Origin of the sequence: Nocardia sp. NPDC060255, assembly GCF_042727395.1 — a bacterium.
GTDB lineage: Bacteria > Actinomycetota > Actinomycetes > Mycobacteriales > Mycobacteriaceae > Nocardia.
The window spans coordinates 97,299-269,881 of record NZ_JBHXAU010000012.1 but is presented as its reverse complement, the minus strand read 5'-3'; the positions used below and the strand labels follow the sequence as shown (position 1 = coordinate 269,881).

Genomic DNA, 172,583 nt, shown 5'->3' with positions numbered 1-172,583 from the left:
CGGATCACACCGACCTACCCTCAACTACAACCCATAACTGTCCGGGATGTCCTGTCACCAACTGTCAGCGATGTCCTGTCACATCACACATGCGAAACCTGGTGCCGGAAATCAGAAAGCGTGCGGCGGTCGGTATGCGGCGGCGATCGGCAACCGCGATCGGCCGGACGATAGCTGCACCGGCACTCGCCGCGAATGGTGGCGCGTGTCACGATCGAACGGCCGCAACGACACTCGCGAAACGTGGAGGCCAGCGCAGATGAGACAGCTGCCAGCGGACTTCTTTCGTACGCCGTATGCCTTCTACCGGCAGCTGCGCGCGGAGGGCCCCGTGCACCAGATCAGCCTGCGCAACGGTGTGCGCGCCTGGCTGGTCGTCGACTACGACGCGGCCAAGGAGGTGCTGCGGCACCCCGATATCCGCAAGGACCCGCACACGGAAACCGGCGCGCAGGCCAGGCAGATCGCCGCGGGCCGCAGCGGGGTCACCGCGGCCAATCAACGATTGAGCTATCACCTGCTCAACGCTGATCCGCCGCGTCACTCGCGACTGCGCAAACTGGTCACCCCTGCATTCGCGCCCGCCAGGATGGACGCACTCGCATCCCGGGTGGAGTCCATCGCCGACGAACTCCTCGATCGGATCGATCCCGCCGCAGGCCCGGTGGATCTGCTGGCGGAGTACGCCTTTCCGCTCCCCATCACAGTGATCTGCGAACTGCTCGGCGTGCCTGTCGAGGATCGCGAGCCGTTCCGCGAGTGGTCCGCCGACGTGGTCGACACCTCGATGTCCACGCCCGAGGGCATGCGCAAGGCTACGGACGCCATCGTCGACTACTTCGACCGTTTGGTGGCCATGCGCCGCGAACACGGCCTCGGCGACGACCTGATCTCGCACCTGCTCACTGTCACCGACGACGGCGATCGGCTCAGCCACGACGAACTGATCTCGATGGCGTTCCTGATCCTGGTCGCCGGGCACGAGACGACGGTCAACCTGATCGGCAACACCGTGCTCACCCTGCTGACCGATCCGCCGCGCTACCGCGCACTGCGCGACCAACCCGACGCCGTCGCGCCGCTGATCGAGGAGGTGCTGCGGCACAACGGCCCGGTGAACGTCGCGACGCTGCGCTACACCACCGCCCCGATCGCCCTCGGCAACACCGAAATCCCCGCGGGCGAACTGGTCATGGTGGCGCTCGGCTCCGCCAATCGTGACGAACGTCATTTCGCCGATCCCGCGGCCTTCGATCCGGACCGCCCGACCAATCACCTGGCCTTCGGCTACGGCATCCACTACTGCCTCGGCGCGGGCCTGGCCCGCATGGAAGCTCGCATCGCCCTGACCCGCCTGGTCGCACACTTCCCCGAACTGCGCCTGGCCGTCGGCGACGATGAACTGTGCTGGCGTGAGAGCATTCTCATCCGCGGCGTGCGGGATTTGCCGGTCGATCCGGCCGGTGCGCCGGTGGATTCGGCGCTACTGTGAATCGCCGATCAGGGCAACCGACTTTGCTGTGCGCCGTAAGCGACGTAATCTCCTGCGCATGACGAGCGGAAACCGCATCGCGATCGTTGGTGCGGGTATCGCAGGTCTTGCCTGCGCGAAAGTGCTGATCCAGAAGGGTTTTCCGGTCGAGATCTTCGACCGTGCGCCCGATGTCGGTGGCGTGTGGAGTGCGACCCGCAGGTACCCGGGGCTGCGAACCCAGAATTCCAAGAACACCTATCACTTCTCCGACTTCCCGATGCCGTCGGATTACCCGAAGGTGCTCGACGGCGAGCAGATGCAGGCGTATCTGGCCGCCTACGCCGACCACTTCGGCCTGCGCCCGCACCTGCGGCTCGGCACCGAGGTGGTCGCCGCGGATCCGGTGGACAGTGGCTGGCTGCTGGAGATCCGCGATCAGGCCGGTATACATCGGACCTCCTGCGATCACCTGGTCATCGCCAACGGGGTGTTCAGCGAACCCGCGATCCCGGACTTCCGCGGTATCGAGCTGTTCCGTGCCGCCGGTGGCCAGCTGGGGCACGTGTCGGAATTCCTGGATGTCGAGGCGGTGCGCGGTAAGTCCGTCGTGGTCGTCGGCTACGGCAAGTCGGCCTGCGACATCGCCGAGGCCGTCAGCGACGTGGCCGGTTCGACGACGGTGGTGGCGCGGCGACTGCTGTGGAAGATGCCGCGCAAGATGGCACGGGTGCTCGACTACGAGCGGCTGATGCTGACCCGCTTCGGCGAGGCGCACTTCCACCACCTGGAACCCGGCCGGATGGACCGCTTTCTGGACGGCCCCGGCGTTTCGTTCCGGGTCGCGAATCTCGACCTGATCCAGGAGCTCGCCACCAAGCACATGAACCTGCGCGAGCTCGGCCTGCTGCCGGAGGGCCGGTTCGAGCAGATCGCCGAGAGCACCGTCAGCCTCGCCACCGAGAACTTCTACGAGCAGGTCGCGAACGGCCGGATCGTCGTACAGCGCGACACCGCCATCACCGAAATGCGCGGCGGTGGCGGCGAAGCGCCCGCGGTCCAGCTGGCGAATGGTCACCTGATCCCGGCCGACATCGTCGTCTGCGCCACCGGATTCCAGCAGCGGGTGCCGTTCCTCACCCCGTACGTGCAGCGCAGGCTCACCGACGAGCACGGCAACTTCCGCCTGCACCGGCAGATCCTGCCGCTCGACGTGCCGAATCTGACCTTCGCCGGCTACAACTCGTCGGTGATCAGCACCCTCAACGCCGAGGTCGGCGCGCACTGGACCGCCGCACTGCTGACCAACCAGCTCGACCTGCCGCCGCGCGACGCGCTCAGCGAACAGATCGATGCCCGGCTGCGCTGGACGGAGGAACGCACCCGCGGCCATCACGCGCACGGCACCGCGATCACGCCCTTCTCCATCCGCAACGTCGACGAGATGCTGGCCGACCTGAAGTTCCGGTTGCCGCTGCGAACCCGTGCGGCGCAATGGTTCCGCACGATCCGGCCGGAGTCCTACCGCGGGCTGACCACCAGGCACGAGTCCGCGCCACCGGCCTACCCGGTCGAGCACGCCGAGGTGGCCGCGCCCGGCCCGAGTCTCGGTGCGCCACGGCCACCGGACCTCGGGGTGCCCAAGTCGCATGACCTGAGCACCGGTTTGCCGGGAGCGAACAACCTGAGCGCCGAGACGCACGATGTGCCGAGGACACACGACCTGAGCACCGGTGCGCCCACCGACCTGCTGCACGGTTCGCAAGGCAAGTAAGCGGATTCAGCCTGCGGGGATGTAGGCAATTCCGTGCGCACCCTGGTCGCTTGACGTATCGATCGCCAGGGTGGCCTGCACCGCGCATCGGTCGATATCCACCACGCTGACGGTGCCGGACATCAGGTTGCTCACGAAACCCGTTGCGCCGTCCGGGGTCGCGCAGATGTTGAGCGGAGCCTTGCCGACCTCGGTCTGCCCGAGCGGCTCGTAGGTATCGGCGTCGTAGATGGACAGCAGACCGTCGTCGCCGCGCCACTGACCCACCAGCAGCTTGCCGGTGCTGGTGACATGCACCGCGCTAGGCGCATTCGCGGTCGGGAAGCTGTGCACAACCGTGTCGGTGCCGACATCGATTACCAGCATCGCGTACTCCGCCGCCGGATCCGGCGTCAACGACAGCGCGGGCGTGGCAACGAACAACCGGTCACCATCCGGCGACAGCGCCAGCCCCTCGCTGCCGGACACCGCGATTCGCCGCGTCTCCCGTTCCCCGGCCGGGTCGAGCACCGACACAAACGGTGCGGTTTTGTTGGTGGTGTACGCCTTCTTCCCATCGGGAGTGAGCACCGCCCAATGCGGAACCGCCGCGTCCGCGCTGACGCGGTGCAGCGGGCGCCGGGTGCGCAGATCGATCGCCAGCAGCCCACCGGGACCCGCCGGACCCTCCTCGACGCTCGCGTACAGCACGTCGCCGTCGATGTACATGCCATGCGGTGCGTGCTCCGGCGAAATGTCGAGCACGTCGACGATTTCGTGCGAATCGACATCGACGATGGTGATCTCATGACTCTCGGCCGCATGCGCGAGCCAGACGCCCGACCGATAGGTGTGGCTCGCGTACAGCAGCCGGGTGCGCGGATCGAAGCACAACTCGTGGCCCTCGGGAAGGACATCGAGCTGTGCCGTGCGGGTCTGGGTCGTGAGGTCGAAGAAGTTCAACGTGCAGCCGCTCTGGCTGAGTACCGCGAGCTGAGCGCCCGCTTCGAAAGCAGTGGACATGAGTTGTGCGTCCTTCCGGCAAGGGTTTTGGTTCGGCAGGACGGCGCCGTCGCGATCAACGCTAAGACGCGCCGGGCGTTATCACCAGTGCAATGTTGGTAATCAGTCATTGCGCTGGCGATAATCCAAGGATGGAGGCGCTGGACATGAATCTGCTGGTAGCGCTGGATGCGCTACTGGAAACGAACAGTGTTACCCGGGCGGCCGAACGGCTGCACACCTCGGCTCCGGCGATGAGCCGGACGCTGGCCAGGCTGCGCCGGGTGCTCGACGATCCGCTGCTGGTGCGGGCCGGACGCCACCTGGTGCCGACGCCGCGCGCGCTGGAATTACGTTACGAGGTCGGCACTCTGGTGGAGCAGGGCAGGGTGCTGCTGACGCCGCAGGGCGCGATCGATCCCGGTGCGTTGAAGCGGAACTTCGCGGTGCAGGCGGGGGACATGGTGCTCACCGAGCTGGCCGCGCCGCTGCTGGCCGCCGTGCGCGCGCAGGCGCCGGGGGTGACGCTGCGGTTCCTGCCCGATGCTCTGGAAGGCACTGCGGCACTGCGGGACGGCCGGGTCGACATCGAGGTGGGGGTGATCGACCACACCGATCCGGAGACGACGGTGCGGCGCGTGCTCGGCGATCGGATCATCGGGATCGCCGCCGCCGATCATCCGCTGGTCACCGAGCGGGTGACGGTCGCCCGGTTCGCGGCCGCCGCGCACCTGAGCATTTCGCGCAACGGTCACGCGCGCGGGCCGATCGACGACCGGTTGGCGCTGCACGGTCGCACCCGCCGAGTGGTCGCCACGGTGGCGAATCTGACCACCGCGTTGTTCGCGGTGCACGGCAGCGATCTGATCTGCCACGGACCCGCGTTGCTGAGCCGGTCGGCGCTGCCCGCGCTCGGGTTGTGCGCGTTCGAGATTCCGCTGCCGCTGCCCGAGGTCTCGATCGGCATGGCCTGGCATCCGCGCAATACCGCCGACAGCGGGCATCGCTGGCTGCGCGAGCTGATCGAGACGATCCTGACCAGGTCGGCCGAGGCTACTTAGGCGGGCTGGACAACCGGTAGTCGCGCGGCGTTTCGGTGCTGCGTTCGGGCTGGTAGCTGTTCGAATTCAGGTCTGTCGCAGGCGGTCCGAAGACATCGGAGCGGCCGAGCGGGGCGGCGGCGGTCTTCTTCAGTTCGTCCAGCATCGCCTGCAGCTTGTCGACGTGGGAATTGTCGACCGGGATCAGGTCCTCGTCGGCGCGGTGCGCGCCGGTCAGCGCGGTGCCGTTCGTCTCCACCGCGGAGCCGTTCGTGCCGCGGCTGTAGTCGCCGCTGTCCGGCGACGAGGGAACCATGCTCTCGTACGGGTTCTCGTGTGGGCTGGTGAAGTTCTGGTACGACGAGGTGGCCGGTTCGCGCGGCGTGGTGAAGCTCGACTGACGGACAGGCAGCGGTTCGCGCGGCGTCGGTGCGGTGAAGTTCGTGGCCGGGGCCGGGCTCGGCTCGCGCGGGGTGGGGGCGGTGAAGTTCTGCGACGGGGCCGGCTCGTACGCCGTTGGTGCGCTGAAACTGCGTTGCGGCACCGAGTTCGCCTCGTGCGCTGCGGAATCACGTCCCGTTGTCGTGTCGCGGGGGGCGCCCTCGTAGCGACGCGAGACGCTTTCCCTGGTAGCCGTGGCGTTCTCGCGGGCAGCGGTGGTGTTGTCGCGGGCGGTCTGGGCGAGGTCGTGCGGGGTGCCGATGCTTTCCCGGATCGGTGTGGCCGTGGCGGCGACGGATTCGCGCTGCGGCGGGACGCTCTGCTCGACCGTCGCGGAGTTCCGGCGCGAGGCGGCGCGCGGTAGGGGACGTTCGGCGCGCTCGGTCTCCGGCGCGGCATGCGACGGTCCACTGCCGGACTCGACCTTCTCCAGTCGGCCGTCGATGCCCGAAATGTCCTGCCCGGCACGGAAAGCCCACGCTTCGAGCTTGGCCAGTCGCGCCTCGACGCTGCGGTCAGCGGGTACCACGCTGGCAACACTGATCCCGTCGACACCGTCGACCCGGACCGCCACGGCGTCCAGCTTGTCGCTGACCTCACGGAGAACCGCCGCGATGCTCGACAGCATCGCACCGATCGACTCGCCGGCCTCTTGACCGTGCTCCATCCAGTAACCCACTTCCCCGTATCGGCCCAGCTCGCACTCGGCTGGGCGATTCTATCCGCCCGGCTATCTGATCGAAGCAGCGTAGGCGGGCCGTCCCACACCGGTGCAGGCGGAGGTCGGCGCGATCCGGTTTGTCCGGAACAGATCTACTTACCTTCGGCAACCAGCCGAGGCACACCCCGACGTAGCCTAAGCGTTTTCTCGCTCCGGTGGCAGACCGAAGAGCGTGCGACAGCGCACATAGGCGCGTGGCGTGGCGAAGTCGCAGGATGGCGGTTACTGTCAATCCACCGACATATGCGTGTCGTTGGGGTCGCCTGCTCTGGCGAAATTCCTTGTGCCGCAGCCTACACCAGGCGTTCCACCGGAAATCTGCCGGTGTGGCGCACCCGGGCGCGGGGTAAAGGGGACTGGCGGGGTTGGCGAGTCTGACGCACTCTTGATCTATGGCGTAGGTCGCCAGACCTGCGGTGGTTTGGGCAGGGGAGTGGTCGCGTGAGAACGAAGCAGCGGGCGGAGATCGCCTGCGGTCGCCAGGCGATGCTCGCCGAGTTGGGTATAGCGGACGGTGCGGGCCGGGCCCGCAAGCTGTCCGGCGGATACGGCTGTAAGTGTCCGGAATGTGACGCCGCGCAATGGGATATGCGGCGATTGAAATACTGGGTGTGCGGCCGGTTGCTGGCGTACGGCGCCGACGTGGCCGAGGTGGATCGACGGGTGGATGGGCTGCCCGTGGACATCTACTGGCGCAAGGGTGAGCGCGAGTTCGTCATCGAGGTGCGCAGCGGTGCGCTGGAACGCGCTCTCGCGCAGGAACATACGGATCGGTTGCGGGCCGCGGGCGTCGAGGACGTGCTGTGGCTGTGCCCGCCCGGCTACTGGGTCGACCATCTGCACGCGCTCGGCATCGCCGATTTCGCCCCGCCCGCATGCGATTACCAGACGGTGACCGGCGTGCTGGACACCCTGCACAGCGCGGTGGCCGCGCCGCGCAGGCAGCCGCTCGAGCTGCGCGACTTCATCGACGGCTGGGTCAGCGGCGACATCGTCTGGGGATATCGTGATGTGACGACAGGAGGTTGGGCCACCGTGGCCGACTGGGAGCACCACACGAAAACGCAGGCGATGATCATCGCCCGGCAGCGCCAGGAGCTGGTCAACCAGCGCACCACGCTCGCCCTGTCCCGGAAAACCGTGCGCGACAAGCAGAAACACCTGATGAAGCTGACCACCCGGTTGGAGCGGGCCGAGCAGGAGGCGCAAGAGCGGGCCGATTCGCTCGCGCAGGCGCGACGCAAACTCGACGACCATCACCGGCTGGATACGTCGCTGCGCAACACCATCAGGCATCTGCAGCAGACCATCAATCACTGGCAGCTGGTGACCTGCTGCGCGATGCTGCTGATCGTCACCTTCCTTGCGGGCGCGATGGTGGTGCGCTGAGCCGGAACGGGCCACGGTCCCAACGCCATTCGTTGCGCAGCACCAGCGCGATGAAATCGAGCAGCGCCAGGCCGGTCTCGTCGCGGACCTGCCGGATCGCCGACCACGGCGCCGGTCCGTGCGCGACCAGCTCGGTCAGCCGCGCCGCACTGTTCGCGTCGACCTTGCGGGCGAGCAGGTCTGGCAGGCCGATCAGGCTGCCGGTCCAGACGAGCCAGCCCCAGCCCTTGCCGTGCGCGTAGGCGCGGCCCGCGGCGGACTTCGTTCGATTGACGTGGAACCCAACGTGTCCGAGCGGTTGGACATCGATCAATACCACCCGGCCGTCGGTGAGCCGGGCGGCGATGCTCGGGTAGGCGAGGTGCTCGGTGCCGTTCAGCTCGAAGCCGACCGCGGCCGGTTGTTCCTGGAATGAGTCGACGAGGTCGCTGGCGTTGAGGATCCACAGCAGCCGCGCGGCCAACCCGGAGTCGAACGGCACGTCGCGCCCGACCTTGTCCAGGTAGAAGTGTCCGCGTCCGTCGTCGTCGCTGTCGACGGTGCGGGCCGAGGTCACGGGCAGCGCGTCCGGGGCGCCCGACCCGGGCCAATCCACTTGCCCCAGCCACGGATTCAGCTGACTCGTCGCGCGCGGTTCCGCGTCGCGTAGTTTGGCCAGCCGGCGGTTGGTCTTCTTCTGCCAGGCTGCGATCCGTTGCGTCACGAATCCCGCGACCCGTTTCGCGTCCTCGGCGGCGTGCCCGGCCAGTCGCAACTTCAAGTAGGACAACTCGTTTGCCGCGATATCGGTGTCGGTCGCGTAGGTCTCCACCAGCAGCGCGCGGACCAACTGCTGGTCGCGGGCGCCGACCGGGTAGCGCGCGGCAAACACATTCGCCGCGTGATGGCCGCTCAATTGAGCGTTGCGGATCAGCTGGCCGACCGCCTTGGTGTGCAGCTGCCGGATCCGGTCGCGGGACAGGTCGTAGCGCGCGCCGATCTTGGCCAGCGTCTCGGGTTGCTCGCCGGTGACGCCGAGGCGATAGGACAGTAGCTCGCCGTCCTTGGCCTTGCGGTCGGCCTGCAGCGCGATCAACTCGGCGAGCAGCTCGTTGACTTCCTCGAGCTCGAACGAAATATCGTCCTGCAGGTCGAGTAGCTCGGGGTCCGTCCCGTCCGCCGCCTCGACCTCCCCGCTGACCGTCACGCTGCGACCCCCTGGCTCGGTGTGCTGTGCCGCTCAGCCTAATGCCGGCCACCGACATTTCCGGCGCACCGACCTGCGCCAGGGGGTCGCCTCGTGTCAGACTCCCAGCTGCTCGGCGGCCAGTGCGGTGCCGTCGATGCGCGCCTTGATCTTGGCGAACGCGGTTTCCCGCGACGTCGAGGTGTCGTCGGCGAACGGGGAGAACCCGCAGTCGTCGCAGGTACCCAGCCGGTCGACCGGCAGATGCCGGGCCGCGGCCAGCACTCGGTCGCGCACCTCTTCCGGCGTCTCGACCCGCGGATCGATCGGATCGATGACGCCGACGAAGATGCGTGCGTCCGCGGGCAGGTACTCGGCGATAATGGCGAGCACCTTGTCCGGTTCCGGCTCGCTGGCCAGCTGGACGTAGAAGTTGCCCGCCTTCAGCTGCAACAGCTTCGGCAGCAGCCCGGAGTAGTCGACATCGAGGCTGTGCGTCGAATCCTGGTCGCCGCCGGGACAGGTGTGCACTCCGATCCGTGCCCGCTCCTCGGGCGAGAAGCGTTCGAGCACCAGGTTGTTCAGCTCGATGAACTGGTCGAGCAGCCCGCCGCTCGGATCGAGCTTCAGCGACAGCCTGCCCTCGGTGAAATCGATCTGCACCACCGGCGCACCGGCGTCCAGGCAGGCGCGAATGTCGGCCTCGGCCTCGGTGATCAGGTCGGTGAGGAAGGCTTCCCGCGAATAGCCCTCGATCGGCTCGGGCGGATACAGCAGGCTGATCGCGGACGCCGCGATCACCGCCTGCTTCACCGGTTTGGTCGCCTGCGCCTGTGCCGCCCGCAGGTAGTCGACCGCGTGGGTCTGGTATCGGAACGGTCCGGCGGTGATCACCGGCAACTGCCGCTGATGCCCGTCGGCGAACGGAATCGCCGCGCCCCCGGGCGCCAGCGTGGCCAGCCCGGCGATCGGATACGTGACGAAGCTCGGCTTGCTCTGCTCGCCGTCAGTGACGACCGGCGACCCAATCTCTTCTAGTCGGTGGACAGTGTCAGTGACAGCCCGCTGCTGAATTTCGGCCAGCGCGGCGTCATCGATCTTGCCTGCTTCGTGCGCCGCCATCGCGGCCTGCAGCTCTGGGGAACGTGGAATGCTACCGATCGACTCTGTGGGGATGGTCACAGTTGCGAGTGTAGTGAATTACACTGGTGGCAATCCTCAAATCGACTGCGCTGGTTCGAAATTCACGCAGTCGGGTTGTCGGCGCTGAGCTGCGGCGATCGGGTCCGCGCCTCGCTGTGTGCTGCGGCGAGCAGGGAATCGAGCAGGCCTGGAAAACGGGCGTCGAGGTCGTCGCGGCGCAGCGACTGCAGGGTCTCGCGGCCGGACACACGTTGCCAGATGATGCCCGCGTCGCGCAGCACTCGGTAGTGGTGCGTCAGGTTCGACTTCGGCACGCCGTCCACGATGGAGCCGCAGGTGTGCTCGCATCCGTCGGCCAGTACGCGAACGATGGACAACCGCAGCGGATTTCCCACGGCCGACAGCACGTTCGCCAACTGGATCTGCGCCCGCTCGGGATGTGCCGTCATCACGCGATCCAGGATAGCTCCATTGTTGACAAACAGTTGAACTGTACGTAAGTCTTTGAACAGTTCAACTGTCTTGAAAGGTCGCCCCGATGCGCGCTAGCAGTTCCCGATTCGACGACAAGATCGCCCTCATCACCGGCGGCACCAGCGGCATGGGATTCGCGACCGCGCGTCGCCTGCTCGACGAGGGTGCGCGGGTGATCGTCACGGGGCGCGACAAAGGCCGGCTCCACGCCGCGGTCAAGGAGTTGGATGCGGGGGACCGGGTGCTCGCGGTGGCCGGTGACGCCGCGAATCTCGCCGACCTCGACGCGCTGACGGCCGCGATCGAGGGCCGGTTCGGGCGGCTGGACGTGGTGTTCGCGAATGCGGGCATCGGTGCGTTCCAGCAGGTCACCGACGTTACCGAGGCGGAGTTCTACCGGGTCGTCGACATCAACTTCAAAGCGGCGTTCTTCACCATTCAGAAGACACTGCCGCTGCTGGCCGACCACGGGGCGATCGTGATCAACGCGTCCTTCGCGCTGCATCGAGGCAGCCCCGGTGCTGCCCTTTACTCGGCGAGCAAGGCGGCCGTGCAGAATCTGGCGCGCACGCTGGCGGCCGAGTTGGCGCCCAGGCGAATTCGGGTCAACTCGGTGAGTCCCGGCTACACGGCGACCCCGGCGTTCGAGGCCGAGGCTTCGGACGAGGTGCGGGAGGCCGTCGTCGCCACCGTGGCGGCGGGGCGCATCGGCACGTCCGAGGAGGTTGCCGCCGCGGTTGCCTTCCTGGCCTCCGACGAGGGTGCCTACGTCAACGGCCAAGACCTGCTCATCGATGGCGGTCTGGTCTCCGCCACCCCGGCCGCCATGATCTAGGAGCCGAATTCCGAACTGCCAGCGGCACATTCGCCCCTTGCCTGCGATCTTCGTGATCGTCGGCAGGGGGCGTTCGGCTTATCGGGGGCTCTTGGGCTGTGTTTCCGTGAAGTTTGATCGTTGACACATCATGAACCGTTAGTTCCGTCGTTTCAGTGGATTTCCCTCGTTTGGTGCCTGGCGCGCCCGTGGAGCTTCTGGTAGTGGATAGCGAATAGGGGGGGTCGACTTGATGGGTTTTAGAGGATCTGTGACGACACTGGCCGTGTCGAATCGACATCTCTAGACCATCTATAGCTATGATGGAAAAGTAACTAGCGGCGAACCCTTCGGCGCGTAGCGCGCAGCACGCGCGAGGACCCGTACCTCTCAGCACCATCACCCCTGGGCCTTTTCGTGTGCGTTTGCCGCTGCGTCGGAGATCAGCAAGAGGGAGGGCTACCGACCAGTGGCTGCCAAAGACTCCAGATCCAGCGACTACGACGCCTCGTCCGTCACGATCCTCGAGGGGCTCGATGCGGTCCGCCTGCGTCCGGGCATGTACATCGGTTCCACCAGTGAGCGCGGACTGCACCACCTGGTCCGGGAGATCGTCGACAACTCGGTCGACGAGGCGATGGCCGGATACGCCACGCGGATCAACGTCACGTTGCTGGCCGATGGTGGCGTCGAAGTGGCCGACGACGGCCGAGGTATCCCGGTGGCGATGCACGAGACCGGGGTGCCGACAGTCGAAGTCGTCATGACCCGGCTGCACGCCGGTGGCAAGTTCGACTCCGACACCTATGCGGTGGCCGGCGGGCTGAACGGCGTAGGTCTGTCGGTGGTGAACGCGTTGTCGATCCGTGTCGAGTTGGCGATCGATCGCGACGGTTATCACTGGACCCAGAACTATCTGCGCGCCAAGCCGGAGGAACTGGTACGCGGTGCGCCGACCGAGCGAACCGGCAACACCACCCGGTTCTGGCCGGATCCGGACATCTTCGAGACCACCACCTTCAACTTCGACACCGTCGCACGTCGCATGCAGGAGATGGCGTTCCTGAACAAGGGGCTGACCATCGTCTTGACCGATGAGCGGGTCACCGAGGACGTGGTCGGCGAGGTCGCCGAGGCGCCCAAGCCGGCCGAGGAGGTCCCGGCCGAGCAGACCAAGACGCGCACCTACCACTACCCGGGTGGGCTGGAAGACTTTGTCCGCCACCTGAATCGGACCAAACAGCCGATCCACAACTCGGTCATCTCGTTCACCGGTACGGGCCCGGGCCACGAGCTCGAGGTCGCCATGCAGTGGAACTCCGGCTATTCCGAGTCGGTGCACAGCTTCGCCAACACCATCAACACCCATGACGGCGGCACTCACGAAGAAGGCTTCCGGGCCGCGCTGACCACCGTGGTCAACAAGTACGCCAAGGACAAGAAGCTGCTCAAGGAAAAGGACAACAACCTCACCGGCGACGACATCCGCGAGGGCCTCACCGCGATCGTGAGCGTGCGCGTCGCCGAACCGCAGTTCGAGGCGCAGACCAAGATCAAACTCGGCAACACCGAGGTTCGATCGTTCGTCCAGCGCACCTGCAACGAGCACCTCACGCACTGGTTCGAAGCCAACCCCGCAGACGCCAAAACCATTGTCACCAAGGCTGTCTCGTCCGCCCAAGCCCGCACCGCCGCCCGCAAGGCCCGCGAACTCGTGCGCCGCAAGAGCGCCAACGACCTCGGTGGCCTGCCCGGCAAGCTGGCCGACTGCCGGTCCAAGGATCCGCGGAAATCCGAGATCTACATCGTTGAGGGCGACTCCGCCGGTGGTTCCGCCAAGTCTGGCCGCGACTCGATGTACCAGGCGATCCTGCCGTTACGCGGCAAGATCATCAACGTCGAAAAGGCCCGCATCGACCGGGTATTGAAGAACAACGAGGTTCAAGCGATCATCACCGCGTTCGGCACCGGCATCCACGACGAGTTCGATATCGCCAAGCTGCGCTATCACAAGATCGTGCTGATGGCCGACGCCGACGTCGACGGCCAGCACATCGCGACGCTGCTGTTGACGCTGCTGTTCCGGTTCATGCGCCCGCTCATCGAACAAGGCCACGTCTACCTCGCGCAGCCGCCGCTGTACAAGCTCAAGTGGCAGCGCGGCGATCCGGAGTTCGCCTACTCCGACCGCGAACGCGACGCCCTACTGGCTGAGGGCCTGGCCGCAGGCAAGAAGATCAACCGCGACGACGGCGTCCAGCGCTACAAGGGCCTCGGCGAAATGAACCCCAAAGAACTCTGGGAAACCACCATGGACCCTTCCGTCCGCGTCCTGCGCCGAGTAACGCTGGACGACGCCGCCGCAGCCGACGAACTCTTCAGCATCCTGATGGGGGAGGACGTGGAAGCCCGCCGCACGTTCATCACGCACAACGCCAAAGACGTCCGCTTCCTCGACTTCTAGTGCCTCAACCGCAACAGAACGGATCGTCGCAGGGCCGCCCGACTTCACTGCCGTACGCCACGAAACCCTCGAGGAGCGCCAATATCTTCTCGGCAATGCCGGACGCCAACGTCGGAGCGGACCGATCCAGCGGCTGTCCCCACGTCGACGGAACGTCATCGATATCGAAGCGCGGCACACCGTCAACGAACAACGTCCACAGCGCATGATCGGGAAAGCTGTTCATCCGCAACACCCACCACCGGCCGTCGACAAGCGCGGCGACCAGGAAGTTCGAATTCCCGGTCCATCGCCACTGCGGTCGCGCAGCCAACTCGGGCGGTGCCATCCACCCAGTCTCCCCGATCCCGCCGCGGTGCGCCGGGCCGCAACGGCAAGGCCCGGCGCACTGCCGGTTACTTCGGGGTGATGAATTGGGACAGCACGGTAGTGCTGCTGCATCCGGCCGGTGCCGGAGTATCGGTGTTGAGCCGTTCCTTCAGCCAGGAGAATGCGGCCGGGGTGGCCGACGGAATCATGCTCAAGTGCTCGGCCAGCTGTTCACGGACGTAGGTGACCCGAGCCCCACGAGCGCAGAGATCTTCGACCATCCGGTCGGTCGACCCCACCGGAATCACCTCGTCCTGCACTGCTTGAAAGACATACAGCGGCGCAGACGGCGCGTGCGTACCCAACCTGGCCTCGTTGATCACTTCGGCGAGCGGCGGCAACGCCAGGACCTGGTCCAGCGGGATGTCGAAATACCGCTTCCAGTCGGCGAGGAACTGCTGGGCCAGCGTCGTAGACAGGCATTGCGTCGGGATCTGCTCCATCACGGCCGCTCCCTCGGGTGTCAGGTGCGGTCGCATCGCCGCTTTGACCTCGGGATACGTGGTGTAGTAGGAGGACAGGCCGCTACCGACGATGGCCGAGAAGGGCCCGCCGTTCGTGGTGAACAATGCCGCATTGATGTCGGCTCCGGGGCCGCCGTACGCGGCGGCGGTCACGTTGAGCTCGGGTGCGTAACTGGGTTGCAGCTCAGCCGTCCACCCCGTCCCGAACCCGCCGCCCGAATACCCGTACAAACCGATGTGGGTCTCGGGGCCGAGACCGAGCGGAGCGAATTGCGTGGCCGCGCGAATGCCATCCAGCGCCATGTAACCGGGCTCTCGGGCAACCGGGAAGTGGCCGGATCGTCCGCCGAAGTCGGGCACCGACACCACCCAGCCGTTCGCCAGCATCATCAGCAGATCCGTTGTCTGTCCCGTGGTCTCCAGCGAGGACTGGGCACCGGCCTGCAGCCCGTAGGACGGGACGCATTGCGGACCGGAGGCGTCCTCGAACATTTGCTGCGACATCAACGGCCGGTCCGGTCGGACATTGTTGGGCAGGAACACCGTGGTGACGGTGACATCCGGCTGCTCGAACACGTTGGTGGTGCGATAGAGCAGTTGCCAAGCTTGCGCAGGCAACGGCATCACCAACTCGATCGGCCGGGATCGCAGAATCGCGCCCGGCGCCGCGGCCTCGAAACCGGCTGGTGGCTGGTAGAACTCATCCACCTGCGGCAGCGGTGGCGCCGCACCCGCCGGATTCGATGCGACAATCGCCGACCCGGCCAACGTCACCACGACGGCCACTGCGGCAACGCCGAACCTGCGGACGCGTCGCTGCGCCTTACTGGACATCTCGACCTCCATTGCTCGGATGCACCGGCCTCGCGACCGCAGAGCCCGGTTAACTTGTTGTGCTGCTTGGTGATTCCGTGATCTCCAGCCCAAGAGCACAGCGTTTGGACATCCGTTGGCCTGCCGCATCTGCGCTCAAAAGCAATGTCGTAGCAATCGGATATTCGAAGCACACGCTCTACATTCGCGGCATCGGAGCACCTGCCGATATGCACAGCATATATTCAGCAAACTGTCAAACCTGACATTGATTCCCGTGGGGTCGGGAGGCGGGGATCACAGCCGGCCCGCGACTTCGTGGACGGGCGCTGGGCAGGCATCGGGCACGAATAGCCCACACAACAAGAAAGGCCCCCTCGAAAGGGGGCCTGACCTGGTACTACGGTGGTGCGCGATACTGGGATTGAACCAGTGACCTCTTCCGTGTCAGGGAAGCGCTCTCCCGCTGAGCTAATCGCGCGAGGTGGAGACGGGAATCGAACCCGTGTGCACGGCTTTGCAGGCCGTTGCCTCACCACTCGGCCACTCCACCGTGCGAAGGGGACGGCTAAACTATTGCCTGGCCCTACCTCTTCGAGCGGATGACGGGATTCGAACCCGCGACCCTCACCTTGGCAAGGTGATGCGCTACCACTGCGCTACATCCGCCTTCTGCATCTCGGTGGCCGTTGTGGCCTCCGTGGTGCGAGACAGAACATTAGCGGACGCCCGGTGAAAGCTACAAATCCGCTGGTAGAACGGGGGAAATCGGCGAGGTTGCCAGTGTGGCGGAGGTGGCCGGTGTGATTGGGGAGGATTCGCCGCCTCGATCAGTGGGCCCCGCAGGCCCCGCACCCTCTCCTCGAGACGGACTGCCGCCCAGCACGTTCCGCCCCTGTCCGGGTGGCGATTTGGTGAACCGCCGGTGCCGCATGCTAATGTTCCATCTCGTTCGGAAGGCGCCCCCCGCCCTCCGGCCCGCCACCATGTGGCACGAGTTCAGGTCCCATAGCTCAGCGGGAGAGCGTCCGCCTCACACGCGGAAGGTCGCTGGTTCGAAACCAGCTGGGACCACCATAGAAGGCTTATTCGAAACACCGTCCGTTCGTTGGACGGTGTTTTGTTGTTTCTGGGCTTGCTTCGACCTAGGCCTCGTTGGGGGCCGGTGGCAGGCTCGGGCCGCCTTGTGGAGGTCTGCGAATACCTGGGTCTTCTCGTCCATGACGACGGGCTCCAGGGTGTCCTCGAGGAGCTTCTTCTTACAGGTGCCTTTCTCGCAGATGTAGGTCCATGGCGAAGGCGCAGCGATGGTCTCGTTCGGCTCCGCGGCTGCGGACGAGCTGACGACGACGTGGTTCTAGAGTCCTGCTATCCGTTTCGTTGAACTGGGTCACATCAATACGGTCCAAAGCCCGAGGCGGCGGGTTAGGAGTTGAATGTGAGTGCTACACAACCGAGTTCAGGACGGAAGGTCGCGCTCTTGGGCGGTTCGGATCTGACTATTACCGCCAACAGGCCAGCTACGACCAGCGCAGCCGCCTCTACTCCAGCGGCGGCCCGGCGGGCGATTTTCAACCGGCCCAGGAGGGCGACCATGTCGAAGTGAGCTTCCTCAGCTCCATACCGACAGCCCGTCAGCTGCGCTGCATACCTGGTCTCGCTGTCCGTCGATCGAGCGGTCGGCCGCGTGTTCCTCCGGTTGGAACAGACGCGCGCCTCGGCGAGGGAGGGCGGGGACGCTGAGGGGAAGTTTCCGAAGCTCCGGTTCGAGCGACGACGCCTTGCCGAGCTACGGACCTCGCCTTCCTCATGCTGCCAGGAGAATCCATGAACAGCACGTATCGAACCATCGTCGTCGATGTCGACGGGACAGACATATCGGAGATCGCGGTGCGACGGGCGGCTGGCATTGCTGCCGTCAACCGCGCAGAGCTGATTTTGGTGTGCTCTTACGAAAAATCGCGTCTGCGTGACGCCGACGCGATAGCGGATATTCTGAAGAATGACGCATATATGATTCGCGGCACCGCGCCTGCGGATGAAATACTTCGGACGGCCGCAGAATGCGTGGCAGAGTTCCATGTCGGCGCTGTCGCGCGGCGCGCTGTCGAAGGACCGCCCGTAAAGGCGTTACTCGCGGTCGCCGCGGAAACCAACGCCGACCTGGTCGTCATCGGGGACAGGGGCACCAGCACCGCGCTTCGCCGACGATTGGGCACGCGGTCCGACGAAGCTGCGCGTAAATCGCACATGGATGTTCTTGTCGTTTATCCGACGTTTGAGAGGACACCGGTCTGCCGTTCGAAAAAGGGCGGAGTCAGGCAACGCTCTGCCGGGCTCCGTATGTTGCTACGGCCACGTTTGGAATCGTGATTTCGGGGTCTGATGACGAGCTCGCCGACGCCGTAAATCCTCTTCCCCCGGTAGCGTCACTGCGGAACAGCGGCAGTTTGGTACTTGAGTACCAAAGTGTTTACGGTCTGCGGCCCCAGGCGACGGGGTGCGAGTAGTCGGCCCCCTCTACCTGTTTCACTCAGCGGACCAGCGCAAATACTCGCGTAAACGGATACCGATGCCCGCGTGGATAGCCACGGCGACCGTATTCATCGAGTCGCCGACAGGGGTGGCTCGTCACGTGGGAGGTAAGTCATGGCAGATATCGAGGGACTCGGCGCGCTGCAGAAAGCGTTGCTGTCCGCGATTGATCAGGTGGGCTCGGTGGTTTCGGAAGCCCTGCAAAACAACCCGGGAACGGTGTTTCTGTATCAGAAGCCCGGTCTCACCGTCGATCCGCGGCGCTACTTGAACCCGTGGACGCCGGAGGGTGACATCTATGCGCTGATGGACAGTTCTGGCCACATCGACCCGGGCACCGGTGCCACACCGGGCAAACCGGGCGTGCCGGATCCGAAAATGCAGGCATCCTATGCCGCCGCCGCGGCCACCGCGGAACTCGTCGACGACCATCTCGCACTCGGCTCGTCCTTCGCGGCGAAATCACTCGGCAAGGCCTCCGACGCATGGAAGATCGTGCAGCAGGCGATTACCGGCGATATGCCGACGCCGCCGTCCAAAGAGGTCCAGGACAAGATCAACCAGGCCAAGCAGGCGCTGTACGTGAACGGCATCTACGGCAAGTACACCCCGGGCTACCAGGGCTACCTCAATGCGATGATCGCGTTGCGGACCGCCCGGCGGAACAAGGCGGACGCATTCTACAAAGCCATGTCCGATCCGGCACTCGGCCAGGCCTGGGCGGTCGACGGCGGCTCGTACGACGACGCGATCCATCAAGCGGAAATAGATGTGGCCGGCGCCGATCACACCGATGCCGGGTTGGCGTATTCGGAGGCGAGCGACTTCCTGTACTCGCAGGGCACCAGCATCATCGACGCCGCGGTGGCCGGTGTCAAAGACCGCTGGTCCACCTACGGCGAAATGTCGCTCCCGATCGGCAAATTCCCGTTGACCATCCTCGATCCGCCGTCCTGGTGCGACGTGACCGACGACAGTTTCGGCGCGATGCAGATCTCGGTCAGCAACTCCAGCTACGACAGCGCGTCGGCCAGCGGGTTCAGCGATTCCTCGACCTCGTACTACAACGACTCCGGATCGTCGAACGGCGGTGGAGTCGGCCTCGTTTGGGGGCCGTTCAGCGCGACCGGCGGCGTCGACAGCACGAGTGCGGACTACTACAACTCGCAGTCGGCCGCGCAGTCATCGAGCGACGGGCGCTGGGACCACTCGTCGAGTGCCGCGATCTCCGGCGAGTACTTCGTGGTGAACGTCCAGCGGCCGTGGCTGTTCGAGGAAATCTTCCGGATCAACAGCGGATGGTCGGTCAAGGACAAGCCGGAGAACTACATCAGCGACGGCACCAATACCCTGGCCAACAACGGCAACTGGATGCCGTCGCTGGTTGTGCAGATGCTGGTGGCCCGCAACCTCACCATCACCTGTAACGACTGGGGCGACGCGGGTACCCACTTCGCCGATGCCGCGCAGTCGTCGAGCGGCAGTAGCCATTCGGATTCGACCAGCTTCGGCGGTTCGGTCGGCATCTTCGGGCTCGGCGGCACCTACAACCACAACGACTGGAACGCCAACGGCCAGTACTTCCAGAACGACGACGGCCATCAGAGCTGGAGCTACCAGAGCTCGGGCAGCGGCGGCACGCTCGTCATGCACGGCACCCAGATCATCGGCTGGCTGGTCCGCGTCGTTCCGGCCGCCCCGCCGAAGGCGAGCAGCTGATGGGCCACAGCATCAACGAGATCGGCCAGCTGCTGGTCTCCGACCTCGGCACGGCCTACGGCATCGCCAACGCGCCGGACAAGGCCATGGCCTTCTTTCAAGGAGTTCCGTTGGACGACAAGGTCGTTCAGAACGGCAAACTCAACCCGCTGCGGCTCGGCCTGTGGCTTGCCGGATTCGACACCACGCTGATCCTGACCCCGGCGACGGCGGCCATCACCCCGCCACCCGGCGGCGAAAGTGCGACGAGCTGGTATACGGCAATTGTCACCGGCGCACAGCCGGTCGACGCGAACAGCCTTGCCGGACAGCAGCTCTCGAAACGACTCAGCGGTGACAAGTCGCTGCTGAGCCAGGTCGACGTCGACCAGCCGCTGACCTGTGAACCGCCGGACTGGCCGATGCCGGATGTGCCGTACTGGCAGAGCTGGAGTTCGGCAGCGCACAGCACAACGACAGCGGCGCCGAGCAAGGGGCTGGTGGCGGGCGACAGTTGGGCGATCCACACGACAGAACCCGCCGCGAGCGGGGGCGGCGGCGACAGCGCGATGGCGCTGATGTTTCGCCCCGGCGGTGGGCCGCCGATCATCCCGCCCGGATTCGGGGGGCACTTCGACGACGACGGACCGGTGCTCCGGGATGTCGGCCAGCCGACCGGCGGCACCGACAGCACGACGACCACGTCCGACGTCATCATCCAGTTCGACTACCTGCTCGTCGATCTCACTCGGCGGGTTTCGGGCACCAACTGGTGGGACGACGTGCTGCTCAACGATCCCGCCTGGTATCTGCCCGGCTACGAGGCGGGACGGCTGCTCGGGAAGGGCTCCGGTGGCGCGGTACCCGTCCTGCCCTATGCCCTGGTACTCGCCAAGAACGCCAGCGTCATCGGCACCTGGGACAACCAGCAGAACACCACTCGTGTTGGCCCACTGCGGGTCTCGGCAACTGGTAGCGGCGATTCGGTGTCGATCGGCTGGCCGGGCGTACAGGCGATCGCTCTGCTCGCCGACGTGCTGCCCGACCTGCCGCCCGAGGACGATCCCGCCGCATAACGAAATCACCAGCCACACAACAGATAAGGAGGTGGTGGTCATGACCGTCGAATTCGGCGACCACGCCTGGTATTGGAACGGTAACGTCTCGACCAACAAGAAAATCCCACGCGCGGAATGGTTCCCTGGCAGCAACGCCAGCGACCAGACCGACTATCAGGGCAACGGCACCGCGATCTACAACTACGTCTTCTACGCCAACGACGTCATCCTGCGCGGACAACCACACCTGCGCCGGGGCACGGGCAGCTACGCCTGGCTGAACAACAACCCGGGCAATCTGACCGGGTCATCGAACGGGCCCGACTACGGCCAGTATCCGGGAAAGTTCAACTGGCACAACTTCCTGATCTTCCCCGACTACGACACCGGGTTCATGGCTATCGGCCTGTTCCTGCAGGGCCCGGCCTACGTGAATCTGTCGCTGCAGGACGCGTTCCGCAGGTACGCGCCCGCCTCCGACGGCAACGATCCCGACACCTACGCCACCGATGTCGCCACCGCGGCCGGGGTCGACGTGTCGACGCCGATCAGCGACCTCACCGCCGAACAGATGTCGTTGTTGCAGAACAAGATTGCCCAGATCGAAGGGGCCGTGCCCGGTGACACCTTCTCCTACGATTCTGATGATCTGCCCGACGCCATCAAGCAGCTCATCGCCTAGCGTCGTCGTTCCCGGTGCCGCCACGGCGACACCGGGAATCCGGCGCCGTCCCGCTCAACGATGAGCCCAGCGCTCCTGCGGCCGATGTTCGCGGCGGTGCCCGCCGGTTGACCATCGCACCCAAAAGCGCAGGGACGTCAGAGATGTCGGCATTTGTTCAGGGGCGTTGTCTGGCGTCGCCACCGGAGTAGAGGTCATCGACGCTGGGACATGCTCGGCATCAATCGAACGACGGTTCGGTGTCCCTGCTTCGTTTCAGTTCGAAGAAGCCTGGGGTGCCGGCCAGCAGGAGGATCCCGTCCCATAGTCGTGCGGCCGCCTCGCCTTTGGGGGCGGGGGTGACGACTGGCCCGAAGAAGGCGACGCGGGTGTCGTCGGGGCCGGGAACGGCGATGATCGGGGTACCGATTTCTTGTCCGACGAGAGTGATTCCCTCGTGGTGGGAGGTGCGTATGAGGGTGTCGTAGTCGGTGGAGTACGCGGCGTCGGCGAGGTCTTCGGACAGGCCGGCGTCGGCCAGGGCTGCCGCGAAGGTTTCCCGAGTCTGCTTCTGGCCCAGATTGTGGATGCGGGTACCCAGGGCCGTGTACAGCGGGCCAAGGACCTTGCTGCCGTACTTCTGCTCGGCGGCGACGCAGATCCGCACCGGATACCGCCCTACGGTGTCCCATCTGCGGAATTGCTCGGGCAGTTCGTCGAGCCGGTTTTCGTTCAGCACGGCCAAACTCATGACGCGCCAACGGATTTCCACCGGCCGGACCTTCTCGACCTCCTTCATCCAGCGTGCGGTGACCCACGCCCAGGGGCACCGCGGATCGAACCAGAAGTCGACTGGCGTCGCAGTGGCATTGTCTTCGGACACGATGCTCCTCGTTGATACCGATACAAAGGGTTCTACGTCGCAGTCGAGTGACCGACTACCGAAACCAGCGCGGTGTTATCGATCGCCTTCCGGGCACAGCCGACAATGAAGCACGTCGCCGTGATCGGGACTCTGGTCACGATCGGGATCCTTCCAGTGCAACGCCGAGCCGAAAAGACCCACCGAGACCAGACCAAGACCAAGAATTTGATAGCGCGGCGCAGAGGCCGCGTATCGCCACGCCAAGATCGCACAAAACACGTAAGTGTATGCGAAATAGGCGTTTCCGATAAGGTAGAACCCGAGGGTCGACGGTTTCGATACTTCCGTGGAACGACGTACTCGACATGAAACTCCTCCGGACCAGGTCGACGACTCCATCGTCATCCAGTGCCGGTCGAGTAAAGGAGCGAGACCGTGTCACTCGCCTTTGTCTTTGGCGGCATTGAAATCCCGGACGTATTGATCGTCGTTCCAGGATACGTCTTCATGGTCCGGCGGATCCCCTTCCCATGAGAAAAACCACTGGATCCACTCTTCGCTCGGCAGTTCGCTGACCGCTGAACCGTCGACTGCGAGTCGGCGGGAGAATTCCTCGGCTGCCGCGCGATCGACTACTTCGTAGCGATCCCAATTCCGCTCATCGGAGGTGAATTCGCGCACCCGTGCAGGGTCGTATTGCCATGCTTGGATTCGTTGATTCCAGACCAGCGCGCCTTTTGATTTGTCCATAGTTACAAACATCGTAAACGGCGGAGTGGTTCCGAAGTCGCCCTCACATACGGCTTTGTAGTAGAACATTCCCTTGACCCATTCTTCTCGGTGGTTACCGTGGCGGGACTCGATAACCAGCTCGACCTTCGTCCCCAGACGGATGTTGCCTGTCGAGACCTCCTTATCGGAGGAGGCGAAACCAGTATCTGCTCGGATACTGCGGATATGGCCACAGCGCTTCGCGGATGATCTCGTTGGTGATGTGCGGACCGTAGAAGTCGGCGGTGTCGAGGTGGGTGATGCCGAGTTCGACGGCTTCGCGCAGCACGGCGATCGCGCCGTCGCGATCCTTGAGTGGCCCGAACACGGCGGGTCCGGCGAGTTGCATTGCGCCGTAGCCCATTCGGCTGAGATCGAGGTCGGCTACCCGGTAGCTGCCGCCGGGCAGTCCCGCTGTCACGTGGATTGTCATGTGTTTGTTCCCTTGCGGTGAAGTCATCGCGCCGTGATGTCGCGCATGCCGCGGGTGCCAACAGCGAGACAGACCAGCAGGGCGATGAGCACACCTGCGAAACCGGTCATCGCGATTCGGGTGTCGACGAATTGGGTCGCGACGCCCATGCCGACCACCGGAAGGATCAACCCGGCGTTGCCGAGGACGAATAGTCCAGCTATTGCCTCGCCACGGTTCGCGGCGGCGGCGGTGCGCACGGTGCGGGCGACGGCGGACTGGATCAGGACGCCGGCTCCGGCTCCGCTCCCCACGCCCGCTGCCAGGAACAGCGGCAGATTGCCCGCCAGCATGGCGGCGACCAGGAGGCCAAGCCCGGCGACGGCACCGATCAGCCCTGTCACGAGACGGGTCAGCACTGGCAACGCCATGGCCAGGTGCTGGGCGACGGGCGCGCTGGCAAACACCAAAAACACCACGCCGCCGGCCAATACGCGCGAAGTCTGCCCCAGCGTTCCGGCGAGGAAAACCGGGGCGAGCGAAGCGAACAAGCCGAAGGCTCCGAACGCGGCGAAGGTGCTGCCCGCCGCGACACCCCAGCCGAGCTTGGCTCCGACGATGGACACCCGCTGCGGGCGGTAGGTCGGTCGCAGCGACCGCGGCACGGACACAGTTTCCGGCACGAACCGAGCCAGCACCGCGATCACCAGGATCATGAACACCGCGAACGCCAAGTACGAGGTCCGCAACGGCCACGGAGCCCATTCGGCGAGCACGCCTGCCACCAGCGCGCCCACCCCGAGTCCGCCGATATTCGCTGCGGGCGAGGCGATTTCGAAGCGTTTCACCCCGTCCCGGGGTCGGGCAACCACGTGCAGCTCGTGCAGGTACGCGGTCGCCGTCGCGGTGATCGCGCCGACCCCCAACCCGGTGATCAGCCGCCCGGCGATCAACAGCGGCAGCTGTGGCGGCAGGATGAACACCACCGCGGCCAGCACCTCCGTGCCGAGCGCGAGGGTGAGCACCCGCCGTCTGCCGATCCAATCCGACACGTGCCCGACGGTGCACAGACTGACGATGACGCCGACGCCGTAGACGGCGAAAACGATGGTGAGCGTCAACGGAGACAGGCCGAGTTGTCGCGCGTAGAGCGGATAGAGCGGCGTCGGCACCGTCGAGAATGCCATGGCCGCGCAGAAGGCCGCGGTCACCAGCCAGAAGCCGGTGTTGTGCCTGCGGGAGTCCGGCTGTTCGGCGGACTTCTCCTGCTGGTCGAGGGACACAGTCGTCATCGCTTCGCACTCTTTTCCGAGGAATCGCGGCGGTCGGTCTGGCCCCGCCGACTCCATCCTCGAGCCAGCGAGCAGTCACGTCCAACGATTGATTCTTCTGCCAACTATCACTTTTTGAGATAGTTGACCGATGGAGCTCAGGCATCTCGAGTACTTCGTCGCCGTCGCCGAGGAACGCAGTTTCACCAGGGCGGCCGCGCGCCTGCACGTGGTGCAGTCCGCGGTCTCCGCAGCCATCAAGACGCTGGAACGGGAACTCCGCACCGAGATTCTCCGACGCACCTCCCGCGAGGTGGCACTGACCGAAGCCGGGGTCGCCCTGCTTCCCCGGGCGCGGGTGATCCTGGACAGCGTGCGCGAGACGGTCGATGCGATCGACGCGGTCCGTGGCACCGTCGGCGGCGAAGTCCGGTTGGGGTTGATGGCCTCGGTGCCTTGGCTCGACCTGCCCGCCGTGCTCGGCCGGATGCACGCGGAACACCCCGAGGTACGCCTGCGCTTGAGTCACCGGGCCGGCGGCTCCCGGGAGCTCGCCGCCGCCGTCGTCGCCGGGGAGCTGGACGTGGCGATCCTGTCCGAGCCCGGCCCGTTCGGCCGTAAGCTCCGGCTCACCGAACTGCGTTCCTTCCCGATGCGCCTGCTCGTCCCGTCCGCCCATCCGCTCGCCGAAAAACGTTCCGTGCGACTGGAAGAACTGGAGGGCGAGACATTCGTGGACCTTCAACAAGGCTTCGGCAGCAGAGCTGTGGTCGACCGCGCGTTCGCCGCGGCGGACCTGACCAGGAACGTCTCCATCGAACTCGGTGACGGCAGCGTCGTCGCCGACTACGTGCGTCAGGGGCTCGGCATCGCGATCCTGCCTGCGGCGTTCGCCCGCGCGGACCCGGCTGTCCGGTCCCTCGCCCTCACCGGAACCGACCTCGCCTGGCGCATGAGCCTGGCGGTGCCCCGGGACCGGGAACTCGGGACGGCGGCGAAGGTTTTGTCGACCATGGTGTTCGAAGCATTGGAGAGCACACCGGGCCAATAACAATCCGCTCGACTTCACACCCGGTCGGGGGGATCGCTTGTGTCGGGTTCCGTGGGAAAATGGGGAGCGAGCGACTCGGATTCTGCCGAAAACCGTTCGGAGTGAGCCGAATTCGAGAATGGGGGCCGGACTCCTTGTTAGGATCGGCGGATGTATCGAGCGTGGGGGACTGGCTACGTCCACGGCCGCGAGCCGTGCTGCTGAGGAACGCGCCGCGATGATCATTGTCAGAAGTACTGCGGAGCTACAGCGTGCCCTGGCGGAACCTCGCGCGCAGGGTAAAAGCATCGGCTATGTGCCTACGATGGGTGCGCTGCACGAGGGGCACCTGTCGCTGGTCCGTGCGGCGAAGGGGCGGGATGACGTGGTGGTGGCGTCTATCTTCGTGAATCCGCTGCAATTCGGGCCGGACGAGGACTTCGACACCTATCCGCGGGACGAAGTACGGGACCTGGCCCTCTGCGAGAAAGTCGAGGCCGACATCGCGTGGTTGCCGACGGCGGATGAGCTGTTCCCGCCCGGTTTCGGGTTGACGGTCGCGGTGCCTCGGCTGTCGGGTGTGCTGTGTGGCGAGGGGCGGCCGACCCACTTCGCCGGCGTCACCACCGAGATGTCGAAGATTCTGATTCTGCTCGCGCCGACGGCGGTGTATTTGGGGGAGAAGGATTTTCAGCAATTGGTGGTGCTGCGGGCGGTGGTCCGCGACCTGGGGTTGCCGCTCAAGGTGCGGGCTGTGTCGACCGTGCGGGAGTCGGACGGTTTGGCGCTCTCATCGAGAAATGCCTACCTTGCTGAGGCCGAGCGGCCGATCGCGGCGTCGCTGTTCCGGGTCTTGTCGGAGCTCGCGCCGAAGCTGCGCGCCGACACCGGGGCGGTTGCCGCGCTGCTCGCCGAGGGGCGTGCGGCCTTGACGGAGGCCGGCGTACAGCGGATCGACTACCTGGAGCTGGTCGACGGCGAGACGCTTGACCCGGTCCGCGTGGCGGGCTCCGGCAACCGGCTGGTGGCGGCGATGTGGGTCGGAAGTACTCGCCTGATCGACAACGTGGCGGTATAGGCGTCCTGGAAGATAAGTGGGGCGTCCGGGGGCGCGGGAGGCGACTATGGACATGATGACGGAGCTGCTGGAGGCCGTATCGGCCGATGTCGCGGCGCGCCGGATACCGGGCGCGGTCCTCGCGATCACGGAGCACGGGTCGTTGATCGACTTCCAGGCCGTCGGCACCCTCGATCCGGACAGCTCGCGACCGATGCCGGGCGACGCCATTTTTCGCATCTACTCGATGACGAAGGTCTTCACCGCGCTGACAACGCTGCTGATGGTGGCCGAAGGCCGGCTCCGATTGGCGGATCCGGTCGCTGAGTGGCTGCCGTACTTCACCGACACCCGCGTCGAGGAGGCAGGCGCACTGCGACCGCCGAGGCGACCGCTGCTGGTCGAGGACCTGATGCGACAGACGGCGGGCATCGGCGGCGGCTATCACACCTCGGCGAACATCAAACCGTACTACGAGCAGGCTGAGCTGCAGAAATACGACCATCGGTCCGAGCTACCGACTTTGGACGAAGTCGTGCGGAAAGTGGCGTGCCAGCCGCTCGCCGCCGATCCCGGGACCGTGTGGGAGTACGGCATGGCCATGGATGTCCTCGGCCGCATCCTCGAGGTAGCCGACAACCGGCCACTCGACGAGATCGTCGATCAGCGGGTCTGCCGCCCACTTGGCTTGCGCGACACCGGATTCAGTGTCCGGGCAGCGGATCTGGACCGCGTCGCGCAGCCGTTCGTCACACCGCCCGGACTCGTGACGCACCAGGAACGACCGGCCTGGCTGTCGGCCGGGTCGGGCGGCTATTCCACCGCCATCGACTTCGCAAAGCTGTTGTGCGCGTTGGCTCCTGACGACGACGGCCGACTTGCCATTCCGGCTCTGGGCCCCATCACTCGGCACCTTTTCTTCGATCAGATCGGGCCGCTGGCCGGTGGCGGCCCCGACTACATCCCGGGTCCTGGCTACGGTTTCGCCTACGGTCTGCACGTACCGAGCAGCGATCCGACCTGGGAGGCGCTCGACCCGCACGCCCAGACTGTCGGCTGGTTGGGTCGCGCCGCCACCAGCTTCGTGCACCACATCCCCAGCGGCGTGGGCGCGGTCCTGATGACCCAGTGCTACGGGCGAGCCGTCCACTATCGGGATCTGGTCCGTTCGATCGTGACGCGACACCAGGCCACGTCATGGACGTAGCCGACGAACCGGTTGTCCGAGTTGCGGGCTTACGCAAGACGTACGGCTCTGTAGTCGCGTTGAACAACGTAGACATAGCGATCGGGCGCGGCGAGATCTTCGGCCTTCTCGGCCGCAATGGTGCGGGAAAATCGACTGCTCTCGACATCATTTGTGGCCTGGTGAAGCCGACCGCGGGCCGGGTGGAGGTATTCGACACCGACGTGCGCAGGCACGGCAGACGGCTGCGTCGCCGCATCGGCTATGTCCCGCAAGACAATACGGTCTACCTGGCGATGACGGTATGGCAGAACCTGCATTTCGCCGCGGTGGTGCGCGGGATGCCCCGCGCCACCGCGCAGCGCAGCGCGGCCGAGGTGATGGAGCGTCTCGGGCTCGGTTCGATCGCGAATCGCGGCGGCGCGCACCTGTCCGGCGGCGAGCGCCGCCGACTGACGATCGGCATGGGAATCGTGCATTCGCCGCCGCTGATGGTTCTGGATGAACCGAGCACCGGCGTCGACATCGACTCTCGTCACGCCATCCACCACCTGCTCAGAGAACTACGCGGCGAAGGCTCGACCATCCTCTACACGACCCACCACCTGGACGAGGCCGAAATCCTTTGCGACAGAATCGGTGTGCTCGATGACGGGTCCATCCTGGTCACGGCCGACGTGAAAAGCTTTGTCGCCGAACATGCCAGCCCGTACTGCGAGATCGTCAGCGACGAGGCGGTTGCCGTGGCGGCTCTCCTGCGCGATGCACTGCCTGAGAGTGGTATTACGGTGCACGGCAGGCGTGTTCGGGTCGGAACGCCGCAAGCCGACCTGTTCCCCACGATCGTCCGGCTGCTCGACGAGAGCAATCTCCCGATCAAGGATGTGCGCGCGGTTCCGATCTCCCTGGAAAACGCGTTCCTGCAGGTCATTGAGCGTCAGCTATGACGATCACCTGGGCTTTCCTCCGAAAAGAGCTGGCGACCTGGCGTCAGGACCCCACCCTGTTCGTCTTCCTCTTCGCCGCCCCGCTCCTGATGCAGGCCCTGCTCAGCGACGCCTTCGCCGGAATCACCGGCGGCGCGGGGGCGAACCAGACGGTCCCCGGCTTCACGATCATGTTCGGCTTCTACGTCATGATGTTCATGGGCACCTCGCACTACCGCGAACACGCCTCCGGGGCATGGAGTTTGGTACGAACCAGCGGCCTGTCCAGGGGAGTGATGGCGATCCAGCTCGCGATCCCCTACTTCATCCTCTCGACCGTGCAGATGGCGCTGCTGATCGTCACCGGGCGAATCCTGTTCGGCGGCAGCATCAACGGATCGCTACTCGCCCTGGTAGTCCTCATCCTGACCATCGCCTGGACCGCCATCGCCCTCGGCCTGGTGCTGATCTCGCTCACCCGCAACGTCTCGGCCATGCAAAACCTTTGCCAGCTGGTCGTTCTCGGCATGGGTGCCGTCGGCGGCGCGGTGGTGCCGGTCCGGCTGATGCCCGCGTGGAATCGTCCGCTCGCCCCGCTGACCCCGCAGTACTGGGCGGTGGACGGCATGAAAAGTGTGCTCGCGCAGCACGGCGGCCTCGCGAGCATCGCGCCGAACCTGCTCGTGCTCAGCGGGTGGGCGAGCGTCCTATCGATCATCGCGACGTTCGCCTTCGACCCGGGCAGCCAGCGTCGCGTCGCCATTCGCTGAGGCCGGAATCGTAGCAGTACCAAGGTAATCGGAGGTGTCTCACATGGGAGAGTCCAGCGGACGGGTTATCCAGTCGTGGTCGCGGCAGGGTGTGGAACCGCCACCGAGAATCGTCGGCGGCGACGGCTGCCGCTTCTTCGACGCCGCCGGACGGTCCTACCTCGACTTCGGCTCCCAACTCGTCAACGCCAACCTGGGACACAGTCGCACCGAGGTCCAAGAGGCCGTGCAGAAGCAGGTGGCCACCGCGGCGACGCTTGGGCGCCCATGGGATATCGAGGTGGTCGAGGAGTTGGCGGATCGCCTCGCCGAGGTCACGCCGGGTGACCTCAACTCATTCTTCTTCGCCTGCAGCGGAACTGAAGCCAACGAGGCCGCGATCCGGCTGGCCCGGGCCTACACCGGCCGCAGCAAGGTCATCGCGCGCTACCGCTCGTATCACGGCAGTACGGCGGGTGCGCTCACGCTGACCGGTGAGCCGCGCCGGTGGGTCGGCGAACCCGGAATGCCTGGCGTAGTACGGATGCTCGACCCGTACACCTACCGTTGCCCGGCGGGCCATCCCACGCCGTGCCCGGTGTGCTCGGGCGCGCCGCATCTCAGGGAACTGCTCCAGTACGAAGGCGCGGAGAATGTGGCGGCGGTGATCATCGAGCCGGTCACCGGCATCAACGGTGTGATCGTCCCGCCCGACGGTTACCTGCGGGCGATCCGCGAGGTGTGCACCGAACACGGCATCATGCTGATCTTCGACGAGGTGATGACCGGATTCGGCCGCACCGGAAGCTGGTTCGCCTGCGACCGCTGGGACGTCGTCCCCGATATCATCACCTGCGCCAAGGGGTTGACCGCCGGTTATCTGCCCCTCGCGGCCGTCGCCGTCAGCGACCGGCTGTCCGGCTGGCTGCAGGACTCGGTCTTCCCCTACGGCTTGACCCACAGCGCCCACCCCGTCGCCTGCGCGGCAGCGGTCGCCGCGTTGGGCGTCTATCACAAAGAACGGCTCATCGAGCGCGCGGACCGGCTGGGACCGCTGATCGAGGCGGAACTTCGCAAGCTGGCCGACCGGCATCCCTCGATCGGCGATATCCGCGGCAGCGGCTGTTTCTGGGGCCTCGAACTGGTCATCAACCGCGCGACCAAGGAGCCGCTCGTGCCGTTCAACCCCGACAGTGCGGCCGCCGAACCGATGACGCGGCTGACCGCCGAGGCCTTCCGTAACGGCCTGTACCTGCTCACCCACTGGAACCTCATCCTGGTGTGCCCGCCGCTGATCATCGATGAAGCGGAGATCCGGGAAGGCATGGCGTTGTTGGATGATGCCTTGCGCATTGCCGACGAATACGTCGTCAGCAACGGATGATGCGGCATGGCAGGCAAGGTTTCGATCTGTGAGCTCGTCGCGAAGTCGGCGGCGGAACGGCCGCTGGAATGCGCCGTAGTAGTCTGCGGCTTCACCGCTGCCACCAGCGATGAGATCACTTGGCGCGCACTCGTGACCAGCATGCACGAGCGGGCCGACGCCTACCGCGAGAGCGGCCTCGGCTCGGGAGACGTTGCCGCGGTGGCGCTTCCGCCGGGCATCGGTCACGTCGTGGCAACGCTGGCGCTGTGGGAGATAGGCGTCGCGGTGATCCCGGTGGACCACCGATGGCCGGATGCGGCGAAGCGCGACATCGTCGACCGCTATCCGCGCGGCTGGGTGGTCGAAGGTAGCGATCTGGACCTGATTTCCTATCATCAACGTGGAGAACCGAATTCGAATCTCCCGACAGATGGACTGCCGAGATCGGTGTCGTTGTCCGGCGGCACCACCGGCGTGCCCAAACTCATCGTCAGAAACCGTCCGTGGGCCTACCCCGAGTCGGGACCGCTCAGTAGCAAGGAGCGCGACCGGGGAATGGCCTACGGCCAGACCCAAATCGTCGGACTCCCGCTCTACCACGCGGGTTTCGGCGCGCTCTACCACGGACTCGCGCTGGGCCACCGCATCATCATCCCGGGTAACGCGTCGCCCAAGCTGTTCCTGGAGCTGCTCAAATCCGAACGGGTGGAGGTGTTTCGGACCGTGCCCGCACAGCTGGGCACGCTCATCGAAGCGTCCGGCATGGACAGCAGCTGGTTCGCCTCGCTCCGACTGGTCGTGCACACCGCCGCGCGGTGCCCGGAGTCGGTGAAACGCCGCTGGCTGGAACTGGTCGAACCGACCAGGGTGTACGAGGAATACGGCAGCGTCGAACGGATCGGCGTCCTCAGCATCCGCGGGGACGAGTGGCTGGCGCATCCCGGCTCCGTCGGACGCCCGAGCCACTGTTCGATTCGGATCTTGGACGAGTTCCGGCAGGAGGTGCCGGTCGGTACCACCGGGGAGCTGTTCATGTCCGACGAGAATGCCGGGCAGCCAACGTATCTCGGCACCGGTCCGAAACTGGCGGAGTCGGCGGGGCATTTCAGCGTCGGCGACCTCGCGTGGCAGGATGCCGAAGGCTACGTGACGTTCGTCGGACGCAAGGACGACGCCATCAACGTCGGTGGCGTCAAGGTCTTTCCGCGCGACATCGAACGAGTCCTGGAACGCAACACCGCCGTCCGCGATGTCCGCGTCCACGCCATGCCCGATCCCGCGCTCGGCGAGGTCGTGTATGCCGAGGTCAGCCTGAATGGTAGTGACGCGGAACAGGTCTCGGACGAACTGTGGCGCAGCTGCCGCGCGGAGCTGACCAGAGCCCAGACACCACGGGCTATCGAGATCGTCGACGACGTGCACCGGACCCCGTCCGGCAAACTGCGGCGAAAGGACTGAGCATGCAGGACCGAATATGGGTGGTCGTCGGCCGCGTCTGCGGCACCGGCTACACCGAACCGACCGCGAACTTCTACGAACTCGGCGGCGACTCACTACTCGCCGGTGAGCTGATGTCCGCGCTGCGTGCGGAATTCGCCACCGAGCTCCCGATGAACCTCTTGTTCGAGGCGCCCGACATGGGCACCTTTGTCAAAGACGCGGTACTGCTTGTCGATTCGTAGGCTCAGCGCGGCGGCTCATAGCGGCCGTCGATAGCGGTCCAGCCGCCATCGACGTACAGCATCGTCCCGGTGACGAAGCTGGACGCGTCCGCCGCCAAAAAGGCGACCGCCCCGGCGATTTCGCTCGGCTGCGCCCACCGGCCGAGCGCACTCTTCGACGCGTACGCCTCCTGCCACTCCGGCACCGAGAAGATCGGGTCGGTCAGCGGGGTACGCACCACCCCGGGCGCCACCGCGTTCACCCGGACTCCGGCCGGACCGAACTCCGCGGCCGCCCCGCGAATCAGCTGGAGCAGCGCCGCTTTCGTCGCCGCGTACACGGCCTGCCCGGGTTCCACCGTGATGGCCCGGATCGAGGACATCCCGATAATCGAACCACCCCCGCGCGCGACCATGCCCCTACCGAACGCCCGCAGAATGTGGAAGGCGCCGCGCAGGTTCAGGTCGACGACGGAATCGAATTCGTCCACCGCGTAATCGAGCAGCCGCTTGCGGACGTTGCGCCCGGTGGTGAAGACGAGCACGTCCAGCTCCGGCAGCGTGGCGGCGGCCGCTTCGACGGCGTCCGCATCCCGCACATCCAGCTGGATGGCGGTGGCAAGCCCGCCCAGCTTGGCGGTCTCCTCGGCCCGCTCGAGGTCGATGTCGGCACACACCACCTCCGCGCCGAGCGCCCCGAGGGCGAGCGCCGATTCGCGCCCGATGCCGCTGCCCGCGCCGATCACGAGGGCGCGTTTTCCTTCGAGCCGAAAAAGCGTCTGATAGTTGGGATTGGCATCCGGTTCGGCGGGCATCAGTTCGTCCTAACCTTGCTGTAGGGGGTAGGGGAGCGTGACGGTCTTGATGGTGCTCATCTCCCGGATGGAATAGGGGATGCCCTCGCGGCCGATACCGCTGGACTTTACGCCGCCGAACGGGATGTGCGGCGAATCGAAATGCGGTCCCGCATTGAGGTTTACGGCGCCGACCCGGAGCGCCTCGGCGATCTTGGTGAACTGGCCGACGTCGGCGGTGATCACGCCGGCCTGCAACCCGTACCGGGTCCCGTTGGCGACCCGGATCGCTTCCGCCGTGTCGGCGACCCGGATGACCGGTGCCACCGGACCGAATGTCTCCTCGACCACCAATTCGGCGTCGGCGGGCACCTGATCGAGCACAGCGGGCGTGATGAGCGAACCGCGCCGATCCCCGCCGTACCGCAGTTTCGCGTTCGCGGCCACCGCGTCGGCGATCCGTCGTTCCACGGTGACGGCCGCGTCCTCGCTGATGAGCGGCCCGACATCGGTCGCCGGATCGAGCGGGTCGCCCGCCCGTTTGCGCCGAGCCTCCTCGACCAGCCCGGCAACGAGCTCGTCGGCCACGTCACCCACGACGATCACCCGCTTGATCCCGCGACAGGACTGTCCGGCGGTAGCGAAGGCACCCTGGCCCGCCAATTGCACCGCGAGGCCGAGATCGGCATCGGGCAGCACGATCAGCGGATCGTTTCCGCCCAGTTCCAGCAGGACCTTCTTGCCCGCCGCCGCCCGCGACACCGTCAGCCCGGTACTCGCCGAACCGGTGAAGGTGACCATGTCGACGTCCGGATGACTGGCGAGCGCGGAACCGATGACACCGGGCTCACCCGTTGTGACAACCAGGTTTTCGGGCGGAAGCCCGGCCTCGAGCAGGATCTCGGCGAAGGCCAGGGCCGTAAGCGGGGTCTTCTCCGAGGGTTTCAGCACGACCGCGCAGCCTGCGGCCACGGCAGGCGCCACCTTCACGACGACCTGATTGAGTGGCCGGTTGAACGGCGTGATCGCCGCGACGATCCCGATCGGCTCGAAGAGGGTGAGCGCCAACCGATCCTGGCCCGGCACCGGGATGCTCTCGCCACGCAGCCGCTCGGTCTCGGTCGCGGCGACGACGAGGTTGGCGGCGGCCCGCTCGGTCTCCTTGCGTGTCTCGGCAATACACACGCCGGACTCGCGAGAGATCAGTTCGGCCAGCTCGCCGGATCGCGCCCGGATCAGATCGGCCGTGGCACTGAGGATCGCGGCCCGCCGGTCCGCCCGCAGCGGTCGCCAGGCCGCGCGCAGGCTCCGCACCGCCTCGTCCAGCTGAGTAACGGTGTCGCGCGCGACCACGCCGACGCTCTCCCCGGTCCAGGGGTTACGCACGGTGAGTTGATCGAATGCGGGCTGTAATGCGCCGTCACGAAACATGATTCACGTCCTCGAGGTTCGTGTTCACGAAATCCCGGAACCGCCTCGCCACCTCCGACGGACCGACCGACGGGCGGCCCAGCTTCGCGATCGATCCCGGTCGGATCATCAGATAGATGAATGTCGGCCCGTGCTCGACCTGCGCGGCCTTGACGGCGTCGCCGAATTCGGCCAGGTCGGCACAGTCGTACACGCGGGCATATCCGCAAGCCCGCGCCAAGGCGGGGAAGTCGACCTGACCGGCCAGGCTCAGCTGACCACCGGTGGAGTCGTGAACTCTGTTGTCCAGCAATACATGTACCAGGTTGGCCGCACCGTGCGCTCCGACGGTTGCCAGCGTGCCCAGCCGCATGAGCGCCGCACCGTCCCCGTCGATGACGACCACGGGTCGAGGAGTGTGCCGCGCTACTCCGAGCCCAACGGCACTCGCCGATCCCATCGCACCGACCAGATAGAAATGCTGCGGCCGGTCGGCCAGTACATACAGCTCACGACTGGTTTTACCGGTAGTCGACACCACGGCAGCCGAATCGACGAGCGATCCGAGCAGGCACTCCAGCGCCGCCATCCGGGCAGGCGCATCCCGGTCCTTGCGCGAACGGCTGACCGTCGCCACCACCGGAGCAGGCAGCGGTGGCTCTGCCAATTGCTCCGAGTTCAGCACACCATCACGCAGTATGAACGCGAAAGGCTGTTGTTCCCGGTTCATTTCGGCCCAACCGGCATCCAGGCACGCATCCAGTTCAGTGGCCTCATCGGGCACCACCGCGTGACCGACCCGCAGGATATCCAGCAGCCCGGGCATGATCGTCCCCATCAGCTCGTGCTGCGGCTCGTCCGGGTGTCCCGGCTCCCCGCGCCAGCTGACGATCAACGGAACCGGAATGCGCCCAGGGTAATTGAGCGACGTCAACGGATTGACCATGTTGCCGAGGCCCGAATTCTGGGCGATGACACACGCGGTGGCGCCGGCCAGCCAGCTGCCCGCGGCGATCGCCACCGCCTCACCTTCCTGCGTCACCGGCAGATACCGCGCGGCAGACCCGGACGCCACCCGGTTGATGAGCGGGGTCAGGTACGAGCAAGGCACGCCGACAACATCGGCCACGCCCCGCCCGACGAGCCCGCCGAGCAGTTCGCCGGCGTCGATCACGAATCCACCCACTTCTTCGCCAACGCCGCGTAGTGCGCCTCATCGACCTCCAGGTCCTGATAACCCATGAGCGCGAACACTTCTGCCAGCGAGGCGATATTCGGCTCCACCGCCGTCGCCCCGTCGGCGAGTAGCGCCCGGCACACCTCCCGCATCGCCGCCACCGCCGCCCGCATGGCCTGGTTGGCCCAGATCACCGCGCCGATGCCCAGCTCGGCGAACGTCGCCTTGGGGACCGTGTGATAGGTGGTCGGCGCGATCACCAACGGCAGTCGAGCATCCCATTCCCTGGTGAACTCGGCGATCTCGTCGATGGTTCGTTGCCGCGAGTGAATGAAGATGGCGTCTGCCCCCGCTTGCCGATACGCCTCGGCCCGCCGCAGCGCCTCGGGCATCCCGGCCCCCGCGATGAGCGCCTCGGTCCGCGCGACGAGCACGAACTCGGCGTCCACCTTGTCCCGGCAGGCCGCGATCTTGGTGCACATCTCACCGATCGGCGCCAGCGGATGGCTGTCCCCGAAGTAGGAGTTCATCTTGGGAAAGACCTTGTCCTCCATACAGATCCCCGCCGCGCCGATCTGCTGGGCCCGCGCGGCGACCCGCCGTGCGGTATTGAAATTGCCGTAGCCGGTGTCGGCGTCGACGAGCACCGGCACCCCGCCGCCCTCGACCACCCGCGCGGCGAGATCGAGCAGTTCGCCCCAGGACACCTCGTCGCTGTCCCGGGCACCCAGCGCGGTCGACATGCACAGGCCGGAGGCCCATACCCCGGTGAACCCGGCCTCCGCCGCGATGCGGGCGCTGAGGCCGTCGTGCGCCCCCATGAGGTAGCACGGCTCGGGTTCGGCCAGCAGCTTGCGCAACCGCAGACCGGCCGCGAACTCCGCCGGTGATCCGGTCTGAACAGGGAAGTTCTCTATCACGTGCACTGCCTCTCGGATCAGGTCACTCGGCCTTCGGCGGGCGGTGGCCCGCCGGCCAGAACGTTGGCGACTCCCTCGGCGATCCGGCGTCGGCAACTGCGCTCGGATTCCACCGACAGAAACGCGCGGTGTGCTGACACCACCACGTCGTCCCGGGTCAGCAGCTTGCGCGCGGTCGGATCGTCGTTGGGATCCTCGGGCGTGAACACGTCCGAGGCGAAACCGCCGAGCCGGCCCGCGTCGAGTGCCGTGAGCACGGCGGCCGGGTCGACCAGCCGACCTCGGGCGGTGTTGACGAGGAAGGCGCCGGGCCGGACGTCGGCCAGTGCCGTGGCGTCGATGAGCCGGTCGGTCTCGTCGGTCAGGGCCGCGTGGATCACGACTGCGTCTGCGGCGGAGAATAATTCGGCCAGATCGGTGGCGGCGGTGACGCCGTATCCGGCCATGAGATCGGCCGACACGTACGGGTCGAAGGCGATGACCCTCGGGTAGAACGCCTGCAGTTTTCGAGCGGTCGCGCGGCCGATGCGGCCGAACCCGATGATGCCTGCGGTACGCGTCCCGACCCGCCGCGGCACGCCGCCCGCGTGGATGTTCCACTGGCCGGACTTGACCAGTCGGTCCTGCGTGCAGACGCTGCGTTCCAGCGCGAGCAGCAGGGCGAGGGTGTGCGTGCTGACCTCGTCGACGCAGTAGTCGGGGACGTTGAACGACACGATGCCGGTGCCGGCCAGCAGCGGGGCGTTCAGGTTGTCGATGCCGACTCCGCTGCGGGCGATGACCCGGCAGTTCGGCCCGACCGCCTCTAGGAGCTCCGGGGTGACCTGGCAGCGGTAGATCACCAGGGCGTCGGCGCCGCGCACGTGATCGTGAAAGTCCCGGCCCGTCACCAGGTATCGACTGTCGAACAGCCCTAAACGCAGGTCGATCTCGTTGCCGAAGACCGCTCGTTCGATGTCGGCCCGTTCGAGATCCGGTCGGCCCGAATCATCAAGGGCCCAGGCAGGATCGGTATAGACGACACGCAATCTTTGCTCCCCTGGTGACGCGAAGTGGATCTCAAGAGTCGTAACCCCAGCCGCGGTTGTCCCGGCGGCCGCGCCGCAAAGTGGACACCGCGGCATAGGTATTGGTCAGCTCGTACAGGTCGAGGTAACCGAGATGTCGTCCGGAACCCAGCTTGATCAGCGCACCGTCGCCGGACCATCGATGGGACACGAAGGGGGCCACCCAGGCCGACGCGTCGACCGCCAACTCGGCGTGTTCTTCGCGCCCGTCGGCACCGGTCCAGTGCAGCGTCGGCGATCCGGCGGTCACGAGGTAATGCGACTCGGCTGGTTCGGACAGGCTCGTGCCGCTGTCACCGGCCACGCGCAGGAAGAGTCCGGTGAGGTCGGGCAAGTGCGGGGCGGAAGCCATCGATGTGACCTGATAGCCCTGGAAGTTTCGTGTCTCCGCGCGACACTCTTCGATGTCCTTGAATGTCTTGCCCACCGCGTCGTGCCTGCTCGCGGGCCGGATCAGCAGCCGGTAGTCGAACCCGAGCGTTGTCCCGAGCGCGCGCAACAACTCGGCTGTGCCCTCGTCGAGGGCCGCGACCAGATCGGTTTCGAGCACGCCCAGCTTTGTCGCGGCCGACTCGATGGTGTGCCCGCGCCGGGCGAGCAGCAGGGTGGCCACCTTCTGCGGTGTCAGGGTTTCGTCGAGCCAGCCGAGCATCGCGTTTGCGGCGGGATCGGACCAGTCGTTGACGTCCTCCATGAGCCCGGCGAGTGCGGATTGGCCTGTGTAGGAGACGATTCGGGCCGGAACGTCGGAGGCCAGCGAGTAGCTGTGCGGGCAGTAGGACGGCTCGACGTAGGAGTCGCCGACGATCCACTCGTCGGCCTCGGCGTTGGCATGGATCACCTGCCAGGTCGCCTCGGTGAGCTCCGCGCCCCATCGCCCGTGAATATCGCCGGGACCGAGATTGATGGTGATCGCCGGTTCCAGATGCCCATTGTTCAGGGCGGGCACGCGGTCGGCGGGACACAGAATGTCGAGAATGACCGGCGCGACCGCACCTTGCGGCGCCGCCATTGTGTAGTAGTTGTAGAAATGAATGCCGTCGCGCTGAATGGGCCGCCGGGTGTCGCGCAGTTCCTGCGCGGTGCGGACCAGCACGGTCAGCTCGGCGCGGCCGCTGGCGATCAGCTGTTCGGGCGTGATCTGCAGCGCGCGAGCCAGCGCATCGGCGATCTCGTCGGGCCAATCGTCGGCGCCTGCCAGCAACTTCTCCAGGTGGGCGTGGTCGATGCCGACGGTTTCGGCTACCTGTCCGGTGGTCACCTTCCTGGTGTTGAGCCAGTGCATGACCTTGTAATTGTCAACGCGCATAATCCCTCTCCGCAGTCCCGGCCAGCAGGCGCGTCAGGGCCGCCACATCCACGCGGCGGGGGTTGTTGCCCGCGCGATCGTAAGCGAGTGCTTCGGTGGCGATCCGGGTTGCGTCGTGGCGAATGTCGGGGGCCGGTGGCAGCGCTGGTGAGCGTGCCAGCTGCTCGATCTTGCGGGCCAGCGCCTCGACGCTGTCCGTGCCCGCCGCACGCACCACCCGGGTGATGGCGCCGCGCACGCGCGGGGCGCCGCGCGGGTCGGTGCAGTCGTCGTCGACGAGTGCGTTGTACCGCAGCACCGAACCCAGCGTGAGTCCGCACGCGTGGCCGTGGCCGAGTCCGTGGCGCAAGGTCAACGAGTACGACATCGCATGGCACACAGTGGTTCCCGCGATGGCGATCGCGCGTCCGGCGAGGTGTCCGGCGAGCAGCGCGGCGTGGCGTTCGGTCGAGCCCAGGTCATCCGTTGGCCGGTCGAGCAGCTCGGCCGACAGGGCCCAGGCGGTGGCGCCCAGCCATTCGGATTGCTCGTCGGCGCGGATCGACCACGCGCCCTCCAGGCCCTGCGCGAGGGTGTCCAGCAGGCAGCTGACGAAATGTGCTTCGGGGAGGCCGATCAGGAGATCGGGGTCGAGCACGGCCGTCACGGGCAGCAGGGCGGACCCGCGCAGGGAGAGCTTGCGGCCCTGATCCCGGTGCCAGATGGTGGCGAACGGTGTCGCCTCGGCTCCCGTTCCCGGCGTCGTCGGTAGCGCGATGACCGGTGGCACGCCTGCGGCGTGCGCTTCTTCTGCGCAGGCCCGCACCACCGACTCGGGGCTGGGATCACGTGTGATCGACAGCGCCGCAGCGGCTTTGCCCGCATCCATGACGCTGCCACCGCCCACCGTGACGACCACGTCGGCGCGATGCGCCCGCACCTGGCGAGCCAGCTCCGCCACGGATTCCGGTGTCGGCAAACCCGATTGGACGACCAGGCGCAGCGGAAACGCCCGCAGTGCCGCCAGCAGCGGTTCGGACCAGCTGCGGACCGCGAAACCACTACCCGCGATGACGATTACCCGCGGGGCCGTCGTCCCGGCCGCGGCGGTCACCACCTCGGTGGCGACCTCGGCGGCCTGCACCCCGACCATCGTGCGAGGCGAGTCCAGCAGCACGGTGCTGCGCCGAACTTCGGCGGCATCCATCGACCACCTGCCTCCATCGAGATCCCAGTGACTACCGCATGGCACCTCGATACGGACGCCGGCAGCACGTCGGGCAACCCTGCGTCGGCCGGCATACCGGCCCACGAAACAGGGCGGTCCCGATGATCTCCCCCCGGAGCTCGGACGCGGTGTTTTGCGTGAATACACGGTACCGTAGGCCCGGTGAATATCGGCGAATATCAGAGTTCGTCGTCGCCCCGGCTCTCGGGGTCACCGCAACACGCACGGCGCCGAAGGTGTGACAGATGACTGATGGCTACCGCGCGCAGGTGTCCCGAAACCAGTTGAGGTTCGGGACGATTGCGCAGTCATATGCGAGCGGACAGGCGCGCCGCCTCGACGGGGAACTGCTGGCCGAGATGCTCCGCCCGCTGGCTTTCGAGCGGGTCCTCGACGTGGCCACCGGAACCGGTGCCGCGGCCGCCGTCGCGGCGAAAGTCGCTGTGCGCGCGACGATCGTCGGCGTCGACTCGTCGGTCGAGATGCTGCGGCAGGCGCGCGCCAATGACGGTGGGGGCCAGGCGAATCTGGTCGTCGCCCTGATCGAGGAGCTGCCTTTCCCGGACGGCACATTCGATCTCGTCATGTGCACGCGGGCGCTGCACCACGTTCAACGCCCGGACATCGTCGTCGCCGAAATGGCGCGGGTGGTGCGACCGGGCGGGCAGGTCATCGTCGCGGACAATGTGACCGGGCTGTCCGGTGCGGCGCACGACCGGCTCGAGGCGATCCAGCGGGTCAGAGACCCGGGGCACGCCACCACGCTCTCCGAGAGCCAGATCATCGAACTGTTGCGCGCCAACGCCTTGGACGTGATCGAAGGCCACCGCACCACCAGTTTCCGGCCGCTGGACGAATGGCTCGACGACGGCGGCGCCGGGGCGGCCGAAGCGGTCGAAATCCGGCGACAGTTGTTGGCACTCGGGCAGATTGACGACGGCGACACCTTCGGGACGAGCGTCGTGACGGCGGACGGCGAGGTGCGCGGACTCCGGCAGGCCATGTCGTGGATCAGGGCGGAACGAAGCGGCGCGATATAGCACGGGACACCAGCGGGCGTCGTAGCATGGACAGACTTGACGCCTGGGGGTCACACAGTGGACATCTCTTCGCTGGATGCCGGAATAGACGAGCGGGAACTCATCGAGTTCACCCAGCAGCTCGTGCGGACCCACACGCTGCACGAGGAGGGCAGAGGCGAGCGCGCCGTCGCCGATTTCCTGCTCGGCAAGATCAGCGACTGGGGCTGGCGCGCCGAGCTTTTCGACGCCGGTGGCCGCCCGAATATCGTGGTGACCCTGACCGGCGGCGGTGGGGACGGCCCGACGCTGGCCTTCGAGGGGCATCTGGACGTGGTGGCCGAAGGCGAGCTCGACCAGTGGACCGTCGACCCCTACGGCGGTGAGATCCGCGACGGGAAGCTCTACGGACGTGGTTCCGCCGACATGAAATCGGGCGTCGCGGCAATGCTGTACGGGACAAGGGCATTGCAGCTGGCCGGCCCGTTCCCCGGCCGGGTTCGGCTGCTCCTGCTGGCCGACGAGGAGGGGATGATGACGGGGGCCAAGACGGCGGTGGCCAACGGATTCGTCCAGGACGTCGACGGAGTGATCTGCTGTGAGCCCGAAGGCGATGAGGTGTGCCCGATCTCGAAGGGCGCGATCCGGCTCCGCGTGGATTTCACGGGCGTGATGAGTCACGGCGCGATGCCGTGGCAGGGCCGGAACACGTTGCCCGCCATGGCCCGGGTGCTGCTCGGCCTGGAAACACTCGAAAGCACGTTGATCCAGGAGGTGGGCAACCGGCCGCCGCTCGGCGCTCCCTCGATCACGCCCACGGTGGTGCGGGCGGGGACCGCGGACCAGATGAACACGATCACCGGGACGAGCGCGCTCTACCTGGATGTGCGGACCGTCCCCGGCGTGGACCACGAGACGTTGCTGAAGCGGATCGGCGAGTGCGTCGATACCGCGGCGCGCGACTGTGCGATCGGCTCGGCGGTCACGGTGATCGATGATCGACCGTGGGTCGAAACAGGCTCGGACACACCACTTGTCACCGCGCTGGTCCGAGCGCACGAGGTCGTCAACGGTGTCCGGCCCAGCCTCGGCGGCGTGCCCGGCACGACCGACGGCACCATCCTGACGCATTTCGGCGGAGTCCCGAGTGTGGTGTACGGGCCGGGCGGAAAGTGGATCGCGCACATGGCCGACGAGTGGGTGGCGGTGCGTGACTTGAAGCGGTACGCGTTGACGTATGCCGTTGCGGCACATGACTTCCTGCATCAAGGTTCGCGATGGTGAGCCTGCCGGGGGAGATCAGGCTGCCCTTGACGCCGGGGCAGCATCTGCTGGATTTCCTGGAGTCGATCCGGCCCGGCGGCGCGGCGGAGGCGTTCAATATCTCGTTCCGGCTGGCGATCGATGGGCCGCTCGATCGGAATCGGTTGTTCGACGCCATCACCCAGTGTGTCGAGCGACATGAGGCGCTGCGCACCGCCGTGGTCCGCGGCAGGGGGATGGCCGAGCAGGTCATCGGTTCCGCCGCCGAACCCGAGCTGACCGTGACACCTACCGCCGCGCGGACCTGGGACGAGCCTGAAATCGACAGGGTGCTGGTCGAATACAACAACGCGCCGTTCGACCTCGCGCATCCGCCGCTGCTGCGGGTGCTGCTGCTGGAGAACGCCGCGGCGGAGCGGCGGCTGCTCCAGGTGACGGTGCACCACAGCGTGTCCGACGCCTGGTCGCTGGAGGTGCTGAAGCGCGATATCGGGCGGTGCTATCGCGCGGCCGCCGGGCTCGAGCCGAAACCCACGCCACCCGAGGTGAACTATCGGCAGATCGTCCTCGACGAGCTGGCCGCACTGGAAACACCAGAGGCGGACGCGGCCCGCGCTTTTTGGCCGGAATACATTGGCTCCCTGGAGATATTGCAGATATCCGGAGCAGTCGAGGCGCAGGATCATCAGGCGATCACCTCCCGTGGTGATCGTGGCTTGACGCCACCGGAAATCGCCGCGGTCCGCGCGCTGTCCGGCAAGCTCCGGGTGACGCCGTTCATGGTGATCGCCGCGGCTTACGGCCTCACGTTGGGCCACCTCGGTAATTGCGACGCGTACCTGATGCCCACCTTCAGTCACGGGCGGCGGGATCCGCGGTTCCACCAGTCGGTGGCCATGCTTTTCAACCCCTTCATGCTCGAGTTCCGGTGGTCGCCGGACATGGCGTTCGCCGATCTCGTCGCATCGTTCAAGCAGAGCTGTCTGAAGGCCTACCAATTCCAGTGGTATCCGTTCATCGAGGTGCTCGAGGTCTGTCCGGAACTGTCCGTCGCGATGATCGATCCGAACAGCGCGCTTTTTCCGGTGCAGATGCTGAATGTCCCGAAGACCGAGGTCGGTGCGGCACTGTTCGGACCCGATTGCGTGGCAGCGGATTACGCACTGCACCGGACGTCGGTGGGGAATGTGCTCCCGATCGACGGCCTGCTCACGATCAAGGCAACCCAGGAGGCGATGGCGATGACTTTCAATGCGGCACAGCGGTTATGGAACGACGAACTGGCCGCCGCCATGTGCGCGACGATCATCGATTTATGCCTCGAGGCTTCGGCGGATCCCGGTGTTCCTCTGCGGCAGTTGGCCGGCACGATTAATCGCCGCTTCGACAGCACTGCGTGGAGCCTCTGATGGGCTCGCGAGTTGCCGTCGTCGACGGCGCGAACGGATACGTCGCCAGTAATACGATCTGCGAGATGCTCAAGCGTGGCATCCGGGTGAAAGCCCTTGCCCGAGGGGCGCGAATCCGAGTTCCCGAGGCCCTCGACTCGGCCACTGTCAACGACGGGGAGACGCCACCCGACCGCACGAACCTCGAGACCTATGACTGCGAATTGACCCAGGAGTACCTGGGCATCGATGACGTCGAAGCGGCCACGATCTTCGCGGAACCTTGCGATTTCTGGCATTTCGCTGCCGCGGTCGACCTCTCGCCGAACCGGCCTGCCCTACTCCAGGACGTGAATACCAAGGGAACCGAGCGGGCACTGCAGCTGTTCGTCAAACACTCCCAGCCGGGTTCTCGATTCTTTCTGATCAGCACCGCCTACGTCGGCGGGGTCTCGGATACCCCCACCGAGGAGAACTGGCTGCCGGTCACCGACGACACCCGGTTCCGGACGGTGTACGAGGCGACCAAACGCGGCGGTGAACTGGTTTTCCGCGATTTCGTGCAGGAGTACGGTGTCACCGGCGCGGTATTCCGGCTCGGGCAGGTCGTCGGGTCATCCAAAACCGCCCACACCACCTCGGATTTCGGCATTTACAACTTCATGTCGAATATGCGGCGGGTAGCGCAACGCTTCCCCGGCGGCGATGCCGCGGTCCAAATAGGCGGTGACGCGACACTAAACCTCGTCCCCATCGACATTACCGTGGAATGGCTGCTAGCCCTGTCCGAGGTCGACGACCTACCGCGGATCGTCAATCTGACCGACCGAGTCGGCGTCCCCGCTGCGAAAACGATCGAAATGATCGGCACCGGCGTCGGCCTGACGCTGCGCCCGGTCACCCCGGAAAATTGGGACGACGGCACCCTCACAGTCCTCGACAGAGCAGTGGCCACCCGCATGGCGTACACCGGAAAATACCTCCTCGAACGCATCGAATTCGACCGCCGCAACCTGGAATCGGCCATTCAGGTCCCGGACGCGGTCTGCGATCTAGGTCTCGTCGAACGGCTGATCACCTGGTACCTGAAGTGAGCGGGTTGTCGGCGGATTCGCCGTTCGTGCATACTGTGCGCATGACAAGTGGAAAGGGCGTCCCGCGCCCGGGCTGTTGAGCCCCTCGCCGGTCCTCGAACCGGCCGCCGTTCTGTTGAATCATGTTGAGTCCCTGCCGTATTCGCAGCGCATGCATGCGCTGGCGCAGCACGCTCGTGTACACGCCGAACATCGCGGCTTCGCCGCATTCCTCACCGATATGGCCGGACAAGGTCGCTATGGGCGTCGTATCGCGCTGCATGTGGCGATGGCGGCGCGCGACCTGACCTACATCGCCCGAGTCCTCGCCGGGCCCGATCCCGAACTGCGCCGGGCGGCATTGCGTGCCGTGCGCACCTTGCCCATCCCCGATGAAGCAATCCCGCCCGCACTGCACGAGGCGTCGACCGAACTGCGGATCGCGGTGTACCGCAGCATCGTACATGCTCGCCGGACCGAGCTCGCCGACGCGCTGCTGCCCGAGGTCAACGAGCGCTGGGGTGCGAAGGAAGCATGCCTGCTGCTCGCGGCGTGCTCGCCGCCGATCGTCGCCGAGTGGCTGCCATCGCTCGCCCACGCCGTCACCGCGTGGAAAACCTTGACCCGGCGGCACCCGCAGCTCGTATTGCGTTGCCTCGATGATCAATTCGCGCATTCGCGACGACTCGCGCTGCGGCGGGCCGTCGCGTTGCGAGAAGCCGCGCGGGTAGAACCCGCGCTCGTCCTCGATCTGTTCGAACGGCACGACCTCGGACGCTGGGCCGAATGCCTGCCCGGCAACGTCCTCGGCCCGCTGTTCCGCGCCGACCTGCACCGCACCGCGCGCCTGCTGCCCAAGCAACGGTGGATGTCGTACGAGTCGAAATCCGCACTGCTCAAACGCTGCGCCCAGTTCTCCGACGACCAACTGCTGACGTTGGTCTCGACCCGCAGTCAGGCGGACGTGCTCCGGGCGCTGCCGATACCGCGGCGCGGCGCGATCTACGCCCGGATGGAACACGGTGAGATCGCCGCACTGCATCTGCTGCACTTGCTCCCGCGTGAGCTGGCAGTCAGCGAGGCCAGGCGGCTGCGCGAATGGCACACCTCGGTCTGGCATTCGTCGCGAGCGCACCTGGACGACCCGAAGATCATCCTGCGGATCACCGCGTTCCTCCCGTTCGAGGAGGCCGAACCCGAACTGCGGGCCGCGGCTTTCACGGGCGACCCACGTCGCCGCGACATCGCGCGCACGCTCCTGCTCGGTGCCGCGCAGCGCAGCGGCGACCGCGTAAAGGCCGCGGCTGTGCTCGGCGAACTAGTCGACCGAATTCGCAACGAGCGCGACCCTTCTCGCGCCGCCTTCCTGGAAAGCCTTGCCGGACTACACCTCGACCCACGCTGGGCCGAACACCTCGACCGGCTGGCCGATGCCGCCATCCATGCTCGTGACACCTCGGAACGCACGCGGGAGGCCGTGCGCAAGCTGGCCGACCGCGCTTTGAATACCGAACCGGCCCTTACCAGTTGGGCGCTGCGGAGCTACGCCCGGCTGATCGACCGCTTCGGTGCCGCAGCGCTGACCCGCTCCGGCTCCGGCGCGGTCGACCGCCGGCATCGCCGACTGTCGGCTCGAGTATCGAGCCGACCCACGCTCGGCCGGGTGCTGCGCCGAGGTCAGGAACACGAACTGCTCGCGATGCTGACGCGTCCCCGGGATCACGAGCTGACGGTCGCCCTGGCTCGATCTCTCGGCACCCGGTTGCGCGCGCTGCCAGAACTACGGCAAGACCTGCGGCAGGCCGTGCTGGACGGTCCGGACGAGGTGGCAGGCGAGGCGGCCGAACTGATGCTGCGCCGCATTCGGGACAAGGACACTCAGGTCGCGGCCTTGCTGGCCGACGATCCCCGCGCGATTCGTTTCGCGCCGGTCTGGCACAACGTCGCCACCCGGCGCACCGATCTGCTCCCCGCCGATCCGCGAGAAGTACTGGTGGAGCACGATATCGAGCCGGGTATGCCCGGACGATGGACGGATCGTCAGCGCGACACCCTCGGCGCGACACTGGCGGCGATCGTCGACGACCGGGATGCCCCGGTCGAGGATCGTATCCGCGTGTTGCGTGGCCTGGGACGGATTCCCTTGCACGCCAAGTTGATCGAACACGCGCTCGGTGGTGAACCGGTGATCGCCGAAGCGGCGATCGAGGCGTGCGGCGGGTACCCGGAAGTCCTGCCTCAGCTGCTGTTGCGGATTCCGGGCCCGATGGCGCTCGCCACGGCGGCAAAGCTGTGCCGGGTCAGCGCACCGTCGCGGCTGCGCGATGCCTTGGCACAGGCCCTCTTCGAGGGCAGGGTGGGCGCGCGGAAGCTGGCCGCCCGCCAGCTGGTCGCCCAGCGCGTGCCCGGTGCGGCCGACCTGCTGCTGCGCGCCTGGGCCGAGCCGGAACTCCATCCGGATGTGCGCATCGCGGTGGCCCTCGCGTTGCAGCGGCTGCCCGAGGATGAACGCGCTCGCGCGGCGCTCGCCGAAGTGCCGGGTCGATACGCGTCGGAGTTGATGATCAGGACCCTGCTGCAGGCGATACCCGAGGAGTACGCACCCGATCATCGTGCGGCACTTGCCGATCTGGTGCGTGGCCTCCTGACGGCGGCGGAAGGGCCGGGCGTCCAGTTCCGGGCCGCGAAGGCGTTCGCGATCTGGGTGCCCTGGTATCGGGGTGGCACCGATGCGATCATCGAGCGAGCTGTCACCGGCGGTGACACCGACATGACGGTGTTCCTCTCGCTGGTCCGTAGCGGTGTGATCCGCGCGGAGGCGCTGACGGTGCTGCGCCGCCTGCTCGACGCGGAAAACCATGTCAGGGCGCGCGAGGTGGCCAGCGCGCTCAACGCCTCCATGTACAACGAGGAATGGGAGCAGGACCGGGCGCGGGCGGCCGCGGAGTTGCTGTTCGAGCATCCGAAACATCTGCTCGGCGCGGCGGGAATGGTGATCTACCGGCTGCCGACCGGAGACTTCGACCCGCAGGTGTGGGTGCGTGAGCTGAGCATGCTGGCCGATCGGCTCACCCCGGTAGCGGCCGCCTGGGTCATCTCGACCTTCAAGATGCATTTCGCCTGGAACGAACCGATCGAACGGCGGCTGCCCGCGGTCGAGGCGCTGATCGCGCGCGGTGACCTGACCGCGGGCGTGCTGGCCGCAGGCATCCTCAACGGCAGTTCCCGCTCGCCCGAGCGAACTGCGGCGATCGAGCAACTGCGTTCCTCGCCGCATCTCGATCTATGCAGACTGGCCTGGGAGGTGGGGCAGTGATCTGGATCACAATTCGGTGACGATAAGGCCGATTCCACCTGAAAACTTTCCATACGCTTTGCGAAGTCTTTACTATTAGCCAGACCTTCGCGTCAACCGGGTCGCCGCTCTCGAGCGGCTGAGTCACGCCCGCCGCTCGTTTTCGATGCCAGTACATGTTCCACCGATGAACCGGGACGGTCTACGTCCGCCCGGCGAAGGAGAAATATGTCCACCGACACCGATTCCGCACCACGGACGTCGTCGCGCCGCCTTGCTTTTCCGGAGCGTCTGGCCGGTATCGGGCGCCACGACCTACCCGCCTCCATCGTGGTTTTCCTTGTCGCGCTACCGCTTTCCCTCGGCGTCGCGGTCGCCTCCGGCGCACCCGTCGCCGCCGGACTGATCGCGGCGGTGGTCGGCGGGGTGGTCGCGGGGCTGGTCGGCGGTTCGGCGGTGCAGGTGACCGGGCCGACCGCCAGCCTCACCGTGGTCGTCGCCGCGAGCGTGCACCAATTCGGCTGGGCCGCGACGTGTTTCATCACCGTCGGGGCGGGGGCCTTGCAGATCCTGTTCGGGCTGAGCCGGATCGCGCGCGGTGCGTTGGCGATCGCGCCGGTGGTGGTGCACGCGATGCTGGCCGGGATCGGTGTGATCATCGCGCTGCAGCAGGTGCATGTGCTGCTCGGCGGCACGTCGCTGAGCTCGTCGTTCGCCAGTCTCGTTCAGCTGCCGCATCAGCTGATGTCGGTGCATCGCGGCGACCTGCTGATCGGTGTGGTGGTGATCGTCATCCTGATCGCCTGGAAGTTCGTGCCGCGCCGGATTCGGGTGGTGCCAGGGCCTTTGGTCGCCGTGGTGATCGCGACGCTGCTGTCGCTGGTGCTGCCGACCCACGTCGAACGGCTGGTGCTGAACGGCTCGCTGTTCGACTCGATCGGCCTGCCTGCGCTGCCCTCGGGCAGCTGGACCGCGATCGCGATCACCGTGGTGACCGTCGCGCTCATCGGCAGCGTGGAGACGCTGCTCTCGGCCGTCGCGGTGGACAAGATGCGCCCGGGCACCTCGACCGATCTCGATCGCGAACTGATCGGGCAGGGCTCGGCCAACATGGTGTCCGGCCTGCTCGGCGGCCTGCCGGTGGCGGCGGTGATCGTGCGCAGTATCACCAACGCGCAGGCGGGTGCGCAGTCCAGGGCGGCGACGGTGCTGCACGGCGTCTGGGTGCTGCTGTTCGCGGTGGCGCTGGCGGGATTGGTGCAGCAGATTCCGAAGGCGGCGCTGGCGGGACTGCTCATTCTGATCGGCGTGCAACTGGTGAAGTTGGCGCACATCCGGCTCGCTCGGCGGACCGGCGATCTCTACGTGTACATCGCGACGGTGCTGAGCGTGGTGTTCCTGAACCTGTTGGTGGGCATGGTGATCGGACTCGCGCTGTCGTTCGCGCTGCTGCTGTGGCGGGTGGTCCGGGTGACCATCGTCGCCGAGCCGGTGGCGAGCGCGCGGCGCTGGGTGGTCACCATCGACGGCACCTGTACCTTCCTCGCGTTGCCGAAGCTGTCCGCGGAACTCGCCAAAGTGCCTGCGGGCGTTGAGGTCACGGTGGAGATGACGGTCGACTTCCTCGATCACGCCTCCTCCGAGCGGATCACCGAATGGGCAACCCAGCACGAATCCGACGGCGGCACGGTCGAATTCGTGGAGATCGGCAGCGCGCGCATGGCGGGCGCGCTGGCGGGCCCGCCCGAGCGGGGCAATTCGAGGCAGGTCATCGACCAGGCGATCAGCCCGTGGCGGCGCACCGGTATTCGCGAGGATCCGATCGTGGCGGGCATCGCGGCCTACCATCGCGGGCACGCGCACCTGATGCGCCCGCACCTGGCCGGCCTGCGGCACCGGCCCGACGCCGATTCGTTCTTCCTCACCTGCGCCGACGCCCGCATCGTTCCGAACGTCATCACCAACAGCGGCCCCGGTGACCTGTTCACCGTCCGCAATGTGGGCAATCTGGTTCCCACCGCGGGTAGTGACGTGTCGGTCGAGGCCGCGCTGATCTACGCACTGGAGAAGCTGGACGTGCGGGCGGTCGTCGTGTGCGGTCATTCCGGCTGCGGTGCGATGGAGGCGCTGTATCGCGAGGTCCAGACCGGGTCGGGCCTGGGCGACTGGCTGGCCCACGCCCGCCCGAGCCTCGACCGGTTCCGCCTCGGTCACCCGGTGGCCGAGGCCGCCGCGCTGGCCGGATTCGGCGAGGTGGACCAGCTGGGCATGGTGAATGTGGCGCTGCAATTGGAGACGTTGCATGCCCACCCGGCGGTGCGGCAGGGGATCGAGGAGCGCGGCGTCGCGGTGTCGGGGCTGTTCTTCGATATCGCCACCGCCCGGGTGATCGAGGTGACCGTGGACGGAATCGCGGAATTCGACGATGAGGGCCGCCGTGTTGCCGCGGAGCCGGTTTAACCGCCGCGACGGTCCGGGCGCCCGCCGGGGGCGGGCCCTAGCGCGGTGTTAACGCGTAGTTAGCATCGTTCTCAGGCTTTGCTAAGTCTTTACTAATAGCCTTACTTCGGTTTACAACTCGGCCCACTGGTGCGTCGAGTACTGCTTCACCGCGAGATGCCGGTTCGCGGTCGTGTGCCCTGCTGGACATGTTGATCGTCAACCGACCTCGGCCGTTGTGCCGAGTTCGGCGAAGGAGATAGTCATGCCTGTCGAAAACGACTTGGCCCCACCGATAACACCCCCTGTCCCGGCGGACTCGGGTCACGGTTCCAGACCCCTGTCCGATCGTCTGCAATCGATCCTCCGCCACGATGTGCCCGCTTCCATCGTCGTCTTCCTAGTCGCGTTGCCGCTGTCCCTCGGCATCGCCGTCGCCTCCGGCGCGCCCGTCGCCGCCGGTCTCATCGCCGCCGTGGTCGGCGGCATCGTCGCCGGTCTGCTGGGCGGCTCCGTTCTTCAGGTGAGTGGCCCCGCCGCGGGACTCACCGTCGTCGTCGCCGAGTCCATCAACCAATTCGGTTGGAAAACAACCTGTTTCATCGCCGTGGCGGCCGGTGTGCTGCAGATCCTGTTCGGGCTGAGCCGGATTGCCCGGGCCGCGCTCGCCGTCGCGCCGGTGGTCGTGCACGCGATGCTGGCCGGTATCGGCATCACCATTGCGCTGCAACAGATTCACGTGCTGCTCGGCGGTTCGTCGCACAGCTCGGCGTGGAAGAACCTCACCCAGCTACCCGATCAGCTGATGTCGCTGCACGGCGGCGACGCGTTCATCGGCGCGGTGGTGATCGCCATCATGCTCGGCTGGAAGTACGTGCCCGCCAGGCTGCGCGTTATTCCCGGCCCGCTGGTCGCGGTGTTCGCGGGCACCGTGCTGGCCATGGCGCTGCCCACCGGTGCCGAGCGAATTGTGTTGAACGGCTCGCTGTTCGACGCGATCGGCCTGCCGGAGCTGCCGCGCGGTGACTGGTCGGCGGTGGTCCTGATGATCATCACCATCGCGTTGATCGCCAGCGTGGAGAGCCTGCTCTCCGCGGTGGCCGTGGACAAGATGCACTCGGGTAAGCGCACCAATTTCGATCGTGAGCTGATCGGTCAGGGCTCGGCCAACGTGCTGTCCGGCCTGCTCGGCGGTCTGCCGGTCACCGGCGTGATCGTGCGCAGCGCCACCAACGTGCAGGCGGGCGCGCGCAGTCGCGCGTCGGCGGTGCTGCACGGTGTCTGGATCCTGGTGTTCTCGGTGGCGCTGGCCGCTGTGGTGCAACAGATTCCGAAGGCGGCGCTGGCCGGACTGTTGATCGTGATCGGCATCCAGCTGGTGAAGCTCGCGCACATCAGGATGGCCCGGCGCACCGGTGATCTGCTCGTGTATGCCGTCACCGTGGTGTCGGTGGTGTTCCTGAACCTGCTGGAGGGCGTGCTGATCGGTCTCGCGCTGGCCTTCGGCCTGCTGCTGTGGCGGGTGGTCCGAGTTGCCATCAGCGCCAGGCAGATTCCGGGTTCGCAGCGGTGGATGATCACCATCGACGGCTCCTGCACGTTCCTCGCGCTGCCGAAACTGTCCACGGAATTCGCGAAGGTACCCGCCGACGCCGACGTCACCGTCGAGATGACCGTCGACTTCCTCGACCACGCCGCCTTCGAAGCCATCGAGGACTGGGTGCGGCAGCAGGAAAGCAACGGCGGCAGTGTCGATTTCGTGGAAATCGGCAGTGCGCGAATGGCGTTCGCGACGGCGGGTCCGCCGTCGCGCAGCTTCGGGCGCGCGGTGTGGACCGACATCCTCGGGCCGTGGCGGCGCGACGAACACGCCGACCCGATCGCGGCGGGCGTGGCCGCCTACCACCGCAGTCACGCGCACGTCGTGCGGCCGCACCTGGACGAGCTGCGCGACAGTCAGGATCCGGATTCGTTCTTCCTGACCTGTGCGGACTCGCGGATCGTGCCGAACATGATCACCAACAGCGGGCCGGGTGATCTGTTCACCGTGCGCAATGTGGGCAACCTGGTGCCCGCCGTCGGCGACCCGTCGGTGGACGCGGCGCTCGTCTTCGCGTTGGAAGAGCTGAACGTCCGGTCCATCGTGGTCTGCGGTCACTCGTCCTGCGGGGCGATGAAGGCCCTGCACTCCGGGGCTCAGGCCGGTCCGGAGATCGACAAGTGGCTCGCGCACGCCAGGCCGAGCCTGGACCGGGTCCGGCGCGGACACCCGGTGGCGATCGCCGCCGCCCGGGCCGGATTCGGCGAGGTGGACCAGCTGAGCATGGTGAACGTGGCCGTGCAGCTGGAAAACCTGCAGCGGCACCCCGCGGTGCGGGCGGCCGTTGCCGAGCGCGGGGTGACGGTGTCGGGTCTGTTCTTCGACATCGCCAGCGCACGCGTCATCGAGGTCACCGAGGACGGCCTCGCGCACATCGAGGACGAGGCGGGTCATCGGGTCACACCCGAGCTGGTCTGAGGCACGACCGTAGCGCCCGCCCGAACCGTTTTCGGGCGGGCGTTACGTCTGCGACCTGGGCAGGACCGGTCGGTCTCGTAGGCTGGACCAGGTGACCGCCGAGCTGGACACAAGATCGAGGCAAGCGGGCTGGCGCGCCTTCCGGGCCCGCATTGCCGCGCGACCTACGCTGAACCTCCCTACCCGGCATTCCACACCGGGTGCCGCCCTGCGCTTGTTCGCGGCGGTCGCTACTTTTGCGTTGGTTGTCGCGACACTATGGGTATTGGCAGGTTCGGGATGGTCGGCAGCTGGATCGGAGTCGAGTGGCAATGGTTACGCAGTCCCCTGAAATGGTGAACACGGTTCCCGGGCGCACGTTGACGCAGCCGGACTGGCTGGCGGCACGGATCGCCGAGATGGGTCACTCGTGGGGGACCACGTCGCCGCGCATCGCGGGCACGCTGTGGTGGTGCATGGTCGCCTCCGCGTTGGTCGAGCAGATCGCGCGGGCGTACGCGCGCGACGAGCGGGCTGTCGAGCCGGTGCTGGACCACTTCGACTGCGAGGTTCGCCCAGACGGCGGCGTGGAACGCATCCACGTGTTGGCCGAGCCTGATGAGGCCGCTGAGCCCGGTGCGGCACTGCGGGAAACCCTTGCGGCCGTGATCGGTCCGGTCGCCGAGGTCTCCGGCGCCGGCGTGCCGTCGCTGTGGGCGATCGTCGCCGATGCCGTCGGTAATCGAGCCCTAGATGCCGGGTCCCCAGAGGCGGGCACGCAACTGGCGACGCAGATCGGCGGCAAGCTCCCGATACCGCGCTTCGTCGAGATCGGTGGCCGCACGTTCGTCAAACGAATCTCCTGCTGCCTCGTCTACGAGGTACCCAGCTGCGAGATGTGCACCAGCTGCCCGAAACGCCCAGCCGCCGAACGCGAAGAAATGCTGGGAAAGCTGGCAGCGGACAACTGACCACCGGCAGCATCTTTCCCAACGCAACAACTGATTTCGCAAGAACATGGGCAACTCACCGGGCACCGGCTGACCATCCACCCTCCCACCGCCAGTCGCCAACGTCACTCCGCACGCACCTAAGTCTGGCCTGAATACGCGGAGAGGCGGGTAAGCGCGTGCACGTTGGTCAGCCCATGCCGATAGCATGGTCGCGCCGGGGCAGATGCGTGCTTCGGCCATGATCCGCGGGGCTGTCCCCGCACCCGAGAAACTCCAAGGAGAGCACCGCCGTGACCACCTCAGCCCGCAATGCCCCTGCCGCCCTCGTCCGGGTGCCGGCCGGGACGACGGCGGGTGCCGCGGTGCGCGAGGCCGGACTGCCGACCAAGGGACCGGACACCATCGTCGTCGTGCGCGACGCCGAGGGCCTCAAGGACCTGTCCTGGATCCCGGACACCGACGTCGAGGTGGAGGCGGTCGCCGCCGACACCGAGGACGGCCGCAGTGTCATCCGGCATTCCGCCGCGCACGTGCTGGCCCAGGCGGTGCAGCAGGAGTTCCCGGAGGCCAAGCTCGGCATCGGCCCGCCGATCAAGGACGGCTTCTACTACGACTTCCAGGTCGACAAGCCGTTCACCCCGGAGGATCTGGCCAAGCTGGAATCCAGGATGAAGAAGATCGTCAAAGGCGCGCAACGCTTTTCGCGGCGCGTGGTCGAGGTCGAGGACGCTCGCGTCGAGCTGGCCAAGGAGCCGTTCAAGCTGGAGCTGATCAGCGACAAGTCCGGCATCGACGATCCCGAGGTGATGGAGGTCGGCGGCAAAGAGCTGACCATCTACGACAACCTCGATCCGCGCACCGGCGAACGCCTCTGGGGCGATCTGTGTCGCGGCCCGCACATCCCGACCACCAAGTTCATTCCCGCGTTCAAGCTGACCCGCAGTTCGGCCGCCTACTGGCGCGGCGATCAGAACCGCGAGGACCTGCAGCGCATCTACGGCACCGCGTGGGAATCCACCGAGGCCCTGGACGAGCACCTGCATCTGCTCGCCGAGGCCGAGCGCCGCGACCACCGCAAGCTCGGGCTGGAGCTGGACCTGTTCAGCTTCCCGGACGAGCTCGGCTCCGGCCTGCCGGTGTTCCACCCCAAGGGCGGCATCATCCGCAAGGAGATGGAGGAGTACTCGCGGCGCAGGCATATCGCCGCGGGCTACGAGTTCGTCAACACCCCGCACATCACCAAGGGCCACCTGTTCGAGGTCTCCGGCCACCTGGACTGGTATCGCGACGGCATGTTCCCGGCGATGCACCTGGACGCGGAGCTGAACGAGGACGGCACCGTTCGCAAGCCCGGCCAGGACTACTACGTCAAGCCGATGAACTGCCCTATGCACAACCTGATCTTCCGGGCTCGCGGCCGGTCGTACCGGGAACTGCCGTTGCGGCTGTTCGAGTTCGGCTCGGTGTACCGCTACGAGAAGTCCGGCGTGATCCACGGCCTCACCCGGGTGCGCGGCATGACCCAGGACGACGCGCACATCTACTGCACCAAAGAGCAGATGCACGCCGAGCTCACCAGCACCCTGCAGTTCGTGCTGGCGCTGCTGAAGGACTACGGCCTCGACGACTTCTACCTCGAGCTGTCCACCAAGGATCCGGTCAAGTTCGTCGGCACCGACGACATGTGGGAGGAAGCCACCGAGACCCTGGCGAAGGTGGCCTCGGCCTCCGGGCTGGAGCTGGTCCCGGATCCGGGCGGCGCCGCGTTCTACGGCCCGAAGATCTCCGTGCAGGCCAAGGACGCGCTCGGCCGGACCTGGCAGATGTCGACCATCCAGCTCGACTTCAACCTGCCGGAACGGTTCAACCTGGAATACACCGCCAACGACGGCACCAAGCAGCGGCCGGTGATGATCCATCGCGCGCTGTTCGGTTCCATCGAACGGTTCTTCGGCGTGCTCACCGAGCACTACGCCGGCGCCTTCCCGGCCTGGCTGTCGCCGGTGCAGGCGGTCGGCATCCCGGTCGCGGAAGCCTTTGCGCCGCACCTGGATCGGGTGATCGAGCGGCTGCGGGACGCGGGCGTGCGCGCGCAGGTCGATCGCAGCGACGACCGGATGCAGAAGAAGATCTTCAACAACACCGCGCAGAAGGTGCCGTTCATGCTGCTCGCCGGCGAGCGGGACGTGGCCGCCGACGCGGTGAGCTTCCGGTTCCGCGACGGCACGCAGGTGAACGGCGTGCCGGTCGCCGACGCGGTGGCCACGATTGTGCAATGGATCGCGAATCGGGAGAACGCTTCGCCGACCGCGGAGGGCTTCGAGATCAAGGGTGCGGAATGACTGAGCGCGCGGCGCCGGATGGACTTACCGAGCTGAACGACGCCGCGGAACAGGGCAGCATCGTCGACCGCGGCGCGGGCGAACCCGATCGGCTGCAACGACTGTGGACGCCGTACCGGATGTCCTACATCGCCGAGGCCGCCTCGACCGATCCCACCTCGACCGGACATCCGTTCACCGACATCCCGAAGATGTCCGATGAGGACGGTCTGGTCATCGCCCGCGGCGAACTGGTGTACGCGGTGCTGAACCTGTACCCGTACAACCCCGGCCACCTGATGGTGGTGCCCTACCGCAGGGTCGCCAACCTCGAGGACCTCACGGTGGCCGAGGGTGCGGAGCTGATGGCGTTCACCCAGCAGGCCATCCGGGTGATGAAGCGGGTGTCGCGGCCGCACGGTTTCAACGTCGGCCTGAATCTCGGTGGCGTGGCGGGTGGTTCGCTCGCCGATCACCTGCACCAGCACATCGTCCCGCGCTGGGGCGGCGACGCGAACTTCATCACCGTCGTCGGCGGCGCGAAGGTCATGCCACAGCTGCTGCGCGAGACGAGGGCGCTGCTGTCGGCAGCCTGGAAGGAAGTCGACTAGAGGTGCTGAGCTTCTTCGGCCGCGATACGTTTGCCAAAGCGACTGCGCCGCTGGGCAAAGCGCTGGTGAGCACCGGGCTCACCCCGGACGCGGTGACGGTCATCGGCACCACCGCGTCGATCGCCGCCGCGGTCACCCTGTTCCCGACCGGACACCTGTTCTGGGGGACCATGGTGATCTGGTTGTTCGTCATGTTCGACATGCTCGACGGCGCGATGGCCAGGGCGCGCGGCGGCGGCACGAAATACGGTGCGGTGCTCGACGCCACCTGCGACCGGATGGCCGACGGGGCGATCTTCGGCGGCCTGGCGTGGTGGGCGGTGTTCCACGCGCACCACAAGCCGCTGTTCGCCGCGACCCTGGTGGTATTGGTTACCTCGCAGGTGATTTCGTACGCCAAGGCGCGCGCCGAGGCCAGCGGGCTGTCCGCCGACGGCGGGATCATCGAGCGGCCGGATCGACTGATCATCGTGCTGGTCGGGGCCGGGTTCACCGGGATCGGCGGGTACCTCGGCATCCATTGGCTCACCTACGCGGTGCATGTCGCGATGTGGGTCCTGGCGGTGCTCAGCATCGTCACGGTGTTCCAGCGGGTGCTCGCGGTGCGCAGCTCGCCGGGCGCGCGCGACGTGCTGCCGCTGGCCAAGCCGGTGGCGCGGCCCGAAAACCCCACGGCGGGACCGGCGAACGCGACGGAGCTGCCAACGTGAGACCGCCATATCGTGGCGGTGTGGTGCAGGAAACGGGGCAAAGGTCATGAGTATCGGGGAGCGGTTGAGCGACGTCGGCTACGCGGCGGGCTGGCGGCTGGTACGAGCACTGCCCGAGTCGACGGCGCGGCGACTGTTCGACTTCGGCGCCGATCGGGTCGCGCGCAAGGCGAACCGGGCGTTCCGGGCCGGTGGTGCGCCGAATCAGTTGCGGCGCAACCTCGCCCGGGTGGTCGGCGGGACTCCCGCGGACGTGCCGGACGAGCTGATCCAGGCGAGCGTTCGTTCCTATGCGCGATACTGGCGCGAGGCGTTCCGGTTGCCGTCGATGGATCATGCGGCGATCGGTGAGCTTGTGCTGGAAGGGAAGTCGCATCTGGAGGCGGCGCTGGCCGCGGGGCGTGGGGCGATCCTGGTGCTGCCGCATTCGGGGAACTGGGACATGGCCGGGGTGTGGCTGGTGCAGAACCACGGCACCTTCGCTACCGTCGCCGAACGGTTGAAGCCGGAGTCGCTGTTCGAGCGTTTCGTCGCCTACCGGGAGAGCCTCGGGTTCGAGGTGTTCCCGCTGACCGGCGGCGAACAACCGCCGTTCGTCCAGCTGGCGAAGCGATTGCGGGAGAACAAGGCGATCTGCCTGATGGGGGAGCGGGACCTGACCGGTCGCGGCGTCCCGGTCACCTTCTTCGGCGAGCGCACCTGGCTGCCCGCCGGTGCCGCCAAGCTGGCCATCGAAACCGGGGCCGTGCTGATGCCGGTGCACACCTGGTTCACCGAGGACGGCGCGGAGGACTGGGGAATGAAAGTCTATCCGCCGGTGGATGTTTCGAACGGTGTCGCGGCGGCCACGCAGGCCGTGGCGGATCGCTTCGCGGCCAATATCGCCGAGCATCCCGCGGATTGGCACATGCTGCAACCGCAGTGGGAAAGCGACCTGTCCGAGGCGCGGCTGGCCAGGATCGCCGCCGCGCAGCCGCACCATGACGAGCCTGCCGCGGCGGCGGGCTCGAACGGTACGGTAAACGTTGACACGACGGCCCATTCGGATGGCGCTCCATGAAGATCGGCATGGTCTGTCCCTACTCGTTCGACGTTCCCGGCGGTGTGCAGGCCCACGTGGTCGAGCTGGCCCGGGTTTTCATCGAACGCGGACACCGGGTGAGCGTGCTCGCGCCCGCCTCGGAGGACACCCCGCTGCCCGATTTCGTGGTGTCGGCCGGTCGCGCGGTCGCGATTCCCTACAACGGCTCGGTGGCGCGGCTGTCCTTCGGGCCGATGGCCTACACCAGGATTCGCCGCTGGATCGACGGCAACGATTTCGATGTGCTGCACATCCATGAGCCGAACGCGCCGAGCCTGTCGATGCTGGCGTTGAAAATCGCGGAGGGGCCGATCGTCGCGACCTTCCATACGTCGACCACTAAGTCGTTGGTGCTCAGTACTTTTCAGAGTGTGTTGCGGCCGTACCACGAGAAGATCAGCGGGCGGATCGCGGTCTCGGAGCTGGCCAGGCGGTGGCAGGTGGAGGCGCTCGGCTCGGACGCGGTGGAGATTCCGAACGGCGTCGACGTGCCCGCGTTCGCGCGCGCGCCGATGCTGCCCGGGTACCCGCGGGCCGGCCGGACCGTGCTGTTCCTCGGCCGCTACGACGAACCGCGCAAGGGGATGGACGTGCTACTCGGCGCGCTGCCCGAGCTGGTGCGCAAGCACAAGGAGCTGGAGATCCTCATCGTCGGGCGCGGAGACGAGGAGCGGCTGCGGCGCGAAGCGGGACCGCTCGCCGGGCACCTGCGCTTCCTCGGTCAGGTGTCGGATGCGGAGAAAGCGTCGGCGATGCGCAGCGCGGACGTCTACGTCGCGCCCAATCTCGGCGGCGAGAGCTTCGGCATCATCCTGATCGAGGCGATGGCCGCCGGAACCGCCGTGGTGGCAAGCGAATTGGATGCCTTCCGCCGGGTGCTGCGCGACGGGGCGGCGGGTGCGCTTGTGCCGGTGGGTGATTCGGCCGCCCTCGCGAAGGCCATCGACAAGGTGCTCACCGATGACAAGCACCGGGCGGCGTTGGTGGACACCGCGACTCAGGTGGTCGGCGAATACGACTGGCCGGTGGTGGCCGAACAGATCCTGCGGGTGTACGAGACGGTCACCGTCGGCGACACCAGGGTGCGGGCCGCCGGATGATCACCTTCTCCGCGACAACGGTTCTCGTCCTCGCGCTGATCGCGGCGGTCATCGTCGCGATCGGCCTCTGGGCCTACTCCACCGCCAACCGGCTCGACCGGCTGCACGTGCGCTCCGACCAGTCCTGGCAGGCACTGGACGCGGCGCTGGCCCGGCGGGCCGTGGTGGCCAGGTCGGTCGCGATGGCGGTCGCCGATCCGGTCGCCGACCCGGCACTGGCCGATCAGGGCAAAGTGCTTGCGCTGCTGGCCGATCGGGCCGAACGCGTCCCGCGCGCCGATCGTGAGACCGTGGAAAACCAGCTCTCCGGGGCACTTTCGACGATCGACATCGAGAAGTTGCGCCCGCAGCTGGTGGCCGAGCTGGCCGACGCCGAGGCACGCGTCCTCATCGCGCGCCGCTTCCACAACGACGCCGTCCGCGACACCCTCGCGCTGCGCACCCGCCGATCGGTGCGCATCCTGCACCTCGGCGGTACCGCGCCGCTGCCCACCTACTTCGAGATCACCGAGCGCGCCACTCCGGCCGCGTCCACCGGACTCACCGTCGACACCACCCGCACCACCGCACGCATCGTGCTGTTCGACGAAAACGACCGCACCTTGCTGATGCGCGGCAACGACCCCAAAACCCCCGACGTCTCCTTCTGGTTCACTGTCGGTGGCGGCGTCGACCCGGGCGAGACACTGCGCGACGCCGCCGTGCGCGAGCTCTACGAGGAGACCGGGCACAAGGCCGATCCGGACAGCCTGCGCGGCCCGATCTGGCGCCGAGTCGCCGTGTTCCCTTTCGACGGCGACCTCATCCGCTCCGAAGAACTCTTCTTCGCCCTGCGCGTGCCCGGCTACGAACCGCAGGCCACCAACCTCACCACCATCGAACGCCGCTCCATCACCGGCAACAAATGGTGCACCGCCGAAGACATCATCGGTTTGGACCGCTCCGGCGAAACCGTCTACCCCTACAACCTCGACCAACTGCTCCCCGAAGCCGCCGCGGCCGCCTCCGGCATCGCTCACCCCGAGGTCAGATCCATCCGCTGAGCGGGTGTGATGTGTTTCACCATCGTGCTACGGTCGCGACTGGATCGGCGCGGGCCGGGTAGTGCTTTTCGCAAGGCACTCGAATGCGGTGCCGCGGCCCTCGCCGGTGGTGGGGGAAATGCTCGGTGTGCGGAGGTACGTAGTACATGTCCTACCTGTTGTTCGATTTCCTGTTGCCGCTCATCGGGCCGGCCGCCGCCGAGTACTGGGCGCAGTTGCTGGTCGTCGGCCCGCTCTGAGCCGCCGCCGGAAGTTAGCGGGGGTGGGTGAAACCGCCCCGCTGCCCGGCGAATCCGTTCCCGTGGCTCGGACGACCGGTCCAGTGCGTCGCGGCGGCGGGCAGAACCGCTGGTAGGTGACAAGGCCAGTCATCTCCGACTGGCTATCAAGTGGCCTGGGTGGCACGCCTAGAATTGGGGCGATTCAATCCCTTGCGACCCGATTGGCGCAGATGACCCAGGAGTTTGCCGTGACGACGCCCGACACCACCCAGACCATCGGCACCGCCCGCGTGAAGCGCGGCATGGCCGAGATGCTCAAGGGCGGGGTGATCATGGACGTCGTCACCCCCGACCAGGCCAAGATCGCCGAAGACGCCGGCGCGGTCGCGGTGATGGCGCTGGAGCGGGTGCCCGCCGACATCCGCGCGCAGGGCGGCGTGTCCCGGATGAGCGATCCCGACATGATCGACGGCATCATCGCCGCCGTCTCCATTCCGGTCATGGCGAAGGCGCGCATCGGCCACTTCGTGGAGGCGCAGATCCTGCAGAGCCTCGGCGTCGACTACATCGACGAGTCCGAGGTGCTCACCCCCGCCGACTACGCCAACCACATCGAGAAGTGGAACTTCACCATTCCGTTCGTGTGTGGCGCCACCAACCTGGGTGAGGCGCTGCGCCGAATCACCGAGGGCGCGGCCATGATTCGCTCGAAGGGCGAGGCGGGCACCGGCGACGTCTCCAACGCCACCACGCACATGCGCAAGATCCGCGGCGAGATCCGCAGGCTGTCCTCGCTGCCCGCCGACGAGCTGTTCGTCGCCGCCAAGGAACTGCAGGCCCCCTACGAGCTGGTCCGCGAGGTCGCCGAGACCGGCAAGCTGCCCGTCGTGCTGTTCACCGCGGGCGGCATCGCCACCCCCGCCGACGCCGCGATGATGATGCAGCTCGGCGCCGAAGGCGTCTTCGTCGGCTCCGGCATCTTCAAGTCCGGCAACCCCGCCGAGCGGGCCGCCGCCATCGTCAAGGCGACCACCTTCTACGACGACCCGGACGTGCTCGCCAAGGTGTCCCGCGGCCTCGGCGAGGCCATGGTCGGCATCAACGTCGAGGAACTCCCGGTCGATCACCGCCTCGCCGAACGCGGCTGGTGACCTCGCGAGCGGTGTGAACTGAACAGGCAGGGACTCCGCCGGGTCCCTGCCTGCGCGCGTTTGCGGCCAAGAGCTGCACCTTCTCTCGGGACATGCACTCTCTATGGGGCCCTATTGCGAGTGCATGTCCCGAGAGAGAGTGCAGATTTTCAGTGGAATTGCGGCAGTTGCGGTACTTCGTGGTGTTGGCGGAGGAGTTGCATTTTCGGCGGGCGGCGGAGCGGTTGTTTGTTTCGGCGCCGACGCTCAGTCAGCAGATCAAGGTGTTGGAGCGGGAGATGGGTGGGGCGCTGCTGAGCCGGGAGCCGCGGGTCGAGTTGACCGCGGCGGGGGAGGTGTTGTTCCGGACCGGCAAGGAGGTGTTGCGGTCGGTTGATTCGGCGGTGCGGGAGACGCGGCGGGCGTCGGCGGCGGGGGCGCCGGTGGTTCGGTTCGGGTTGCTCAACGGTGTACCGCCTTGGCTCCCTTCGCGAATCGAGGAATTGCTGCCGTCCGGCACTCGGATGGTGCTGACCGGTGGCACCACTGCCGACCAAGTTCGGTTGCTCGATGACGACGAGGTCGATCTCGCGCTGGTGCGTGCGCCGGTCGCCCTGCCGGACCGCTTCGCCCAGCGGCCGATCGCCCGCGACGAACTCGGTGTGCTGATGTCCGCGGCGCATCCGCTGGCGACTTCCGACGAGGTCGAACCGGCCGACCTCACCGATCAGGAGCTGATCCTGTTCGCCAGAGAATCAGCCGCCGGACTTCACGACGAACTGTTGCGTGCGCTGCGGGAACGGGGCGCTCGGGTGCAGCTCAGCGAAAGCGCGATGGGCCACGCCCAAATGCTCACGGTGCTGCCCTTACGCCCGGACCTGATCGGCCTCAGCTCGTCGCGCGCCGCCGACCGCCCCGGCCTCGTCTGGCGCCCACTTCGTGGTGGCCCCTTGGAGGTCAACTACGCCGCGATCTGGCGGGTGCCTACCCGGAATCCGGCCGTGCGCGCCCTGGTCGAGGTGCTGGCCGCAGACCCACAATGGCGCGCGACGGCCGATCGAACCTGACTACGCTGCTCGCATGTTCAGGATCGAGATGTCGCGGAAATTCGCTGTGCGACAGGGTCTTCCGTCGCCGGTAAGGCGGGCTCGTGGGATTCCGACGAGGTCTACCGGCGAGCCATTCGAGGCTGAGTTGCGGATCGGCTTCGTCTTTGAAGACGATAAGCTCCGCCACCATGGCTGGTTCATCGACACCGATGAGCTCGACAACGTGATCGACGGATTGGTTGCCGAGTTGACGGCCGATATCTGGACCGAGACGTTCTCGTTCCGTCCGACTTTCGAGCTGGTCAGCCGGTGGGCTTATGAACAGCTGACAACCTCGGTACCGCAGCTTTCCTATGTCGAGCTGACGAACCTTTCGCTCGGCGTCGCGACCCGGTACAGCCGTAGCTGACCGACTCTTCTCCGTACCTCACCATCGTCTTACTGTTCTCACAATTGCGCTGGGTAGCTTCATATTTCGATGCCTGTCGACCATCGCGTCGGTAGCGCGTGCCGCATCACCGTCGATGTATCAGCCGAACGCAAAGGACGAGCAGTTGAAGCTTCGTAAGACCGGACGTATCGCGATCGCAGGCTTGGCCGTGGTTGCCGCGCTTGGCCTGACGGCCTGTGGGAGCGATGACAAGAAGGATCCGCCGAAGACCTCCAGTGTCACGACCAGCGCGACTGCCAACCCGAACCAGCCCGCCCCGCCGACCGTCGACGAGTTGAACGCGCTGCTGCAGAAGGCGCTGGATCCGTCGGTGCCCAGCGCGCAGAAGCTGGACCTGGTGCAGGGTATCGAGGCCGATCCGGAGCTGCCCAACCGTCTCGCCGAGGAGTACAAGAAGGCGGGCGCTCAGGTCACCATCACCGGGGTGACCGCTTTCGGCGACTCCGTCAGTGCGCAAGGGAAATTCACGATCAACGGTTCCGAGAACATGGTCGACGTGCCCTTCGTTCTCGACGGTGGCAAGTGGAAGGTCCAGAAGACCTGGGCCTGTGGCGCTCTCACCAACCTCAACCTGCAATCCCCGGCCTGCACCAGCTGACCTGCTGCGTTAGTTCGACGCTAACGCGAATTCGATAGCGCGACATGGACACTCGATCGGTGCGGTGGTCGGGTGGAGGCATGACAGATAGCGCAACAACAGAACGGGTCGTCATCGTCGGCGGCAGCTCCGGCATGGGATTGGCGTTGGCCGACGCGGTGGTGGCGGCAGGCGGGGAGGTCATCATCGCCAGCCGTTCGGCCGAGCGGCTCGCCGCCGCGGAACGCACCTTGTCCGATGGGCCGGGCAAGGTGCGTTCGATCGTCGTCGACATCACCGATGAGGCCGATATCGAGCGGCTGTTCACCGAGGTGGGTCCGGTCGATCACGTGGTGACCACCGCGGTCGACGTCGAGGGCGTGTATCAGCCCATCGCCTCGTTCGATGTCGGACTGGCGCGAAAAACCTTGGACGCCAAGCTGATCGGGCCCGCACTACTCGCCAAGCACGCCCGGATCGTCCCCGGTGGCTCGCTCACCTTCACCTCCGGCATCGCCGCCTACCGTCCCGGCCCTGGCTCCTCGATCGTCGCCGCCGCCAACGGCGCTCTCGAATCCCTCGCCTACGCCCTGGCCGTCGAACTCGGCCCCGTCCGCGTCAACGTCGTCTCCCCGGGCTGGATCGACACCCCGATCTGGGACACCATCGCGGGCGACGCCAAAACCGAACGCCACCAACAACTCGCGGCCCGCCTGCCGGTCGGCCGGATCGGCAAGCCCGCTGAAGTCGCCCAGGCCATGCTCGCCGCGATGCGCAACCCCTTCATCACCGGCACTGTCTTGCACGTCGACGGCGGCCACCGGCTCGTGTAGATCCTCGGTGAGTGGCACACGGCAGGTGTGCCACTCACGGGGCGAAGTGGGTGGATAGGCGGTCGCACAACGTCACCAGCTCGGTGGGGGTGATGCGAGGGGAGTCTCGCCACGAGTCGACGTCGGTCCACGGAGTGGTTGGCGGGGTGCCGATGGGGCGGGCGAAGATGTGCTGGTGGAAGTGGGCGACGGAGCGGCCGGTGATTGCGGAGAAGACGAATTCCGGTGCCAGCTCTTGTTGCAGAGCGTGGGCCGCTCGGGTGACTGCTACGCCGATGGCTGCGGCTTCAGGGTCGGTGAGGGTGGAGACGGTTGGAGTGTGCCGGCGCGTTTCCACGAACAGGTAGCCGGGGATGGGGGAGCCCTGGTCGAGGGGGCGATGCGTCACTACGACCAGTTCGTTCTCGAAGAGCACTGGGCCCACCAGTGGTCCGACGCCCCGATGCTTCGTGCAGATAGCGCATTCACTCCCCATTCGGTCACTTTAACGATGGTCACCGGGATCTGGCTGTTCAAAATCGGGAGGAAAATACATATAGCTACGTGGATATGCGCATTTAACTATTAGCAGGCAAAATGACGCTTTGGAAAAGAAAAGCAAGGACGGGCCTGTGATGTCGGCACCATCTCTGGGTGGGATCGGTCTGGTACTCGGGTATCGCAAGGCGGCGCGTAGTTGGCTCTCGGGGGTGAGGTGTGTCCGGGCGGGGCTGCCTAGCGTTGGTCCTGACGATCCGTGGAGGACGAAATGCGTAGGTACACCATTATTTTCGGCGCTGTTTGCGCTACTGCCGCACTGACGCTGTGTGCGTGCGGGACAGGGGATAACGCGGGTGCCGCGCCCCCACCCAGCTATACCGATACACAGAATATTCTGCAGCGGTTGACCACTGTCGACGGTGCACCGGGCGTCTTGCTCGAAGTGAACGATGCGCGCGGCCGGACGGTGTTGACGAGCGGCGTTGCGAACATCGGGACTCAGGCACCGATGGTGGGGGACAGTCGATTTCGCATCGGCAGCATGACGAAGATGTTCGTGTCCACTGTGGTGCTGCAACTTGTGAGTGAGCATCGGGTGGTACTCGACGCGCCGGTGGAGCAGTATCTGCCAGGAGTGGTCCGGGGCAACGGCAATGACGGACAGGTCATTACGGTGCGGCAGCTGCTGCAGCACACCAGCGGCGTGCCCGACTACCTGGCTTCGCTGAGTCAAGAGGAAGTCCTGAAAAATACTCTCGTACACCATGATCCGCTGGAATTAGTGAACCTTGCGCTGGCCGATCCGTCGCTGTTCACGCCGGGAACCGGCTGGTCGTACTCCAATACGAACTACCTGCTGGCGGGCATGATCATCGAGAAGGTCACCGGTCGGCCGTATGGGGTGGAGATCGACCAGCGCATCATCGGTCCGCTCGGCCTGCGTGACACTTCTGTTCCCGGAGACCAGTCGAGCATCCCCGGCGTGCATCCGCAGGGTTATGTCAAGCCGGGCGACGCCGCTCCCATCGATCTCTCCGAATTCAATCCGTCGATCGCGGGGGCCGCTGGGTCGATGGTGTCCAGCGCTGCGGATCTGAACCAATTCCTCGGTGCCCTCATGAACGGTCGCCTGCTGAATCCGCCTGAACTCCAGGAGATGATGACGACCCGGCCGACCGGCGATACCTTCAACGATGACTACGGGCTGGGTTTCCAGAGCACACCGCTGCCATGCGGTGGCTTGTACTGGGGACACGACGGCGGCATCTTGGGCTTCGAGACGTTGGGTGCGACCACGACCGACGGTCGCACCGCGACGATGATGGTCAATCTCGACCCCGGCCAGAGCGCGGCACAGGACGCGGATATCCGGGCTGCTCTCGCCACGGCGCTGTGTGCGAGCAGTCCGTCGAAACCCAAGCCCTGAACGCGACGATCCCGGACCGTCCCGTCATCGACACAGCACTTAGTCGACGCGCAGGGCCGGGCGGTCAGGGTGGTCCCATCGGGCGAAGAACGTTGGGGTGGTGTTGTTCTCGTGATTGTCGACGAGCGCGGGGATGGTCCAGTGGTCTTCGGGCGGGGTCGTTCGGCGCAGGGCTTGTGCCGACATGTCGAGGCGGACGGTCAGGTCGAACTGGAGGTAGTGGTCGAGCAGCATGGGGCCCGCGATGAGCAGGACGGTGTCCGCGGGGGCGGGGCGAATGGCGGCGCGGGCCGAGCGATCGGTCGCCTCGTCCCACAGGGCGGGCAGCCAGCGGCCGTCGGTGTGCAGCGCGTCGATGACCTCGCGGCGCAGCGCGTCGTAGTCGAACCACGCGGTGCGATAGGAGATGTCGTCGCGGCCGAACTCCACCCGCAGGGAGGCCGGGCGGACATAATCATGCAGCGAGACCACGTTCGCGGGTCTGCCGGTGTCGCGCAATGCGGCGGCGACCCGATCGGCGAGATCGACCGGCCGGGCGGCGTCGGCGCCGTCGATCGCGATCACCCGGTGGCCGGGCAGGGCGCGCAGGCGCTCGACGAGACGTTCGATGAGGACGTCCTGGGTGATCGGCACGAACTGTGGCACCGGTCCATCAGAGCAAACCGGGGGACCCGCCCTCGTCGGCGGCATGTGATCTTGCCGGGTGGCAGCGCATTGCTGGCCGATCACCTGACGGCCGAGGAGCAGGCGGGCGGTGTGGCGAGTTAATCTCAGCCCATGGCGACAATCGAAGAGGCGCTGGAGATAGAGCGGCTCGAGCGCGACATCTTCCGTGGCGCGTCCACGAAGACTCAGCTTCCGCGCACGTTCGGCGGACAGGTTGCCGGCCAGGCGCTGGTGTCGGCGGTGCGCACGGTCGAACCGCGGTATCAGGTGCATTCGCTGCACGGATACTTCCTGCGGCCGGGCAACCCGGACCAGCCGACGGTGTATCTCGTCGAGCGGATCCGGGACGGCCGCTCGTTCTGCACCCGCCGGGTCACCGGCGTGCAGGACGGTCAGGCGATATTCACCATGTCGGCGTCGTTCCACATCGGTGACGAGGGCCCGGAGCATCAGGATGTGATGCCGCCGGTGCAGCCGCCCGACGAACTCCCGGACGCCAGCATCACGATGAGCCCGGAGCGCCTGTGGGCGATGCGCGAGTGGGAACACTGGGACATCCGCACGGTGCCGCAAGACCAGGTGGCCCGCCGCGAGGGCGTGGTCTCCCAGCAGCAAGTGTGGTTCCGCTACCGCCACCCGCTGCCCGACGACCCGCTGTTCCACGTCTGCACCCTCGCCTACATGAGCGATATGACCCTGCTCGGCTCCTCGAAGGTAATCCACCCCGACGAGCAAACCCAGAACGCCTCCCTGGACCACGCCATGTGGTTCCTGCGGCCCTTCCGCGCCGACGACTGGCTCCTCTACGACCAGGCGTCCCCGTCGGCAGGCTTCGGCCGCGCCCTCACCGGCGGCAAAATCTTCAACCGCGAAGGCCAACTAGTCGCCGCAGTCGTCCAAGAGGGACTCATCCGCAACCTGCGCGACTGACCGCCACCGACGCCGCGCACATCATGGCGCGCGGCGTGCGAATTCGTCATCGAATCGTTGCGCAGCAGGCGAATTGATGCGCGGCGCCGTGTCCGTCGACAGTCTTGGCTCGCAGTATTCGCGGCGGACCGGGCCGCTCGGCGTAGGTTCGCCGCGCGCATCGTGGTGCGCGGCGCATGAATTAGTCAGCGAATCGGTGCGCGGGTGGAAGGTTAGTGCGCGCGAAGGGGATTCGTGCGCGGGGAGTTGTCGACTGCGGTGGTGTGCGTGTGGCCGACGCACACCACCGCGGCCGCCTGAATTCGATCAGGTTTCAGCCCACCTGGACGCGCAGGTGGCAGACTACTGTGTCGGTCATACGGCGCAGGACGCGTTCCAGTTCGTCGCTGCGGTGGCTGGGCAGCACGCGGTTCCAGCCGACCGGCGGATCGACCTCGGCGATGACGACGACCTTGCGGCGGCCTTCGAAGTTCTCGCTGACGTAGCGCGCCACCGGGCCGCCGACTGTCGCGTCGCTGTCCTCGAGGAGCACCAGTCGCACGTCCGGGTGCCAGGCCTCCCATGCCTTGGTGAACGCCTTGACCGACTCGCCCGGCAGGCAAACATGCACCGCGACAACGTCTTTGCCGATCGAGAGCGCCGCGGACAGTGCCTCGCAGCTCAAGTCGGAAACCTCGGACACCGGCACCACGATGACGGCGTCACGCGGCCGCGGCGGGGGCGGTACCTCGTCGGACCGGCGGAACGCGCCGATCTTGCCGTAGGTGTCGCGAATTCGTTCCATCCCGACCACCAGCGCGGGCAGGATCAGCACGATCAACCAGGCGCCTTCGGTGAATTTCATTGCGGTGGTGACGATTGCGGCGATGAAGGTGAGCAGCGCGCCGAATCCGTTGAGCGCCATCCGCCACTGCCAGCCGCCGGTCCTGGCCAGCAGCCAGTGCCGCACCATGCCGACCTGCGCGATGGTGAATCCGACGAATACGCCGATCGCGAACAGCGGGACCAGCGCGTTCATATTGCCGTTCGCGCCGATCAGCAGCGCGCCGGCGGCGACGGCGAGGGTCAGCACGCCGTACCGATAGACCTGGCGTGGCGAGCTGACCGCGAACCGGTGCGGCAGGCAGTTGTCGTCGGCGAGGATCTTGGTCAGCGTCGGCAGCCCGCCGTAGGAGGTGTTGGCGGCCAGTGCCAGCAGGATCACGGTCGCGAATTGGACTACGTAGTAACCGATTCCGTGTCCGAGCGCGGCCTCGGTCAACTGGGAGAGCACCGTGGTGCCGTCGATCGGGTGCACCTCGAACTTCTCGATCAGCAGGGCGAGCCCGATCAGCATGATGCCGAGCAGCGCGCCCAGCGCGACCTCGGCCCGTTGCGCGCGAACGACTTTCGGCGCCTCGAAGCTGGGCACCGCGTTCGCGATCGCCTCGACACCGGTCAGCGCGGCGCAGCCGCTGGAGAAGGCCTTGAGCAGCAACAGAACTCCAACCGTGTGCATGTCGAGCACGGTCGCGGCGCCGGCGCTAACGCTCGAGGGCTCCGAACGCAGCAGTCCCGCGATGATCACCGTGAAGATGCCGACCACGAAGACGACGGTCGGCACCATGAACGCGCGGGCGCTCTCGGTGATACCCAGCAGATTGAGTGCGGTGATGCCGACCAGGATCGCCAGGCAGATCCACAGCGTGTACGGCAGCAACGCGGGAAACGCCGAGGTGAGTGCGGCGACACCGGCGGCGATCGACACCGCCACGTTCAACACGTAGTCGATGATCAGCGAGGCCGCCGCGGTCAGGCTGGTGCGATGCCCCAGATGCGCCTTGGCCACCGCGTACGCGCCACCGCCGTTCGGGAACGCGGCGATCACCTGGCGGTAGGAGGCGACCAGCACGGCCAGCAGCGCCGCGATCGCCAGCGTCACCGGCAGGGTCAGGCCGAGGCCCGCGCCGCCCGCGGTGGCCAGCACCAGCACAATGGCTTCCGGGCCGTAGGACACCGACGCCATCGCATCGAGGGAAAGGCCGGCCAAACCGGTCGGGACGGTGAGTCCGCGGCGGGGCCTGGCGGTATTCGCATCTCCGCCCGGTGCAGGCACCTTGCGCGGCAACACAGCTATCACTTCGATAGTGTCGGCCTGTCGCGGCCGGATTACTCCGGCGTTGACGGAACCCTGACGGCGACCGTGAGCAGGCGCACATCGCCGCGGCTCGTAAACTTTCCGACGTGAACGCTTCCCCGGTCGCCGCACCCGCCGCCGACCTCGCCCCGACCGGCCCCACCATCGGCGTGCTGGCCCTGCAGGGCGACGTGCGCGAGCACATCGCGGCCCTGGCTCATTGCGGCGCCGAACCCGTACTGGTGCGCCGCGCGTCCGAGCTGGCCGCGGTGGACGCGCTGATCCTGCCGGGCGGCGAATCGACCGCCATCAGCAAGCTGCTGGAGGTCTTCGAACTGCTCGAGCCGCTGCGCGCGCGGCTGCGAGATGGCATGCCCGCCTTCGGTTCCTGCGCGGGCATGATCCTGCTCGCGAGCGAGGTGCTCGACACCCGCCCCGACGCGCAGCACCTGTCCGGCATCGATATGACGGTGCGCCGCAACGCCTTCGGCCGTCAGGTCGATTCGTTCGAGGTCGATCTGGATTTCACCGGACTCGACGACGGTCCGATGCGCGCGGTCTTCATCCGGGCGCCCTGGGTGGAGCGCGCCGGTGCCGGCGTCGAGGTGCTGGCGACCGTACCCGGCGGACCGTTCGCGGGCCGCATTGTGGCAGTGCGGCAAGGCAACGTCCTCGCGACCTCGTTCCACCCGGAGGTAACCGGCGATCTGCGGGTGCACCGGATGTTCGTGGACCTGGTCCGGGACGCGTAGTTCACGCGCCGTTCAGACCGTCATGACCGGCCGAGTAGGCTGGAGAAGTTGTTCGTCCGGCCGGGCCGGTACGGTACACACCACCAAACGTGCCATCGACCTGAAGGAAGTAGGGAATGAGCGGCCACTCCAAATGGGCCACCACCAAGCACAAGAAGGCGGGGATCGACGCGAAGCGCGGCAAGCTCTTCGCCAAGTTGATCAAGAACATCGAGGTGGCGGCCCGCACGGGTGGCAGTGACCCCGGAGGCAATCCGACGCTCTACGACGCCATCCAGAAGGCGAAGAAGTCGTCGGTGCCCAACGACAACATCGAACGTGCCCGCAAGCGCGGCGGCGGTGAAGAAGCCGGCGGCGCCGACTGGCAGACCATCATGTACGAGGGCTACGGCCCCAATGGTGTCGCGGTGCTGATCGAATGCCTCACCGACAACCGCAACCGCGCCGCGGGCGAGGTGCGTGTCGCGATGACCCGCAACGGCGGCAACATGGCCGACCCGGGTTCGGTGTCCTACCTGTTCCACCGCAAGGGCGTCGTCACGCTGGAGAAGAACGGCCTGTCCGAGGACGACGTCCTGATGGCCGTGCTCGACGCGGGTGCCGAGGAGGTCAACGACCTCGGCGACTCCTTCGAGATCATCAGCGACCCGAGCGACCTGATCCCGGTGCGCAAGGCGTTGCAGGTCGCCGAAATCGACTACGACTCCGCCGAATCCGGCTTCCAGCCATCGGTGTCGGTCGAGGTCGACGCCGACGGTGCCCGCAAGGTGATCAAGTTGGTCGACGCGCTCGAGGACAGCGACGACGTGCAGAACGTGTACACGAACGTTGATATCTCGGACGAGATCCTGGCGCAGCTGGACGACTAGTCCGGCAGCGCTTCGTAGTACTGCTTCATCGAGGGGTAGTAGTCCTCCCACTCGGGGCGGTCCGCATCATCGCGGGCCGCCCGGAGTGCGTCCAGGTAGAACTCCCAGCCGGGACCGACCTCGGCGATCGGCGCGTCGGGCTCCAGGTGATGGGTGAAGACGAGCTCGGTGACGCCGTCGGTCTCGGTGAGGACCGCTTCGAGGCGCCAGCTGCCATAGCTGTCCTTGGTGGTGATCGAGAGCCGCCGCGGTGGTTCGCATACGTCGATGTGGGCGTTGCACCAGGGCGCGCCTTCCTCGTGCACCATCTGGATCTTGATGTTCCCGCCGGTGCCAGCTTCGCCCTCCCATGGGCCGAACCAGCGTGCGGTGCGGTCGGATTCGGTGACGCTGGCCCACACGTCCTCGATCGGCGCGCGATAGGTTCTGGTCAGGATCAGATCGCGCTTACCGTCGGTGCGGTCGAGGCGGCCGTTGGGTCGGTTGGTCATCCCGTGTGTTCCTTCGGGTTACGGTCGGCCGGTGCCGCGCGGTGCTCGCGACGCGTGCGGTAGACCTCGGTGTCGAGTGCGTCGAGCCGGTGCTCCCACGCGGTGGGCGTGTCGAAGCGGGCGATCCAGTCGGCTAGTTCGGTGAGCGGTGCCCGATCGAGCACGTAGTAGCGCTGCCTGCCGATGAGTTCGTCACGGACCAGGCCGCTTTCGCGCAGGACGCGCAGGTGCCTGCTGATCGCCGGTCTGCTGATCGCGAACTGTCCGGCGATCTCACCGGCGGTGAGCCGGGCGCCGCGCAGCAACGTCAGGATCTCCCGTCGCACCGGATCGGCGATCGCGCTCGCCACTTCGTCCACCCGTAAAGCGTAACCAGCTGGTTACGCATCTGTCCATGGGTTGCCCGCTGTTGCCTGGGCGGGCAAGGAGAAGGCGGCCGGTCGGTGATCCGACCGGCCGCACAGGACGATTATTCGCGCGTCACTTCGGGAGTTCGGTCCGGCTGGACCACTCGTAAACACGCAACCGCCCCTCCGGGGTGTCCTTCTCCTTGCGGGTCACCTTGAAGTGTTCGTAACCACCCTTGAACGGGACTTTCAACTCGATTCCCGGCGGGGTGATGGGAACGATGCGCGCGGGCATGTCTTTCGGCCCGCCCTCGAGGACAGCCTTCACAACAGTGCTCATCATCGGATGGTAGAAGCGTGACCGCCCCGATTTCGCGGATTCACCGAAGCGCCGCGCGGAAAAAGTTTCGGCGTCAGGGCACAGTGACAACCAGTTTGCCGACGGTACGGCCGGTGTCGCCCAACGCATGCGCCTTCGCGGTGTCCGCGAGCGGGAAGGTGCCCGCGATCGTCGGCCGCAACGTGCCGGACTCGACGAGCCCGGACAACGCGACCATGCCCGCCTGGTCGTCCTCCACCAGCATGCGCAGCGCGCGCACGCCGAGCTTGCTCGCCGCGCCCGCCAGATCGGCCTCGCCGGTCGGGCGCAGCGTGACCAGCAGGCCACCCGGGCGCAACGTGCGCAGCGACTGGACGCTGTTGTCGTCACTGATCGAATCCAGCACCACGTCTACGTCGCGAACCGCATCGGCGACATCGGTTGTGCGGTAGTCGATCACCTCGTCCGCGCCGAGGCCGCGCAGGAATTCGTGATTGGGCGCGCTGGCCGTGCCGATGACGTAAGCGCCGCGGGCCTTGGCGATCTGGACGGCGAAGTGCCCGACGCCGCCCGCGGCCGCGTGGATCAACACCCGCTGGCCTGCCTGCAGGTCGGCCAAGTCGACCAGGGCCTGCCAGGCGGTGAGTGCGGCCAGTGGGATCGCGGCGGCCTGCACATGATCGAGGCTCGCGGGTTTGCGGGCGAAGGCGCGGGCCGGGCCGACGACGTACTCGGCGGTCGCGCCGTGGCCGTTCGGGTACGGGAGCATGCCGAAGACCTCGTCGCCGGGTTGATGCAGGGCCACGCCGATGCCGGTTTCGGCGACCTCGCCGGAGACGTCCCAGCCGAGCACGAAGGGCGGCGGGGGGAGGAAGGCGTTCGCGTTGGCCCGGTGCTTCCAGTCGGTCGGGTTGAGCCCGGCGGCACGTACCCGCACGAGAATCTCGCCGGGACCGGGGACCGGCCGGGGGAGTTGCACCTCGGTGAGGACCTCGGGGCCACCGAGGGTGTCTTGACTGATCGCACGCATACTTTCGCTCATTGCACTGAGTTTGCCGCTCCGGCTTCGGCCAGGAAATGGCATGATTGCCATTCTTCGATATGATCGTGCCATGGCGTCTTCGGTTCATCTGATCGCGGTGCTGGCGCTCGACGGGGTCTATCCGTTCGAGCTCGGCATCCCGAACCGGGTATTCGGCAGTGCGGGCGGCCGCTACGAGGTGCGTACCTGTTCGCTCGACGGTCGGCCGGTGCGCACCGTCGCGGACTACTCGATTTCCGTCGCGCACGACAGCGGCATCATCGACACCGCCGACACCGTGATCCTGCCCGCGTGCGACATCACGATGACCCTCGGCGGCGAGCTGCCCCAGCCCGTGCGCGACGCGCTCGCCCGGATCCGGCCCGAGGCCCGGCTCGTCGCGATCTGCACCGGCGCGTTCGTCGCGGCGGCCGCCGGACTGCTCGACGGGCGCCCGGCGACCACACATTGGAACGAGGCCGACCTCTTCCGCCGGACGTTCCCGCGCGTTCGCCTCGACCCCGACGTGCTGTATGTCGACGACGATGACATCCTCACCTCCGCAGGCGCGGCGGCCGGTATCGACGTGTGCCTGCACCTCGTACGCCGCGACCACGGCAGCGCGGTCGCCAACGCGGTGGCCAGGCGCTGCGTCATGCCGCCGTGGCGCGACGGCGGCCAAGCCCAGTACATCGAGCAGCCGGTACCGCCGTCCACCTCGGCGGGCACGGCCGCCGCCCGGCAGTGGGCACTGGAAAACCTGCACCTGCCACTCACCGTCGACGAACTCGCCGTCCGCGCCCGCATGAGCAAACGCACCTTCGCCCGCCGGTTCAGCGAGGAGGTCGGAATGAGCCCGGGCCGCTGGCTGATTCAACAGCGCCTGTTCCGCGCCCGCCACCTGCTCGAATCGACCGACATGACGGTCGACCGCATCGCAGGCGAGGTCGGCTTCGCCACCGGAACCTCGTTGCGCCAGCACCTACACGAGGCAATCGGCGTCTCACCCCAGGCCTACCGCCGCACCTTCACCCGAACTCTGTCGCCAGCTTGACGCCGAACGCCCGATCTCGAATCACGCTGTCGCCCTGAGGCTCCCGAGCGTAGAACCGCCAGTCGGACGGCCGTCGGACCGCCACGCCAACGGGACATGGTGGCGGCGAAGTGCGAGTGGGGCCGCCGTCATATCCCGTTGGGCGGGAATCGGTTAGGTGGCGTTGGGGGTGGGGAGGCCGAGGCGGGCGGCAATCCAAGGCAGGGACGAGGTGAACGCCGCCGACGCGAACTGCCAGGTGTGTCCGCCCTGGGTGGTGTGGATGGTGCAGTCGATGCCGACCTCATGGCCCTGGTTGCACAGCTTTTCGGCCGCGCCGACCTCGCCGGTGTCCATGACGCCGTCGTGGCCGCCCATTCCTGGGTTGTCGTCGTCCGTCGGAGGCCGGGGCCCGCGCGGTGCGCCGTTGCCGGTGGGGTAGTGGCGCTGCGGTGGTGTGAGATCGTCGAAAAGGCCTGCCAGGCCGGTGTATTGGCCGTGTTTCGCCATGACGGTGAGCGGGTCGAAGGCGGCCCACCGGTCGGCGTCGCCGCCGTAGAGGCGGGCGATGGTTTGGTCTTTGGTGCCGGAGACCGGGCCGATGTCACCGGCGATGTCGACGAAGGTGTGGATCAGTTCCGGGTGCATGACGGCCAGGTCGACGGCGCAGGTGCCGCCCATGGACCAGCCGACCACCGCCCACTGCGCGGGATCGGCGGCGGCGCCGAAGCGGGATTCGAGGTAGCTGGGCACGTCTCGGGTCAGGTGGTCGGCGGCGTCGCCGCGCGGGCCGTTCACGCATTCGGTGTCGTTGTTGAAACTGCCGCTGGAATCGACGAACACGAGGATGGGGGCGAGGCCGCCGTTGGCGGTGGTGAACTGGTCAACAGCGGGCATGATCTGTCCGCTGCGGATCCAGTCGGCGGGGGTGTTGAATTCGCCGCCGATCATCATCACCACGGGCAGCGTGGGCGGGGTCGGCCCGGCGAACCAGGCGGGCGGCAGGTACACGTACTCGGTGCGATGCGGAAAGTTGCTGCCCGAGTCGGGAATTCGGACCGGCACGATCTTGCCCGTGGACACGGTGGTGTTGCGCAATCCGGCCAGCGCGTCGAGGTCGGTCTGGTTCGGCAGCGGACCGGCGGTGAGCGCACTCCACGCGGACTGCGCGGTGGGGTAGTAGCCGACCCATTGGTTGAGCACGAGACCGGTACTGAGCAGGGCCAACGGAATGGCAAGCAGCGCAACCCCGCGCCGCCACCACCCGGCGCCCCGCCAGCCGAGCACCGCGACGGCCAGCGCACCCGCCGTGCCGCCGATGCAGGCCCACAGCAACGCGGGTGCGGGATCCGACGCCAGCCCTTGATTCGACACGTACCACCGCGCGACCAACGCGCCGAGCACGCCGATCAGCACACACACCGGCACCTGGATCGCCCACCACCGCCGGGACCCGCGCGCGACGGCGACGAGCAGAAACACCACCGCGACGATCTCCACGGTCAACGGCAGCCACCCGTGCAACAGGGAGATCCCGTGATGAAAGGTGTTCTGATAGTTGGGATTCAGATTCGCCGACGGCAACTGCGGGGCCGGCGGGGGCACCGGGATCGCGGGCGCGGCAAACGGCACTCCAAGGGCAGACACCTACGGCATTGTGGACACCGTTCCTCGAGAGACCCTGTGAATCCGCTCCAGCCAACCTGGGTGGTTCCGGGGCGGCTCAACTTGTCGGTGGGTGCTGGCATAGTCGGGCTCGTGACGTTCAGTACTCGCTTAGAAGTCCGTGTGTCCGACCTGGATCCGCAGTTGCATGTCACCGGTGCCGCCTATCACCAGTACGCCGACCACTCGCGTTTCGCGTGCGTGCAGGCGGCCGGGATTTCCGTGGACGAGTTGATCGCAGATGGGTTCGGGCCGGTCAATCTCGAGACGACGATCAAATTCCATCGAGAGCTACGCGGCGGCGACACGGTCGACGTGTCGTGCGCGTGGCTGTGGGGGACCGGCAAGACGTATCGGGTCGAACAGATCCTGACCCGCGCGGACGGTGAGGTGGCCGCCACGGTGATCAACGTCAGCGGGTTGCTCGATCTCACCGCGCGACGTCTCGTCGTCGATCCGGCGCGCGAGTGGGCGGCGCGTGCCAGTAAACCGGAGCTACTCGGCTTCCCGGCGGCGCCGTAGCGCACTCCGGCAGACGGCCTGGCGCACCCCGTGTCGCTGGGCCGTGAAAGACCCTGCCTCCGCTAGACTCTCGAACAGTTGTTCGTGTCTGCGAGAGGGGATTTCGTGCGGGTGATGGGCGTCGACCCCGGGCTCACCCGGTGCGGCCTCAGCATTGTCGAGGGCGGCATCGGCCGGAAGGTCACCGCGATCGCCGTCGACGTGGTCCGCACCCCGCCCGACATGGACCTCGCGCACCGCCTACTCCAGGTCGCCGACGCCGCCGAATTGTGGTTGGACACGCATAAACCGGGGGCCGTCGCGATCGAACGCGTCTTCGCCCAGCACAATGTGCGTACCGCGATGGGCACCGCGCAGGCGGGCGGCGTGATCGCGCTGGCGGCCGCGCGCCGCGGCATCCCGGTCGCGTTCCACACGCCCAGCGAGGTGAAGGCCGCGGTCACCGGCAACGGCACCGCGGACAAGGCACAGGTCACGGCCATGGTCACCCGAATACTCGGCCTGCAGGTCGCGCCGAAACCGGCCGACGCGGCGGATGCGCTCGCGCTGGCCATCTGCCATTGTTGGCGGGCGCCGCTGATGGAGCGGATGGCCAAGGCCGAAGCCCAAGCGGCCGAGGCACAACGCAAGTACGCGGAACGGCTTGCCGAACAACGGAAGGCGGTACAGAGGTGATCGCGTCGGTACGCGGTGAGGTGCTGGAAATCGCCCTCGACCACACGGTGATCGAGGCGGCGGGCATCGGTTACCGGCTCAACGTCACCCCCGCGACGCTGGCCACGCTGACCCGCGGCGAGGAAACCCGGCTGTACACCGCGATGATCGTCCGCGAGGACTCGATGACGCTGTTCGGCTTCGCCGACACCGAGGCGCGCGACCTGTTCGGCCTGCTGCAAACGGTGTCCGGCGTCGGCCCTCGCCTGGCCATGGCGGTGCTCGCGGTGCTCGAACCCGAGGCATTGCGCAAGGCGCTCGCCGAAAGCAATGTCGCCGCGCTCACCCGGGTGCCCGGCATCGGCAAACGCGGGGCCGAACGCATGGTGGTCGAACTGCGCGACAAGGTGAATCTCGTTCCGGTGCAGTCCGGTCCGCCCGGTGCCGCCACGCCGGTCATCACGCCGGTGCGCGACCAGGTGGTCGAGGCGCTCACCGGCCTCGGCTTCCCGCTCAAGCAGGCCGAGCAGGCCATCGACTCCGTCCTCGCCGAACAGCCCGCCGCCGATACCTCTGTTGGCCTGCGTGCCGCACTGAACCTGCTCGGCAAGAATCGGTAGTACCGCATGGATTTCGCAGAAGAACCAGACGAATCCCAGGTCACGCCAAGCTATTTGAAATCCGACGGCGAGATCGAGGCCAGCCTGCGCCCGAAGTCGCTCGACGACTTCATCGGCCAGCCCCGCGTGCGCGAACAACTCGCGCTGGTGCTGCGCGGCGCCAAACAGCGTGGCGGCACACCGGATCACGTGCTGCTGTCCGGGCCGCCCGGGCTCGGCAAGACCAGCATGGCGATGATCATCGCGACCGAACTCGGCACCGCGCTGCGCATCACCTCCGGTCCCGCACTGGAACGCGCGGGCGACCTGGCGGCCATGCTCAGCAACCTGGTCGACGGCGACGTGCTGTTCATCGACGAGATCCACCGGATCGCCCGCCCCGCCGAGGAAATGCTGTACCTGGCGATGGAGGACTTCCGCGTGGATGTGGTCGTCGGCAAAGGACCGGGCGCCACCTCGATTCCGCTCGACATCGCCCCGTTCACCCTGGTCGGCGCGACCACCAGGTCCGGTGCGCTCACCGGCCCGCTGCGCGACCGCTTCGGCTTCACCGGCCACATGGACTTCTACGACCCCGCCGAACTGCTGCTCATCATCCTGCGTTCGGCCCAGATCCTCGGCGTGCAGATCGACCGCGAAGCCGCCGCCGAAATCGCAGGCCGCTCCCGCGGCACCCCCCGCATCTCGAACCGCCTGCTCCGCCGCGTCCGTGACTACGCCGAGGTCCGCGCCGACGGCATCATCACCCTGCCCATCGCCCGAGCCGCACTCGAGGTGTACGACGTCGACGTGCTCGGCCTCGACCGCCTCGACCGCGCCGTCCTCACCGCCCTGGTCCGCAGTTTCGGCGGCGGCCCCGTAGGCGTCTCCACCCTCGCCGTCGCCGTAGGCGAGGAAGCCGCCACCGTAGAAGAGGTCTGCGAGCCCTTCCTCGTCCGCGCAGGCATGATCGCCCGCACCCCCCGAGGCCGAGTAGCCACCTCCGCAGCCTGGGAACACCTAGGCCTAATCCCACCCCCCGACCTCGTCTTCGGCTCCATCGAAGTCCGAGGCCGCACCCCCCAACCCACCCTCGACCTACTGGAATAGCCACCGCCCCGAGCCATACGGCGGCTACCGAAGATCAACTAGCCACCATTTGACTCGACTCGATGGGCGCTGCCGCGTTGTGGGTGGTAGCGCGTGCCGTGGCTGGCCCCGGTGTGTGCGGCGGGGTGGGGGTGATGTCGAGCAGAGTCAAATGGCTGCTGCGGAAGATCAATTGGCGACCTTTTGGCTCGGCTCGGTGGATGGTGTGGGGCGCAGTGTTACTCGCCGGCGTCGCGGTGGAGGGTCCAGCGGTGGTGTTGGTGTTCGGCGTGTTGTAAGGCTGTGACTACCAGGTCCATGAAGGCGTCTACCTCGTCGCCCTGGTAGCCGCGGGTGCCGAGTCGGGCGCCGCTGAATCGTACTGAGCGCACGTCCGCGACGGTCAGGCTGCCGGGGCCGCCGTGGGCCAGGGTGGCGGCGACTAGGTCTAGGAAGGCGTCTACCTCGTCTTCGTGGTATCCGCGTCGGCCTACCGGGGCGTAGGTGAAGCGCATGCGCTGGACGTCGTCGGGGGTGAGGATCGAGTGGCCGTTGCCTGCTGGGGTCGGGCGGGTGCCGCGTTGGCGGGCCTCGAGTTCTACGCGTACCTGATCGAGGTATTCGTCGACCTGGTCCGCGCGATAGCCGCGGCCGCCGGGGCGGGGGGCGGCGAAGGCTACGTGGCGCAGATCGTCGGCGGCGAGGGCGCCCTGGCCTGCCATGGTCGCGGCGACGAGGTCGAGGAAGGCGTCCACCTCGTCCGCGTGGTAACCACGCTGCCCGAATGGTGGTGTGGCGAAACTGATCCGGCTTACATCCTCGGGGGTCACGGGCGACATTCTGTCAGGCCCGACCCGCCGGGCCGGTGGAATGTTCGGTTTTCGTACTCCCTGGTCTCTTGCGACCACGAGCGCCCCCTGGCGGACACGTCGGAACTGTTCCCACACCTTAACGCCGCCGACGCCGTCAGGGGGCTTATCGATTTGCTCAATCCTTGCGGACACCGTCGATCAGCAGCCGCCGAATGGCCTCGTTGAGACCCTGAATGGACCCGGCGTCGGTATCACGCAGACCGTGCACGATGCCGGCCAGCAGCATGCCGGTGACCGCCCGCGCGGTGTTGACGGTATCCAGATCCGCTCGCAGATAACCGAGTTCGACGCCGTGGTCGAGATAACCCGCGGTGAGCGCGTCGGCCATGTCGAGCAGGCCGTAGAGGCGCGCGGTCAGTTCCTCGTCGATGCCGGGCGCGTGCACGAGCAGCAGTTGGGCCACCCGGCGGTCATCCATCAGGATGTGCGTCAGCGCCTGGCCGATCCGGTCGGTCTGCGCGCGGTATTCGTCCAGCGTGGTGGCGGCGTCGGGGGCGTTCTCGGTGCCGAGGGTGTCGATGATCTTGGCGGACAGGTCGTCGATGACGTGGTCGATGATGTCGCGCTTGTTGCTGAAGTAGCGGTAGAAGGTGCCGTGCCCGATGCCGAGGTGACCGGCGATATCGGCGATCCCGGTGCCGTGATAGCCCTTCTCCGAGAAGCAGATGAACGCGGTGTCGATGATTTCCTGGCGGAGCTCGGCTTTGCGCCGCTCGGCCCGCGTCAATGGCTTCGTCACGCCACCGATGATACAGTCGTCACAAACGGAATGATGTGTCATTCTGTGATAAACGGTTCACATACCTGGAGGTTCGGAGTGGCGCCTCAGTACGACGCGGTCGTGGTCGGTGCGGGATTCGGTGGCATGGGGGCGGGCATCGAGCTCGATCGACTCGGCCTGAGCAACTACGTCATCCTCGAACGTGAGGACGATCTCGGCGGCACCTGGCACGTCAACCATTACCCCGGCTTGGCGGTCGACATCGCCTCGGTCACCTACTCGTACTCCTTCGAGCCCAACCCGTATTGGACGCGCCTGTTCGCGCCCGGCGCGGAGCTCAAGAAGTACGCCGGGCATATCGCGGACAAGTACGGCCTGCGCCGCCGCATGCGCTTCGGCACGGTGGTCGACGGCGCCCGCTGGGACGAGGAGCACCAGCACTGGGTGGTGTCGGTCGCGGGCGGTGAAACCCTCACGGGCCGTTACCTGCTCACCGCGACGGGCTTCCTGTCCCAGCCCTACACCCCGCCGTTCCCCGGCATCGACTCGTTCGCGGGCAAGATCATCCACACCACCGCCTGGGAGGACGATTTCGACCTCACCGATCGCAAGGCGGCGATCATCGGCACCGGCGCCACCGCCGTGCAGCTGGTGCCCGAGGTGGCCAAGAAGGCGAAGGCGCTCACCGTCTTCCAGCGCACCCCGATCTGGGTGGTGCCCAAGATCGACACCGCCATCCCGGCGCCGGTGCAGAAGCTGTTCGACCGGGTGCCGGCCACCCAGAAGGCCGCGCGCCTGTTCAACACCAGCCTGCTCGAGGCGCTCATGGTGGTCGGCGTGCTGCACTACACCCAGGCCAAGCCGCTGAACAAGGCCGCGGGCATTCTGGCCAAGGCGCATCTGCGTACTTCGGTGAAGGACAAGGAAACTCGCAAGCAGCTCACCCCGCACTACGACTTCGGCTGCAAGCGCCCCACCTTCTCCAACACCTACTTCCGCAGCTTCAACAAGCCGAACGTGCGCCTGGAGACCAATTCGATCGACCACCTCGAGGCCGACGGCATCGTCACCGCCGACGGGCACAAGACCGAGATCGACACGCTGATCCTGGCCACCGGCTTCAACCTGTGGGACGTGAACTTCCCGGCCATCGAGATCATCGGCCGCGACGGCGTCAACCTCGGAAAGTTCTGGCGGGACAACCGTTTCCAGGCCTACGAGGGCATCACCGTGCCGAAGTTCCCGAACTTCCTCAGCCTCAACAGCCCGTACTCCTACAGCGGCCTGTCCTACTTCACCACCATCGAGGCGCAGATGAAGCACATGGGACGGCTCTTCGCCGAGCTGTTCCGCCGCGGCGAAAACACCTTCGAAGTGACCGAGCAGGCCAACGCGGGCTTCCTCGACAAGGTCACCGACAAGCTCGGCACCTCGGTCTTCTACGGCGGCGACTGCTCCACCGCGCGCAGCTACTACTTCAACCCGCACGGCGAGGCCGCGCTGCTGCGCCCGACCAGCACCCTCAACGCGCACCGCGAGGCGGTCAGCTTCCCGCTCGACGACTACGTCTACGGCCAGTCCGCCTGAGCCAGGACGCCCCGTTGCGCAAGCCCCGCCGGACCGGTTCCGGCGGGGCTCGCCGCGCTACTTGGCGATCTTGCGCAGCACCCATTCCGCGAGCGTCGGTGTCACCATCGAGTGCTCGGTATTGGTTGCGTTGCAACAGAACTCGGTGAGCGCCGTGTGCTCGGCGGTCACCTTGCGCAGATCCTTGCCGAGGTCGACCTCCCAGGTTATCGGGTCGAAGTCCAGCGCGATCGCGCTGACCGACGGGACGAAGCAACTCCAGCGCTTCGCCTCCTCCATGTCGATGCCGAGCGTGGTGGCGACCTGGCCGAACGAATCCAGCATGCCGCCGGGTGCGCCGTCGAACGGCGCGACCTCGGTGGTCGTCGACGTGCGCGCGGTCAGCCCGAGGTGCATGCCGCCGATCGGCTGCTTGTCACCGAAGGCGGGCTGATACCGCGCGGTGGCACTGCCGACCAGGCCGCCGAGGAACTTCTTGTCGAACGCGATCTCCCCGGCGGGCAGGTCGGGTCCCTGTCCGTCGGCGCGCCCGTTCGCGACACCGAGCCGCACCGGCCGCTGCGGGAAACCACCCAAATCGGCCAGCTCCTGGACGAATTGGGCTCGGAGCGGGGACGCGGTGGCGACCGGACCCGAGGACCGCGCGTCCTCGACCCAGGCCCACAACAGCTGCTGCGCCGCTGGGCTGCGAATCAGGCTGGCTTTGCTCGCCTTGCCCGGCCCGGTCGCCTCGAAGGACTCGAAGAAGTACGCCATCTGCTGCAGGATCAGCGGAATCCACGCACCGTTGTGCGGGGTATCCCAGGACAGATAGGTCCCGGTTTGGTGATCCTCGTCGGCGCGTTCCATCGCGGCGAGCGCGTAGCGGGTGATCATGCCGCCCATGCTCACGCCGCCGACGATCAACGGTGCCTTGCCTTCCTGCTCGGCGATGACCTTGCCGATGCAGGCCCGGGCGACGCCCGAGTTGACCTGGATGTAGTCGTGCCGGGTATCGAAGCCGAGCAACACGATGTCGATGCCGGCGGCCAGCAACTGGTCGAACAGCCGCTCACCCGCGTCCGAGTAGGGATGGTTGAACCACTGCCACAGCCCGTCGAGGTCGCTGGGACCGTAGTTGAAACCGTCGGCGAAGATCATCGGATTGACCAGCCGCTCGTGCCCGTTCCCCAGATGCACCGCCGCCGTGCCCTTGCCGTACTTGCCCAGGTAGGAATGTTCGGAAACGAGCGGCCACTCGTAGTCCGGGCGCCGCGCGGGCTCGCCGTTCCTGGCCTCCGGTGTACCGAACCACGGTCCGGCTTCGGCGCTCCGTGCCAGGTCGTACAGCTCCGGCGCGGCCAGATCCCCTGCGGCTTTCTGCAGTAGTGTCTTGACGTCGATTCTGGCTTCCTTGGCCATCATCGTCCCCTTTGTGAAGGCACAGAAGGTCCCGGGACACGGCTCGACGAGCGATGAGTTCGTGCGTAGATCAGGCTCCCCGGCCACGCCGTCGGGACGTCCTGCGCTGATGAATTCCCTGCGATTTATACTGTAGGGCAACGTAATTCGTTACGGACGGGTTTCCCGCCGAAGAATTTCCGAGCAAACCGACCGGGCTATTCGGGCTCCGGTGGTGGCCGCGGATTCGCTGTGCGATATGGCCGATCGGCACGTCCGCGCTCCCCAGCAGGTGTGCCGGTGTGGCGACGGAGACACGAACTGGCAGACTGTCTGGGTACATACCCATCCCACCCACAAGACTAGGGACTGACTTCGACGATGGAACTTCTGTTTCCGCTGCTGCTGGTAGCCCTGCTCGTGCCGATGTTCCTCGGCGTCCGCCGCCAGAAGCGGGAAGCCGCCAAGGTCACGGAGATGCAGGACACCCTCAAGGCGGGCGACCAGGTCATCACCACGTCGGGGCTGTACGGCACCGTCGTCGATCTCGACGACACCACGGTTGATCTCGAGATCGCCGAGGAGGTCGTCACGACGTGGCTGCGCGCGGCCATCCGCGAGGTCCGCGTCGAGACCGAGCCGGTCGCCGACGACGCTGACGCCGACACGATCGCGGTCGAGCCGGCCGCCGCCGACACCAACGGCGCGCACGTGGCCGACGCCGTCGAGGAATCGGCCGCGCAGACCGAGACCCGGCTCACCAAGGACTGAGGTCCTACGGCGTGCCCGCGCGCCGGATGCTACCGCGACGATGGCCTGCGGGCCGCAGCCGCGGCGGTGTCCGATCCGCGGGCCCCGTCGCCTACGCCACTACTGTCCGCACCCGGCGTCGCTGGTGTGTGCCTGCCTGTTCCATTCTCGACTTCCCGCCTAGGAGATGACGTACTGTGCCACCTTCCCAGGGATCGGCGCATCCGCTCCGGCTGCTCGGCGTCTACGCCGCGCTGCTGGCCGTGATCTATGCGCTGGTGTTCTTCACCGGTGACAAATCCTCGACACCACGGCTCGGCATCGACCTCCAGGGTGGTACCCGGGTCACGCTGACCGCCCGAACGCCGGACGGCGGTAGGCCGAACCAGGACAGCCTGAAAAAGGCGCAGGACATCATCGAGAACCGGGTCAACGGTCTCGGTGTGGCCGGGTCCGAGGTCGTCATCGACGGCGACAACCTGGTGATCACGGTGCCCGGCGACGACGGGCAGCAGGCGCGCGCGCTGGCGACCACCGCCAAGCTGTACATCCGTCCGGTGCTGAACGCCGTGCCCGCCGCCCAGCGCGGCCAGGCGCAGCAACCGGCACCGGGCGCGGTGCCGCCGGGCGCACCCGGCGCACCCGGTGAGCTGGTGCCACCCGCCGCGGGTGGCGAGGCCCCGCCGGCCGCACCAACCGACGCACCTTCCGTCGGCGCGCCCGCCTCGGGCGGCGCACCCGTCGCACCGGCCCCGCAGCAGCGGGTGTTCCCGGCGCAGGGACCCACGCAACCACCCGCCAATCCGAACCTGTCGCCGCAGGAACAGGCGACCAAGGACATCCAGGACGCCAAGACCATCCGGCAGAGCGCCGACCCGACCATCCAGCAGGCCGCGATGGCCACGCTGGACTGCAGCAAGCCGGACCCGTTGCAGGGCAACGACGATCCGAACCTGCCGCTGGTCGCCTGCTCCACCGACGGCCAGGAGATCCTGCTGCTCGACAAGAGCCGGATCGACGGCCAGGAGATCAAGACCGCGAGCTCGGGCCTGAACACCCAGCAGGCGCGGCACGAGGTCTACCTCGAGTTCAAGTCCGCGGGTAGCGACGCGTGGGCCCAGCTCACCGGCGAGTACGTCTACAAGCGGGTCGCCTTCGTGCTCGACACCAAGGTGGTCAGCGCGCCGACCGTGCAGCAGGGACCGCAGCAGGGTGGCCGCACCCAGATCTCGGGTAACTTCACCGCGGCCTCGGCCAAGGAACTGGCCAATACGCTGAAGTACGGTTCGCTGCCGCTGTCGTTCCAGACCTCCGAGGCCGAGACGGTGTCGGCGACGCTGGGCCTGTCCTCGCTGAAGGCGGGTCTGCTCGCCGGTGCGATCGGCCTGGCCGTGGTGTTGCTCTACTGCCTCGCCTACTACCGGATGCTCGGGTTCGTCACCGGATTGTCGCTGGTGGCTTCAGGTCTCGCGGTATACGGGATCATGGTGCTGCTCGGCAGATGGATCGGGTTCACCCTCGACCTCGCCGGTATCGCCGGTCTGATCATCGGTATCGGTATGACCGCCGACTCGTTCGTGGTGTTCTTCGAACGCATCAAGGACGAGATGCGCGAGGGCCGTAGCTTCCGGTCGGCCGCCCCGCGCGGCTGGCAGCGCGCCCGCCGCACGATTCTGTCGGGTAACGCGGTCAGCTTCATCGCCGCCGCGGTGCTCTACATTCTCGCGGTCGGCCAGGTGAAGGGCTTCGCGTTCACCCTCGGCCTCACCACCATCCTCGACGTCGTCGTGGTGTTCCTGGTGACCTCGCCGCTGGTGTTGCTCGCCTCCCGCACGAACTACTGGGCCAAGCCGTCGGTCAACGGGCTCGGTGCGATCCAGCAGGTCGCGCGCGAGCGGAAGGCGGCCGAGGCCGCACTCGGGAAGGCGTGAACGAGATGACGAACCACACCAGCACGTCGCGCACCCCGAGCCCGGCCGAGACCACGGACGTCTTCGCCGCGGTGACCGACCAGCCCAAGCACGGCTTCTTCAACCGGCTCTACACCGGCACCGGTGCCATCGACGTCATCGGCAAGCGGCGCAACTGGTACCTGATCACCGCCACCATCATCCTGATCTCGTTGGGCAGCATCATCTTCCGCGGCTTCAACTTCGGGATCGACTTCGAAGGCGGCTCGCGGGTCCAGTTCCCGGCGCAGGGCGCGAGCACCAGTCAGGTCGAGGAGGTGTACCGCTCCGCGATCGGCTCCGATCCGGTGTCGGTGCAGACCGTCGGCAGCGGCGGCAACGCCACCATCCTGATCCGCTCCGAGGCGCTCAACAAGGATCAGGTGGACGCGCTGAACAACGCGCTGTTCACCAAGTTCCAGCCCAAGGGCAAGGACGGCACGCCCAGCCGCGCCGCGATCAGCGCCTCGGACGTCAGCGAGACCTGGGGCAGTCAGATCACCCGCAAGGCGCTCATCGCGCTGGCGGTATTCCTGGTGCTGGTCGCCGCCTACATCGCCATCCGCTTCGAACCGCACATGGCGATCGCCGCGCTGGCCGCGCTGGTCTTCGACGTCACCGTCACGGCGGGCGTGTACTCGCTGGTCGGCTTCGAGGTGAGCCCGGCGACCGTGATCGGCATCCTGACCATCCTCGGCTTCTCGCTGTACGACTCGGTGGTGGTGTTCGACAAGGTCGAGGAAAACACCAGGGGCATCCTGCATTTGAACCGCCGTACCTACGGCGAGCAGGCCAACCTCGCGGTGAACCAGACGCTCATGCGCTCCATCAACACCGCCCTCATCGGCATCCTGCCGATCGTCGGCCTGATGGTGATCGCGGTCTGGATGCTCGGCGTCGGCACGCTCAAGGACCTGGCGCTGGTCCAGCTGGTCGGCCTGCTGGTCGGCACCTACTCCTCGATCTTCTTCGCGACGCCGCTGCTGGTGTCGATCAAGGAGCGGTGGGGACCGGTGGCCCGGCACACCGACAAGATCAAGGCCAGGCGGGCCGGCGTCGCCAGTGCGCGTGCGGGTGTCGAGGCGGAGCGGCGCGCGACCGCGGCGACCGGCCGCGATTACGACGACGAACCGCGCAGGCCGAGGGAACCGGGGCAGGCGCCCCGGCCGGGCGCGCGCCCGAGCGGAAAACGGCAGAAGCGGCGGCACTGACACAGGCAGGGGTTTCATGCGAAAGCCAGGTAGCCGAGCAGTACGCCTGATCGCGGTGCTGGCCGCGGGTGCCATGGCCGCCGGGCTGGCGGCCGGGTGCTCGAGCAAGAACCAGGTGCCGTCCATCGGCTATGCCGTCGACGCCACCATCGCCAGCTACAACGGCGGCAGCACACTCGGCGCGAGCACCGGATCGACCGCGGTGTTCGGCCGGGTGGTCACCGGGTTCTTCTACACCGGACCGGACGGCCAGCAGGTCGCCGACACCGACTTCGGCACCGCCAAGGAGGTGCCCGGCGACGTACAGACCATCCAGTACCGGCTCAACCCCGACGGCGTGTACTCCGACGGCGTGCCGACCTCGTGTGACGACCTGGTGCTGGCCTGGGCCGCGCGCAGCGGGCGGTTCACCAAACCCGTTGACCGAACCCAGGTTCCGCTGTTCGACGCGGCCGGCACCGCGGGCTACGCGGACATCGAGCGGGTCGACTGCCAGTCCGGTTCACGCGACGCCACCGTGGTGTTCCGGCCGGACCGGCACTATTCGGCGTGGCGCAACCTGTTCACCGCGGGCGAGCTGATGCCCGCGCACGTCGCGGCGCGGGTGGCGAACGTGCCGAATGTGGTGTCCGCCTTGCAAACCGGTGATCCGAGCGGGCTCGGCCGGATCGCCGAATTCTGGAACACCGGCTGGAACTTCGGCTCCGGCAGCCTCGACCTGACCAAGTTTCCGTCCTCCGGGCCGTATCGGATCGAATCCTTCAGCGACAAGGACGGTTTGGTGCTGGTCGCGAACGAGCGGTGGTGGGGGAACAAGCCCGCGACCGGCCGGATCCTGGTGTGGCCCAAGAACATCGATGTGAAGTCCAAGGTCGGTGACAGCGCCATGGGCGTCATCGATATCGGCAGTGGATCGGTGAAAGACCTGAACCTGGACGGGTTCCGGGTGCAGAACGTGCCGGGCCGCGGCGTCGAGCAGCTGGTGCTCGCGACCGGGGGAGTGCTCGGCTCGGTCGACCTGCGCCGGGCGCTGGCGCTGTGCACGCCGCGGCAGGCGCTGTTCGACAAGCTCGGCAAGATGCCGGACGCGCCCAAGGCGGGGCTCGGTTCGGGGCCGCTGAACGCGCATATCGTGCAACAGGATTCGCTGTTCTACCCGTCGGTGACCGGCGCGGCGGGCAAGTTCAACGGCGGCGACGTGCAAGGCGCGACGCAGGCGGTCGCCGCGTCGCGGGCGAACAATCCGACCATTCGCATCGGCTACCTGCGTCCCGATGACCGGCGCGCGCAGACCGTGGCGATGATCACGGAAGCCTGTAAACCGGCCGGTATCACCATCGTCGACGCCGGCGCGCCCGATTTCACGCCGTCCCAGCTCAGCGAGGGCAAAGTCGACGCCATCCTGGGCAGCACCGCGTCCGCGGCCGGTCCGGCCGGATCGCTGTCCGGGGTCGCGGCGACCAGTGCGTTGCGCACCGGTAGCGGGCTCAATTTCGGTCGATTCGGTAACGGCCGTTACGATGCGATCACCGATCAGCTTGCGGCCGACGACAACTCGACCACACAGCTGAATCTGCTCACCGAAGCCGAGAACTTGCTGTGGGCGGAGTTGCCGAGCATCCCCCTGTTCGCCACCCCGCGCACCATCGCGTTCGGCGCTGGTCTGCAGAACGGGATAGCCGCACCCAACCAAGCGGGATCCGGGTGGAATATGGACCGCTGGGTGCTGAAAAGGTGACAGGTGCTGTGGGTGTTGTGATGATGGAGGTGTGTCGATGAGTAAGCATGCGGCGATCGAGTCCGATGAGCTAGCCGCCGATCGGACCGGCCGGGCCGCCGAAGCGGTCGAACGCCTGACCCGCTGGCGCGACGACTTCCCCACTCCCGGAGTCCGTTTCGCCGACCTCACCCCCGTCTTCGCCGATGCCGAAGGCTTCCGCACCGTGGTGGACTGCCTCGCCTCCTGCGCGCCCGACGCCGACCTCGTCGCGGGCGTCGACGCTCGCGGCTTCCTGATCGGCGCGGCCGTCGCCGCCAGCCTCGGCACCGGCGTCCTCGCCGTCCGCAAGGCAGGCAAACTCCCGCCGCCCGTCCTCACCCGCGAATACCAGCTCGAATACGGCAGCGCCGCACTCGAGATCCCCGCCGACGGCGTCCCGCTCGCCGGCAAGCGCATCCTGCTCCTCGACGACGTCCTCGCCACCGGCGGCACCCTCGCCGCCGCAGCCGACCTCTTCGCCCAAGCGGGCGCCGAAGTCATCGCGGCCGCAGTAGTCCTGGAACTGACCTTCCTGAACGGCCGTGCGCGCCAAGGGAACTACCCCTTGACCTCCATCGTCAAGATCTGATCGGCGCGACTCAGGCTATCCGCGCGCACGAACTGCCGAGGTCGGCACCATCGCCCACCACCTGGACCGGGACGGCCCGCCCGCTCGCGAGGCCGCCGGGTTCGAGCTCGATGGCGGCGATCATATGTTCGCCTTTCCACGTCGGCGTCCAGGCAATCGTGGCGGTACCGGTGTCCGGGTGATATTCGACGAGGCCTGGAATCGGCGCCGCGTGGTCGTAGAACGTCACTGCCGCGGGCTGTGACGGGGGTGTCGTGAGGTCCGCGGAGACGATATAGCTGCAACCGGTCAGCAGCCCGTCCGGGATATGCAGACTGATCAGCTCGGCATCGGCCGTCGGAGCCGCAATGGCCGATAACGCCGCGATAAGAAACGCGATGGAGCAGTTCCGAGTCGTTCGCACGATCATGAAAACCTCCTCCGTTTCGAGTCCGGATAACCAGCGCCGCCACCCGAACAGGTGTGCGCCAGTCAAACGTCACACTACGTCGTAGCAGGTCAGGAGCGGTATCTCAACACTACGACGGCCCATCACGCCATAGCCACTGGCCATCCGTTCCGTCGTTTATTCGGTGATTGTGCCGGATAATCAGTTTGCTCCGCATTGAATTGTTCGTACCGTGGGCGGATGGGTTCTGTAGCGGTCAGGTCGATGTGTGCGGGTGACTTGCCTGGCGCGGAGCGAAGTTCTGACGTGGTGTTCCTTGATAGCGATCGGCGGGGTCGGCGGGTCGGTGAGCCGGAGCCGGAACCGCGGTCGGACGAGGGGGTCAAGCGGTGGATTGATCGCATGCGCTATTTCCTCGAGGTCGACCCGGACGGGTGCTGGGTCGCGGCCGACGAGGATCGGATCGTCGGGTTCGCGATCTCGCAGAATCGAGATCGGTTGTGGTACTTGGCGACCTACGGTGTCTTGCCGGGGCAGCAGGGTAAGGGGATCGGGAAGCGGTTGCTCGATGCTGTGCTGGCGCATGCCGATGGGCGTCAGGGGATGTTCTCCTCGAGCGTGCATCCCGGGGCTACGCGACGGTATCGGTTGGCTGGGTTTTCGTTGCATCCGCAGATGCGGATGGTCGGCACTGTCGATCGGTCTCGCCTTCCGGTGGTGACCGGACTGGCCGAAGGGGTGGCCGACGATTTCGACTGGATGGACCGGCTGGATCAGGAGATTCGCGGAGCCGGGCACGGAGCGGATCACCAGTATCTGCTGAACAATCACCGTTTGGTCGTATCCCGTGGCGCGGGGTATGTGTACATCGACGATCGAGGGCGTCCGATTCTGCTGGCCGCCGCTGATCGCCGAACCGCAGCAGATCTGCTCTGGGAAGCGCTGGCCTCCGCACAGGCAGACACCCTCGTCAACTGCATCACCACCGCCAACGAGTGGGCTGTGGACGTCGGGTTGGCGGCGGGGCTCGATCTCGGCCAAGAGGGTTATCTCGCAGTCCGCGGCATGCCGACTCCCGCGCCTTACCTGGCCAGCGGGCAGTTTCTCTGATCGCCGAAGGTGCGTCGATAGGTAGCGTGCGGGGAATCTGGGCGTGAATCGAGTAGTTCGCTACGTATGACCGAGTCCGGTTCTGGTGTCACTCTTACCGTGTCATTCGAGAATCACGGAAATGAGGTAGGAGTCAATGGACGGACAATCGCTACGCCAAACCTGGGCTTGGACCACCGGCTCGGACAACTTCTCGCACTCCGGGGAACATCGATTCCCGCCGAAGTCGACGTTGGCGGAAATGAATCTCGCCGACTTCTATGAGTTCGACGACAAATCGCATGTGGATGCTGGATTCACCAAGGTCTCGTATATCGATGACTCCGGTGTACCACGAACCGATACCTTCCCTGATATCGACACCTTCGACGCGACGCATGTTTTCGGCCGCAACCAGATGACTAGCGCCTTCTGGGAAATGCGTGTCTCCAACGTCGGTGCCGCGGTCACCTTCAACTACTGCTTCTGGGGGCGAATTTCATGAGTGAGGCACAGTGGTTGAGCGCCGGATCGGCGCCTGCGGTCGAGTCGACGCTGGTGGTGGCGCTGTATGAGCCGACGACAGGCCAGATTCGACACCTGCACTCGGTGACCGTCTTCCGCGGCGCGCAACGCGCTGACGAAGCGGAAGCCGTTACCGCAGCCAAGCAGAGTGCGGCGAAATATCATGATGACGCGGCAAGATTCGCGGTAGCGACTTCCGACGACGCGCGCCATCTGGCACCGCACAGAATAGATCCGTCCAACGGACGCTTCGTCCCGTTGGACGGTCCCGGCAGAAAGTAGGGGGACGTGGCGCTTGTGGACTTCGATGTGTCGGTCGTGCACTCATTCGGGCTGGAGATCGATGGTGTTGTGATCACAGGGATTACGGAGGTCTCCGGTCTTGCGCTGGGGCAGGATGTCGTCGAGTTGAAGCAGAACACATCGGACGGCAAGTATGTCGTCGAGTCGTTGCCCGGGCGTCCGAAAGCCGGTGAGGTCACTGTGATACGTGAGGTCACCGGCGAGGACAGCTTCGAAAAATGGGTCAGGGATAGTCGAATCGGCGACTCGCGGAAGAACGGCGCGATTCTGGTCTACGGTGTCGAGGGGCAAGTCGTGCGGCGGTATGCGCTGACCAACATCTGGCCGAAGTCGCTGGAGACCGGTGCGCTGACGGCAGGGGATACCGGTGTGCTCACCGAGAAGCTGGTCGTCGCCTACGAGAGCCTCGAGGTCGAGTAGCGCGCGGGCGGGTCAAGCGCCGGGGCGTGCGGAACCTGGGCCGCGCTGGCGTTCACCTTCGGTCACGGTGGTGGTGGGTGGCACGCGGTGACCGAGGGTGGGGTACACAACGACGAGTCCGTCGGTGTCGATGTGCAGGTCGCTGGTGAAAGACCCTGCGGCGTAGCGGACTTGGGCTCCGTCCTCGGTGGTGGCGAGGTGGGTGTAGGTCTGTTTGGACGGGATCACCCGCAGGCTGGGGATCTCGACGAAGGCCATCAGGAAATCGGCGGTGCCAGGGTGTTGGTGCAGGCCGGTGCGGATGATCGGCATGGTGTTGGTCAGGGGTGAGCAGGCGAGGTCGCAGTCGCGGGCGGCGGCGAGTTCGGGGCGGGGGACGCCGTCGACGGACCAGGTGTCGCCGTCGTGGCGGAGGTCCAGGGTGCGCCGGTCGGTTGCGGTGACCGAGGTGACTTGCAGGCGGGCGGTGACGGCGTGTTCGTCGGTGTCCAGGGTGTAGGTCACCCAATATGGTTCCGGGAGTTGGCCGACGGACCGGCCTTCGGCGTGCAGACGCAGGCCGTCGAGGTCGATCCAGGACGACTCGAAGCCTGCGGTTTCGTCGACCTGCCAGAGGATCTGGCGGCCCTTCGGCGCTTCCGACTTATCGATCATGCGACTGGATCGTATTGCCCGCGCGCCGATTCGGTGTCACAAGCCGGGTAGCCAGTCCATGGCGGCCGCGCACGCGTGCAGGACGGAGACGTGGCCGTCGTCCGGTCGACTCCACAACTGGGCCTCGGGAAGTCGTCGATGAAGCCAGACGGCGTGCGCGGGTGGGACCACGCGGTCCTGTTCGCCCTGGACGAGCAGGACCGGGGCGGTGATCGCAGTCAGGTCGACGCCCCATGGCGTCACGAAGGCGACATCGTCGTCGACGAGCCCGGCGCTACCCGCCTCCCCGGCCCGCTGCGCATCCGCGCCGAGACTGGACCACTGCCCGGAGAGCGCGTCCCAATCGGCGGAAGTGAAACTGGCCGTGTCGAATTCGGCGGTCTCGGCGTATCGCGTCCTGGCCGCGCTCCCGTCCATCGCGGACCGCAGACCACCCGGCGACACCATGCCCGCGAACCAATCGAACTCGTCGGTGAATGGCGCGAGTCCGGCCAGGCAGACCACCCCGGTGACCCGATCCGGTAGTTCGGCGGCGCAGGCGAGCGCATGCGGTCCGCCGCCCGACGCGCCCATCACCGCGAACCGCTCGATGCCGAACGCCTCGGCGATCTGCTCGACGTCGCGCGCCGCCGACGCGACGGTGCGCCCGGACAGCCGGGTGGAACCCCCGTAACCGGGCCGACCGTAGGACACGGGCCGGATCCCACGCTCGCTCGCCGCCGCCAGCAACGGCTCCAGCAGTGCTCCGGTCTGCGGCGAACCATGGTGCCACACAAGCACTCCCGCGCGCCCGCCCTGCGCGCTGTCGTAAGCGCGAACGACCCGCCCATCCTGCAGTTGCACATCCCGCGACGCGACCATGCGGCCACGGTATCGCTACCCACCGACAAGTCCATCGGTATCTCGCCGGCTATTTGACCCGCAACGACTGAACCTTGTCCGGGGATGATTCCGGAGCGTCGTCCCGATAGGGCCAATCGCGTTGGCGTTCGGCGGTCGGACTGCAAGGATCTGCGCGTGAGTGTTGCGCCGCCGATGCGGCAGGTCAGAGCTGACTATGACACGGCGACCGTGGTTGTCTATCAGGCATATCCGGCGGACATCGCCGAGGCGGCCGTCGCCGCAGGAACTTTCGTCGACCCGTTCGAACGGGACCGGATGACGTGGATCAAGCCGTCGTTCCTATGGATGATGTATCGCTGCGGATGGGCGACCAAGCCGGGGCAGGAGCGGGTGCTCGCGGTGTCGATCACCCGCGCCGGATTCGAGTGGGCGCTATGGCAGTCCTGCCTGAGTCACTATGTGCCGGAAATGTATTCGGACCGGCGGGTGTGGATGGCCCGGTTGCGGGTGAGTCCAGTTCGCATTCAATGGGATCCGGAGCGCGACCTGCATCACCGGCCGCTGGCCCATCGGTCGCTGCAGGTCGGGCTCGGCGGTCCGGCGGTCGGACTGTATGTCGATCGGTGGATCACGGGTATTCGCGATGTCACCGCTCAGGCGCAGCGGATCGGGCAGCTGGTGGCGGACGGGAAACTCGACGCGGCCGCGCGGGCGCTGCCGGTCGAACGGCCCTATCCGCTCACCCCGGAGATCGCCGGTGTGATCGGTGCGGGGTAGGCGCAGAGCGCGAAAAGTGGCTGTGAGCGGGTGTGATTCAAATATCACTGGCGTCCGCCACGAAAGTATGGTTAATCTAGATGGGTCTTGTTCCCGTTGATCGGAGTCATGCAGTTGAACTCATGAGGTAGCCACTCGGGCGGTCCGCAGTCGCGCACCGCGTACCCGTTGGGAACCTCTGGAGTCACCATGGCAATTCTGTCATTTTCCGATCTCACTTTCGCCTGGCCGGACGGCACACCTGTGTTCGAAGGGCTCGACGGCGGCCTCGGCCCCGGGCATATCGGCCTGGTCGGCAGCAACGGTGCGGGCAAATCCACGCTGCTGCGGCTGATCGTCGGCGAGCTCACCCCCGCCCGCGGCTCGATCACGGTCACCGGTCATCTCGGCTACCTGCGGCAGGACCTCGGTCTCGCCGCGGGGCAGCGAGTGGACGCGGTGCTCGGCATCGCGGATATCCGGAAAGCCTTGCACCGCATCGAATCCGGTAGCGCCGCGGAGTCCGACTTCGACATCGTCGGCAACCGCTGGGATGTCGAGGAACGGGCGATCGCGCTGCTCGGGCGGCTCGGCCTGCACTACGTCGCCGACTCGGCCGACCAGCTGGATCGCCGACTGGAGACCCTCTCCGGCGGCGAGACGACGCTGCTCGGACTGGTCTCCGAACTGCTGGCCGAACCGGAGATCCTGCTGCTGGACGAGCCGACGAACAACCTGGATCAGCTTGCCCGCGAACGGCTTTACGAGGTGGTCGCGCAATTCTCCGGCACCGTGCTCACGGTCAGTCACGACCGTGCACTGCTGGAGCGCATGAGCGTCATCGCGGAGCTGCGCCAGGGCGAACTACGCATGTTCGGCGGCAATTTCAGCGAGTACGAACGGATCATCGAGGCCGAGCAGGAGGCGGCACGGGCGGCGATCCGGGACGCGCGCAGCGATGTGAAGAAGCAGGCGCGCGAACTCGTCGACACGCGGATCAAGCTGGATCGCAGGCTGCGCTACGGGCAGAAGATGTGGGACACCAAGCGTGAGCCGAAAATCATTATGGCCGAACGCAAACGGCAGGCGCAGGTGTCCGCGGGCAAGTTGCGCAACCAGCACATCGGCAAGCTGGAGACGGCCAAGGATCAGCTCCAGCAGGCCCAGGAGTTGCTGCGGGACGATCGGGAGATCCGGGTGGATCTTCCCGACACGCGGCTCTATCCGGGCCAGGATGTGATCGAGCTGGACGAGGTCGAGTTGGCTTGTGGGTTAACCGTTTCGCTGCGGGTCAGTGGGCCCGAGCGGATCGCGTTGACCGGGCGCAACGGCGTCGGCAAAACCACGCTGCTGAAACGGATCTCGGCCGCGCACCCGAAGGTGCCGTGGCGGATGCTGCCGCAACGGCTCGACATCTTCGACGAGCAACGGTCGGTGTTCGAGAACGTGGCATCGACGGCGCCGCACGCGTCGCCGGAACAGATCCGAGCCCAGTTGGCCCGCTTCCTGTTTCGCGGCAGCGACGCCGATATCGCGGTCGCGGCGCTGTCCGGCGGTGAACGGCTCAGGGCCGCATTGGCCATGCTGCTGCTCGCCGACCCGGCGCCGAAGTTGTTGCTGCTCGACGAGCCGACCAACAACCTCGACCTGCCCAGCCTCGAGCACCTCACCCAGGCGCTGGCCAGTTTCGAGGGTGCGCTGATCGTGGTCAGCCATGATCCGCGGTTCCTCGACGACATCGGCCTGACGAGGCGGGTCGAGCTCACGCCCGACGGGCTGAGTGAGGTCGTGGACCCGTAGTGGGTTGCGAAAAGCCGCACACCCTTTGATCTCCCGCATCAGCGATTGCGGTGCGTCTGATCAGAGGGTGTGCGGTAGCAATTTAATCCTGGCGGACGCGCGGTGAGGTTCGCTACGCTGCGCAGATGGTGCCCCTGTCGCATGCCGCAGCGTTCGCCGTTGCGGCCCTTGTCATCATCGTGATTCCCGGCCCGAACGTGCTGTTCGCGATCGGGCGCGCGTTGGCGCATGGCCGTCGTGCGGCGGTGGTGTCGGTGCTCGGCTCGATGGCGGGTACCGCCGTCCCGGTGCTCGGTGTGGCGGTCGGCCTCGGCGCGATTCTCGCCGCCTCTGCGATCCTGCTGACGATCGTCAAGATCGTCGGCGCGTGTTATCTGATCTACCTGGGGGCCATGGCGATTCGGGACCGGAAGAAGCTGACGCTCGCGGTGCGATCGGCCGACGCCGAGCCGTCGACGGGGCGCATGGTCCGGCAGGGTTTTGTCGTCGGCGCGACCAACCCCAAGACCATCGTGTTCTTCGCCGCCGTGCTGCCGCAGTTCGCGGTGCCGGAAGCCGGTGCGCTACCCGCGCAGTTCCTTACCCTCGGTGCGATTGCCATTACAATCCAACTGTTTTCGGATACGGCGTGGGCCATGGCTGCGGGCACCGCGCGGAGCTGGTTCGCGCGCTCGCCGCGTCGGCTGGAGGCGATCGGCGGCACCGGCGGGCTGATGATCATGGGAGTGGGTGCGAGCGTGGCGTTCAGCGGGACCAACTGAATTCAGTCGAGTTCGGCCACCAGCTTTTTCGGGGCGACCTTGCGATAGGCGTCATGGATGATCTCGGCGAACTCAGTCCAATCGGGATCGGCGTCCAGTCGAACGCCGATCCAACCACTGTGGCCGACGTACGGCGGTATGAAGAACCGTTCGGGTTCGGAATCGACCAGTTCGGCCTGCACGCCCTCGGGCGCGGGGCACCAGATGGTCGGGCCCGGCTCGTCGTAACCGCCGTCGATGTATTTGACGAACGAGGTCTTCGAGCGCACGAAGAAGGTCGGGCAGCCGTGGCTGAGCCGTTCGCTGCACTCCGGTAGGTCCAGGCAGATCGCGCGGATCCGCGTCAACGGGTCCATGCGCGCAGTCTACGGTGCGGGCGTGCGACGCATCGCCCTTCGCAGCACGCCGGGGTGCCTGAACAGGCCGGGAGCAAGCCACACCGCGAGCGCCGTGAGGGGTAGCCACGGTCGCAGGTGCGGGTTCAGCTTGCGGATACGGCCGTCGTCGGCGAGTTCGAGCACGAGCGCTTCGGTGAGCCGGAATGGTCCGACGGCCGCCTCGGCCAGCAGTACGCGTCGGGTTCCGTCGCCGATCTGTTCGGTCCATCGCAACGTCGAGAGTCCGCCGTAGGCCGCGGTCAGCAGCACTCGCAGGTCGTCTTTGCCGCGGAACACCAATCGGCCGGACAGTGGTGAGGCGAGCGTGGCGTCGGGGGTCAGCGTCTCCATCAACGCGTCGAAATCGGCGGCCGTGGTGGCCGCGCAGAACCTGGCCACCGCGTCGGTCGCGGTCGCCTCGTCGTCGGTTGCTATGTGCATGGCACCGAACCTAGCCGTAGTCGCTTGCAAAAAGCAATGGACTACGATGGCGGCATGCCCAAGGCCGCTCTCTCCGACATCGTCTGCTCGATCGCGCGCACCGTGGATGCGATCGGGGAGCGGTGGACGCCGCTGATCCTGCGCGACCTGTTCGTCGGGTTGACGCGCTTCGAGGACCTCCGGCGCGACCTCGGCATCGCGTCCAACGTGCTCGCCGCGCGGCTCGACGCGCTACAGGCCCACGGCATCGTGGAAACCCGTGTGTACCAGTCGAATCCGGTGCGGCACGAGTATCTGCTCACTGCTAAGGGGCGCGATCTGTATCCGGTGCTGACCATGCTGGTGGCTTGGGGGGACACCTGGCTCGCCGGAACCGAGGGTCCGCCTGCGTTGGTCGTGCACGACGACTGCGGGAAAGTCACTGCGGGAGTGGTGGTTTGCCGGGAATGCGGATCAGAGATGACCGCGGACAATGTGAGTTTCCATCAAGGTCCCGGCGGGCACCGTGGGCCGGGGACCATGCTGGTCGGCGACCATATGGTGGCGCCGACCTGAGAGTTCTCCGCTCGGTGATTGTTGGTCGCGCGGTCAGTTGACCGAGACGACCTCCGCGCCGGTGGCTGCGACCAGTTCGTGGAAGGTGGTCGGGAAGACCGTGTGTGGGTGTCCGGCCGCGGCCCAGATCTCCGGCTGATCGGCCAGTGTTTCATCGATCAATGTCCTGATCGGGGCTGGATGACCGAGCGGAGCCACACCGCCGATGGCTTGGCCTGTGTGTGCCCGGACGAATTCTGCACTGGCACGCGACAACTCGGCGATGCCGAGGTGGGCGGCGACCTTGCCGGTGTCCACCCGATGCGCGCCGCTGGTGAGTACCAGCAGCGGCGCGCCCTCGGCGGCGAAGATGAGGCTGTTGGCGATCGCGGCGACCGAGCAGCCGAGTTGTTCGGCCGCGGCGGCCGCGGTCGGGGCCGTCTCCGGGAGTACCCGTACCCGCGGCGTCACGCCGGCCGCGCGCAGGGCGGCCTCGACGGCGAGCACGGCCGGCTTCCTGGCGATGTCGTCCATGGCGGCGATCCTAAACCGCCGTCACCGCCAGGAGCCTGCGATTTTCTGAGCTCAGCCCGCGGCGACGACCTCGACTTCGACCAGCCAGTCGTTGTCGAGGGTCTGCGCCACGATCGCCGTCGTCGGCACGGCGCGTCCGCCCAGTGCCGCGACCCGGGCGGCGGCGTTCGCCTCGGCATCGGAGGCGTCACGCAGGTAGCTGGTGAGGCGGACGATGTTGTCCACGGTCATATCGGCCGAGGCGAGGATGGCGCGCAGGTTCGACCAGATCAGTTCGAGTTGCTCGGTGAGCGTCTCGGCCGGCTTGCCGTCCGGATCGAGACCCATTGTGCCGGAAACGAATAGCAGTCGTTGGGCGCCTCGGACCTCCATGGCGTGCACGTAGTCGTCGGCGGCGGCGTAGATACCTTCGGTCGGATTGTGCTGTAGGAGATCCACCCTCTCGATCTTGCCAGGGAACCGGGTTTACCGAGGGGATTCCTTGACGTCCGTAGTTTTAGTCGCTTACACTAAAACAAGCTTCACGAGAGGAAGTGATCACATGGGATACGGAAACTGGGACGACACCGCCTACCGGGCGGCCAAGACCTTCCGCGCCAGCCGTGGCCTCGACGACTTCGGATACACCGCCGAAATGCGGTCTGTGCCATATATGGACTGGCAGGCGCACCCGACCCTCGACCCGCTCGGCGTCACCGTGCGGGAATGCCGCGATTCGGCCGACCACGGAAACTCGCTGCCCATCGCGGTGCTGTTCGACGTCACCGGGTCGATGGGGCGGGTGCCGCGGATCATGCAGAGCAAGCTCGGCAAGCTGCACGGACTGTTGCAGCGCAAGGGGTACGCGGACGATCCGCAGATCCTGTTCGGCGCCATCGGCGATGCCGACACCGACCGAGTTCCGTTGCAGGTGGGGCAGTTCGAGTCCGACAACCGGATGGACGAGCAGCTGCGCGCGATCCTGCTGGAGGGCGGCGGTGGCGGGCAGAAGTCCGAAAGTTATGAGCTGGCCGGATATTTCATGGCCACCCACATCGTCACCGACGCGTGGGAGAAGCGCGGCAAGAAGGGCTACCTGTTCCTGATCGGCGACGAGTTGAACAAGCCGAAGCTGGCCTCGCGGCACATCCGCAGCGTCATCGGTGACAGTGTGCGGCGCGATGTTTCGGTGGAATCCATCTACCGCGAGCTCGCCGAACGCTGGCACATCTACTACATCCTCCCGAATCAGTCGAGCTACTACGACGATCCGGAGATCGCCGAGCACTGGCGGGGACTGCTCGGCCAGAGCTTCCTGAAGCTCGACGATCCAGCCGCGGTGTGCGAACTCATCGCGCTGACAATCGGTTTGGAAGAGGGACGGGTCGACGTGGACGCCGGGCTCGCGGATCTGCGCGACGTCGGATCGGTGGCCGAGGCTGCGGCTGTCGGTAAGGCGTTGGGCGCCAAGAGGCCTCGGATGCGGGCGTTGCCCAGCGGTCGTAGCTGACGTGCGCTCTCGGCTCCTGGGGCGACCGGGACAGCGGCAACACCTATCGGATCGCGCTGCTGCGGACGGCTGATTCGCCGCGCGGGGCCACCGGCTTGGGCCGCGACAGGTGACAGCGAGCGAGATGCGAAGGTGCGCGGCCGGGCGGCGGCGGCACTTACCGGATCGTCGTGGAGTGGCCGGTGCGTTGCCGTGCGGTGGTTATCGGTTCGAAGTGGCTGACAGCGGGCGAGATAGGAAGGGGTGCACTGTGTTCCGGTCGCACATAGTGGTGGTCGACCTCGGCTTCGGTGATGCCGGGAAGGGGGCGACGGTCGATTGGTTGTGTTCCGCTGAGGCGGGGCTCGGGGTTTCGGCCGTGGTGCGGTTCAACGGGGGAGCGCAGGCTGCGCACAATGTGATCGCCGAGGGGCGGCATCACACGTTCGCGCAGTTCGGGTCCGGGACCTTCTCTGGTGTGCCGACATTGCTGTCGCAACACGTGCTGGTCGAGCCGATCACGCTGGCCGGGGAGGCCCGCCAATTGGCGGTGCTCGGTGTGCCGGATCCGTTGGCGCTGGTGCACATCGACGGCCGGGCGCTGCTCACCACGCCGATCCACATCGCCGCCAACCGTGCCCGCGAGGACGCGAGGGGTTCCTCGCGGCACGGTTCGTGCGGACGGGGGATCGGCGAGACCGCAGCCTACGCACTGGACCACGATGCGCCGACCGTCTCGGATTGCTTGCGCCCCAGGGTTCTTCACGACAAACTCCAGGCGCTCGCCGCGCACTACGGTGCGCTGATCGCCCCGAGCGAACATCGCTACGAGCCGATCGACACCCTGGTCGACATGTATCAGGAGTTCGCCGCCGCCGTCCGCATCGTCGGCGGCGACCAACTCGCCCGCTTCGCCCGGCGTGGTCGACTGGTCTTCGAAGGTGCGCAAGGCGTGCTCCTGGACGAATGGCGCGGCTTCCATCCGCACACCACCTGGTCCACCGTGGAACCACGCAACGCTCGCGCCATGCTGTCCGAAATCGGCTCCGCCGGTTACATTCTCGGCGTCACCCGCACCTACATGACGCGCCACGGCGCAGGCCCACTCCCCACCGAAGACCGCGCGCTCGACTTCCCCGAGCCACACAACACCACCGGTCGCTACCAAGGCGAATTCCGCCTCGGCCACCTCGACCCGATCCTGCTGCGCTACGCCATCGCGGTATCCGGCGGCATCGACGGCCTCGCCCTGACCCATCTGGACACCCAGCGAACCCGTTACGCGGCAACGGAATACGCCACCGCCGACGGCCCGATCACCCACCTCCCGCCAGGCACCTGGCAAGACCTCACCCACCAGCAACACCTCACCAACCTCCTGGCCACCGCCCACCCGATCCTCACCGAAATACCGGACGACATGGTCCCCTGGCTGGCACAGACCCTCAACGTCCCCGTAGTCCTGACCTCGAACGGCCCCACCCGAACCCACCGCACACCCACCCCAGCAACCATCGCCGCGGCATGACCCCCGCCCCGCCCGCCACCAGCCAGAATCCGCACTCTCTCTCGGGATCGGCACCGCCTCTAGGGCCCTATAGCCAGTGCAGATCCCGAGACAGAGTGCAGATCTCTGGCGGGACCGACCGGCACCGCCGCTCGTTCGATGCCAGGGCAATGGTGGGTCGGTGACGTGCCGCTCGGGATCGAGTGCGCCAGGCCGGGTGCCGGTCGGCGGGAGTGGTGGTCGGGTGCGGCAGGATTGGCAGGCGTGGAGCAGTCCGTTGTTTCGGTGGATGTGGTGGCGTTGCGGTTCTGGGCCGACGACGCCGGGGTGAGCGTGGGGATCGCGCCGCGTGCGATGGCGCCGTTCACCGGGCAGTTGGCATTACCCGGTGTGCTGCTCGGTCGCGGCGAGCGACTCGCCGGAGCCGCGCGACGGGCGGTGCACACGAAACTCGGGGTCCCCGAAGCCGCGATCGGTGCGGTCGGACAGCTGGTGACCTTCGACGAACCGAACCGCGACCCGCGTGGCCCGACCCTGTCCATCGCCATGTGGGCAGTGGTCGGCCCACACGAGGGCCCCGCGCAATGGATCGACTTCGACGCGGTCCCCGAACTCGCCTTCGACCACAACCGCATCATCGACGCATCCCGCAGCCTGCTGACCGGCCTTCTCTGGAAGGACCTGCCCTTCACCCAAGCCCTGCTCGGCAACGAATTCCCCGCCACCAGAGCCGTATCGGCCACCGCCGCCCTATCCGGCACCCGCCCCGACCCCGGCAACCTCAACCGAACCCTCGCCGCCCTCCCCGGCCTGGCCCGCACATCCGAGCGCCGTCGCGTGAAAGCCACCGGCCGCCCCGCCGCCGTGTGGGCTTTCGGAGCCGACGACTAGGCCGTGTTCAAGAATTAGGTTCGTACCGGTGTTGTCTCGGACCGCAACGCGCGCCGACGCGGAGTCCGGCCGGGCGGGGTCGGTCCACTGATCCGACCGGACACTTTCGCTGTTTGGGGCGGAGCGGTCATCATTTTGTGGTCCGGATCGGGGTGGGGGGTCAGCCACTGTGGTGGCTGTGGGGAATCCCGTATCACGCAAGAGAATTGGGGGACAACACGATGGCACGATTGCACAACTCGGTGGCGATATCGCCGGGCTTCGACGTATTCCGTATCAGAAACGGGCGACTGACGGTCACCCACTCCGACCTGCGCGGTGGCTGGCAGGGACCGATCGGTATCGGCCCGTTCCACCAGTTCGCCGACAGCGAGTACACCTCCGTAGCGACCTCGCCGCAGTACGGCACCGATCAGACGGATATTTTCGCGGTCGGCGACAACGGACAGCTACAGGTCTTCTGGGGCCAGGGCGGCGACAGCTGGCAGGGGCCGGTCGGGCTCGGGCCAACTGATTTCTTCCCGCCCGGCGCCCCCCTGTGCGCCTCGCCGCAGTACGGCGTACCGGACCAGACCGACGTCTTCCTGGTCGGCAACGACGGCAGACTCTACGTGTTCTGGGTCCACGGCGGCGGCACCTGGCAGGGACCGATGGGGTTGGGGCCGGCTGATTTCTTCCCGCGCGGCGCCGTGGTTGTCGCATCCCCACAATACGGCGTCCCGAATCAAACCGATGTCTTCGCCGTCGGCAACGACGGGCGGCTGTACGTGTGCTGGATCCACGGTGAGGACACCTGGTACGGGCCGATGGGGCTGGGGCCGTCCGAGCTCTACCCGGCCGGCGCCGGTGTCGCGGTTTCGCCGCAGGACAACGGGCGCGGACAGACCGACGTGTTCGTGATCGGCAACAACGGGCAGCTCTACGTCACCTGGATCGAGGGCGAAGACACCTGGCTGGGACCGGTGGGGTTGGGCCCGACCGACCTCTACCCGGCGGGTGGCGCCATTGCGACCACGCCACAGTACGGCGTCGACCGGCAATACGATGTGTTCATCGTCGGGAAGAACGGGCAGCTGTATGTGAATTGGGTTGTCGGCGGCGACAATTGGCAGGGTCCGGTCGGATTGGGTCCGGTCGATGTCTTTCCGGCAGGCGCGGCCCTGGCCGCGACGCCCGAGTTCAACTGGTTCGGTTCGGGCTACACCAGCACCGATGTCCTGGGCGTAGGCAACAACGGTGTGCTGCAAGAGTTCCGGGTCGATCTGACGGCCGATTGGACCGGGCCGATCGCCGCGACCGACATCATCACCGGGGGCGACGACCGGATCGACTTCGACTTTCCGTCGATCACCTTCGACAACGGTGTTCCGGTCGGCGGGTTCGCGCACCTGACCCTCTTCAAGAGCGGAAACTGCCGGTTCACCGGTCATTTCCACGATTCCGGCGCAACCGAATACAACATGGCCACGGTGTTCACCGTGCAGGATTCCGAGGGCACGCTCTACACGTCCGGGGTGCAGGGACACGTCTCGGGCACGTTCCAATCCGGATCGCGCGACTTCGATTGGGACCAGAACGTGCAGGACGACCAGGTCGCCAAGAACTGGCCTGCCATCGAAGCCGGATGTCGTGCCCGAGTGCACAGTTCGGCCGATGGTGACCTCGTCAACCTCACCAATACCGCGATCGGCGCTGCCGGACTGGTGCTCGGTGTTGTCGGTTTGTTCGGCTCGGGTTCCGACCACCACGGGTCGAACGCACAGGGGTCGAACGATCCAGGGACCGCGGCCTGACGGGAGCGACGCGGGTGGGTGGATGGTTCGCGTTGCGGTGCCCGTGAGTGGCGCATGGCTGTGACGTATCGCCGGAAACGCCGGACGGTGGTGCGCCACTCGCGGGTCGGCGATCAGCGGGTCAGCAGGGATTGGATGGCGCCGAAGTCGATGGCGTTCTCCAGGGTTGTGTAGGTGCCGTGCTCGAGGAGTTCGGCGGTGGCGGTTTCGGCCAGTTTGTAGGCGGCCTGGGCTACTGCCGAGCCGACACTGACTCGGCGGACGCCGGTTGCGGCGAGGTCGGCGATGGAAGGTGCTCCGGCGCCGGCCATTACGTTGATCGGCAGCGGGGACTTGGCGACCAGGTCGGTCAGGGTCGGCAGGTCGAGCAGGCCGGGGACGAAGAAGCTGTCGGCGCCGGCGGCGGCGTAGGCGGCGGCCCGGGTGAGGACCTCGTCGAAGCGGGTTTCCGGGGCGCCGATGCCGAACAGGTAGACGTCTGTTCGAGCGTTGATCACCAATTCCGGGAGACCGGCCTGCTTGGCGGCGTCGCGGGCTGCGCGCAGTCGGTCGGACTGGGCGGCGGTGTCGAACAGCGGGCCGCCGGGGGCCGTCGAATCCTCCAGGTTCACGCCGACGGCACCGGCCGCGATGGCGGCGATGACGGTGGTCGCGACGTCCTCGGGTGCGGGGCCGTAGCCGCCTTCGATGTCAGCTGTCACCGGTACGTCGACGACGGCGGCGATCCGACGGATGACGCCGATCGCGTCATCCCTGGTGAGTTGCTGACCGTCGCCGGTGCCGAGCGACCAGGCAACAGCCGCACTGGTCGTCGCGATCGCCGGTGCGCCCGCACTCGCGATCACCGCGGCGCTGGCCGCATCCCAGGCGTTCGGCAGCACGAACAGTCCTTGCTCGTGCAGCGCCCGGAAGGCGGCCGCCGCGTTGCGCTGGGTGTCGGTGATCTGGATGTCCTGTGCCACGGTGGCTCCTCGCGAGATGGTATCGATGACCGGTCGCCTGTAGGTAACACCGGAAACCGCGCGAGCCATCCCGATTTCGTGCGCCGAAACCGATGTGGCAGAACATGTCTGCCAGCCGGTCAGTGCCGCGGCGCGTACATGATGATGGCGACCCCGACGAGGCAGATGGCCGCCCCGAGGTAGTCCCACCGGTCGGGGTGAAACTTGTCGACGAGCATGCCCCAAGCAAGCGACCCCGCCACGAACACACCACCGTACGCAGCGAGGATGCGCCCGAAGTTGGGATCGGGCTGAAACGTGGCAACGAAGCCGTACGCCCCGAGCGCAACGACGCCCGCCGCGATCCACAACATCCCCCGCTGCTCCCGCCACCCTTGCCACACCAACCACGCCCCACCGATCTCAGCAACAGCAGCCAGAGCGAACAGCAGCAGCGACCGGACGACCGTCATGGACTCAACCTACCGACCGCCACACCCCCCGCCGGACGCGACAGCCCAGCTCGCCCACTCGCCTCAGCCCGCCGCGCGCGAACCGGCCTCGCGCGTACGAAATTGCCAGCAATTTCGTACGCAGCGAGCAAGAACCAGCGCGTCGACCACCGTGGCGCGGGGCAACTCTGGGCGCAGCGACTTCGCGACTGTCACTGGCAGGCCGTTCGATAGCTGTGCCGCGCATGAATTCGCGGGCCGCGCGCGTACTGGCCTCACGCGTACGGAATTGCCAGCAATTTCGTGCGCGGGGAGCGAGAACGAGCGCGGCGAGCACCGTGGCGCGGGGCGGCTCTGGGCGCAGTGACTTCGCGACTGTCACTGGCGGGCCGTTCGATAGGTGTGCCGCGCATGAGTTGTTCAGGCGCGTACGGAACTGCTAGCCATTCTGTGCGCGGCGGGCAGAATCGTGCGCGGCGAGTGGCAATGCGCGGCGGTGTCGACGGGGGTGATCGGCGCCGGTGTTCGGTGGCGGTTGGGTGTTCGCCGGATGCGGTTGGTCAGCGTCTTGGAGCGATTGCCGGGGTTACGTCGTAGACGGCGTACGCGCGGCCTATCACCGGGTATGACACGTTGCGGACGGGGACTCCGCCTGCGGTGCAACCGATTTCGGTGCCGCTGTGGGCGTGGCCGTGTAGGGCGAGGGTGGCGTGGCCCGCGTCGATGGCTTCGGCGAGGGCGTGGCAGCCGAGGCCGGGATAGATCTTGGGGGGTTCGCCGATGAGGGTGTCGATGGTGGGGGAGAAGTGCATCAGGGCTATGCGGATGTCGGTGGTCAGGGTGTCGAGGGTCTGGCGTAGGAGTAGGGCGTCGAGGGGGCCGCGGCGCATGCGGGTTCGGTGTTCTTCGGTGCCTTCGTCGGGGGTGCCGGGGTAGTCGGGGAAGCCGCCGCTGCCGCCCATCACGCCTGCTATGCCGACCTGAATTCCGTTCAGCTCCAGGGTGATCGCGGTTCCTTCGAGCATGTGCACGCCGATGTCGGTGAGCTGGGCGGCGATTCGGAAGCCGAGTTTGTGGTCGTGGTCGTGGTTGCCGAGCACGGCGACGACCGGCACTGGGAGGTCGGCGATTTCGGCGCAGAGCAGGCCGGTTTCGGCGCGGGTGCCGCTCTCGGTGAGGTCGCCCGCCAGTAGCAGCACGTCGGCGTGCTCGGCCAGGCGCAGGAAGTCGGGCCGGAATCGTCCGGCCACGGCGGGTCGCAGGTGGGTATCGGCGACGGCCGCGATCCGGATACCCCGCTGCGCGGAATCGGCAGGCATGGCGTCAGCCAGCCACATCGGCGGCGCGGTGTCAACCGCAATCTGACGTTCACCCGCTCGCCATTCACCCGTGAGCTGGAGACATAGCTGACGGCTATTGAGAGTTCAGTCGGTGTTCAGCGAGGCAACGTGCGGTGGCGTGACCGATGAAACGTCAATGAACAGTGCCGCGCCGGGCTATCCACCGGGCCGCCTCGCCCCGCATGGTTCGGATTATGAGCGAGCGCGGCAAGCGAGCGAATCCTCGGCCCGGCAGGTGTCTCGGATGGCAGCGCGATGAGGGCGTTGCCGATCGACCGGACCGGACCGAAGGGCCGCGCGCATGAGCGGACTCTGGACGAAAGCGCTTGCCGTGCTGGCTGTTACCGTCCTTCCCATGACGATGGGAGCCGGTGGGGCGCAGGCCGGCGCGCCCGCCGACAAGGTGGTCCTGATCGGGCTCGACGGGCTGATGTACGACAAGGTCTTGCAGGTGCGCGCGCCGAACCTGTTGCGGCTCAGCGCTGAAGGCCTGCTCAGCCGTTCCTCGATCGCGCCGCACATCACCATCTCCGGCCCGTCCTGGGCCACCGTGCTGACCGGCGTCTGGGATCGCAAGCACGGCATCAAGGACAACAATTTCACCGCCGCGCCGTTCGCGCGGTATCCGACCGTCTTCACCCAGCTCGAGCGCGCCAACCCGGCCCTCAAGACGCACTCGATCGCCACCTGGGATCAGATCGCCACCATGTCGGGCAGCGGCAACCCCCGCGCCGACGTGGTCGTCTCCACCGCCCCGGTCCCCGATGATCCCGATGAGGCCAAGACCGACGCGGCCACCGCCACCGAGGTGGTCAACGCGATCACGAAGTTCGCCCCCGACTTCCTCTTCACCCACCTCGACCAGGTCGATCACGCCGGTCACAGCGACGGCGCGGCCTCCGACGAGTACCTCGACGCCGTCCGTCGCATCGATGAACAGGTCGGCCGCATCGCCGCCGCCGTGGACGCCCGCGCCAAGGCCAACCCCGCCGAACACTGGACGATCCTGGTCACCGCCGATCACGGCCACAAACCCAAGGGTGGCCACGGCGGCCAATCCCCCGACGAGACAACCAATTTCGTCATCGCCCGCGGCCCCGACTTCACCGCGGGCGACACCACCTCCCGCTACACCCTCGTCGACATCACGCCCACCGTCGTCGACCTCCTGCGCGTCCCGGCCAGCCCCGACTTCGACGGCCAGTCCATGATCAACCGGGAGCCGGCGTCCCCGTCGACCATCCGCTAGCCCCCCACCAGGCCGCGACGCCACCCCATCGCTACTCCACCTCGGAAAGCCCCAGCGAATCCAGCGCCATCCCGGCAGGAACACCCGCATGACGCCCGCCGCCACCGCGTGCCGGACGTCAGCGCGCGGCCGGGACTAAAGTAGTGGTCTGGGCGGTTGCGGCGGTCGGATAGGGTTGTTCGATCGAGGCACGCGGCGTGTACGACAGGCCCGGAGGCGGTTGCCCGCGTACCCACGGACGGACCGTGGGCGCCGCGATCGGGCACTGAGAGGTGGTGGCATGACTCAGCACTTGGGCGAGGCGAATGTCGAGCAATCGGACGACGCCCCGCAGTCGAATGGTGCCGCCACCGGGGGAGAGCAGCCGAGCAACGGCACTTCCGCCACCCCACCTGCGTCCACGCCCGTCCGTCAGCCGGGCGCCTCCGCCGCCGTGCCGACCTCGGCGTCGCGCCGCGTGCGCGCCCGCCTCGCCCGCCGGATGACCGGTCAGCGCGGTATCGCCGCGGTCAAGCCGGTGCTCGAGCCGCTGGCCAGCGTGCACCGCGAGCTGTACCCGAAGGCGAACCTGACGCTGCTGCAGCGCGCGTTCGACGTGGCCGACGAACGGCACAAACACCAGTTCCGCAAGTCCGGCGACCCGTACATCACCCACCCGCTCGCCGTGGCCAACATCCTGGCCGAGCTCGGCATGGACACCACCACGCTGGTGGCCGCGCTGCTGCACGACACCGTCGAGGACACCGGCTACTCACTCGAACAGCTCACCCTCGATTTCGGTCCCGAGGTCGCGCACCTGGTCGACGGCGTGACCAAGCTGGACAAGGTCAACCTGGGCGCGGCCGCCGAGGCCGAGACCATCCGCAAGATGATCATCGCGATGGCGCGGGATCCGCGGGTGCTGGTGATCAAGGTCGCCGACCGGCTGCACAACATGCGCACCATGCGCTTCCTGCCGCCGGAGAAGCAGGCGAAGAAGGCCAAGGAAACCCTCGAAGTCATTGCGCCGCTTGCTCATCGGCTCGGCATGGCGACGGTCAAGTGGGAGCTCGAGGATCTCGCGTTCGCGATCCTGCACCCGAAGAAGTACGACGAGATCGTGCGACTGGTCGCCGACCGGGCGCCGTCGCGCGACACGTACCTGGCGAAGGTGCGCGCGGAAATCGTGAATACCCTTGCGGCGTCGCGGATCAACGCGATCGTCGAGGGCCGGCCGAAGCACTACTGGTCGATCTACCAGAAGATGATCGTCAAGGGTAAGGACTTCGACGACATCCATGACTTGGTCGGCATCCGCATCCTCTGCGACGAGGTGCGCGACTGCTACGCGGCCGTCGGCGTGGTGCACTCGTTGTGGCAGCCGATGGCGGGCCGGTTCAAGGACTACATCGCCCAGCCGCGCTACGGCGTCTACCAGTCGCTGCACACGACGGTCGTCGGCCCCGACGGCAAGCCGCTGGAAGTGCAGATCCGCACCCAGGACATGCACCGCACCGCCGAGTTCGGCATCGCCGCGCACTGGCGCTACAAGGAGACCCGCGGCAAGCACTCGAACGACTCCACCGAGGTCGACGACATGGCGTGGATGCGCCAGCTGCTCGACTGGCAGCGGGAGGCGGCCGACCCGGCCGAGTTCCTGGAGTCGCTGCGCTTCGACCTGAAGTCGCCGGAGATCTTCGTGTTCACGCCGAAGGGTGACGTGATCACGTTGCCGCAGAAGTCGACTCCGGTCGACTTCGCCTACGCCGTGCACACCGAGGTCGGCCACAAATGCATCGGCGCGCGGGTGAACGGTCGCTTGGTCGCGCTGGAACGTCAGCTGGAGAACGGTGAGGTCGTCGAGGTGTTCACCTCGAAGGCGCAGAACGCCGGACCCAGCCGCGACTGGCAGAACTTCGTGGTCTCGCCGCGCGCCAAGGCCAAGATCCGCCAGTGGTTCGCCAAGGAGCGCCGCGAGGAAGCCCTGGAGAACGGCAAGGAGCAGATCTCCAAGGAGGTCCGCCGCGTCGGCCTGCCGCTGCAGCGGTTGATGAGCGTCGACGCGATGACCGCCGTCGCGCACGAGCTGCACTACACCGACATCTCCACCCTCTACACCGCGGTCGGCGAACACCAGGTCTCCGCGCACCACGTGGTGCAGCGCCTGATGGCGCAGCTCGGCGGCATCGGCGATGTGGAGAACGAGCTCGCCGAGCGGTCCACCCCGTCCACCACGCCGAACCGGCAGCGCACCACCGGTGACGCGGGCGTGCTGATCCCCGGCGCGTCCGGCACCGTCGCCAAGCTGGCCAAGTGCTGCACGCCGGTGCCCGGTGACGAGATCATGGGCTTCGTGACCCGCGGCGGCGCGGTCAGCGTGCACCGCACCGACTGCACGAATGCCGGATCGCTGCGGGATCAGGCCGAACGCATCATCGAGGTGTCCTGGGCGCCGTCACCGTCCTCGGTGTTCCTGGTCGCCATCCAGATCGAGGCGCTCGATCGCACTCGGCTGCTGTCCGATGTGACGAAGGTGCTGGCCGACGAGAAGGTGAACATTCTGTCCGCATCGGTCGCCACGCACGGTGATCGAGTGGCGATCAGCAAGTTCACCTTCGAGATGGGCGACCCGAAGCATCTCGGACATCTGTTGAATGTGGTCCGGAATGTAGAAGGCGTCTACGACGTCTACCGCGTCACCTCCGCCGCCTAGCGCACTTATTGCGCGAATGCGCGCGTCCGCCTGAAATTCTCCACCGCGGGCCAGTCCCCTTGACGTGTCAATTGTTGTGTCGCTAGCAACCTCTCGGCGAACGAGCAGCGACGGTCGGGGTATCTGCATGAATGCCGAAGCGATCGGGCGAACGGAAGATGGAGTCCCGCTGCGGAATTCGGATGACCGGCGGGTCGCCAGGCGGTTGCTCTCGATTTCGGGCCATCGGAAAGTTGCCGGGCGATGTTGCTCGGCACGCGGGAATGTGTGAAACCCGTTTCGGCAGTTCATGGAAAGTTTTCGGCGATGCCCCAGCAATAGCCGGAATCTGTTACGGTCTATTGCGTTTCATGGCGTTGAGGGTAACTGCGGCAACACGGATTGATTGCGGATCGCTATGACTAATTATTCGGCAAGAGTCGCGGGGGTGCTGACAGCACTCACCGTGACCGTGGCTACGGCGGGTACCGCCGCGGCCGGTCCGCCGAATCCCGCAGGCCCCTCGACCGCCATCGCGCTCAGCGCGTGTCCGGCATTGTACGCCTTGGGAATTCAGGGCACCGGCGAATCGTCACCGGATGCCGCGCCGTCCACCGACACCGGCATGCTGTCCACCGTCTTCCGGCCGATGCTGGCCAAGGCCACCGCGCCCGGACTGGTCGATCGGGCCTATGTGCCCTACGAATCCGGCTTCGGCGGAGCGACTCCGGGCGGTGCGGTGCCGTACTCCGAATCGGTGACCGGCGGGCTGGCCCGGCTGCGGACGATGGCCAAGGCCGTCGCCGATCGGTGCGCGGACACCAGGTTCGCGGTGGTCGGCTACTCGCAGGGCGCACACGTTGCCTCGATGTTCGCGCAGGAAGTCGGGCAAGGGCGAGGTGTGCTCCCGGCCGACAAGGTCGCTGCGGTAGCGCTGTTCGCCGACCCGACCCGCAACCCTGGTGCGCCACTGTTTCCCGGCTCGCCGGGCAAAGCGTCCCCGGATCCGGCTCCCGGCACCCAGGGCGACGAACTCGCCGCCATCGCCGCGCTACCCCAAGCGCCCGCCACCGGCGGCGGCATCGGCCCGGATCGCGACCTGGCCGCCAACTTCGGCGCCCTCACCGGCCGCGTGGCCAGCTTCTGCGCGGCGGGCGATCTCGCCTGCGACGCACCGCAGGGCGCGCCGATCCTCAAGGCCGTCACCAACGTTGTCGGCCAGTCCAAGCTGAGCGGCGGCGACCCGATCGCCTCGCTGACCTCCATCGCCCAGGCGCTCGCCTACACCTCGATCAAGACCGCGACCAAGATCGCCAACGAGGACGTGCAGGGCAACTCGCTGGCGACACTGGCCATCTCGCCCAAGAAGTCGATCTCTCAGCGCCTGGCCGACGCCGCCGACCCGCGCACCCCACTCGACCTCCCCGCCGCGCTACAGGCGCTGCTGAAGGTCGGCATGATCGGCCTGAACGCGGTCGTCACCGTCGTCAAGACGGTGATCAACCCGGCGACCATCGCCGACCTGGCCACCGCGGGATTGTCGAACCCGCCCGCCGCATTGCTCTCGCTCGGCACCAAGTTGGCCGGCGCCGTCGCCCAGCTCGTGCCGCCGACTACCGGCGCCCGCCTGGTCACCCAGGCGTTCGACGCGGTCGTGCAAAACATCACCGACAACAGCGAACTGCTCAATACCGCCACCTGGGTGCGATATTGGGACACCGTCCAGCGGCACGGCGCGTACAACACTGCGACGGTCGCCGCCAACGGCGACGCGCCGACAACTTTCGTCGCCGACTGGTTCGCCGCGGTCGCCCACGATATCGCCGGTAAATTCGGTGCGAACGCCAGGCCGCAGGGTGGCGCGGACAAGCCGCCGACCGGATTCTTCGGTCCGCAATCCGGCGCGCCTGCTACGCCGAATGTGTCCGGTACGGGACAATTTCCGTTCGGGACAGGAGCCGACGGCGCCTCATCCGGCGGCGCGACGTCGATTCCGCCCACCGATCGACCCGGCACACCCAACACCTACCCGTTCTCCACGAACTGATCGCCGAGAGGGTCCGACGATGAGCTATGTGCCTCGCGCAGCGGGAATGGGGGAATGTTGAAGTCGTACAAAGAACTGTCCCGGTGGTACGCCGCCCTGGAGCCGGAGACGGCCCCGGTGCCGCCCGCCGCGAACTCGGTGCACGTGGACGAAGACGGCCCGGCCCGGTATCCGCACTACATTCGCGACGAGCCGCAGCCCGAGGTCCCCGCGGACCTCTCGGCGCAGCGCAGCGAATTCACCGGCGGCTGGTCGGACTGGGTGGGCCGGGCTCCCGGCCCCGACGACGAGTACACCCCGCGCGACGCCGACCTGGTGCGATTCCCCTGGCCCGACGACGAGGACTACGACGACCCGCTGGACGAGCCGCGACCGCGCTCGTCCAGCGCCTTGCGTCTGGAGGCACGCGCCCGGCGTTCCCGGCGCGGGCGGGTGTTCGTCGTGCTGGTCATCGCGGTGCTGCTGCTCGGCGCCGCGGCCGCGGGCGTGCTGTTCCTGCTGCACTCCTCGAACAGTCGCGCCGCGTCGCCGCGGCTGCCCGCCTCCTCGGCCTCGGTGCAGTTCACCGCGGGCAGCCTGCAGGCCGGCGTGAGCACCGACAGCCTGCGCGGCAAGTCGCAGGCCGGGGTCACCACGCCGCGCGGGTCCGGCGCCTGCCCGACCGAGCGCACCGCGTCGATCGTGCGCGGCGCCGAAATGGGCAGCACCACAACGGGTCCCGACGCCATCCTGGCGTTCCAGTACGCGTACTACGTCGAGCGCTCCGGCGAGCAGGTCCGGCAGGTCGTCGCACCGGACGCCACCGTCTCGCCCGCGCCCACCATCCAGCGCGGCATCGACACCATTCCCGTGGGCACCACGCACTGCGTGCGGATCGTGACCCTCTCGGACAATCGGTACTCGGTGGAGGTCACCGAGTACCGCCCCGGCGGCGTGCCCGCCACGTACAACAAGCAGACGGTCACCACCGCGGTGGTCGACGGCCGCACCCTGATCACGGGTATCGCGGCCGGATAGAGGAGAGCAGGAAGCGATGGGAGAGGACTGGAGCCGCTGGCTCGACGAGGCGCCCGATCAGGGTGAACCGTCGGGCCGGCCCGTGCGCTCCAAGGCTCCGGTGGTGCGGTTGCGGCGCGGCAAGGGCGGCGGTTCCGGTGCGGAACAACCTTTGCAGCGACCCATCCTGGTGGTCGGCGGCTGCGGTGGTGCGGGAACCACCACGACGGCACTGGGTATCGCGGGTGAGCTCGGCATGGCAGGCACCCCGACGGTGGCGGTGGACGCGACCGCGGCGGGCAGCGACCTCGCGCTGCGCGGCGCGGACGAACACCTGCACCCGATCAGCCTGCAATCGTGGCTGTACGGTCGCGGTGACGACGAACCGGCGCCGCTGAAGGAATGCCTGTCGCGCGCGACCTCCGGAATCGGTTTACTGTGGCGCGATTCCGCGCCGCTGCGCAGGCGTGCGACCTATCTCACGGTGGCGCGCGCGGTGTACGACTCCGGCTTCACCGCGGTCTACGACGGCGGCAGCCCGATTGCCGGACGGCAACTGCGCCCGCTGCTCGACGACGCGGATGTTGCTCTGGTACTTGCCATTCCGGCGCGCGCCGACGCCGCGAACCGGCTCCGGGTCACCCTGGAATGGCTCGACGACCAGTTCGGCGACTCGACCGAGGGGCAGGGCGGCGGCATCGTCGGCGACACCACAATCGTTGTCTCGCACCAGCATCCGGGCACCGAGTCGGGCGTAGCCGAGCATTTGCGCGAGCACCTGTCCGGCTGGGTCCGCGATATCAGAGAGATTCCCTACGACCCGCACCTGGCCAGGGGCGAACTGGTTCGGCACGCGTCATTGGCCCTCGATACGCGCCGGGCTTATGGGCGCCTGCTGGCCGGGGTGGCATCATGACGGCCGCTATGAAGTTTCGACGTCAGACCGAATCCGCACCCGCAGGCGTGGTCGCACCGCCGGAGTCGCGCCGCGCCCCGATCTGGGACCGTCCGGTGCCCGGGGTCGGCCGGGCCCCGCTGGTGTGGATCATGGGCGTGCACGGCGGTGCCGGAGCCAGTAGCCTCGCGCATGTGCTTGCGCCCGCGGCGGATTCGGGCCGCCGCTGGCCCGGCGTCTTCGACCGCGAGTCCCCCTTCGTCGTGCTGGTGGCCAGAGAGACCATCGCGGGCCTCACTCGCGCGCATGACCTACTGCGCCAACATCATTCGGGCTTCGCCGGTTCCTGCGAGGTGCTCGGGCTGATCACCGTCGCCGCGCGGCCCGGTCGGCTGCCCGCCGAGATCCGCCGCTACCGCGACGTGGTCGGCTCGCTCGCGGGCCAGACGTGGCAGGTCCCGTGGTATGAGGAATGGACGCTGGTAGAACCGGAGAAGCTGCCGGTATGGGCGCCCGGTGACGCACTGCCGCCGAAGAAACGCAAGATCGACCCCTTGGAGGAGGTACCGCTCGATGTCAGGGAGCTCGGCGCCGACATTGTCGCGGCGGCTCGAACGGCACTGGAGGAGGGCCAACTCGACGATCCGGCGCAGGACCGGGCCGGCAGAAAGCCACCCGATCAGTGAACGTAGGCATCGAATCGGCGACGACACAACTACTTTCGAGAAAGGCACCCGATGAGCACGATTCTCCTCGCCGTGCAGGACACGTACGGCACCGTACTCGCGCAGGTCGGTAACCCGACGCCCGAGGCGCCGCCCGGCTCGGAGAAGATCCTGCAGCTGGTGCGCTACCTCACCTGGTTCGTGCTGCTGTCCGGCATCTGCGGAATCACCTACGCGGGCGGCAAGTTCGCGTGGGAGAAGTGGACCGGTGGTGGACTCGAGTCGCCGAAGATGGTGGCCGGGGCCATGATCGGCGGCGTCGTCGCGACCAGCGCCGGCACCATCATGAACGCCGTTATTGGAACCTGATGTCCGACATATCTACCGTGCGCGCGTCGGCAGCCGAGCTGCTGGCCTACAAACAGATGCCCGCCGAGGTACTGGAACCGCTGATGCAGCTGCTCAACTGGCTGCTGTGGTTCGTCCTGCTGGTGTGTCTGGCGTGGATGATCGTCTCCGCGGGCAAGCTGTGGATCGCCTTCCGCAGCGACCTCGCGATGAACGACGCCTCGCACGGGGTGCTGATGAGCCTGCTCGGGGCGATAGTGGCGAGCACAGCGTCGGGAATCGCGCTGGCCTTCCTGCCGACATGAGCGAGCGACGGGGGACAGCGGGGGCGTTCGGCGCGGTGTTGCTGATCGCGGCGGTCGGCTGCGGCGGTGGCGACGACCGCTCCGGACCCGACCTGTCGGCGGCACCGACCGGCCTGCGATGGCAGCCGTTCCAAGGCGTGCCGCTGCCGCACACCGACCAGGGGCCCACGTCCGAGGCCGACGGCGCCGCAACGGGTTTCGAGCATTCGCCGCGCGGGGCCGGCGTCGCCGCGATCACCCATGCGGTGCGCTTGGCGGTGGCCTCCGACAGCCAATGGGCGAAAGTGGCCGCGCGGGAAGTGGTTCCGGGCACCGCGAAGGACGAGTGGGCGGTGAATCGGATCCAGCTGTCCATCACCGGACCGGCCACCCCCGACTACGCGCCGCGCGTGCTCGGCTACAAGGTCACCGGATACACCGACCAGCGCAGCACCATCGACGTCCACACCGAGTACTCGGACAGCTCGAAGGCGGTGAACCACACCACCGTCGAATGGTTCGGCCAGGATTGGCGGTTACGGCTGCCCGATCCGGGCTCGACCGTGAGACCGATCGAATCGATAGACGTATTACCTGATGACACTGTGAAATTGGAGGCACCGAAGTGAGTCAGAAGGAGCCATCCGCGCGTGATCGCGTCTCCTTCGGTGCCATCGCGTCCGCAGCTGCGCTGGCGCTCATCGTGATCGTCGGAATCGTCGTCTACTTCACCCGCGACGACAGCAGCCCCGCGGCCGGCGGGCCCGCGCCCGTCAGCTCGGCAGGCGGCACCGGTTTCGCGGCCCCCGAGGTCGATATCCTCGGCAGGCGCGTCGACGTGCCGAACAACGCTGCCGGACAACCACTTCCGCAGGATCCGGCGCGGCAGCGCAAGGCTTCCGACGGCGACTGGCTGACCGCGGCGCCCGAGGGCACCACCGCGCCGCACGGCTGGCAGCGGGTCTACGGCGCCTCGGTGCCGTTCTCCACCTCGGACGGGCCCGTGCGCATCGAAGACGGTCTGGCCGTTGGCTATTCGCACACGCCGCAGGGCGCGGTGCTGGCCGCGGCGCAGATCACCTACCGGCTCAACGCCCGGCCCGCCGACCGCGACCTGTACGTGACGCAGGTGCGCGTCTCGGCCCAGCAGATCGCCGCGTACGACAAGGCGCTGTCGAGTAACAAGCTGCCCGAACAGCAGCCGGAGAAGGTCACCAAATACTTCGTCGCCTCGGACGCGTTCAAGGTCGACGATTACGCCGACGACCTGGCCATCGTGCGGCTCGCCTCGCGCGGCCAGGTGGTCGACGGCAAACAGTCGTGGGCGGCGATCCGCCTGGTCATGGTCTGGGATGCGGGCGACTGGCGGCTCAAGCCCTCGACGTCCAATACCGCACAAACCGAGTACATCGAATCGTTGGGCGGGTGGACGAAATGGTGAGCACGATCGGAAGGGCACGAGCAGAGGTTGAGGGCCGACCTGCGGAGCAGCGAGGGGTGCAGACAATGGTGAGGCGACTACTCACGATCTTCGCCGTCATCTTCACGGTGATGATGGCGACGCCGACCATCGCCTATGGACAGCAGTACGGCTTCGACGAGACGTGCAACGAGATCCACGACACGCTCGACAATGTCGGCCTGCCCGGCATCTCCCTCGGTGACGCAGCCTCGGCCGCGTGCAAGGCGGGCAACGCCGCCTCGCATCCGGGGCAGGCGGCCACCGCGATCAAGGACAAGGCGTGGGACTCGACCTTCGGCAAGGTGGTCGACTCGCTGATGAACGGCCTCGGCGAGGCCATCATCCTGGCGCTGACCTTCTGGATGAAGGTGCCCAACGAGGCGGCCAGCGACTCTGGTTCGCTGTTCACGAAGATCAACGAATACACCTATCAGGCCCAGATATTGCTCTTGATAGCCTCGGTGATCCTGTCCGGCGCGCGGCTGGCCGAGGCCAGACGCGGGGCCACGATGAACGAGGCCGCCGAATCGTTCCGGATGTTCGCCAGGGTGGTGTTCAGTTCCTGGATGCTCGGCGCGGTGATCGTCGCGGGCACCCAGGCCTCGGATCGCTTCTCCGAGTGGATCATCAACGACTCGACCAACGGCAACGCCAAGGACCTGGCCGAGCTGATGGTGAAAACCAGTAAGCTGCAGGCATTTTCGCCGGGTCTGGTGTTGATCATCGCGATCGTCGGGCTGCTCGGCGCGCTCGCGCAGATCGTGCTCGCCATCGTCCGGCAGGGGCTGCTGATCATCGCGGCCGGGGTGCTGCCGCTGGCGGCGGCCGCGTCCGGGATGAACGTCGGAAAACAGTCCTACCAGAAGCTGATCGGCTGGATCATCGCGTTCATGCTGTGGAAACCGGTGGCCGCGATCGTCTACATGATCGCGTTCACCACTGCGGGCCATGTGGATTCGCTGACCGCCACCAACGGCCTGCCGGATGGTGAACAGGCGCAACGCATGCTGGTCGCCATCGTGCTGCTGTGCAGCGTCGCGTTCGTACTGCCCGCGCTGATGCGGTTGGTCACGCCCGCGGTCGCCATCGTCGGCAGCGGCGGTTCCGGTCTCACCGCGACCGGCGGCACCCTGCTCGCCGTCGCGGGTCTGGGCGCCATGGGCACCAAGGCCGTTGGCGTCAAAGGCACTGCGGCGTCGGGCTCGCCGGGCTACGTCGGCGGCAGCGGCGCGGGTCCCCGCCCGCCGGGCGGCGCGGGCGGACGCGGCAGCGGCGCACCGCGCCCGACCCCGCCGCGCGGTGGCGGCGGACCGGCCGGTGGTGCGGCACCGCGCGCCTCCGGGCCCGGCGGCGCGGCGGGAGTACCGTCCGGTGCGGCACGGGCGGCGGGGCGGATCGGCGCGGCCCGCGCCGCGACGAGCAGCCTGAACCGTGCGGACCAGGCAATGGGTGATGTGGCCGGTGACCGTTGGGCGAACCGCTCGCCCGACCTCGGGAGGAGCACCATTCCGCGATGACGATGACGACGAACGATACCTACGAGCGTCGCTCGTACGGGCTGTGGCAAAAGCCCCGCAGCGCAGGCCTTTTCGGGCTGCGCTGGGAAGAGACCGTGATCGGCTTCGTGGTGGTGATCACGGCGTTGATCACCGCGATGGTCGGCGGTTTCAAATGGGGTCTGATCGTCGGAGTCACCGGCGTCGTGATCATGGTTCCACTGGTGTGGCGGACGGGCGGCCGATCGGGCTACGAGACGGGATTGATGATGTTCAACTGGATGCGCTCGCGCAAGAACGGCGAGCACGTGTACCGAGGTGGCCGGTTCTCCCGGATCCCGGGCGGCGTCACCCGGCTGCCGGGCCTGCTCGCGCCGTCGAAGCTCTACGAGGGCATCGACGCGGGCGGTTACAGCTTCGGCATGATCCATCTGCCGCAGTTCGCCCAGTACACGGTGGTGCTGCGGGCGTGGCCGCAAGGTCACGAGGCCGTGGATCAGCCGGTGATCGATCGCTGGGTGTCGGCGTGGGGCACCTTCCTCGCCTCGGTCGGCCAGACCAGTGACATCGTCGCGGTCGTGCCGGTGATCGACACCGTGCCGGAGACCGGAAACCGTTTGCTCACCGAGGTTTCCACGATCACCCGGCCGGAGGCGCCGGAGCTGGCACAGCAGGTGATGTACGAGCTCGCCACCGAGCTGCCGCAGGAGCGGGTGCAGCTGCTGCCGCGCGTGGCCATCACCTTCAAGGCCACCACCGCCGAGCGGCGCAAGAACCCCGCCGAGGAGGCGGTCGAGATCGGCCGCAGGCTGCCCGGCATCTGCGCCGCGCTCGCCGAGGCCGGCGTGCGCGCCCAGCCGATGTCGGCGGACGAGGTCATCTCGTTCATCCGGCGCAGCTACGACCCGGCCTCGCAGGCCGATCTGGAAGTCGCGTCGAGCGAACCCGACGGGCATGGCCTGGATTGGGCGGACGCGGGCCCGGTGTCGCACGACGAGAAGTGGGATCACTTCGTGCACGACGGTGGCCGCTCGGTCACCTGGGAGATGGACGCCGCCCCCGAGGGCGCGGTGGACGAGCGGGTGCTGCAACGGCTGCTCGCGCCCAATCCCGAAGTGCCGCGCAAGCGCATCGCCATCGTGTACCGGCCGCACTCGGCCGCCGACGCCGCCGAGATCGTCGACGACGATTTCAAGAACGCGCTGGTGGCCCAGCAAAGCGAACGCGGTGTGGTGTCCGCGGCGGCGACGCTGCGGGTGGGCGCCACCCAGCAGGCTCGTGAGGAGCAAGCCCGGGGTCACGGTGTGACCCGCTTCGGGGCGCTGGTGACCATCACCGAGCCCCTGCGCGGCGACCTGCCGCGGATCGAAGCCATCACGCGCGACCTGTCCACGCAGGCGCGGTTGAAGATTCGGCGGTGTTACCGCTACCAGGCGGCGGCCTTCGCGGCCTCGCTCGGTTGCGGGGTGATCCTGCCGGAGCACGCGACAATTCCTAAGGCACTGGCGGGGTGAGTGATTCATGGCACGTGACAACGAGCCACCCGTACGGGACCGCGACGAGCCGGCGGCTCGGCGCGGTAGGCGGCGCGACGAGGACGAGTGGGGCGAGCGCCCGGCGGCCGAGCGCGGTCGCGGCGTGCGGGAACGATCCGGCATCGAGGAGATGCCGGACCGCGCACGGCGATTCGGCAGGGGTGCGGCGCGGGTGAGCGGCGACGACCGGTCGGGAATCGACGAGAAGTCCGCGCGGGAAGCGGCCGAGCGGCGGGCGCGGTTCGAGAGTTCCCGCGCCGACGGGTCGCGTCCCGAACGGTCGCGTGCCGAAAACGGCCGGGGCGAGCGTAGTTCGGATCGGGCGCGCGGGGACGCGGCGCGGACCGCGCGGGCGCGCGACGGCGCGAACGACCGTCCGGCGCGCGGTGAGCGCCCGTCCCGAGCGCAGCAGCCGGATCCGCGGGCCGGGCGCGCGGCCCGCAACGGCAAGGCCGAGCGCGGCGTGCAGGACCGCAACGGGTCGCGGGCCGCACGTAACCCGCAGCGCCCCACCAAGACCGACTACACCGCCGACCGGGCCATGGGCACGCCGGTGATGGACAAGGCGGCGCTGCGCGCGAAGGCCAAGGCCGACCGGCGCAAGACCTCCGGCCCGCCGCTGCTCGACGAGCCGACCAGGGCCAAGCTGGAGATGATCGTCCGCGAGCAGACCGGCCTGCGGGCGGCGTTCGCGCAGTTCCGGATTCGCACCGACGACATCCGCCGCCGCAACTACGCCGCGCGCGCCGAACAGGTCTTCGAGGACGGATTCGACCGCAGCACCGCCCAACTCACCGATCGCGGCTACGCGGGGGAGGGCGGCGGCCGGATGAACGTGGTCGGCCGTCCGGTCGAATACCGTGCCACCACAGCGCAGGTCGCGGGTCTGTGGCCGTGGTCGGTCGGGGCCGGCGCGCCGCTGATCGGCACCCCGCTCGGCTCGCATCTGCACACCGGCGCGCCGGTCTGCTTCGACCCGATGAACTGGTTCATGCGCGGCAGCTTCATCACCGCGCCGAGCCTTTTCGTGCTCGGCCTCAACGGTTTCGGTAAATCGTCGCTGGTGCGCCGGATCGTGCTCGGCGGCATCGCCCAGGGCATCACGCCGCTCATCCTGGCCGACGTCAAGCCGGACTATCGCCGGATGGTGGAGCTGGTCGGCGGACAGGTGATCGATCTCGGTTACGGCCACGGCAAGCTCAATCCGCTCGCCGCCGGCGTGCTCGGCGCCGTGGTGCCGATGCTGGATGACCATCCGGCCCTGCAGCTTCAGGTGCTGCAGGATCTGCGGGCGCGCCAGGTGACGCTGATCGCGGGTCTGGTCGAGCTGGTCCGTGGTGCGCGAGTGCGTGATTACGAAGAGACGCTCATCGCGACCGCCTTGCGCATCCTCTACCAACCGGGCAGCGGCTACACCCCGGACCAGCCGCCGATCATGGAGAACCTGCTCGACGTGATCGTCGCGGGCGGTGAGGAATTGATGCTCGACGCCGGCGCCGACGATGTCGACGAGTACAACAACGCGATCAAGAACCTGCGTCGCTCGCTGCGCGCGCTCACCCAGGGCCCGTTCGGCGCGATCTTCAACGGGCAGACCTCGGTGCCGATCGACACCGGCGCGGTCGCGGTCTGCATCGACGTCTCGCACATCCCGACCGGCGACAAGAAGCTCAAAGCCGCTGTGATGCTTGCCTGTTGGGCGGACGGGTTCGCCTCGGTCGAGGCCGCGCACGTGCTCTCCGACGCGGACCTCGGCCCGCAGCGCTACTTCCAGGTGGTGATGGACGAGCTGTGGCAGGTGCTCGGCCTCGGCGACTTCATGATCGACCGCGTCGACGAGCTCACCCGCCTGCAGCGCGGCATCGCCACCTCGCTGATCATGATCAGCCACACCATCAAGGACCTGCAGGCGCTCGGCTCCGAGGCCGCCATCGCGAAGGCGCTCGGCTTCCTGGAACGCGCGCGCGCCAAGATCTTCGGCGCGTTGCCCGGCGAGGAGGTCAAGCGGCTCGACAGCATCGTGCCGTTCACCTCCGCCGAGGAGCAGATGGTAACCGGCTGGTCCGCCCCGCAGGCGCTGACCGGTGAGGCGCTCAAGCCGGGCCAGCAGCGACCGTCGCCGCCGGGCACCGGCAAGTTCCTGCTGAAGATCGGTGAGGATCGGCGGCCAGGGATTCCGTTCCACATGGAGTTCACGCTCTCGGAGAAGGAGAGCGGCATTCACGACACCAACCAGCGGTTCAGCGAATTCACCGAATCGACTGGCCGAGGGACGGATTCGCCGAGCGGGAGCGCCGCATGAGAAATCAGCCGAGACGCCGGTTATCGATGTGCCGCCGTGCGGGGAGGTGCGTCGGATGATGCCGCACCGCTCCTACCGCCGGGTGTCGCCCGAGGTGCGCCAGGCCGCCGTGCAGCAGGTCGTCGCGCTCACCGCTCAGATGAGCAGTGAGTCGGAGGCCTGCCGGGTGGTCGCCGAACAGATCGGCGTGCACACCAACTCGGTGCGCAACTGGGTACGCGCGGCCGAGGGGCCGAGCCTGGAGCGGATGGACGCGTCCGCGCTGCGCCGCAAAGTAGCACTGCTGCAACAACAATTGGCCGCCGCCGCCGAAATGAACCGCACCCTCGCCGACACCCTCAACGAATCCCGGCGCGCCCAGTGACCCCCAACCCGACCCAAGGTGCCCTTCACCCTGTCTACCGGACCGAGGGTGCCCTTCGGTCGCCTCGGCCTGTCCGGATGGCGGGCGCCCTGGGTCGGTCTGACCGACTGAAGGGCGCCTTGGGTCGGGTGTGGGGTGGGGGGCCGGGGGCGGCGGGGGTGCGGTGACCGGGAAGGCGCTGTTGTGGGGGGCGCTGGGGGCGGTGCTTGCGTTGATGACGCTGGTGGTGGTGATTGTGTTGCCGTCGGTGGATGATCCGTGTGAGGGGTCGGCGCTGTTCGGCACCACCTCGAACTTGCCGCCGCTGGGCGGTTATCCGCCGGGCGCGAATCCGTCAGGGGCACCGGCGAGTCCGACCGGAGCCGCGTATCCATTCGGCACAACGGCGAGTCCAGCCGCCGCGGCACCTGCAGGGCCGCAGGCGAATCCGACCAGTGCCGGTGCGCCATCGCTGGCCGGGGGTGCCGGACCGATCCGGCGCACCATGCCGCTGGCCAAGGGCACCTTTACGGTGTCGGACGTGTTCGGTGCGCGCGGCGGCACCCACCTCGGTGTTGACCTGGCCGCCGCCGACGGCACCACCATCTACTCGGTGTCCGACGGCCGCGTGGTGGCCGCCGGTCCCGCATCGGGTTTCGGCAACTGGGTCGTCGTCGACTCGGTGGACACCAACGGCCGCGCCTACTCCGCCGTCTACGGCCACATGTGGGACACCGGGGTGCACGTGCGCGTCGGCGACACCGTGACTGCGGGTCAGCCCATCGCCCAGGTCGGCTCCGCGGGCGAATCCAGCGGCCCGCACCTGCATTTCGAGATCGTCCCCGGCGGCCGGTTCACCGGCGGACGCCAGATCGACCCGCTGCCTTGGCTGGACGGCGCGCCCACGCCGGATGTCGGTGGCGCACAGGCCTATTCCAACGATCCGCGGTGCAGCCGCGGCTTCGGTAGCGCGGGCGGCGCGCTGGCCGCCGGCAAGGTGCCGCCGGAACTCGAAATCTGGTATCGCCGTGCGGGTTCCCTTTGCCCGCAGATCACTCCCTCGCTGCTCGCCGCGCAGGGCAAGCAGGAATCCGGCTTCCGCCGCGGCGCCACCTCGCCCGCGGGCGCGCAGGGACTGGCGCAGTTCCTGCCGAGCACTGCGGTTAGCGTCGACCCGGATGACGGTCAGCCCTATGTGATCGACGCCGACGGCAACGGCACCGCGAGCCTCTGGGACGACGGCGACGCGATCATCGGGCAGGGCCGCTACATGTGCGCGATCGCGCACAAGATCGTGCAGTGGGAAGCCGACGGCAAGGTGCGCGGCGACGTCACCGCGTTGACCCTGGCCGCGTACAACGCCGGTGAGGGCGCGGTGCTCGCGTCCGGCGGCATGCCGAATCAGGTGGCGGCGCACCTGTCCGAGACCCAGCCCTACGTGGCGAACATCCTCGCGATGGAGGCGCAGTTCCGCGCGCCCGGCGCGCTCGGCCGCTTCGATCCGAAGGAGGGCGGCGGCGGCAACCAGATCGTCGAGGCCGCGCACGACTGGCTCGGACAGCCCTACGTGTGGGGCGGCGGCGGGCCGGAGGGTCCCAGTGGCGGCGGTATGGACGGGCCCGGCCTGACCTCGGCCGCGGTGTTCGCGGCCTCGTCCGGCTCGGTGACGTTGCCGCGCACCGCCGAACAGCAGTGGGAGGCCGGTGCCGAGGTGCCGATGGGCAAGATTCAGGCGGGGGATCTGGTGTTCAGCGCGTTCGGGCCGCGCGGTCCCGCGCAGGTCGGCATCTACTCCGGCAACGGGCGGATGATTCAGGCCGTGCCCGGCATTCGTGGTGGCGGTGGGGTCGGTGAGGTGCAAGTGCCGGGAGACAGCCGGGCGAGGAGGGTGTTGTGAGCTCCCGATCCGAACACGCGACGCCGGGACTGCCGAACTGTCGGTCAATGCGGCTAGCCTGGAATGACGGCGGCGCGAACGACGGGCCCGGAGGCGGTAGCTTGCGTGACCACGCAGGGCCCCGAGAGCGCCGCCCATCGAATACAGCACAGGTACGCGCGAAACTGGTGGTGATGCTGGTGGTGAGCGTCGCGATGCTGGGTGCGGCCTGTAGTAGCGGAGATCGCGAAGACGCGGGATCCGGTGGGGCGCACCCGGCCACGTCAACGACCCGGCTGCTCGAGGGTGTGCCCGCACCCGACCCGGTCACGCCCGACGGTGTCGCGGTGGCCGCGTTGAAGGAGATCTACACCTGGCAGCCGGCTACCGAAACCCAGGGTGCGTCGCTGGCGCGCGCTCGGAAGTGGTTGGGCCCCAGCTTGATTCGCGTGCTGGACGGCACACCGACCGGGCTGGAGACACCCAAGACGACGCTGCAGTGGGCGGATTGGGCCACCGCGAAGGCGACCGTCGAGGCGTTCACCTTCGCCTCCGGCGAGAAGGCGCCGAGCGGTGGTGATCCGAACCTGCAGCAGTTCAAGATCGGGATCGAGCAGACCGTCGTCTACCCGAACGGCCGCAAGGAACCGTTGCCGCCCGCGACGGTCATCGCCACCGTGGTGCGCACACCGGACGGCTGGCGGCTCGACGCGTTCCGCTGAACACCAAGACATTTCCCGTACCGAAATTAGGAGGCAGCCATGGCGAAGAAGGTGGTGAAGGATCCGGCCGCGGTCGGGCCGGACACGACCATGATCATGCTGTACGCCGGCATCGCCGTGGTGGCCACGCTCTGGATCGCGCTGCACCTCGGCAACATGCTCGCGGTGACCCCGCAGTCCATCCCGATCAACCCGATCGCCATCGTCGCGGATCTGGTCAGGGGCAAACTGCATTGGCCGCGCGCGTCCACGGTGATCGTGCTGCTCGTGGTCGTGGCGCTGGTGGCATGGGTGGTCGTCCGCAAGCGGCTGGCCAAGCGCAGGACCATCGGCGTGCTCCCGGTGGACGAGAAGGCCGACGTGATGGGTCAGGGCAGCGCGATCGCCCACCTCACCGCGAAGGGTGTGCGGGAGAAGGCGAAGCAGCTCGGGGTGCGGCTCGGTAGCGAGGATGTGCCCGGCGTGCCGATCGGCATCGGGATCGCCGACAACGAGATGCTGTACGGCTCCTACGAGGACCTGCACCTCGACATCTGGGGCCCGCGCCAGGGCAAGTCGACCTCGCGGGTGATCCCGGCGATCCTCACCGCGATCGGCCCGGTGCTGGCCACCTCGAACAAGCGCGATGTGGTGGACGCGACGCGAGATGTGCGGGAAGCCAAGGGGAGTCCCACGTTCGTCTTCGACCCGCAGGGCGTCGCGGGCGAGGAGCCGAGCTGGTTCTGGGATCCGCTGGCCTGGGTGGACGCGCGCCGCGAGGGTTGCGAGATGCGCGCGGCGCGGCTGGCCGGGCACTTCGCCGACGGCGACGACGGCTCGGACGCGAAGACCGACGCGTTCTTCGACCCGGAAGCCGAGGATCTGCTGGCCGGTCTGTTCCTGGCCGCGGCGGTCGGCGATCGCAACGGCAGCAGGCCGATCGTGCAGGTGTGGGAATGGGTGACCAACCCGCAGGATACCGAGCCCATCGAGATGCTGCGCTTGGCCCGCCATCACTACACGGCCTCCGGTCTGGCGTCCCAGTACAACGCCGACGAACGCACGCGCAGTGGCATTTTCGGAACCGCCAAGAAGATGATCCGCTGCCTCAAGCTGTCGAATGTACATCCGTGGATCACCCGCGGCGGTGATCGCCGGGAGTTCGACGAGTTGGAGTTCATCGAGCGCAACGGCACCCTGTACAGCTTGTCGCTGGAAGGCCGCGGCTCGGCGGCGCCGCTGGTGAGCGCCCTCACCGAGGCCGTGATCGACGTCGCCACGCGCAAGGCTTCGCAGTCTCTTGGCGGCAGGCTACCCATCCCGCTGCTCGCTGTGCTCGACGAGGCCGCGAACGTGGTGCGCTGGAAGGATCTGCCCAAGCAGTACAGCCACTTCGGCTCGCGCGGCATCGTCGTGATGACCGTGCTGCAGTCGTGGGCGCAGGGCGTGCGCTGCTGGGGCGAGCCCGGCATGAACGCGCTGTGGGCTGCCGCGAACATCAAGGTGCTCGGCAGTGGGGTCGACGACACCAACTTCCTGCGCGAGCGGTCCGAGGCGATCGGCGACTACGAGGTGGTCTCCGCCTCGGTGTCGGAATCCTCAGGCGGCAAGAGCTATTCGCGTTCGCTCGGCTCATCGAAGACGTTCAGTGTGCAGGCGCTGGCCCAGTTGCCGCGCGGTCGCGTGATCGTCTTCCCGTCCGGCGCGCCGCCGGTGTTGGTTCGCACCGTGCCCTGGTGGGAGGGCGAGTACGCTGCCGAGGTGACGAAGTCCATCTCGCACCATGATCCGCAGCGCAAGACGGAGATCGGTGACCTGATGCCGGGCACGCCTTCGCTGAGCAAGGGCACCACGCCGCCGGAGTACGGGAAGATCGAGGAGGTCAGGCCACTGTGAATGGGCACAGCGAGCGAGCCTGGGGCACAGCGTTATTGGTCGTGACGGGGCGTACCGAGGCTCGGTCATGACCGAGCCGCAGCAGCAACCGATGATCTACGCGAACGTGGTGGAGTTCGTCGAGAACTATCTGAGTCTGGTTTATCGTCGTCAGGTCACCGATCTCAGCGACACAGTATGGTGCCCGGAGTGGTTTCAGCATGCCGAAGCGGTCGCCCGTTTGGACGCGATGTGGCGGGCTTGGGAGCACTTCCGGCTCAACCCGTCAACGGGACTGAGTGTTTGGTTCCTCGACCATGCGGACCCGCACATGGCCAAGCTGTTCGATCCCAAGGGGCCCTTCAAGTATTGCAGTGTGCGCAACGGTCACAAGGATATGCTCAGCCCCTTGCCGTTGAAGTCGCCACAACACGGGATGTTCGGTGATCCGACGATGGGCGAATTCCACCACTGAGCGAGGACCGAATGTGCTTACGGGACACCTGGTCTCGCAAGCGCATGGTCAATGCCTCGGTCACGCTCAGCATTCCACCGCCGGCAATGGTGGGTGCGGAAGCTAGCGGGTACGTTCCAGGCCGCGGGCCCTGGCGTCCTGCTCCCTTGCCCTGGTGACCGCAGGCTCCTCCTCGGCACGGGTACGCACCGCCTCGATCGGCGGCTGTCCCTGGCCTACTTCGATCAACATCCGTACCGCGGCGAGTTCCGGCGCGACACCCATTTTCGCCAGATGCGCGGCGATCGCCATGCGACGTTCGGGGGAGTCGTACTGCAGCACCTGCGGCTTGGCGTGTGCCGCGGCGGCGATGCCTGCCATCCGGGTCGCCTCGGCCTGGGCCGTGAAACGGTCCTTCTCCAGTGACACACCGCGTTCCGGGATCGGCCTCTCGATCATCCGGGCCAGCTCGGTGTTGCGCGGGTCCTTGGCCTTCGCGTCGCGGGCCTCGCGGATCTGCATCTCGCGGGCCTCTTTCATGCGGGCCTCGGTGACCTTGACGCGCGCTTCAGCTTCTTTTTGACCACGCTCGCGGGTCCGCAGCGCGACCAGGGTCGCAAGCTGCAACATAGTCCTCATCATGGCCGCTGTCTCGCGGCCGATGTCGTCCAGTTCCTCGGACATGGCTGCTCCCCGATGCTGCAGTGATCACTATGGATGTTGTGGTGCTTCGTCTGGACACCGCCAGGGGACTGTAGTCCGTCCGACGATGCCCCGGCTGCAAACGTGGACACCGGGAGAACTCGTGTCGCCGCATTCCCTTTGCTCGGGGGTCGCCCGTTAGAGGGGTTGCCACGCTACGCGAACTCCGTGTTTCGAGGTTACCCGAGAAAGCACTGTCGCAACCGTACGGCCGTGCCGCTTATCAGCATATATCGCACAATTCCGACAGTCTTGGTAACTCGCCGGACGAAATCCGGTCTGAGCCAACCCTTACCGGAGGATTAGGGTGCCCTTCATCTGCGCGACACGTGTCGGGCCCCGCACCGACGAATCAGCGCGGGGCCCGAACGGTTTTCGCGGTCTCAGTCGATGCGGACCGACTGGATGTCGACCGGCTGGCTCGGCTTGCCGTCGCCGGGGCCGTTGGAGTTGTCCTGGCCCGCCTTCGCGATCTTGTCCAGGGTGCCCATGCTGTTGTCGTCGACCGTGCCGAAGATGGTGTAGTTCGGCGGCAACTGGGAATCGCCGTAGACGATGAAGAACTGGCTGCCATTGGTGCCGGGACCCGCGTTCGCCATGGCGAGCGTGCCGCGCTTGTACTCGATCGGCTTCTGCGCGGCTGTCGGATCGTTGGCGTCGAGCTGATCGGTCGGGTACTCGTTGTCGAACTCGTAGCCCGGCCCGCCCATGCCGCTCGCGGTCGGGTCACCGCACTGCAGCACCTTCAGGCCGTCGCTCGCGGTCATCCGGTGGCAGCTGGTGCCGTCGAAGAACTTCTGCGACGCCAGGCTGACGAAACTGTTCACCGTGCATGGTGATTCGGCGTTGGCCAAGGTCAGGCCGATGGGACCCTGATTGGTCTCCATGCTGACGCTGACCTTCGCGTCGTTGCCGGTGGTCGGGATGCCGTCGGCCTTCACCGGCTTGGTGGCCGGCTTGTCGGCGGGCTTCTGGCTGTCCTTGTAGACGCAGTTGACCATCGCGGGCTTGGCCGCCGCCGGAGGCGGTGCCGCCGCGGATGGTGCGCTGCTCGACTGGGTCGCGTCCTTGGCGTCGGAGCTGTCGTCGCCCTTGGTCAGGAAATACACGCCGGATATCGCCGCGACCAAAACGACAACACCGAGCACCGACCCGGCGATCGTGAGTTGCTTGCGCCTGCGTGCGCGCTCGGCCCGGTTGGCGAGCTGGCGCTCCAACTTGCGTTTCGCCGCTGCTCGCCGCTGTTCGTTGCTCGGCACTACCACGTTCCTCCCGTGTCCGGTTGTTACGGCAGGAGAGTCTGCCATCTAACACTTAGAGTGGGGTAAACATGCCACAACGACGTGTTCATAGGGCCCGAGGTTACAGCTACTGGATGGCTCTGTGGCGTGAGCGGATGCCGGGCGGTTCGGCCGAGGGGCGCGGATAGCCGGTCGGAGCCCTGTCACCAGTCGAGCGCGCAGCCCAGCGGTACCGTGTCCGGGATGCCGAGCGCGTGAGTGTTGGCGGCGGCGGTGCGGCCGCGCAGCGACGCGATGTCGGTGCGCCAGATCCGGCCCGGCGTGGCCGGTTCGCAGCGCACGGCGTCCACGATGACGGCCCCGGGCATACCGTCAGTGACCCATATCGGCACCTTTGTGCTCCTGCAGGAAGACAACGGAACTTCGAAGGTCTGTACCGCGTTTCTGCTCAGCGCCACGGGCGTAGCCTCAGCCGCGACTACGGATCTAGCAAACGAAAGGAGTGGGGGCAATGTCCGAGCGCAATCTCGTCACGAAGTACCGCTGGTGGTCGGTGCTCGCACTCGTCGCGGTAGCCGCCCTCACTTTCCCGCTCTATGGTGACTCGGTTGCCGACTTCGGGCAGGCGCTGGCCGATTCGGGCCGAGCCGACGGCGGGTTCCTCGGGGTGCTCGAGATTGCCGCCGCCTACGCCATTCTCCCCTTGGTCCTCGCCCTGGGGGCGATCGCCGGTTTGCTCACCGGCCTAGGCAAGCTGATCCTGGTGTTCGTCGCGGCCGGGCTCCTCGGCGCGGTGTTCATGCTGTTGCGGCGCCGCTGGTCACGCCGGGGCGCCGCAAGTCAGCCGCCCCGGCGCGACCCGCACAGCGGCTAGCCGGTAACCGGTGGTGCAAACATCAACGCGCTACCCCGGCAGCCTTCAGTCTGCGGATGCCGCGACTCAGTAAGGCGTTGTCCCATAGGCTCGGTGGGGTGCGTTCGGGGTCCAGCAGTTCGTTCTCCGCCAGCGGACTGTCCTCGTTCTCGACGGTGTCCGGCTCGAACCGCACCAACGTCCGGCCTTGGCCGCGCAAGGCCTCGACGGTGCGCAACAAGGACGAGGTCTCGGCGAGGGTGGTGTCGAACTCGGCGGGTTCGGCACCGAGGTGTTCGCAGATCAGCTGGCGCCGGATATCGAGAATGGTTGCCCGCAGCTGCTCGCCGTTCGCGGTGGTGGGGGTGACCTCAACGGCCAGATCGCATTCGGTGTCGAAGCCCATCGAACGGTTGTTGAGGTTCGACGAGCCGACGCGCAGCAGCCGATCGTCCATCACCAGGACCTTGGCGTGGACGTAGATGGGCGCACCGGCGGCGGTGACGGGATAGTAGACGGCGAACCGGTTTTCGGTGTCGGCCTGCCAAAGCAGGTGCAGTAACCGACGGCGAGCCCCGTCCATCGCCTGCTGTTCGAGCCAGCCGTCGGCGTGCCGCGGCAGCACCAGCACGATCTCCGGGCCGTCCGGTTCGCACAGTCGCGCGGCGATCGCCTCGGCGAGGGTGCGTGAGGCCAGGTACTGGCTTTCGATGTACAACGACCGCTTCGCGCCCGCGATCGCCGCCAGATACAGCGCCTCGATCTCCCGGACTTCGGCGCGATCGGCGAGTTCGGGGAAGGTCCGTGCGATACCGACGTCCACGGACCGCATCGTCGGCACCAGCCCTTCCGGCCACGGCGCGTCCCCGGCGATGTCGTCGATCGGGGCCAATTGCTGTCCCGTCGCCGCCTGCCACCGGGCCCTGGCCAGTTCGCCGATCGCCTTGGCCGCATCGCCGTCGACGGCGGTGGTCGCGTCGTGCCACGGTCCGTACCGGTTGCCGTTCGGCTCGGTGCGGTAGTGGTTGTCGTCGCGGTGGTCACCGGTGTCCCAACGGTCGACGGTCATATCTATGCCACCGCAGAACGCCAGCGCGTCGTCGATTACCACAATCTTCTGATGGTGCGCCGAACCTAACGGGTGCGCGCCGTCCATTTCGAAGTGCAACCGTCGATCGGTCATCCAATTGACGACGAAGATCGGAGTCATCCCGCGGCTGATCGCCGCGAACGCGCCGACATTCCATTTCAACAGATAGATGTCGAGATCCGGCCGCTGTTTCGGCAGCCAGGACAGGAATTTACCCAGCCGGTTGGGCCCGTCGAGGGTCTTGTCCTGCGGTTCGAACTTGATCCGGGTATCGAAGTCCCAGCCGATCAGCACAATGCGCTTGCGGGCCTGCAACATCGCGGACTTCGCATAGCGGAAGTAGTCCGCCGCGTCGACGATGCACGCCAGCCGGTCGGCACCGGCGATTTGCCAGCAGGTCTCGCCGGGGGTGAGGATTTGTTGCTCGTCGCTCATGTGTCTTTCAGTTCCCTCGTCCGGCCTGACACCTGTCCCCGCAGGTGAACGCATCCACAGTACTGAAGGTGGTGTGGCGGCTCGCGGAGCGCGACCGGTCCGACAGGTTTGCGGCACTGGCGGACCCACTCGAACATCGTGTCGCACCTGCGCCGAGCCGGGTCTGCGTCCCGCCGCGCTGCGAATCGTCGACAAAGCTGGATCTCACCTCCGACGTCGCAAGTGACCGATCGGCAGCGTGCGTACGCAACGGACAACGACGGGCCGAGGGCATAACCGGTTGGACTTGACGGGGCGTGGTGGTGAAAACTGGACCATCGTGACCAAGACCAGCAGCTTTTCCGCCCCGAAGGGGGTCCCGGACTACGTGCCGCCCGGCTCGGCCGAATTCGTCGCGGTGCGCGACGGGCTCATCCGCGCCGCCCGACTGGCCGGGTACGGACATATCGAGCTGCCGGTTTTCGAAGACACCGGGCTGTTCGCCCGTGGCGTCGGCGAGTCGACCGACGTGGTCAGCAAGGAGATGTACACCTTCCCCGATCGTGGCGACCGCAGCGTGACGCTGCGCCCCGAGGGGACCGCAGGCGTGATGCGGGCCGTAATCGAGCACGGGCTCGATCGCGGGCAGCTTCCGGTGAAGTTGGTCTACAACGGGCCGTTCTTCCGTTACGAGCGCCCTCAGGCCGGTCGATACCGGCAGCTGCAGCAGGTCGGCATCGAGGCGATCGGCGTGGACGACCCCGCGCTGGACGCCGAGGTGATCGCGATCGCCGACGCCGGCTTCCGCGGGCTCGGGCTGGACGGTTTCCGGCTGGAGCTCACCTCGCTCGGCGACGAGACCTGCCGCCCGCAGTATCGGGAACTGTTGCAGGAGTTCCTGTTCGGGCTGCCGCTCGACGAGGAGACCAAGCGGCGGGCCGAGCTCAACCCGCTGCGCGTGCTCGACGACAAGCGGCCCGAGGTGCGCGAGATGACCGCGGACGCGCCGCTGATGATCGATCACCTGTCGGAATCGGCCAAGACGCACTTCGATCAGGTGCTCGGGTACCTGGACGCGCTCGGCGTGCCGTACGTGGTGAATCCGCGGATGGTGCGCGGGCTCGACTACTACACCAAGACCACGTTCGAGTTCGTGCACGACGGGCTCGGCGCGCAGTCGGGCATCGGCGGCGGCGGGCGGTACGACGGGCTGATGGCTCAGCTCGGCGGACAACCGTTGTCCGGCATCGGATTCGGGCTCGGCGTCGATCGGACCGTGCTCGCGTTGCAGGCCGAAGGGAAGACCGCGGGCGAGGCCGCGCGGTGCGAGGTGTTCGGGGTGCCGCTGGGCGATGCGGCCAAGCAGCGACTGGTGGTGCTTGCCGCGCAACTGCGTGCGGCGGGAATCAGTGTCGATTTGGCCTACGGCGGGCGTGGCGTGAAGGGCGCGATGAAAGCGGCCGACCGGTCCGGTGCGAAGTTCACCCTGGTGCTCGGGGATCGCGATCTTACCGAGGAGACAATCGGATTGAAGGATATGGCAACCGGGGAACAGCGCCAGATCCCGATCGACGAGGCCATCGTCGCGATTCGCGAGGCGCTCGACGTTTCGTCTTAGGTGGTGGGTTCGAAGGGCGCACTCCGCCGGGGGTACGGGGGTAACGTAACTTCGCGCACGACGTGGCGCCGGAGTCACGGAGAGGTGGGCCTGTGTCGTCGAATGCTGGTGAGCAGCACACGGATCCACCCGTCGGGCTAGACCTCGTCGCGCCCGAGATGTACGCGCCGATGCTCCGTCGGCTGGCGCTGGCCGCCGCGGGCATCGGCATCGGCGCCGCGCTGCTGGCCGCGACCGTGGTCAGCTGGCCGATCGCGGTGGCCATCGGACTGGTCGTCGGCGCGCCGACCGTCGGCTACGCGGTCGCCCTGCGGCGGCGTCGAATGTGGATGGCGGGCACCGTGATCCACGCCCGCCGCCTCTTCGGTGAGCGTCAGGTCGAGGTGTCCGCGGCCACCGGCGTCGAAGTTTTGATCTTTCCCGCCCGGCTCAGCCGCATCGTGCTCCGCGTCACCGCAGGCGAACTCTCCCAGATCATCCCCCTGGCCATGTACACCGACGCGGGCAGCGGCCGCGAAATGCACCTACTCGGCCTCCGCCGCCTGGCCGACGCCCTGGCCACCAGCCAACTGGCCGCCGCCGTAGCGGTGTCATCACTCCTGGTCCACCAACTACGCGCCGAAGCCCGAGACGCCGCCCTCCCCGAACGCCCCCTCTACCGCGCCGTCCAAATGGCCCGCACCAAGGACGCCGTCTCCCCGATAGTCCTCACCGACCGCGAGGTAGCCGCCCTAACCTGACCCACCGCGCACATAATCGCCCGCAGAGCACACAATCGCCGGCAAATTCGGTGCGCGCGATGCGAATACGTGCACAGCGCGAGCCGAGCGGCTTTGCCGTCGACAGTCGTGGGGTCGAGGCGTAAGGCGGCGTCCGCGCGCCTGTTTTCGCCCGCCGCGTACGTAATTGCTGGCAATTTGGTGCGCGCGATGCGGATACGTGCGCATCGCGAGCCGAGCGGCTTGCCGTCGATAGTCGCGGAGCCGACGCGCACGCCGGCGCCCGCGCGCTCGTTTTTGCCCGCCGCGTACGAATTTGCTGGCAATTTGGTGCGCGCGATGCGAATACGTGCGCAGCGCGAGCTGAGCGGCGCGCCATTGATAGTCGCGGAGTCGAGGCGTACGGCGGCGCTTGCGCGCCTGTTTTTGCCCGCCGCGCACGTAATTGCCGGTAAATTCGGTGCGCGCGATGTGGATACGTGCGCAGCGCGAGCTGAGCGGTTTGCCGTCGATAGTCGTGGGGTCGAGGCGTACGGCGGCGTCTGCGCGCCTGTTTTCGCCCGCCGCGTACGCAATTGCTGGCAATTTGGTGCGCGCGATGCGGATACGTGCGCAGCGTGAGCTGAGTGGCTTGCCGTCGATAGTCGTGGGGTTGAGGCGTACGGCGGCGTCCGCGCGCATGCTTTCGCCCGATGCGTACGAAATTGCGAGCAATTCGGTGCGCGCGAGGCTAGTTCGTGCGCGGCGGCTGACTCAGGTGGTGGTCGCCGTTGGCGGAGCTGCCGCACGCGCGCGTGGGGCGTTCGCCGCGTGCGGTTTCGTTGGGTGCGGGCAGTTTTGCTGGCAGATTTGTGCGCGTGGGGAGGGAGTGTGCGCGGCAGGTGGTCGGCGGTTCGGGGGTGACTGTCGTGTTGCTCACCGTGTGGTTTCGGGGGCGGTGCGAGTCGTTAGGGTGAGATTCGAGAGTCCGCCTATCGCTAGGAGTTTTGTCGTGAACACCGCAGCTCGGACCGCGCCTGTGACCGTTGCCGTGACCGGAGGGGCGGGGCAGATCGCCTATGGGCTGCTGTTCCGGATCGCGTCCGGGGCGATGCTCGGTGCGGATACGCCGGTGCGGTTGCGGTTGTTGGAGATTCCGGCTGCGGTGGCGTCGCTGGAGGGGGTGGCGATGGAGTTGGAGGACGGGGCGTTTCCACTGTTGGAGTCCATCGACATCAGCGATGATCCGTGGGTGGGGTTCGCCGGGGCGAACGTCGCGGTGCTGGTGGGTGCGCGGCCGCGGACGGCGGGGATGGAACGGTCGGATCTGCTGGCCGCCAACGGCACCATCTTCACCGAGCAGGGTGCCGCGATCAACGCGAGTGCCGCCGATGACGTGAAGGTGCTCGTGGTCGGCAATCCCGCCAACACGAATGCGTTCATCGCGATGAACAACGCGCCCGACGTCCCGGCCGAACGGTTCACCGCGATGACCCGCCTCGACCACAATCGCGCGATCGCGCAGCTGGCCAAGAAGACCGGCGCGCCCGCCGCCGACATCGCGCGAGTTGCCATCTGGGGCAACCACTCCGCGACCCAGTTCCCGGATATCGCGCACGCCACTATCGACGGCCGCCCGGCCCTCGACAGCATCGGCGACCACGCCTGGCTGACCGACGACTTCATCCCCACCGTGCAGCAGCGCGGCACCGCCATCATCCAGGCCCGCGGCGCCTCCTCGGCCGCCAGCGCGGCCAGCGCCGCCCTCGACCACATCCACGACTGGGTCCGCGGCACCGCCGCCGGCGACTGGGTCTCGATGGCCGTCCCGTCCGACGGCTCCTACGGCGTCCCCGAGGGCCTGATCAGCTCGTTCCCCGTCACCTGCGCCGACGGCAACTACACGATCGTCCCCGACCTCCCGATCGACGACTTCGCCCGCACCCGCATCGACGCCAGCGTCACCGAGCTCACCCAGGAACGCGACGCCGTAATCGACCTCGGCTTCGCCAAGCGCGCCTAACCCTGCACCGAACGGGACATGAGGGCGGTGCTACTCGCACTGTGCCGCCGTCATGTCCCGTTCGACGTTTGTCTGGTCGTCGGGCGGGATGTGGTGGCGGGGGCACTCGCACTTTGCCGCCGTTATGTCCCGTTCGAGGGGGAACGTCCAGCTGGAACCAGTGTCGCGCTGATGCGTCAACTGGGCGGGCTCGCCCTCGGTTGGACGCCGACGCGCCTGGCCTTTGCCGAACGGGACAGCGAGGGCGGTGCTACTCGCACTGTGCCGCCGCCGTGTCCCGTTCGACGTTTGTCTGGTCGTCGGGCGGGATGTGGTGGCGGGGCACTCGCACTTTGCCGCCGTTATGTCTCGTTCGAGGGTGGACGTCCAGCTGGAACCGGTGTCGCGCTGATGCGTCAACTGGGCGGGCTCGCTCTCGGTTGGACGCCGCTGCGCCTGGCCTTTGCCGAACGGGACATGAGGGCGGTGCTACTCGCACTGTGCCGCCGTCATGTCCCGTTCGACGTTTGTCTGGTCGCTGAAGGGGACATGGTGGCGGGGGCACTCGCACTTTGCCGCCACTATGTCCCGTTCGAGGGACGGGAGCCGGGAGGTGGGGTGTGCTGGTGGATTCAGTGGTCGGCGATGGTCCAGGTTTCCTGGCCGGAGAGCAGCGACTGCAGTGAATCCTGGTCGACCGGTTTGCGTTCCCGGGCCATTGTCGTTTGGGCGCGTACGCCGTCGTCGTATGTCGGGCGGCTGACGCTGCGGAAGATGCCGGTGACGACGTGGTCCAGGCCCTGGTCGGAGAGGCGGGAGAGGGCGTAGGCGTACTCGGGGTTGTCGGTGTAGGCATCGTGCACGACGATGTCGGATTCGGCGACGGTGTCGGTGCCGACTACCTCGAGGCCGAAACCGCTTTGTACGACGGCGAATTCGCCTTCGGCGCCGAAGCGGATCGGTGCGCCGTGGTGCAGCGGGACGAGGTGGTCGGCGGCGTTGTCGCGGCGCAGGGCGTCGAATGAGCCGTCGTTGAAAATCGGGCAGTCCTGCAGGATTTCGACGAACGAGGTGCCGCGGTGTTCGGCGGCGGCGCGCAGCACCTCGGTGAGGCCGGCGCGGTCGGAGTCCAAAGCCCGTGCGGCGAAGGTGGCTTCGGCGCCGAGCGCGATGGACAGCGTGTTGAACGGGTGGTCCACCGAACCCATCGGGGTCGACTTGGTGACCTTGCCCTCTTCCGAGGTCGGCGAGTACTGGCCCTTGGTGAGCCCGTAGATCCGGTTGTTGAACAACAGGATCGTCATGTTGACGTTGCGGCGCAGCGCGTGCACGAGATGGTTGCCGCCGATGGACAGCGCGTCGCCGTCGCCGGTCACCACCCAGACCGACAGGTCGGGGCGGGTCACCGCGAGCCCGGTGGCGATCGCGGGTGCGCGGCCGTGGATGGAGTGGATGCCGTACGCCTCGAGGTAATACGGGAAGCGGCTGGAGCAGCCGATCCCGGAGACGAACATCAGGTTCTCCCTGCGCAATCCGAGCTCGGCGAGGAAGCCGCGCACGGTCGCCAGGATCACGTAGTCACCGCAACCGGGGCACCAGCGCACCTCCTGATCGGTGGTGAAGTCCTTCACCTTCTGCGGACCCGGCGCGGCGGGCACGCCGGACAGCCCGGTCAGGCCCAGATCCGTGCCGGCAAGCGAGGTTTCCACGATGGTCATTCGGTACCCCCGGTCGTGACGTAGCTGGCCCGCGCTCGGGCGGCGAAGGCCTTGTCCTGTTCCATCTCCTCGATCGAGCCGTCCAACGCGGCGTCGATCACCCCGACGAGTTCCTGCGCGGAGAACGCGGTGCCCGCGATCTTCGTCCACGGCCGCACATCGACCAGGTACTTCCCGCGCAACAGCAGCGCGAGCTGGCCGCCGTTCATCTCCGGCGCGACCACCGTGCGATAGCTCCGCAGTACCGCACCGAGGTTGGCGGGCAACGGATTCAGATGCCGCAGGTGCGCCTGCGCGACCGGCACGCCACGTCGGCGCGCCCGGCGACAGGCCTCGCCGATCGGACCGTACGAGCTGCCCCAGCCGATGATCAGCAGTTCGGCCCGCCCGTCCGGATCGTCGACTTCGAGATCGGGCACGCTGATGCCGTCGATCTTGGCCTGCCGCAACCGAACCATCAGTTCATGATTGGCCGGATCGTAGGAGATGTTGCCGCTGCCGTCGGCCTTCTCCAGGCCGCCGATCCGGTGCGCGCGCCCCTTGGTTCCCGGCACGGCGAGCGGCCTGGCCAGGGTTTCCGGGTCGCGGGCGTAGGGCTGGAACGGATCCGCGTCGTCGCCGTCGGGCTCGAACGCCGGATCGATCGGCGCGAGGTCGGCGACCCGCGGAATCGACCAGGGCTCTGAACCATTCGCGATCGAACCGTCGGACAGCAGCAGCACCGGCGTGCGATAGGTGAGCGCGATCCGGGCCGCCTCGACCGCGGTGGCGAAGCAGTCGGCGGGGGAGCGCGGCGCGAGCACGGCGACCGGCGATTCGCCGTTGCGTCCGTACAACGCCTGCAGCAGGTCGGCCTGCTCGGTCTTGGTCGGCAGGCCGGTGGACGGTCCGCCGCGCTGCACATCGATCACCAGCAGCGGCAGTTCCGTCATCACCGCGAGACCGATGGTTTCGCTCTTCAGCGCGAGCCCCGGGCCGGAGGTGCTGGTGACGCCGAGCGCGCCGCCCAGCGAAGCGCCAAGTGCCGCACCGATTCCCGCGATCTCGTCCTCGGCCTGGAAGGTGGTGACGCCGAAGTTCTTGTGCTTGCTCAGCTCGTGCAGGATGTCCGAGGCCGGCGTGATCGGATAGGTGCCGAGGAAAACCGGCAGGCCTGCCAGCTGTCCCGCCGCGACCAGTCCGTACGCGAGCGCGGTATTGCCGGTGATCTGCCGGTAGGTGCCCGGCGGCAGTTTCGCGGGCGCGATTTGGTAAGTGGTGGCGAAACTTTCGGTGGTCTCGCCGTAGTTCCAGCCCGCCCGGAACGCCAGCACATTGGCCTCGGCGATGTCCGGTTTCGCGGCGAACTTCTCCCGCATGAACTTCTCGGTGCCGCCGATCGGCCGCCCGTACATCCAGGACAGCAGGCCGAGCGCGAACATGTTCTTCGCGCGCTGCCCGTCCTTCTTGCCGACGCCGGTGGACTCGGTGGCACCGAGGGTGAGCGAGGTCATCGGGACGCGGTGCAGCACGAAATCCGAGAGCGTGCCGTCGTCGAGCGGGTCGGCGGCGTAGCCGACCTTGGTGAGGTTGCGCTTGGTGAACTCGTCGGTGTTCACGATCACCGTGGCGCCGCGCGGCAGATCCTCCAGGTTCGCCTTCAACGCGGCCGGATTCATCGCGACGAGCACGTCCGGCTGGTCGCCCGCGGTGAGGATGTCGTAGTCGGCGATCTGGATCTGGAACGACGAAACGCCAGGTAACGTGCCCTGTGGCGCCCTGATCTCGGCGGGGAAGTTGGGCTGGGTGGCGAGGTCGTTGCCGAACGCGGCCGCTTCGTGGGTGAAACGATCACCGGTCAGCTGCATGCCGTCGCCGGAGTCACCGGCGAACCGGATGACCACCTTTTCCAATTTCGCTGCGTCGGCAGTGTTTTGGGCTGTGCCGACCTCGTTGTGATGCGAAACCATCTGCCTGCTTCACTTCCTCGCTATGAGAGGGTGCCATCGCCAACGTACTCCGCACCGGGCGGTGCGTCCGCCCGATATGTGAGGTTCACTGGTAATGCGTGAAGTTCACCGGCGGCCCGGTGCTCGAGGCGTCAGCCGAACAATGCCAGCTGCGGGTCGGCGGCGTGTGGACTTTCCGGTGGTGTCACCGGTTCCGCCGGTATTTCCCGCTGCAAGGCGTGTCGCCGCAGGAGTGGGTCCAGTCGGCCGCGTAGCCAGGTCGCGTACTCGGGCGTCACATAAGCGCCACGGCCGTACAGCTGACGGTAGCGGCGGACCAGCGCCGGATGCTGCTCGGCGAGCCAGCCGAGGAACCAGCCCCGGGTGGCGCCGCGCAGGTGCATCGGGAAGGCGACGGCCGAGTGCGCGCCGGCCTCGGCGATCGCGCCGAACAGTCCGTCCAGGTGATCCTTGCCGTCGGTGAGGTACGGAATCACCGGCGCCACCATGACATTCACGTCGAACCCGGCGTCGGTGAGCGCGCGCACCATCTCCAGGCGGGCCTTTGGTGACGGGGTGCCGGTTTCCAGGCTGTGATGCAGGTCCAGATCGAAGATCGCGATCGATACCGCCACGCTGACCCGCACCTCGCGCGCGGCCAGGGTGAGCAGCGGCAGGTCCCGGCGCAGCAGGGTGCCCTTGGTCAGGATGGAGAACGGCGTACCCGAATCGGTGAGGGCGCGAATGATGCCCGGCATCAACCGGTATCGGCCTTCGGCCCGCTGATACGGGTCGGTGTTCGTGCCGAGCGCGACCGGCTCCTGATGCCAGGAGCGCCGGTTGAGTTCCTTGCGCAGCACCGCGGCGATATTCGTCTTCACCACGATCTGGGAGTCGAAATCCTTGCCCGCGTCCAGATCCAGGTACTCGTGGCTCGGGCGGGCGAAGCAGTAGCGGCAGGCGTGTGAGCAGCCGCGCATCGGATTGATCGTCCAGCCGAACGGCAGACCCGAGCTCTCCGGCATCTTGTTCAGCGCGCTCTTGCACAGCACCTCATGGAAGGTGATGCCCTCGAACTCGGGAGTTTGCACGGTGCGCGTCAAACCCGCCCGGGTGAGCCCGGGCAGCGCGCCGTCGTCGGCGTTGAGGGTTTGGCTTTGCCACCGCACCGATCCAGTCGAACATATGTTCGTCTGATGCGCAATCTGCTGCGTCAGCATGAGTGGCAGGACCGGCATGTCTATGCGTGTGCCGCACCCTCGGCGCGATAATTTTTGCGCATACTGGATGGCCGTTTGCTATCTACGCAAGCCGACCTAGCGTGACGGACATGGTCCACCCACGTCCGAGCAGCATCAGACGGCCTGTCGTCATGCGCACCTGTGTCTCGCTCACCGCCATCGCCACCATGATCACCGCCACCGTCGGCCTTGCCGCCACCGTCCCGGCCGACCCCGGCACCCGACCCGCCCCCATCGGCTTCACCGCCGCTACCGACCACCAATCGGCCACCATCACTGTCGACTCCGGCACGTTCGTGGTCGAGAATGGCGCGCTCGAGCTCGAATCTGCCGACGGTTCGGTGCTGGCCGGGACCGAATTGTCCTTCCGGGTAGACGATTTCACCTTTCCCATCGATACCGAGATCCGCGACCGTACCGCCACCCTGACTCCGCGCCTCGATCCGGCACGCGCGGTGTACCAGCCGGTCGCCCTCCCCTTCGAGGACACCGCATCGTTCAAGACGCCCTACGAGCGCGAACAAGCCGCTTGGGCGCGGATGACGAGCACCATCGGCGTCGGTACCGGCATCGGCGCGCTGGTCGGCGGCCTCGGTGGCGCGGCCGTCGGCTGCGTGCTCGGCGGCATCGCCGGTGCCACGGTGGCCGCCGCGACGATCGTGGGGATGTTCGGTCCGTTCATCCCGGCCGCCGCCGTCGGCTGCCTCGGCGGGGTGGTGGCCATCGGCGCCCTCGGCACGGTGGCCGGGCAACTACTGGTGGCCGCACCCATCGCAATCGCAGCCGCCGCACAGTATTTCGCCACGATCAACGCGCCGATGCCGCCTGCCCGGTGAACAAGCTATAGCACGTGACCCCAACCCTCGCTCGGCACACCGAGCGCACCGTATGGGCCGTCGCCCGGTGACTCATCGAGTCAGCAACCAACAACTACGGCCCGCGCGCAGCGGCCGAGGAGGTAGCAATTTCCGTGAACGTTTCCCATTCCGATTCACCCGCCGAATATGAACTCTGGCGTCAGGGCCGCTGGCAGGAGATCGCCGGGCCCCATGGCAAAGCGAAAGTGATCGCGACCGGCAAGATCGCCGGTCCCGATGCCCGCAGTCTGCCCGGCGTGCCCGGCCGGTGGAGCACCAACGAGGCCGGCGCCCTCACCGTCACCGCCACGCCCGCTGACGGTGTGCGGGTCAACCACTCTCTCGTTGCGGGAACCAGCGAAGTGCCCCCGGCCTGCGACCTCGAGTTCCCCGAAGGGCGCATCGGGTTGGTCGGCGGCGGCGAGGGCGCCTACTCGATGGTCGTCATGGACCACGCGGCCCTCGAGCACCGCGGCATCACCGGCATCGACACCTACCCGTACAACCCGGCCTGGGTCTTCGAGGGTGAGTACCGGGCAGCGCCCGGAGAACGTTGCATCGGCGTCGAGCGGTTGACCACCCCGAGGACCACCGAAGCGATTTCGGCGCCGGTCGACCTGGCCGTGACCATCGACGGCACCGAATACGTGCTGGCCGTCCTCGAGGACTTTCCTGGTCAGCGCCTGGTCGTCTTCACCGACGAGACCAACGCCGACACCACCCCCGAGATCGGCCGGTGGCTCGTCCTGCCCCTGCAGGAGCCCGGTACCACGGTGACCGTCGACTTCAACCGGGCCACCCTGTCCCACCACCACTTGAACCCGGCCGTGTTCGTCTGCCCGCTCTCGCCACCCGGCAACCACCTGCCCCTGCGCATCGACGCCGGAGAACGCCACCTCATCTACACGAACGCCGACATCGACCACGCCACCCATCCGGCGAAAGCAGAACAGCACACTATGAGCGAGGACCTCGACCACAAGGCCGTCACCTACCTACATGCCCTTGAGACCGCCGACTGGGCTGCCGCCCGCGCGATGTGCGCCGCCGACACCACCGTCTGGCACAACGATGGAAAGGGCGAGCAGAGCATCGAGGACAACATCAACGGAATGGCAGGGCAAGTCGATGCCATCGAGTCGATGCGCTACGACATCACCCGCCAGTTTTCCCGGCCAGGGGAAGTCCTCCAACAGCACGTCGTGCACGTCGCCACCAAGGAGGGAATGCGCGGCGAGGTCCACGCCGCGGTCTACTTCCGCTTCGACGATGACGGCCTGATCACCCGGATCGAGGAATACTCCAACTTCGTGCCTGCCGATGACTGAAGCGGCGAGCGTCAGGCGAGTCGGTAGCGGGCTCTGGTGCGGAGACGTTTGCCCTGGGGGCCGAGGATGCTGAGGAATTCGACCGGCTCGGTGTCGGCGTTGCCGAACCAGTGCGGCAGTTCGGTGTCGAACTCGGCGACCTCGCCCGCGTTGAGGACGAGGTCCTGGTCGCCGAGTACGGCGCGGAGTCGCCCGTTGAGGACATAGAGCCAGTGGTAGCCGTCGTGCGAACGCGGTTCGGGTCGGACGTCGGTCGGGCCGCCCGGCAGGACCTGCTTGAACACCTGTAGCCCACCGGGATTGCGCGCCAACGGGATAACGGTCATTCGGTTGCGGAGGAACGGCTGCGGGTACACCCGTGGATCGCCGCTGGCCGGGGCGCCGACGAGTTCGTCGAGCGGCATCCGATAGGCCTTCGCCAGTCGCAACAGCAGCCCGAGGCCGGGGTTACGCTGCCCGGACTCGAGCCGCGACAGCGTGCTGATCGGAATGGCGGTGCTCGCCGACAACGCGGTCAGTGTGGTCCCCCTGCCGCGGCGCAACCGGCGCAGCCGCGGGCCGACGGCAGCCAGGACAGCCTCGAATTCGTCACTCATACGGTCACTGTGCCCAGGGTTTGCCGGTTCCGCAAAGCAAGTTTGCCGATCGTCAAGACGCGGTGACAGCTAAGACCTGTCGGGACGATCAGGCGTCCGGGCGGCGAAAGTGGCGCGGTATTCCGTGGGTGTCACGCCGACGATGCGGCGGAAGTGGTGACGCAGTAGCGGCCCGGTGCCCATTCCGGTTGCGCGAGCGATCTGTTCGACATCCAGAGTGGTGTCCTCGAGCAGCTGCTGGGCGTGGCGGATGCGTTGCAAGGTGAGCCAGCGGTGCGGGGTGGTGCCGGTTTCGGCGGTGAAACGGCGCAGCAGCGTGCGGGTCGACATACTGGCCCGGCGGGCGAGTTCGGGGACGGTGTGTTCGACGGTCAGGTCGTCGAGGATGTCGTCGAGTACCGGTTGCAGGCTGGTTCCGGCGGTGACCGGCACCGGCCGCTCGACGAACTGGCGCTGCCCGCCCTCCCGATGTGGTGCGACGACCATCCGTCTGGCGATCAGATTCGCTGCGGCGGAGCCTATTTCGCGGCGTACGAGATGCAGGCAGGCATCGATGCCCGCCGCGGTGCCCGCGCTGGTGACGATCGATCCGTCATCGACGAACAGCACGTCCGGATCGATGTCCGCCCGCGGGAACCGTCGCTGGAAATCCTCGATGTAGCGCCAGTGCGTGGTGCACCGGCGGCCATCCAGCAAACCGGCGGCACCGAGCAGATAGGCGCCGCTGCACACCGACAGCAGCGTCGTGTTTCGGTTCGCCGCGGCACGCAATGCGTCGAGAACGGCCGGTGCGTAGTCGCCCCGCACCGCGGCTGCCGGGACGATCACCAGATCGGCGTCGGCCAGCCCGGTCAATCCGGCCGACGGCACGACGGCGAAACCTTGGTCGCAGTGCAGGGGTTCGCCGGGCCGTTCACCACATACCCGGAAATCGAATGCCGGGCCGCCCTCGCTGGTCCGGTCCACGCCGAAAACCTCGCAGACCACACCCAGTTCGAACGGCGTGAAATCCTCGACCAGAACGGCGGCGATCGTGCGCAGCATTGGCCAAGGCTAATCGCGGCGACGGAGCGGTCCGGTGTGCGCCACGCTGGTGTTACCGCACGTCCGGGGCGGTTCCCTCGCGGTGATAGAGCTTGGCCACGATCATCCAATGGCCGTCGACCAGTAGCAGGTTCAGGTAATCGACCATGATGTTGTCGTTGAGTCGAAGCCGCACCTTGGCCATTGCCATTTCCGGCGAGAGCGTGTCGATCGTGAGGATCACATCGCTGCGGGGCGCGCGGTTCTGTTCCGGTGATCGGCGAGCCCGCATCAGCTCGCGGTACTCCTCGCGCGGACGAACTACGACCACGCCGTCCTGGGCGGAATAGAGCACGGCCGAAGGGTGGAATACCCGGTCGAACAGGTCCATGTTCTGCGTGTAGAGCACGTCGAAATAGTCCTGGAGCATTTCTTCGATTGCGGCGGTCGCTTCTGGCTCGGTCATGCTGATCTCCTCGTTTTCGGGACATCAGCGATTCTTCGGCAATCGCCGTGCGCGGCACCAGTGGCGAAAACGACGCCTGCTGACAAGAAAACGCCACGCGCTAGCGATCACGTCCGGGTTTGTCGTCCGCCATCTCGAACGCGCCTGCCTCGAGACGGCGCAGCAGGCGCTGCGTCCACTCGGCGCGGGAGTCCGCGGTGTGCAGCCACAGGCCGAGGACCTCGCCGACCGGTCCCCAGGTGTCGAGGTCGGTGCCTGGCGGGAGGTCGACGGTGACGGCCGCTCGCCACACCTCCATAGCGTTGGCGCGCTGCCGGAGCAGGGCGATGGCTTCGGCGCGGGGGAGGTCGTCGATGAGGCCGACGGCGGCGGCGAGCACGTCCATGCGCGGGTCGCGTTGCGAGAGAGCGGTGCGGAGCAGGGCGAAGTAGGCCTGGTCGCCGGCGTCGGTGGTCTCGTATTCGATGCGTGGCGGTCCGCCGGTGGTGCTCGGGGTGGTTTCGTGGGCGAGCAGCAGTTCCTCGGCGGTCATGGCTTTGAGTGCGTGGTAGATGGAGCCGGACTTCAGGCCCGCCCACTCGTGCGCGCCCCAGGACTCCAGGTCCGCGCGTACCTGGTAGCCGTGGGCGCGGTCGCGGCGTCGGACGGCGCCGAGTACGAGCAGGCGAACCGCGGACATGGGGTCCTTTCAGTCGGAGGAAATTCGTTGTAGTTCATCGGCATTGGCGAGGGCGTCGGCGAGGGCGTCGCGGTCGGTCTCGGTGAGCGGGACTGCTCGAATGCGGGCGAGTAGTTGGCGGGCGAGTTCGGGGTCGTTCATGCGAACGGCCAGTTCGGTGCGGTAGGTCAGGGCTTCGACGAGGTCGATTGTGGTCGCGCTGTGCGACTCGCGCGCCAGGGCACCATCGAGAATCTTGGCACCCTGGGCGTTGTCGCCCTTCGAATCTGCCAGGACGACGGCGTTGTCGAAGGCCTTGCGGAGTCTGCTGCGGTCCGGCTCGTCCTCGGTCGGCGCCGGGGTTTGTGGGAAGAATCGAATCCAGTTACCGCCGGGGTCGACCACCACGAAGCCGGCCAGGTTGTCGGCGTTCTTTCGCTTGCGCGGCCGGGTGATCCGGGGCGTGCCGGTGACCAGTAGCTTGCCGTGCACCGCGCGCATTCCCTCGGCGAACGAGGCGAACAGCGCGCCGGTGTCGGGGACGGCCACTATGCACGTGCCATAGGAATCGGCCGGGTCGAACCCCGGTATCCCATTGAAATGCAGGTTGATGTCCTCGCGTCGTATGCACACATAGGGGTTCGGACGCGTCTGGTAGTAGGTCTGTTCGAATCCGAGCATCCGATAGAAGTCGGCGACCTCATCGATCGATTCGCACGGCAGTATCGGCGTTGTCACTTCGCCTGCCATCTTGCCCAGCCTTTCGTTCACAGCTAGCCAAATTTGGCTAGCTGCCCAAAAATAACACCCGGTGGGCGACTAGGCAAACTTGACTAGCCGCTCCGGGTGCCGTTCGGGGAGGTCAGGCGATCTGCCGGGTGTCCGGCGTCAACGTGGTCGGATCGGTGAAGAAGGCGACGAGGTCGCGGACGGTCTCATCGGTGGGGCGCGGGCGGTAGCCGAGCTCGCGTTCGGCTTTGCCGTGATCCACCATCGGTGCCGAAATCAGCGCGCCCAGTGCGGCTTTCGAGACGATGTCGGATTTGAAGAGTTTGCCGATCGGTGCGAGCACCGGGATCGCGCCCGCCACGAGCTTGGGTGAGATGGAGAAGCGCGGGCCGCGCTTACCGCCGTGGTTGGCAGCAAGTCGGCAGAGGTCGAGCATCGAGATCATCTCGCCGCCGAGCAAGTAATTCTCGCCGGTGCGGCCGCTTTCGCCGGCCAGGATCAGGCCTTGGGCGACGTCGCGCACGTCGACCAGGTCGAAGCCGCCGCCGATCATCGCCGGAATGCGGCCCTGCGCGGCGTCTTTCAGCGTGCGGTTGATGCGGGAGAGCGGCTTGCTGTAGTCGAGGGGGCCGAACACGCCGGTCGGGTTGCACAGCACCGCGTCGAGGCCCTGGTCGATCACCTTGCGGAGCGCGACCTCGCCCGCCCACTTGGAACGGTCATAGACGGGGAGCGCGGAATCTGTCGAGCGCGGGGCGCTCTCATTGATACTGCCGCCGCAGCTGTACTGGTTGAACGCGTGAATCGAGCTGGCGTGCACCATCCGTCGCACGCCGGCCGCGAGTGCGGCTTCGGCGACGACCCGGACGCCCTCGGTGTTCACCTTCCAGGCCAGGTCGTGCTTCTCGGCGAGGGTGATCACCGCGACCAGGTGATAAACGACCTCGGCGCCCTGCAGCGTCTCCCGCATCGACGCCGGATCGAGCACGTTGCCGCTGACCCAGGTGACGTTCGGCTCCTCGGTCGTCGGTGGCACCGCTCGATCGATAGCCGTGACTTCGTGGCCGCGCGCGACGAGCAGGCGGAGCAGATTCGTGCCAAGGTAGCCGGCTGCGCCGGTCACTGCGACCTTCATGGCATCGAGAATATAGAACTTGTTCTAATTTGCAACACGTTCCAGTTCCTTTCCATTCCCACTGCCAACCTCGGCATTCCCTCTGTGAACGTCGCGATGGGCTCGAAAGTTGCCGGTACCGTCCGCTATATTGGGCCCATCCGTAGCGGTCATGCCGTTCGGCAATGGGCAGACGGTGACGACGAAGAAGTTCACGACACTGATGTGCACGACGATTTGGGGGGCAACTCGATGAGTGATCTCTCGGTAGAGACCGACGCGGTCCGGGCGTTCGCCGCCACGAACGCGGGCATCGCCGGTGATCTTGCGGGGGCAGGTAATTTCGACGCGGTCAAGAACGTCTCGGCACTCGTGCCGGTGTTCGGCTTGATCGGGGCGGATTACCTGGCGATGTTCGCCGCGGCACAGGTGCTGCAGGCGAAGGACATCAACGACCTTTCGGCCAAGTACAACAAGCTCTCGGAGTCCGCGTTCAGCGCCGCCGCGGCGTACGACGCGACCGACTGGTCCAGTGCCGGCGCGCTGAACGCCATCGGCAACCAGATCGGCGGCGCCGTATGAAGCCGCTCGACAGCGGGGTGATCGCGCCCGAAGAACTCGCGATGGCGCACTCCGCCGACCAGCACGTGGCCATCGCCCAGCAGGCCGTGCTCGACGCGACGCACAACTCGGCGGCCCAGGCCATCCTCGATGTGCCGCTCGGCCAGGTGCCCGACGATATGCCGCCGTTCGAGCCGCCGGAGTTCGTGCTGTCCAAGCGGCTCAGCGAAGACCAGCACAACGCCATGGGTATGCCGGGCGGTCTGCCGGGACTCAACGGCAATCAGACGCCGGACGCGCAGGGCATTTCCGGTGTCCCGTCCGATGTTTCGGCCCTGCTCGGTGACACGCACCACGCACTGCAGCACGTCGCCGCTCCGGTGAACCAGGCGATCGACCAGGCCACCGGCGTCCTGAACGGTGCCGTCGGCTCCGCGCCGAGCACCGTCGCCGCCGCGATCAGCCAGGCCACCGCCGCCATCCCGACCTCGCTGCCCGCCCTGCCCGCCGACCCGGTCGCCGCGCTCATGCAGGGCATCGCGGTGCCCGCGCTGCCCGGCGTCGACATGCTGATCAAGCCGATCCTCGATCTGCTCAGCAGCTTCGGCTCCGGCGTCATCGGCGCGCTCGACCCGACCGCGATCCTGAGCCAGTCCTCCAAGGTCATCGACATGGCCATGCAGGTGGGCAAGGGCAGCATGACCACCGTCGAACAGCTGTGGCAGAGCCAGGCCGCGCGCAACGCGCAGGCCACCAGCCAGCAGAACAATGTCGAAGGCCAGGAAACCAGCAAGCGCGGCATCGACATCTCCGAACTCACCCAGAAGGCCGCCGCGGTGGTGCAGCAGGGCAACGGGCAATTGCTCACCGTCGCTTCGTCGTTCGCCAGCCAGGCGGCCGCGATGGCGCCGGTGATCCTGACCCCGCCCGCCCAGGCCGCGCTGATGGCCTCGGCCACCGAGCACCTCGGTCAGGCCGTCGGCATCGTCAACGCCACCCGCGGCGATCTGGCGGGCAAGACGGGCGAGCTGAGCGGCATGGTGCAGCAGCTGGTCGCGCCCGGCGGCGGGCCTGCCCCGCAGGAGGTCGCGCAGGCGCTGGCGCAGAACGTCGGCCAGCCCATCCTGGAGCAGGCGCAATCGACCGCGTCCGACACCGCGACCCAGGCCGCCGGCCTCAATTCGCCTACCGGCACGCAGAATTCGACCACGGCCGCGTCGGTGAACAGCCCGAGCACCCCGAGCACCACCAGCCACGGCATCCCGACCGGTGTGCCGGGCAGCCCGAGCCGGACCGGCACGGGCAGCCCGAGCAGTCGCCCCGGCACCCCCGGCATTCCGTCGATGCCCAAGGTCACCGCCGTCCCCGGCACCAGCATGTCGCCGATCCGCCCGATCAGCGGCGTCCCCGGCAGCACCGCCTTCGGCCCCGGCGCGACCGGCTCCCCGAGCACCAGCGCCGCGGGCACCGGCGCGGGCAACAGCTTCATGGGCGGCGGCGCCGGCGCCGCAGGCGGACAGCGCGGCGAGGACGAACACTCCCGCACCGTGCAGCCCTACCAAAGCGCCACCGGCAACGACGACCTCACCGGCCCCCTCGGCGAATCCACCCCAGACGTCATCGGCGCCACCCACTCCGACGAGATCGTCACATCGGACTACGAACAGGACCAGTTCTAACCGTATCGCCCAGCACAGCCCGACCCGAGCGAACGTTCGGGCCGGGCTGTTCGCCGTCCGGGCGCAGCACACCCACCGCGCACCAAAATCCGCACTCACACTCGGGATCTGCACTCGCAATAGGGCCCTATTCCGAGTGCAGATCCCGAGTGAGAGTGCAGATTTCGCCGATAGCACCACCCCGGGTCCCGTCGACCGTGCAACCGCAGACCCCACCGTCAGCCGTACAGACTTTCCGTACGCCTCCACCCGCTATACGTCCGTTGCTGTGAGGCGTACGGAGTGTCCGTAGATCAGGAACACCGGCTAACCATCGAGTCGAGAGTCATATGGTCGCTAAACGATCTTCACCAGCAACCATATGACTCTGCTCGATGACGCCAACGACCATTTGACTCTGCTCGATGATGCCGACGCCAGCGCCCACGTGACTCGCCGCGCTTTTCCCGAGCATCTTTCAACCGGACCACAGCCAGTCTTCACGCTGGAACTCAAGCGTTGCCCATCACAAGCCGCGGAAGAGCAGGTCGGGTACCCCACCTGACGTGCCCAGCACTACTCCGGTCATCTGATGAACCAGTCGACAACCTCGGAGCCAGCACACCACCGGAGTTCTCTGTGCGTACACAAACCCGGGCCAGTACACAAACAGCCCCTCGGAAAGGTGCACTTATCCGGGCAAGTGCTTCTTAGGGACTCCAGGCGATGACCTGTCCAGTGAGCTGAAGACCTGATCCCATGTTTTCTTGTGAGTAGTGCTGGGCGCGTCGTGTGCCGTACCCGACTTTAGGTGCGCGTCAGGCGCGTGATGTCGCGTTCCCGAGGTGGTCACCTGGCTGTGGTGGCGTTTCGAGAGCTCGAAAACCAGCGAATCTCGGCTCCCGGGGTGGTGAAGCTACCGCCGCGCTCCCGCTGTGTCAGCCCCACACCCAGTACAGGCGGTGTTCGGCTGGCACAGTGGGTGTACGGACGGGTTCTCGCGCGACGATCGGGTTGCGTCACAAGCGCTTTGGACACGAGCGAGTCGTAGTGGTCGGATCTGCACTCTCCCTCGGGATCCGCACTGGCTCTGTGCCCCTACTGTGAGTGCGGATCCCGAGAGAGAGTGCGGCTGTTGCCCGGCAACCGTTCGGGGTAGTGACGGTTGCTGTGCCGTGGGTGCGTTCTTTCGCTGCGTATGGATTAGCGCGCCGCGTACGAGATTGCCGACGATTTCGTGTGCGGCGGGCGACTTGGTGCGCGGCGTGGCGCTGGCTTTGGCGCAGGACAACGGAGTGCTGGCCGGGCCGCACATGGAGTGTTGTGCTGCGTATGGAATGTTGCGTCGCGTACGAGATTGTCGGCGATTTCGTGCGCGGCGGGCAACTTGGAGCGTGGCGTGCCGCTGGCTTTGGCGCAGGACGACGGAGTGCCGGCCGGGCCGTGACGGGGTGCCGGGCGGGCCGCGCATGGACTGTGCTGCGTATGGATTAGCGCGCCGCGTATGAGATTGCCGACGAATTCGTGCGCGGCGGGCAACTTGGTGCGCGGTGTGGCGCTGGCTTCGGTGCAGGACAACGGAGTGCCGGGCGGGCTGTGCATGGACTGTCGTGCTGCGTATGGATTAGCGCGCTGCGCACGAGATTGCCGGCGATTTCGTGGGCGGCGGGTGAGTTGGTGCGTGGGGCGGGCTAGGCGTCTTGGACGAAGGCGTCGAGGAGTTTGCGGTAGAGGTCGGTGAAGCGTTTGCGGGCTGCTTGTTGTTCTGGGGCCAGGCCCTCGGTGAATTCGGGGGCGTAGACGACCAGGTGGGCGTCTTCTTCGGGGGCTTGGGGCATCAGGTCGATGATCTGGCTGCCCTGGTCGGTGATGTTGGGCATGCCGAAGTCGACGGTGGCCAGGGCTCGGGTTTCGGTGAGGGCGGCGGCTAGTACGTCGGGTGGGATGTGGCCGGTGAGTTTTTGTGGCAGGTTGTCCGGATTGCGTTCCGCGGCAACGGCGTCGGGGATCTTCACGGCTCGTCCGTCGCTGGATACCTCCAGTTGCGGGCGTAGATCGACTCGGGTCTGCCAGCCGTTCGGGATCTTGGTGAGCGTGAGCAGGGCCATCGGCGCGGAGATCGGTCCGTGCACGCTCGGCTGATCGACCGGTTCGGCGGTCGCGGTGCCTGCGCCGATCGTGAGCGCCAGCATGGCAACCAGCAGTGCGGCTTTCGTTCCTCGCATCAATCCACTCTCCTGCTATCCGGGCCTGCGGTACCAGCGATCCGCCGTACCTCACGGCAGCGCGCCGAACCAGGAACGGTTCGGCGCGCAGCCATGTCGATTATTGCGCTGTCCGATGGCCGCCACGACGATCGCCGGATCGCACCGTGCGACCCGATCGATTATCTCAGTGCGACACCGAGTTTCAGCGCAGCGCGGGCGGATGGGTCAGGTCGGGGGCCGAATACGTGTCGCACGCCTTCACCTGCCCGGTCCGGTATCCGGTGAGGAACCAATTCTGCCGCTGTTCGGAATTGCCGTGGGTGAACTTCTCCGGGTTCACCCGTCCCCGTGCGGCGCGCTGGATCCGGTCGTCGCCGACCGATGCCGCGGCGGACAGCGCGTCTTTGATGTCGTTGTCGGACAGCGGGTTCAGGAACGGCTGGCCGCCGCCCGGCCCGGGTGTCTTGTCCGCGAAATGTGCCCAGATGCCCGCATAGCAGTCCGCCTGCAGTTCGGTGCGCACCGCGCCCGAATTCGCACCCTGCGGATCCTGTTGGGCGCGGCCGATATCGCCGAGCTGGTTCTGGATGTGGTGGCCGATCTCGTGCGCGACCACGTACTCCTGGGCGAGCGGACCACCGCTGGAACCGAAGCGATCCACCAGTTCCTGGAAGAAGCTCACGTCGAAGTAGGCGGTCCGGTCGGGCGGGCAGTAGAAGGGGCCGACGTCGCTGGTCGCGTTGCCGCAGCCGGTGGCCGTCGCGCCGGAAAACAGGGCGAGCTTCGGTTGCACGTACTTCCTGCCGGTCTGCTTGGACAGTTGATCGCCCCAGACCACGTCCAGGCTTTGCGCGGTGGCCACCACCCGGCAGTCGACGTACTTGTTCGCGTCCGCACCGGTCTTGCAGTGTGCCGGGGTGCCCGCGCTCGGCTGGGATTGCTGCTGGTCTTCGGCGCCGGTGAACTGGCCGAGGATCGATCCCGGGTCACCGCCGAGCAGCAGGGTGAGCACCAGCACGATGAGGCCGCCCGCGCCGCCGCCCAGTGCGATCTTTCCGCCCATCCCCGGACCACCGGAGGACGCCCGATTGGGATCGATCTGCATGCCCTCGTTGAACGTCATCGTCGTCGCTTTCTCGTTGTCGCCACGGCTCGGACATACCCAGCCGATACAGCTTCGCACGGGTGTGGCGACATCGGTTTCCACTCGACGGATGTGTCTCACTACGATGGGACTGCACCTGGTCATATCGTGCCGGTGCCGGAGTCGTCGAAAGGAACCTTGTGCTGCGCACCCACTTGGCTGGTTCGCTGCGAAGCGAGCATGCCGGTCAGACCGTGACCCTCACCGGATGGGTGGCCAGGCGGCGTGACCACGGTGGCGTGATCTTCATCGATCTGCGCGACGCGTCGGGAGTGTCGCAGGCGGTGTTCCGCGAGGGCGAGCCCGCCGAGCAGGCGCACCGGCTGCGCGCGGAGTACTGCGTGCGGGTCACCGGCGTGGTGGAGCTGCGTCCGGACGGCAACGAGAACCCGGACCTGCCGACCGGCACCATCGAGGTGAACGTCACCGAGCTCGAGGTGCTCAACGAGAGCGCGCCGCTGCCGTTCCAGCTCGACGAGCAGCCCGGTGAAGAGGCCCGGCTGAAGTATCGCTACCTGGATCTGCGCCGCGAAGGCCCGGCGCATGCGATCCGGCTGCGGTCCAAGGCGAACGCCGCCGCCCGCGCAGTGCTGGCCGAGCACGAGTTCGTCGAGGTGGAGACGCCGACGCTGACCCGCTCGACCCCGGAGGGCGCCCGCGACTTCCTGGTGCCCGCGCGCCTGCAGCCCGGCAGCTTCTACGCGCTGCCGCAGAGCCCGCAGCTGTTCAAGCAGCTGCTGATGGTCGGCGGCATCGAGCGCTACTACCAGATCGCGCGCTGCTACCGCGACGAGGACTTCCGCGCCGACCGTCAGCCCGAGTTCACTCAGCTCGACATCGAGATGAGCTTCGTGCGCCAGGACGATGTGATCCTGCTCGCCGAACAGATCCTGGCCGGGCTGTGGAAGCTGATCGGCTACGAGATCCCGACCCCGATCCCGCACATGACCTACGCGGAAGCCATGCGCCGCTTCGGTTCCGACAAGCCGGACCTGCGGTTCGGCATCGAGATCACCGAGTGCGCCGAGTACTTCAAGGACACCCCGTTCCGGGTGTTCCAGGCCGACTATGTCGGCGCGGTCGTCATGCCGGGCGGCGCGAGCCAGCCGCGGCGCCAGCTCGACGCCTGGCAGGAGTGGGCCAAGCAGCGCGGCGCCAAGGGTCTGGCGTATGTGCTGATCCAAGAGGACGGCACGCTCGGCGGCCCGGTCGCCAAGAACCTGAGCGATGCCGAGCGCGACGGGCTGGCCAAGCACGTCGGCGCGGTGCCGGGCGACTGCGTGTTCTTCGCGGCCGGTCCGGCGAAGGCGCAGCGCGGGCTGCTCGGTGCCGCGCGCGCCGAGATCGCCCGCAAGGTCGGTCTGATCGACGAGAACGCGTGGGCGTTCGTGTGGATCGTGGACGCGCCGATGTTCGAGCCCGCCGCCGAGGCCACCGCGAGTGGCGATGTGGCGCTTGGGCATTCGGCGTGGACGGCGGTGCACCACGCGTTCACCTCGCCGAAGCCGGAGTCGGTCGACACCTTCGACACCGACCCGGGTGCCGCGCTCGCCTACGCCTACGACATCGTCTGCAACGGCAACGAGATCGGCGGCGGCAGCATCCGTATCCATCGCCGCGATGTGCAGGAACGCGTCTTCAAGGTGATGGGGATCAGCCTGGAGGAGGCGCAGGAGAAGTTCGGATTCTTGTTGGACGCCTTCGCTTTCGGCGCACCGCCGCACGGCGGCATCGCGTTCGGCTGGGACCGGATCGTCGCCCTGCTCGCCGGGCTCGACTCGATCCGCGAGGTGATCGCGTTCCCGAAGACCGGCGGCGGCGTCGACCCGCTGACGGACGCGCCGGCCCCGATCACCGAGCAGCAGCGCAAGGAGGCGGGTTTGGATGCCAAGCCCGCGCCCAAGGGTGACAAGGCCGAGGCGAAGGGCGACAAGGCCGACGCGAAGGCGGACAATCTGGCCGATTAGCCGGACGAACGGTACCTTTCGGACAGTTCCGATCCGTCGGCCCACGCCGGGCGGCACTGACCACGAGGGGATCCGTTGCTGCACTTGCGCATGATCGGCCCGTCGGAGACGACCGACCGGGTGCTGACCGTGCTCGCCGCGAATCCAGGTCCCACACATGTGACCCTGGCTCGCGGCGTCGCGGTCGAACCAGCCGGTGACCGTGCTCGAAACTCGGCTTGGCGAGGCCGGGCCGGTGGCGCGGTTTCAGCGGTGGATCGGAATGCGTGCGCTAACAGACAAACCCGACATTTCAGATCGGTGAGACGGGCCCGCCGGTCAGTGTGCGGTAGGCGTAGGTCACCGCCATGATCGCGACCGGTCCCGCGACCAGCAGGCCGAGTCCGCACAGCAGCGCGCCGACCAATGTCACGAACAGGACAGCGAGCGCGAGCAGCAGCACCGGCCACACATTGGTGACCACCAGGGTCGCACTCGACTTGATCGCCTCGAACGGACCCTCGTTCTGATCGATCACGAAGTGCAGCGAGAACATGCACAGCACACCGACGACCAGTCCCGGCACGATGCAGATCGCCGCGCCGATGAAGCTCAGGATGAACGCCAGCAGGGCGGTGATCAGCGCATTGCCCGCATTCAGGAAACGGAAGTACGACCCGAAATGGGGTTTGCTGCCGTCGGTTTCATACAGCGCGCCGCGCACCATCGCGGCCTGCAGCAACCATACAGCAGCCAGCACCGCGAGGAAGATCAGCAGCAGCGGGAGCATCGTCGTCGGGTCGGTGAGCTGCACGACGAGCACGAAACCGAGATAGATGACGAGCCCGGCCGCGATGACGCCCATCCACGGTCCCGGGTTCGAGCGGAACTTCTCCCAGCCGTAACTGAGCGCTTGACCGACATCGAGGGTGCCGGGGGCGGAGGCGGCCTGCTGGTAACCGTAGGCCGGTTGCTGCCCGGTCCCCGTGTCCTGCGGCATCATGCCTGGTTGCATGCCGTACGGCTGGTTCCCTTGTGGCGGCATCGATCCCGGTTGCGTCGAGCCCGGTGGCGGCATCGCGCCCGGCGGCATAGTGCCAGGTGGCGGCGTGCCGGGACCGGTACCCGGTGGACCGTAGCTCGGCGGAGACGCGTAACCGGGCTGGCCTGTGGAACCCGGCTGGGTCGCGTAACCGGGCGGGGCGGCGGAACCGGGTTGCGGCGAGTAGCCGGGCGGGACCGCGGAACCGGGTTGCGGCGAGTAGCCGGGCGGGACCGCGGAACCGGGTTGCGGCGAGTAACCGGGCGGGACCGCGGAACCGGGCTGGGTCGAGTAACCAGGCGGCACCGCGGTACCGGGTTGGGCCGGATGACCAGGCTGGGCAGCATAACCCGGCTGCGGAGACGCCACCGGTGGTGGTGGCTCGACGGGTTCGTTGCCGTACTGCGCCGCGCCCGGACCCTCGAACTGCGGGTATCCGGCCGGCCCAGCCATTTCGTGGCGACCCTGCCCGGCGCCGGTGTCCGGTGCGTGTGGCGTGTGACTCTCGTGTTGCCCTGGCCGTGCCGCGTAGCGTTCGTCGTCTCCGTGGTCGGGAGCGTCGCCAGCTGATTCGTGGGGCGGGGGAGGCGGTGTGCCGGTCATGCCATAGACCTTTCCACTCAACTGGTTTGCGGTGTGGCGCAGAGCAGTTGACGATGAGAAAACCTGACGAGTGCAATCGTGTCAAGCAACGCGCGCTCGTCCCGTAACCTCGAGGGAGACACGCCGAACGACGCGGAAAGGTTGTGTATCCGCTCGCTAGAAGTGACCTGATGCGAGTAACTTGAAGGGCGATGACCGCACTATTGGCCGAACGCGCCGCCGAAGTCGTGTCCGCAGCGCAACAGTTGCTCACAAAGCGAATGGGTGCTCCGGTAAAGCTGAGCGATCCGATCGAACTCAGCGGTAGTGGTAGAACGACGGTTCTCCGTGTGCGTGTTGCGGAAAACGCCTTCTCGTTACCGCGGACCTTGATCGTGAAACAAGTTCGCGGACACTCGCATGACCGCACCACGGGCGGTCTCGCACCCGGAGTCGCCAGCATCGACTCCGCGTTCCTGCGTGAAGCGGTGTCGTATCAGTTCACCACCGCGTTGAGCCGCGAACAGCGGCCCGGTGCGTACCTGATCGCACACAGCCTGCCCGAGCGGTTGCTCATCCTCAGCGATCTCGGCGAGAACTCGCTGCTCACCCAGATGCTGCAGTCCGGCGCCGAGCCGGCCACCAGGAACGGGCTGATGGCGTTCGCGCAGGCGCTCGGCCGGATGCATGCGGCGACCGTCGGTCGCGAGGCCGATTTCGTTGCGCTGCTGCGTCGTGTCGATGTGGTGCATCGGGTCGATGGCATCGCTCAGCAGGCCGAATCCGCGATCGCCGAGGTGCCTGGTCTGCTGCAGCGGGAGTTGGGCATCGAGGTGCCCGGCGAGATCGCCGAACGGATCGTGCGCGGTAACCGGCTGTTCTCCGCCGGGCGATTCCGCGCGTTCAGTCCGTCGGATCTGTGCCCCGACAACGTCATTCTCAACGAGGAGGGCGCGCGGTTCCTCGACTACGAGTGGGGTGGGTTCCGCGACGCCACGCTCGATATCGCGTATGCGCTGGTGTCGTTCCCGGGTTGCCTGTGTGACTTCGAGCTGTCCAGGGAACGGGCCAGGCAGATGGTCGAGGCGTGGCGCTCCGAGGTGGTCGGGGTGTGGCCCGCGCTGGCCGATGACGAGATCATGTCCGAGCGGATTCTCGAGGCCCGGCTGATCTGGGTGTGGTTGTCCACCTACTGGTTCCTGCCCGCGGACCATGCGCGGATCGCGGCGGCGCGCGAGCACGGGTTGTCGGTGCCTCGGTCGGAGGCGTTGATCAATCGCTGGGCCGCGTTGGCCGAGGATGCGCGGTGCACCGGAGACGATATCGTCGGCGACTTCGCCGAGGATGTCTCGGCGATGCTGGAAGAGCGCTGGTCCGAATAGAATTCGCGGGAATTCTTGCACTTGCCGTTGTCTGAAAGTTTTTGTCTGCCGCTGTGTTCGTGGTGAACGGATAATGCGGGAAATCCGATTTCATTCAGGCTGAAGGTAATTGAGGCGGGCTTGCTACACGCTTTTTGATTTCCCGCACGCTGACTCACCGCACTGACACGCGTGCGGATGTCGGACGGCGTGCGGCTGCGCCGGAAAAACATCGGAGACCCTGAAATCGGGGGCGGTGGTTGTCCGTCTGTGGCAGTACGCTGGGGTGTTCTAGACCACGGGGTTCGAGAGGGGTGGTCACAGTGAACACTGTGCTGTTGATAGTCGTCGTGGCGATTGTCGTCGCTGTCGTGCTGGCGGTGATCGTGGGTCGGCGGAGACGCCTCCGGCTGGCCGAAGACTTCGACCAGTTGACCCGCGCCCAGCAGTCCGGCACCGCGCTGAGCTCGCAGATCACCAGTCCGCGAACCCGGCGTCGGCGCAAGCGGAGGTTCGCGGGCGGCGGTGACGGTAGTGGCAGCAGCTGGGCCTTGGGCGGTATCGGGTTGTACGGCGGCGGCAGCGATGGCGGTCATGGACACGGCGGTCACGGCCACGGCTGCGGGGGTGGCCACAGCGGCGGTTGCGGAGGTGGCGGCGGTTGCGGCGGCGGTGGTGGCGGCTGCGGGGGTGGGTCGTAGCGAACGTTCTGTCGTCTGACCGGCATCGCACGCGGCTTCACGCGCTCGTTCGCCCGAACGCGTCAGCTCTGGCGCTGAGCGCGGTTCGAGTTGCCTGGCTGGTTGAACGATCCGCGAGCTGGCCGGCGTCGAGTGTGACTGGCGGTGAGCGTGGCTCGGTTGCCTGCCTACCTGAACGTCCAGTCGGTTCGCTGGTTCCAGGCGGAGCTCGAGGTGGCCGCACGCTCAGTCGGCTCACTCGTGGAGCGGCCCAAGGCTGCTGCTCGCCCGGATGCCTTGTCAGCTCACCGGCGTCGGGTGTGGTCGAGTCGAGCGCCCGAACGTTCTGTCAGCTCAGTGGCGTGGAGCGTTGGGTGGCCGGGACGCTGCGTTAAGTCATTGGTGTGGAGCGTGGTTCGAGCCGGCCGCTCGCGCGGACCTGCGTCGGATCACTGGCGTCTTGTGTGGCTCGACGCGCCGGTCCGCCCGGATCCTTCGTCAGCTCGCCGGTGCTGAGCGTGGTTCCAGTCGGCCGCCGGAGCGCACGGCGAGTGAAGTGGCGTGGCGCACAGCGGAATTCGGGTCAGTCACGTCGATTAGGTAGAACCAGTCCATCTGGGTCTGGTCCGGGGTTACCTCGAGTACGCCGTAGCCGTGGGAATCCAGTTCGACGTAGCGCATGTGGCGGTTGATGCCCTTGATCGACTCCGCGATCGGTGCCGAGTTCAGTTTCAGCATGTCGCCGATGCTGGTGGAGGTGATCGACGGGACGACGAACTCCGCGCCGACCGTGTTGCCCGCGGGATAGTTCGCGGTGTCGACGGGGAGGTCGGCGGCCCAGGAGGAATGGATGTCGCCGGTGAGGAACACCACGTCGGAGACCTGCTGTTCGGTGATCGCGCGGAACAGGCGCTGCCGGTCGGCGGTGTAGCCGTCCCACTGGTCGCCGTTCACGGTGAGGCCGGACTGCGGGACGCCGAGGGCGCTGGTGATGGCCGCGGTGGTGGCGGGTTCGAGCGGCGGGAAGACCAGCGGAGCGATCATCACCGAGTTGCCGACCAGCTTCCAGCGGACCGGTGCGGACGCCAATCCTGCGGTGAGCCAATCCATTTGGGCTTTGCCGGTGATGGTGCGCGCCGGGTTGTCCGCCTCGCGCCAGCCCGCGCCGGGCTTCGCCTCCTGATCGCGGTAGCTGCGCAGGTCGAGCATGGACAGTTCGGCGAGCGTGCCGAAGCGGAGCCTGCGGTAGATCTGGACATCCGCGCCGGAGCCTTGCGCGCGCACCGGCATCCATTCCAGGTAGGCCTGTGCGGACGCGGCCCGGCGGTCCTGCCAGTTGCCCTCGGTGACCGGGTCGTGGTTGTTCGCGCCGCCGGACCAGGAGTTGTCGGCGGATTCGTGATCGTCCCAGGTGCAGATGAACGGCTGGCGGGCATGCAAATCCAGCAGATCGGGGTCGGTCTTGTACTGCGCGTGGCGAATTCGATAGTCGGCCAGGCTGACGGTCTCGTTCGCCGGATCATACGGGCGCACAGTGCCATTGCGGCCGCCGTACTTGCCGCGACCGTACTCGTAGATGTAGTCGCCCAGGTGCACGATGGCATCGAGGTCCGCGCGCGCGGCCAGGTGACGGTAGGCGCCGAAGTACCCGGCCTCCCAGTTCGCGCAGGACACGATCCCGAAGCGGAGACGCTCCGGTGCGTCGGAGATCGCGGGTGCGGTCCGCGTGCGGCCGATCGCCGACGTTTCACCGAGCGCAGTGAACCGGTAGAAGTAGACGGTTCCCGGCGCGAGCCCGGAAACATCGACCTTCACTGTATGGTCGGAAGACGCTGCGGCCGTGACGTTTCCGGACGCCGCGAGCACACCGAACCGCTCATCCTCAGCGACTTCCCAACGCACGCTTGCCGATTCGCCGACACCCGAACCAGGCGTCGCATCATCGGACACGGTCACCCGAGTCCAGAGGATGACACCATTCGGCAGCGGATCACCCGACGCGACACCATGCCGGAACACCACACCCGCCGCCTGCGCGGGCGCAGCCGTCACCAGCGCCGTCGCAGTGGCAACCGCCCCACCCTTCAGCAGCGTACGCCGAGCGAACAGCCCGAACGGAGAATCTGAAACGACCACGTTTTCAGCCACGAGTACTGATCCCATCCGATGTCCGCCCGCCACGCAAATCGACCCGCCGAACCCAGCCCAGAGCCACCGAACAGCGGCCCCCACGGCGTGTCCCCGCCACCATGTCCCTTTCGATGCTGCGCTGCGTTGGTTGGGCTGACGAACGGGACTTTGTGGCGGTGTTGGTCGGTGCGTCGCCGCTTGAATCCGCTTGAATCAGCTCGGTGCCGAGCGGTGCTGACAGCTCATGTGCGGGGTGCTGCGGACCGGCCGGGTGCAGCGCGTTCGGGGTTGTCGGTGGGCGTCGGTAACGTTGCGCGGTGTGACCGATGGCTTGTTCGACGTGCCCGGCGACGGGGTGCCCGCAGAGCACAGCATCGACAATGTGGTGCGGCGGGATTCCGGCGCGCCGCTGGCGGTGCGGATGCGGCCTGCGTCGTTGGACGAGGTGGTCGGGCAGCAGCATCTGCTCGGGCCGGGGTCGCCGTTGCGGCGGCTGGTCGAGGGGTCGGGGGCGGCGTCGGTGCTGCTGTACGGGCCGCCCGGCACGGGGAAGACGACGCTCGCCTCGCTGATCTCGCATTCGACGGGGCGGCGGTTCGAGGCGCTGTCGGCCTTGTCGGCGGGGGTGAAGGAAGTGCGCGCGGTCATCGATGTGGCGCGGCGCAGGCTGTCGAACGGCGAGCAGACCGTGCTGTTCATCGACGAGGTGCATCGGTTCTCCAAGACGCAGCAGGACGCGTTGCTGGCCGCGGTGGAGAACCGGATCGTGCTGCTGGTCGGCGCGACCACCGAGAATCCGTCGTTTTCCGTGGTGTCGCCGCTGCTGTCGCGCTCGCTGGTGCTGCAACTGCAATCGCTCACCGAGGACGACATCCGTCAGGTCCTGCAGCGCGCGATCCACGACCAGCGCGGGCTGGACGACCAGTACACGGTGTCCGACGAGGCCCTGGACCACATCGTCCGCATCGCGGGCGGTGACGCTCGCCGCGCGCTCACCGCGTTGGAGGCTTCGGCCGAATCGTCCTTGGACGGCACCGTCGGTGTCGAACTGGTCGAGGCCAGCGTGGACAAGGCCGCCGTCCGCTACGACCGGGCAGGCGACCAGCACTACGACGTGATCAGTGCCTTCATCAAGTCCATCCGCGGCTCCGACGTCGACGCCTCACTGCACTACCTGGCCAGGATGCTCACCGCGGGGGAGGACCCGCGTTTCATCGCCCGCAGGCTGATGATTCACGCCAGCGAGGACATCGGTATGGCCGATCCCACCGCCCTGCAAACCGCCACCGCAGCCGCGCAGGTCGTCCAGCTGGTCGGTCTGCCGGAGGCTCGTCTCGCCTTGGCGCAGGCCACTATTCATCTCGCGAGCGCCCCGAAGTCGGGTGCCGTGATCGCCGCGCTCGGCGCCGCCATGGCCGACGTCGCGGCGGGCAAGGCGGGCGCGGTGCCACCGCATCTGCGCGACGGCCACTACGCGGGCGCGGCCAAGCTCGGCAACGCTCAGGGCTACAAGTACCCGCACGACAACAAGGACGGCGTGCTCGCCCAGCAGTACCCGCCGGACCAGCTGGTCGGTGTGAACTACTACCAACCCACCGACCACGGCAACGAACGCGAGGTCGGCCCCCGGGTGGACAAGCTGCGCCGGATCATCCGCGGAAAGTAGGGGCGTACCTCGCCCCTTGCTCCAGCCAGCTGACGCCGCGAACGCAAGGCCGGCTCGGGCGGCAACAGCCGACTGTGAAGGTGGGCTTATCTCGGCGTCCACGCCGCCCATGCGCCCCCTGAACGGACTACGCTGACTGCGCGCCCGCTAGACAATTGACCGACCCAGCGGGCAGGTCGCCGCAAAATAGCCCGGTGGCCAAGACCACCCGAGTCGATGAAAAACCATGTGCACCGCACCGGTAGGCTGGATATCTGTGCAGACCCACGAGATTCGACGGCGTTTCCTGGACCATTTCGTCCGTGCCGGGCATACCGAGGTACCGAGTGCCTCGTTGATCCTGGCCGACCCGAACCTGCTGTTCGTCAACGCAGGAATGGTCCAGTTCGTGCCGTTCTTCCTCGGTCAGCAGACCCCGCCGTATGCGACCGCGACCAGCGTGCAGAAGTGCGTGCGTACCGGTGACATCGAGAACGTCGGCATCACCACCCGGCACAACACCTTCTTCCAGATGGCCGGCAACTTCAGCTTCGGCGACTACTTCAAGCGCGAGGCGATCACCTTCGCCTGGTCGCTGCTGACCAACAGCGTCGAGGACGGCGGCTACGGCTTCGATCCGCAACGGCTCTGGGCCACCGTCTATCTCGATGACGATGAGGCCGAGCAGATCTGGCTGTCGATGGGCGTGCCCGCGGAGCGCATCCAGCGCCGCGGCATGGCCGACAACTACTGGTCGATGGGCATCCCCGGCCCGTGTGGCCCGTGCTCGGAGATCTACTACGACCGCGGACCCGACTACGGCATCGAGGGCGGCCCGGAGGCCGACGAGGATCGCTACATCGAGATCTGGAACCTCGTGTTCATGCAGAACGAGCGCGGCGCGGGCACCAGCAAGGACGACTTCGAGATCCTCGGCCCGCTGCCGAAGAAGAACATCGACACCGGCATGGGCGTCGAGCGCGTCGCGTTCCTGCTGCAGGGCGTCGACAACGTCTACGAGACCGATCTGCTGCGCCCGATCATCGACAAGGCCGAGGAGCTGACCGGTCGGTCCTACGGCGTGACGCACGAGGACGACGTGCGGTTCCGGGTGATCGCCGACCACGCGCGCACCGGCGCCATGCTGATCGCCGACGGCGTCAACCCCGGCAACGACGGCCGCGGCTACGTGCTGCGCCGCCTGCTGCGCCGGATCGTGCGCTCGGCCCGTCTGCTCGGCGCGGAGAAGCCGGTGATGGGCGAGTTCATGAAGGTCGTCAGCGACCTGATGTCGCCCTCGTATCCGGAACTCGCCACCGATTTCCGGCGCATCGAGACGGTCGCGGTGGGCGAGGAGACGGCGTTCCTCAAGACGTTGAACACCGGCTCGACGCTGTTCGACAACACCGCCGCCGCGGTAAAGGCCAAGGGCAGCAACACGATTGCGGGCACCGACGCCTTCACGCTGCATGACACCTACGGCTTCCCGATCGACCTCACGCTGGAAATGGCCGCCGAGGCGGGCCTTTCGGTGGATGAGGACGGTTTCCGGTCGTTGATGGCCGAGCAGCGCAAGCGGGCCAAGGATGACGCGCAGGCTCGCAAGCACGCCCACGCCGACCTGACCGTCTACAAGGAACTGGTCGACCGTGGCGCCACCGAGTTCACCGGTTTCGACGAGCTGACCTCCGAAGCGCACGTGCTGGCGCTGATCGCTGATGGCGTGCGGGTGCCCGTCGCCACGGTCGGCCAGGACGTCGAGGTGATCCTGGATCGCAGCCCGCTCTACGCCGAGTCCGGCGGCCAGATCGCTGACCGCGGTTCGATCACCGCCGCCGGGGTGAAGCTGCGCGTCAACGACGTGCAGAAGATCGCCAAGAAGGTGTGGGTGCACAAGTCCACCGTCGAGCAGGGACAGCTCACCGAGGGCGATGTCGTTCTCGCGCAAGCGGATCCGGCCTGGCGTCGCGGCGCCACCCAGGGCCACTCCGGCACGCACATGGTGCATGCCGCGTTGCGCCAGATCCTCGGCCCGAACGCGGTGCAGGCGGGTTCGCTGAACAAGCCGGGCTACCTGCGCTTCGACTTCAACTGGCAGGGGCAGCTTTCCGAGCAGCAGAAGTCCGAGATCGAGGCCGTGTCCAACGACGCGGTCGGCGCGGATTTCCCGGTGAACACCTTCGTCACCGACTTGGCCAAGGCCAAGGAGATGGGTGCGATGGCGTTGTTCGGTGAGAACTACGGCGACGAAGTGCGCGTGGTGGAGATCGGTGGTCCGTTCTCGATGGAGCTGTGCGGTGGTACGCACGTGCAGCATTCCTCGCAGATCGGCCCGATCACCGTGCTCGGCGAGTCGTCGGTCGGGTCCGGTATTCGTCGTGTGGAGGCCTTTGTCGGTCTCGACTCGTACCAGTACCTGGCCAAGGAGCGTGCGCTGCTGGCCGGTGTGGCGTCCTCGTTGAAGGTGCCCTCGGACGAGGTGCCCGCGCGAGTCGAGCAATTGGTCGAGCGGCTCAAGGTTGCTGAGAAGGAACTCGAGCGCACCAAGATGGCTGCCGTGCTGTCCTCGGCGGGCAAGTTCGTCGAGGAGGCCGAGCGCATCGGTGCCGTGCTGCTGGTCGCTGTCGCCGCGCCCGAGGGCGTGCCTGCGGGCGATCTGCGCACCCTTGCCACCGATATTCGTGGCCGGTTCGGCACAAATCCTGCCGTGGTGGTGTTGCTCGGCAACGCCGACGGCAAGGTGCCGTTCGTGGTGACCGTGAACAAGGGCGCCCAGGACCTCGGCTTCAAGGCCGGTGATCTGGTCGCGGCGTTCGGTCCGAGCATCGCCGGACGCGGTGGCGGCAAGCCGGAAATGGCGCAGGGCGCGGGTTCTGATCCGTCGGGCATTCCCACAGGTCTTGCCGCGGTCCGTGCCCGGGTGGCCGAACTGGCCGGGTGATGGCGGACCCCGATAGTCCCGAGAGGTCGGCACCACACGGTGCCGACCGGCCCGGCTTTGATCGATCCGAGAGGCCGGTGCACGGTGCCGACCGGTCCGACTCTGATCGATCTGAGAGATCGTCGCACAGTGCTGACCGACCCCATCCCGACTCAGATCCGGGTCGTGGCAGGCGAATTGCCGTCGATGTCGGCAGTGTCCGGATCGGTGTCGCGTCCAGCGACCCCGACGGTGTCCTCGCCACGCCCGTGGAAACCGTGCCGCGCGCGAAGCCGAACAAGCGCTCGGTCGGGCCCGCGCCCGATATCGCGAGAATTGCTGAAATTGTGCGGGAGTACGAGGCAGTCGAGGTGATCGTCGGCCTGCCGCGAACATTGCGTGGGGAGAAGGGCACTGCCGCTACCATTGCCACCGCATTCGCCGAGCAGTTGCGGGTCGCCGTGTCGCCGGTGCCTATACGACTTTCCGACGAACGTTTGACTACGGTGTCAGCTGCACGTGCATTGCGGGACAGTGGAGTTCGCGCGCGTGGCCAGCGGCAAGTGATCGATCAGGCGGCGGCCGTCTCGATCCTGCAAGGATGGTTGGACGAACGGAGTGCGGTGTTGAGGTCGGTTGAAGCGGTGCGTCATGCGTCGTCCGCGGACGACGCATGACGGATCGATGGGCGCGGGCCGAGGAACGGTACCGACAGCGCGAAGCTGATCGGCGTTACCGGCGTGACGACCGAGCCTGGGGTGGGCAGAACAGCAGAGACAACCGGGGCAAGACGAACCGCGTGGTCGGCCGGGAGCAGGACGACTGGGACGACTACGAGGACGACACCACGGTCATCCCGCGCTACACCGACGAGATGGACGACCAGCCGCCGCCCGCGCCGGCCCCGCGCCCGCGGGAGCGCCGCGACGCACCGCGCCCGCGCGTCGGCCGCCGGGAACCGGTAGCGCGCGACGACGAGCCCGACGAGCGGCGCCGGTCGAAGAGCCCGCAGCGCAGCAGGCGTTCCAGGGCCGCCTCGCGCAAAGCCAAAGAGCGCAAGCGGCGTCGCCGTACCCTGTGGCTCGTCGCAGGTGTCTTCGTGCTGCTGTTCGCCGGTGCCGCGGTGTTCGCGGGCATGAAGCTGATCAGCTCGCTCCGCAGTCCCGAGGATTACGCCACCGGATCGCCGGGACCGCTCGTCGTGGTGCAGGTGCACGACGGGGACGCCTCGCAGCAGATCGCCGCGACCATGAAGGAACGTGACGTCGTCGCCAGCACGGGCGCGTTCTTCGAAGCGGCCGTGCGGAATTCGAACATGAACACGGTGCAGCCGGGTTTCTACGCGCTCCCGAGCCACATCCCCGCCGCGCAGGCGGTGACCGGATTGCTCGGCAAGCAAGCCCGCGTCGGAAACCTCGTCATTCCCGAGGGCAAGCTGCTGCACGACCAGTCCGAGGTGGGCACCAGCAGGCGCACCGACGGCATCTACCGCATGATGGCGGCGGCCAGCTGCATCGGCACCGGCCCGACTCAGAAGTGCGCGACCTACGAACAACTCGACGCCGCGGGTGCGAGCCTCGACCTGGCCGCGCTCGGGGTGCCCGCCTGGGCCGCGCAGGGTGTGAAGGACTGCCCGGATCGGACCAGGCAGCTGGAGGGCCTGATCGCCGCGGGCACTATCGATTTCGACCCGAGCGGCACGCCGGAGCAGATGCTGCGGCAGGTCATCACGGCCAGCGCCAAGAGCTACGAATCCACCGGATTGTTGCAGTCCGGCGGCGAGACCAAGCTGACGCCGTACCAGACGCTGATCGCCGCGTCGCTCGTCGAACGCGAGGCCAAGCCGCAGGACATGGGCAAGGTCGCGCGGGTGATCGTGAACCGGCTCCGGGTCCCGCAGATGCTGCAGTTCGACTCGACGGTGAACTACGCGCTGGACCGCACCGAGGTGCAGACCACCGACGCCGACCGTGCCGCGGAGACGCCGTGGAACACCTACGCGAAGATCGGCCTGCCCGCGACGCCGATCGCCGCGCCGTCGCTGAACGCGTTGCGCGCCATGGAGAATCCCGAACCGGGGTCGTGGTTGTACTTCGTGACCGTCGACAAGCAGGGCACCACCCTGTTCACCGACGACTACAAGCAGCATCAGCGCTACATCCAGCAGGCCCAGGCGAGCGGAATCCTGGACAGTGGCCGCTGAACGTAGAGCGGCGGTGCTCGGCAAGCCGATCGCGCACTCCCGCTCGCCGCAGCTGCACCTGGCCGCCTATCGCGCGCTCGGGCTCGACTGGAGCTACGAGCGCATCGAATGCACGGCCGAGCAGCTGCCCGGGCTGGTCGACGGGCTCGGACCGGAATGGGTCGGGCTGTCGGTGACCATGCCGGGCAAGGAGGCCGCGCTGGCGTATGGCGCCGAGCGCACCGAGCGGGCGGTGCTGGTCGGCTCGGCCAACACGCTCGTCCGGCGCGACGGCGGCTGGCTGGCCGACTGCACCGACGTGGACGGGGTGCTCGGCGCGCTGCGCGGCGGCGGGGTCGTCGACCTCGATGAGGCGGTGGTGCTCGGTGCCGGCGGGACCGCGCGGCCCGCTTTGCTCGCGTTGTCCGAACTCGGGGCGAAGACGGTCACCGTGATCGCCCGGGATGCCGGACGGGCAAGCAGCGCTTTGGATCTCGCCGAGCGGCTCGGCATGAACGCGGCGGTGACCAGCTTCGACCCCGCCGCGCTCGCCGGACTCTGCGAGCGGGCGGGTGCTGTGGTCAGCACGATTCCGGCCGAGGCCGCCGCGGTGGTCGCGGACGCGGTCGCGACGGCGCCCGTGGTGCTCGACGCGATCTACAACCCGTGGCCGACACCGCTGGCAGAGGCGGTGTCGCGCGCTGGGCACACGGTGATCAGTGGTCTGCAGATGTTGCTGAACCAGGCGTACGGGCAAGTCGAACTGTTCACCGGCCGCCCGGCACCGCGCGCGGAAATGACGGCGGCGCTGGAGAATTCGGCGTGAGCCCACGCCTGCGATCTGGGTGAGTTCATTGCGTTCGTCTTGCCGGTCAGCGTCGGAACCGATTTGTCTGCGGCGGCCCCCGATGTCATCGGTCGCCGGTGGGCCGCCCGTTCGCCCGAAAACTGATACCGGTTCTAGTTTGGTTCGGCGATGCGCAGGGTTATGGTGGTGCGCATGAATGCTTGGGTGTTGCGGGCGATCGTGCTCGGTGCGCTGGTCGTGCTGCTGCGTGCCGTGCTCGGGTTCGCCATGGTGAACTGGCCGACCCACGGGGTCTGGATGCGGATGTTCTGCCTGGTCGTGCTCGTGGTCGCCGTCCTGTACTGGGGCGTGCTGGACGGACGCAAGGACCGCTCGGCCCAGCCCGACCCGGAACGCGGCACCGACCTCACCCTGCTGTGGCTCAAAGCTGCGGCCGCAGGTGGCCTCGGTAGCGGCCTCGGCGCCTGGATCATCGACTGGCTGCCCAAGTTCGACCTCGGCGACAACGGCCTCCTCTTCGAACTCACCGCAGGCGCCGCCTTCATAGTCCTACTGATCTTCATCCCGGCCCTCATCGGCGTCGGCGTCGGCCGGATACTGGCCGACCGCACGCACAACAAGCAGTCGACACCGGTACACACCCCGGCCTGACATGCGAGAACGGCGCACCCCGATCACAGGGTGCGCCGTTTCGCTGTCCGCGCCCAACCCCTTCCGCCGCGCTGTGATCCACTAGCCCGCGCACGAATCCGCCTGCCGCGCACGAAATTGTCAGCAAATTCGTGCGCGGCGAGCGAGTTCGCGCGCAGCGCGGAAGACGGCTGGTCGCGTACGAATCCGTGTGCTGCGTACGAAATCGTCAGCCGATTCGTGCGCGGCGCGCGAACTGGTGCGCGGTTCGCCATACGGCCAGGTCGCGCG

General features: G+C 67.2%; 157 protein-coding genes and 4 tRNA genes. 101 read left to right on the top strand and 60 right to left on the bottom strand.

The features are described 5' to 3' along the window. Window positions 1-259: 259 nt before the first annotated feature. Together ACFWF1_RS23265 and ACFWF1_RS23260 are read left to right on the top strand one after the other, a co-directional pair. Window positions 260-1,492 (top strand): cytochrome P450, encoded by a 1,233-nt coding sequence (locus tag ACFWF1_RS23265; RefSeq protein ID WP_379287227.1) that lies wholly within the window; start codon window positions 260-262, stop codon window positions 1,490-1,492. A gap of 58 nt (window positions 1,493-1,550) precedes the next feature. Further along, on the top strand, window positions 1,551-3,245 hold the full coding sequence (locus ACFWF1_RS23260) for a flavin-containing monooxygenase (protein ID WP_379287229.1): 1,695 nt from the start codon (window positions 1,551-1,553) through the stop codon (window positions 3,243-3,245). A 6-nt stretch (window positions 3,246-3,251) separates the two neighbouring features. Here the strand turns inward: ACFWF1_RS23260 and ACFWF1_RS23255 are convergent, their stop codons facing one another. Beyond that, window positions 3,252-4,247, bottom strand: coding sequence for a YncE family protein (locus tag ACFWF1_RS23255; protein ID WP_379287231.1), 996 nt, complete (start codon window positions 4,245-4,247; stop codon window positions 3,252-3,254). 131 nt (window positions 4,248-4,378) lie between these two features. On the opposite strand from ACFWF1_RS23255, the gene ACFWF1_RS23250 reads away from it, so the two are divergent. Then, on the top strand, window positions 4,379-5,287 hold the full coding sequence (locus ACFWF1_RS23250; protein ID WP_379287233.1) for a LysR family transcriptional regulator: 909 nt from the start codon (window positions 4,379-4,381) through the stop codon (window positions 5,285-5,287). On the opposite strand, the gene ACFWF1_RS23245 is transcribed toward ACFWF1_RS23250, so the two are convergent. Continuing rightward, complete coding sequence (locus ACFWF1_RS23245; protein ID WP_379287235.1) at window positions 5,280-6,374, bottom strand: hypothetical protein; 1,095 nt, start codon at window positions 6,372-6,374, stop codon at window positions 5,280-5,282. The genes ACFWF1_RS23250 and ACFWF1_RS23245 overlap by 8 nt on opposite strands. 495 nt (window positions 6,375-6,869) lie before the next feature. Here ACFWF1_RS23245 and ACFWF1_RS23240 point away from each other — a divergent pair, with 495 nt between their 5' ends. Further along, window positions 6,870-7,817 carry a hypothetical protein gene (locus tag ACFWF1_RS23240; RefSeq protein ID WP_379287237.1) on the top strand — a complete coding sequence of 316 codons (948 nt, stop codon included), beginning with the start codon at window positions 6,870-6,872 and terminating at the stop codon, window positions 7,815-7,817. Here ACFWF1_RS23240 and ACFWF1_RS23235 read toward each other — a convergent pair. From ACFWF1_RS23235 to ACFWF1_RS23225, 3 genes are all read right to left on the bottom strand, one after another. Beyond that, window positions 7,783-9,003, bottom strand: coding sequence for a sigma factor-like helix-turn-helix DNA-binding protein (locus tag ACFWF1_RS23235; RefSeq protein WP_379287239.1), 1,221 nt, complete (start codon window positions 9,001-9,003; stop codon window positions 7,783-7,785). The two genes, ACFWF1_RS23240 and ACFWF1_RS23235, sit on opposite strands and share 35 nt — an antisense overlap. A gap of 96 nt (window positions 9,004-9,099) precedes the next feature. Continuing rightward, window positions 9,100-10,164 (bottom strand): cobalamin-independent methionine synthase II family protein, encoded by a 1,065-nt coding sequence (locus tag ACFWF1_RS23230; RefSeq protein WP_379287241.1) that lies wholly within the window; start codon window positions 10,162-10,164, stop codon window positions 9,100-9,102. A gap of 62 nt (window positions 10,165-10,226) precedes the next feature. Beyond that, entirely contained in the window at window positions 10,227-10,574 is a 348-nt protein-coding gene (locus ACFWF1_RS23225; protein WP_379287536.1) for an ArsR/SmtB family transcription factor, read from the bottom strand. Between the two features lie 89 nt (window positions 10,575-10,663). Between ACFWF1_RS23225 and ACFWF1_RS23220 the strand changes: the two genes are divergently transcribed. Together ACFWF1_RS23220 and gyrB are read left to right on the top strand one after the other, a co-directional pair. Continuing rightward, the gene (locus ACFWF1_RS23220) at window positions 10,664-11,434 is read left to right on the top strand and encodes a glucose 1-dehydrogenase (protein WP_379287243.1); all 771 of its coding nucleotides are present in this window, start codon (window positions 10,664-10,666) and stop codon (window positions 11,432-11,434) included. 448 nt (window positions 11,435-11,882) lie between these two features. Continuing rightward, a complete protein-coding gene (gyrB, locus tag ACFWF1_RS23215; protein ID WP_379287244.1) occupies window positions 11,883-13,877 on the top strand; it encodes a DNA topoisomerase (ATP-hydrolyzing) subunit B in 1,995 nt (664 codons plus the stop codon). A gap of 4 nt (window positions 13,878-13,881) precedes the next feature. On the opposite strand, the gene ACFWF1_RS23210 is transcribed toward gyrB, so the two are convergent. The 5 genes from ACFWF1_RS23210 to ACFWF1_RS23190 form a co-directional block, all read right to left on the bottom strand. Further along, entirely contained in the window at window positions 13,882-14,205 is a 324-nt protein-coding gene (locus ACFWF1_RS23210) for a hypothetical protein (RefSeq protein WP_379287246.1), read from the bottom strand. A gap of 67 nt (window positions 14,206-14,272) precedes the next feature. Further along, window positions 14,273-15,544, bottom strand: coding sequence for a lipase family protein (locus tag ACFWF1_RS23205; RefSeq protein WP_379287248.1), 1,272 nt, complete (start codon window positions 15,542-15,544; stop codon window positions 14,273-14,275). A 385-nt stretch (window positions 15,545-15,929) separates the two neighbouring features. Further along, window positions 15,930-16,004 (bottom strand) — tRNA-Val (locus ACFWF1_RS23200). Window position 16,005: 1 nt separating this feature from the next. Next, window positions 16,006-16,076: transfer RNA gene (locus tag ACFWF1_RS23195), tRNA-Cys, on the bottom strand. A 44-nt stretch (window positions 16,077-16,120) separates the two neighbouring features. Beyond that, window positions 16,121-16,192 (bottom strand) — tRNA-Gly (locus ACFWF1_RS23190). Window positions 16,193-16,525: 333 nt separating this feature from the next. Between ACFWF1_RS23190 and ACFWF1_RS23185 the strand changes: the two genes are divergently transcribed. The 5 genes from ACFWF1_RS23185 to ACFWF1_RS23165 all read left to right on the top strand — a co-directional run bounded on the left by ACFWF1_RS23185 (window position 16,526) and on the right by ACFWF1_RS23165 (window position 21,496). Next, a tRNA-Val gene (locus tag ACFWF1_RS23185) sits at window positions 16,526-16,600 on the top strand. Window positions 16,601-17,350: 750 nt separating this feature from the next. Beyond that, on the top strand, window positions 17,351-17,896 hold the full coding sequence (locus ACFWF1_RS23180) for a universal stress protein (RefSeq protein ID WP_379287250.1): 546 nt from the start codon (window positions 17,351-17,353) through the stop codon (window positions 17,894-17,896). A gap of 276 nt (window positions 17,897-18,172) precedes the next feature. Then, a complete protein-coding gene (locus ACFWF1_RS23175; protein ID WP_379287251.1) occupies window positions 18,173-19,777 on the top strand; it encodes a hypothetical protein in 1,605 nt (534 codons plus the stop codon). Then, on the top strand, window positions 19,777-20,832 hold the full coding sequence (locus ACFWF1_RS23170) for a hypothetical protein (protein ID WP_379287252.1): 1,056 nt from the start codon (window positions 19,777-19,779) through the stop codon (window positions 20,830-20,832). The genes ACFWF1_RS23175 and ACFWF1_RS23170 overlap by 1 nt, the downstream gene beginning before the upstream one ends. A gap of 40 nt (window positions 20,833-20,872) precedes the next feature. After that, the gene (locus ACFWF1_RS23165; protein WP_379287253.1) at window positions 20,873-21,496 is read left to right on the top strand and encodes a hypothetical protein; all 624 of its coding nucleotides are present in this window, start codon (window positions 20,873-20,875) and stop codon (window positions 21,494-21,496) included. Window positions 21,497-21,716: 220 nt separating this feature from the next. Here ACFWF1_RS23165 and ACFWF1_RS23160 read toward each other — a convergent pair whose 3' ends face one another. The 4 genes from ACFWF1_RS23160 to ACFWF1_RS23145 all read right to left on the bottom strand — a co-directional run bounded on the left by ACFWF1_RS23160 (window position 21,717) and on the right by ACFWF1_RS23145 (window position 24,815). Further along, complete coding sequence (locus ACFWF1_RS23160) at window positions 21,717-22,358, bottom strand: DsbA family protein (protein WP_379287254.1); 642 nt, start codon at window positions 22,356-22,358, stop codon at window positions 21,717-21,719. 420 nt (window positions 22,359-22,778) lie between these two features. After that, window positions 22,779-23,159, bottom strand: a complete 381-nt coding sequence (locus tag ACFWF1_RS23155) for a hypothetical protein (protein WP_379287256.1) — start codon at window positions 23,157-23,159, stop codon at window positions 22,779-22,781. Window positions 23,160-23,253: 94 nt separating this feature from the next. After that, the gene (locus ACFWF1_RS23150) at window positions 23,254-23,544 is read right to left on the bottom strand and encodes an aldo/keto reductase (RefSeq protein ID WP_379287258.1); all 291 of its coding nucleotides are present in this window, start codon (window positions 23,542-23,544) and stop codon (window positions 23,254-23,256) included. Window positions 23,545-23,567: 23 nt separating this feature from the next. Continuing rightward, window positions 23,568-24,815: an MFS transporter gene (locus ACFWF1_RS23145; protein WP_379287259.1), complete on the bottom strand. Its 1,248-nt coding sequence runs from the start codon at window positions 24,813-24,815 to the stop codon at window positions 23,568-23,570. Between the two features lie 130 nt (window positions 24,816-24,945). On the opposite strand from ACFWF1_RS23145, the gene ACFWF1_RS23140 reads away from it, so the two are divergent. The 8 genes from ACFWF1_RS23140 to ACFWF1_RS23105 all read left to right on the top strand — a co-directional run bounded on the left by ACFWF1_RS23140 (window position 24,946) and on the right by ACFWF1_RS23105 (window position 32,790). Beyond that, entirely contained in the window at window positions 24,946-25,845 is a 900-nt protein-coding gene (locus ACFWF1_RS23140) for a LysR family transcriptional regulator (protein WP_379287261.1), read from the top strand. A 118-nt stretch (window positions 25,846-25,963) separates the two neighbouring features. Next, window positions 25,964-26,902, top strand: a complete 939-nt coding sequence (gene panC / locus ACFWF1_RS23135) for a pantoate--beta-alanine ligase (RefSeq protein ID WP_379287262.1) — start codon at window positions 25,964-25,966, stop codon at window positions 26,900-26,902. A gap of 46 nt (window positions 26,903-26,948) precedes the next feature. Beyond that, window positions 26,949-28,088: a serine hydrolase domain-containing protein gene (locus tag ACFWF1_RS23130; protein WP_379287264.1), complete on the top strand. Its 1,140-nt coding sequence runs from the start codon at window positions 26,949-26,951 to the stop codon at window positions 28,086-28,088. Further along, window positions 28,079-29,014 carry an ABC transporter ATP-binding protein gene (locus tag ACFWF1_RS23125; RefSeq protein WP_379287265.1) on the top strand — a complete coding sequence of 312 codons (936 nt, stop codon included), beginning with the start codon at window positions 28,079-28,081 and terminating at the stop codon, window positions 29,012-29,014. The genes ACFWF1_RS23130 and ACFWF1_RS23125 overlap by 10 nt, the downstream gene beginning before the upstream one ends. Beyond that, the gene (locus ACFWF1_RS23120) at window positions 29,011-29,763 is read left to right on the top strand and encodes an ABC transporter permease (protein ID WP_379287267.1); all 753 of its coding nucleotides are present in this window, start codon (window positions 29,011-29,013) and stop codon (window positions 29,761-29,763) included. Before ACFWF1_RS23125 ends, ACFWF1_RS23120 begins: the two co-directional genes overlap by 4 nt. Window positions 29,764-29,806: 43 nt before the next feature. Then, window positions 29,807-31,126 (top strand): aminotransferase class III-fold pyridoxal phosphate-dependent enzyme, encoded by a 1,320-nt coding sequence (locus ACFWF1_RS23115; protein ID WP_379287268.1) that lies wholly within the window; start codon window positions 29,807-29,809, stop codon window positions 31,124-31,126. A 6-nt stretch (window positions 31,127-31,132) separates the two neighbouring features. Further along, window positions 31,133-32,566, top strand: coding sequence for a class I adenylate-forming enzyme family protein (locus tag ACFWF1_RS23110; RefSeq protein WP_379287270.1), 1,434 nt, complete (start codon window positions 31,133-31,135; stop codon window positions 32,564-32,566). Window positions 32,567-32,568: 2 nt separating this feature from the next. Next, a complete protein-coding gene (locus ACFWF1_RS23105; protein WP_379287271.1) occupies window positions 32,569-32,790 on the top strand; it encodes a phosphopantetheine-binding protein in 222 nt (73 codons plus the stop codon). Window positions 32,791-32,792: 2 nt separating this feature from the next. On the opposite strand, the gene ACFWF1_RS23100 is transcribed toward ACFWF1_RS23105, so the two are convergent. Genes ACFWF1_RS23100 through ACFWF1_RS23070 form a run of 7 tightly spaced genes read right to left on the bottom strand, consistent with a single transcriptional unit; the run spans window position 32,793 to window position 40,632 of the window. Beyond that, window positions 32,793-33,584 (bottom strand): SDR family NAD(P)-dependent oxidoreductase, encoded by a 792-nt coding sequence (locus ACFWF1_RS23100; RefSeq protein ID WP_379287273.1) that lies wholly within the window; start codon window positions 33,582-33,584, stop codon window positions 32,793-32,795. A 9-nt stretch (window positions 33,585-33,593) separates the two neighbouring features. Beyond that, window positions 33,594-34,994 carry an aldehyde dehydrogenase family protein gene (locus tag ACFWF1_RS23095; protein WP_379287275.1) on the bottom strand — a complete coding sequence of 467 codons (1,401 nt, stop codon included), beginning with the start codon at window positions 34,992-34,994 and terminating at the stop codon, window positions 33,594-33,596. Next, a complete protein-coding gene (gene aepY / locus ACFWF1_RS23090) occupies window positions 34,984-36,147 on the bottom strand; it encodes a phosphonopyruvate decarboxylase (protein ID WP_379287277.1) in 1,164 nt (387 codons plus the stop codon). The genes ACFWF1_RS23095 and aepY overlap by 11 nt, the downstream gene beginning before the upstream one ends. Further along, on the bottom strand, window positions 36,144-37,070 hold the full coding sequence (locus ACFWF1_RS23085; RefSeq protein ID WP_379287278.1) for an isocitrate lyase/phosphoenolpyruvate mutase family protein: 927 nt from the start codon (window positions 37,068-37,070) through the stop codon (window positions 36,144-36,146). Before ACFWF1_RS23085 ends, aepY begins: the two co-directional genes overlap by 4 nt. A 17-nt stretch (window positions 37,071-37,087) precedes the next feature. Next, window positions 37,088-38,098, bottom strand: a complete 1,011-nt coding sequence (locus ACFWF1_RS23080) for a C-terminal binding protein (RefSeq protein WP_379287280.1) — start codon at window positions 38,096-38,098, stop codon at window positions 37,088-37,090. 31 nt (window positions 38,099-38,129) lie between these two features. Then, a complete protein-coding gene (locus ACFWF1_RS23075) occupies window positions 38,130-39,446 on the bottom strand; it encodes a histidine kinase (RefSeq protein ID WP_379287281.1) in 1,317 nt (438 codons plus the stop codon). Further along, window positions 39,436-40,632: an iron-containing alcohol dehydrogenase gene (locus tag ACFWF1_RS23070; RefSeq protein WP_379287282.1), complete on the bottom strand. Its 1,197-nt coding sequence runs from the start codon at window positions 40,630-40,632 to the stop codon at window positions 39,436-39,438. The genes ACFWF1_RS23075 and ACFWF1_RS23070 overlap by 11 nt, the downstream gene beginning before the upstream one ends. Before the next feature lie 266 nt (window positions 40,633-40,898). On the opposite strand from ACFWF1_RS23070, the gene ACFWF1_RS23065 reads away from it, so the two are divergent. The 19 genes from ACFWF1_RS23065 (at window position 40,899) to ACFWF1_RS22975 (ending at window position 65,707) form a co-directional block, all read left to right on the top strand. Then, complete coding sequence (locus ACFWF1_RS23065) at window positions 40,899-41,693, top strand: class I SAM-dependent methyltransferase (protein WP_379287284.1); 795 nt, start codon at window positions 40,899-40,901, stop codon at window positions 41,691-41,693. Between the two features lie 57 nt (window positions 41,694-41,750). Continuing rightward, entirely contained in the window at window positions 41,751-42,956 is a 1,206-nt protein-coding gene (locus ACFWF1_RS23060; protein ID WP_379287285.1) for a M20 family metallopeptidase, read from the top strand. Then, the gene (locus ACFWF1_RS23055) at window positions 42,950-44,344 is read left to right on the top strand and encodes a condensation domain-containing protein (protein WP_379287287.1); all 1,395 of its coding nucleotides are present in this window, start codon (window positions 42,950-42,952) and stop codon (window positions 44,342-44,344) included. Before ACFWF1_RS23060 ends, ACFWF1_RS23055 begins: the two co-directional genes overlap by 7 nt. Next, a complete protein-coding gene (locus tag ACFWF1_RS23050; protein WP_379287288.1) occupies window positions 44,344-45,417 on the top strand; it encodes an SDR family oxidoreductase in 1,074 nt (357 codons plus the stop codon). The genes ACFWF1_RS23055 and ACFWF1_RS23050 overlap by 1 nt, the downstream gene beginning before the upstream one ends. A 151-nt stretch (window positions 45,418-45,568) precedes the next feature. Next, the gene (locus ACFWF1_RS23045; RefSeq protein WP_379287290.1) at window positions 45,569-48,712 is read left to right on the top strand and encodes a hypothetical protein; all 3,144 of its coding nucleotides are present in this window, start codon (window positions 45,569-45,571) and stop codon (window positions 48,710-48,712) included. A gap of 207 nt (window positions 48,713-48,919) precedes the next feature. Further along, entirely contained in the window at window positions 48,920-51,151 is a 2,232-nt protein-coding gene (locus ACFWF1_RS23040) for a SulP family inorganic anion transporter (protein ID WP_379287291.1), read from the top strand. Window positions 51,152-51,395: 244 nt separating this feature from the next. Further along, window positions 51,396-53,648, top strand: a complete 2,253-nt coding sequence (locus tag ACFWF1_RS23035; RefSeq protein ID WP_379287292.1) for a SulP family inorganic anion transporter — start codon at window positions 51,396-51,398, stop codon at window positions 53,646-53,648. Window positions 53,649-53,980: 332 nt separating this feature from the next. After that, window positions 53,981-54,598, top strand: coding sequence for a (2Fe-2S)-binding protein (locus ACFWF1_RS23030; RefSeq protein ID WP_379287293.1), 618 nt, complete (start codon window positions 53,981-53,983; stop codon window positions 54,596-54,598). A gap of 272 nt (window positions 54,599-54,870) precedes the next feature. Next, window positions 54,871-56,922 carry a threonine--tRNA ligase gene (gene thrS, locus ACFWF1_RS23025; RefSeq protein ID WP_379287295.1) on the top strand — a complete coding sequence of 684 codons (2,052 nt, stop codon included), beginning with the start codon at window positions 54,871-54,873 and terminating at the stop codon, window positions 56,920-56,922. Beyond that, window positions 56,919-57,512, top strand: coding sequence for an HIT family protein (locus ACFWF1_RS23020; RefSeq protein WP_379287297.1), 594 nt, complete (start codon window positions 56,919-56,921; stop codon window positions 57,510-57,512). Before thrS ends, ACFWF1_RS23020 begins: the two co-directional genes overlap by 4 nt. Before the next feature lie 2 nt (window positions 57,513-57,514). After that, window positions 57,515-58,222: a phosphatidylinositol phosphate synthase gene (pgsA, locus tag ACFWF1_RS23015; RefSeq protein ID WP_379287299.1), complete on the top strand. Its 708-nt coding sequence runs from the start codon at window positions 57,515-57,517 to the stop codon at window positions 58,220-58,222. Window positions 58,223-58,268: 46 nt separating this feature from the next. Next, the gene (locus ACFWF1_RS23010) at window positions 58,269-59,282 is read left to right on the top strand and encodes a phosphatidylinositol mannoside acyltransferase (RefSeq protein WP_379287301.1); all 1,014 of its coding nucleotides are present in this window, start codon (window positions 58,269-58,271) and stop codon (window positions 59,280-59,282) included. Next, window positions 59,279-60,403, top strand: a complete 1,125-nt coding sequence (locus tag ACFWF1_RS23005; RefSeq protein WP_379287303.1) for a glycosyltransferase family 4 protein — start codon at window positions 59,279-59,281, stop codon at window positions 60,401-60,403. Before ACFWF1_RS23010 ends, ACFWF1_RS23005 begins: the two co-directional genes overlap by 4 nt. Further along, a complete protein-coding gene (locus ACFWF1_RS23000; protein ID WP_379287538.1) occupies window positions 60,403-61,446 on the top strand; it encodes an NUDIX domain-containing protein in 1,044 nt (347 codons plus the stop codon). Before ACFWF1_RS23005 ends, ACFWF1_RS23000 begins: the two co-directional genes overlap by 1 nt. 469 nt (window positions 61,447-61,915) lie before the next feature. After that, window positions 61,916-62,818: a pyridoxal 5'-phosphate synthase lyase subunit PdxS gene (gene pdxS, locus ACFWF1_RS22995; protein ID WP_357379152.1), complete on the top strand. Its 903-nt coding sequence runs from the start codon at window positions 61,916-61,918 to the stop codon at window positions 62,816-62,818. A 152-nt stretch (window positions 62,819-62,970) separates the two neighbouring features. Further along, entirely contained in the window at window positions 62,971-63,864 is an 894-nt protein-coding gene (locus tag ACFWF1_RS22990; protein WP_379287306.1) for a LysR family transcriptional regulator, read from the top strand. 13 nt (window positions 63,865-63,877) lie between these two features. Continuing rightward, a complete protein-coding gene (locus ACFWF1_RS22985) occupies window positions 63,878-64,255 on the top strand; it encodes a 6-carboxytetrahydropterin synthase (RefSeq protein WP_379287308.1) in 378 nt (125 codons plus the stop codon). 145 nt (window positions 64,256-64,400) lie between these two features. Beyond that, window positions 64,401-64,895: a hypothetical protein gene (locus ACFWF1_RS22980; RefSeq protein ID WP_379287310.1), complete on the top strand. Its 495-nt coding sequence runs from the start codon at window positions 64,401-64,403 to the stop codon at window positions 64,893-64,895. A gap of 80 nt (window positions 64,896-64,975) precedes the next feature. Then, window positions 64,976-65,707: an SDR family oxidoreductase gene (locus ACFWF1_RS22975; protein WP_379287312.1), complete on the top strand. Its 732-nt coding sequence runs from the start codon at window positions 64,976-64,978 to the stop codon at window positions 65,705-65,707. A gap of 34 nt (window positions 65,708-65,741) precedes the next feature. On the opposite strand, the gene ACFWF1_RS22970 is transcribed toward ACFWF1_RS22975, so the two are convergent. Beyond that, entirely contained in the window at window positions 65,742-66,122 is a 381-nt protein-coding gene (locus ACFWF1_RS22970) for an HIT family protein (protein ID WP_379287314.1), read from the bottom strand. A gap of 321 nt (window positions 66,123-66,443) precedes the next feature. On the opposite strand from ACFWF1_RS22970, the gene ACFWF1_RS22965 reads away from it, so the two are divergent. Next, window positions 66,444-67,613: a serine hydrolase domain-containing protein gene (locus tag ACFWF1_RS22965; protein ID WP_379287315.1), complete on the top strand. Its 1,170-nt coding sequence runs from the start codon at window positions 66,444-66,446 to the stop codon at window positions 67,611-67,613. Between the two features lie 39 nt (window positions 67,614-67,652). Here ACFWF1_RS22965 and ACFWF1_RS22960 read toward each other — a convergent pair whose 3' ends face one another. Beyond that, window positions 67,653-68,258 carry a hypothetical protein gene (locus ACFWF1_RS22960; protein WP_379287316.1) on the bottom strand — a complete coding sequence of 202 codons (606 nt, stop codon included), beginning with the start codon at window positions 68,256-68,258 and terminating at the stop codon, window positions 67,653-67,655. A 132-nt stretch (window positions 68,259-68,390) separates the two neighbouring features. Here ACFWF1_RS22960 and ACFWF1_RS22955 point away from each other — a divergent pair, with 132 nt between their 5' ends. Continuing rightward, window positions 68,391-69,209, top strand: coding sequence for an acyl-CoA thioesterase (locus tag ACFWF1_RS22955; protein ID WP_379287318.1), 819 nt, complete (start codon window positions 68,391-68,393; stop codon window positions 69,207-69,209). Window positions 69,210-69,522: 313 nt separating this feature from the next. On the opposite strand, the gene ACFWF1_RS22950 is transcribed toward ACFWF1_RS22955, so the two are convergent. Continuing rightward, window positions 69,523-71,214, bottom strand: coding sequence for an APC family permease (locus ACFWF1_RS22950; RefSeq protein WP_379287540.1), 1,692 nt, complete (start codon window positions 71,212-71,214; stop codon window positions 69,523-69,525). A gap of 218 nt (window positions 71,215-71,432) precedes the next feature. On the opposite strand from ACFWF1_RS22950, the gene pdxT reads away from it, so the two are divergent. Both pdxT and ACFWF1_RS22940 read left to right on the top strand, forming a co-directional pair. Next, the gene (pdxT, locus tag ACFWF1_RS22945; protein ID WP_379287319.1) at window positions 71,433-72,077 is read left to right on the top strand and encodes a pyridoxal 5'-phosphate synthase glutaminase subunit PdxT; all 645 of its coding nucleotides are present in this window, start codon (window positions 71,433-71,435) and stop codon (window positions 72,075-72,077) included. Window positions 72,078-72,193: 116 nt separating this feature from the next. Beyond that, on the top strand, window positions 72,194-72,946 hold the full coding sequence (locus ACFWF1_RS22940; RefSeq protein WP_379287321.1) for a YebC/PmpR family DNA-binding transcriptional regulator: 753 nt from the start codon (window positions 72,194-72,196) through the stop codon (window positions 72,944-72,946). Here the strand turns inward: ACFWF1_RS22940 and ACFWF1_RS22935 are convergent. From ACFWF1_RS22935 to ACFWF1_RS22920, 4 genes are all read right to left on the bottom strand, one after another. After that, a complete protein-coding gene (locus tag ACFWF1_RS22935; protein WP_379287322.1) occupies window positions 72,943-73,437 on the bottom strand; it encodes an SRPBCC family protein in 495 nt (164 codons plus the stop codon). The two genes, ACFWF1_RS22940 and ACFWF1_RS22935, sit on opposite strands and share 4 nt — an antisense overlap. Next, complete coding sequence (locus ACFWF1_RS22930) at window positions 73,434-73,796, bottom strand: metalloregulator ArsR/SmtB family transcription factor (protein WP_379287324.1); 363 nt, start codon at window positions 73,794-73,796, stop codon at window positions 73,434-73,436. Before ACFWF1_RS22930 ends, ACFWF1_RS22935 begins: the two co-directional genes overlap by 4 nt. Window positions 73,797-73,917: 121 nt before the next feature. Then, window positions 73,918-74,124, bottom strand: a complete 207-nt coding sequence (locus tag ACFWF1_RS22925; RefSeq protein ID WP_150406073.1) for a DUF5988 family protein — start codon at window positions 74,122-74,124, stop codon at window positions 73,918-73,920. 73 nt (window positions 74,125-74,197) lie between these two features. Next, a complete protein-coding gene (locus tag ACFWF1_RS22920) occupies window positions 74,198-75,145 on the bottom strand; it encodes an NADP-dependent oxidoreductase (RefSeq protein ID WP_379287326.1) in 948 nt (315 codons plus the stop codon). 70 nt (window positions 75,146-75,215) lie between these two features. Between ACFWF1_RS22920 and ACFWF1_RS22915 the strand changes: the two genes are divergently transcribed. Beyond that, complete coding sequence (locus tag ACFWF1_RS22915; RefSeq protein WP_379287328.1) at window positions 75,216-76,178, top strand: GlxA family transcriptional regulator; 963 nt, start codon at window positions 75,216-75,218, stop codon at window positions 76,176-76,178. A 153-nt stretch (window positions 76,179-76,331) separates the two neighbouring features. Here ACFWF1_RS22915 and ACFWF1_RS22910 read toward each other — a convergent pair whose 3' ends face one another. After that, window positions 76,332-77,804, bottom strand: coding sequence for an alpha/beta hydrolase (locus ACFWF1_RS22910; RefSeq protein WP_379287330.1), 1,473 nt, complete (start codon window positions 77,802-77,804; stop codon window positions 76,332-76,334). A gap of 111 nt (window positions 77,805-77,915) precedes the next feature. On the opposite strand from ACFWF1_RS22910, the gene ACFWF1_RS22905 reads away from it, so the two are divergent. From ACFWF1_RS22905 to ruvB, 4 genes are all read left to right on the top strand, one after another. Continuing rightward, window positions 77,916-78,344, top strand: coding sequence for an acyl-CoA thioesterase (locus tag ACFWF1_RS22905; RefSeq protein ID WP_379287332.1), 429 nt, complete (start codon window positions 77,916-77,918; stop codon window positions 78,342-78,344). A gap of 105 nt (window positions 78,345-78,449) precedes the next feature. Then, complete coding sequence (gene ruvC / locus ACFWF1_RS22900; RefSeq protein ID WP_379287541.1) at window positions 78,450-79,019, top strand: crossover junction endodeoxyribonuclease RuvC; 570 nt, start codon at window positions 78,450-78,452, stop codon at window positions 79,017-79,019. Next, entirely contained in the window at window positions 79,016-79,618 is a 603-nt protein-coding gene (gene ruvA / locus ACFWF1_RS22895) for a Holliday junction branch migration protein RuvA (RefSeq protein ID WP_379287333.1), read from the top strand. Before ruvC ends, ruvA begins: the two co-directional genes overlap by 4 nt. A gap of 6 nt (window positions 79,619-79,624) precedes the next feature. Next, window positions 79,625-80,707 (top strand): Holliday junction branch migration DNA helicase RuvB, encoded by a 1,083-nt coding sequence (gene ruvB / locus ACFWF1_RS22890; protein WP_379287335.1) that lies wholly within the window; start codon window positions 79,625-79,627, stop codon window positions 80,705-80,707. A gap of 218 nt (window positions 80,708-80,925) precedes the next feature. Here the strand turns inward: ruvB and ACFWF1_RS22885 are convergent, their stop codons facing one another. Further along, entirely contained in the window at window positions 80,926-81,525 is a 600-nt protein-coding gene (locus ACFWF1_RS22885) for a DivIVA domain-containing protein (RefSeq protein WP_357379187.1), read from the bottom strand. Window positions 81,526-81,673: 148 nt separating this feature from the next. Beyond that, a complete protein-coding gene (locus tag ACFWF1_RS22880) occupies window positions 81,674-82,339 on the bottom strand; it encodes a TetR/AcrR family transcriptional regulator (protein ID WP_379287337.1) in 666 nt (221 codons plus the stop codon). 36 nt (window positions 82,340-82,375) lie between these two features. Between ACFWF1_RS22880 and ACFWF1_RS22875 the strand changes: the two genes are divergently transcribed. Then, on the top strand, window positions 82,376-83,866 hold the full coding sequence (locus ACFWF1_RS22875; RefSeq protein WP_379287338.1) for a flavin-containing monooxygenase: 1,491 nt from the start codon (window positions 82,376-82,378) through the stop codon (window positions 83,864-83,866). 57 nt (window positions 83,867-83,923) lie between these two features. On the opposite strand, the gene ACFWF1_RS22870 is transcribed toward ACFWF1_RS22875, so the two are convergent. Then, on the bottom strand, window positions 83,924-85,270 hold the full coding sequence (locus ACFWF1_RS22870) for a hypothetical protein (RefSeq protein ID WP_379287340.1): 1,347 nt from the start codon (window positions 85,268-85,270) through the stop codon (window positions 83,924-83,926). A 357-nt stretch (window positions 85,271-85,627) separates the two neighbouring features. Between ACFWF1_RS22870 and yajC the strand changes: the two genes are divergently transcribed. From yajC to ACFWF1_RS22845, 5 genes are all read left to right on the top strand, one after another. Beyond that, window positions 85,628-86,017, top strand: a complete 390-nt coding sequence (gene yajC, locus ACFWF1_RS22865) for a preprotein translocase subunit YajC (RefSeq protein ID WP_379287342.1) — start codon at window positions 85,628-85,630, stop codon at window positions 86,015-86,017. Between the two features lie 176 nt (window positions 86,018-86,193). After that, complete coding sequence (gene secD / locus ACFWF1_RS22860) at window positions 86,194-87,927, top strand: protein translocase subunit SecD (protein WP_379287343.1); 1,734 nt, start codon at window positions 86,194-86,196, stop codon at window positions 87,925-87,927. Further along, window positions 87,924-89,156 carry a protein translocase subunit SecF gene (gene secF, locus ACFWF1_RS22855; RefSeq protein WP_379287345.1) on the top strand — a complete coding sequence of 411 codons (1,233 nt, stop codon included), beginning with the start codon at window positions 87,924-87,926 and terminating at the stop codon, window positions 89,154-89,156. The genes secD and secF overlap by 4 nt, the downstream gene beginning before the upstream one ends. A 16-nt stretch (window positions 89,157-89,172) precedes the next feature. Beyond that, complete coding sequence (locus tag ACFWF1_RS22850) at window positions 89,173-90,894, top strand: ABC transporter substrate-binding protein (protein ID WP_379287347.1); 1,722 nt, start codon at window positions 89,173-89,175, stop codon at window positions 90,892-90,894. Window positions 90,895-90,931: 37 nt separating this feature from the next. After that, complete coding sequence (locus ACFWF1_RS22845; RefSeq protein WP_379287349.1) at window positions 90,932-91,504, top strand: adenine phosphoribosyltransferase; 573 nt, start codon at window positions 90,932-90,934, stop codon at window positions 91,502-91,504. 10 nt (window positions 91,505-91,514) lie between these two features. Here the strand turns inward: ACFWF1_RS22845 and ACFWF1_RS22840 are convergent, their stop codons facing one another. Further along, window positions 91,515-91,913 (bottom strand): hypothetical protein, encoded by a 399-nt coding sequence (locus ACFWF1_RS22840; RefSeq protein ID WP_379287351.1) that lies wholly within the window; start codon window positions 91,911-91,913, stop codon window positions 91,515-91,517. A 219-nt stretch (window positions 91,914-92,132) separates the two neighbouring features. On the opposite strand from ACFWF1_RS22840, the gene ACFWF1_RS22835 reads away from it, so the two are divergent. The 4 genes from ACFWF1_RS22835 to ACFWF1_RS22820 all read left to right on the top strand — a co-directional run bounded on the left by ACFWF1_RS22835 (window position 92,133) and on the right by ACFWF1_RS22820 (window position 94,229). Further along, complete coding sequence (locus tag ACFWF1_RS22835) at window positions 92,133-93,002, top strand: GNAT family N-acetyltransferase (RefSeq protein ID WP_379322209.1); 870 nt, start codon at window positions 92,133-92,135, stop codon at window positions 93,000-93,002. 136 nt (window positions 93,003-93,138) lie between these two features. Further along, entirely contained in the window at window positions 93,139-93,486 is a 348-nt protein-coding gene (locus tag ACFWF1_RS22830; protein WP_379287352.1) for a hypothetical protein, read from the top strand. Continuing rightward, window positions 93,483-93,788, top strand: coding sequence for a hypothetical protein (locus ACFWF1_RS22825; RefSeq protein ID WP_379287354.1), 306 nt, complete (start codon window positions 93,483-93,485; stop codon window positions 93,786-93,788). The genes ACFWF1_RS22830 and ACFWF1_RS22825 overlap by 4 nt, the downstream gene beginning before the upstream one ends. 6 nt (window positions 93,789-93,794) lie before the next feature. Continuing rightward, window positions 93,795-94,229: a phage tail protein gene (locus ACFWF1_RS22820; protein ID WP_379287356.1), complete on the top strand. Its 435-nt coding sequence runs from the start codon at window positions 93,795-93,797 to the stop codon at window positions 94,227-94,229. A 12-nt stretch (window positions 94,230-94,241) separates the two neighbouring features. Here the strand turns inward: ACFWF1_RS22820 and ACFWF1_RS22815 are convergent, their stop codons facing one another. Together ACFWF1_RS22815 and ACFWF1_RS22810 are read right to left on the bottom strand one after the other, a co-directional pair. Next, on the bottom strand, window positions 94,242-94,883 hold the full coding sequence (locus ACFWF1_RS22815; protein WP_379287358.1) for a putative glycolipid-binding domain-containing protein: 642 nt from the start codon (window positions 94,881-94,883) through the stop codon (window positions 94,242-94,244). A 36-nt stretch (window positions 94,884-94,919) separates the two neighbouring features. Further along, entirely contained in the window at window positions 94,920-95,744 is an 825-nt protein-coding gene (locus tag ACFWF1_RS22810) for an alpha/beta fold hydrolase (protein ID WP_379287359.1), read from the bottom strand. A gap of 156 nt (window positions 95,745-95,900) precedes the next feature. Between ACFWF1_RS22810 and ACFWF1_RS22805 the strand changes: the two genes are divergently transcribed. The 3 genes from ACFWF1_RS22805 (at window position 95,901) to ACFWF1_RS22795 (ending at window position 99,043) form a co-directional block, all read left to right on the top strand. Next, window positions 95,901-96,503: a DUF4291 domain-containing protein gene (locus tag ACFWF1_RS22805; RefSeq protein ID WP_379287361.1), complete on the top strand. Its 603-nt coding sequence runs from the start codon at window positions 95,901-95,903 to the stop codon at window positions 96,501-96,503. A gap of 189 nt (window positions 96,504-96,692) precedes the next feature. Then, a complete protein-coding gene (locus tag ACFWF1_RS22800) occupies window positions 96,693-98,282 on the top strand; it encodes an ABC-F family ATP-binding cassette domain-containing protein (RefSeq protein ID WP_379287363.1) in 1,590 nt (529 codons plus the stop codon). Window positions 98,283-98,407: 125 nt separating this feature from the next. Next, window positions 98,408-99,043 carry a LysE family translocator gene (locus ACFWF1_RS22795; RefSeq protein ID WP_379287365.1) on the top strand — a complete coding sequence of 212 codons (636 nt, stop codon included), beginning with the start codon at window positions 98,408-98,410 and terminating at the stop codon, window positions 99,041-99,043. A 2-nt stretch (window positions 99,044-99,045) separates the two neighbouring features. On the opposite strand, the gene ACFWF1_RS22790 is transcribed toward ACFWF1_RS22795, so the two are convergent. Both ACFWF1_RS22790 and ACFWF1_RS22785 read right to left on the bottom strand, forming a co-directional pair. Beyond that, window positions 99,046-99,399, bottom strand: a complete 354-nt coding sequence (locus tag ACFWF1_RS22790) for an MmcQ/YjbR family DNA-binding protein (RefSeq protein ID WP_379287367.1) — start codon at window positions 99,397-99,399, stop codon at window positions 99,046-99,048. A 9-nt stretch (window positions 99,400-99,408) separates the two neighbouring features. Next, window positions 99,409-99,861 carry a nuclear transport factor 2 family protein gene (locus ACFWF1_RS22785; protein WP_379287369.1) on the bottom strand — a complete coding sequence of 151 codons (453 nt, stop codon included), beginning with the start codon at window positions 99,859-99,861 and terminating at the stop codon, window positions 99,409-99,411. 54 nt (window positions 99,862-99,915) lie between these two features. Between ACFWF1_RS22785 and ACFWF1_RS22780 the strand changes: the two genes are divergently transcribed. After that, window positions 99,916-100,416 (top strand): winged helix-turn-helix transcriptional regulator, encoded by a 501-nt coding sequence (locus ACFWF1_RS22780; protein WP_379287371.1) that lies wholly within the window; start codon window positions 99,916-99,918, stop codon window positions 100,414-100,416. Between the two features lie 33 nt (window positions 100,417-100,449). Here ACFWF1_RS22780 and ACFWF1_RS22775 read toward each other — a convergent pair whose 3' ends face one another. Next, entirely contained in the window at window positions 100,450-100,929 is a 480-nt protein-coding gene (locus tag ACFWF1_RS22775) for a YbaK/EbsC family protein (RefSeq protein ID WP_379287373.1), read from the bottom strand. A gap of 51 nt (window positions 100,930-100,980) precedes the next feature. Beyond that, window positions 100,981-101,367: a RidA family protein gene (locus ACFWF1_RS22770; RefSeq protein ID WP_379287374.1), complete on the bottom strand. Its 387-nt coding sequence runs from the start codon at window positions 101,365-101,367 to the stop codon at window positions 100,981-100,983. 103 nt (window positions 101,368-101,470) lie between these two features. Here ACFWF1_RS22770 and ACFWF1_RS22765 point away from each other — a divergent pair, with 103 nt between their 5' ends. The 4 genes from ACFWF1_RS22765 to ACFWF1_RS22750 all read left to right on the top strand — a co-directional run bounded on the left by ACFWF1_RS22765 (window position 101,471) and on the right by ACFWF1_RS22750 (window position 106,588). Then, the gene (locus ACFWF1_RS22765; RefSeq protein ID WP_379287376.1) at window positions 101,471-102,418 is read left to right on the top strand and encodes a hypothetical protein; all 948 of its coding nucleotides are present in this window, start codon (window positions 101,471-101,473) and stop codon (window positions 102,416-102,418) included. A gap of 250 nt (window positions 102,419-102,668) precedes the next feature. After that, a complete protein-coding gene (locus ACFWF1_RS22760; protein ID WP_379287378.1) occupies window positions 102,669-103,925 on the top strand; it encodes an adenylosuccinate synthetase in 1,257 nt (418 codons plus the stop codon). 243 nt (window positions 103,926-104,168) lie between these two features. Further along, entirely contained in the window at window positions 104,169-104,795 is a 627-nt protein-coding gene (locus ACFWF1_RS22755; RefSeq protein WP_379287545.1) for an NUDIX hydrolase, read from the top strand. A gap of 221 nt (window positions 104,796-105,016) precedes the next feature. Then, the gene (locus ACFWF1_RS22750; protein WP_379287380.1) at window positions 105,017-106,588 is read left to right on the top strand and encodes a hypothetical protein; all 1,572 of its coding nucleotides are present in this window, start codon (window positions 105,017-105,019) and stop codon (window positions 106,586-106,588) included. A gap of 113 nt (window positions 106,589-106,701) precedes the next feature. Here ACFWF1_RS22750 and ACFWF1_RS22745 read toward each other — a convergent pair whose 3' ends face one another. From ACFWF1_RS22745 to ACFWF1_RS22735, 3 genes are all read right to left on the bottom strand, one after another. Then, the gene (locus tag ACFWF1_RS22745) at window positions 106,702-107,550 is read right to left on the bottom strand and encodes an isocitrate lyase/phosphoenolpyruvate mutase family protein (RefSeq protein ID WP_379287382.1); all 849 of its coding nucleotides are present in this window, start codon (window positions 107,548-107,550) and stop codon (window positions 106,702-106,704) included. Window positions 107,551-107,669: 119 nt separating this feature from the next. After that, window positions 107,670-108,002 (bottom strand): YnfA family protein, encoded by a 333-nt coding sequence (locus tag ACFWF1_RS22740; protein WP_379287384.1) that lies wholly within the window; start codon window positions 108,000-108,002, stop codon window positions 107,670-107,672. Window positions 108,003-108,541: 539 nt separating this feature from the next. After that, on the bottom strand, window positions 108,542-109,300 hold the full coding sequence (locus ACFWF1_RS22735; protein WP_379287386.1) for a metallophosphoesterase: 759 nt from the start codon (window positions 109,298-109,300) through the stop codon (window positions 108,542-108,544). Between the two features lie 376 nt (window positions 109,301-109,676). On the opposite strand from ACFWF1_RS22735, the gene ACFWF1_RS22730 reads away from it, so the two are divergent. From ACFWF1_RS22730 to ACFWF1_RS22645, 18 genes are all read left to right on the top strand, one after another. After that, window positions 109,677-110,570, top strand: coding sequence for an alkaline phosphatase family protein (locus ACFWF1_RS22730; RefSeq protein ID WP_379287388.1), 894 nt, complete (start codon window positions 109,677-109,679; stop codon window positions 110,568-110,570). Between the two features lie 280 nt (window positions 110,571-110,850). Continuing rightward, window positions 110,851-113,262: a RelA/SpoT family protein gene (locus ACFWF1_RS22725; protein ID WP_379287390.1), complete on the top strand. Its 2,412-nt coding sequence runs from the start codon at window positions 110,851-110,853 to the stop codon at window positions 113,260-113,262. A 397-nt stretch (window positions 113,263-113,659) separates the two neighbouring features. Further along, a complete protein-coding gene (locus ACFWF1_RS22720) occupies window positions 113,660-115,288 on the top strand; it encodes a cutinase family protein (RefSeq protein ID WP_379287392.1) in 1,629 nt (542 codons plus the stop codon). 54 nt (window positions 115,289-115,342) lie between these two features. Continuing rightward, complete coding sequence (locus tag ACFWF1_RS22715; protein WP_379287394.1) at window positions 115,343-116,305, top strand: hypothetical protein; 963 nt, start codon at window positions 115,343-115,345, stop codon at window positions 116,303-116,305. Window positions 116,306-116,321: 16 nt separating this feature from the next. Beyond that, entirely contained in the window at window positions 116,322-117,200 is an 879-nt protein-coding gene (locus ACFWF1_RS22710) for a MinD/ParA family protein (protein ID WP_379287396.1), read from the top strand. Continuing rightward, the gene (locus ACFWF1_RS22705) at window positions 117,197-117,865 is read left to right on the top strand and encodes a DUF6668 family protein (RefSeq protein WP_379287398.1); all 669 of its coding nucleotides are present in this window, start codon (window positions 117,197-117,199) and stop codon (window positions 117,863-117,865) included. The genes ACFWF1_RS22710 and ACFWF1_RS22705 overlap by 4 nt, the downstream gene beginning before the upstream one ends. A gap of 51 nt (window positions 117,866-117,916) precedes the next feature. Beyond that, window positions 117,917-118,213 carry a hypothetical protein gene (locus ACFWF1_RS22700; RefSeq protein WP_014351788.1) on the top strand — a complete coding sequence of 99 codons (297 nt, stop codon included), beginning with the start codon at window positions 117,917-117,919 and terminating at the stop codon, window positions 118,211-118,213. Then, window positions 118,213-118,497, top strand: coding sequence for a hypothetical protein (locus ACFWF1_RS22695; RefSeq protein WP_379287399.1), 285 nt, complete (start codon window positions 118,213-118,215; stop codon window positions 118,495-118,497). Before ACFWF1_RS22700 ends, ACFWF1_RS22695 begins: the two co-directional genes overlap by 1 nt. Beyond that, window positions 118,494-119,105, top strand: coding sequence for a hypothetical protein (locus ACFWF1_RS22690; RefSeq protein ID WP_379287400.1), 612 nt, complete (start codon window positions 118,494-118,496; stop codon window positions 119,103-119,105). Before ACFWF1_RS22695 ends, ACFWF1_RS22690 begins: the two co-directional genes overlap by 4 nt. Further along, window positions 119,102-119,917 (top strand): hypothetical protein, encoded by an 816-nt coding sequence (locus tag ACFWF1_RS22685; RefSeq protein ID WP_379287401.1) that lies wholly within the window; start codon window positions 119,102-119,104, stop codon window positions 119,915-119,917. Before ACFWF1_RS22690 ends, ACFWF1_RS22685 begins: the two co-directional genes overlap by 4 nt. 65 nt (window positions 119,918-119,982) lie before the next feature. Beyond that, window positions 119,983-121,455 carry a hypothetical protein gene (locus ACFWF1_RS22680; RefSeq protein ID WP_379287403.1) on the top strand — a complete coding sequence of 491 codons (1,473 nt, stop codon included), beginning with the start codon at window positions 119,983-119,985 and terminating at the stop codon, window positions 121,453-121,455. Window positions 121,456-121,457: 2 nt separating this feature from the next. Then, on the top strand, window positions 121,458-122,948 hold the full coding sequence (locus tag ACFWF1_RS22675) for an SCO6880 family protein (protein WP_357379408.1): 1,491 nt from the start codon (window positions 121,458-121,460) through the stop codon (window positions 122,946-122,948). 7 nt (window positions 122,949-122,955) lie between these two features. Next, window positions 122,956-125,271 carry a hypothetical protein gene (locus ACFWF1_RS22670; RefSeq protein WP_379287405.1) on the top strand — a complete coding sequence of 772 codons (2,316 nt, stop codon included), beginning with the start codon at window positions 122,956-122,958 and terminating at the stop codon, window positions 125,269-125,271. Window positions 125,272-125,326: 55 nt separating this feature from the next. Continuing rightward, complete coding sequence (locus ACFWF1_RS22665; protein WP_357379268.1) at window positions 125,327-125,635, top strand: transposase; 309 nt, start codon at window positions 125,327-125,329, stop codon at window positions 125,633-125,635. A 163-nt stretch (window positions 125,636-125,798) separates the two neighbouring features. After that, entirely contained in the window at window positions 125,799-127,511 is a 1,713-nt protein-coding gene (locus ACFWF1_RS22660; protein WP_379287407.1) for a peptidoglycan DD-metalloendopeptidase family protein, read from the top strand. 173 nt (window positions 127,512-127,684) lie between these two features. Next, window positions 127,685-128,212 (top strand): hypothetical protein, encoded by a 528-nt coding sequence (locus ACFWF1_RS22655; RefSeq protein WP_379287409.1) that lies wholly within the window; start codon window positions 127,685-127,687, stop codon window positions 128,210-128,212. A 39-nt stretch (window positions 128,213-128,251) separates the two neighbouring features. Next, window positions 128,252-130,087: a type IV secretory system conjugative DNA transfer family protein gene (locus ACFWF1_RS22650; RefSeq protein ID WP_379287410.1), complete on the top strand. Its 1,836-nt coding sequence runs from the start codon at window positions 128,252-128,254 to the stop codon at window positions 130,085-130,087. Between the two features lie 67 nt (window positions 130,088-130,154). After that, on the top strand, window positions 130,155-130,541 hold the full coding sequence (locus tag ACFWF1_RS22645; protein ID WP_379287412.1) for a DUF4913 domain-containing protein: 387 nt from the start codon (window positions 130,155-130,157) through the stop codon (window positions 130,539-130,541). 102 nt (window positions 130,542-130,643) lie between these two features. Here ACFWF1_RS22645 and ACFWF1_RS22640 read toward each other — a convergent pair whose 3' ends face one another. From ACFWF1_RS22640 to ACFWF1_RS22630, 3 genes are all read right to left on the bottom strand, one after another. Beyond that, the gene (locus tag ACFWF1_RS22640; protein WP_379287414.1) at window positions 130,644-131,204 is read right to left on the bottom strand and encodes a hypothetical protein; all 561 of its coding nucleotides are present in this window, start codon (window positions 131,202-131,204) and stop codon (window positions 130,644-130,646) included. Between the two features lie 401 nt (window positions 131,205-131,605). Continuing rightward, window positions 131,606-132,481, bottom strand: coding sequence for a peptidylprolyl isomerase (locus tag ACFWF1_RS22635; protein WP_379287416.1), 876 nt, complete (start codon window positions 132,479-132,481; stop codon window positions 131,606-131,608). 185 nt (window positions 132,482-132,666) lie between these two features. Then, window positions 132,667-132,855: a hypothetical protein gene (locus ACFWF1_RS22630; RefSeq protein WP_379287418.1), complete on the bottom strand. Its 189-nt coding sequence runs from the start codon at window positions 132,853-132,855 to the stop codon at window positions 132,667-132,669. Between the two features lie 119 nt (window positions 132,856-132,974). On the opposite strand from ACFWF1_RS22630, the gene ACFWF1_RS22625 reads away from it, so the two are divergent. After that, window positions 132,975-133,337, top strand: coding sequence for a hypothetical protein (locus tag ACFWF1_RS22625; RefSeq protein WP_379287419.1), 363 nt, complete (start codon window positions 132,975-132,977; stop codon window positions 133,335-133,337). Between the two features lie 22 nt (window positions 133,338-133,359). Here ACFWF1_RS22625 and ACFWF1_RS22620 read toward each other — a convergent pair whose 3' ends face one another. Then, a complete protein-coding gene (locus tag ACFWF1_RS22620) occupies window positions 133,360-134,841 on the bottom strand; it encodes a phospholipase D-like domain-containing protein (protein WP_379287421.1) in 1,482 nt (493 codons plus the stop codon). A gap of 319 nt (window positions 134,842-135,160) precedes the next feature. Between ACFWF1_RS22620 and hisS the strand changes: the two genes are divergently transcribed. Together hisS and ACFWF1_RS22610 are read left to right on the top strand one after the other, a co-directional pair. Continuing rightward, window positions 135,161-136,438, top strand: coding sequence for a histidine--tRNA ligase (gene hisS, locus ACFWF1_RS22615; RefSeq protein ID WP_379287423.1), 1,278 nt, complete (start codon window positions 135,161-135,163; stop codon window positions 136,436-136,438). Between the two features lie 92 nt (window positions 136,439-136,530). Further along, window positions 136,531-137,178 (top strand): hypothetical protein, encoded by a 648-nt coding sequence (locus tag ACFWF1_RS22610; RefSeq protein ID WP_379287425.1) that lies wholly within the window; start codon window positions 136,531-136,533, stop codon window positions 137,176-137,178. Here ACFWF1_RS22610 and ACFWF1_RS22605 read toward each other — a convergent pair. Next, on the bottom strand, window positions 137,170-137,838 hold the full coding sequence (locus ACFWF1_RS22605; RefSeq protein WP_379322208.1) for a hypothetical protein: 669 nt from the start codon (window positions 137,836-137,838) through the stop codon (window positions 137,170-137,172). The genes ACFWF1_RS22610 and ACFWF1_RS22605 overlap by 9 nt on opposite strands. 310 nt (window positions 137,839-138,148) lie before the next feature. Between ACFWF1_RS22605 and ACFWF1_RS22600 the strand changes: the two genes are divergently transcribed. Continuing rightward, window positions 138,149-139,159: a malate dehydrogenase gene (locus tag ACFWF1_RS22600; RefSeq protein ID WP_379287429.1), complete on the top strand. Its 1,011-nt coding sequence runs from the start codon at window positions 138,149-138,151 to the stop codon at window positions 139,157-139,159. A gap of 611 nt (window positions 139,160-139,770) precedes the next feature. Here the strand turns inward: ACFWF1_RS22600 and ACFWF1_RS22595 are convergent. From ACFWF1_RS22595 to ACFWF1_RS22585, 3 genes are all read right to left on the bottom strand, one after another. Next, window positions 139,771-140,856, bottom strand: a complete 1,086-nt coding sequence (locus ACFWF1_RS22595; RefSeq protein WP_379287430.1) for a 2-oxoacid:ferredoxin oxidoreductase subunit beta — start codon at window positions 140,854-140,856, stop codon at window positions 139,771-139,773. After that, on the bottom strand, window positions 140,853-142,805 hold the full coding sequence (locus tag ACFWF1_RS22590) for a 2-oxoacid:acceptor oxidoreductase subunit alpha (RefSeq protein WP_379287432.1): 1,953 nt from the start codon (window positions 142,803-142,805) through the stop codon (window positions 140,853-140,855). Before ACFWF1_RS22590 ends, ACFWF1_RS22595 begins: the two co-directional genes overlap by 4 nt. A 131-nt stretch (window positions 142,806-142,936) precedes the next feature. Beyond that, the gene (locus ACFWF1_RS22585; RefSeq protein ID WP_379287434.1) at window positions 142,937-143,953 is read right to left on the bottom strand and encodes an Rv2578c family radical SAM protein; all 1,017 of its coding nucleotides are present in this window, start codon (window positions 143,951-143,953) and stop codon (window positions 142,937-142,939) included. Window positions 143,954-144,114: 161 nt separating this feature from the next. Here ACFWF1_RS22585 and ACFWF1_RS22580 point away from each other — a divergent pair, with 161 nt between their 5' ends. Then, window positions 144,115-144,861: a hypothetical protein gene (locus ACFWF1_RS22580; protein WP_379287436.1), complete on the top strand. Its 747-nt coding sequence runs from the start codon at window positions 144,115-144,117 to the stop codon at window positions 144,859-144,861. A 134-nt stretch (window positions 144,862-144,995) separates the two neighbouring features. Further along, window positions 144,996-146,210, top strand: a complete 1,215-nt coding sequence (locus ACFWF1_RS22575) for a DUF1684 domain-containing protein (RefSeq protein ID WP_379287438.1) — start codon at window positions 144,996-144,998, stop codon at window positions 146,208-146,210. An 11-nt stretch (window positions 146,211-146,221) separates the two neighbouring features. On the opposite strand, the gene ACFWF1_RS22570 is transcribed toward ACFWF1_RS22575, so the two are convergent. From ACFWF1_RS22570 to ACFWF1_RS22545, 6 genes are all read right to left on the bottom strand, one after another. After that, window positions 146,222-146,806, bottom strand: a complete 585-nt coding sequence (locus ACFWF1_RS22570) for a helix-turn-helix domain-containing protein (RefSeq protein WP_379287440.1) — start codon at window positions 146,804-146,806, stop codon at window positions 146,222-146,224. Between the two features lie 69 nt (window positions 146,807-146,875). Beyond that, complete coding sequence (locus ACFWF1_RS22565) at window positions 146,876-147,850, bottom strand: GlxA family transcriptional regulator (protein WP_379287441.1); 975 nt, start codon at window positions 147,848-147,850, stop codon at window positions 146,876-146,878. 52 nt (window positions 147,851-147,902) lie between these two features. After that, window positions 147,903-148,295 carry a nuclear transport factor 2 family protein gene (locus tag ACFWF1_RS22560; protein ID WP_379287443.1) on the bottom strand — a complete coding sequence of 131 codons (393 nt, stop codon included), beginning with the start codon at window positions 148,293-148,295 and terminating at the stop codon, window positions 147,903-147,905. A 100-nt stretch (window positions 148,296-148,395) separates the two neighbouring features. Continuing rightward, window positions 148,396-148,974 carry a PadR family transcriptional regulator gene (locus ACFWF1_RS22555; protein WP_379287445.1) on the bottom strand — a complete coding sequence of 193 codons (579 nt, stop codon included), beginning with the start codon at window positions 148,972-148,974 and terminating at the stop codon, window positions 148,396-148,398. A gap of 9 nt (window positions 148,975-148,983) precedes the next feature. Further along, window positions 148,984-149,703 carry a VOC family protein gene (locus ACFWF1_RS22550; protein WP_379287447.1) on the bottom strand — a complete coding sequence of 240 codons (720 nt, stop codon included), beginning with the start codon at window positions 149,701-149,703 and terminating at the stop codon, window positions 148,984-148,986. Between the two features lie 112 nt (window positions 149,704-149,815). After that, on the bottom strand, window positions 149,816-150,817 hold the full coding sequence (locus tag ACFWF1_RS22545) for an NAD-dependent epimerase/dehydratase family protein (RefSeq protein WP_379287449.1): 1,002 nt from the start codon (window positions 150,815-150,817) through the stop codon (window positions 149,816-149,818). Between ACFWF1_RS22545 and ACFWF1_RS22540 the strand changes: the two genes are divergently transcribed. From ACFWF1_RS22540 to ACFWF1_RS22530, 3 genes are all read left to right on the top strand, one after another. Further along, entirely contained in the window at window positions 150,743-151,378 is a 636-nt protein-coding gene (locus ACFWF1_RS22540) for a type VII secretion target (RefSeq protein ID WP_379287451.1), read from the top strand. The genes ACFWF1_RS22545 and ACFWF1_RS22540 overlap by 75 nt on opposite strands. Next, window positions 151,375-153,036 (top strand): hypothetical protein, encoded by a 1,662-nt coding sequence (locus ACFWF1_RS22535; RefSeq protein WP_379287452.1) that lies wholly within the window; start codon window positions 151,375-151,377, stop codon window positions 153,034-153,036. The genes ACFWF1_RS22540 and ACFWF1_RS22535 overlap by 4 nt, the downstream gene beginning before the upstream one ends. Window positions 153,037-153,397: 361 nt before the next feature. Continuing rightward, window positions 153,398-153,580 carry a hypothetical protein gene (locus tag ACFWF1_RS22530; protein WP_379287454.1) on the top strand — a complete coding sequence of 61 codons (183 nt, stop codon included), beginning with the start codon at window positions 153,398-153,400 and terminating at the stop codon, window positions 153,578-153,580. Window positions 153,581-154,706: 1,126 nt separating this feature from the next. Here ACFWF1_RS22530 and ACFWF1_RS22525 read toward each other — a convergent pair. After that, a complete protein-coding gene (locus ACFWF1_RS22525; RefSeq protein ID WP_379287455.1) occupies window positions 154,707-155,240 on the bottom strand; it encodes a hypothetical protein in 534 nt (177 codons plus the stop codon). Between the two features lie 184 nt (window positions 155,241-155,424). Further along, window positions 155,425-156,345, bottom strand: coding sequence for a neutral zinc metallopeptidase (locus tag ACFWF1_RS22520; protein WP_379287456.1), 921 nt, complete (start codon window positions 156,343-156,345; stop codon window positions 155,425-155,427). Between the two features lie 161 nt (window positions 156,346-156,506). Between ACFWF1_RS22520 and aspS the strand changes: the two genes are divergently transcribed. Next, a complete protein-coding gene (aspS, locus tag ACFWF1_RS22515) occupies window positions 156,507-158,333 on the top strand; it encodes an aspartate--tRNA ligase (RefSeq protein ID WP_379287458.1) in 1,827 nt (608 codons plus the stop codon). A gap of 292 nt (window positions 158,334-158,625) precedes the next feature. On the opposite strand, the gene ACFWF1_RS22510 is transcribed toward aspS, so the two are convergent. Continuing rightward, window positions 158,626-159,807, bottom strand: a complete 1,182-nt coding sequence (locus ACFWF1_RS22510) for a hypothetical protein (protein ID WP_379287459.1) — start codon at window positions 159,805-159,807, stop codon at window positions 158,626-158,628. A 341-nt stretch (window positions 159,808-160,148) separates the two neighbouring features. On the opposite strand from ACFWF1_RS22510, the gene ACFWF1_RS22505 reads away from it, so the two are divergent. Together ACFWF1_RS22505 and ACFWF1_RS22500 are read left to right on the top strand one after the other, a co-directional pair. Further along, entirely contained in the window at window positions 160,149-161,318 is a 1,170-nt protein-coding gene (locus ACFWF1_RS22505) for a phosphotransferase family protein (protein WP_379287461.1), read from the top strand. Between the two features lie 302 nt (window positions 161,319-161,620). Continuing rightward, window positions 161,621-161,998 carry a hypothetical protein gene (locus tag ACFWF1_RS22500; protein WP_379287462.1) on the top strand — a complete coding sequence of 126 codons (378 nt, stop codon included), beginning with the start codon at window positions 161,621-161,623 and terminating at the stop codon, window positions 161,996-161,998. A 477-nt stretch (window positions 161,999-162,475) separates the two neighbouring features. Here ACFWF1_RS22500 and ACFWF1_RS22495 read toward each other — a convergent pair whose 3' ends face one another. After that, window positions 162,476-164,140, bottom strand: a complete 1,665-nt coding sequence (locus ACFWF1_RS22495) for an alkaline phosphatase D family protein (protein WP_379287463.1) — start codon at window positions 164,138-164,140, stop codon at window positions 162,476-162,478. A 286-nt stretch (window positions 164,141-164,426) separates the two neighbouring features. On the opposite strand from ACFWF1_RS22495, the gene ACFWF1_RS22490 reads away from it, so the two are divergent. From ACFWF1_RS22490 to ACFWF1_RS22465, 6 genes are all read left to right on the top strand, one after another. Then, window positions 164,427-165,773 (top strand): replication-associated recombination protein A, encoded by a 1,347-nt coding sequence (locus tag ACFWF1_RS22490; RefSeq protein ID WP_379287464.1) that lies wholly within the window; start codon window positions 164,427-164,429, stop codon window positions 165,771-165,773. Between the two features lie 256 nt (window positions 165,774-166,029). Beyond that, on the top strand, window positions 166,030-168,693 hold the full coding sequence (alaS, locus tag ACFWF1_RS22485) for an alanine--tRNA ligase (RefSeq protein WP_379287465.1): 2,664 nt from the start codon (window positions 166,030-166,032) through the stop codon (window positions 168,691-168,693). Between the two features lie 77 nt (window positions 168,694-168,770). Then, window positions 168,771-169,349 carry a Holliday junction resolvase RuvX gene (ruvX, locus tag ACFWF1_RS22480; RefSeq protein ID WP_379322207.1) on the top strand — a complete coding sequence of 193 codons (579 nt, stop codon included), beginning with the start codon at window positions 168,771-168,773 and terminating at the stop codon, window positions 169,347-169,349. Further along, window positions 169,346-170,875: an endolytic transglycosylase MltG gene (gene mltG / locus ACFWF1_RS22475; RefSeq protein ID WP_379287468.1), complete on the top strand. Its 1,530-nt coding sequence runs from the start codon at window positions 169,346-169,348 to the stop codon at window positions 170,873-170,875. The genes ruvX and mltG overlap by 4 nt, the downstream gene beginning before the upstream one ends. Next, window positions 170,865-171,680: a shikimate dehydrogenase gene (locus tag ACFWF1_RS22470; protein WP_379287470.1), complete on the top strand. Its 816-nt coding sequence runs from the start codon at window positions 170,865-170,867 to the stop codon at window positions 171,678-171,680. The genes mltG and ACFWF1_RS22470 overlap by 11 nt, the downstream gene beginning before the upstream one ends. 174 nt (window positions 171,681-171,854) lie before the next feature. After that, the gene (locus tag ACFWF1_RS22465) at window positions 171,855-172,313 is read left to right on the top strand and encodes a B-4DMT family transporter (RefSeq protein ID WP_379287472.1); all 459 of its coding nucleotides are present in this window, start codon (window positions 171,855-171,857) and stop codon (window positions 172,311-172,313) included. Window positions 172,314-172,583: the final 270 nt, after the last annotated feature.

Bases quoted from the DNA above. Each gene is read 5' to 3' on its own strand.
- ACFWF1_RS23265 (WP_379287227.1), top strand. From the start codon at position 260: ATGAGACAGCTGCCAGCGGACTTCTTTCGTACGCCGTATGCCTTCTAC.
- ACFWF1_RS23260 (WP_379287229.1), top strand. From the start codon at position 1,551: ATGACGAGCGGAAACCGCATCGCGATCGTTGGTGCGGGTATCGCAGGT.
- ACFWF1_RS23255 (WP_379287231.1), bottom strand. From the start codon at position 4,247: ATGTCCACTGCTTTCGAAGCGGGCGCTCAGCTCGCGGTACTCAGCCAG.
- ACFWF1_RS23250 (WP_379287233.1), top strand. From the start codon at position 4,379: ATGGAGGCGCTGGACATGAATCTGCTGGTAGCGCTGGATGCGCTACTG.
- ACFWF1_RS23245 (WP_379287235.1), bottom strand. From the start codon at position 6,374: ATGGAGCACGGTCAAGAGGCCGGCGAGTCGATCGGTGCGATGCTGTCG.
- ACFWF1_RS23225 (WP_379287536.1), bottom strand. From the start codon at position 10,574: ATGACGGCACATCCCGAGCGGGCGCAGATCCAGTTGGCGAACGTGCTG.
- ACFWF1_RS23220 (WP_379287243.1), top strand. From the start codon at position 10,664: ATGCGCGCTAGCAGTTCCCGATTCGACGACAAGATCGCCCTCATCACC.
- ACFWF1_RS23210 (WP_379287246.1), bottom strand. From the start codon at position 14,205: ATGGCACCGCCCGAGTTGGCTGCGCGACCGCAGTGGCGATGGACCGGG.
- ACFWF1_RS23205 (WP_379287248.1), bottom strand. From the start codon at position 15,544: ATGTCCAGTAAGGCGCAGCGACGCGTCCGCAGGTTCGGCGTTGCCGCA.
- ACFWF1_RS23180 (WP_379287250.1), top strand. From the start codon at position 17,351: ATGAACAGCACGTATCGAACCATCGTCGTCGATGTCGACGGGACAGAC.
- ACFWF1_RS23175 (WP_379287251.1), top strand. From the start codon at position 18,173: ATGGCAGATATCGAGGGACTCGGCGCGCTGCAGAAAGCGTTGCTGTCC.
- ACFWF1_RS23170 (WP_379287252.1), top strand. From the start codon at position 19,777: ATGGGCCACAGCATCAACGAGATCGGCCAGCTGCTGGTCTCCGACCTC.
- ACFWF1_RS23165 (WP_379287253.1), top strand. From the start codon at position 20,873: ATGACCGTCGAATTCGGCGACCACGCCTGGTATTGGAACGGTAACGTC.
- ACFWF1_RS23155 (WP_379287256.1), bottom strand. From the start codon at position 23,159: ATGTTCTACTACAAAGCCGTATGTGAGGGCGACTTCGGAACCACTCCG.
- ACFWF1_RS23150 (WP_379287258.1), bottom strand. From the start codon at position 23,544: ATGACAATCCACGTGACAGCGGGACTGCCCGGCGGCAGCTACCGGGTA.
- ACFWF1_RS23145 (WP_379287259.1), bottom strand. From the start codon at position 24,815: ATGACGACTGTGTCCCTCGACCAGCAGGAGAAGTCCGCCGAACAGCCG.
- ACFWF1_RS23140 (WP_379287261.1), top strand. From the start codon at position 24,946: ATGGAGCTCAGGCATCTCGAGTACTTCGTCGCCGTCGCCGAGGAACGC.
- panC (WP_379287262.1), top strand. From the start codon at position 25,964: ATGGGGGCCGGACTCCTTGTTAGGATCGGCGGATGTATCGAGCGTGGG.
- ACFWF1_RS23130 (WP_379287264.1), top strand. From the start codon at position 26,949: ATGGACATGATGACGGAGCTGCTGGAGGCCGTATCGGCCGATGTCGCG.
- ACFWF1_RS23125 (WP_379287265.1), top strand. From the start codon at position 28,079: ATGGACGTAGCCGACGAACCGGTTGTCCGAGTTGCGGGCTTACGCAAG.
- ACFWF1_RS23120 (WP_379287267.1), top strand. From the start codon at position 29,011: ATGACGATCACCTGGGCTTTCCTCCGAAAAGAGCTGGCGACCTGGCGT.
- ACFWF1_RS23115 (WP_379287268.1), top strand. From the start codon at position 29,807: ATGGGAGAGTCCAGCGGACGGGTTATCCAGTCGTGGTCGCGGCAGGGT.
- ACFWF1_RS23110 (WP_379287270.1), top strand. From the start codon at position 31,133: ATGGCAGGCAAGGTTTCGATCTGTGAGCTCGTCGCGAAGTCGGCGGCG.
- ACFWF1_RS23105 (WP_379287271.1), top strand. From the start codon at position 32,569: ATGCAGGACCGAATATGGGTGGTCGTCGGCCGCGTCTGCGGCACCGGC.
- ACFWF1_RS23100 (WP_379287273.1), bottom strand. From the start codon at position 33,584: ATGCCCGCCGAACCGGATGCCAATCCCAACTATCAGACGCTTTTTCGG.
- ACFWF1_RS23095 (WP_379287275.1), bottom strand. From the start codon at position 34,994: ATGTTTCGTGACGGCGCATTACAGCCCGCATTCGATCAACTCACCGTG.
- ACFWF1_RS23075 (WP_379287281.1), bottom strand. From the start codon at position 39,446: ATGCGCGTTGACAATTACAAGGTCATGCACTGGCTCAACACCAGGAAG.
- ACFWF1_RS23070 (WP_379287282.1), bottom strand. From the start codon at position 40,632: ATGGATGCCGCCGAAGTTCGGCGCAGCACCGTGCTGCTGGACTCGCCT.
- ACFWF1_RS23065 (WP_379287284.1), top strand. From the start codon at position 40,899: ATGACTGATGGCTACCGCGCGCAGGTGTCCCGAAACCAGTTGAGGTTC.
- ACFWF1_RS23055 (WP_379287287.1), top strand. From the start codon at position 42,950: ATGGTGAGCCTGCCGGGGGAGATCAGGCTGCCCTTGACGCCGGGGCAG.
- ACFWF1_RS23050 (WP_379287288.1), top strand. From the start codon at position 44,344: ATGGGCTCGCGAGTTGCCGTCGTCGACGGCGCGAACGGATACGTCGCC.
- ACFWF1_RS23045 (WP_379287290.1), top strand. From the start codon at position 45,569: ATGCATGCGCTGGCGCAGCACGCTCGTGTACACGCCGAACATCGCGGC.
- ACFWF1_RS23040 (WP_379287291.1), top strand. From the start codon at position 48,920: ATGTCCACCGACACCGATTCCGCACCACGGACGTCGTCGCGCCGCCTT.
- ACFWF1_RS23035 (WP_379287292.1), top strand. From the start codon at position 51,396: ATGCCTGTCGAAAACGACTTGGCCCCACCGATAACACCCCCTGTCCCG.
- ACFWF1_RS23030 (WP_379287293.1), top strand. From the start codon at position 53,981: ATGGTGAACACGGTTCCCGGGCGCACGTTGACGCAGCCGGACTGGCTG.
- ACFWF1_RS23020 (WP_379287297.1), top strand. From the start codon at position 56,919: ATGACTGAGCGCGCGGCGCCGGATGGACTTACCGAGCTGAACGACGCC.
- ACFWF1_RS23010 (WP_379287301.1), top strand. From the start codon at position 58,269: ATGAGTATCGGGGAGCGGTTGAGCGACGTCGGCTACGCGGCGGGCTGG.
- ACFWF1_RS23005 (WP_379287303.1), top strand. From the start codon at position 59,279: ATGAAGATCGGCATGGTCTGTCCCTACTCGTTCGACGTTCCCGGCGGT.
- ACFWF1_RS22985 (WP_379287308.1), top strand. From the start codon at position 63,878: ATGTTCAGGATCGAGATGTCGCGGAAATTCGCTGTGCGACAGGGTCTT.
- ACFWF1_RS22975 (WP_379287312.1), top strand. From the start codon at position 64,976: ATGACAGATAGCGCAACAACAGAACGGGTCGTCATCGTCGGCGGCAGC.
- ACFWF1_RS22955 (WP_379287318.1), top strand. From the start codon at position 68,391: ATGGCGACAATCGAAGAGGCGCTGGAGATAGAGCGGCTCGAGCGCGAC.
- ACFWF1_RS22950 (WP_379287540.1), bottom strand. From the start codon at position 71,214: ATGGCGTCGGTGTCCTACGGCCCGGAAGCCATTGTGCTGGTGCTGGCC.
- ACFWF1_RS22940 (WP_379287321.1), top strand. From the start codon at position 72,194: ATGAGCGGCCACTCCAAATGGGCCACCACCAAGCACAAGAAGGCGGGG.
- ACFWF1_RS22935 (WP_379287322.1), bottom strand. From the start codon at position 73,437: ATGACCAACCGACCCAACGGCCGCCTCGACCGCACCGACGGTAAGCGC.
- ACFWF1_RS22925 (WP_150406073.1), bottom strand. From the start codon at position 74,124: ATGAGCACTGTTGTGAAGGCTGTCCTCGAGGGCGGGCCGAAAGACATG.
- ACFWF1_RS22920 (WP_379287326.1), bottom strand. From the start codon at position 75,145: ATGAGCGAAAGTATGCGTGCGATCAGTCAAGACACCCTCGGTGGCCCC.
- ACFWF1_RS22915 (WP_379287328.1), top strand. From the start codon at position 75,216: ATGGCGTCTTCGGTTCATCTGATCGCGGTGCTGGCGCTCGACGGGGTC.
- ruvB (WP_379287335.1), top strand. From the start codon at position 79,625: ATGGATTTCGCAGAAGAACCAGACGAATCCCAGGTCACGCCAAGCTAT.
- ACFWF1_RS22885 (WP_357379187.1), bottom strand. From the start codon at position 81,525: ATGTCGCCCGTGACCCCCGAGGATGTAAGCCGGATCAGTTTCGCCACA.
- ACFWF1_RS22880 (WP_379287337.1), bottom strand. From the start codon at position 82,339: ATGACACATCATTCCGTTTGTGACGACTGTATCATCGGTGGCGTGACG.
- ACFWF1_RS22870 (WP_379287340.1), bottom strand. From the start codon at position 85,270: ATGATGGCCAAGGAAGCCAGAATCGACGTCAAGACACTACTGCAGAAA.
- yajC (WP_379287342.1), top strand. From the start codon at position 85,628: ATGGAACTTCTGTTTCCGCTGCTGCTGGTAGCCCTGCTCGTGCCGATG.
- ACFWF1_RS22850 (WP_379287347.1), top strand. From the start codon at position 89,173: ATGCGAAAGCCAGGTAGCCGAGCAGTACGCCTGATCGCGGTGCTGGCC.
- ACFWF1_RS22845 (WP_379287349.1), top strand. From the start codon at position 90,932: ATGAGTAAGCATGCGGCGATCGAGTCCGATGAGCTAGCCGCCGATCGG.
- ACFWF1_RS22840 (WP_379287351.1), bottom strand. From the start codon at position 91,913: ATGATCGTGCGAACGACTCGGAACTGCTCCATCGCGTTTCTTATCGCG.
- ACFWF1_RS22835 (WP_379322209.1), top strand. From the start codon at position 92,133: ATGGGTTCTGTAGCGGTCAGGTCGATGTGTGCGGGTGACTTGCCTGGC.
- ACFWF1_RS22830 (WP_379287352.1), top strand. From the start codon at position 93,139: ATGGACGGACAATCGCTACGCCAAACCTGGGCTTGGACCACCGGCTCG.
- ACFWF1_RS22825 (WP_379287354.1), top strand. From the start codon at position 93,483: ATGAGTGAGGCACAGTGGTTGAGCGCCGGATCGGCGCCTGCGGTCGAG.
- ACFWF1_RS22815 (WP_379287358.1), bottom strand. From the start codon at position 94,883: ATGATCGATAAGTCGGAAGCGCCGAAGGGCCGCCAGATCCTCTGGCAG.
- ACFWF1_RS22810 (WP_379287359.1), bottom strand. From the start codon at position 95,744: ATGGTCGCGTCGCGGGATGTGCAACTGCAGGATGGGCGGGTCGTTCGC.
- ACFWF1_RS22800 (WP_379287363.1), top strand. From the start codon at position 96,693: ATGGCAATTCTGTCATTTTCCGATCTCACTTTCGCCTGGCCGGACGGC.
- ACFWF1_RS22795 (WP_379287365.1), top strand. From the start codon at position 98,408: ATGGTGCCCCTGTCGCATGCCGCAGCGTTCGCCGTTGCGGCCCTTGTC.
- ACFWF1_RS22790 (WP_379287367.1), bottom strand. From the start codon at position 99,399: ATGGACCCGTTGACGCGGATCCGCGCGATCTGCCTGGACCTACCGGAG.
- ACFWF1_RS22785 (WP_379287369.1), bottom strand. From the start codon at position 99,861: ATGCACATAGCAACCGACGACGAGGCGACCGCGACCGACGCGGTGGCC.
- ACFWF1_RS22780 (WP_379287371.1), top strand. From the start codon at position 99,916: ATGCCCAAGGCCGCTCTCTCCGACATCGTCTGCTCGATCGCGCGCACC.
- ACFWF1_RS22775 (WP_379287373.1), bottom strand. From the start codon at position 100,929: ATGGACGACATCGCCAGGAAGCCGGCCGTGCTCGCCGTCGAGGCCGCC.
- ACFWF1_RS22765 (WP_379287376.1), top strand. From the start codon at position 101,471: ATGGGATACGGAAACTGGGACGACACCGCCTACCGGGCGGCCAAGACC.
- ACFWF1_RS22750 (WP_379287380.1), top strand. From the start codon at position 105,017: ATGGCACGATTGCACAACTCGGTGGCGATATCGCCGGGCTTCGACGTA.
- ACFWF1_RS22740 (WP_379287384.1), bottom strand. From the start codon at position 108,002: ATGACGGTCGTCCGGTCGCTGCTGCTGTTCGCTCTGGCTGCTGTTGCT.
- ACFWF1_RS22735 (WP_379287386.1), bottom strand. From the start codon at position 109,300: ATGCCTGCCGATTCCGCGCAGCGGGGTATCCGGATCGCGGCCGTCGCC.
- ACFWF1_RS22730 (WP_379287388.1), top strand. From the start codon at position 109,677: ATGACGATGGGAGCCGGTGGGGCGCAGGCCGGCGCGCCCGCCGACAAG.
- ACFWF1_RS22725 (WP_379287390.1), top strand. From the start codon at position 110,851: ATGACTCAGCACTTGGGCGAGGCGAATGTCGAGCAATCGGACGACGCC.
- ACFWF1_RS22720 (WP_379287392.1), top strand. From the start codon at position 113,660: ATGACTAATTATTCGGCAAGAGTCGCGGGGGTGCTGACAGCACTCACC.
- ACFWF1_RS22715 (WP_379287394.1), top strand. From the start codon at position 115,343: ATGTTGAAGTCGTACAAAGAACTGTCCCGGTGGTACGCCGCCCTGGAG.
- ACFWF1_RS22710 (WP_379287396.1), top strand. From the start codon at position 116,322: ATGGGAGAGGACTGGAGCCGCTGGCTCGACGAGGCGCCCGATCAGGGT.
- ACFWF1_RS22705 (WP_379287398.1), top strand. From the start codon at position 117,197: ATGACGGCCGCTATGAAGTTTCGACGTCAGACCGAATCCGCACCCGCA.
- ACFWF1_RS22700 (WP_014351788.1), top strand. From the start codon at position 117,917: ATGAGCACGATTCTCCTCGCCGTGCAGGACACGTACGGCACCGTACTC.
- ACFWF1_RS22695 (WP_379287399.1), top strand. From the start codon at position 118,213: ATGTCCGACATATCTACCGTGCGCGCGTCGGCAGCCGAGCTGCTGGCC.
- ACFWF1_RS22690 (WP_379287400.1), top strand. From the start codon at position 118,494: ATGAGCGAGCGACGGGGGACAGCGGGGGCGTTCGGCGCGGTGTTGCTG.
- ACFWF1_RS22680 (WP_379287403.1), top strand. From the start codon at position 119,983: ATGGTGAGGCGACTACTCACGATCTTCGCCGTCATCTTCACGGTGATG.
- ACFWF1_RS22675 (WP_357379408.1), top strand. From the start codon at position 121,458: ATGACGACGAACGATACCTACGAGCGTCGCTCGTACGGGCTGTGGCAA.
- ACFWF1_RS22670 (WP_379287405.1), top strand. From the start codon at position 122,956: ATGGCACGTGACAACGAGCCACCCGTACGGGACCGCGACGAGCCGGCG.
- ACFWF1_RS22665 (WP_357379268.1), top strand. From the start codon at position 125,327: ATGATGCCGCACCGCTCCTACCGCCGGGTGTCGCCCGAGGTGCGCCAG.
- ACFWF1_RS22655 (WP_379287409.1), top strand. From the start codon at position 127,685: ATGCTGGTGGTGAGCGTCGCGATGCTGGGTGCGGCCTGTAGTAGCGGA.
- ACFWF1_RS22650 (WP_379287410.1), top strand. From the start codon at position 128,252: ATGGCGAAGAAGGTGGTGAAGGATCCGGCCGCGGTCGGGCCGGACACG.
- ACFWF1_RS22645 (WP_379287412.1), top strand. From the start codon at position 130,155: ATGACCGAGCCGCAGCAGCAACCGATGATCTACGCGAACGTGGTGGAG.
- ACFWF1_RS22640 (WP_379287414.1), bottom strand. From the start codon at position 131,204: ATGTCCGAGGAACTGGACGACATCGGCCGCGAGACAGCGGCCATGATG.
- ACFWF1_RS22625 (WP_379287419.1), top strand. From the start codon at position 132,975: ATGTCCGAGCGCAATCTCGTCACGAAGTACCGCTGGTGGTCGGTGCTC.
- ACFWF1_RS22620 (WP_379287421.1), bottom strand. From the start codon at position 134,841: ATGAGCGACGAGCAACAAATCCTCACCCCCGGCGAGACCTGCTGGCAA.
- ACFWF1_RS22605 (WP_379322208.1), bottom strand. From the start codon at position 137,838: ATGCGCGCGGACGCCGCCGTACGCCTCAACCCCACGACTATCGACGGC.
- ACFWF1_RS22595 (WP_379287430.1), bottom strand. From the start codon at position 140,856: ATGACCATCGTGGAAACCTCGCTTGCCGGCACGGATCTGGGCCTGACC.
- ACFWF1_RS22590 (WP_379287432.1), bottom strand. From the start codon at position 142,805: ATGGTTTCGCATCACAACGAGGTCGGCACAGCCCAAAACACTGCCGAC.
- ACFWF1_RS22580 (WP_379287436.1), top strand. From the start codon at position 144,115: ATGGTCCACCCACGTCCGAGCAGCATCAGACGGCCTGTCGTCATGCGC.
- ACFWF1_RS22570 (WP_379287440.1), bottom strand. From the start codon at position 146,806: ATGAGTGACGAATTCGAGGCTGTCCTGGCTGCCGTCGGCCCGCGGCTG.
- ACFWF1_RS22565 (WP_379287441.1), bottom strand. From the start codon at position 147,850: ATGCTGCGCACGATCGCCGCCGTTCTGGTCGAGGATTTCACGCCGTTC.
- ACFWF1_RS22560 (WP_379287443.1), bottom strand. From the start codon at position 148,295: ATGACCGAGCCAGAAGCGACCGCCGCAATCGAAGAAATGCTCCAGGAC.
- ACFWF1_RS22555 (WP_379287445.1), bottom strand. From the start codon at position 148,974: ATGTCCGCGGTTCGCCTGCTCGTACTCGGCGCCGTCCGACGCCGCGAC.
- ACFWF1_RS22550 (WP_379287447.1), bottom strand. From the start codon at position 149,703: ATGGCAGGCGAAGTGACAACGCCGATACTGCCGTGCGAATCGATCGAT.
- ACFWF1_RS22545 (WP_379287449.1), bottom strand. From the start codon at position 150,817: ATGAAGGTCGCAGTGACCGGCGCAGCCGGCTACCTTGGCACGAATCTG.
- ACFWF1_RS22535 (WP_379287452.1), top strand. From the start codon at position 151,375: ATGAAGCCGCTCGACAGCGGGGTGATCGCGCCCGAAGAACTCGCGATG.
- ACFWF1_RS22530 (WP_379287454.1), top strand. From the start codon at position 153,398: ATGACTCTGCTCGATGACGCCAACGACCATTTGACTCTGCTCGATGAT.
- ACFWF1_RS22525 (WP_379287455.1), bottom strand. From the start codon at position 155,240: ATGCGAGGAACGAAAGCCGCACTGCTGGTTGCCATGCTGGCGCTCACG.
- ACFWF1_RS22520 (WP_379287456.1), bottom strand. From the start codon at position 156,345: ATGACGTTCAACGAGGGCATGCAGATCGATCCCAATCGGGCGTCCTCC.
- ACFWF1_RS22510 (WP_379287459.1), bottom strand. From the start codon at position 159,807: ATGGCTGGGCCGGCCGGATACCCGCAGTTCGAGGGTCCGGGCGCGGCG.
- ACFWF1_RS22505 (WP_379287461.1), top strand. From the start codon at position 160,149: ATGACCGCACTATTGGCCGAACGCGCCGCCGAAGTCGTGTCCGCAGCG.
- ACFWF1_RS22495 (WP_379287463.1), bottom strand. From the start codon at position 164,140: ATGGGATCAGTACTCGTGGCTGAAAACGTGGTCGTTTCAGATTCTCCG.
- mltG (WP_379287468.1), top strand. From the start codon at position 169,346: ATGACGGATCGATGGGCGCGGGCCGAGGAACGGTACCGACAGCGCGAA.
- ACFWF1_RS22465 (WP_379287472.1), top strand. From the start codon at position 171,855: ATGAATGCTTGGGTGTTGCGGGCGATCGTGCTCGGTGCGCTGGTCGTG.